The organism is Streptomyces rhizoryzae (assembly GCF_023155275.1).
Taxonomy (GTDB): Bacteria; Actinomycetota; Actinomycetes; order Streptomycetales; family Streptomycetaceae; genus Streptomyces; species Streptomyces rhizoryzae.
Map to the genome: position 1 here is coordinate 1 of NZ_JALMUV010000007.1, position 210,613 is coordinate 210,613.

Consider the following 210,613-nt stretch of genomic DNA (forward strand, 5'->3'; position numbering starts at 1 on the left):
GGGGTGTTCGGACTGCTTCGCTTTACGTCCGAACACCCCCCACCCCACAGACCCGCCCCCTCCCGAGGTGGGACATGAAAGAGGTGATCGGGGGCTGAGGCCGGTGGTCCCCTGCGGGCCCTCACCCATGCACGAGCGCTCACCCGCAACACACAACCCGCACCCACCTGACAACTGACCCCAACGGGAGGGGACGGGCCGGAGGGGGTGGTGTGCCGGACGTAAAGCGAAGCAGTCCGGCACACCACCCCCGCAGACCCGTCACCGCACCCCACAGCCCCGCGCAGCGGAAACGCAACGCGCCGCAGGCGCACACGAAAGAACCCCCACGGCGAGAAAGCCGACAACGTGGGAATCAGCCCCGCCGCCAGGCGCACGGCGGGAAAGCCAAAAACGTAGGGGCTCACCGCCGTAGGCGATACGCCGCGACGCCCGCCAACGCCAACAGCACCAGGCCGCCCGCCGCTTGGGCCGCGCCCACGCCCTCGGGGCGGCCTTCCGTGACCGTTACGGTCAGCACGTGGTGCGGACCGGACGGGCCGCAGTCGATCGTGATGCGGTAGCGGCCCGGTTCGGTCTCCTCGGCGACGGGGACGTCGGCGGCCAGGCCCCGGGCGCCGGGGCGCAGGGGAACGGAGCCGAACAGGTCGGAGCGGGCGGTGGCCGCCGGGACGGAACCGCAGCGTCCGCCGTCGGTGATGCTGACCCGTTCACCGGCCACGACGGGGCCGGGGACGGTTCCGGCGCGAGCCGGCGGTGCGGCCGCGGTGAGCGCGAGGAGGCCGAGCAGGGCGGCGGCGGCCGGGCGCGCAGGCTTCACTGTCAGCTCCCGGGCCGGCCGCGGCCGCTGCGGCCGCCGGGGACGGACGCCGGCCCACGGCCGAGCGAACCACCGGGCGCCGCGGGCGGCCAGCCGGGCGCGTCCGGCCAGGTGGCGGGGGCCGTCGCCGGGGGCGTACGGCGGCGCGCCCCGCCGCCGGCCGGTGCCGGGGCGGGGCGCGCCAGGTGCCCGCGGGGCGGGCTATTTCACGGGGGCCATCTTGTCCACGATGCCGGGGTGGTCGCCGATCCACTTCTCGACGCCCTTGTCCTCGTTGCCCTTTCCGGCGTCCTGGATGTCCTGCTCCAGGCTGCCGAGCTCGTCGGGCGTCATCTTCCAGTTCTTCAGCCAGCCGGCGAACTCCGGGAACTTCTTCGGGAAGCTCTTGTTGCCGAGGGTCTTGATCTGGTTGTTGGCGCCCCAGGTGCCCTTGGGGTCGGCGAGCTTGGTGAGGTGGTACTTGCTGTACGCCCAGTGCGGCGACCACAGCACGACCGCGATCGGTTCGTGGTTGTGGTAGGCGCGGTCCAGTTCGGCGAGCATGGCGCTGGTGCCGGCCGAGGTGACCTGGAAGTCCGACAGGCCGTAGGCGGGCAGCACGGTGCTCTTCAGGCGCTGCATCTCACCGGTGCCCGGCTCGATGCCGATGATCTTGCCCTTGAACTCGTCCTTGTGCGTCCGCAGGTCGTCCATGGTCTTGACGTCCTTGACGTACGAGGGGACGGCGATCTCCAGGGAGGTCTTGTCGTACCAGGCCCCGACGTCGGTGAGGTCGTCCTTGTACCGGTCCCAGTACTGCTTCTGGGCGACCGGCAGCCAGCCGTCGGTCTCCACGTCGATCTGCCCGGCGGACAGGCCGGTCCACATCGGTCCGACGTCGAGGTTGCGCAGGTTGGGGTGGTAGCCGCGCTTCTCCAGGACGTTCTTCCAGAGGTAGGCGGTGGCGATGCCCTCGTCCCAGGCCGGGTAGCCGATGTTGGGGGCCTTGCCGGCGTCCTGGCCCTTGGCGTACGTGGCGTGCGCGGACGGGGCGATCTTCTCGACGAGGCCGGGGTTCTTCTTCAGCCAGGTGCGGACGCCATCCTGCTCGTGGCCCTCACCGGCCGACGTGATGTCGTTCTCCAGGCTGGTGAGCTGCTTCTCGTCGAGGTGGAAGTTCTCCATCCACCTGGCGACCTCGGGCATGTCCTTGCGGAAGCCCTTGCGGCCCAGCATGTGCAGCCCGTCGCCGGAACCGAACGCGCCCTTGGGGTCCTTGAGCTTGGTGAGCGGGTACTTGTCGTACGCCCAGTGCGGGGACCACAGGGTGACCGCGATGGGCTTCTTCCGGTGGACGGCCCGGTCCAGCTCGCTCAGCATGGACGCCGTGCTGGACTCCTGGACCCGGTACTGGCCGGTCAGGCCGTACTCCGGCAGGACCTTGTCCTTGAGGATCTTCATCTCGCCGGCGCCGGGCTCGATGCCGGTGATCTTCCCGCCGAACTCGGCGCTCTTCCCCTTGAGATCGTCGAGCGTCTTGACGTCCTTGACGTACGACGGGACGGCGATCTCCAGGGAGGTCTTGTCGTACCAGGTGCCGAGGTCCTCCAGCTGGTCCCGGTACTTCTTCCAGTACTCGGCGTGGGTGACCGGCAGCCAGGCGTTGGTCTGCACGTCGATGTCGCCGCGGGCCTGGCCGGCGAAGAGCGGGCCGGCCTCCAGCGCCTGGACCTTGGGCTTGTAGCCGCGCTCCTCCAGGATCTCCTTCCAGAGGTAGGTGGTGGCCTTGCCCTCGTCCCAGTTGACGTAGCCGAGGGTGATCGGCTTGCCGTTGCCGCCACCCGCGGCGCCGCCGCCGTTCCGGTCCAGGTAGCTCATCCCGCCGGCCAGCAGCGCGAGGACGACGACGCCGACCATGGCCACCGAGGTGGCGGGCCGCCACTGGAGGAACTTCCAGTGGCCGAGCGCCGCCTGCGCCTTGGCCAGCGCCCGCCGGCCGAGCGGCGAGACCCGCTGGTTGAGCGCGCCGGTCATCCGGTCCAGGTACATGGCGAGGATGACCACCGCGAGGCCGGCCTCGGCGCCCAGGGCGACGTTGACCGAGCTGATCGCGTTGTAGACGGAGGCGCCGAGGCCGCCGCCGCCGACCATGCCGGCGATCACGACCATGGACAGCGCGAGCATGATGACCTGGTTGATACCGGCCATGATCGTGGGCAGCGCCAGCGGCAGCTGCACCCGGAAGAGGGTGCGCCGCGGGGGTGTGCCGAACGCCTCGGCCGCCTCGACCAGTTCCCCGTCCACCTGCCGGATGCCCAGTTCGGTCATCCGGACCGCGGGCGGCATGGAGAAGACGATGGTGGCGACGATGCCGGGGACGACACCGAGGCCGAAGAAGAGGATGCCGGGGATGAGGTAGACCATCGCCGGCATGGTCTGCATCAGGTCCAGGACCGGGCGCAGGATGCCGCCGACGATCCGGCTGCGGGCCGCCCAGATGCCCAGCGGCACCGCGACCACCACGGTGATCAGGCAGGCCACCAGCACCAGCGAGAGCGACTCGATGGTCGGTCCCCACTGCTGGATGGAGTCGATCAGCGCGAAGCCGAGGAAGGTGAGGACCGCGGCCGGCAGCCCGCGCAGCCACCAGGCGAGCACCGCGAGGATGCCGGCCAGGACCAGCGGCTCGGGGGCCGCGAGGACGGTGTGGATGGCGGTGTAGAGGCCGTTGAGGACCGTGGTGATGAGGTTGAACAGCCAGTCGAGGTTGTCCCGCAGCCAGTTGACGGCGTCGTTCGCCCAGCTGCCTATCTGGATCCTAGGCACCGGTGGTCACCGTCCCCCCGTTCCCGGCGGCGGGCGCGGACGCGTCGGCCGGGCCGGGCTGCGCGGGCACCCCGGCGGCCGGCTTCGGCCCGCCGGACTCGCCGAGGACGGCCAGCAGCCGCTCGGCGGTGACCGCGCCGGCCAGTTCGCCGTGCTCGTCGGTGACCGCGACCGGTACGCCGCCGGCCGAGCAGGCGGTGAACAGGTCGGCGAGCGGGGTGCCGGTGCCGACGGTGGCGGGCGCGGCGGCCCGGAACTCGGCGGCGGTGGACAGCGTGGTGCCGTCCGGTGCGGTCATCCCCAGGACGGCGCCGACCTCGGTCATCACCGCACCGGCGGTCAGCACTCGGCTGCGGTCGACGTCCTGGATGAAGGAGGCGACGTAGTCGTTGGCGGGCCGGACGAGGATGTCCTCGGCGCTGCCGGTCTGCACGATCCGGCCGTCGCGCATCACCGCGATCCGGTCGCCGAGCCGCATCGCCTCGTTGAGGTCGTGGGTGATGAAGACGATGGTCTTCTTCAGCGTCTTCTGGAGCTCCAGCAGCTGGTCCTGCATATCGCGGCGGATCAGCGGGTCGAGCGCGCTGAAGGACTCGTCCATCAGCAGCAGGTCGGCGTCGGTGGCCAGCGCGCGGGCCAGGCCGACCCGCTGCTGCATACCGCCGGACAGCTCGTCCGGCCAGGACTTCTCCCAGCCCTTGAGGCCGGCGAGCTCCAGGGCCTCGGTCGCGCGCCGCTCCCGTTCGGCGCGCGCGACGCCCTGGACCTCCAGGCCGTAGGCGGCGTTCTCCAGCACGCTGCGGTGCGGGAAGAGCGCGAAGTGCTGGAAGACCATGGAGATCTTGTGGGACCGGACGGCGCGCAGTTCCTTGGCGCTGAGCGAGGTGAGGTCCTGGCCGTCGAAGCGGACGGCGCCCGAGGTCGGCTCCAGCAGCCCGTTGAGCATGCGCAGCAGCGTGGACTTGCCGGATCCGGACAGCCCCATGACCACGAAGATCTGGCCCTCGTCCACCTCGATGGAGGCGTCGATCACGGCGGCGGTGGTGCCTTCGGACCGCAGTTCGTCCCGGCCGGCACCGGCCTGGAGTCTGCGGACCGCGTCCTCGGGTCGTCTGCCGAACACCTTGTAGAGGCGCTCGGCTTGCAGCCTGGACACATATACCTCTCTTGTCGCACGAGAAACGACCTGCCACCCCTGGGGGGCCTGACCGATGGGCCGGCAGGTCGTGGTGCGGGACGAGTTCGGCTCGTCTTCACCGGTGAAAAGTTGAAAACTCATCGGAGTCCGCTCCGGCTGCCCGCCTGCCCGGCTTCACCCGGCGCAAACACATCGGTGATTCACGTCACACCGGCGGCGCGTTTCGGGGCGTACGGCATCATGCGGGGTGTGACTCGACGCCTGATGCTCCTCGACACCGCCTCCCTCTACTTCCGCGCCTACTTCGGGGTGCCGGAATCGGTCAGGGCCCCGGACGGCACACCGGTGAACGCGGTGCGCGGGCTGCTGGACTTCATCGCCCGGCTCGTCCAGGACCACCGCCCCGACGACCTGGCCGCCTGCATGGACGTCGACTGGCGCCCCCGGTGGCGGGTCGAGCTGATCCCGTCCTACAAGGCGCACCGGGTCGCCGAGGAGGCCCCCGCCGGATCGGCCGCGCCGGACGCGGAGGAGATCCCGGACACCCTCTCACCGCAGGTCCCGGTGATCGAGGAGGTGCTGGACGCCCTGGGCATCGCGCGGATCGGCGCCCCCGGCTACGAGGCCGACGACATCATCGGCACCCTGGCCGGGCGGGCGGCGGGCCCGGTCGACATCGTCACCGGCGACCGCGACCTCTTCCAGCTCGTCGACGACGCCCGCGGCGTCCGCGTGCTGTACCCCCTCAAGGGCGTCGGCACCCTCCAGGTCACCGACGGGGCGCTGCTGCGCGAGAAGTACGGCGTGGACGGCCCCGGTTACGCGGACCTGGCGCTGCTGCGCGGCGACCCCAGCGACGGCCTGCCGGGCGTCCCGGGCATCGGCGAGAAGACCGCCGCGAAGCTGCTGGACGCCTATGGCAGCCTGGCCGGCATCATCGCCGCGGCCGAGGACCCGGCGTCCCGGCTCACCCCGGCGCAGCGCCGGCGGATCACCGAGGCGCTGCCCTACCTGGCGGTCGCGCCCAAGGTGGTCCGGGTGGCGGACGACGTGCCGCTGCCGGAGGTGCCCCTCGCGCTGCCCGCCGAACCGGCCGACCCCGAGCGGCTGGAGGTGCTGGCGGCCCGCTGGGGCCTGGGTGGCGCATTGCAGCGCTTGCTGGGCGCGCTCGGGCGGTGAACTGTTAGGTTAGGTAAACCTAAGAGGCGGGGTCCGCCCCCACGGGCGCGCCCCGCCCCCGTCCGCGTCAGGGGAGACGAACCGTGGCAGCAGAGCGACCGGCCCGCAGAACGCCCACACTGCACCGCGCCCGGGTGCGGCGCACCGAGCGGCTCACCCCGCACATGGTGCGCGTGGTCCTGGGCGGCGACGGACTGGCGGCGTTCGAGGCGGGCCAGTACACCGACCACTACGTCAAGCTGGTCTTCCCGCTGCCGCACGTCCGCTACCCCGAGCCGTTCGACATGGGCCGCATCCGGGCCGACCTGCCGCGCGACCAGTGGCCGCGGACCCGTACGTACACCGTGCGCGCCTGGGACCCGGACGCCCGGGAGCTGACCGTGGACTTCGTCGTGCACGGCGACGCGGGGCTGGCCGGCCCGTGGGCGGCGGCCGCCCGGCCGGGCGACGAGATCATGTTCCTCGGCCCCGGCGGCGCCTACGCCCCGGACCCGGAGGCCGACTGGCACCTGCTCGCCGGCGACGAGAGCGCGCTGCCGGCCCTGGCGGCGGCGCTGGAGCGGATGCCGGCCGGTGCCGTGGTGCACGCCTTCATCGAGGTGGCCGGCCCCGAGGAGCGCCAGGAGCTGACCGCCCCGCCCGGCGCCCGGATCACCTGGCTCCACCGCGGCACCGCCCCGGTCGGCCGCGAACTGGTCGCCGCCGTACGGGCGCTGGACTTCCCGGCCGGCCGGCTCCAGGCGTTCGTGCACGGCGAGGCGGGCTGCGTGAAGGAGCTGCGCCGGCTGCTCCGCGTCGAGCACGCGGTCCCGCGCGAGGCGCTGTCGATCTCCGGCTACTGGCGCGCCGGCCACGACGAGGACGGCTGGCAGGCCGGCAAGCGCGCCTGGAACGAGCAGGTCGAGGCCGAGCAGGAGCCCGCCCCGGCCGCCTGACCGGCCACCACCCCCGAGGCGGCGCGGCTCACGACGGGCCCGCGCCGCCCGGTGCCGTATCCGGCCCGTCCTCGCCTCGCGGGTCCTCCTCCGGGCGCCACCCGAAATGCCGCGCCGAGCGGTCGGCGTGGGCCAGCCGCCGCATCGCGGTGAGCACCGCGTCGCCGAGCACGGTCCCCACGACCACGCTCTCCACCAGTTCGTCCACCTCCGCGTGGCGCCCGACGTACGCCAGATCGGCGCCGGCGATCCGCTCGCACGCCTCCGCGTAGTCGTCGAAGACCTCCTCGAACGCGCCCTGCCCGACGTCCCGGAAGGCGGCCAGCGCCACCGCCATCGCCTCCGCCGCCGGGTGGTCCGCCCCGACCTGCCAGCCGCGCCGGGCGATCAGGCCGGCGACCGCCCGGCGGGCGTCCGGCAGCCCCTCGGGACGGGCCGCGGGCACCGGCGTGATCGCGTCGTGCGCCGCGCCGAGCACCTTGTGCACCGCCCCGCCCGGGGTGTCCACGGCGGCCAGCACCTCGCGTAAGCCGTTCAAGTTCTCCGTCTCGTTCGCCGCCTACGGGCTGGCGCTGGCCTGGATGCTGTCCCGCCGCCCCGGGCGCAGCCGGGCCGGCACCTGGGCCGCGCACACCGTCGCGGTCACCGGGCTCATCGAGATGTCGATCATCGTCGGCCAGACCCTGCGCGGCCGGCGCAGCCACTTCGACGTCGAAACCCCGCTGGACCGGGCCCTGTTCCAGGCCATGGGCGGCACCATCACGGCCCTCTGGCTCGCCACGCTGGTGATCGCCGTGGTGCTCTTCCGGGCCCGCCTCGGCGACCGCCCCACCACCTGGGCGATCCGGCTGGGCGCGCTGCTCGCCCTGGCCGGCCTGCTGGTCGGCGGACTGATGCTGCTGCCCACCCCGGAGCAGCAGGCCCAGCAGGCCGCCGGAATCGTCCCCACCGTGATCGGCGCGCACAGCGTCGGCATCCCCGACGGCGGCCCCAGCATGCCGCTGACCGGCTGGAACACCACCGGCGGCGATCTGCGCGTCCCGCACTTCGTGGGCATGCACGCCCTCCAGGCCCTGCCGCTGTTCCTTTACGGGATCGAGGCGCTGGCCCGCCGCCGGGCCCGGCTGCGCGACGAGCGGGTACGGCTGCGGCTGGTCGTCACCGCGGCCGGGTTCCTCGGCGGACTGCTGGCCCTGGTCACCTGGCAGGCGCTGCGCGGCCAGGCCCTGCTCCGCCCCGACGCGCCCACCCTCACCGCACTGGCCGTCCTGGCCAGTGCGACCGCGGCCGGCGCCCTCGCCGCCCTGCGCGCCCCCCGCACCGACCGCCCCCGCCCCGTCCCCGCCCCGGAGCCGATCGCATGACCGAGCACACCCTCTTCACCCTGGCGTTCACCCTCGCCGCCCCATTCTGGGCGCTGCTGATCCTCGCTCCCGGCCGGCGCCTCACCGACCGGATCGCGGCCTCGCCGCTGCCGATGGTGCCGGTCATCGGGGTCTACCTCGCGCTGGCGGTACCGGTCTTCCCGCAGCTGTGGGCGGCGGTGAGCCGTCCGGACCTGGCCGGCTTCCAGGAGCTGCTGGCCCTCGGCGGCGGGGCCGGCGCGATCTGGGCGCAGCTGATCGCCTGGGACCTCTTCCTCGGCCAGTGGATGTACCGCGAGGCCCGCGCCCTGGGCATCCACCCCCTGGTGATGGCCCCGCTGCTGGTGCTGACCATCCTGCTCTCCCCGATCAGCGTCCTGCTCTTCCTCGCCCTGCGCGGCGCGGTACGCCTCCGGGTCCGGCGGACCGGCACGCCGGCGGCCGCCGCCGCGCGCCCGTAACCGCGCGGCCGGCACCCGGCACGGCCGGGCCGGCGGGAGACGGAGCAGCAACTCCCGTACACAGCAGGCCCGTTGTTGCCCCGCAGGCACGCACCCGCCGCGAACCGGCCCGCCCCGCCCGGGACGTGCCCGCCCGGGAATTGGTTGACGGCGCATGGATCCGCCTGCTCCACTGGCTCCATGCGCCCTCGGCAACGGCTGGTCACCCGCGACCACATCGACTTCGGTCGGGTGTGGTCCGCTTCCTGTTGCCGCTGACTTCTCGTCCGCACCCCACCACCCGCGCACCTGTCACGAGAAGAAGGCCGCACCCATGCCTGTCGAGTTCCTCGGCATAGCCGCCACCCACGACGGCTCCGAAGTCACCCCGCGCTCCGGCGCCTCCTTCGACAAGGACTACACCCTCACACTGGCCCGCGCCCACGAGCAGTACGGCTGGGACCGGGTCCTGTTCGCCTACGGCTCCGGCTCCCCCGACCCCTCCCCCGCCGCCGCCTACGTCGCGGCCCGCACCGAGCGGCTCCAACTGCTGGTCGCCCACCGGCCCAACGTCTCCTACCCGACGTTCGCCGCCAAGACCTTCGCGACCCTGGACCGGCTCAGCGACGGCCGGGTCGCGGTGCACTTCATCACCGGCGGCAACGACCACGAGCAGCGCCGCGAGGGCGACACCCTCACCAAGGACGAGCGCTACGCCCGCACCCGCGAGTACATCCGGATCGTCAAGAAGGTCTGGACGCACCGCGAGCCCTTCGACCACGAAGGCGCCCACTACCGCTTCCACGACTTCGTCTCCGACACCTTCCCCGTCCAGCAGCCGCACCCGCCGGTGTCGTTCGGCGGCTCCTCCCCGGCGGCGTACGCGGCGGGCGGCGCCGAGGCGGACATCTACTGCCTGTGGGGCGAACCCCTCGCGCAGACCGCCGAGCAGATCGCCTCGGTCAAGGCGGCCGCCGCCGCGGCCGGCCGCACCGACCCGCCCCGGATCCAGGTGGCGTTCCGCCCGATCATCGCGCCCACCGAGGAACTGGCCTGGGAGAAGGCGCACCGGACCCTGGAGCGGATCCGGGCCCGCAAGGCCGGCGGCCCGCTCAGCCGCCGCCACCCGCTGACGCACCCGCAGAACGCCGGCTCCCAGCGGCTGCTGGCCGCCGCCGCCCGGGGCGAACGGCACGACCGGGCGCTGTGGACGCCGACCGCTGCGGAGACCGGCGGGGCGGGCAACTCCACCGCCCTGGTCGGCACCCCCGAGACCGTCGCCCAGGCCCTGCTGGACTACTACGACCTCGGCGTGACCATCCTCTCCGCGCGCGGCTACGACCTGCTCGACGACGCCATCGACTTCGGCCGGTACGTCATCCCGCTGGTCCGCGAGGAGGTCGCCAAGCGCGACGCGGAACGGGCCGGCGCGGCCGCACGCACCGCGTCGTAGCGGCGGGGTCCGGCCGCCGGGCACCCGCCCGGCGGCCGGACCGCCCGTCAGCCCACCGAGGAGTACGCCACGACGCCGCGCAGCACCCCGTCCATCGCCTTGCGCGCGGACCGCGCCACCGTGCCCTCGGCCGGGGCCGCCGCCGCGATCTGCCCGAGGACGTCCACCAGTTGCTTGCACCAGCGGACGAAGTCGCCGGCCGGCATGTCCGCCTCGCCCAGCACCTCGTCCAGGCCGAAGCCCGAGGCCCAGCGGTAGGCGGCCCAGGCGAAGCCCAGATCCGGCTCGCGCTGGCCGACGCCTTCGGCCTGGCTGATCCGGTGCTCCTCCTCCAGGGCGTCCAGCCGGCCCCAGATGTGCACCATCTCGGCCAGTGCGTCCCGCGCCTTGCCGGCCGGCAGCTTGGGCGCCACCGCGTCGTCCGCCTGCCGCGCCTCGTAGACCAGCGCGGAGGCGCAGGCCGCCAGCTCGGCGGGGCCCAGGCCCTCCCAGACGCCCTCCCGCAGGCATTCGCTGGCCAGCAGGTCCAGCTCGCCGTACAGCCGGGCCAGCCGGCGGCCCTCGTCGGTGACGGTGTCGCCTTCGAGGTAGTCCAGCTCGGTCAGCAGCGCGCAGATCCGGTCGAAGGTGCGGGCGATGGTGTTCGTCCGGCCCTCGATCCGGCGCTCCAGCTGGCGGGTGTCCCGCAGCAGCCGGTGGTAGCGCTCCGCCCAGCGGGCGTGGTCCTCCCGCTCGTCGCAGCCGTGGCAGGGGTGGGCGCGGATGGCCTTGCGCAGCCGGGCGATCTCGCGGTCGTCGGCCGCCTCGGCACGGGGCCGGCGGTGCCGGGAGGGCACCAGGTGGCCGGCCTTGGTGCGCAGCGCGGACGCCAGGTCGCGGCGGGACTGCGGGCTGCGGGCGTTGAAGCTGCGCGGGATCCGCATCCGGTCCAGGGCCGCCACCGGCACCGGGAAGTCCATCGACGCCAGCCGCTTGACCTGCCGCTCGGCGGTCAGCACCAGCGGGCGGGGGCCCTCGTGGGCGTCCATGCCGCGGTGGCCGTTGGTCCGGCCCGGGGGCATGCCCGGGTCCAGCACCAGCGCCAGCCCGGCGTACTTGCCCGTCGGCACGTGGATGACGTCGCCGGGCCGGAGCTTCTCCAGCGCCGCGGCGGCCGCCGCCCGCCGCTGGGCCGCGCCCTGCTTGGCGAGTTCGGACTCCCGGTCCTTCAGCTCCCGCCGCAGCCGGGAGTACTCCTCGAAGTCGCCGAGGTGGCAGACCATCGCCTCGCGGTAGCCGGTCAGGCCCTCTTCGTTGCGCTGCACCTGGCGGGTGATCCCGACCACCGACCTGTCGGCCTGGAACTGCGCGAACGACATCTCCAGCAGCTCCCGCGACCGGTGCCGCCCGAACTGCGAGACGAGGTTGACCGCCATGTTGTACGACGGCTTGAAGGAGGACCGCAGCGGGTACGTCCGCGTCCCGGCGAGACCGGCCAGCGCGGCCGGATTCATCCCCCGCTGCCACAACACCACCGCGTGGCCCTCGATGTCGATGCCGCGCCGCCCGGCCCGGCCGGTGAGCTGGGTGTACTCGCCGGGGGTGATGTCGGCGTGCTGCTCGCCGTTCCACTTGACGAGCTTCTCCAGGACCACCGAGCGGGCCGGCATGTTGATGCCCAGCGCCAGCGTCTCGGTCGCGAAGACCGCCTTGACCAGGCCCTTGACGAACAGCTCCTCGACGACCTCCTTGAACGTCGGGAGCATCCCGGCGTGGTGCGCCGCGATGCCCCGCTCCAGGCCCTCCAGCCACTCGAAGTAGCCCAGGACGTGCAGGTCGTCGTCGGGGATGCCGGCCGTACGGGCCTCGACTATCCGGCGGACCTGCTCACGGGCCTCCGCGTCGTTGAGCCGCAGGCCGGAGTACAGGCACTGCTGGACGGCCGCCTCGCAGCCGGCCCGGCTGAAGATGAAGGTGATGGCGGGCAGCAGTCCCTCGTTGTCCAGCCGCTCGATCACCTCGGGCCGGCTCGGCGTCCAGATCCGGGCGCGCTGCCGCCGCTCGCGCTCGCGGTCCGCCTCCCGCATGGTGCGGGCGCGCCGCTTGTCCCGGCCGAAGGTCGGCCGGCTGTTCTCCATCCGGGCCAGCCGCTCCAGGTCGGGGTTGACCTCCCGGCGGGTGCCGGTGGCGCCGTCCCGCTCCTCGAAGAGGTCGTAGATCCGGCGGCCGGCCAGCACGTGCTGCCACAGCGGGACCGGGCGGTGCTCGGAGACGATCACCTCGGTGTCGCCGCGGACGGTGTCCAGCCAGTCGCCGAACTCCTCGGCGTTGGAGACCGTCGCCGACAGGGACACCAGCGTCACCGACTCCGGGAGGTGGATGATCACCTCTTCCCAGACCGCGCCGCGGAACCGGTCGGAGAGGTAGTGCACCTCGTCCATGACCACGTAGCCCAGGCCGGCCAGCGACTGCGAGCCCGCGTAGAGCATGTTGCGCAGCACCTCGGTGGTCATCACGATCACCGGGGCGTCGCCGTTGACGCTGTTGTCGCCGGTCAGCAGACCGACCTTCTCGGGGCCGTAGCGCCGGACCAGATCCTGGAACTTCTGGTTGGACAACGCCTTGATGGGCGTGGTGTAGAAGCATTTGCGGCCCTGTGCCAGGGCCAGGTGGACGGCGAACTCGCCGACGATCGTCTTGCCGGATCCGGTGGGAGCGGCGACCAGCACACCCTTCCCGCCCTCCAGGGCCTGGCACGCCTCGATCTGGTACGGGTCCAGTGCGAAGTCGTACAGCTCCCGGAACGGCGCGAGTGCGGTGGCCTGCTCGGCCGCGCGGAGCTTGGCGGCGGCATAGCGCTCAGCAGGGGACATGTCCTCGGTCATCGTGCTTACGAGCCTACCGGCCGCCTCTGACATCGACCGGATCTTTATGGCGGCCCTTTACCCGGCCCACCGCCCGGTCCGCCCGGAGCGGCCCCGGACACGGCGGCGGCCCCCGGCGCACTGCGCGCGGGGGCCGCACCGACTCCGGCCCGGGAGGCGCTCACACGGCGTGGCACCACCGTCACCGGCCGTCCCGTGAGCCTCTCGGACGTCGCCGTCAGGTCGCGTCGTCGTAGCCGCGGCGGCCGCCGTCCGCGCGGTCCCCGGCGGACTGCTCCGGCAGCATCCGGCTGGGCGCCACCGGCTCGATCTCGCCGACCTCGGCCGGGGTCAGGTCGAGCTCGGACGCCTCGTCGTCGGCCAGTTCCCGGTCGGGGTTGGCCAGCCGGCGCCGGCGGTCGTTGAACAGGCAGATGCCCACGGCGCCGAAGTACAGCAGCACGATCGGCGCGGCCAGCAGCGACATGGTCAGCGGGTCGCCGGTCGGGGTGGCGATCGCCGAGAAGACCGTGATGCCCAGCACCATGAACCGCCACCAGCTCAGCACCCGCTTGCCGGTGAGCACCCCGCCGAAGTTGAGCAGCACCAGCAGCAGCGGCAGCTCGAAGGAGAAGCCGAAGACCAGCACCATGCGCGTGACGATGTCGAGGAAGTCGTCGGCGGGGAAGAGGTTGGCCCAGTCGCTGGGCGTCAGGCCGACCAGCGCGCCCGCGGTCGTCGGGAGGACCGCGTAGGCGAGGTAGGCGCCGCCGAGGAAGAGCGGGACGCCGGCGCCGACGAAGCCGAGCGCGTACTTCTTCTCGTGCCGGTGCAGACCGGGCGCGAGGAACGCCCAGAGCTGGTAGAGCCACAGCGGGCTGGACAGGACCAGGCCCACGGTCAGCGACAGCTTGAGCATGATCGTGAACGGCGCCAGGACACCGTTCGCGGTGACCTGGGCGCACGGGTGCGGGTGCGCGCCGATCGGCGGGCCGCCCCTGGGGCAGCCGACCGCGTCGATGACCGGCCCGGTGATGAAGTGGGCGATCGGCTCGTACTGCCACATGGCGATGACGGTGACCACGAGGATCGCCAGCACCGATTTCAGCAGCCGGTTGCGCAGCTCACGCAGATGTGCCGCGAGGGGCATCCGCCCCTCGGGGTCCTTCTGCTGCTTGCGGGCAGACTTGAGCAACCCACTTCCTCGTCTCGTGCGTCAGCCGCACCGACGGGGTCGGTACGGCCGGATCGGCTCGGTCAGCTCTGGTTGGTGCGGTTCGGCTCGGCCACGGGGCGCGAGCTGGCCACGTCACCGGGCGCCGACTGAATCGTACGAGCTGCCTGCTGGGCCGCGTCGGCGGGCGCCTGGCCCGCGGTGCCGCCGTCGGCCGACCGCTCCGCCTCGCTCTCCTTCTTCATCGCCTTGGCCTCGCTCTTGAGGATGCGGGCCGACTTGCCGAGCGAACGCGCCATGTCCGGGAGCTTCTTCGCGCCGAACAGCAGAAAGATCACGGCGATGATCAGCAGAATCTCGGGGAGCCTCAGGTTGGCTAGCATGTGCGACTACCTTCTCGCCGGGGCGGCGTCTCCTGTGGTGCCTGCCGATGGGGTCGGACTGGCGTCCTGGTGGTGCCTCGATCGTAACGTTCGGCGGTGAACGTCCGGCAATCCCCGTGCATACCGCGGATTGCCCGCACCACCGCACCGTCTGAACCGCCCAGCAGCCTACCTGCCCCGCGTCCGCGGCAGCAGGGCGCCGACGTGTCAGGCGCGGTCGCGCCCCACGTCGTGCATCCGGGAGGCGAGCGGCACCGCGGCCCGCTCCAGGTCCTGTGCGGCCCGCTGGATCCGCTCGCTGGCCGTCGCGACCTCCCGGGCCAGCCGCCGCACCTGGACGAAGACACGGACGGCGAGGACGCCGAGCACGGCGATCCCCAGGAAGCCTAGGGCGACAGCGATCATGGGCCACAGCATGGACCGAGCCTATCGGGCCGGCCGGCCGCGGCCGGTCAGCCGGTGTGCAGCCGCAGCGTGCGCACCCCGCCGCCGGTGAGCAGCTCCACGATCCGCTCCCCGGCCGGCTTGCGCACCGCGCGCCCGCAGCCGGGGCAGGTGAAGGCGTAGAAGGTGGTGCGGCGGCTGGCGCCGATGGCCAGCCGGAAGGCGTCCGAGGCCAGTTCGAAACGGCCCCGGCACTCCGGGCAGGCCGCCTTGAAGCGCACCGGCGCGGATCTGCCCGCCGGCGCGGTCGCCGTCCTCGTGGTCGTCATCCTCGGCCACCTCTCCTTCACACGGTCCCCGCGGGCCGCGCTCACGCGCCGTACGCCGCGAGCGCCTGCCGGGCCGCCTCCCGGGCGCTCTCGGCGAGCGCCGGCGGCGACACGATCCGGCCGTCCCGGCCCAGCCGCAGCGCCAGCCGCCGCAGCGACGCCGGGTCCGGGGTGCGCAGGGTGATCCGCAGCCCGCCGTCGGGCAGCTCCTCGGCGCTGTCGTGCGGGTAGTACTCGGCCACCCAGCGGCCGCCGGGCCCGACCTCGATGGCGACCTCGGGGTCCCCGGCCGCGGGCTGCACCAGCCCCTCGGACAGGTCCCGCAGCTCGACCGGCGGCGGGTCGGCGGGCGCGTCCAGCAGCCGGATCTCGGCGACCCGGTCGAGCCGGAAGGTGCGCCGGGCCTCGGAGAGCCGGCACCACGCCTCCATGTACGTGTGGCCGACCGCGAACAGCCGGATCGGGTCCACCTCGCGCTCGGTCAGCTCGTCGCGGGCCGGGGAGTAGTAGCGCAGCCACAGCCGGCGCCGCTCGGCGATGGCGCGGTCCACGTCGGCGAAGACCCCGCCCTCGGACTCGAAGGTCACCGCCAGCCGGGAGCTGGCCCCGGCCGCCTCGCCGGCCGCCGCCTCCAGCTTGGCGGTGGCCCGCAGCAGCGCCTGCCGGTCGCCCTCGCGCAGCCCCGGCAGGGTGGCCACCGCCCGGGCCGCGACCAGCAGCGCGGTGGCCTCGTCGGCGGCCAGCCGCAGCGGCTCGGCGACGTCGTCGGGGTTGTGCCACCAGATCCGGTCGCCGTCGGTGTCGATGTCCATCAGGTCGCCGCCGCGGAAGCTCGTACCGCACATCGGCAGCACGTCCAGGTCGGCGATCAGTTCGTCCTCGGTGATGCCGAAGGCCCGCGCCACATCGCTGACCCGGGCGCCGGGGCGCTCCCGCAGATAGGTCACCAGCGACAGCATCCGGCGGGTCTGGTCGATCGCGTTCGCAGCCATGGTCCGTCCCCCTCTCAGCCCTTGGCCACCGCGCGCAGGCGGTCGATGACCCCGTCGCGCAGCTCCGCCGGTTCCAGTACCACCACGTCCGGTCCGAACTCCACCAGCCAGGCGTCGAGTCCGTGTCCGTTGGGGATCTCCAGCTCGTCCCAGTCGCCGTCCAGGGCGCGGACGGACAGCGCGCGGGCGCGCAGCGGATAGCCGTGCCCGGCGCGGAGCCGGATCCGGGCGGTGCCGGTGGCGGTCTCCCCAGCCCAGCGCTCGACGGTCTCCCGGACCGTGACGTGGTCGGGCACCGGGGCGGTGAACTTCCCCTGCCGGGACCGGACCCGGCCGGTGATCCGGGACAGCCGGAAGACCCGCTCGGCGCCCCGGTCGCGGTCCCAGCCGGCGACGTACCAGTGGCCGCGCCAGCACTCCAGGATCCACGGTTCGAGGTGCCGCTGCTCGGGCCGGGCCGCGTTGGACTTGCGGTAGTCGAAGACGACCGGGCGGCGGTCCCGGCAGGCCAGCATCAGCGGCTCGAAGGCCGCCTCGTGGGTGGGGATGCGGGGCTCCAGCGCGCTGTGCGGCTGCCCGGCGTCCAGGTCGGCCTCCCCGCCGGCCAGCGGCATCCCGGCGGCCCGCAGCTTCTGCAACGCGCCGCTGGCCGCGCCGGCCAGCCGGGCCTGCTGCCAGACCTTGGCGGCCAGGCCGAGGGCGGCGGCCTCCTCGGCGTCCAGGGTGATCGGGGGCAGGCGGTTGCTGTCGCGGCGGGCGAGGTAGCCGGTCTCGCCGTCGATGCCGTCGACGGTCTCGATGACCAGGCCCAGTTCGCGCAGGTCGTCCTTGTCCCGCTCGAACATGCGGTTGAAGGCGTCGTCGGGGCCGGCCGGGGCGCCCGGCCCGAACGCCTCGCGGTACGCCTCGATCGACGACCGCAGCTCGTGCTTGGTCAGCGGGCGTCGCGTCCCCAGCAGGCACAGCGCCAGATTCATCAGCCGCTCGGCCTTGGCAATCGCCATCGACGCCCTCTCTCGTTAGCTCCCAACGGGTGACCGTACCGCCCGCCGCTCGTCCGGCAAAAGCGAAGGGCCCGCGCCGGCCGGCGCGGGCCCTTCCGGGCACGGTGTCCCGGGTCTCAGACGGCGACCAGGTCGCAGACGAAGATCAGGGTCTCGTTGGGGGCGATCCGGCCGCCGCCCGCGCCCCGCTCGCCGTAGGCCAGGTGCGGCGGGATGGTCAGCCGGCGCCGGCCGCCCACCTTCATGCCCTGGACGCCCTGGTCCCAGCCCGGGATGACCTGGCCGGCGCCCAGCTCGAACTGGAGCGGCTTGCCGCGGTTCCAGCTCGCGTCGAACTCCTCACCGGTGCTGAAGGAGACGCCGACGTAGTGCACGGAGACCATGGCCCCGGCCTTGGCGACCGGCCCGTCGCCCTCCCACAGGTCCACGATCTCCAGGTCGGTGGGAGCCGGGCCCTCGGGGAAGTCGATTTCGGGCTTGTCGATGTTCACGAATGTGCTCCTACTTGCGGATCTTTTCGATGGCCGGGTCAGTCTCGCAGATTCCGCGGGCCGTCCGGTCAGACCGTCCCGACGATGTCGACCACGAAGACCAGGGTGTTCTTCGCCAGCTCGTGCTGCGGGCTGGCGCCGTAGCCCAGCTTCGGCGGGATCACGATCTCCACCCGGTCCCCGACGTGCTTGCCGACCAGGGCCTGGTCCCAGCCCTGGACGACCTGCCCGGTGCCGATCTGGAACGCGGTCGCGCCGCCGTGGTCCCAGGACGAGTCGAACTTCTTCCCGTCCTCCCACTTCACGCCGGTGTACTGGGCGATCAGCCCGTCACCGGCCTTGACCTCCGGGCCCTTGCCCTTGATCAGGACCTGCTGCTTGAGGTCGGCGGGCGCCTTCTCCCCCGGCGGGATGGTGATCGTCGCGGCCTTGTCGTCCGCCGCCTTCACCTCCGGCATCCCGTCCTCCGGCGCCGCCTGGGTGCCCTCGGCCTTCGCCTTCTTGTCCACCTTCTTGGCGCCGACCACGTCGACGACCCACACCAGGCCGTCCTCCGGCTTGACGCCCGACTGCGGGTTCAGCCCCTCGCCGATCAGCGCCTTCGCGGTGCCCTCGACCTCGTACCGGCTGCCCACCTTCTGGCCGGCCGCGGCGGTCAGCACCTTCGGCGGCAGCATCTGCTGCGTCATCTGGTCGGTGACCTCGGTGACGACCTGGGTGCGGGCCGCGCCCGGCTTGGCGCCCGGCTGCGGCGTCCAGCTGCTGCCGAGGTTCTGGCCCTTCATGGTCTGCGCGGAGAAGTCCAGCCGGACCAGATCGCCCTTGCTGACGGTCGCGCCCTTGCCCTCGATCAGGGTCTTGGTGACGGCCTTGTCGGCCGGCTTGGCGTCCTTGGGCACGGAGATCGTGGGCTTGGCGCCGGCCTTGCCCGTCACCTTGACCACCGCCGCGTCGGAGCTGGCGCCGTCGTCGTTCCCGCAGGCGGCGGCGAGGAGCAGCACGGGCACCGCCAGCGCGGCGGCGGCGGCGCGACGGGTGTGCGTGGCGAACGGGCGGGGGGAGCGCCCCGCGGAAGAATTCAGCATCTGTCCAACCGGGATCGTGGGGTAGTGGGCAATGCCCGCCACTCTACGACCTGTCGCTGTGGCCGCTTCCGCTTTCGCACGGCGGCCCGGGGCAACACGGCAATGCGCCGGGGGCCTTCACCCTCCCGGCGCACCGCCGCGCATTCCGGCTCCGTTCACATACCGGCGATCAGCTTCTCCACCCGGTCGTCGACGGAACGGAACGGGTCCTTGCACAGCACCGTCCGCTGGGCCTGGTCATTGAGTTTGAGGTGCACCCAGTCGACGGTGAAATCGCGGCGCTGCTCCTGGGCCCGCCGGATGAAGTCACCGCGCAGCCGCGCCCGCGTGGTCTGCGGTGGCACCGACTTTCCCTCGAAGATCTTCACGTCATTGCAGATCCGTTTCGCCTGCCCCTTCCGCTCCAGGAGGTAGTAGAGCCCCCGGCGCCGGTGGATGTCGTGGTACGCGAGGTCTATCTGCGCCACACGCGGGTGGGACATGCTGATGTTGTGCTTGGTGCGGTACCGCTCGATGAGCTGATGTTTCATCACCCAGTCGATCTCGGTCGCGACGCGGTCCAGCTCCTGGTCGCGGACGGCTTCGAGGGTGCGGCCCCACAGCTCCAGGACCCGTTCGACCAGACCGGTGCGGATTCCGCGGCGGTCGCAGAAGTCGACGGCCTTCTCGTAGTACTCCTGCTGCACCTCCAGCGCGGACGCCTCGCGGCCGCTGGCGAGCCGCACCTTGCGCTGGCCGGTGGTGTCGTGGCTCACCTCGCGGATCGCCCGGATCGGGTTCTCCAGCGTCAGGTCGCGCATGACGGTGCCCGCCTCGATCATCCGGAGCACCAGGTCGGTGGCCCCGACCTTGAGCATCATCGTGGTCTCCGACATGTTGGAGTCGCCGACGATGACGTGGAGCCGGCGGTAGCGCTCGGCGTCCGCGTGCGGTTCGTCCCGGGTGTTGATGATCGGGCGGGAGCGGGTGGTCGCCGAGGAGACGCCCTCCCAGATGTGCTCGGCGCGCTGGCTGACGCAGTAGACCGCGCCGCGCGGCGTCTGGAGCACCTTGCCGGCGCCGCACAGCAGCTGCCGGGTGACGAGGAACGGAATGAGGATGTCCGCGAGCCGGGAGAACTCGCCGTGCCGGGCCACGAGATAGTTCTCGTGGCAGCCGTAGGAGTTTCCCGCCGAATCGGTGTTGTTCTTGAAGAGGTAGACGTCGCCCGCGATTCCCTCCTCGTGCAGGCGGCGTTCGGCGTCGACGAGCAGACCTTCGAGAATGCGCTCGCCGGCCTTGTCGTGGGTGACCAGCTCGGTCACGTTGTCGCACTCGGGAGTTGCGTATTCCGGGTGCGACCCCACGTCCAAGTACAGGCGGGCGCCGTTCCGCAGGAAGACGTTGCTGCTGCGGCCCCATGACACGACACGGCGGAAGAGGTAGCGCGCCACTTCGTCAGGCGACAGTCGGCGCTGTCCCCTGAACGTGCACGTGACGCCGTACTCGTTCTCCAGCCCGAAAATGCGGCGGTCCATGACTGAACATTACGCCTGACGGCCTGCTCTGAAACCGGGTTCGACAGCACCGTTCCGATCATTTTCCGCCCGGACCGCCTCGTCGGCGCAGGGTACGGCGGGTGTCACCGGGTCCCCCAGGAATCGCTTCGTCGACAAAAGGACCAGCAGCGCGACGATCCCGGAGACCCCCGCGACGGCGAATCCGGCGCCCGGCCCGCCGCGCTCCAGTACCGGCCCGGCCACCGAGGCACCCGCCGCCGAACCGACCCCGAAGGTGGTCACCAGCCACGAGAACGCCTCCGTCACCGTCCCCGCGGGCGCGTGCCGGTCCACCACCACGAACGCGCAGGCCAGCGACGGCGCCAGGAACACCCCGGCGACGCCCGCCAGTGCCGTCATCCCGGCCACGCCGGGCGCCAGGGCCAGCGGCAGGTAGCCCAGCGCCAGCAGCGCGACCAGCAGGCGCAGCCGCCCCTCCGGCCGGCCCGGCCACTGCCGCGCGCCGTAGACCAGCCCGCCGGCCAGCGCGCCCACGCCGAGCGCGGAGAGCAGGTAGCTGGAGACCATCCCGCCGCCGTGCCGGTCGGCGTACGCCACCGCGGCCACCGCGATCGACCCCAGCGCCAGCCCGACGAAGAAGAAGGCGCCGATCAGCACCAGCATCCCGGCCGAGCGCAGCGCGCCCAGCCAGTGCGCCTCGCGAGCGGCGCTGCGCCACTGCCGGGAGGGCGCGGAGACCGCCACGGACAGCGCGCCGAGCACCCCGATGGCGTTGATCACCAGCAGCGCCGCACCGGCCGACCAGAGCTCCACACAGAGCGTCACCAGCAACGGCCCGACCGCGAACAGGATTTCCTGGGCCACCGCGTCCAGCGCGTAGGCGGCGTGCACCCGGTCGGGCCGCTTGAGCACCCCCGGCCACAGCGCGCGCAGCCCGCCCTCCAGCGGCGGGGTGAAGAATCCGGCGAGGGCCATCGCCACGTAGGCGGGCCAGCGCGGTGCCACCCCGACGGCGGCCAGCAGCGCCATGCCGAGCGCCGAGAGCACCGAGGCGGGCAGCATCACCCGGGGCTGCCCGAAGAGGTCCACGGCCCGCCCGAGCAGCGGCTGGCCCACCGCGTTGCCGACCGCGTAGACCGCGGAGAGCGCGCCGGCCAGCGCGTAGCTGCCGCCCTGGGCCCGGACGAAGAGCACCACGGCGAGCGCCGCGGTGGCGTTCGGCAGCCGCCCCACCAGGGTCCCGGCCAGCAGCCGGGCGGCATACCGCGTTCTGAGCAACTCCGCATATCCCGCGGCCACGCCTGCCCCTTTCCGTCCGGTCCGCGCCGGACGTGTTACGTATAACGTCGCGGGTCATACGTACCATGGCCCCACGCGCGGGTCCACCCCCCGCGGCGCAGGACCAAGGAGAGACGCACCCGGTGACCAGCCACGAGGCCCCGCCGCCCGCCCGCGCCACCAGCCGCGACGTCGCCCGGGCCGCCGGCGTCTCGCAGGCCGCGGTCTCCCTGGTGCTGGGCGGCAAATGGCCCGGCCGGGTCTCCGCCGCCAAGGCCGAAGCGGTCCGGGCCGCCGCCCGCGAGCTGGGCTACCGCCCCAACCTCGCCGCGCGCAGCCTGCGCACCGGCCGCACCCGCACCGCACTGCTGGTCGTCCCCGCGCTGACCACCGAGTTCTTCGCCCGGGTCTACACCGGCGCGGCCCGGATCGCCGCCGACCACGACTTCGGCGTGGTCCTCTACCCCTCCCCCGAGGGCACCGGCCCGGCCCGCGACCCGTTCGCCTCCGCCTCCGCCGCGCTCGACGGCGTCATCGCCTCCTCCATGGCGGCCGGCGCGCTCACCGCGCTGCGCGCCGCCGGACTGCCGCTGGTGATGCTGGACAGCGACCCCGGCGACACCGCCGCCTCCGCCGCCGTCAACCTCGACATCGCCGACGGCGTACGGCAGTTGGCGGCCCACCTCACCGGACTCGGCCACCGCCGGATCACCCACCTCGCGGCCGATGTCGACTCCTGGACGTTCGCCGTGCGGGCCCGGGCGCTGCGCGCGGCGCTGGCCGGCCTGCCCGGTGCCGTGCTGCACCGGCAACCCACCGCGCTCAGCGTCGAGGCCGGACTGCGCGCCGCGCACACCGCGCTGACCGGCCCCGGCCCGCGCCCCACCGCGCTGCTCTGCGACGACGACGTCGTCGCCGCCGGTGCCTGCAAGGCGGTCCGCCGGCTCGGCCTGCGGATCCCCGAGGACATCTCGGTCACCGGCTTCGACGACCTGGCGCTCGCGGTCGCGGTCGAGCCGGAGCTGACGACGGTGCGGCTGCCCGCCGAGGAGTTCGGCGCGGCCGGGATGCGGGCCCTGCTGGCCGTCCTGGACGGCACCCCGGCCGAACCCCCCGCCCTCCCCGTCACGCTCGTCCCGCGCGGCTCCACGGCACCGCCGCCGGCCGCCAACGCCACGCGCCCCGGCGGGCGTTGACCCACCGGGGCGCGGGGTCCGGGCGGCCGGCCCGGAAGCGGTGCGGTATGCGCGGGGTGCGCGGCGCTCAGTCCGTGCCGGCGTCCTCCGGGCCCGCGGACGTGTCCTTGCCGGAGCCCTTGCCGGAGTCCTTCCCGCCCTCCTTGCCGCCCTCCGCCGCGGCCTCCGGGCCGGTCGTCCCGCCGGCGGTACCGGCCTCCGCGGCCTCCCCCGCGTCCTGGCCGGGCCCGCCCTCCGCCTTGTCCTCAGCGGTCTGCTCGTCCAGCAGCCGGGACAGCTGCCGCCCCAGGATGCGCTTGAACTTCCGCTTCTGCGGGCGCGTCCGGTCCAGCACCGCGACTTCGAGGTGCTCGGCGGTCAGCGTCCGCTCCGCGCCGTTGGTGTCCCGGGAGAGCGATTCCACCGCCAGCCGCAGCGCCTCGGCCAGGGACATCCCGTCCCGGTGCCGCTGGTCGAGGTAGCTGCTGATCTGGTCGGCGTTGCCGCCCACCGCGACCGAGCCGTGCTCGTCCACGATGGAGCCGTCGTGCGGCAGCCGGTAGATCTGGTCGTCCTCGGGGCCGTTGCCCACCTCGGCGACGATCAGCTCGACCTCGTAGGGCTTCTCGGCCGCGCTGGAGAAGATGGTGCCCAGCGTCTGGGCGTAGACGTTGGCCAGCCCGCGCGCGGTCACGTCCTCCCGGTCGTAGGTGTAGCCGCGCAGATCGGCGTAGCGGACGCCGCCGATCCGGAGGTTCTCGAACTCGTTGTACTTGCCGACCGCCGCGAAGGCGATCCGGTCGTAGATCTCGCTGACCTTGTGCAGGGCGCGGGAGGGATTCTCGGCGACGAAGAGCACGCCGTCGGTGTATTGCAGCACCACGACGCTGCGGCCGCGCGCGATGCCCTTGCGGGCGTACTCGGCACGGTCGGCCATGGCCTGCTGGGGTGAGACATAGAACGGCGTCGACACCGGCTATCCGTCCCTTCCTGTCAAAAACTCTCTCGCTGTCGGGGGGCGCACCACGGAACTTCCGTCCCGTCAGAGCAGCGCGGCGCGCGGGCCGTCGGGCTGGTCGAGACGGCGCTCGTGCACGGCGCGGGCGATCTCCGAGACCTCGGCCTCGGTCAGCTTCCGGAAGCCCTCTTCGGTGATCACCGTGACGATGGGGTAGATCCGCCGTGCCATGTCCGGCCCGCCGGTCGCCGAGTCGTCGTCGGCGGCGTCGTAGAGCGCCTGGACGACGGCGGTGGCGGCCTGATGCTCCGTGAAGTCCTCCCGGAAGAGCTTCTTCAGGGCGCTGCGCGCGAAGACCGAGCCGGAGCCGGTGGCCGCGAAGCCGTGCTCCTCCGACCGCCCGCCGGTGACGTCGTACGAGAAGATCCGGCCCTTCTCGCGGTCGATGTCGTAGCCGGCGAACAGCGGCACCACGGCGAGGCCCTGCATGGCCATGCCGAGGTTGCTGCGGATCATCGTGGAGAGGCGGTTCGCCTTGCCCTCCAGGGAGAGTTGCGCCCCCTCGACCTTCTCGAAGTGCTCCAGCTCCAGCTGGAACAGCTTGACCATCTCCACCGCGAGGCCGGCCGTGCCCGCGATGCCCACCGCGGAGTACTCGTCGGCCGGGAAGACCTTCTCGATGTCGCGCTGCGCGATGACGTTGCCCATCGTGGCGCGGCGGTCGCCGGCGAGCACCACACCGCCGGGGAACGAGGCCGCCACGATGGTCGTGCCGTGCGGCGCCTCGACGGCCCCCTGCACCGGCGGCAGCGGGCGGTTGCCCGGCAGCAGCTCGGGGACGTGCGCCCCGAGGAAATCCATGAACGACGAGGAGCCAGGCGTCAGGAAGGCAGCTGGCAGACGCCCGGTGCTTCGGGTGTTGGCTTCCACACGTTTCCTTCCGGATACTCGGCCGCCCGCCGTCAGGCACGCCGGCCGATCCTTGAATGGGCCCAGGGCTGCAACGCAGCCGGAGCGGAGTACGCCTCGGACCCTACCCGCCCCGGAGCCGTGATCCACATGCCGGGACCCGGCATCGCGCGCTTCCGTGCGGCCGCCCGTGACGGAGCCCGATGACACCGGCCGGGCGCGGGCGTGCGGCAGTCCGCTGCGGACCGCACACCGCGCCCGGCCGCGGGCGTCAGCGAGGAACGCCCGTGGTGCCCTTACTGCCCGCCCTTTTGGACGAAGGAGCGCACGAAGTCCTCGGCGTTCTCCTCCAGCACGTCGTCGATTTCGTCCAGGACGGAATCCACGTCGTCGGAGAGCTTCTCCTGCCGCTCCTTGAGGTCGTCCGAGACCTGCGCGTCCTGGGCCTGCTCCTCGACCTCTTCGGTGGACCGGGTGGCCCGCTGCTGTCCGCCGCCGCTGTCCTTGGTCGCCATATCCCTCACCCCGCTCGGTTTGCCCCGCTCGATGTGACCTTCAAGATCCGACCCTACAAGCAGGGTCCGACATCGGCCCTGCACTTCCTGTAACGCCCGGGAGTCACCTCCATGATTCCCGCGGCGCGCCCGTTTCAGCCGTCCAGCGGCCCCCGATCATGGCCGATCTGCCGTGCACCTGCCGTCCGTCACCGTCCGGACAACGTCCTGACCAGCTCTTCCGCCGTCCGGCAGCGGTCCAGCAGCTCCTTGACGTGCTTCCGGGTGCCGCGCAGCGGCTCCAGCGTGGGCACCCGTTGCAGAGAGTCACGGCCGGGCAGGTCGAAGATGACCGAGTCCCAGGAGGCGGCGGCCACGTCGTCGGCGTACTGCTCCAGGCAGCGGCCGCGGAAGTAGGCCCGGGTGTCCTCCGGGGGCTTCAGCTCGGCCTCCTCCACCGCCGCCTCGTCCAGCAGCCGCTTCATCCGGCCGCGGGCCACCAGGCGGTTGTAGAGGCCCTTCTCGGGGCGCACGTCGGCGTACTGGAGGTCGATGAGGTGCAGCCGGGCGGCGTCCCAGTCCAGGCCGTCCCGGCGACGGTAGCCCTCCATCAGCTCGCGCTTGGCGACCCAGTCCAGCTCGCCGGCCAGGCTCATCGGGTCGTTCTCCAGCCGCCCCAGCACGTCCTCCCAGCGGGTGAGCACGTCCCGGGTCTGCTCGTCGGCGTCCGCGCCGTAACGGTCCTCCACGTACTTCCTGGCCAGCTCGAAGTACTCCATCTGGAGTTGCACCGCGGTCAGTGTCCGGCCGCTGCGGAGCGTGATCAGGTGCTGGAGCGAGGGGTCGTGGGAGACCTGGTGCAGGGTGCGGACGGGTTGGTCGACGGCGAGGTCGACGGCGATGAAGCCGTCCTCGATCATCGACAGCACCAGCGAGGTGGTGCCCAGCTTCAGGTACGTCGAGAGCTCGGAGAGGTTGGCGTCCCCGATGATCACGTGCAGCCGGCGGTACTTCTCGGCGTCCGCGTGCGGTTCGTCGCGGGTGTTGATGATGGGCCGTTTGAGCGTCGTCTCCAGCCCGACCTCCACCTCGAAGTAGTCGGCGCGCTGGCTGAGCTGGAAGCCGTGCTCGGTGCCGTCCTGGCCGATCCCGACCCGTCCGGCACCGGTGACCACCTGCCGGGAGACGAAGAAGGGGGTCAGGTGGCGCACGATGTCCGAGAACGGGGTCTCCCGCTTCATCAGGTAGTTCTCGTGCGTCCCGTAGGAGGCGCCCTTGTTGTCGGTGTTGTTCTTGTAGAGGTGGATCGGCTGGGCGCCGGGGACCTGGGCCGCGCGCTCGGCGGCCTCGGCCATGATCCGCTCACCGGCCTTGTCCCACAGGACAGCGTCCCGCGGATTGGTGACCTCCGGGGCGCTGTACTCCGGGTGCGCGTGGTCGACGTAGAGCCTGGCGCCGTTGGTCAGGATGACGTTGGCCAGGCCGATGTCCTCGTCCGTGAGCTGGCTGGAGTCGGCGGCCTCGCGGGCGAGGTCGAAGCCGCGGGCGTCCCGCAGCGGGTTCTCCTCCTCGAAATCCCAGCGGGCACGGCGTGCCCGGTGCATCGCGGCCGCGTAGGCGTTGACGACCTGGGACGAGGTGAGCATGGCATTGGCGTTCGGGTGGCCGGGGACGGAGATCCCGTACTCCGTCTCGATTCCCATTACTCGCCGTACGGTCATGCGGCCCTCCTTGCCCGGCGGCGCCCCCGGATGGGGCAGGCGCTCGAAAACCGCTGCGCTTCCGGTCCGTGTGCGTTCCCCGCGTCCGCACAGCGAGACGCAGCGGTACCGAAGAGCCTAGAACGCCTTTGCGGCGCTGGGGAGATCATTACAGTCATTGCTCCAGTCCGGTTTTCCCTGGTCCGTCGCCGGCCCGCCGGGGCGGTCCGCGCGCCCCCGGAAAAGCGTCCGGCTGCGGACGCCCCGTGCAGGACATCCGCAGCCGGAGAGCGGTGTTACAGGTATTGGCCGGTATTCGCCACCGTGTCGATGGACCGACCGGTGTCGGCGCCCTGCTTTCCGGTGACGAGGGTGCGGATGTAGACGATCCGCTCACCCTTCTTTCCGGAGATCCGGGCCCAGTCGTCGGGGTTGGTGGTGTTCGGCAGGTCCTCGTTCTCCTTGAACTCGTCCACGCATGCCTGGAGGAGGTGGGAGACCCGCAGACCCTTCTGGTTGTGCTCCAGGAAAGCCTTGATGGCCATCTTCTTCGCACGTCCGACGATGTTTTCGATCATCGCGCCGGAGTTGAAGTCCTTGAAGTAGAGGACTTCCTTGTCACCATTGGCGTAGGTGACCTCCAGGAAGCGGTTTTCCTCGGATTCCGCGTACATCTGCTCGACGACCGACTGGATCATTCCGCTGACCGCCGCCTTGCGGGAATTTCCGTGCTCGGCGAGATCATCGGAGTGCAGCGGGAGATTTTCCGTGAGGTACTTCGAGAAGATGTCCTTGGCGGCCTCCGCGTCCGGACGCTCGATCTTGATCTTCACGTCGAGGCGGCCGGGGCGCAGGATCGCGGGGTCGATCATGTCCTCGCGGTTGGAGGCGCCGATCACGATCACGTTCTCCAGGCCCTCGACACCGTCGATCTCGGAGAGCAGCTGGGGGACGATGGTGTTCTCCACGTCCGAGCTGACCCCGGAGCCGCGGGTGCGGAAGAGGGAGTCCATCTCGTCGAAGAAGACGATGACGGGGGTGCCCTCGCTGGCCTTCTCCCGGGCCCGCTGGAAGACCAGGCGGATGTGCCGCTCGGTCTCGCCGACGTACTTGTTGAGCAGCTCGGGGCCCTTGATGTTCAGGAAGAAGCTCTTCCCGGCGGGCTGCCCGGTGACCTCGGCGACCTTCTTGGCAAGGGAGTTGGCGACCGCCTTGGCGATGAGGGTCTTGCCGCAGCCGGGCGGGCCGTAGAGCAAGACGCCCTTGGGCGGGCGGAGTTCGTGCTCCTTGAAGAGGTCGGGGTAGAGGTAGGGGAGCTCGACCGCGTCCCGGATCTGCTCGATCTGGCCGCCCAGACCGCCGATCTTGGTGTAGTCGATGTCCGGGACCTCTTCGAGGACCAGCTCCTCGACCTCGCTCTTGGGGATGACCTCGTAGACGTAGCCGGAGCGGGAGTCCAGGAGCAGGGCGTCGCCGGGGCGGATGGTGATGTCCAGCAGCGGCTCGGCGAGCCGCACCACCCGCTCCTCGTCGGTGTGCCCGATGACCAGCGCGCGCTCGCCGTCCTCCAGGACCTCCTTGAGGGTGACGATGTCGCCGGCGGACTCGAACTCCATCGCCGCGACCACGTTGAGTGCTTCGTTGAGCATCACCTCTTGGCCGCGCCGGAGGTCCTCGGCCTCGACGCTGGGGCTGACGTTCACCCGGAGCTTGCGGCCCCCGGTGAAGATGTCGACGGTGCCGTCCTCGTTCGCCTGTAGGAAGACACCGAAGCCGGCCGGCGGCTGCGCGAGCCGGTCGACCTCCTCCTTGAGCGCGACGATCTGGTCGCGGGCCTCGCGGAGCGTATTGGCGAGGCGTTCGTTCTGGGCGGACACGCCGGCCAGGTTGGTCTGCAGCTCGACGATCCGCTCTTCGAGAATCCTCGTGTGCCGCGGAGAGTCGGCGAGCTTGCGTCGCAGGACGGCGATCTCCTGCTCAAGATAGGCAACCTGACCGGCTGGATCTTCAGACCCGCGCCCCGGCCGGATGCCGCGGTTGATGTCGTCGTCGTGGGCTGCCACGGTCCTCACCTCCTCCAAGGAGCTGGACGCTTCCTGACCCTACCTGGGCCGGTGCAGGTTGAAACCCCTAGATCGAAAAGACTGTCGGGGTGTGTCTGATCTTCACCCTTGCGCACGTCCTCACCTCAGGGGAATACCCACCCAACAACATCGGAAAGCGAGCGGTTGTATCGTCGAGTCGGTCAACACCCGTCAGGGCTGGCGCCACTTAGACAAAAACGGTTCACGTACGCAGGAACGGCAGGCGAGATGACCGCGCAGGACGAAGCACCGGAGCTGGAAGTCTGGATCGACCAGGACCTGTGCACCGGGGACGGCATCTGCGCGCAGTACGCGCCGGAGGTCTTCGAGCTGGACATCGACGGCCTGGCCTATGTGAAGAGCCCCGATGACGAGCTGCTCCAGGAGAAGGGGGCGGCAACGCCCGTCCCGCTGCCGCTCCTCGCCGACGTGCGGGACTCCGCCAAGGAGTGCCCCGGCGACTGCATCCACGTGCGCCGGATCTCCGACCTCGTGGAGGTCTACGGCCCGGACGCGGAGTGATCGCGGCCGCTGACCGGCGGTGGACGCCGCGCGGACGGAGCGTAGGCGCGGCGTAGCGCGGGCGCCGGACGCGGGCACCGCGGGCGACGGATCAGGCACCCTCGGTTGCCGTAGTGGCGGGGAGTTCGCTCTGGACGAACTTCCCGCCCTGCCATTGCCACTTGAGGGTCTTGTGCACGTCCGGGAGGTAGCGCGGCACGGCGGGCGAGGAATAGCCCTGGACGGTCGCGGAGACCGTCCGGCCGTCGAGGGCCAGGCCCTGGACCGAGAGCCGCCGATCGGGCGCCAGGAGCGTCGCCACGATGCGCGGCGGGGCCTTGGGGTCGGCCGGCCGGGCGAGGACGTAGACGCCGCTGGGCGGGGAGCCGGCCTCGGTGTGGCAGCGGACCTCGGCGACGGTCTGGGTGGCGCCCGCGCCGTCGAGGTCGCCGGAGACGGTGCGGACCACGTCCAGGCGGTTGGGCCCGCAGTCGACCGGGAAGCTGACCCGGGCGGGGTCGGGCGGTGGTGCGGCGGGGGCTGCCGTGGTGGCCCCGGCGGCCGCGGCGGTGGCGCCGGCCGGCTGGAAGAAGGACGAGACCGCGATCACCGCGGAGACGGCGGTGGCGGTGGCGAGCCAGTGCATGGGGTGAGGCTGGGTGTGCAACAGGTCCTGGCCTGCCAAGGGCTGCACGTGGGGTAACTCCTGTGAGGTGCTGTGGCGGTGGGAGTGACCGGCATCGTTCCACAGGAGGGGGCGGCGCGGAACCTGCGGGGGCCCTTCTCCGCGGAGTTCTTCGCGGAGAATTCCGCGCCGGTCCGCCGGGAGAACGAAGCGGCGCCGCCGGCGGTTCCCGCTGCGGGGAACTCGTCGGCGGCGCCGGTCGGTTCGGTGGCCTGGCCGGGCGGCGTCAGCCGTGCTCGGGCGAGCCGTCGGGGCGGTCGGCCGCAGCGGCCCCCGAGGAGCCGGAGCCGGCCTTCTCCCGGCCTCCGCCGGGCCCGGTGTAGTCCTCGCCGTACGCGCCCTTGGCGGGGCGGCGGCGGCGCAGCGGGGGCTCCACGCCGTCGGCGAGCCGGCGGGCGGTGAGCAGGAAGCCGGTGTGGCCGATCATGCGGTGGTCGGGGCGGACGGCGAGGCCCTCCACGTGCCAGGTGCGGACCATGGTCTCCCAGGCCGACGGCTCGTTGAAGGTGCCGTGCTCGCGGATCGCCTCGACGGTGCGGGCCAGCTGGGTGGTGGTGGCCACGTAGGCGCAGAGGATGCCGCCGGGCACCAGCGCCTTGGAGACGGCCTCCAGGCACTCCCAGGGGGCGAGCATGTCCAGGATGACCCGGTCGACGTCGGTGTCGGAGAGGTTGTCCTGGAGGTCGCCGACGGTGAGCGTCCAGGCGGGGTGCGGGCCGCCGAAGTAGCGCTCGACGTTCTGGGTGGCGATCTCGGCGAAGTCGGCGCGGCGCTCGTAGGAGTGCAGCATGCCGTCGTCGCCGATGGCGCGCAGCAGGAAGCTGCTGAGCGAGCCGGAGCCCACTCCCGCCTCGACCACGCGGGCGCCGGGGAAGATGTCGGCCATCGCCAGGATCTGCCCCGCGTCCTTGGGGTAGACCACGGCGGCACCGCGGGGCATGGACAGGACGTAGTCGGGGAGCAGGGGACGCAGCGCGAGGTAAGCGACGTTTCCGGTGGTACGGACAACACTGCCCTCGGGCGCGCCGATCAGCTCGTCGTGGGGGAAGGCTCCCTTGTGGGTGTGGAAGCTCTTGCCCGCTTCGAGCGTGAAGGTGTAGTGGCGTCCCTTGGGGTCGGTGAGCTGGACCTGGTCCCCGACCTTGAAGGGCCCGCGACGGCGGGCGGCACCGGTCGGTTCGGACATGTGACCAGCCTACCGGCCGTACGGCGTCCCCCGTACCACGGGCACCGCCGGGCGGGGTCAGGACGGGCGGGCCATGGCGGCGACGAAGGCGCGTTCGACGTCGGCGGTGGACAGCACGCCGTAGATCTCGCCGGTGGGTTCGGTGACGAGGTACTCGGTGGCGGGGGTGGCCCGCAGGTGGTCCAGGAGGTCCTCGCCGGCGAGCTCGGCGGCGACCCGCATGCCGTCCTTGAGCTCCTGGGCGAGGGTGCCGACGGCGACCCAGGGGCGGCGGTGCTCGGGGATGCCCACGATGGCGCCCTCCCGGACCAGGGCGGTGGGGAAGCCCTGGCGGTCGACGACGACCAGGGCGCGGGCGCCGGCGTCGTTGGCGCGGCGGATCGCCTCGGAGAGCGGGGTGTCGTTCTCCACCGGGATGGCGCGGCGGGTGAGGGTGCGGGCGGTGAGGTCGGGGAGGCGTTCGCGGAGCCGGGCCATGCGGAGGCTGTTGCCGGCGCCGGTCCAGATGATGGCGGCGAGGATCGCGGCGAGCAGGGCGTCGGTGAGCGAGTCGGCACCGCCGATCTCCTCGGGGGCCCGGCCCAGGGCGCCGGTGTGGGTGAGCAGCGGCAGGCCGATCAGGACGGTGACGGCCAGGGCCCGGCCGACCCAGGCGGCGGCGACGGTACCGCTCATCGGCTTGCCGGTGAGCTTCCAGACCACGGCCCGCAGCATCCGGCCGCCGTCCAGGGGGAGGCCGGGGAGGAGGTTGAAGACCGCGACGATGAGGTTGGAGATCATCAGGCCGGCGAGCAGGACGCCGGGGACGGTGCCCGGCTCGACCAGGCGCATGCCCACGTAGAAGGCGCCGGCCAGGACCAGGGAGAGCAGGGGGCCCACGAAGGCCAGGACGAACTCCCGGCCGGGGCTCTCGGTCTCCTTCTCTATTTCCGAGACGCCGCCGAAGAACTGGAGCTGGATCCGGCGGACGGGGAGCTTGAAGCGGAGCGCGGCGACGGTGTGCGCGAGTTCGTGGACGAGCACCGAGGCGTAGAAGGCCACGGCGAAGAAGAGGGAGACGAGGTAGCGGGCGGCGCCGAGCTCGGGCAGCACCCGCTCCAGCTGGCCGCCGAAGACCCAGGTGATCAGGGCGGCGACCAGGAACCAGCTGGGCGCGACGTAGACGGGGACGCCGAAGGGGCGGCCCATGAGGATGCCGCCGCCCGGTGCCTTCCGGCCGGCCGCCTTGGGGTCGGGGGTCTGGGGGGGCTGGGGGGGCTCGGTCCCGTGGCCCGGGCCGCCGGGGCCCGGTGCGCCCGGGGGCGGCGCCTGGTGGCCGCCGGGGGTCCGCTCGGGCGGCCGGGGCGGCCGGTCGGGCCCGGACTCCTGGGGGTCCTGCGGCTTCCCGCTGTCGTCCACGGCGTCCCCTCGTCGAATACGGCTTCAGCACCTGCTCTGCCTGACAACTCGATCATGCAGGGCAAAGGTGCCCGACGTCGATGGTATGCGGAGGTTCCCGCCGTGATCCGCCGCGGGGCGGGCGCGGGCGCGGGCGGCGCACCGCCGGTGAGCCGTCGGCGCGTGTCAGTGGCGGGCCGTAGGGTTGCGTGGCATGGGACGGAGCACGGAGATGCCGGGGACGCCGGGGACGCCGGGGGCGACGGGGGCTACGGGGGCGACGGGGACGGACGCACCGGGCACGGGGGCGGCCGCGGAGGCGGCGGCCGGGGTGGCGGTGCCGGCCCAGGCCGGGAAGGTGCCGGCGCAGGGCGGGCCGCGGCCGCCGGAGGCGCTGTCGCCGTCGCGGGCGAGCGACTTCATGCAGTGCCCGCTGCTCTACCGCTTCCGCGTGATCGACAAGCTGCCGGAGAAGCCGAGCCCGGCGGCGACCCGGGGCACGGTGGTGCACGCGGTGCTGGAGCGGCTCTTCGACGCCCCGGCGGCGGAGCGCACGGCCGGCGGGGCCCGGGCCCTGGTGCCGGTGGAGTGGGAGAAGCTGCTGGCCCGGCGCCCCGAGCTGGCCGGGCTGTTCGAGGACGACGCGGACGGGGAGCGGCTGGGCCGCTGGCTGGCGGAGGCCGAGGCGCTGGTCGAGCGCTGGTTCACGCTGGAGGACCCCACGCGCCTGGAGCCCGCCGACCGCGAGCTGTACGTGGAGACGGTGCTGGACTCCGGGCTGCGGCTGCGCGGCTTCATCGACCGGGTCGACGTGGCGCCCACGGGCGAGGTCCGGCTGGTCGACTACAAGACCGGCAAGGCGCCGCGGCCGCAGTTCGCCGAGGGCGCGCTGTTCCAGATGAAGTTCTACGCCCTGGTGGTGTGGCGGCTGCGGGGCGTGGTGCCGCGCCGGCTCCAGCTGGTGTATCTGGGCAGCGGCGAGGTGCTGACGTACGACCCGGACGAGCGCGATCTGCGGGGCGTGGAGCGGAAGTTGCTGGCGCTGTGGGAGGCGATCCGGGCGGCGACGGAGACCGGTGACTGGCGGCCGCGGCCGACGAAGCTGTGCGGTTGGTGCGACCACCAGGCCCACTGCCCGGAATTCGGCGGCACTCCCCCGGTGTACCCGCTGCCGGTGCGGGCGGCGGAGGGCTGAGCGGCCGGGGCCCGCGGGCCCCGCGAGCGGCGGTCGCGGCCGGTACGGGCGGCGGGATGCCGGCCGGCCGGCGGCGGGGGCGGGCGGTGCCGGTGCGCCCGGGGGCCGGGGCGGGCGCGGCGCAGGGCAGAATGGAGCGGATCGAGTAGATCACGCCCCGTCGAAGGAGTGCTTGTGGCCATCCGCGTCCTGCTGGTCGACGACCAGCCCCTGCTGCGTACGGGCTTCCGGATGATCCTGGAGGCCGAGCAGGACCTGGCGGTCGTCGGTGAGGCGGGCGACGGGCTCCAGGCGCTGGAGCAGGTCCGGGCGCTCCAGCCGGACGTGGTGCTGATGGACATCCGGATGCCGCGGATGGACGGGGTCGAGGCGACCCGGCAGATCACCGGCCCGGCCAAGGACGGCCCGGCGAAGGTCCTGGTGCTGACCACCTTCGATCTGGACGAGTACGTGGTCGAGGCGCTGCGGGCCGGGGCCAGCGGCTTCCTGCTCAAGGACGCGCCGGCCCATGAGCTGGTGCAGGCGATCCGGGTGGTGGCGGCGGGCGAGGCGATGCTCGCGCCGAGCATCACCCGGCGACTGCTGGACAAGTACGCGGGGCACCTGCCGTCCGGTGAGGAGCCGGTGCCGGACACCCTGCACACGCTCACCGAGCGCGAGGTGGAGGTCCTGAAGCTGGTGGCCCGCGGATTGTCGAACGCGGAGATCGCCGCGGACCTCTTCGTCAGCGAGACCACGGTCAAGACGCACGTCGGGCACGTGCTGACGAAGCTGGGGCTGCGGGACCGGGTGCAGGCCGCGGTGTACGCGTACGAGAGCGGGCTGGTGCGGCCCGGCGCCCAGTAGGGCGGGGCGCACACGGCGGCGGACTTGCTGATCTCCCAGAAGCGGAAGACGGTCGAGGAGTCCAGCGTCCACTCCAGGCCGGAGACGCCCTGGCGGGCCACCGCGTACTGCTTGCCCTGCCAGATCGGGATGACCGGGACGTCCTTGGCGACGATGTCCTGGAGCTCGCGGAAGGCGGCCTTGGTGGCGCCGCGGTTGGGCTGGTCGGCGGTCTCGGGCAGCAGCCGGCCGGTGATCTCCGGCGAGCTGTAGTGGTTGGCCAGCACGCTGTCCTTGCCGAAGAACGGCTGGGTGAAGTTGTCCGGGTCCGGGTAGTCGGGGATCCAGCCCTTGACGTAGACGCCGTACCGGCCGGCGGCCACGCCCTGCTCGTACTCCTTGGTGGGCACGCTGCGCACCGTGGCGTCGAACAGGCCGCTGGCGTTGAGCTGTTGGGCGATCTCCCGGACGGCGGCGACGGTGCCGGGGCCGAACCGGTCCGGAGTGGCCCACAGGGTCAGCGGGACCTTGCTCTGCACTCCGGCGTCGCGCAGCGCGGCGGCGGCCCTGGCGGGCTGCGGGCGGTCCCCGTAGGTGGTGAAGAAGGCGGTGTTGTGGCCGGTGATGCCGGCCGGGACGACCGAGTAGAGCGGTTCGGCGGTGCGCTGGTAGACGTCCCGGACGAGGCTGGAGCGGTCCAGCAGGTAGGCGATGGCCTTGCGGACGCCGAGCTTGCCGGCGACCGGGTCGTTGAGGTTGAAGACCAGGTGCATGACCTCGGCGCTGCCGCCCTCGACGACCTGGGTGCCGTGCTGCTGGTGCAGGGACGCCTCGTCCAGCGCGGCGATGTCCTTCATGGCCAGACCGCGGTAGGCGACGTCCACCGCACCGCTCTCCACGGCCTTGCGCAGCGGCGCGGGGCCGGTGAAGAACTTCAGGGTCATCCCGGAGTTCTGGACCTTGGCGGGGCCCTTATAGGAGTCGTTGACGGAGAACGTGGCCTGGTCGGAGCCGTAGGAGTCGAGGGTGTAGACACCGGAGCCCACGGCCTTGCCGTCGGTGCGCAGCCGGTCGGCGGGGTAGGCGGTGTGGTCGACGATGGAGCCGGCCCCCGACGCGATCTTCATGGGGAAGGTGGCGTCGGGCGTCTTGAGGTGGAACACCACGGTCCGGGCGTCCGGGGCCTCGACGCGGTCCAGGGCGGCGAACATCACGGCCGGGCCGTTCTTGTCCTTGATGCGCTTGATGCGGTCGAAGGAGAAGGTGACGTCCTGTGAGGTGAGCTTGTCACCGTTGCTGAAGGTCAGGCCCTCCTTGAGGGTGCAGCGGTAGACCTTGCTGTCGTCGCCGCTGAAGCCGCAGCTCTCGGCGGCCTCCGGTTCGGGCGTGGTGCCGCCCTTGGGGAAGCTGAGCAGCGACTGGAAGACGTTGTTGAACAGCAGCCAGGAGCCGGGGTCGTAGCCGGAGGCTGGGTCGGTGGCCACGACCTTGTCGGTCGTGCCCATGACGACGGGCTCGCCGTGGCCGGACGACGCAGAGGTGTCCGTGCCGCACCCGGCGACCGCGAGCAGGGCCGTCGCCAGCCCCGCTCCGATCGGGGCGGCGAGCCACTGGTCACGCTTCACTCGGTGGTTCCTCACGTTCTGGTGGTGCCGGTAGGGCCGCGGCGGAGGTGCCGCGGCGGTGGTCGGTGCGGGGCGGGCGCCGGGCGGTCAGCTGGAGACGCCGCGGGCCAGCTCCCAGATCTGGAGCGCCGAGGAGGAGTTGAGGGCCCACTGGATGCCGGTGATGTTGTCGCGGGCGGCGACGTACTGCTTGCCCTGCCACAGCGGCAGGTACGGCACGTCGTCGGCGAGGATGTCCTGGGCCTGCTTGAAGTCGTCCCCGGCGGCGTTGCGGTCGGTCTGCTGGCGGGTGGCCGGGATGAGCTGGTTCTCGATCTTCTCGTTGCGGTAGGGCGAGTTGAGGAAGTTGCCCTTGCCGATGAACGGGGCGATGTAGTTGTCGGCGTCCGGGATGTCGGCGAACCAGCCCATGCCGTAGGCGGCGTACGTGCCGTGGGAGGCGTCGGTGCGGAACTGCTGCCAGCGGTCGACGCCCTTGATGCTGACGTCGAAGAGCTTGGTGCTGTTGAGCTGCTTCTGAAGCGCGGCGAACTCCCGCCCGGTGTCCGGGCCGTAGTGGTACTTGGAGTAGGTCAGGGTGAACTTCACCGGGGTGGTGATGTTCGCCTGCTCCAGGGTCCTGCGCGCGGCGGCCACGTCCGGGTCGCCGTACTTGCTGAAGAAGGAGTTGATGTGGCCGACCACGCCCTGGGGCACCAGGGAGTAGAGCGGGTCGCCGGTGTAGCCGTAGACGTCGCGGATCAGCTGGGAGCGGTTGACCACCTGCGCCATCGCCTGCCGGACGGCCTTGCTGGAGACGGCCGGGTCCTTGGTGTTGAAGGCGATGTAGCGGATCTCCTGGCCGGGCATCCCCTGCACCATCAGGTGCTTGTCCTTGGAGCTCTCCAGGCCCTTGATCTGGCTGGGCGACAGACCGCGGCCCAGCAGGTCCACGTCGCCCTTGCGGAGCGCCGCCGCCATGTCCGCCGAGTCGTCGAAGAACCGCATCTCGACCTTGTCGTTCTTCACCGTCAGCCCGCCCTTGTACTCGGGGTTCTTGGTGAAGACGGCCTTGGTGAGGCGGTCGCCGCTGTGCTCGGTCCGGAGGGTGTACGGGCCCGAACCGACGGTCTCCCAGCCCTTGTAGAGGCTGGTCCTGGGGTAGACCTGGCTGTCGACGATCGCCGCGGCGGGGGTGGCGAGCTTCTGCGGGAAGGTGGCGTCCGGCTTGGTGAGGTGGAAGACCACCTCGCGGTCGCTGGGCGTCTCGACCCGGTCGATGTCGTTGAGCAGCGACACCGGGCCGTTGGTGTAGTTGATGCTCCGCAGCCGGTCGATGGAGAACTTCACGTCCTGGGCGGTGAGCGCATGGCCGTTCGAAAACTTCAGGCCGCTGCGCAGGGTGCACCGGAACTGCTCGTTCTGGGTGTCCCGGAAGCCGCAGGACTCGGCGGCCTCCGGCACCGCGGTGGTACCGCTGCGGGGCAGCCGCATCAGCGTCTGGAAGGTGCCGCGCAGGACGTTCCAGGCGTCGACGTCGTACGCCTGCGCCGGGTCGAGCGGCGCGGGTGCCGCCTTGGTGGCCTCGATCTGCGAGGCGACGCCGACGATGATCGGCGAGCTGGCCGAGCCCGCGCCGTCGGTGCTGCCGCATGCAGCGAGAGCCGGGGCGAGAAGACCGGCCAGCGCCGGCAGCACCAAGGTCTTGCGATTCATCGTCGGCAGGTTCCTTATCAGCGCAGAGGTGTTGCTCGCGTCGAGATTAGTAGGCACCGCCAGCGGGTCATCGACGCGCGGGAGTTACAGCGTTATGCCGGTGGGATAACGGGAACAGCGTGATCGATATCCGGACGGCGGAACGTTTCGCAACGTTGCTCCACCAAACCGGACACTTACCCCCGCAGAAACCACCGGACGAACCGGCTGGAACACCACCTCGGGACCCTGTCGACGGCCCGGCACGTGAGAAACGTCACGCGCTCCGGGCGCCGGACCCGACGGAGAATTCCGCCGGGTATTCGTCACGGAAAATGAGCGGATCGCTGCCGTGAGTTCCCGGGGATTGTGTGCAGCACGCTCAGTGCACGGTCCCCCGGCTTTCCGTGATCAGGGCCTGGAGAAAAGGGAGATCCACTTCTTCCAGCGAGCCGACCACGGTCCGCCCCGGCGCGGGCGGTACGGGCGTCACGGACGGCACCGCGACCACCCGGCAGCCGGCCGCCTCCCCCGCCCGCACCCCGGTCAGGGTGTCCTCGACGACCGCGCAGCGGGCCGGGTCCACGCCCAGCCGGGCGGCGGCCGTCAGATACGGGTCCGGGTGCGGCTTGGTGCGCACCAGGTCGTCGCCGGCGACGGTCAGCCGGAAGTTCTCCGGGCCCAGGGAGCGCAGCATGTGCCCGACGACGGTGCGGTGCGAGGCGGTGACCAGCGCGGTGGGGACGCGGTGCGCGGCCAGCTCGGACAGCAGTCTGCGGGCGCCCGGCATCAGCTCCACCCCGCGGGCGATCCGGGCCGCGAACGCCGCGTTGAGCAGCGTGCTCAGCTCCGCCAGGCCGATGTCGGCGCCGGTGGCCCGGATCAGATAGCCGGCACTGCGGCTCATCGGCCCGCCGACCACGACCGTGCGGTGGCGCTCGTCGAGGGTGTGGCCGAGCGTGGCGAAGACCTCCGCCTCCGCCTCCCACCAGAAGCCCTCGGTGTCCACGAGGGTGCCGTCCAGATCGAGGAACACGGCCTGGAGGGTCGCGGCTTCGGCCGTCCGGGTGCCGACTGCGGGGATGCTGCTGGTCATCCATCCACCTCCGTGAGGACGCCCCCGTGAGGGACGAAAGGGCCGGCCGCTCCCCCCGGAACTGGGGGAACGACCGGCCGCTACCGGACCGACCAGTGTACGACCGCACCCGGCGGAGCGCCCGGGGGCGGCGCGTACCGCTACGGTGCGTGACCGCTGCCGCGCGCCCCGGGGAGGCGCCCCGGGCCCGCGGCCGCCTCCGCCGCGCTACCGCGCGTTGAAGTACTTGGCCTCCGGGTGGTGGATGACGATGGCGTCGGTGGACTGCTCCGGGTGGAGCTGGAACTCCTCGGAGAGCTGGACCCCGATCCGCTCCGGCCCGAGCAGGTCGGCGATCTTGGCGCGGTCCTCCAGGTCGGGGCAGGCGCCGTAGCCGAGGGAGAAGCGCGCACCGCGGTACTTCAGCGCGAACATGTCCTCCACGTCGGCCGGGTCCTCCCCGGCGAAGCCCAGTTCGGCGCGGACCCGGGCGTGCCAGTACTCGGCCAGCGCCTCCGCCAACTGCACGGACAGGCCGTGGAGTTCGAGGTAGTCGCGGTAGGAGTTGGCCTCGAACAGCTTCGCGGTCTCCGCGCCGATCCGCGAGCCGACGGTGACGACCTGGAGGCCCACCACATCGGTCTCGCCGGACTCCTCCGGGCGGAAGAAGTCGGCCAGGCACAGCCGGCGGCCGCGGCGCTGGCGGGGGAAGGTGAAGCGGGTCCGCTCGGTGCCGTCCTCGCCCAGCAGGATCAGGTCGTCGCCCTTGGAGACGCACGGGAAGTAGCCGTGGACGACCGCGGCCTCCAGGAGGTTCTCGGTCTGGAGCTTGTCCAGCCAGCCCCGCAGCCGCGGCCGGCCCTCGGTCTCCACCAGCTCCTCGTACGTGGGCCCCTCGCCGGTACGGGCCTGCTTCAGGCCCCACTGGCCCTTGAACAGCGCGCCCTCGTCCAGCCAGGAGGCGTAGTCGGCCAGCTGGATGCCCTTGCTGACGCGGGTGCCCCAGAACGGCGGGGTCGGGATCGGGTTGTCGGTGGCCACGTCGGAGCGGACCGCGCCCTGCTCCGGCTCGGGCTCGGTGAGCTCCACCTCGCGCCGCGGGACCCGCCGCTGCTTCAGCTCGGGCAGGGTCGCGCCGGGCACCCCGCGCTTGACGGCGATCAGGGCGTCCATCAGCCGCAGGCCCTCGAACGCGTCCCGGGCGTAGCGGACTTCGCCCTCGTAGATCTCGTGCAGGTCCTGTTCGACGTAGGCGCGGGTGAGGGCGGCGCCGCCGAGGATGACGGGGTAGTCGGCGGCCAGCTTGCGCTGGTTGAGCTCCTCGAGGTTCTCCTTCATGATCACCGTGGACTTCACCAGCAGGCCGGACATGCCGATGACGTCGGCGCGGTGCTCCTCGGCGGCCTCCAGGATCGCCGAGACCGGCTGCTTGATGCCGAGGTTGACGACGTTGTAGCCGTTGTTCGACAGGATGATGTCGACGAGGTTCTTGCCGATGTCGTGGACGTCGCCGCGGACGGTGGCCAGCACGATGGTGCCCTTGCCCTCGTCGTCGGACTTCTCCATGTGCGGCTCCAGGTACGCCACCGCGGTCTTCATGACCTCGGCGGACTGGAGCACGAACGGGAGCTGCATCTGGCCGGAGCCGAACAGCTCGCCGACCACCTTCATACCGTCCAGGAGGGTGTCGTTGACGATGTCCAGGGCCGGGCGGTCCCGGAGCGCCTCGTCGAGGTCGGCCTCCAGGCCGTTGCGCTCGCCGTCGATGATCCGGCGCTTGAGCCGCTCCTCCAGCGGGAGCGCGGCCAGTTCCTCGGCCTTGCCGGCCTTCAGTGACGTGGCGGTGGCGCCCTCGAACAGCTCCATCAGCTTCTGGAGCGGGTCGTAGCCCTCGCTGCGGCGGTCGTGGATCAGGTCCCGGGCGGCGGTGACCTGCTCCTCGTCGAAGCGGGCGATCGGCAGGATCTTGCTGGCGTGGACGATGGCGGAGTCCAGGCCGGCCTTGACGCACTCGTCCAGGAAGACGGAGTTGAGCACGATCCGGGCGGCCGGGTTGAGGCCGAAGGAGATGTTGGACAGGCCCAGGGTGGTCTGGACGTCCGGGTGGCGCTTCTTCAGCTCGCGGATGGCCTCGATGGTGGCGATGCCGTCCTTGCGGGACTCCTCCTGGCCGGTGCAGATGGTGAAGGTGAGGCAGTCGATGAGGATGTCCGACTCGTGGATGCCCCAGTTGCCGGTCAGGTCGGCGATCAGCCGCTCGGCGATCTCGACCTTCTTCTCGGCGGTGCGGGCCTGGCCCTCCTCGTCGATGGTCAGCGCGATCAGGGCCGCGCCGTGCTCGGCGGCGAGCCGGGTGACCTTGGCGAACCGCGACTCCGGGCCGTCGCCGTCCTCGTAGTTGACGGAGTTGATGACGGCGCGGCCGCCGAGCTTCTCCAGCCCGGCCCGGAGGACCTCGACTTCGGTGGAGTCCAGGACGATGGGGAGGGTGGAGGCGGTGGCGAACCGGCCGGCCAGCTCCGCCATGTCCGCCACGCCGTCCCGGCCGACGTAGTCCACGCACAGGTCGAGCATGTGCGCGCCCTCGCGGATCTGGTCGCGGGCCAGCTCCACGCAGTCGTCCCAGCGGCCCTCCAGCATGGCCTCGCGGAACTTCTTGGACCCGTTGGCGTTGGTGCGCTCGCCGATCGCCAGGTAGGAGGTGTCCTGGCGGAACGGGACGGTCTGGTAGAGGGAGGCGGCGCCCGGCTCGGGGCGCGGCTCGCGGGCCGGCGGGGTCAGGCCCCGGACCCGTTCGACGACCTGCCGCAGGTGCTCGGGGGTGGTGCCGCAGCAGCCGCCCACCAGGGACAGGCCGTACTCGGCGACGAAGGTCTCCTGGGCGTCGGCCAGCTCGGCGGCGGTGAGCGGGTAGTGGGCGCCGTCCTTGCCGAGGACCGGCAGGCCCGCGTTGGGCATGCAGGACAGCGGGATGCGGGAGTGGCGGGCGAGGTAGCGCAGGTGCTCGCTCATCTCGGCCGGGCCGGTGGCGCAGTTCAGGCCGATCATGTCGATGCCCAGCGGCTCCAGCGCCGTCAGGGCCGCGCCGATCTCCGAGCCGAGCAGCATGGTGCCGGTGGTCTCGACGGTGACCGAGCAGATGACCGGCAGGTCGGTGCCGGTGGCCGCCAGGGCGCGGCGGGCACCGAGCACGGCGGCCTTGGTCTGTAGGAGGTCCTGGGTGGTCTCGACCAGCAGCGCGTCGGCGCCGCCCTCGATCAGGCCCTCGGCGTTGCGCTGGTAGGCGTCGCGCAGGACCGGGTAGCCGACGTGGCCGAGGGTGGGGAGCTTGGTGCCCGGGCCCATGGAGCCCAGGACGTAGCGCTGCTGCCCGGTGGCGGCGGTGTACTCGTCGGCGACCTCGCGGGCGATCGCGGCACCGGCCCGCGACAGCTCGTGGATCCGGCCGGCGATGTCGTACTCGGCGAGCGCGGCGTGGTTGGCGCCGAAGGTGTTGGTCTCCACGCAGTCCACGCCGACCGCGAAGTACGCGTCGTGCACCGAGCGCACGATGTCGGGGCGGGTGACGTTGAGGATCTCGTTGCAGCCCTCCAGCTGCTCGAAGTCCTCCATGGAGGGGTCCTGCGCCTGGAGCATCGTGCCCATGGCGCCATCGGCGACCACGACGCGTGAGGCGAGCGCTTCGCGGAGTGAGGTGACGCGGGACGGGCTGGTGGACGAGGGCGTGTGCGAGGCCATGGAGGATGCTCCCGTGGTTGCGACGGCTGTCGGCTTTGCGCCCCCCTTCGAAGGGCGCACCCGGCCAGCGTAGCTTCCGGGTCGGGACACGTGTTCCCCATTCCACGGCGTGGACAGCCCGGTCGCGGCCGGATCCGGTCGGTCCTCCATGATCGGCGTGGGCCCGCCGCTCTCCCCACGGTCGGCATGGGCCGATATCGTTCAGCATTGTCGAACCGCATACTTCGGAGGTCGCCCGATGGCACGCACCATCCAGTCGCTGGAGCGAGCAGCCGCGATGCTGCGGCTGCTCGCGGGGGGCGAGCGGCGGCTGGGCCTCTCCGACATCTCCTCCTCCCTGGGGCTGGCCAAGGGCACCGCCCACGGGATCCTGCGCACCCTCCAGCAGGAGGGCTTCGTCGAGCAGGACCCGGCCTCGGGCCGCTACCAGCTGGGCGCCGAGCTGCTCCGGCTGGGCAACAGCTACCTGGACGTCCACGAGCTGCGGGCCCGCGCCCTGGTGTGGACCGACGACCTGGCCCGCTCCAGCGGGGAGAGCGTCTACCTGGGCGTCCTGCACCAGCAGGGGGTGCTGATCGTCCACCACGTCTTCCGCCCCGACGACAGCCGGCAGGTGCTGGAGGTCGGCGCGATGCAGCCGCTGCACAGCACGGCGCTGGGGAAGGTGCTGTCGGCGTACGACCCGGTGGCGCACAGCGAGGCGGTGGAGGCCGAGCGGGAGGCGTTCACGCCGCGGACCCTGACCGCGGCGGCGGACTTCGAGGCGGTGCTGGACCTCACCCGGGCCCGCGGCTGGGCCGCGGACGTGGAGGAGACCTGGGAGGGCGTGGCGTCGGTCGCCGCGCCGATCCACGACCGGCGGCGGATGCCGGTGGGCGCGGTGGGGGTCACCGGGGCGGTGGAGCGGGTGTGCCGGGAGGGCGAACTGCGGCCGGAAATCGTCGCTGCTGTGAGGGATTGCGCACGAGCCGTCTCCAGGGACCTCGGCGCAGGGCGATTCTGACCGTTTTTCACTGAAATGTTCACCTAAGTTTTTCGCCACATCACCCTTGACGAGGTCTGGGAGGTAAACAAAACTGCCGTTCGTCGGTCGGCATTGTCGAACACCTAACGGCAATAAGAGTTATGGTGAGCACTGCCGCCGGCCGACCAACGCCCTCTCGGAGGGCGCGGACCACCGGAGGGACCCGGGGTTCGCCTTCCCCTGGACGAAGGACAAAGGAGTCGCGGGTGTCCAGCTCCGACATCTTCATCAGCGAGACCATCGGTACCGCTGTTCTGGTCTTGATGGGCGGTGGCGTCTGCGCCGCCGTCACCTTCAAGCGCTCCAAGGCGTTCAACGCCGGATGGGTCGCCATCGCCTTCGGGTGGGGCTTCGCCGTCCTCACCGGTGCCTACATCGCCGCGAAGTCCGGCGCGCACCTCAACCCCGCCGTCACGGTCGGCATCGCGATCAAGGGCGGGATCCCGTGGAGCGAGGTGCCGGTGTACTTCGCCGGCGAGTTCCTCGGCGCCCTGATCGGCGCGGTCCTGGTGTGGCTGACGTACTACGGCCAGTTCCGGGCGCATCTGACCGACCCGGAGGTGCTGGCCGGTCACAACGGCGAGGAGGGTATGGTCGACCCGGCCGCCGCCCCCAAGGCCGGCCCGGTGCTCGGCATCTTCTCCACCGGCCCGGAGATCCGGCACGCGGTGCAGAACCTCGTCACCGAGATCATCGCCACCACCGTGCTCGTGCTGGCGATCCTCACCCTCGGCCTGAGCGACAACGGCAAGGGCGTGGGCGCGATCGGCACCCTGCTGGTCGCCCTGGTCGTCACCGGCCTCGGCCTGTCCCTGGGCGGCCCGACCGGCTACGCCATCAACCCGGTCCGCGACCTCGGCCCGCGTATCGTGCACGCCCTGCTGCCGCTGCCGAACAAGGGCGGCTCCGACTGGGGCTACGCCTGGATCCCGGTCGTCGGCCCGCTGATCGGCGGGGCCCTCGCCGGGGGCATCTATCAGGTGGCGTTCGCCTGACCCGCCCCGCCCGCCCCGCCTCCGCCCGCACCTCGACCTTGGAGCACACACCATGAGCGACACCCCCAGCACCTCCTCGCACGGCCACGGCCCGTTCATCGCGGCGATCGACCAGGGCACGACCTCCAGCCGCTGCATCGTCTTCGACCGGGACGGCAGAATCGTCGCGGTCGACCAGAAGGAACACGAACAAATCTTCCCCAAGCCCGGCTGGGTCGAACACGACGCCGCCGAGATCTGGACCAACGTCCAGCAGGTCGTCGAGGGCGCCCTGGAGAAGGCCGCGCAGTCCAACCCCGGACTGACCTCCGCCGACGTCAAGGCGATCGGCATCACCAACCAGCGCGAGACCACGCTGCTGTGGGACCGGAACACCGGTGAGCCGGTCCACAACGCCATCGTCTGGCAGGACACCCGCACCGACGCGCTCTGCCGGGAGCTGGGCCGCAACGTCGGCCAGGACCGCTTCCGCCGCGAGACCGGGCTGCCGCTGGCGTCCTACTTCGCCGGCCCGAAGATCCGCTGGCTGCTGGACAACGTCGAGGGGCTGCGCGAGCGCGCCGAGCGCGGCGAGATCCTCTTCGGCACCATGGACTCCTGGGTCATCTGGAACCTCACCGGTGGCGTCAACGGCGGCCGGCACGTCACCGACGTGACCAACGCCTCCCGCACGATGCTGATGAACCTCCACACCCTCCAGTGGGACGAGAAGATCCTCGCGTCGATGGACATCCCGGCCGCCGTGCTGCCGGAGATCCGCTCCTCCGCCGAGGTCTACGGCACCACCGCCGCCGGTGTGCTGGAGGGCGTCCCGGTCGCCTCCGCGCTCGGCGACCAGCAGGCCGCGCTCTTCGGCCAGACCTGCTTCGACCAGGGCGAGGCCAAGTCCACGTACGGCACCGGCACCTTCATGCTGATGAACACCGGCCACCAGCCGGTCAACTCCTACAACGGGCTGCTGACCACCGTCGGCTACCGGATCGGCGACGAGCGGCCGGTCTACGCCCTGGAGGGCTCCATCGCCGTCACCGGCTCGCTCGTCCAGTGGATGCGCGACCAGATGGGCCTCATCAACAGCGCGGCCGAGATCGAGACCCTGGCCAGCACCGTCGACGACAACGGCGGCGCGTACTTCGTCCCGGCCTTCTCCGGTCTGTTCGCCCCCTACTGGCGCTCCGACGCGCGCGGTGTCATCGCGGGCCTGACCCGCTACGTCACCAAGGCGCACATCGCCCGCGCCGTCCTGGAGGCCACCGCCTGGCAGACCCGCGAGATCACCGACGCGATGACCAAGGACTCCGGCGTCGACCTGGCCGCGCTCAAGGTCGACGGCGGGATGACCTCCAACAACCTGCTGATGCAGACCATCTCGGACTTCCTGGACGCCCCCGTGGTGCGCCCGATGGTCGCCGAGACCACCTGCCTCGGCGCTGCCTACGCGGCCGGTCTGGCCGTCGGCTTCTGGTCCAGCACCGACGAGCTGCGCGCCAACTGGCGCCGGGCCGCCGAGTGGACCCCCCGCATGGACGCGGCCACCCGTGACCGCGAGTACAAGAACTGGCTCAAGGCCGTTGAGCGGACCATGGGCTGGCTCGACGACGAGAGCTGACGAGGAGCACATCATGAGCACCCTGCAGAGCGTCCCGGCCCTCGGGACGCACCCGGCCGCCGGTTCCACCCCGGACCGCGCCGAGACCCGGGAGCAGCTGTCCAAGGCGACGTACGACCTCCTGGTGATCGGCGGCGGCATCCTGGGCATCTCCACCGCCTGGCACGCCGCGCAGGCCGGACTGCGGGTTGCCCTGGTGGACGCCGGCGACTTCGCCGGCGCCACCTCCTCCGCCTCCTCCAAGCTGCTCCACGGCGGCCTGCGCTACCTACAGACCGGCGCGGTCAAGCTGGTCGCGGAGAACCACTTCGAGCGGCGCGCGGTCTCCCGCCAGGTCGCCCCGCACCTGGCCAACCCGCTCACCTTCTACCTGCCGGTCTACAAGGGCGGCCCGCATGGCGCGGCCAAGCTCGGCGCGGGCGTCTTCGCCTACTCCGCGCTCTCCGCGTTCGGCGACGGCGTCGGCCACGTCATAAGCCCGGCCCGGGCGCAGCGCGACGTCCCCGAGCTGCGGACGGAGAACCTCAAGGCCGTGGCCGTGTACGGCGACGACCAGATGAACGACTCCCGGATGGCGCTGATGACCGTCCGCGCGGCCGTCGCGGCCGGCGCCACGGTCCTCAACCACGCCGAGGTCACCGGCCTGCGCTTCACCCAGGGCCGGGTCACCGGCGCGGAGCTGAAGGACCGCCTGGACGGCAGCGAGTTCGGCGTCAACGCCCGCCTCGTCCTCAACGCCACCGGCCCGTGGGTGGACCACCTGCGCACGATGGAGGACCCGAACGCGGCCCCCTCCATCCGGCTGTCCAAGGGCGCCCACCTGGTCCTCAAGCGCACCTCCCCCTGGAAGGCCGCGCTGGCCACCCCGATCGACAAGTACCGCATCACCTTCGCCCTCCCCTGGGAGGACATGCTGCTGCTCGGCACCACCGACGAGGAGTACGAGGGCGACCCGGCGGACGTCGCGGTCACCGAGAAGGACATCGCCCAGATCCTGGACGAGGCCGCCTTCTCCGTCCGCGACCAGCAGCTCTCCCGCGACCTGATCACCTACTCGTTCGCCGGTCTGCGGGTGCTGCCCGGCGGCCCCGGCGACACCTCCAAGGCCAAGCGGGAGACGGTGGTCACCGAGGGCCGCGGCGGGATGCTGTCGGTGGCCGGCGGCAAGTGGACGACGTTCCGGCACATCGGGCGCACGGTGATGAACAAGCTCGCCGCGCTGCCCGGCCACCCGCTGGCCGAGGACATGGAGCCGATCGCGCAGCTGCCCAAGAAGCTCCCGCTGCCCGGTATCGCCAACCCCAACGCGGTCGCCCACCGGCTGCTGGTGGACGGCGGCACCCCCGGCCCGCGGATGGCCGCCGACACCGCGCGCCACCTCGCCACCCACTACGGCTCGCTGTCCTTCGACATCGCCCGGCTGGCGAACGACGACCCGGCGCTGGCCGAGCGGATCCACCCCGACGCGCCGGAGATCTGGGCGCAGGTCGTCTACGCCCGTGACCACGAGTGGGCCGAGACCGCCGACGACGTGCTGCGCCGCCGGACCACGCTGACCATCCGCGGCCTGGACACCGCGGACGTCCGGGGCCGGGTCGAGGAGCTGCTGAAGCGCTGAGGCGTGCTCCGGGGCGCGCGCTGCGGACGGCGCCCCGGTCCTCGCCGCACGGCCCGTCAGAAGGCCGGGCGGCGCACGGTGATGGGGCGGCCGGGGGGCCGCCCCATCGGCGTTCCCGGCGGCCGGGGGGCCGCCCCATCGGCGTTCCCGGCGGCCGCGCGCCCCGTGCACGCCGGCCCGCCACGCGGCCGACACACGGCGGCAACGTCCCGCGCGCACAGTGGGAGGGGCCCCCGCGCCGCCCCGGCGGAACCGCGGCCGGCGCGCCGCGCCCCTCCCGCCGGAAGGACACCGTGAAATTCTCCGTGCTCTCCCTCATCGGCCACGCTCCGCACCCGCTGACCGGCCACCTCCCCACCGCCGCCGACCGGTTCGCCGAGGTGGTGGAGGCCGGCGTGGCGGCCGAGCGGCTGGGTTTCGACGCGTACGCGGTCGGCGAGCGGCACGCCGGGCCGTTCCTCTCCTCCAGCCCGTCGGTGGTGCTGGGCGCGCTGGCCGCCCGGACGTCCCGGATCCGGCTCCAGACCGGCGTCACGGTCCTGGCGGTGCTCGACCCGGTGCGGGTCGCCGAGGACTACGCCACCCTCAGCCAGCTCTCCCGCGGCCGGCTGGAACTGGTCATCGGCAAGGGCGCGGAGGCCGGGCACTTCGACCTCTTCGGGCTCGACGAGGAGCGGCAGTGGGACCTCCAGGCCGAGAAGTACGGGCTGCTGCGCCGGCTGTGGAGCGAGGAACACGTGGACTGGGCGGGCGAGTTCCGGCCGCCCCTGAAGAACACCACGACCCTGCCCCGCCCGTACGGCGGCCCGCCGCGGATCTGGCACGGCTCCGCCACCAGCCGCACCTCCCCCGAACTCGCCGCCCGGCACGGCGATCCGCTGTTCACCGCCAACGCGATCCAGCCGCGCGCCGCCTACGCCCGGCTGATCGCCTACTACCGCGAGCGGTTCGCCGCGTACGGGCACGACCCGGCGCGGGCCCGGGTGGCCGCCGGCTCCGGCGGTCTGCTGATCGCGGATACCGAACGGGCCGCGATCGCCCGCTACAAGGACCTCTACGAGGCGAAGGTCGCGCAGAGCTTCCGGCCGCACCTGGCCGGCCGGGCCGGCTACAACACCCCGTTCCGCACCATCGAGGACGCCCTCGCCGACGGCCCGGCGCTGATCGGCTCCCCGCAGCAGATCATCGACAAGATCCTCGGCTTCCACGCGGCGTACGGGCACGATCTCCAGTCGGTCACCGTGGACGGCTTCGGGCTGCCGCTCGCCGAGCAGCTGGAGACCCTCCAGCGGTTCGCCGAGGAGATCGCCCCGGTGGTGCGCCGGGAGGCCCCCAGCACCCTGTGGGAGGACGGCGGAGCGGACGGCACCGGGGAGGGGCGCTGAGCCGGCCCCCGGTGCCACCGCCGCCCGCCGCCGGCCCGCTCAGACCGCGAACCCGCCGTCCACCGCGATCGCGGCGCCGGTGATGTACCGGCCGCCCTCGCCCGCCAGGTGGGCCACCGTCGCCGCCACGTCCGCGGGCCGCCCGTAGGCGCCGAGGGCGGTCAACCCGGCCTGGAGACCGGCGTGCTCACCGTCCGCCGGGTTCATGTCGGTGTCGATGGGCCCGGGGTGGACGAGGTTGACGGTGATCCCGCGCGGGCCCAGTTCGCGGGCCAGCGCCTTGGTCAGACCGGTCAGCGCGGCCTTGCTGGTGGCGTAGAGGGAGCCGCCGGGGAACGCCGCCCGTTCGGCCATGCAGCTGCCGATCGAGACGATCCGGCCGCCCTCGGCCAGGTGCGCGGCCGCGGCCTGGGCGGCCAGGAACGGGCCCCGGACGTTGGTCGCCAGCACCCGGTCCACGTCGTCCGCCGCGATCTGCTCGAAGGGCCCCAGGACGCCGGCGCCCGCGTTGTTGACCAGGATGTCCAGGCGCCCGAACCGGTCGGCCGCGGCGGCGACCGAGGCACGCACCGCCTCCGGGTCCGCGGCGTCGGCCCGTACCGCCCACGCCCGCCCGCCGGCCTCCCCGATCCGCTTGACGACCTGGTCGGCCAGGTCGTCCCGGCTGTGGTACGTCAGTGCCACCGCCGCCCCGTCGGCCGCCAGCCGCTCCGCGATCGCCGCGCCGATGCCCCGGCTGCCGCCGGTCACCAGGGCCGCCTTGCCGGCCAGCGGGCGGGTGCCGGGGGCGGGTGCCGTGGTCGTCGTCATCGTCCTCACCTTTTCCATCCATCTGTCAAATCCATGCCGTACGCACCGCGTTGGGAGGCTTCCGGCCGCTTTGCGGGCTTCCGGGGCCTTCCTCCGCGGTACGGCTCGATCCTGCGGCAGGGCGCCGGACGGCGCTGGCGGGATCCGGACGCCGTGTCCACGACCCGGCGGGCATCGGGCCTTTCCCGGCCCTCCCGTACACACGCTCGCAAAGGGGCTGCGGACCGGCACCGCGGAAGCCGTAGGCTTGGGAGCGCACGCAACGGAACTGCTGCCGGCGGCCGCCCCAGACGGCCCGGCCGGCCGGAAGGAGGCGCTGGGTGATCGAGCTGGAGGGGGTGCCCGAGCTGATCGACCCGGTCATGGTGGCCGCGTTCGAAGGCTGGAACGACGCCGGCGACGCCGCCTCCGCCGCGGTCGCACACCTGGACCGGGAATGGAAGGGCGAGGTCTTCGCCGCGCTCGACGCGGAGGACTACTACGACTTCCAGGTGAACCGCCCGACGGTCTTCCTGGAGAACGGCGTCCGCAAGATCACCTGGCCCACCACCCGGCTGTCCGTGGTCCGGATCGCCGACTCCGACGGCAAGGGCCGGCCCCGCGACCTGGTCCTGGTCCGCGGCATCGAGCCGAGCATGCGCTGGCGCTCGTTCTGCAACGAACTCCTCGGCTTCGCCCACGAGTTGGGCGTCGAGATGGTGGTGGTGCTGGGCTCACTGCTGGGCGACACCCCGCACACCCGGCCGGTCCCGGTCAGCGGCGTCAGCTCCGACGCGGACCTGGCGCGCCGGCTGGATCTGGAGGAGTCCCGCTACGAGGGCCCCACGGGGATCGTCGGCATCCTCCAGGAGGCGTGCACGCACGCCGGGGTCCCGGCCGTCAGCCTGTGGGCCGCGGTGCCGCACTACGTCTCCCAGCCGCCCAACCCCAAGGCCACCCTCGCCCTCCTCAACCGCCTGGAGGACCTGCTCGACCTGCGGATACCGCTGGGCGAGCTGACCGAGGACGCCCGCGCCTGGCAGCTGGGCGTGGACCAACTCGCCGCCGAGGACAGCGAGGTGGCCGAGTACGTCCAGTCGCTGGAGGAGGCCCGGGACACCGCCGATCTGCCGGAGGCGTCCGGCGAGGCGATCGCCCGCGAGTTCGAGCGCTATCTGCGCCGCCGCGACCCCCAGGCCGGCCCCGGGGTGGCCACCGACGGCGGCGTCGCCGACGGCCGCGAGGGCCCGTACCGCCGCGACACCGGCGGCGGCCGCACCCGGCCCCCGCGCCCGGCGCCCAAGGAGCCGCGCGAGCCCCGGCCGCCGGAGGAGTCCGCGCCGCCGAAGGCGTCCGGCGGCCCGCGCACCGGCGAGGACGGCGGCGAGCGGTCCGACGGCGCGGACGGCGACGGTCCGGAGGACACCGGCCAGGAGCGCTGACCGGCCGCGCCGGCCCGGCCGGACAGCCGGAGCCGGAGCCGCGGTACGGGACCCGGCAGGCCGGGCCAGGACACGGAAAGAGGGGCGCCCCGCCCTCGCGGCGGGGCGCCCCTCGGCGCGTCCGGTCCGTTACAGCGCCACGCCCAGCAGCGCGTCCACCGCCCGGGAGACCAGCCCGGGGGCGCTCTCGTCCGTACCGCCGGAGGTTTCCTGCGCGGCGGCCCAGCGGTCCACCGCGGCCAGCGCGGCCGGCGCGTCGAGGTCGTCGGCCAGGGCGGCGCGGATCTCGGCCAGCAGCGCCTCGGCGGGCGGCCCGTCGGGGCGGGAGACCGCCGACCGCCAGCGGGCCAGCCGCGCCTCGGCCTCGTCCAGCACCGCGTCGGTCCACTCCCAGTCGCTGCGGTAGTGGTGGGCCAGCAGCGTCAGGCGGATCGCGGCCGGGTCGATGCCGTCCCGGCGCAGCTTCGAGACGAAGACGAGGTTGCCCTTGGACTTGGACATCTTCTCGCCGTTCAGGGCGACCATCCCCGCGTGCACGTACGCCTTGGCGAAGGGGTGTTCGCCGGTCAGCGCCTGGGCGTGCGAGGCGCCCATCTCGTGGTGCGGGAACGCCAGGTCGGAGCCGCCGCCCTGGACGTCGAAGCCCATCCCGAGGTGCTCCAGGGCGATGGCGACGCACTCGATGTGCCAGCCGGGCCGGCCGCGGCCCAGCGTCCTGCCGTCCCAGCTCGGCTCGCCGTCCCGGGCGGCCATCCACAGCATCGGGTCGAGCGGGTTCTTCTTGCCCTCGCGCTCCGGGTCGCCGCCGCGCTCGGCGGACAGCCGCCGCATGGCCTCGGCGTCCAGGCCGGAGACCTCCCCGAAGTGCGGGTCGGAGGCCACCGAGAAGTAGATGTCGCCGTCGAGTTCGTAGGCGGCGCCGGCGTCGCGCAGCCGCTCCACCAGCGGGACGATGGCGGGTATGGACTCCACCGCGCCTATGTACTGGCGCGGCGGCAGCATCCGCAGCGCCGTCATGTCCTCGCGGAACAGGGCGGTCTCGCGCTCGGCGAGCGCGGTCCAGTCGTCGCCGGTGGCCACCGCCCGCTCCAGCAGCGGGTCGTCGACGTCGGTGACGTTCTGCACGTAGTGCACTTGGCGCTTCGTGTCGAGCCACACGCGCTGCACGAGGTCGAACGCGTTGTAGGTCGCCGCGTGCCCCATGTGGGTGGCGTCGTACGGCGTGATGCCGCAGACGTAGATACGGGCGACGGGACCGGGGTCGAGGGTTACCCGTCCGCCGGTCGCGGTGTCGTGGATCCTCAGGTCGCGGCCCTGACCGGGCAGGGCGGGGACCTCAGAAGCGGGCCATGCATGCATGCCTTGAGCGTAACCGGACGCCGCTTCCGCATACGAACCGGAGTGCGTCTCTGGCCGGAAAGGCGGTCTTGTGTTCTGCCGCAGGGTGTGCCGACGGCAGCTGCCCGCGGCACCGCCCCCGGGTCGGGCGGCTCAGACCGGCGGCCAGGGGATCGCCGGCCACTCCCCGCTCGGCTCCGGGTGCCGGCCGCTGCGCAGCAGCCCCTCGACCCGCGCCCGCACCGCCGCCAGCTCCGCACCGGTGATCAGCTCGGCCAGTCGGGCGGCGAGCGGTGCCGCGTCCGCCAGCGCCGTCCGCAGACCGGCCAGCACCGTCCGCGCCTCGTCGGTCAGCGGCTCCCCGGCCCAGCCCCACAGCAGGGTGCGCAGCTTGTCGTCGGAGTGGAACGTCACCCCGTGGTCGATCGCGAAGAACGAGCCGCCGGCCGCGGGCAGCAGGTGGCCGCCCTTGCGGTCACCGTTGTTGATCACCGCGTCCAGCACCGCCAGCCGCCGCAGCCGCGGGTGGTCGGCGTGGACCAGCAGCGCGGTGCGGCCGGCGCCGATCTCCGCGCGGCCGACCGCCTTCCAGCCCGGCGCCGGCTCGTCCTCGGCGACCAGCGCCAGCAGCTCGGGCACCTCGTCGCCGTCCCCGGGCGGCGCGATCCACTCCTGCACCATGCCGGTCCCGTACGGGCCGTCGCGCAGCACCGTGGTCGGGATGAGGTCCCAGCCGCAGGCCCGGGCGACCTCGTACGCGGCGACCTCGCGCTCGGCGAGCGTGCCGTCGGGGAAGTCCCACAGCGGGCGCTCGCCGGCGACCGGCTTGTAGACGCAGTCGGCGGTGCGCCCGTCGAGGGCGACGGTGCAGTACAGGACGGCGTTGGAGGCGTCGGGGATCCGGCCGCGGACGGTCAGCTCGCCGCGGGCGAGCAGGTCCGGCGCCAGGCTTCCGGCCGGCTCACCGGCGGGCGCGGCGGGCTCGGCGGCCCGGCCGCCGTCGGCGGTGGCGGGCTCCACGGGGCTCAGGCGTCCCGCCGGTATCCGTTCTGGCGCGGACATACGTGTCCTTCCGGGTCGAGCGGCAGGCTGCACAGCGGGCACGGCGGGCGGCCGGCGTTGACGACGTCCAGCGCGCGCTTGGCGAACGCCCGGGCCATCGTGCCGGTCAGCCGCACCCGGAGCATCGGCGGGCCGTTCTCGTCGTCCTGGAGCAGCCGCTCCTCGGCGTCGGCGAGGTCCTCGTCGCTGTCGGCGTCCAGTTCGACCAGCGCCTGGGCCTCGACGATCATCCGCTCGGCCTCGCCGTCCCAGGCCAGCGCCATGGTGCCGACCCGGAACTCCTCCTCCACCGGCATCTGGAGCGGTGCGGTGTCGGCCATCTCGGACGGGGAGACCGCGGGCACCGGGGCGCTGCCGCCGCTGCGCCGGACCACCTCGTCCAGCAGCTCCTCGATCCGCTCGGCGAGCGCCGCCACCTGCGTCTTCTCCAGGGCGACGCTGGTGGTCCGGCCGCCCGCGCTGGCCTGGAGGAAGAAGCTACGGCGGCCAGGCAGCCCGACCGTACCGGCCACGAAGCGGTCCGGTAGGTCGTAGAAGAACACCTGACGGGACAACGTCCTGCTCCGATTGTCTCGAACTGCTGGGTCAGTGGGTCGCTGCGTCCTCAAGGCCGCCGCGCGGACACCGGGGCGTCGCGGGCAGCGCCGTCGCACCACCCTACTGCGCCCGCTGATCACGCTGCGCCCGCACCGCCTCCCACGGCCGCGTCCCGCTCGCTCCCGGCGGTGCCGTCCTCCCGCGGCACCAGCGAGGCGAGGTCGCCGGTGTCGCCGAGCCGGACCAGGTAGGGGCGCAGCCGGGTGTAGCGGACCACGGTCACCGAGCACGGCTCGACGGAGATCCGCTGGAAGAGGTCGAGGTGCAGGCCCAGGGCGTCGGCGACCAGGGATTTGATGATGTCACCGTGCGAGCACATCAGGTAGACCGCTTCGGCACCGGCCTGCTCGGCGACCCGGTCGTTCCACTCCCGGACCGCGGCCACCGCGCGGTTCTGCATCTCCCGCATCGGCTCGCCGCCGGGGAACCCGGCGGCGGAAGGGTGCTGCTGGACGGTCTCCATCAGCGGCTCGTCGGCCAGCTCGGCGAGCTTGCGGCCCGACCAGTCGCCGTAGTCGCACTCGGTGATCCGCTCGTCGGTGGCCAGGCGCAGCCCGGGGCGGGCCGCGAGCAGCGGCGCCAGGGTCTCCCGGCAGCGCTGGAGGGGGCTGGAGACGGCGAGGGCCAGCGGGATCCCGGCGAGGCGGCCGGGCAGCGCCGCGGCCTGCGCGGCGCCCCGCTCGTCGAGGGCGACGCCGGGAGTCCGGCCGGCGAGGACGCCGGCGGTGTTGGCGGTGGAGCGGCCGTGCCGCACCAGGATCAGCGTGGGCATGACCGCCAGCCTAGGTGGTGGCGCCGCCGTCCCGCCGCCCCGCTGCCGGCTTCCCCGGGCAGGCGGCCGGGCGGCGGGTGAGAATGCCTGGTGTGATCGTGGACTGCGCCATCTACCGCGAGGGCCGCCGCCATGAGTGCGCGACGGATTTCTCCCGCGCGCTGGACGCGGCGCGGGCGGAGGGCCGCTCCTTCCTGTGGCTGGGCATGTACGAGCCCACCCAGCACGAGTTCGACCAGGTCAGCAGCGAGTTCCGGCTGCATCCGCTGGCCGTGGAGGACGCCCTCAACGCCCACCAGCGGCCGAAGCTGGAGGTCTACGACGACTCGCTGTTCGTGGTGCTCAAACCGATCACCTACGACGTCACCGCGGACACCGTCACCGCCTCGGAGCTGATGGTCTTCGTCGGCGACTCGTTCGTGGTCACCGTCCGGCACGGCACGGCCAGCCCGCTGGCGGCGGTCCGGCAGCGGCTGGAGCACCACCCGGAGATCCTCCGGCACGGCCCGGGCGCGGTGCTGTACGCGGTCAGCGACGCGGTGGTCGACCACTACATCGAGGTGGCCGCGGAACTCCAGCTGGACCTGGAGGAGTTGGAGGCGGAGGTGTTCGCGCCGATCCGCCGGGAGACCCGGCACACCGCGATGCGGATCTACACCTTCAAGCGCGAGATCATGGAGTTCCGCCGGGCCACCGTCCCGCTGGCCGAGCCGATGGCGCGCCTCCAGAGCCCGGGCGTGCCCTTCGTCCACGACCAGGCCCGGCCGTTCTTCCGGGACGTCGGCGACCACCTGACCCGCGCCAACGAGTCGGTGGAGGGCCTGGACCGGCTGCTGTCCGACGTGCTGGCCGCCCACCTGGCGCAGATGGGCGTCCGGCAGAACGACGACATGCGCAAGATCTCCGCCTGGGCGGCGCTGGCCGCCGTACCGACCCTGATCGCCGGCATCTACGGCATGAACTTCCGCGACATGCCGGAGCTGAACTGGTCGCTGGGGTACCCGGCGATCCTGCTGGTGATGGCGGTCATCGAGGTGTCGCTGTACCGGCTGTTCAAGCGCCGCGGCTGGCTGTGAGCGCGACGTCCCGGCGGGCGCCGGCGGCCGGCCCGCTCAGGCGAACTCCGGTGCGGGGGCGGCCGGTCCGCCCAGCGCGTCGCGCCGCTCGGGCATCCGCAGGCTGACCATCCGCCGCCAGCCGGCCAGCCGCTCGCAGCGGGGACCGCGGTGGGTGTCAGTCCGCGCCGGCGCAGCAGGGCCCGGAAGATCCGGCCGTGCTTGTCCTCGTCGGCGCCGTGCCGGGCGACCTTGGGCGCCAGGTCGCTCAGGGCGGCCGGGAGCAGGGCGGCGATCCGGCCGTTCTCCCAGCCGCCCCGGGCCTCGCCGCCGGCCGCGATGGAGCAGAAGAGGCGGTAGGCGGCGTCGTCGTCGAGGATCTCCCGGAACAGGCGCCGGGCCGAGAACATCAACGTCACCTCCGAACGGACCCGCGGGCGGCACCGGCCACCCGCCCCGGCCGGGGCCCGGCAACCGGGGGCCACGGGCGCGGCACCCGTTCGCCTGACCCGCCCGCCGCCGGCCGCGTAACCCGCCCGCAGGTCGGGGCGTTGTGCTCCGTGACGGCCGTGGCGGGGAAGACCCCCGAGCCCCCACCACGGCCGCAGCGCCACGAAGAAGGCCCGGCACGCTCCCGTGCCGGGCCTTCGTGCGGAGGCCGCGGCCTCAGGCCAGCCCGGCGCGCTCCAGGGCCTCGGTGCCGGCGCGCAGCGCGGCCACCCGCTCCTCCAGCGTCCAGCCGGCCGGCGCCAGCGTCAGCGTGGTCACGCCCGCGGCGGCGTACGCCTGCATCCGCTCGGCGATCCGCTCGACCGAACCGAGCAGGGCGGTCTGGTCGATCAGGCGCTCCGGGACGGCCGCGGCGGCGCCGTCCTTGTCACCGGACAGGTACTTGTCCTGGATCTCGGCGGCCTCCTTCTCGTAGCCCATGCGCTGCGCCAGCCGGTTGTAGAAGTTCTGCTTGCGGCTGCCCATCCCGCCGACGTAGAGCGCGGTGTACGGGCGGAACTGGTCGGCGAGCGCGCTGACGTCGGAGTCCGCGCCGAGGGCCAGCGGGAGGGTGGGGCAGACGTCGAAGCCGTCCATGGTCTTCCCGGCGGCCTGCCGGCCCTCCCGGAGGGGGGCGAGCGCGGTCTCCTCCAGGTGCTCGGCGGAGGGGAAGATCAGCAGCGCGCCGTCGGCGATCTCGCCGGTCTGCCGGAGGTTCTTCGGGCCGATCGCGGCGATGTACAGCGGGATGTGCTCGCGCTGCGGGTGGACGGTGAGCTTCAGCGGCTTGCCGGGGCCGCCGGGCAGCGGCAGCGTCCAGTGCTCGCCCTCGTAGGAGAGCCGCTCGCGGGCCATGGCCTTGCGGACGATCTCCACGTACTCCCGGGTGCGGGCCAGCGGCTTGTCGAACTTCACGCCGTACCAGCCCTCGGAGACCTGCGGGCCGGAGACGCCCAGGCCGAGCCGGAAGCGGCCGCCGGAGAGGGAGTCCAGGGTCGCCGCGGTCATCGCGGTCATCGCGGGCGTCCGGGCGGGGATCTGGAAGATCGCCGAGCCGACGTCGATCCGCTCGGTCTGCGCGGCCACCCAGGAGAGTACGGTGGGGGCGTCGGAGCCGTACGCCTCGGCCGCCCAGCAGACCGCGTAGCCGAGGCGGTCGGCCTCCTGCGCCACCGCGAGATTGTCGGAGTCCATGCCGGCGCCCCAGTAGCCGAGGTTGATGCCAAGCCTCATGCCGCTCCCCTTACCCATCAGTAACGTCGCTGTTCCGGGGACTCTAGCGTGCGGGTGCGGCGGCCGTCACCGGCGGGCCGCACGCCGCCGCGCGCCCACCGGGCGGCGGTTGTCCACAGGTCCCCTGATCGCCGGGCCCGGCGCGTAATGTCTGGGCCCATGGAGCAAAGGCACCTCGGCCGCACGGGCCTGCGCGTCTCCCGCCTCGGCCTCGGCACCCTGAACTGGGCGCGCGACACCGGCGAGCAGGACGCCGCCGACCAGCTCAAGACGTTCTGGGAGGCCGGCGGCACCCTCGTCGACACCGCCGACATCTACGCCGACGGCGGGGCCGAATACCTCCTCGGCCGGCTCCTGGAGGATCTCGTTCCGCGCCAGGACCTGGTGATCGCCACCAAGGCCGGCAGCGTCCTGGAGCCGGACCGCCGGGTGGACGGCTCGCGCCGCCATCTCCTCGCCGCCCTCGACGCCTCCCTGGAGCGCCTGCGCACCGATTACGTCGACCTCTGGCAGCTGCACGCCTTCGACCCGCACACCCCGCTGGAGGAGACCCTCCAGGCCCTCGACCAGGCCGTGGCCACCGGCCGGGCGCGCTATGTGGGCCTGTCGAACTTCTCCGGCTGGCAGCTCGCCAAGGCCGCCACCTGGCAGCTGGCCGCGCCGGGCGCCCGCAACCGCCTGGCCAGTACGCAGATGGAGTACTCCCTCCTCCAGCGCGGCGTCGAACGGGAGGTCCTGCCCGCCGCCCGCGACCTGGGCCTGGGTCTGCTGCCGTCGTCGCCCCTGGGCCGCGGGGTGCTGACGGCCAAGTACCGGCACGCCACCCCCGCCGACTCCCGCGGCGCCTCCGAGCACCTCGCCCCGTTCGTCGCGCCGTATCTCGACGAGGCCGCGCGCCGGGTCGTGGACGCGGTCGCCACCGCCGCCGACGGACTGGCCGTCACCCCGCTCCAGGTCGCCCTGTCCTGGGTCCGCGACCGCCCCGGCGTCACCGCGCCGATCCTCGGTGCGCGCACGGCGCAGCAGCTCAGGGCCTCGTTGTCAGTGGAGGCGCTTAGTCTTCCTGACGAGATCCGCCGGGCGCTGGACGATGTGTCGGCTCCGGTGCACCACTATCCCGACCACGACTGGAGCACGCTGTGACTACCGACCGCCCCGGCGACAACCCGCCCGAGCAGGAGGCCGCGCCCGCCGGCGGGGCGGGCGGCGAGGCCGGCGGCACGGCACAGCCCGGCCCCGCCGCGTCCGTGGCGGCGCTGGCGGCGGCGGTGCGGGCCGTGGAGAGCGGTGAGCGCTCCGCCGCGTCGTTCTTCGCCGAGGCGCCGCGGGCCGCCGCACCCGCCGCCCGCCCGGCCCCCGGCGGCGCCCCCGGGGAGGCCGCCCCCGGCCGGGCCCCGCAGCGCCCGGCACCGCAGGCCCCGGCCGCCCAGCGCCCCGCGAGCCCCCCGCCCGGCGCCCAGGAGGCACCGGGCGCCCCCTCCGCGCCCCCCGCGCCGGACGCCGCCGCCCCGCCCGCGCCGCCCGCCCCGGCGGCCCCGCCGCGGCCGGCCGTCGCCGCGGGCCCCGGTATCGAGGGCGTCCGCCGGGTGCTCGCGGCCGGCGGCGCCCCCGAGGCACTGGCCGGGCAGGTCGCCGAGACGCTCGGCGAGCGGGCCGCCGAGGCCCTGGCCGAGGACCCCTGGCAGCTGCTCGCGGTCCCGGGCGTGCGCCCCGAGCAGGCCGACGGCTTCGCCCGCGCACTGCTCGGCGCCGCCTGCGGGCCCGGTGACGAGCGGCGCGCCCAGGCCCTGACGGTGTGGCTGCTGGAGCAGGCCGCGGTCGCCGGCCACTCGGCCCTGGAGGCGTCCGCGCTCCGCGCCGCCCTCGCCCAGCGCGCCGTCCCGGAGCCGGACGAGGCCCTCCAGACCGCCATCGCGGACGGCGCGGTGCTGGTCTTCCAGGACGCCCTGGACACCCCCGGCCGCCCCCGGGCCGCCGCGGACGAGGACGAGGAGCAGCCGGTCCGCGTCCTCCTCGGCCTGGACCGGCTCGCCATGGCCGAGGAGAGCGTCGCCGACGGCCTGGCCCGGCTGCTGAACACCTTCGAGGAGCCCGGGACGGCAGCGGCCCCCGGGACCGGAACGTCCGAGGCCGGGAACGCCGGGGACGCTGCGGAAGCCGGGGACGCTGCGGAAGCCGGAGGCTGCGGGGACGGCGCGGAAGCCGGGGAGGACGGCGCAGCCGGGGCGGCCGGAGCTGCCGCGGAGGCCGGAGCCGTCACCCCGCCGGTCCGCCCCTCCGCCGCCGCGTGGGAGGCCGCCGCGGACGCCGCCCCCTCGCCCTCCGCCGCGGAGCTGATCCGCACCGCCGCGCACAGCGGCCTGGTGGCCCACACCGGCGGCGAGGCGGCCCGCGCCGAGCCCGCCGCGCTGCTCGCCGCGGCCCGCGCCCTCGGCCTGCGGGCCGCCGGCGCCACCCATACCCCCGACGGCCGCCGGCGGCTGGCCGCCCACCTCGCCGAGGCCGCGCCCGGGGACGGCGGGCTGCCGTCCGCCGCGGTGACCGTCGCCGGCCTGCTGTCCGGCGCGGAGGGACCGGGCCGGGACGCGGACGGCGCCCTCGCCCTGGACCTCCTGGTCGTCCTGGACGCCCCGCAGCTGGATCTGGAGACCGCCGCGCTGCTCGTCGAGTCCCTGGCCGACGGCGCCCGGCTGGTGCTCAGCGGCGACCCGGGCGTGCTGTGGTCCGCCGGCCCCGGCCGGCTCTTCCAGGACGTCCTGCAATCCCGCTTCTGCCCCCAGGTCGCCTCCCGCACCCCGGACTTCGGGCCGATCGGCGAGCTGGTGTCGGGCATCGGCATCGGCGAGCTGAGCGAGGTCGAGGCGCCCGGCAGGGAAGTGGTCACCGTCCCCGTCCGCGACGCCGGCGAAGCGGTGCACCGCACCGTCCAGCTGGTCGCCGACTCGGTCCCCCGGGCCCTGGGTATCCCCGCCGGGCAGACCCAGGTGATCACGGTCGGGCACGGCGGTGCGGCCGGCACCCGCGCGCTGAACGCCGCGCTCAAGGAGCGCCTGAACCCCGGCCCCGGCCGGTTCGGCGGCTTCGATCCCGGCGACCGCGTCGCCTACTCCCCCGCCCGGGGCCGCACGCTCCCCGGCACGGTCACCGGCGCCGGCCCGGACGGCCTGCACCTGGACTGCGAGGGCGCCGCCGTGGTCGTGCCGCGCGAGCAGGTCGGCGCCGGAGCGGTCCGGCACGGCTGGGCGCTCACCGCCCACCAGGCGGCCGGTTCGCGCTGGCCCGCCGCGGTCGTGGTGCTCCCCGGCGACGCCGCCGGCGGCCTGACCCGCGCCTGGGCCTACACCGCCTTCAGCCGCGCCGAACGGCACCTGTCGGTGGTCCAGGGCGTGGACCAGGCGCTGGCCCGCGCGGTCGCCGAGGTCCCCGCCAAGGAGCGCACCACCCGGCTGCGGGCGCTGCTGCGCGTCCAGGCCGAGGAGCAGGCCGCGGACTGACGCCTGGCCCGCCGCCCGGGACGGCGGCGGGCCCACGCGGCGGCGCTCCGGCCGTCCGCCCCGCGGGCCCGTTCCGCCGCGCCTCACCGCCTCCGGTCGGCCGGCTCCAGCAGATCGTCGTCATCGTCGTCATCGCCGTCGTCGAGCTCCTCGTCGAAGACCGAGCTGACGTCGAAGCGGCACACCACCCGCTGCGGATCGGCCTGGTCGAACGGCGCGGCCAGCCACTCCCCCGGTTCGGCCGGTTCGTCGGCGGCGGCCACCCACAGCGTGGAGTCGCCCTCCTCCAGGCCGAACTCCTTGTGCCGGGAGGCGATCTCGTCCGGTTCGTACTCCCCGAACAGCACCCCGAGCGCGGCGTGCACACTGCTGCCGACCACCGCGGCCGCGTCGGCGGTGGGGCCGGCCGCGTCATCGGCGGCGTCCGGGTCCAGGGCCGCGATGCGCTGGGCCTGATGCAGCAGGCGCTGCGGCTTGGCGACGGTGTAGTCGCGCCGGATGAGCACGCTCAGCGCACTCGGCTCCTCCGGCCCGGCGTAGGCGGGCAGGGTGTCGTTCCCCGGGATCTCGAAGGGGGTGACCTCGTCGTAGGTGTCGTAGAGCAGTTCGTCGTAGGACTCCGCCGCCGCGGCGAGTTCGTCGAACGCGGCGTAGACGGCGGGGTCGTCCGGCCCCGAGCGGCGTTCGACCGCGTCGAGGTGACGGTCCAGCGCGGCTTTGACCGCCTCAGCGGCGGCACGTACCTCGGCAGCGGAAGGCTGCGCAGCATCAGACATAGTGCAGACGCTATCCGTACCGGGGCCGGTCCCGCACAATAGATGCGATGCCGGAATACGAATTCTGCGATGTGTATGTGCCACGGGGTGTCTCCCGCAAGGCCGCCACACGCCTGCTGACCGACCACGCCGAGTACGGACACTGGGAGTTGGACCGACTTCGTCTCAATCCCGACGGCAGCCGCCGGGTCCGGCTGCGCCGCCGGATCATCCGACAGCTCCGCGCCACATGGTGACCACCGGGAAGCCGTGATCGCAGCAGAGCGGGCCCCGTCCGGGACGGGGCCCGCTCCGTCATGCGGTCACGCCGGGGCGTCCCGCGTCATCCGACGGTGCTCACCGGCGGACGGTGCGCGTGCGCCGGTAGAGGATCGCGCCCCCGACCAGCATCCCGGCGCTGAGCGGCACGGCGTAGCCGAGCGTCCCGGCACCGGTGTGCGCGAGCTGCGACCGGCCGGCCGGCCGCGCCGGGGCGGTGGCGGTGTGCGACGCGCCCGCGGGGTGCGTCCGCGCGACCGGGGTGGCCGGGGCCTGCGGGCCCTGGGGGACGTGCGTCCGGGGCGCCTGCGGGGTCCCGGGGTGGTGCGGGTGGCCCGGCTGGTGCGGGGTGCCGGGGTGGTGCGGCTGCCCCGGGTGGTGGGGAGTGCCGGGGCCCTGGGGGTGGTGCCCCTGCTCCGGCGGCTGCCCGGGCTGCTCAGGGCCGCCCGGGTGGTGCGGCCGGCCCGGACCCGCCGGCGAGACGGTGCCGCAGTCATTGCCGAAGGCCGGGTTCAGCAGCCCGATGACGTCCACGCTGTTGCCGCAGGCGTTGACGGGGACGTCGATCGGCGCCTGGACGGCGTTGCCGGACCCGACGCCGGGCGAGTGCACCGCACCGCCGGCGGCGGTGGCGCCGCCGTGCCCGCCGGAGGTCCGGCCGTGCTCGCCGCCCCGGCCGTGCTCGTGCCCGTGCCCATGGCCCTGCCCGTGGCCGTGGTGGCCGCCGGAGACGTTCGCGCAGTTGTTGCCGAACGCCGGGTTGAGCAGCCCGACCACGTCGACGGTGTTGCCGCACGCGTTGACCGGGATGTCGACCGGGAGCTGGATCGCGTTACCGGATCCGACACCGGGCGAATGCGCCGTGCCGCCCGCGGCCGTGGCGTCCGCGTGCGCGTACCCGGCGGCCATGGCGAGCACGCCACCTGCGGCCGCCATGGTGATCAGGCCTTTTCTTGCGACCTGTCTCATAGTTTTCCCCTGCCTTGTGCCTTACAGGAAAGCGGGCCGGTGGCGGCCCGCGGAGGAGCGCTCGCGCCTCCGCGGACCGCCTCGTAGGGAGTTTTCACCCGCCCGCGAAAATGCCCGGCGGCTCCGGGGTGCCGAAGTGGCATCCCGGAGCCGTACCGGGCCGGCCCCTTAATGGGCCGGATACACCATCAATAACGTCAGCGGTTCACACAGGTGTTGCCGAAAGCGGGGTTCAGCAGACCGATCACGGAGATCGTGTTGCCGCAGGCATTCACCGGAACGTGTACCGGGATCTGCACGACGTTGCCGGAGACGACGCCGGGCGAGTGCACCGCGGCACCCTGGGCACCGGAGTCGGCAACGGCCAGGCCGGCGCCGGCGAGTACCACTCCACCGGCGACCGCAGCAGCGGCGACGACCTTCTTGATCATGGTTCCTCCTTATAGGCAATGCGGTCCCAGCCGCGGACCGCACTCACCTCAACGAAGGCCGGGCCGTTGAAGCTACGAACACATCGCGGCATTCACTCTTTCCAGCGAAGTCAGTGCGAAAGGCAGGAAATTCACACCGACTTCACCCTCCCCGCGCGTGCCGAGGCCCGTCGACACACCGCCACCAGAGGTCAAAAAACCGTTTCCCCGCCGCCGGGTGGCGGGGACCCGTACCTCAGCTCTGGTCGATGAACCGGTCGAGCACCCGCACCCCGAACTTCAGCCCGTCCACCGGCACCCGCTCGTCCACGCCGTGGAACATCCCCGCGAAGTCCAGCTCCGGCGGCAGCTTCAGCGGCGCGAACCCGAACCCGCGGATCCCCAGGTCGTCGAAGGACTTGGCGTCCGTCCCCGCGGAGAGCATGTACGGCACGGCCCGCGCGATCGGGTCCTCGGCCTGGAGCGCCGACTGCATCGCCGCCACCAGCGCGCCGTCGAAGGTGGTCTCCAGCGCCTTGTCCGCGTGCACGTCCTCGCGCCTGACCCGCGGCCCCAGGAGCCGGTCCAGGTCCGCCAGGAACTCCTCCTCGTACCCCGGCAGGAAGCGGCCGTCGACGTGCGCGGTGGCCTCCCCCGGAATCACGTTGACCTTGTAACCGGCTCCCAGCTGCGTGGGGTTGGCGGTGTTCCGCAGCGACGCCCCGATCAGCTTGGCGATCCCGCCGAGCTTGGCCAGCGTCTCGTCCATGTTCTCCGGGTCGAGCTCCGTCCCCAGCGCGTCCCCCAGCTCGTCCAGGAACGCCCGCAGCGTCTTGGTGACCCGCACCGGGAACTCGTACCGCCCCAACCGGCCGACCGCCTCGGACAGTTCGGTGATGGCGTTGTCCCGGTGGATCATCGAACCGTGCCCGGCCGTCCCGGCCACGGTCAGCTTCATCCAGTGCATGCCCTTCTGGGCCGTCTCGATCAGGTACAGCCGGAGGTTCTCGTTGACGGTGAACGAGAAGCCGCCGACCTCGCTGATCGCCTCCGTCACGCCCTCGAACAGCTCCGGGTGGTGGTCCACGAGATACCGCGCGCCATAGGTGCCGCCGGCCTCCTCGTCCGCCAGGAACGCCAGCACGATGTCCCGCGGCGGCTTGCGCCCCGTACGCAGCCGGTCGCGCACCACCGCCAGCGTCATCGCGTCCATGTCCTTCATGTCGACCGCGCCGCGGCCCCACACGCACCCGTCCGCGATCTCCCCGGAGAACGGGTCGTGGGTCCAGTCGTCCGCGTTGGCCGGCACCACGTCGGTGTGCCCGTGGATCAGCAGCGCAGGCCGCGAGGGGTCCTCGCCCTCGATCCGGGCGACGGTCGAGGCCCGCCCCTTGTGCGACTCGAAGATCCGCGGCTCCAGCCCCACCTCGGCGAGCTTCTCCGCGACGTACTCGGCAGCGGCGCGCTCCCCCGGCCCCGAGTGGTCGCCGTAATTGCTGGTGTCGATCCTGATCAGATCCCGGCACAGATCGACCACCTCGTCCTCACCGGTGACCGTACGGGCCGGCTGCGACTCGCTCACACTGCCTCCTCATCGTTCACGACCGCGGCACACCGAGGCACTCCGCGGTGGGCGTCCACCGCCATCCTCCACCCGCCACCCGCTCCGCCCAAGGCCGCAATACTCCCGACATCCCCTGGTCACAGCCCCGCGCCCGCCCGGGACCAGGGGTGATCGACCACCCCCGAACGTTTGCTATTGTTTTCCTCGTCGGAACGGCCCAGCGGCCGCCCCGGCAGACACCTGAGTCCGGGTGGCGGAATGGCAGACGCGCTAGCTTGAGGTGCTAGTGCCCTTTATCGGGCGTGGGGGTTCAAGTCCCCCCTCGGACACGCGCTACATGTACACCTGAAGAGGGTCGTGACTCTACGGTCATGGCCCTCTTTTGTGCGTCACCATGGAGTACACCAAGCTCTCACAGACAGGGCGCTTGCGCTCGGGATCAGCGGCGGGCAGCCGGTCGGAGTTGGAGCCGAGCTCGGAGCCCATCTGCGCGATCTGTCCGACGGTGAGGGCCTCGGGTGGTGTGACCGGTCACGGCGATGAGATCTTGCTGAGCTGACGATTTCTGGACCTGGGCCCACCCACTGACGCGCTGCGAATCAGCTCCGGCGTCGAGTGCGAGTCGGATATCGAGCGAGATGTCGGTCACATGCGGTGATCGCGTTCCTGGCTGCTGCGTCGGTATGCCACCCTCGCCCAGCTCGCTGCCGGGTACGGCCTTCAGGGCGACCGGGGCGGCGTTAGCCGGCCGGCTTGTCCCATAACCTCACCGACGGTGCTCGTCCACTCACACAATCTCACTGCGGCTCGTGTCCACCAGATCAGCGGGACCGGCGAACGCAAGGGCTACCCATTCTCGCCGACCACGCCTGAATGGGGCCGTCCCGCGGATAACGGCCCCCTCAAACGCCCACCGGTCCGTGACCTCACCCCGACCCAGCGAACCGTCAGCCGCCCGCTGTGGACAGTGGCCCACGACGGTGGAGCGGTAGCTCTCATGGCTGACGCAGCAGGAACGCCTCTTCGGCAGCCGTTACCCCGTCTGCTTGCGGCTCCTTGATCACCGTGTGCTGCCCTTCGGAGTCGTCACAGGCGGGCTTTCCCGCACCTGGCCTGTCAGCGGGACGCGGTACGTGAGGACCGGGTCCTGTTCTCCGGTCGGCGAGAGCGTGGGAGAGGAGAGGGCGACGGTGCGGGGTCGAGGATGACAGCGCCGGCTTCGCGGGCCAAGAGGCGGTGGGTGCTTTCCCAGGTGCGGGTTCTGCTGCGGTCGCGGCGTTCCTCCCAGCGCTCCTGGAGGCGCATGCCGGCGAAGATCGCGAGGGCGCAGAGGAGGATGGTCGCGATCAGCGCGTAGATCGGGGTGTAGTGGTCGTCGAACATGGACCGGCTTCGGTCGACTTGGCTGGCGTTGATACCGAAGAAGCCGAAGAGCAGGCTGAAGGTTCCGCTGACGGTCGTGACGAAGGTGATGGCGACGACGGTGCGGACCCGGCGGCGGTCGGCGGCGCGCTGCTCCATGCTTTCGACCGAGGTGAGATCGGCTGCGATGGCATTGCCCAGACGGTTGAGCATCTGTCCGATGGTGGCTGCACGCTCGGTGATTCCTATGGCGGCGAACAGCTCCTGGTGGAAGCTCTCCACACGTAAGGCCGGGACGAGCGTGCCAATTTCTCCGCCGGCCTCGACGCTGTAGCTGAGTTCGACTTCGAGTTGACTCAGCCCGTCGGAAATGTCCTCCAGAGTGGTGCGTCTGTCGTGTGCGTTGTCAACACCTCCGATCAGCAATTGCCAATCGCGTTCTCGCCCAGCCGCAGCAGATCGGCAGCCTGAGAGGCGAGCCCCACCTGGCCGCATGCCGATGCCAGCGCTCGTGCTGCACTGGCTTCCGTTAACCCCTCATGACTCACGGCTACATCCATCCGGCCCAGCTTCACGGTCGCGACTCCTAGCTGTCAAGCTCCCTAATTGTCCGCTTAGTTGGGCCGGCCGGGGGAGGCCGGGCGCCTCATACGTTCGCCGTGGAGGAGCTCGACGCGCACAAGCCGTCGGAAGCGTGCGGAGGGCGGCTAACGGACGGGGCTGCACTCGTCTCCGCACCCGCGGAGGCCCTCGATCTTGCTCCTCCGCGAGGCTCCTCCGGCGTCCCGGACCGGGTGGGCACACAGGGGCACACATAGCGATGGACCATGATCGGGTGATCGCGGACCGTTGGTGTTTTCGGGGGTTCTGTATGCGGGACTCCCCGGGCCGTCGTGGTGGGACCGAGCGCCGCCACGTGCACTGCAAGGATTCGGCAAGCCCCCGGCAAGGCTTCCGTCGGCGGTACCGGGCAGTCCACCACTGGACTGACCAGAACATGACGACTGGGGGATCATGTCTGCCGCCATCGGGCCCTCGGGGGCCTTACAGAGGAATCCGGGCCAGTGGCTCACACTGCCCGGCTGCAAGAAGATCCTGTTCATCATCCACACCGAGGTGTACGGCAAACGACTGTGTGATCTGCTGCCGCTGCTGGAATCCGATTTCCGGGTGCAGGTGGCCTTCACCCTTGCCCCGCACGCGTTCAACAGCGGGGCGGACCGGCTGCTGCGGTCCCTCGGCGCCGCCGTGCTGCCCTGGGAGGAGGCCGTGCGCACGGATTTCGACCTGGCGCTGGCCGCCGGGTCGCAGGGGACCGAGCAGGTGCGCGCACCGCTGATCCGCCTGCCGCACGGTGCCGGGCACCTCAAGCTGTCCCGCGTGGCGGACGACCGTCCGGGAACCCCGCGGAGCGTGGGCGGGCTGGGGCGCAAGTATCTGATGTGGAACGGAAAAGTGGTCCCGAAGGCTTTCGGCCTGGCACACCGTGATGAGCTGGCACAGCTGGAACGGGCCTGTCCGGAGGCACTTCCCATCGCCGAGGTGGTCGGGGACGGCTGCTACGACCGGATCGCGAAGAGCCTGCCCCTGCGGGAGCGGTACCGCAGCGCCCTGGGGCTGCGGGCCGGCCAGAAGCTGGTGCTCGTCAGTTCGACCTGGGGCCTGGGCTCATCCTTCAACCGGCTCGACGCCCTGCTGCCCCGACTCCTGGCCGAGCTGCCGCAGCACGTGTACCGGACCGCGATCCTGGTGCACCCGAACGTCTGGGCGGGCCACGGCAGCTGGCAGGTGGGGGCCTGGCTGGCGGCGTGCCGACGGTCCGGCATCACGGTGTTTCCGCAGGAGGCAGACTGGCGCGCGCCGCTGATCGCGGCGGACTGGGTGATCGGTGACCACGGTTCGGTCACTCTCTACGCCACAATGACCCGGGCCTCGATCCTGCTCGCCCGATTCCCCGGGCAGGACGTCAACCCGGAATCCCCGGGTGCGGCACTGGCACTCGCTGCGCCTGCGCTGTCGCCCGCGCACCCCCTCACGGAGCAACTCGCCTACGCCGCGGCGGAGTACCCGGCGCAGGAGTATGCCCGGATCGCGGCGCGGATCTCCTCGGAACCAGGCCGCTTCCAGCGGAACATGCGGCGGCTGATGTACCGGATGCTCGGTATCGGACAGCCCGCATACACCCCGGCGACCGAGGCTCTGCCGCCGCCCGGGCCGCTCTGCGGGGCGAAGGAAAGGCGTCCGGGGCCGCGGCACAAGGGCAGGCACCGCAGGAGGGACGGGGGGTGCGGGCGTGCGCACGCCGGACGGTGACCCGATGCCGCGCAGCGGCCTGCTGATCGTGGGCTGCTGCGCCACGACCATCGTCCCGGACCAGGACTGCGTCAGCGTCGACCTCGACCGGTGTCCGGACGAGGCATGGCGGCAGTGCGCCGACGTACTGTACGGGACGGGAGGCCCGGAACTGGCCCGGTCGCTCCTGGGCCGCTACCCCGGCTGTCTCTTCGTGCTGCTCCGGGCCGGCAGCAAAGGGTGCGTCGCGGCCGCCCGGACCGGGATGCGGATGCTCACGACCATCGGCGGCGACCACCTGGACCCCGGATGGGATCCCGTGCTGCTGGCCTCGTTGCTGCACAGTTGGGTGGTGGCCCTGCGACCGCTGGAGGCGCTTGGGTCCGGTCTGTTCCTGTGTGCAGGGCGGACGTACCGGTTCGAGACCTCAGGAGCCGGAGCCGGGGCGGCGGGCGGATAATCGCTCCCTCAGCCGCCGGGCGTCGGCCGCGCTGACGGGTTCATACAGGGCCAGGGACCGCGCATAGCAGTCCCCGGCCCGCGACATGTCGCCGCCGGCCTCGGCCGTCTGGCCGAGGAACTCCCAGACACGGGCCTGCCAGTGGACCGAACCGGTCCTGGTGAACTCATCGAGAGCCTGGCGCAACTGGCTGTCGGCGCGATCGCGGTCGCCGGACGCCTGCGCACGGGCGAGTCCCAGGTAGGCGAGGGCCCGTGCGGCGTCGTACGGGTCACTCGCGGCGAGTAGCTCTTCCCTGGCACGGGTGAGCGGGGCGATCGCTGCGGCCGGGCGGCCGTCGGCCAGCGCCAACTCGCCGAGGGACAGCCGGGTGAGCGCGGCGCCCCGGCGGTGGCCAATGGCCTCGCGGAGTTCGAGCGCCCGGGTGAAGAAAAGGGTGGCGGGCTCCAGCCGGCCGGCGAGGAGGTGCGACTGCCCGAGGCCGTGCAGTGACTGGGCCTCGGCGCGGCGGTCACCGTCCCGCTGAGCGACCGCCAGCGCCTGGGTGAACCACTCCACAGCGTCGTCGTACCGTCCGGCGCCGCGGAGCCCCACACCGCCTGAGGTGAGCATCCGGCTCTCGGCCGCCCGGTCGCCGTCGCGGCGTGCCGCGGCCAGCCCGATCTCGTGTGCCTCGATCCACAGGTCGTATGGCCGCAGCCGCAGGAACAGCGGGAACATCGCATCGACCAGTTGCCAGGCAGTCGCGTCCCACCCGGCGTCCACCGCGCCCCGCACCATGGCCATGAGGTGCGAGCGTTCGGTGTCCAGCCAGTTCAGAGCCGTACCCTCGTCACCGAACGCGGCCGGCTCCCCGGGCTCGTAGGCGTAGGCACGGCGGAGCCTGCGGTGGCTCGGGGTCAGCAGTGCCTCGGCCGCGGTCGCCCGGGCCAGGTACAGGTCCGTGACCCGGCGGACGACGGCCTGCCGGTCGACCGGCGGGTCCTCGCGCAGAGCGGTCTCCCTGGCGTGGGCCCGTACAAGGTCGTGCATGCGAAAGCGCTCCGAGCCGTCGGTGCGGTCGGTCGGCAGGTCCTCGACGAGGTTGTCCTCGATCAGTTCATCGAGGAGCAGGCCGATCTCCGCCTCCGGTGTCCCACACGCGGCCGCGGCAACGCTCCTCCCGAACGTGACGACCGGGGCCAGTCCCAGGCACCGGTAGGCGCGCGCGGCGGCAGGGGGCAGGGCGCGGTACGACTCGTCCAGGACCGCTCCTACCGTCCGTTCCCCCTCTGCGCGCAGGGCCACGAGTGCCGCACCGTCCTCGCCGAGGACTCCGGCCATCGTCGCCAGGGACTGCTGCGGACGTGCGGCGAGCCGGGCGCCGGCCAGACACAGGGCCAGCGGTAACCCGGCGCACCGGGCGGCCACCTCGCGCGCCTGGGCGCGTTCCCTCGCGACCCGGTGGGTGCCGACCCGGCGGGCCAGTAACTCCACCGCGGAGGCCCGGCCCAACAGGCCGAGCTGGTGGAACGCCGCGCCGTCCACACCGAGGCTGGTCAGCCGGCGGCGGCTGGTGACCACCACGAGGCTGCCGGCCGTACCGGGAAGCAGCGGACGCACCTGCGCAGCGCTCAGGGCGTTGTCCAGCATGACGGCAATCCGCAGACCGGCCGTGGCGGAGCGCCACAGTGCCGCTTGTTCGGCGGTCTCGGCCGGAATGCGATCGATGCCGTAAGCCCGCAGGAAACGGCCGAGCACCTCGCCCGGGGGCACGGGTGCCTCCGGTGAGTGACCGCGGAGGTCCACGTACAGCTGTCCGTCCGGGAACGCCCCTTCCTCGCTGAGGCGGCCCAGCCAGCGGGAGGACAGCGCGGTCTTGCCCACCCCCGCGGAGCCGCTCACCACGACGACCAGTGGTGTGCCGGCCTGCCGCTTCTCCGCGAGCAGCGCGTCCAGTGCGCCGAGTTCGCCGTCCCGGCCGGTGAAGTGGGGCGGCCCCGGCAGGAGTTGGCGGGGCACCGGCAGTTTCCGTTCCGCAGGCGGCGTCGCGCCCTGGTGGAAGTGGACCCCGCCGTGCACCTCGTGGGTCTGCAGGGCAAGCCCGGTGACCTGCCCGGAGCCGCCAATGGTGTTCACGGCTCCGAAGGATAGGCGTGGCTCGGTGCGGACGAGCCACGTGCGCAGGGCGCCGGCGAACGCCGGACGGGACCGCGCCTCCTGCGCCAGGAGCTCGGCAAGGGCGCGGACCCGTGCCGTATCAGGGGGGACGGTCCGGGCCGCCGTGATCATCCTCAGCAGGAGGCCCTCAGGATCCGTCCTGGCATATTCCCCCGACAGGGTCACCCCCTGCGGCAGCACTGCCTGTACCAGCTCGTCCCAGGTCCGTGCGGTGGTGGCCTCGGACAGGGCGGCAACCAGCTCAGGGACCGTCACCGGCTCCACGTCGACCGCCTCCCTCCCCCGCCCGTGCAGTGGCGCGCAGGGCTCGCTCACATGCTCGGTCAGCTGACGAGTACCCGCTGCGGGAACGAAGTAGACCGTGCGCCGAGCGGGGGAGCGGCCCTGGGCGAATACCCGCCAACACTGCGCGCGGCCTGGCGACCCAGGTGACGTCATGTCATTCTTTGGGCACGACGAGCGGGGACCGACCGGCGATAGGGGGCGCTGGTGGACTTCGACATCCTCATCCTGGGCTCGGTGGAACTCCGTCTTGACGGGCACCGCGACCCACTCGGCTCCGCAAAGGAACGTCTGGTCCTCGCCGCACTGGCGATCGACGCAGGACAGCCGGTTTCGCTCAACGCACTCATTCACCATCTGTGGGACGACGAGCCCCCGGCGAAGCCCCGCGGCAGCCTGCACAGCTACGCCGCCCGGATCCGCCGACGGTTGCGGGGGGCCGGCGGGGCGGCGCGCCTCACCCAGCAGACTCATACCTACACGCTCGACGTGGAGCCGGAGCGCGTGGACTACCACCGCTTCCGGCACCTCGCTGCACAGGCCCGCGCGCTGATCGACAGCGGCGACGACGAGAAGGCGCTCGTCCTGCTGAAGGAGGCGGGTGCCCTCTGGCGGGGGGAAGCCCTCGCGGGGCTGACCGGCTGGTGGGCCGAGAGCATCCGGGCAGCCCTCGACGAGCAGCGCCTCGCCTCGACGCTCAACCGGATCGGCATCGAGTTACGGAGGGGCCACTTCGCGGAAGTCGTGGCCGAACTGACCACGCTGGTCGAACGCCACCCGACCGACGAGACCCTGATCGGCCATCTGATGGTGGCCGATTACGGCTGTGGACGGCAGGCCGACGCTCTGCGTGCGTACGAGGCCGCCCGGCGGCGGCTCCAGGCAGAGCTGGGGGCGGATCCCGGCGAAACCCTGACCCGGCTCCATCGGCTCATCCTGCGCCAGGCACCCGTCGACGACCTCTTCACCGGACGGCGTCCGTCCGCGGCCCGGCCGGTACCGAACAACCTCCCCAGCCACGGCGAACTGGTCGGCCGTGAGGCGGAACTGAGTGCTCTCCAGATGCCCTCGTCAAAAGGCGGCGTGATCGCATTGCAGGCGATCAGCGGCATGGGCGGCGTCGGTAAATCCCTGCTGGCCCTGCACGCCGCGCGCCGCCTCGGCAAACACTTCCCGGACGCCCAGTTGCTGCTCGACCTGCGGGCTCACTCCCCCGGCGCGGAGCCCCTCACCCCGCAGGCGGCCCTCACCGCGCTGCTGCGCATCCTGGGTGTTCCCGCCACCAGCATTCCCCAGGGTCTGGAGGAACTCAGCTCTCTGTGGCGGACCATGCTCAGCACCCGCCGCGCACTGATCATTCTGGACGACGCCGCGGACCCCGAGCAGCTCCGCCCGCTGCTGCCCGGCAACTCGCCGTCCTTGATCATCATTACCAGCCGCCGGCGGCTCTCCGGGCTGCCCGGCGTCCGCTCCATCGTTCTCGACGTCCTCCCCACCGACGACGCGAACGCGCTGTTCGTGCGGCTGGTGGGAGCCGAACGTGCCGACGACCCCCAGGACGTCGCGACGATCGTGCGACTGTGCGGACACCTCCCGCTGGCCATCGAACTCGCTGCCGGACGCCTGGTGTCCCGGCCTTCCTGGACCACGGGCCACTTGATCCAGCGGTTGTCGCGCGGGGAAGACCGGCTCGGTGAGTTCCGGGACCCTTACATGGAGATCGCCCGGACCTTCAAGATGTCCTACATCGCACTCACCAAGGAGCAGAGGACGGCCTTCCGGGCCCTCAGTCTCCACCTGAGCCAGGAATTCGGTCTCCATGCCGCCACCGCACTCACCGCTCTGCCCCTGCACAGCACCGAACGCATCCTGGAGGCGCTGCTCGAATCACATCTGCTCCAGGAGCCCGCACCGGACCGCTTCCGCTTCCACGACTTGCTCGGGGAGTACGCGCTCACCCTCGCCCGTGCCGAGGACACCGCCGACGAGCGCGAACGCATGGTCGCCCGACTGGTCGACTTCTACCTCCAGGCGGCGGACCGGGCGGACCGCCTGATGTATCCGCGCCGCCACCGGCTCGACATCCGTCACAGCGCGGAGCGCTTCCCCCTCCCGCCCTGGAGTGGCTCCCAGGAGGCCAAGAACTGGCTGACGGCCGAGCGCACCGCTCTGGTCACAGCAGAGGACCACGCACGGACCCGCGGCCGGCCTCGCCAGGCCGCCCGACTCGCCCACGTCTTGGCGGGATTCCTCGACGGCGAGGGCTACTGGCCCGAAGCGGAACGGATGCACCGGCATGCCGTCGACCACTGGCACGCCTCCGGCGAAGCCCGGCCGGAGGCCCATGCGCTGATCGACCTGTGCGCCACCCTGTCGCACTCCTCGCGCTATCCGGAGGCCATCACATGCGCTCAGCGAGCCCTGGGGCTGGCCCGCGAGGCGGGCGACACCGCGATCGAGGTCGAGGCCCTCCACCTGCTGGGCGTGATCCACTGGCATCTCGGACAGCTCGACTCGGCGTTGCGGACGCAGCACACCGTGCTGGAACTGCGCAGCCGACTCGGCGACCCGTTCCAGATCGCACGCTCGCAGAACAACCTCGGGATCACCCACCTGTACCTGGGCCACCACGCCTCGTCCATGGCATGCTTCGAGGCGGCCTTGCAGGGGTTTCGCGCGGTGGGCGATTCCCGGGAGGAATCGCGGGCGCTGAACAATCTGTCGGACCTCTACCTGGCCATGGACGACCGCGAGGCCGCTCTCCGTACGCTGCAGCGGTCGCTCGACATCAGCATGGCGACCGGGAGCCGCTCGGACCAGGCGATCATCCAGCTGACCTTGGCCTCGACGCTGACCATCCCGGAAGATCTCGACAAGGCCCTGGACCTCTACCGCCAGGCGCTGTTCTCCTTCCGGCAGTTGGGAGACAGGAGGAACGAGTGCCTGGCACTGAACGGTATCGGGGAAGCCTTTCAGGCCGCCGGACGAAGCAACGAGGCCGTCGTTCACCACCGCAGTGCCCTCGATCTCGCCAACGCCATCGGAGCGGCCCATGAGCAGGCCCAGGCGATGCGCTGCCTCGGTGTCGCCGAGGCCGGGCTCGGGAACCTCCGTTCCGGCCTGCAGCGCCTCGAAGCGGCGGTCGCCCTCGTCCACGAGAACCATGACCCGGAGGAACACCGGAAGTGCCTAGACGCCCTGGCCAGGCTTCGGGCGCACAACGGCGCGCAGTAGCACAACTCCCAGTAGAGCTCCGTCAGTTTGTGTGATCAACCGCGCGGATGATCTAGTGCGCCCATGAAACACAGACACCTCCAGGTCCTCGTGGCCATCGTCGTCCTGGCATGCATCCCCTCCATCATTTCCGCAGATCCGGACAGCACGAGGACCACTACCAGCGTTCCGCGCGCATAACGGCCGCACCGCACACCGATGCGTCAGCCACTCGCCCCGTCGCACCTTCCTTGACCGTGAGCGGCTGGCGCGCCCGGGCGCACAACGGCGCACTCATGCCGAAGCGCGCCGGCAACCGGACAGGCCCCGGTCGGTGGATATTTCCGGTGCGCCGGGGCGGCGCCCTGCGTATGGTGCCTCCGGTTTTGTCGGGCGGGTGCGGGTGGAAGGGGTGCGGACGGTGCTGATCTTCGATGCGGATGACACGTTGTGGGAGAACAACGTGATCTTCGAGCGGGTGATCGACGAGTTCACGGGGTGGCTGGCGGGGCCGGGGCTGGACCGGGGCGGGGTGCGGGCCGTGCTGGACGAGATCGAGGCGGCGAACGCGCTGACGCTCGGGTACGGCAGCAAGGTGTTCCTGCACAGCCTCGGGGAGTGCGTGGAGCGGGTGCGGGGGCGGGCGGCCACCGCGGCGGAGCGGGCGCGGATCACCGGGTGGGCGGCGGCGTTCGCGGGAGAGCGGGTGGAGCTGATCGCCGGGGTGGCCGAGACGCTGGCGGAGCTGGCGCGGCGCCACGAACTGCTGCTGCTGACCAAGGGCGACCGGGAGGAGCAGGAGCGGAAGGTGGCCGCGTCGGGGCTGACCGGGCACTTCCGCGCGGTGCACATCGTCCCGGAGAAGAACGTGGCCACGTACGAGGAGCTGACGCGGGCGTACGGGCTGGTGCCGGAGACGGCCTGGATGATCGGGAACTCGCCGAAGTCGGACATCCTGCCGGCCCGTTCGGCCGGGCTGAACGCGGTGTTCATCCCGCACGTCCACACCTGGGTGCTGGAGCACGAGGAGTTGGACCCGGCGGATGCGAAGGTACTGCGGCTGACGGCGTTCGGGGAGTTGGTCAACCACTTCTGAGGGGGTGAGGGGGCCGGGCGCGGGTGGCGGCCGGCCCCCGGGGGCTGGTGCGTAGGGGGTCAGAGGGCGCGCAGGCGGACCCTGGCCGGGCCGGTCGGCTGGAGGGTGATGCCGGCGGCCACCGGGACGTCCTGGTCGATGGCCTCCAGTTCGTTGGCGCGGAGCAGGGTCGCCAGGGCGAGGACCGACTCCAGCATCGAGAAGTGCTGTCCGATGCAGGCGCGCGGGCCGCCGCCGAACGGGAACCACGCGTACCGGTGCCGTTCCGCCTCCCGTTCCGGAGTGAAACGGTCCGGGTCGAAGCGCTCGGGGTCGTCCCAGAGGTCCGGGTGCCGGTGGGTGACCCAGGGGGCGACGACGACGTCCGCGCCGGCCGGGAGCGGGTGGCCGGCGATCTCGGTGGCCTCGACCGCCCGGCGGCTGATGACCGCGGCGGCCGGGTAGAGCCGCATGGACTCCTTGAGCGCCCGGGTGAGCCGCGGGAGGCGGTCCAGGTCGGCGGCGGTGGGGGTGCGGTCGCCGAGGACGCGGGTGAGTTCGTCGCGGATGCGGGTCTGCTCCTGCGGGTGCCGGGCGAGGAGGTGGAGGGTGAACGCCATGGAGGTGGCGGTGGTCTCGTGCCCGGCCAGCAGGAAGATCAGGACCTGTTCGCGGACCTCGGTGGCGTCGAGCGCGCCGTCCTCGTCGTTGCCGGCGGCGGCGAGGAGGGAGAGCAGGTCGTTGTGGGCGGGGGCGGCCTCGGACGTTTCGGGGGTGGCGGGGGTGGCCGCGGTGAGGGCGGCGCGGCGTTCGGCGATGATCCGGTCGCAGAGGGCGTTGAGTTCGTCGGTGACCCGGCGGACGCGGAGATTCCGGGGCGTGGGCCAGTCGCGGGGCACCTTCAGGGGCGCGTAGGCGCGGCGGACGACGTAGTCGTTGATGACCGGTGCGGAACGGTGGATGGCCTCCACGGCGGCCTCGACGTCGAGGCCGAACAGGATCCGGGCGACGGTGCGCAGGGCGAGCCGGTTCATCTCGGGGACGAGGTCGACCACGCCGCTCTCGGCCGACCGCCAGCGGGCGTTGACCGCGTCCGCCTCGGTGGTCACCGCCTCGGCGTACCCGTCCACCCGGCGCCGGGTGAACAGCGGCTGGACCAGGCGGCGCTGGCGGAGGTAGTCCTCGTCCTGGCTGGTGAGCAGGCCGTTGCCGAACGCCTGGCGGACCTCCTCGTAGAGCGGGTGGTCCTTGCGGAAGTTGGCGGCCTGGGTGCCGAGGATCTGCTGGACGCCCTCGGGCGCGAAGACCGCGTAGAAGACGCTGCGGAGCCCGGGCGGGCCGGCTTCCAGGCGGACGACGTCGCCGTGTTCGCGCTGTGCTCTTAAGAAGGCCCCGAGGGAGTCGCGGCGGAGGTCGAGCAGGGACCCGATGACGGGCAGACCGGCCGGGCCGGGGATCGGGGGCGGGGCGGCGGCCGGGGCGCCGTCGTGCTGCGCGTCGGCACCCGGGCGGGGCGTGGGGTTGGTCGGGGACATGCACCGATTCCTATCCAGGAAGGGGGCGGAGGATTCGGTGGGTGGGGATTCGGTGGGCGGGGGATGCGGTGCGGGGGTGGGGCCGGGGATTCGGTGGGCGTGGCGCTGGGGTCCGGCTGTGGACGGGCCGGGGGTGGGTTCCGGGGGGCACGTAGCATGGCGGGATGATCGAGAAGCGTGCCGGGCGGGCGGCCGGAGCCTCCGCGCAACAGTGCCGGGTCACCGTCTGCCGTGGCTGCTGCTGCGGGAACGCGGCGAAGATCCCGGGCGTGGATCACGGCGGGCAGATACCGGGGTTGCGGGCCGCGCTCGACGGGGCGGCGCCGGTCCGCGCGTCCGACTGCCTGGACGTCTGCGACCAGGCGAACGTGGTCGTGGTCCAGCCTTCGGCGGCCGGCCGGGCCGCGGGCGGACGGCCGGTGTGGCTGGGGCTGGTGAACGACGACGACGCGCTCGCCGACATCGCCGCCTGGATACGCGACGGCGGCCCCGGCATCGCCGAGCCCCCGGGGGTGCTCGACCTGTACACGCTGCGGGTCTCCCGCCGGGTCCGGGAGCAGATGGGCGGCTGACGGGGCTCGCTCGGGGCGGTTGACCGGGGCGCGCGGCGCAGGCCGCTGGGTGGCGGCTGTCGCGGGGTTGATCCTGCCTGGTGGGCTGGTAGGGCAGGGCCGGATCGGCGGCGTCCACTCGGCCGGGGGGGGCAGGGTCGGCTCGGCGGTCCAGTCGCTGGGTGGGGCGCTGGCGGGTGGGCGGGGGGCTCGTCTCGTCGGTGGGTGGCGTGGTGGGGGCGCGGTAGCCGGAACAGCCGTCGGCCGGTGGTACAGACGGGTGCGCGCGAGAATGGCGGATATCAGGGGCGCGTTTCGGCCACGTGTGGCTGACTATCCTCGGCCGCAACCCCCGCCCCGCGATACGAGGTGTGCGACGTGACGGTGATCCTGCTCGCTCTTGCCGCGGCGTGCTGCCTGGGCACCGGATTCGTCCTCCAGCAGATCGCGGCGCAGCACGCCCCGCCGCAGGACTACCTCTCCTTCCGGCTGCTGCTCGACCTGGTGCGGATGCCGCGCTGGGTGGCCGGAATCGTGCTGATGGTGATGGGGATGGCGCTGGGCGCGGTGGCGCTGGGCATGGGCGACATCACCCTCGTCGAGCCGCTGATGGCGACGAACCTGCTGTTCGCGATGGCGCTGGCGCGGCGGCTCTCCCGGCAGCGGCTGGGCCGTAAGGGGTGGGCCGGGTTGTGGCTGCTGGCGGGCGGGGTGACCACGTTCATCGTGGCCGGCCGGCCGCACGGGGGCCGGAACAGCGAGGTGGGGCAGCTGTCGCAGTGGTTGATCATGGGCGGGGTGCTGTCCGTCGCGCTGGCGCTGGCGGCGATCGCGAAGCGGGAGCGGGTGCACGTCAGCCTGGAGGCGGCCCTGCTGGGGGTGGCGGCCGGGTTGCTGTACGGACTCCAGGACGCGTTGACGCGGATCAGCGGGCTGCGGTTCGGGGCGGGCGGCTGGGGCGCGCTGCTGACGAGCTGGCAGCCGTACGCGATCGTGGTGCTGGGGGTGCTGGCGCTGGTGCTGGTGCAGAGCGCGTTCGAGTCGGCGCCGCTGCGGATGTCGCTGCCCGCGCTGACCGCGGCCCAGCCGATGGCCGGGATCCTCTGCGGGGTGGGGTTCCTGGGCGACCGGCTGCGGGTGACGCCCGTGGCGCTGGCGTTCGAGGCGGCCGGGATCGCGGCGGTGGTGGCGGGCATCGTGCTGATCGGCAGCCATCCGGCGATGCCGCCGGGGGCCGGTGCGGCCGAGGACGTACGGGAGCTTCAGCCTCGGTGAGGGGTGGGGTGGGGTGGGGTGGGTTTTTTGCTCCGGCGGGGGCCGGGGGCGGGGCGAGTGAGGGCGGGTGCGGGGCTCCAGCAGACGGCCTGGGGGGGCCGGGCGGGTGCGGAAATACTCCCGGCCCACCCCTTCCCGTTTTATTAATGCCGGGCATTAGAATGGGGGCCATGCCCAGGACATCAGGCCCCGGGACCCGGGAGAAGTTGATCCGTGCCGCCGAGGAGGTCTTCGCGGCGCAAGGCGTGGCCGGTGCGCAGATACGGGACATCGTCGCGCTGGCCGGTCAGAGCAATCCGTCGGCGGTGCAGTACCACTTCGGCTCGCGGGCCGGGCTGCTGGATGCCGTGATGGCCGGCCGGCTGGCGCGTACGGAGGCTGCGCTGGCGCCGCTGCTGGCCGTTGCGGAGGCCGGCGAACCGGCCCTCCGGGAGCTGATCGCGGTGCTGGTCACGGCGGAGGCCACCGAGCTGCGGAGCGACCGCGGGCGGCGCTGTCTGCGGATCTCCGCGCAGCTCAGCCACGAGAGCGGGGTCCGGGTCCGGACGCCGCACCCGACGCTCGCCGGGACCGCGTACTGGCGGCTGATCTGCCGCGTCGAGGACGCGCTGGCCGCCGCCGGGCTGGCGGAGCCGGTGCGGCTGGAGCGGCTGGACCTGGCGCTGACGCTGATCGGCGCCGCGCTGGCCGACCGGGCCCGGCACTACCTGGACGGTGTCGAGCCGCTGACGGGCGAGGAACTGTTTCTCGCCGATCTCACCGGGACGACGACGGCCTTCCTGCTCGCCGCCGCCCCTGCCTGACACCTCTGCGCGGACCCGGGCGAGCCGCATCGAACCGAACAGCCTGGCGCCGAACAGCGTGGCGCCGAACTCGTCCGAGCCGAACAGAGCCCCATCGAGCCGAACCGAGCGAAGGAGCCCCTTCCCATGAGTGCGTCCCTGAGTGCGTCCCCGAGTGCGTCCGGTCCGGCGGATGAGCCCGTTCCGGGGCACGCGACCGGGTCGGCGGCCGGGTCCTCCCCCGCCGTGCCGGCCGCGGACCTGAGCGGCAAGACCGTCCTCATCACCGGCGGCGCCCGCGGGCTCGGGGCGGCGGCCGCCGAACAGGCCGTCGCGGCCGGTGCGCGGGTCGTCCTCACCGACGTCCTCCGGGAGGAGGGCGCGCAGACCGCGGCGCGGCTCGGTGAGCGGGCGCGGTTCCTGGCCCACGACGTGACCTCCGAGGAGGAGTGGCAGCGGGTCGCGGACTTCGCGGTGGCGGAGTTCGGCGGGATCGACGGACTGGTGAACAACGCCGGGATATCGTCCGGGGCGCCCCTGGAGGCGGTCCCCGTGGACTTCTTCCGCAAGGTCCTCGACGTGAACCTCACCGGCGTGTTCATCGGCATGAAGACGGTGCTGCCGGCGATGAAGGAGCGCGGTGCCGGTTCGATCGTGAACATCTCGTCGGCGGCCGGTCTGATGGGCCTGGCGCTGACCGGTGGTTACGGGGCGTCCAAGTGGGGCGTACGCGGCCTGACGAAGATCGGGGCGGTGGAGTGGGGCGCCGCGCGGGTCCGGGTGAACTCCGTGCACCCGGGCATGACGTACACCCCGATGACCGCGCAGGTGGGCATCCAGGTCGGCGAGGGGAAGTACCCCAACACCCCGATGGCGCGGGTCGGTGAGCCGCACGAGATCGCCGGGGCGGTGGTCTTCCTGCTGTCCGACGCCGCCTCGTACATCACCGGTGCGGAGCTGGCGGTGGACGGCGGCTGGACCACCGGTCCGACGGTGAAGTACGTCATGGGCCGGTGAGGGACGCAGCACGGGGGTGGGGTGCGGCCGGGGCGGCGGGGGCCGGTGCGGCAGGGGCCGGTCCCTGAGGTTCGGGTGAGGTGAGGTGGCGGTGTCCCCGGTGGGTGGGGGCGCCGCCCCTGGTGGTTCCATGGCCCCATGACCGATCAGCAACCGCTCGGCGGGCAGGAACCGTTCGGGCAGGAGCCGCTCAACGCGGACGAGATCCTCGATGTCGTCGACGAGCACGACCGGGTGGTGGGACAGGCGCCGCGGGGCGAGAGTTACGCCCGGCGGCTGCGCACCCGGTGTGCGTTCATCCTGGTCAGGGACGCCGAGGACCGGATCTTCGTCCACCGGCGGACGGCCCGGAAGCTGGTCTTCCCCTCGCACTACGACATGTTCGTGGGCGGTGTGGTGGGGGCCGGGGAGAGTTACGACGAGGCGGCGCTGCGGGAGGCGGAGGAGGAGTTGGGGGTGCGCGGGCTGGCGCGTCCGGAGCCGCTGTTCCGCTTCCTGTACGAGACGCCCGAGCACCACTGGTGGTCGGCGGTCTACCAGGTGCGCTGCACGCTGCCGGTGGCGCCGCAGGAGTCGGAGATCGACTGGTACGCCTTCCTGCCGGAGGAGGAGCTGGTGCGGCGGCTGGACACCTGGCCGTGGACCCCGGACGGGCTGGCCGCGTACCGGCAGTTGACGGAGCGGCGGGCGGCCGGGGAGAGCTGAGGCGGGCGGCGAGGACCCGGTCGGCCGAGAGCATCCGGGCGGCCGGGGGAAGCCGGGTGCGCGGCCCCGGAGGGCGCCCGGCACCCCGCCGCCCCGGGAGCGGCCGGTGGCGCAAACCCATCAGGTGACCGGCGCTCCCCGCCCAGGCACTGGACTCCATACCGACTAGTCGGCATGATCAGGCGCACGGGCCCGCCGGCCCTGGACCGTCCGACCGTCCACTCCGCATGGAGGAGCACGATGAGCAACGGCACCCCGCCCCCGCCGGCCGCCGGGGAGGCGCCCCCCGGCCTGGACCTGGAGCGCCTGCGGGCGCATCTGGACCGGGAGCGGCCCGGTCTGGTCTCCGGGCCGTTGCGCGCCCGACTGATCGAGGGCGGGCGGTCCAACCTCACGTACCGGGTCACCGACGGCACCGCCTCCTGGGTCGTCCGCCGCCCGCCGCTGGGCCACGTCCTGGCGACCGCGCACGACATGGGGCGCGAGCACCGGGTGATCAGCGCGCTGCACGGGACGGCGGTGCCGGTGCCGGAGGCGCTGCTGCTGTGCGAGGACGAGGCGGTCCTCGGCGCGCCGTTCTACGTGATGGAGCTGGTGGCGGGCACCCCGTACCGGACGGTGGAGCAGTTGGCGCCGCTGGGGCCGGAGCGGACCCGGGCGGTGGTGCACTCGCTGGTGGACACGCTGGTGGCGCTGCACGCGGTGGATCCGGAGGCGGTCGGGCTGGGCGGCTTCGGGCGCCCGGACGGCTTCCTTGAGCGCCAACTGCGGCGCTGGGGAAAGCAGTTGGCGGCGTCGAGGAACCGCGAGCTGCCCGGTGTCGACGCGCTCCACGAGGCGCTGGGCCGGGCGCTGCCCGCCTCCGGCGCGCCCGCCGTCGTCCACGGCGACTACCGGCTGGACAACGTCCTGGTCGGTGCCGGCGACACCATCACCGCCGTACTGGACTGGGAGATGTCCACGCTCGGCGACCCGCTGACCGACCTCGGGCTGCTGGCGATGTACTGCACCGACCTGGGGCTGCCCCGGTCGCCGGTCAGCACGACCAGCGGCGCGCCCGGTCACCCCGGTCCGGACGAGCTGATCGCGCGCTACGCCGAGCGGTCCGGGCGGGACGTGTCGGGGATCGCCTGGTACACCGCGTTCGCGTGGTTCAAGCTCGCGGTGATCCTCGAAGGCATCCACTACCGCTACACGCTCGGGCAGACCGTCGGCGCGGGCTTCGACCGGATCGGCGAGCTGGTGCCGGTCTTCATCGACCGCGGACTGACCACCCTCAAGGAAGGCTGAGGCACCGATGGACTTCGCATTCGACGCCCGTACCGAGGACCTGCGCGCGCGGCTGGAGGCATTCCTGACCTCGTACGTCTATCCGGCCGAGCCGGTGGCGGAGGAGCAGCGGGCCGCGCTCGCGTCGCCGTGGGACACCCCGCCGGTGGTGGCGGAGCTGAAGGCGGAGGCGCGGCGGCAGGGGCTGTGGAACCTCTTCCTGCCGGACGCGGAGTACGGCGCGGGGCTGACCAACCTCCAGTACGCGCCGCTGGCCGAACTCACCGGCCGCAGCCCGCAGCTGGCGCCGACCGCGCTGAACTGCGCGGCGCCGGACACCGGCAACATGGAGGTGCTGGCGCAGTTCGGCGACGCGGAGCAGCGCAAGCGGTGGCTGGAGCCGCTGCTGGCCGGGGAGATCCGGTCGGCGTTCGCGATGACCGAACCGGAGGTGGCGTCGTCGGACGCCACGAACATCGAGACCCGGATCGAGCGGGACGGTGACGCGTACGTCATCAACGGCCGGAAGTGGTACATCTCCGGGGCGATGAACCCGCAGTGCGCGGTCTTCATCGTGATGGGCAAGACCGATCCGGACGGGCCGGACCTCCGCCGCCAGCAGTCGATGGTGCTGGTGCCGCGGGACACGCCCGGGCTGACGGTGCGGCGCGCCATGCGGGTGTACGGGTACGAGGACCACTACCACGGCGGGCACGCGGAGGTGGTCTTCGAGGACGTCCGGGTGCCGGTGGGCAATCTGATCGGCGAGGAGGGCGGCGGTTTCGGGATCGCGCAGGCGCGGCTGGGGCCGGGGCGGATCCACCACTGCATGCGGCTGATCGGGATGGCCGAGCGGGCGATCGAGCTGATGTGCCGGCGGGCGGTGTCCCGTACGGCGTTCGGCAAACCGCTGGCCGGGCAGGGCGTGGTGCAGGAGTGGATCGCGGACGCCCGGGTGGCGGTGGAGCAGCTGCGGCTGCTGGTGCTGAAGACGGCGTGGCTGATGGACACCGTCGGCAACAAGGGGGCGCACACCGAGATCCAGGCCATCAAGATCGCCACGCCGCGGACGGTGGTGGACATCCTGGACAAGGCGGTGCAGCTGCACGGGGCGGGCGGGGTCAGCCAGGACTTCCCGCTGGCCGAGCTGTGGGCGGCGGCCCGTACGCTGCGACTGGCGGACGGCCCCGACGAGGTGCACCAGCGGTCGCTGGCGCGGCGGGAGTTGAGGCGGTACCGGTAGGGGCGGGGCAGGGGGCCGCGGGGTCCCTACCCCGTGGGGGGTCGCCGTACGGGGGCCCGTAGGGGCGGGGGCCCGTAGGGGCGGGTCGAACGGTTCCCGTAGGGGGTGGGAGGCCCCCCTGCGGGGCCACAACGGCGGGCGGGGGCGGGGTATTCCCGGCCCGGCGGGTGGCCGACGGCCCCTCCCCCGCCCCACTCCCCGCCCCGCCCCACTCCCCCGCCCCGCTACGGCCGCAAGGCGCGCAGCAGGAGGCCGGCCAGGTGGTCGGCGACCTGCCGGGGGCTGAGCGGGCCGTTCTCGCGGTACCAGGTGCCGAGGTGGTGCACCGAGCCGAAGTGGTAGTCGACGACCAGGTCGGCGGGGACGTCGGCGGTGAAGACGCCGCTGCGCTGGCCCTCCTCGACCAGGGCCCGGAACCGTTCGTGGTAGCGCCGGCGTTCGGCCCGTACCTGCTTGTCCTTCTCCGGGCTGAGGTGGTGCATCGAGCGGAAGAAGATCTTGGTGTCGTCGAGGTTCTCGATGGTGGTGACCACGACGTCGGCGGCGGCGTCCCGCAGCCGCTGCTCGACCGGCGCGTCGGCGTCCGCGAAGTGGTCCAGCCGCTCCTGCTGGAGGCGCAGCACCCGGCCGTAGACCTCGTGGAGCAGGTCCTCCTTGGAGCCGAAGTAGTGGTACAGGGCGCCCTTGGTGACGCCGGCGGCGTCCACGATCTCCTGGACGGAGGTGCGGTCGTAGCCCCGTTCCGCGAAGAGTCTGGTGGCGGTGGCCAGCAGCCGCTGCGCGACGGGCTTCGCCGTGCCGTTGCCGTTGCCGTCCCTGATGCCGGCCATCGCCCTCACCGTTCCTCGTGTTCCGTCGTGCGTCCTCGCGCGGGGGCCGGGCGTCCCTCAGGGGCGCCGGCGCAGCTCCCGTCGGAGGATCTTGCCACTCGTGGTCTTGGGGAGTTCCGGCAGGATCTCCACCACCCGGGGGTATTTGTACGCCGCGAGGCGCTCCTTGCAGTAGGCGGCCAGATCGGCGGGGTCGGGGGAGGTGCCGGGGCGGAGGCTGACGTACGCCTTGACGGTCTCCCCGCGGTAGGGGTCGGGTATGCCGACGACGGCGGCCTCGCGGACCGCGGGGTGGGTGTAGAGGACGTCCTCGACCTCGCGGGGCCACACCTTGAAGCCGGACGCGTTGATCATGTCCTTCTTGCGGTCGACGACGTAGAGCCAGCCGTCGCGGTCCATGAAGCCGATGTCGCCGGTGCGCAGTTCGCCGTCGGGGAGGGTCTCGGCGGTGGCGTCGGGGCGGCGCCAGTAGCCGGGGACGACCTGGGGGCCGCGGACGGCGATCTCGCCCTGTTCGCCGAACGGCAGGTCGCGGCCGGCGTCGTCGATGATCCGCACCACGGTGTCCGGTCCCGGCAGGCCGACGGCGAGGGTGCCGGAGACCTTGTCGACGGGGGCTTCCCGGCCGGGCGGGACGCTGGCGCAGGGGGCGGTGCACTCGGTGAGGCCGTAGCCGTTGCGGAGGTAGGGGCCGAAGGCGGTGCGGAACTTCTCGACCAGGGCGGGCGGCAGGGGTGCGCCGCCGGAGTGCAGGGTGCGGAAGGACGCGAAGTGGGCGGGGGTGGCGTCCGGGTGGGCGAGCAGGGCCATGTAGGCGGTGGCGGGGCCGACGGTGTAGGCGGGGCGGTGTTCGAGGAAGGCGTCGAGGACGGTGCCGGCGTCGAAGCGGTAGGCGAGCGAGAGGGTGCCGGCGCCGGCGAGGCAGGCGGCGAGTTCGCAGACCATGCCGGTGATGTGGAAGAGCGGGGCGAGGGCGAAGTAGCCGGCGCCGTCGGGGAGTTCGAGGCCGGTGCGCTGGCGTTCGGCGTTGTAGGCGATGTTGCCGTGGGTGTTGGTGGCGCCCTTGGGGGTGCCGCTGGTGCCGGAGGTGTAGCTGATGAGCGCGGGGTCGGCGGCGTCGGGTGCGGGGACGGCGGGGGCGGGGGCGCCGGAGCGGGCGGCGGTGAGCAGGTCGTCGGCGCCGTGCTGGGGGCCGGCGGGCGCGGTGCGCAGGACGCGGGGGTCGCCGCGGGTCTGGAGGCCGTGTTCGTCGGCGGTGACGGCGATCCGGACGGCGGGGGCCGCGGCGGCGGTGGTGCGCAGGAAGGCGGCCCAGGTGCGGTCGGCGCAGAGGACGGCGGTGGCCTCGGCGTCGTCGAGGATGTGCCGGGTCTCGGCGGCCTTGTACATGGGGTTGACGGGGACGACGATGCCGCCGGCCTTCCAGACGGCGAGGGCCGCGAGGACGAAGTGCGGGGTGTTCTGGAGCATGACGACGGCCCGGTCGCCGGGCCGGAAGCCGCGGTCGGCGAGGTGGCCGGCGAGGCCGTCGGAGAGCGTGTCGGTCTCGGTGTAGGAGAGCCGGCCGTCGAAGTAGGCGAGCGCGGTGCGGTCGGGGGCGCGGTGGACCGCGGCGCGGAAGGCGTGCAGCGGGGAGGGCGGCGGCTGGACGGGGGCGCGCTGGGCGTCGGTGAGCTGGGCCAGCCACGGCTTGTCGCGGTAGGTGGTCACCGGGGATCCGCCTCTCCCCGGCGGTCCTCCAGTTTCTGCTGGAGGTGGTTCATGGCGGTCAGCCAGCGGTCCGGGTCGGTGGCGCGGGCGGTGTAGTAGTCGGCGACCTCGGGGTGCGGGAGGACGAGGAAGCGGCCGTCGGCCATGGCGGCGAAGAGGGCGTCGGCGACGGCGTCCGGTTCGATGGCGGTGGGGGCGAGGACGAGGTCGCCGGCGATTCCGGTGGTGGCGAGCATGTCGGTGCGGACGCCCTGGGGGCAGATGGCGTGGACGTCGATGCCGCGGTGGCGGTAGGTCAGGGAGAGCCATTCGGCGAAGGCGTAGGCGCCGTGCTTGGTGACGCTGTAGGGGGCGGCGTCGACCATGGTGAGCAGGCCGGCGGCGGAGACGGTGGAGATGAAGCGGCCGCTGCCGCGGGCGAGCCAGGCGGGGAGGAGTTCGCGGGCGGCCCGGACGTGGGCCATGACGTTGACATCCCAGGCCAGGGCCCAGGCGTCCTCGGGGGCTGCGGGGTCGCCGCCGGTGCCGACGCCGGCGTTGGCGCAGAAGATGTCGATGGGGGTGCCGAGCGCCTCGCGGGCGGGGCCGACGATGCCGGAGGCATCGCCGGGGACGGCGACCGCTCCGATCTCCTCGGCGGTCTTGCGGGCCTTGCCCTCGTCGAGGTCGTTGACCGCCACCCGGGCGCCCTCGGCGGCGAACCGGCGGGCCAGTGCGGCGCCGATCCCCCCGCCCGCTCCGGTTACGACAACGGCCTTGTCCCGTACGGCTGCCACGCTGTGTCTCCCTCGGTCGTCCCATGTCGCCGGCGGTGTGCGCAGGGGCAGACTAACCAGTCGGTATGTCCGGGCGGAAGACTCGGTTTGCGTCAGGGCGCCGGGTGCGTTCCGTACCGGGCGCGGGAGCGTTAGCGTGCGCACCGGACCCGGCCGGTCGCCGACCGGTCACCGCCGCTCACGGAGGTGTGCGCATGGCTCTGTCGAGACGTGTTCTGCTGGGGCGCCTGGCGGCGGGCGGGGCGGCCGCGGCGGCGGTCACCGCGGGCGCCGGGCCCGCCGGGGCCGCCGCGCCGCGTCCGGGCGGCCGGCGGGTGCGGACCGGCTTCGACCGTCTGGCCGCCGACGGCTACCGCCTGCTGGAGGGCCGCCGGGTCGGCATCGTCACCAACCCGACCGGCGTCACCCGCGACGTCCGGCACGTCGTCGACGTGATGCACGCCGACCCGCGGGTCCGCCTCACCGCCGTCTTCGGTCCCGAGCACGGCTTCCGCGGCACCGCGCAGGCCGGCGGTTCCGAGGGCCGTACCGACGATCCGGCGACCGGCCTGCCGGTGTACGACACCTACGACAGGTCCGGGCGCGAACTGGCCGGTATCTTCACCGCGTCGGGCGTGGACACCGTGCTCTTCGACATCCAGGACGCCGGCGCCCGCTTCTACACGTACATCTGGACGCTGTACGACTGCATGGTGGCGGCGGCGCTGGCCGGGAAGCGGTTCGTGGTGCTGGACCGGCCCAATCCGGTGACCGGCCGGGCGGCGGCCGGGCCGGTGCTGGACCGGCGGTTCTCTTCGTTCGTGGGCCGGGAGCCGATCGCGCAGGCGCACGGGATGACGGTGGCGGAGCTGGCGCTGCTGTTCAACGGGGAGTTCGTACCGGCGGCGGCGGGCCGGCCGGTCGCCCTGGAGACCGTCATGATGACCGGCTGGCACCGCACCGACTTCTTCGACGCGACCGGCCTGCCCTGGGTCCCGCCCAGCCCCAACATGCCCACCCCGGACACCGCCCTGGTCTACGCCGGCACCTGCCTCTTCGAGGGCACCAACCTCTCCGAGGGCCGGGGCACCACCCGCCCCTTCGAACTCCTCGGCGCCGACGGCATCGACCGCCGCTGGGCCGAGGCGGCCAACGCCCTGGAACTGCCGGGGGTGCGCTTCCGGGAGGCGTACTTCGCGCCCACGTTCTCGAAGTTCCAGGGGAAGACGGTGGGCGGCCTCCAGGTGCATGTGCACGACCGGGACGCCTTCGACCCGGTGCGCACCGGCGTCGGCCTGCTGGTCACCGCGCGGCGGGTGTGGCCGGACTTCGCCTGGCGGGCCGACCACTTCGACCGCCTGGCCGGGACCGACACCGTCCGCACCATGATCGAGGCGGGCGCGGGGGTGGCGGAGGTCGCCGGGTCGTGGCAGGACGGCCTGCGGCGGTTCCGGGGGGTGCGGGAGCGGTATCTGCGGTACCGGTAGGGGCGGTCGGGCGGCCGGGCCCCCCACCCGGCCGTCTCATTATCCGGGACGGCCCGTCCCAGCCATTGACTGGTGTGTGCACCGGCCATGAGAGTGCCGCTCGTGCACAGTGACGCGAGAACAGGCAAGCCGGCGGATGTGGCCGCCGAGGGGGCGGCGAGCGGGGAGAGTCTGCGGCGGGTGGCCGTGGCCTCGTTCATCGGGACCGCCATCGAGTTCTACGACTTCTACATCTACGGCACCGCCGCGGCGCTGGTGCTGAACCAGGCGTTCTTCCCCACCCTCGACCCGGTCAACGCCACCCTCGCGTCGTTCTCCACCTACGCGGTGGCGTTCGCCGCCCGGCCGCTCGGCTCGGTGGTGTTCGGCCACTTCGGCGACCGGGTCGGGCGCAAGTCGGTGCTGGTGGCGTCGCTGCTGCTGATGGGCCTGTCGACGGCGCTCGTGGGGCTGCTGCCCGGGTACGGGACGCTGGGCGTGTGGGCGCCGCTGCTGCTGATCCTGCTGCGCTTCCTCCAGGGCATCGGACTGGGCGGCGAGTGGGGCGGGGCGGCGCTGCTGGCCGTGGAGCACGCGCCGCGCGGCCGCCGGGGGCTGTACGCGGCGTTCCCGCAACTCGGGCCGTCCGTCGGGTTCTTCGCCGCGACCGGGGTGTTCTGGCTGCTGTCCGACGCGATGAGCGACGCCGCGTTCCGCTCGTGGGGCTGGCGGGTGCCGTTCCTGCTGTCGTTCCTGCTGGTCGGGGTGGGGCTGTTCGTCCGGCTGAAGATCAGCGAGACGCCGGTGTTCGCGAAGGTGATGGACGCCCACGAGGCCAGCAGGGTGCCGGCGGTGGACGTCTTCCGGCGGCATCCGCGGGAACTGCTGCTGGCGGCCGGCGGCATGGTCATCGCGTACGGGTTGTTCTACACCGCGACGACGTACTGCCTGTCGTACGCCACCGGCGCCCTGGGGGTGCCGCGGACGACGATGCTGGGGCTGTCGCTGGTGGCCTGCCTGTTCCTGGCGGCGGGCACCTGGCTGGCCGCGACCCGCTCGGACGGGCTGGGCCGCCGGAAGCTGGTGCTGGGCGGTTCCGGGCTCGCCGTGGTGTGGGGCCTGGTGCTCTTCCCGCTGCTGGACACCCGGCAGCCGGTGCTGATCGCGCTGGGCACGGGCGGCGCGCTGTTCTGCATGGGCGTGGTCTACGGGCCGATGGGCGCGTACCTGCCGGAGCTGTTCGGCACCACGGTGCGCTACTCGGGCGCCTCGCTCGCCTACAACCTGGGCGGGGTGCTGGGCGGGGCGGTGGCGCCGCTGGTCGCCACCCGGCTCCAGGCGGCGTTCGGTTCGGCGTCGGTGGGCTGGTACGTCAGCGCGATGGCCGTGGTGTCACTGGGGTGCGTGCTGGCGCTGCCGGAGACCCGGGAGCGGGAACTGGCGGGCTGAGCGGGGGCGGTGGCGGCTCAGGGCCGCAGCCACCACCGTTCGCTCTCCCAGGAGAGCGCCTCCCAGAGGCGGTTGAGGGGGTGCTGGGGGCCGTAGGAGTCCCGTTCGCCGCGCCGGGTGAAGACGCCGACCAGGACCTCGGTGCGGGGGCCGACGTCGCCGGTGATCTCCAGGGTGCGCAGTCCCCCGGCCTCCGGGAGGCGGCCGTCCGCCGCGGCCTCCCCCAGGCCGCGGGTGACCAGCATCGCGCCGCTGACGACGCCGGAGCGGAGCAGTTCGAAGCCGTAGTGCGCGGCCTCTATCTCGGCGGCGACGGTCAGCTTCTGGCGGTAGCCGCTGCCGTACCAGGCGGTCAGGAAGCGGTCGATGAGGCTGCCGCCGGTGGAGACCACCAGCGGCAGCCGGGGCAGGTCCCGGGCGTGGAACGGGCCGCCGGGCAGCCGCTCCGGCGGGAGGTTGGTGAGCAGGGACAGGCCGCTGCGCCGCCACTCCATGACCTCGTACGGGGCGAGCTGGGCGGCCTCGTCGCCCTCGGTGACCACCACGCTGCCGCAGACCAGGTCCAGTTCCTTGGAGCGGAGCTTGGTGAACAGGTCGCGGGTGCGGACGTGGGTGACCTTCAGGTCGACGCCGTCCCGGTCGAAGTCCTCGCTGACGTACTCCACGGCGTCCAGGAGGAAGCCGAGGGTGTAGCGGGTGGTGCCGACGGAGAGGGTGCGGCCGAGCCGGCGGCGGGCGTCGTGGACGCCCTCGGACCAGTTGCCCAGGGTGCGGCGGGCCAGTTCGACCACGGCCTCGCCGGTGGCGGTGAACAGGGCGTCCCGGCCGCGGCCCTGCTTGCGGACCAGTTCCTCGCCGCAGAGCGCGGCGAAGGTGCGGTTCATGGTGTCGAGCTGCTTCTGCACGCTGGACTGCTCGCGGCCCAGGCGGCGGGCCGCCGCCAGCGCCGTGCCGGCCTCGTGCACCGTGATCAGCGTGCGCAGCTGGTCCATCGTGGTGTCGAGCAGCTCGGTCGGATACGGCTGCGGACTCGGGTTCGCCTGCGGACCTGACACGGCCATCTGCCCCTACTCGCTTTCCCTTCCCCCGAATTCAGGGAGGAGCAGCATAGCCGTCCCGGAAAACCCGTCCGGAGAGCGCCGGGGAGTATCTGCGGGTTTCTTCCCGAAAATACGGGATGCCTCGGCGGACCCGTGAAGGTCCTGGTCAGGGCGGGCCCGCTCACGGAAGGGCCTGGTCACACGGGAATGCGCCGGGCCCCGGGGAGAGCACCCCGGGGCCCGGCGCGACCCTCGCCGGCGGCTGCCTAGCGGTGGGCGGGGAATTCCACCACCTGCTGGTAGGTGGGGCGGTTCTGCCAGGTCATGGTGGCGTGCGTCAGGCCGCCCACCGCGCGGTGGACGATGGCGTCGGCGCACCACTGGTCGCCGGCCTTGCAGGTGTCGTCGCCGGGGTAGACCTGCGCGGGGGTTTCCGCGGCGGCCTGCCGGAGGGTGGTCAGCAGGGTGTCCCGGCAGGCGGACAGGTCGCCGCCGCCGCAGTAGCGGGCCGCCGGCGGCCCCTGGACGCGGTCGCCGAGGACGGCCCGCAGGTCCTTGTCGGCGTAGCTCCACCAGCCGTACTGGAAGGCGGAGCCGGCGTGCGCGCCGGTGGGACCGTGGCCGGCCGAGGGGGATTCGTCGGTGGCGAGGTTGGCGGTCAGGGCCCGGTAGAGGTCGGTGCCGAGGCCGGGCCGGAAGACCTGCTCGATCATCCTGGGCCACCAGGCGTCCATCAGCCGGACCGCGTCGGCGTGCGCGTAGGTGTGCGAGCCGGGGGTGGTCTCGCGGCGCTGGGCGCCGTCCTTGCGCCAGGCGTCGAGTTTCTGCACGGCGCCGCGCAGCGCGGGGTCGGTGACCGGTGTGCTGCCGACGACCCGCAGCAGGTCGGGCAGGACGTCCTCGCCGCGCAGGTCGGTCAGGGCGGCGTCGGCCATCGCGCGGGTCAGGGCGGCGCGGGTGACGCCGCCGTCCCGGACGAGGCGGCGGACGCGGTCGTCGAGGAGGTTGGCGCGGTGCACCGAGCCGTTGCCGAAGCCGGCCGAGTCGTAGTCCTTGGCCTGCTTGTTGTTCCAGGAGACGTAGTAGTCCTGGTCGGTGGAGTGCGGGTGCTCGGCCGGCGGGGTGTAGGCGGCGGTGTTGGTGGCGGGGTCGAAGTCCCGCCATTCGTAGGCGGGTTCGGCGCGGACGGGCAGGGCGGCGTCGACGCCGGGGGCGCGGACGGGGTTGAGGCCGCTGTTGTAGTAGGCGATGTCCCGGGAGTCGGCGTAGAACCAGTTGAAGGCGTAGCCGATGTGCTGGGCGGCCTGCTGGAAGCTGGTGGCGTCGTGGACGGCCGAGGGGTCGTTGAGCATCTGGAAGCCGATGATGGAGTCGGCCTCGTGGCGGTAGGTGGTGCGCAGCGCGGTGTAGGCGACGGGCTTGCCGCCGATGGTGGCGCGGTGGGTGACGGTGCCGTAGCGGGTGCGGAAGACCTGCATCCGGTAGGAGCCGGCCGCGGTGGGGTCGGCGATGGTGGGCTTCCAGGAGTTGGTGCGCTCCAGTTTCTCCATGGGAAGGCACCGGCCGTGGTAGCGGTAGGAGGTGGACCGCTCGGTGGGCGCGGAGCCGTCCGCGTTGCACAGGTCGACGGCGTAGGTGTCGGTGATGTCCTGGCCGGCGGAGGTGGCGCTCCAGGCGTAGTCCTGGCCGCGGCCGAGCTGGACGTACATGCCGACGCCGGCGAAGGAGGCGCCGCGGGCGCTGATGCCGGGGCCCTGGATCTCCTGGAGCATCAGCAGCTGGGGCGCGAAGTAGCCGGTCTGCGGGCCGAAGACGGCGACGGGGTGGCCACTGGCGGTGTGCTTGCCGGAGACCAGCAGGGCGTTGGACATGCCGCGGTGCTGGGTGGGGTCGAAGCTGCCCGCGGGCAGGACGCCGTCCTTGAAGAGGCCCTCCAGCTTGCGGTACTTCTCCGGGGCCCGGACCGGGTCGCGGGGCGGCGTGGCGGTCTTGGCGGCTGCGGCGCCGGTGCGGTCGTAGACCAGCGGTTCGGGGGTGACCGAGCCGGGGTCGGGCAGGGCGGTGCCCTTGGCCTTGGCCGGTTTGACGGCGTAGGGGAAGCTCTGGCCGTCGTGCAGGGTCTTGACGGCCTCGGGGTCGTTGCGTTCCCGGAAGGACTCCCAGACCTCGGTGCCCTTCGCCAGGCCGTACTTCTGCTGGGCGGAGAGCAGGGCGAGGGCGGAGGGGACCTCGCCGCCGCCGCCGTTGCCGAAGAGGCCGCCGACGACGGAGGCGAGGGCTATCAGGTCGGTGAGCTTGAACGGCTGGATCTCGCCGGCGTTGGTGATCGCGTCGACGTGGCCGGTGACGACGTACTCGCCGGGGAAGTAGCGGCCCTTCTTGGACTGCTCGCGGTAGGCGTTGATGCCGTCCACGTATGCCTGGGCGTCCTCCATGGCCTGTTTGCCGCGGGCGCCGTTGCTGTTGCGGATGGCGTCGACCTGGGCCTGGAGGTCGGCCTCGGTGTACGGGGCGGAGGGCCAGAACTGCTGCTCCAGGCCCTGGTTGGCGGGGGCGCCGCCGGCGAAGGAGGTCAGCTCGCCGCGCCCGATGTGGCGGAAGAGGTCCATCAGCCAGAGCCGGTCCTGGCCCGCGGCGTAGCCGGCGCCGTACTCGGTGCCGTAGCGGGTGGTGCCCTTGATGTGCGGGACGCCGGTCTTCCTGTCGCGGGTGATGGTGACGTCGGGGCGGGGGGTGCTGACCGAGCCGACCTGGTCCTTCGGGACCCCGAAGGAGGCGTCGTTGAAGAAGTCGGTGAGGGCGTCGTCGGTGAGCGAACGGTAGCCGCCGGCCAGGGCGTTGTAGGGCGCGATCTGGTCGGTGGTGTGCGGGGGATGGGTGCCGAAGAGCTTGTTGCCGAGGATCTGCATCAGGGTGGCGTTGCCGGTGGCGCCGGGCGGCAGGATGTCCGCGCACTGACCCTGGCAGTAGTCGTCGTTCCCGTGCGGTGCGGCCGCGGCCGCGGTGGGGGGCGGTGCCAAGAGCGTGGCACCCAAGGCGAACAGGGCCGCGGTGGCGGCGGCCCGGAGCCTTCCGGTGGTACGTCGTCGCATTCCTGCTCCTCAGGGGTCCACCCTGGCGTTCACGTGCCCGGGGAGGGTCCGCCGGACGTTACCGGCGGTTACTCGCCATCGGAAGATGAACAACAGTCACCTTTTCGAATTCACCACAGGGGGCAGGCGTTAGGGCCGGACACCCCGGCATATCGCCGCCCAAAACCGCAAAGGAATTCGATGGATCCGGGCGGTGGCCGGCTACGTCCATTCCCTGTCCAGTCGGGATCCTCCTCGGAGGTGGAGCACACCATGGCCGGTTTCAGAGCCCTCGCAGAACAGGTCCGCAACCCTCGCCTCGTCACCGTCCGGCGCCGTACCGCGCTGCGCAAGTGCCTGGAGCGCTTCGCCCCTTACGGGCACCGCGCGACCTGGCACCACCTGTGCACCCGCGCCGGGTTCGCCGTCCACGACCGCGAACCGGATCCGGCGCGGCTGGTGGCCGCCCTCGCCGAGCTGGAGGAGGCCCGCGCCCTCTGGCTCGCCTACGAGGAGGAGTTCGCCGCCCGGCGGCGCCGCGAGAAGCACGAGGGCATCCGCCAGCCCGGCGCCCTGGACGACTGGCACCGCCGCACCTGGGGCGGCTACGACATCGTGCCGTGCGTCTCCCCGCAGCGGCATCCGGCGGCCCGCCTCTCCGAGGTGCTGCGCCGCATGATCGCGGCGATGGAGGCGGGCCGCCCGCGCCGCGACTGCCCGGTCTGCGGCGGCACCCGCTTCGTGTGGGTGCCGGGGCCGGACGGCTGCCCGGCGGCAGCCGGCCCGGCCTGCCGGGAGTGCGGGGTGGTGGCCCCGGCGGCCGTGCTGAGCGCCGAGGCGCTGCACGCGGCGGCCGCCGGGCCGCACGGGCTCACGGCGTTCGCGGCCGCCTGATCCGGGCGCACTGTCAGACCCTCCTGGCATCATCGCCGGTATGTTGCGCATGCTTCAGGTCTGTCTCAACGGCCCCCGCACGGCGGCCGATTCGGGGTCCGTGCCGGTGACGCCGGCCGCGCTCGCCGAGGCCGCGCGCCGGGCGGTCGCGGCCGGCGCCCAGGACGTCCACCTCCACCCCAAGACCCCCTGCGGCCAGGACTCCCTGTCGCCGCGGGTGGTCGGCCCGGCCGTGGCGGCCGTCCGGGAGGCGGTGGACGTCCCGGTGGGGGTGACGACCGGCGCCTGGGCCGAGCCGGACGCCCGGCGCCGCGCGGAGCGGATCGCGTCCTGGACGGTGCTGCCCGACCACGCCTCGGTCAACTGGCACGAGCCGGGCGCCGATACGGTCGCCGCCGCGCTGCTGGCGCGCGGTGTCGGCGTGGAGGCGGGCATCTGGGCCCGGACACCGGCCGCCGCCCGCTTCGCCGCCTCACCGCTGGCGCCGCGGGTCCTGCGGGTGCTGGCCGAGGTCATCGGCGACACCGACCCCGGCACCGCACCCGCCACCGCCCGCGAGCTGCTCGCCGAACTGGCCGCGATACCGCACGGCCGCCCGGTACTGCTGCACGGCCACGACGGCGGCGCCTGGCCGGTGCTGCGACTGGCCGCGGAGCTGGGCCTGGCCAGCCGCACAGGCATCGAGGACACCCTCACCCTCCCCGACGGCACCCCGGCCGCCACCAACGCCGAACTGATCACCTGCGCCCTGGAGCTGACGGGGGGACGGGCGGGGGTGTGAAAGGGGCGGGGCGGGCCGCAGCGGCACCGCGGGGGGGGACCCGGGCCGCCGCCGACGTGGCAGCGCCGCGCCACCCCCGCCCCGGCCCGTGGGGCGGGGGTGGCGCACACGGCGGACGCCGCACACACAGCGGGCCGGGCCCCCTCGCCTCGCCGGGTGGCGCTTCCCGGCCATTGTTCGGCGGGCGCGCCGCCGTATCCGGGGCCCGGGACGGCGGCCGGTTCGGTACGTTCGGGCCCGGTTGCGCCCGGGCCGGGCAGGCGCCGGGCCGCCGCCGCACCGCCCCGGCCGGGCCCGTCCGGCCGCGGGCGGCTGTCCCGATCACCCCGGCCCGCCCGTCCCGCCCCGCACACTGGAACAACTGTTCACGGGCTGATCACCGGCGGCCGCGCGCCCCGGCGCCGGCCCGCCCCGCCCGTACCGCGCACCGGACCGTACGGGCCCGACGAGAGGGTGGACGTCCATGGCCGAACTGCACGACCTGACCGCGCTCGAACAGGCCGCGGAGATCCGGTCGGGGGAACTGTCCCCGGTCGAGCTCACCGAGCACTACCTCGCGCGGATCGACCGGCTGGACGACTCCCTGGGCGCCTTCCTCACCCGCACCCCCGAACTCGCCCGCAAACAGGCCGCGGAGGCCGAGAGCCAGGCCGTCGCGGCCCGCCGGGAGGGCCGGGCCCTGCCGCCGCTGCACGGCGTCCCGGTGCCGGTGAAGGACCTCAACCACGTCGCCGGGGTGCGCTGCACGATGGGGTCGGCCGCGCTCGCCGACCACGTCCCGGACACCGACGACCACGTCGCCGCCGCGCTGCGCCGGGCCGGCACGATCATGCTCGGCAAGACCAACACCCCCGAGTTCGGGCTGCCCTGCTACACCGAGAACCGGCTCGCCCCGCCCGCCCGCACCCCCTGGGACCCGGCCCGCTCGGCCGGCGGCTCCAGCGGCGGGGCGGCCGCCGCGGTCGCCGGCGGCCTGGCGCCGGCCGCGCACGCCAGCGACGGCGGCGGCTCGATCCGCATCCCGGCGTCGGCGTGCGGCCTCTACGGCATCAAGCCCAGCCGCGGCCGGGTCAGCAGCGGCCCGCTGCTGCACGACGTCACGGGCCTGAGCACCTCGGGCCCGCTGGCCCGTACCGTCGCCGACGCGGCCGCGCTGCTCGACGCCATGGCCGGCGCCCGGCCCGGCGACCCGTACACCGCACCGGGCCTGCCGCCCGGCGAGACCTTCGCCGGGCAGGTCCGCAAGGACCCCGGGCGGCTGCGGATCGCGGTGCTCAGCCGGGCGCCGCTGCCGGACGTCGAGGTGCACCCCGACTGCCGGGCCGCACTCGACGAGACCGCCGCGCTGCTCGGTGCGCTCGGCCACGAGACCGAGGAACTGGCCCTCCCGGCCGACGACCGCATCCTGCACGCCTTCACCCGGGTCTGGTCGGTGACGGCCGCCCGCCGCCCCGTCCCGCCGGCCGGCGAGGAGCTGCTGATGCCGCTCACCCGCTACCTGCGGGCGCGCGGCCGGGAGGTCTCCGGCACGGACTTCGCCGCGGGACTGTTCGCCTTCCGGGAGCTGGCCCGCACCGTCGCCGAGGGCCTGATGCCCCCGGGCGCCGGCTACGACGTGATTCTCTCCCCCACCGTGGCCGCGCCGCCGCCGCCGGTCGGCGCGCTGCGCAACGACGCCGATCCGCAGGCGGAGTTCGCCGCGGTGGGCCGCTTCACGCCGTTCACCGCCTTCTACAACGCCACCGGCCAGCCCGCGGTCAGCGTCCCGCTGCACTGGAACGCCGAGGGCCTGCCGATCGGGGTGATGCTGGGCGGCCGCTACGGCGACGAGGCCACCTTGATCGCGCTCTCCGCCCAGCTGGAGGCGGCCCGCCCGTGGGCGCACCGCAAACCGCCGGTGTGGTGACCGGGCCCGGCGGCCGGGGCACCCGGCGCTAGCACTCCTCCCCCGGCCCGCGGGCCGGCTCCTGCCCGGCGGCGCCGCAGACCGGCGCGTCCGGGGCCCGGTCGCCGGCGCCGTCCTGTAGGGCCGGGGCCGGTTCCGCCGCGCGGCGGTCCCCCCGGAGGCGGCGCGCGCCGGGGCCCTGTTCGCCGAGGTTGTCGTAGGGGTTGGAGAGCGCGCACCGCTCCAGCGAGAGGCAGCCGCAGCCGATGCAGTCGGTCAGCCGGTCGCGCAGCTCGACCAGCTGGCTGATCCGCTCGTCGAGTTCGGTGCGCCAGACCTCGGAGAGCCGCGCCCAGTCCTGGCGGTTGGGCGTGCGCTCGTCCGGCAGCTCGGCCAGCGCGTCCCGGATGACCGCGAGCGGGATCCCGACCCGCTGTGCGGCCCGGACGAAGGCGACCCGGCGCAGCGCGTCGCGGGTGTAGCGGCGCTGGTTGCCGGCCGTCCGGGTGCTGCTGATCAGGCCCTTGGACTCGTAGAAGTGCAGGGCCGAGACGGCCGCGCCGCTGCGGGCGGAGAGCTGGCCGACGGTGAGCTCGTGAACCTTGAACGGAAGCTGGGGCACGCCGTCAACCCTACGGCCTGCCGGGGGGAACCCGGCCGGGCGCCGGGGGCCGGGGCGTTGACAGCGGACGTCCGCCCTCGCATGCTGAGCAAGCGCTTGGTTAAGACGGCTGAGGAGGCGGAGGCACGATGGCGGAGCCCCGGGTGTTCGGGTCGGTCGAGGAGCTGCGGGCGGCGGTCGGCGAGGAGTTGGGCCCCAGCGACTGGATGGCGGTCGACCAGCGGCGGATCGACCTGTTCGCGGAGGCCACCGGTGACCACCAGTGGATCCACGTGGACCCGGAGAAGGCCGCGGCCGGCCCGTTCGGCACGACCATCGCGCACGGGTACCTGACGCTGTCGCTGCTGCCGGTCCTGGTGCCCCGGCTGCTGCGGGTGGACAACGTCGCCATGGGCATCAACTACGGCACCAACAAGGTGCGTTTCCCCGCCCCGGTCCCGGTCGGCTCGCGGCTGCGGGCCCGGGCCCGGATCGCGGAGGTGGCCGAGGTGCCCGGCGGGGTGCAGCTGACCACGGTGGTGACGGTCGAGCGCGAGGGCGGCGAGAAGCCGGTGTGCGTGGCGGAGTCGGTCAGCCGCTTCCACTGGTAGGGCGGCCGGGCGGGCGCCGCTACGGGCGGGCGCCCACCATGCGCAGGACGAGGTCGGCGTAGCGCGCGCCGACCTCGTCGGGGGTGCGGGGGCCCTCGGCGGAGAACCAGCGGGCGACGTCCACGCACAGCGAGAGCACGGCCAGGGTGGTGCCGGGCACGTCGTCCACGGAGAACTCGCCGCTGTCCGTGCCGTCCTGGATGATCTGGCGCAGCAGCCGGTCGGTGCGGCGGCGCAGCCCGGCGATCTCGGCGTAGTGCTCCGCGCCGAGCGCCTGGAGTTCGTACTGGATGACCCGGGCGGTGGTGTGGTGCTCGGCGTGCCAGCGGGCGAAGGTCCGGACCGCGTCGCGGAGCCGTTCGGTGGGACCGCCCTCGGCTCCGGCGGCGGCTTCCATGATGCGCAGCGCCTTCTCGTGGCCGATGCCGCTGATGCGGTAGAGCAGCTCCTCCTTGGTCTTGTAGTGGATGTAGAGGGCGGCGGGGCTCATCCCGGCGCGGCCGGCGATGTCCCGGGTGGTGGTGGCGTGGTAGCCGCGCTCGGCGAACGCCCGGACCGCGGCGCTGACCAGCCGCCGCGCGGCGTCCGGGGTGACCCCAGCCCACTCGTCGCGCTCCTCCGCCGCCTGCTCGGCCGCACCCATCGCCGCTCCCGCTCTCGCTCCGCCAGGGGCCCTCCGCTGCCGGATCGAACACCATACCGCGCCACTGAGCAAGCGCTTAGGGCCCGTCCGGGGGCGGACGGGGCCGTCCGGCGGGCGGGGCGGACGGCGGGTGGGGCGGCGGCGGGCGGACGATTTCGCGGCCGGTGGAGGCCGCGGCGGTCCGTTTGCTCAGCGGCGCTGCCTTTCGTGGGCGGCCCTACCATGTGCGGCATGGCCCGACCCCGCAAGCCCCTGCTGAGCCGTGAGCGGATCGTCCGCACCGCGCTGGCGCTGATCGACGCGGAAGGGCTGGCGGCGCTCTCCACCCGGCGGCTGGCGGCCGAACTCGGCGTCAGCGGCCCGTCGCTCTACAACCACTTCGGGACCAAGGACGAGATCCTGGACGCGGTCGCCGACAGCGTGGTCGCGCAGGTCGACGTCTCGGTGCTGGCGGCCGGCAGCGACTGGCGGGCCGGGCTGCTCGCCTGGGCCCGCTCCTACCGCGCGGCGCTGGCTGCCCACCCGCACATCGTGCCGTTCCTCGCCCAGGGCCCCGGGCGTCGGCCCGCGGGGCTGAAAATGGCCGATGCCGCGTTCGGCGGGATGGTCGGGGCGGGGTGGCCGCCCGCGCTGGCCACCCGGGTCTGCGCGATGGTGCGGTACTTCGTCGCGGGCTCCGCGCTGGGCTCGTTCGCCCGCGGCTTCGTCGACGACCCCGCGGCCTACGACCCGGCGGCCTACCCGCACCTGGGCCGGGCGCACCTGCTCGCCGAGCACCAGCGGCGGGTGGACGAGGGCGCGTTCGAGGACGGACTGCTGGCGCTGGTGGACGGGCTGACGCTGCATCACCCGGAACTGGCCCCTCCCGGGAGCGATTTCAGGCCACGGATGTAAGGTGCATCAGTCCCTGGCGGGCAGGGACCCCATGCGTCCTGCGGGAGGCGGCATGCACCAGCCGAGTACGGTCCAAAAAGGGCCGGCGGCCAAGCGTTTCGATCTGTCGGCCACGGCCTCCGGGCGGTTCGCCCTGGAGGTGCTGCGCGGCCAGGCGCAGGTCGACTTCCTGCCCAGCGCCCTGGCCGGCCTGGTCTTCACCGTCGCGCTCTGCGCGGCCGGCTGGGAGTACGGGCTCTACGGCCTGATAGGCACGGCCGTGGGCACCGGTACGGCGCGCCTGCTCGGCGTGGACCGGGGCCGGGTCACGGCCGGGCTCGAAGGCTTCAACGCCTGCCTGGTGGGCGTCGCCTGCGCGGTCTTCCTCGACGCCGACCACCTCTCCACCCTGCTGATCGCGGTGGCCGCCGCCGCGGCGGTCACGGTCGTCACGGCCGCCGCCGCCCGGGTGCTGGGCACCTGGGGGCTGCCCACCTTCACCCTGCCGTTCTGCCTGACGGCCACCGCGCTGACCGTCGCCGCGCCCAGCTTCCGGCACGTCTGGCACCTGGAGGGCGGTCTGGCCGCGCTGCCGGGGGCCCCGTCCGGGCCCACCGCGCTGTCCTTCACCGACCTGTGGCACGCCTTCTTCACCAACATCGGCGAGATCTTCCTGATGCCGCAGTGGTACGTGGGCCTGATCTTCCTCATCGGCATCTTCGTCGCCGACCGCCGGCTGGGCGCCCTGGCCTGCGCCGGCAGCGCGGTGGCGATCCTGACGTCCTGGCTGCTGGGCGCCCCCGCCGACCAGGTACGGCAGGGCCTGATGGGCTACGACGCGGTGCTGGTCGCGATGGCGCTGGGCGGGGTGTTCCTGGTCACCGACGTCTGGAGCGTGGGCTACGCGCTGGTCGGCGCGGTCACCTCCACCGTGCTGAGCCCCGCGCTGGGCGCCCTCTTCGCCCCGTCCGGCGGCCACGCCTTCACCTGGCCGTTCGTCCTGGTGTCCCTGGTGTTCCTGGTGGCCGCCCCGGCCTTCCCGCGGCTCCGCCGGCCGGAGTGAGGCAGCAGCGGCCGGGGCGGGGCCCCGGCCGCCCGCCCGTAAGGGCCGGAAGAACGGCGCGCGCGAGGGCGCGCCGGGGCGTTCCCGGGGCGCACCCGCCCCCGCACCCCGCGCGGTGACGGCGGCGGTCAGGTCGCCGGCGGTTCCCCCGCCGCCTCCGGCGCGTCCAGGTACCGCGCCAGGTAGGCCCGCAGCAGCTCCTTGGTCTCCGTGACGATCGCCGGGTCGCCCGCCGGGTCGATGCGGAAGGCGAGTTGGAGCAGCGCGTCGGCGGTCTCCACGCCGACCAGGAAGGCGGTCCGCAGCCGTTCGCCGGCGGGGTCCAGGCCGAGCCGGCCGGCCAGCAGCCGCAGCAGCCGGTCGGCGACCTCGTAGTTGGCCTGCCGGGTCTCGCGCGGGGCGGGCACGGTGAACTCCACCAGGGCGAAGCCCGGCACGCTCCGCTTCATGGCGAGGTACTCGTCGATCACCACGTCCATCGCACCGCGCCAGCCGGCGGGCCCGGCGGACGCGGTGAGCCGTGCGGTGATCCGGTCGGCGTAGGCGTCGAGGTTGCGGCGGGCCAGCGCCTCGGCCATGGCGCGCTTGTTGGGGAAGAAGCGGTAGACCGAGCCGATCGGGACCCCGGCGCGGACGGCCACGGCACGGGTGCTGAGGTCCTCGTAGCCGGTCTCGTCGAGCAGTTCGGCGCAGGCGTCGAGGATCCTGGCCAGCCGCTGGGCGCTGCGCCGCTGGACGGGGGCGCGGCGCAGCAGGGCCGGGGCGGGCGGGGGCGGCGGGGCGGCGGGGGCGGCGGGCCGCCGGTCGGGCGGGGGCGTCACAGGCTGCACAGGGCCATCTTGCCCGGCCGGGGCCGAAGGGAGGCCCGGGCGGGGCGATCGGGCCGGGCCGGCCTGGCTTCCCCGCGTCCCCGGTGTCGCCCGTACGGGTCGGCGTCCCGTCGTTGACGCCCTCCCGCCGCAATCCTAAGGTCTTCCATAGGATTCGGCGCGGTGCCGTCTCCTGTGGTGCCTTGGATTCCGTGGACGTCTTGTTCCGTTGAGCGGCGGGAGCGTGTGATGACAGGTACGGCCAGCGAGCAGGCGAGGAAGGCGGCCGAAGGGCTCGCCTACTCCTCCGGCTTCGGCAACGAGCACAGCTCGGAGGCGGTCCCCGGCGCCCTGCCGGTCGGCCGCAACTCCCCCCAGCGGGCCCCCCTGGGCCTCTACGCGGAGCAGCTCAGCGGCTCCGCGTTCACCGAACCGCGGCACCACAACCGCCGGTCGTGGCTGTACCGCATCCGGCCGTCCGCCGCGCACCCGCCGTTCGCCCGCGCCAACCGCGGCGAGATCCGGTCCGCGCCGTTCACCGAGTGCCTGCCCGACCCCAACCGCATGCGCTGGGACCCGCTGCCCGAGCCCGCCGACCCGACGGACTTCGTCGACGGCCTGTGGACGCTGGGCGGCAACGGCGACGCCACCCAGCGCACCGGTATGGCGGTGCACCTCTACCACGCCAACACCTCCATGGTGCGGCGGGTGTTCGGCGACGCGGACGGCGAGCTGCTGATCGTGCCGGAGCGCGGCGGGCTGCTGCTGCGCACCGAGTTCGGGCTGCTGCGGGCCGAGCCGGGACACGTCGCGCTGATCCCGCGCGGGGTCCGCTTCCGCGTCGAGCTGCTGGACGCCACCGCGCGCGGCTACGTCTGCGAGAACTACGGCCGCCCCTTCGAGCTGCCCGCCCTCGGCCCGATCGGCGCCAACGGCCTGGCCAACCCCCGGGACTTCCTGGCCCCGGTCGCCGCCTACGAGGACGTCGAGGAGCCGGTCGAGGTGGTCGGCAAGTTCTGCGGCCACCTGTGGACGGCGACCTACGACCACTCCCCGCTGGACGTCGTCGCCTGGCACGGCACCCACGTCCCGTACGTCTACGACCTGCGCCGCTTCAACGTCATCGGCTCGATCAGCTACGACCACCCCGACCCGTCGCTGTTCACCGTGCTGACCTCGCCGTCGGACACCCCGGGGCTGGCCGGCACCGACTTCGTGGTCTTCGCCCCGCGCTGGCTGGTGGGCGAGGACACCTTCCGGCCGCCGTACTTCCACCGCAACGTGATGACCGAGTACATGGGCCTGATCGAGGGCGCCTACGACGCGAAGACCGGCGGCGAGGGCGGTTTCGTGCCGGGCGGCGGCTCGCTGCACAACATGATGTCCGCGCACGGCCCGGACCGCGAGACGTTCGAGCGGGCCAGCGCCGCCGAGCTGGTCCCGCAGAAGATCGACGACGGACTGGCGTTCATGTTCGAGACCCGCTGGCCGCTGACGCTGACCGAGCAGGCGCGGGACGCCGGGCACCGGCAGCGGGGCTACGACGACGTGTGGCAGGGTCTCCAGCGCCATTTCCGCCCGTAACCGGCCGGGACCAGTCCAGCAGACCGGGGATCGCCCTTGACCACGTTCGCTCCCGACTCGCTCGCCCTGAACCGCAAGCTGCCCCTGTGGTACCAGGTCTCGCAGTCCCTGCGCGCCTCCATACTGGGCCGCTCGCCCGACGCACCGCTGCGGCTGCCCACCGAGGACGCGCTGGCCGCGCACTACGGCGTCAGCGTGCTGACGATGCGTCAGGCGCTCAAGGAGCTGGAGGCGGAGGGGCTGATCAGCCGGCACCGGCGGCGCGGCACGTTCATCGAGCCGCACGCGCGGCGCGGTGCGCCGGTGCGGCTGCTGGGGTCGGTGGACGCGATCGTGGCCCAGCAGTCCGGGATGCGCACCGCGCTGCTGGAGCACGGGCCGGTGCCGGTCCCCGCGGAGCTGGCCGGGTACTTCCCCGACCTGCCCGAGGTGGCCGGCTACCGGCGGCTGCGCAGCGACGAGGAGACCGGCGAACCCACCAACCACGCCCGTAACTACGTCCGTCCGGACGTGGCCGCCCGGATCGACCCGGCCGACCTGGAGCGGTGGCCGATGACGAAGGTGCTGCGGGACGCGGTGGGCGTCCGGATCGGCCGGATCACCGACACCGTCGAGGCGCGGCTGGCCGACCCGGAGACCGCTCGGCTGCTGCGGGTGCCGCTGCTCAGCCCGATCCTGCACTACACCGGCGTCACCTACGACGCGTCCGGGCGGGTGCTCGACGTGGCGCTGATCCACTACCGGGGCGACCGGTTCTCGTTCACCGTGACGCTGGACGCGCACTGAGCCACCGGGCCGCCGGGACCCGGTGGTCCGGGGCGCCGGTGCCGGTCAGATCCGCTCCAGGCTCCGCCCCGTCGTGCGCGGCCCCAGCAGCCCCACGTCCAGGCAGAGCATCACCATCAGCACCGCGGAGCCGGTGAACACCGCGGCCGGGCCGAGCGCGTGCAGCACCGCCAGCGCGACGAACGGCAGCACCACCGAGGTCAGCCGGGACAGCGCGTAGGCGATGCCGATCGCGCTGCCGCGCAGGCCGGTGGGGAACAGCTCGGTCTGGTAGACGTGGAAGGCGTTGGAGAAGACGTTGCTGCACACCGTCAGCAGGGCGCCGAAGGTGACGATCGCCCAGGTGGCGGTGGCGAGGCCGAACGCCAGGCCGCAGCCGGCGATACCGAGTGCGGCGGCGATGATCAGGGTGCGGCGCTCGATCCGGTCGATCAGCGGGACGGAGAGCGCCGAGCCGACCGGGTAGCCGCAGTAGCTCAGCGCCGCGTAGAGCAGCGAGTCGGTGACGGTGTGGCCCTTGGCGGTGAGCACCACCGGCGCCAGGGAGCCGAAGCCGTAGTAGCCGACGGTCTGGAGGACCTGGAAGATCCACCACATCACCGTCCGGCGCCGGTACTCGCCGCGGAACAGCTCCCCCAGCGGCACCCGCCGCTGGGGAGGCTCCGCGGTCTCCGGGACGGACGGCAGGCTGGTGCCGGTCTCCGCCGCCACCCGCCGCTCGATGCCGGTCACGATCCGGTCGGCCTCCGCGGTGCGGCCGCGCACCGCCAGCCAGCGCGGCGACTCGGGCAGCCGGCGGCGCATCAGCTGGAGGAAGGCCGCGCCCAGCGCGCCGGCGACCAGCAGCCAGCGCCAGCCGTCGACGCCGAGGACCTGCTGCCCGGCCACCAGGCGGGCGCCGAGCAGCGCCGCCGCCGGCACGCCCAGGAAGCCCAGCGTGTAGGCGCCGGCGAGGTAGCGGCCGCGCACCGCCCGGGGCAGGAATTCCGCCAAATAGGTGTCGACCAGGACGAGTTCGGCGCCCAGCCCGAGGCCGGCCAGGAAGCGCAGCACCACCAGCCCGACCAGGTCCGGGGCGGCCGCCGCGGCCAGGGAGAAGAGCGCGTAGCCGCCGAGGTTGACCAGGAACATCCGGCGCCGCCCGAACCGGTCGGCGAGCACCGACAGCACCCCGGCACCGGCGAACATGCCCAGGAACCCGGCGGCGATCACCCAGGACCTGTCGGTCGGCCCGAGCGCCCAGCGGTCGGCCAGGACCGCGGCGAGCACGCCGCCGAGGAAGATCTCGTAGAGGTCGAAGAACGCGCCGATCCCGACGACGAGGGTGAGCCGGCGGTGCCAGCGGGACGGCGGCAGCCGGTCCAGCCGGGCGGCCACCCGGGCCGCGGTGGGCGCCCCTGCGCGCAGCCCGGTCGGGGGCGAGGTGTCCGTCATGGGCGGTCCTCCCTTGGCAGGCGTACGGCCAGGACCGTACTCGCCAAGATCACCGGGCGGAAGACGGCGGTCACCCGGTGGGCGGGCCGGAGCCAGGCGCGGTGAACGGCGGCCGGGCCCGCCGCTACCATGCCGGGGGCAACCAACGGTCCGGGAGGGGCTGCGCGTGACGGCGAAGCAGGGCGCGCCAGGGTGCGACGCGCCACGGCTGTCCGATCTGATGCCGTGGTCCGTGCCGCCGCTGCGGCTCGGCCGGTCCTGGGTGATGGCGCCCGATCCGGGCACGCTGCGGGCCCGCTGGCAGGCGCTGGCCGGCGCCGGGGACCTCGCCGACCGCGCCCGGCTGTTCCGCCCGACCCGGGCCCGCACCCTGGACTCCGCGGTCGGCCAGCTGCCCGGGCAGCGGACCGCCACCGCGCGGCTGTCCCGGGCGGCCGGGCCGTGCCCGGAGCCGGTGCGGGTGCTGCACGGCCCGTTCGACCGGCAGTGGCTGCTGCCCGACCACCGGCTGATCGACGCGGCCCGCCCGGAGCTGTGGCGGGTGGCCGACGAACGCCAGCTGTTCCTGGTGGAGTTGGGCCAGGTCCCGCAGGTGCCGGGCCCGGCGGTGGTGTGCTCCGCGCTGCTGCCGGACGGCCGCTCCCCGGCCGGGCGCCCCGGCCGGATCCGCCCGCTCTACCGGCGGCCCGGCGCCGCCGAGCCCAACCTCGCCCCCGGCCTGGCCGCCCTGCTCGCCGCCCGGCTGGGCCGCCCGGTGCGCCCGGCCGGCCTGCTGGCCTGGATCGCGGCCACCGCGGCCGCCTCCCCCGGCGGCACCGTCGTACCGCTCACCGCCGACCCGGCCCTGTGGGAGCGCGGAGTGGCGCTCGGCGCCCGGCTGCTGTGGCTGACCACCTGGGGCGCGTACGCGGGCGAGGGCGGGGAAGGGCCGGCCGGGCGGCCGCGGCTGCCGGGCGGTCGGCGCCCCTACGTGCGGGCCGCCCTGCCCGACCGCGGCCTGCCCGCCACCCTGGACTACGACCCGGACGCGGAAGCGCTGCTGCTCGGCGGCGGCCGGATCGCGCCGGTGCCGGAGGGCGCCTGGGCGTTCCACGCCGGGGGCGGGCGGGTGCTGACGGAGTGGTTCGCGCGGCGCGCCGGGGCGGACCCGGACGGGGCGGACGGACTGGCGGCGCTGCGGCCGGGCAGCTGGCCGCAGGAGTGGACCTCGGAGCTGCTGGAACTGGTCACCGTCCTGGCGCTGCTGGCCGAAGCGGAGCCGGAGCGGGCGGAGTTGGGGCGGGCGGTGGCGGACGGTCCGCGGATCGGGGCGGCGGACCTGCGGGCGGCGGGGGTGCTGCCCGTACCGGCCGCGGCGGCCCGTCCGGCGTCGGTCCTCGGCCATCAGGAGGAAGGCCCGGAGGGGCAGTTCGCGCTCTGGTGAGCCAGGGTGCGCGGAACACGTGGAACCACCCGCCACGCACGGGGTGACGGGTGGTGCGAGGAAGACGCCGGGCGGCTGTGCCGGGCCGGGACGGTGGGTCGCCGGAGCCTGTCGGTACCGCTGTGCGGACGGCTCAGCCGTGGCCGCCGAAGAGCGACCGGCGCAGCCTGCTCAGCGGTGCGAACAGCGACACCCGGTGGCCGCGGCTCTTCCTCATGCGCGCGTGGTCACGCGCGGTGAGCTCCTGCATCAGCGACGTGGCGCCCTCCACCTCGCGCTGCGGGATGGCGGGACCGCCGAGCACCGCGAGATGGCGGTCCAGCCGCGCGCTGGACGCGCCGCTCCCGCATGTGATGGCAGGGACCCGCGCCCTGCTGCGCACTGTTATCTGTTCCATGACTCTCCCCACCCGTACGAGGGCACCCGGCCAACGGGCAGGGTAACCCTATCTCTCTTGGAGGACACGCGTGCAGACCGGTCAACGGATTCACCTGCCATGCCTTGACGTTGACGAACACCATACGGAATGTCACGTACGGCGTGTGTGCCAGGGCGAGTTGAGGGACCACGGAGGGCGGCCGGGGCGGGTCGGGCGGGAGGAGGGGCGGGCCTCCTCCGCGCCCTGTGCGCGGAAGATCACGCAGCGGAGCCGAACACCGGGAGGTAGCCGCCGGACTGCCCGGCCGCGGTGGGGTGGTAGGACTCGTCGACCGGATAGGTCACGCTGTGCAACCAGGGGCTGCCGGAGCACAGCTCGTGGCCGGCGAAGGTGGGGTTGACATCGGCGAAGCGGAAGCCGTGGTCGGCGGCGCGCTTGGCGATGACGCCGTTGATGTCGTCGGCGGCGGCGTTCACGGCGGCCCGGGACTTCTCCGACAGACCGGCGGAGCAGACGCCGTTGAGCTTGTAGAAGTGCGGGTAGCCCAGGGCGACGACCCGGGCGGCGGGCGCCTTGTTCGCGATGGCCGTGTACACGGTGTCGAGCTTGCCGGGCAGGGTGTTCTCGATATAGGTGCGGGCCTGGGCGATGCGGGCCAGGCAGGCGCTCTCGCCCTGGAGGGCGCAGGTGGTCATGGTGTCGGCGAAACCGGCGTCGTTGCCGCCGATGGTGATGCTGACCAGGCTCGTGGCGGAGTTCAGCGGGCCGAGCTGGCCGCTGAGGACATCACCCGTACGGGCGCCGGAGCAGGCGGTGAAGGAGAACGTGGCGGGGGTGTGCGCGGCCGCCCAGAGGGCCGGGTAGGACTTCGTGCTGCGCTTGCACGAGCCGCTGCCGCTGTCGTAGCTGCCGGCGCCGACACCGGCGGAGTAGGAGTCGCCGAGGGCCACATAGCCCCCGGCGACGGGGAGTTGGGCGGACGCCGCGGCGCTCGCGCCGGTGAGCGTGAGCGCCGCGGTGACGGAGCAGGCGGATGTCAACGCCGCAAAACGGGACAGTCTCATGGAACCTCCCATAGCAGGATCTCTGCGCGATCCGTCGTACCAAGAGATCGGCGTGGCCGGAAGTGTCCATGCCAAAAGTCGTACAGCGTTCATGGCAAATCTGCCGGTCTGCCAGTTTCTTCACTGCGGCGCCATTGCCTGCCCATGACGTGAATATGACATCCCGTTGGAACTCTTGATACCGGCGTGCGACTCGTCGAATCTTTTGACGACCGGTCACGGCACGACGGGTGGCCGGCCGCTCGCGTACCACCCCGTACGCCCACCCCGCGCGTGCACCACGGCGCGCCACCGATGAGGAGGACTCCCTCGCGATGGCAGTGATGCGTTCCACCACCCCCCAGGCCGCCCGGCGGCGTACCACCGCCCTGCGGACCGCCGTGGCGGTCACCGCGGCCGCGGCCGCCGCCACCCTCGGCGCGCCGGCGCTGCCCGCCCAGGCGGCGCCCGCCCAGGGCACCGTCGTCGGCGCCGGCGCCGCGGACGCGGTGCCCGGCAGCTACCTCGTCACCCTCAAGGGCGGCAGCGGTCTCAAGGCCGCGTCGGCGGACGGCCGCGGGCTGATCGCGGCCTACGGCGGCACCGTCAAACGCACCTACACGGCCGCGCTCAACGGCTACGCCGCCGCGCTGTCCGAGGCGCAGGCCAGACGGCTGGCGGCCGACCCGGCCGTCGACCGGGTCTTCCAGGACCGCACGGTGCACGCCCTGGACACCCAGAGCAACCCCCCGTCCTGGGGCCTGGACCGGATCGACCAGGCGAAGCTGCCGCTGGACAAGCAGTACACCTACCCGACCACGGCCGGCTCCGGCGCGACCGTGTACGTCATCGACACCGGCGTGCGGATCTCCCACCAGGAGTTCGGCGGCCGGGCCGCGAACGGCTACGACGCGATCGACAACGACAACGTCGCCCAGGACGGCAACGGCCACGGCACCCACGTCGCGGCCAACATCGCCGGCAGCTCGTACGGCGTCGCCAAGAAGGCGAAGATCGTCGCGGTGCGGGTGCTGAACAACTCCGGTTCCGGCACCACCGCCCAGGTGGTCGCGGGCATCGACTGGGTCACCAAGAACCACAAGGGCCCGTCGGCGGCGAACGTGTCGCTGGGCGGCGGCCCGGACGCGGCGCTGGACACCGCCGTGCAGAACTCCATCAAGAGCGGCGTGACCTACGCCATCGCGGCCGGCAACTCGGGGGCCGACGCGCAGAACTACTCCCCCGCGCGGGTCCCCGAGGCGATCACCGTCGGCGCGACGACCTCGGCCGACGCCCGCGCCTCGTACTCCAACTACGGCTCCCGGGTGGACCTCTTCGCGCCCGGCAGCAGCATCACCAGCGCCTGGAACACCAGCGACACCGCCACCAACACCATCTCCGGGACCTCGATGGCCACCCCGCACGTCGCGGGCGCCGCCGCGGTCTACCTCGCCGGGCACCCCACGGCCACCCCGGCCCAGGTCGCCACGGCCCTGGTGAACGGCGCCACCTCCGGGGTCGTGACCAGCCCCGGCAGCGGCTCGCCCAACAAGCTGCTGAAGCTCGTCCCCTGACGGGCCGCCCGCCGGCGTCCCGCTGACGGCCCGTCGGGACGGCCCCCGCGCGGGGCCGCCCGGCGGGCACGTCCGGCAGGCACGTCCGGCAGGCACGTCCGGCAGGGCAGGTGTCCGGCAGGGAACGTCCGGTACGGGTCGCCCGCGCGGCGGCCCGTACCGGACGCGCGCCCGCGCGGGGCGGCCGCCTCCGGTCAGCCGTCGGCGCCGCGCCCGTGGGACAGGCCGGGCACCAGCAGGGCGGTGGCCGCGACGGTCACCGCCGCCAGCAGCACCACCAGCGGCGTACGGGTGCCCAGCCCGATCAGCCAGGCGCCCAGCAGCCCGCCGCCGAGCATCGCGCCGACCGAGCCGATCCGGCGCGGCAGCAGCCCCGCGCGGTAGCCCAGCCGCCGGTCGCCGCCCAGCGGGGAGGCGCTCATCAGCGCCGTCATCACCCGGGTCTCCACCGTCGTGGTCAGGTCCGGGGTGGCCACGCGCAGCGCGGTGACGTTGCGCACCCCCATCGCCACCGCCATCAGCGCGATGACCGCGAACCGCCGGCCGGCCGGCCAGTCCTGGGCCGGCCCGGCGTCCCAGCCCGCCGCGGCGGCACCCGCCAGCAGCGCCGCCTCGGCCAGCAGCGCCACCGGGAACCACGGCCGCCGCCCGCGCGCCAGGGTGGACTCCATCCGGGCCCCGAGCGCCGCGCCGGCCAGGAACGCGCCCAGGGACACCGCCGGGGCGGCCACCGGCAGGCCGCCGGGCAGGGACGCGCCCCCGGCCGGGCGGGGTTCGAGACTGGGGGCGATCCCGAAGCCGAGGAAGAGCAGGTTGCCGGTCTGGGTCGCGGTGAAGACGTGGCCCAGCGTCAGGAAGCTGGCCGCGTCCAGCACCCCGGTGACCACGGTCAGGCACACCATGATCGCCGTCAGGGCGGCTCCGCTCGGCGGCTCCACGGCATCGGCTCCTTCCCCCGGGCACCGGGGTCGGCGTGCTGCCAGTCTCCGGGCGCCCGGTGCCGCACCGGGCCATTGCGCCGTCTGTGGGCGGCCCGTCCCGACGGGCCGTCAGCCCGGCGGCGGGCCCCGCGGTCACCCTCTCGCGCCGCACATCACCAGCAGCAGCGCCAGCGCCGCCACCCCGACCACCACCGCCACCCCGAAGGCCGTCCCCCGGCACCCCGGCAGCCGCCCGCGGTCCGCGCGCTCCGGCCCGTCCGGCCGCCCCTGACGTTCGCCACCACCACGTCGCACGGCGGACCACCCTAGGGCGGCCCCGCAGGGCGCGCACAGGGCGCGTTCCGGCGCGCGTCCCGGCCGCGGACAACCGGCCGCGGCACCGGCCCGCGGCGCGGCGGCGAAATTCCGTGTACGCGGCCGGGCGGTGTGCCCGATCATGGCGCCATGTGTGCCGACCGCGCCCCGTCCGGCCGCCCCGGGGAAGCCCTCCCGCTGCGGCTGACCATGGACGACAGCGACTCCCCCGCCGATGTCGTCGACGCCCTCCTGCTGGGCCGGTTCGCCACCGGCGAGCAGCCGTACGCCCGCAGCCGCACGGTGGACCGGGTCAAGCCGGGGCTGTCGCTGCTGCCGGCCGGGGTGCGGGTGCTGCGGTCGGCCCGGGACGACGACCGCAGCGCCGTGCTCGCCGAGGGCGACGGCTTCACCCTGCTGGTCTCCCGCTGGCGGGGCGGCGCCGACGTGACGGTCACCGCGGTCACCGACGAGCTGGCCGGGACCGTGCTCGGGCAGGCCGCGGACGGCGCCGAGGACGAGCCCGAACCGCAGCCGGAGCACGTGCCGATGGGCTTCTGGCACTTCTCTCCGCGCCGCGGCCCGCACCGCACGTCCCGGCAGATCACCGCCGGGCCCTGGGAGGAGGTGCGGGCCAACTACACCGCGCCGGTGGCCCGGGCGCTGGACCGACTGATGGAGGTCTCCCCGGACGGGATCGCCGGCCGGCTGCTGCTGCTCCACGGCCCGCCCGGTACGGGCAAGACCTCCGCGCTGCGCACCCTGGCCCGGTCCTGGCGCGAGTGGTGCCAGGTGGACTGCGTGCTGGACCCCGAGCGGCTCTTCCACGACGTGGGCTACCTGATGGACATCGCCCTGGGCGAGGACGACGGCGCGGGCCGGGGCCGCTGGCGGCTGCTGCTCCTGGAGGACTGCGACGAGCTGATCCGCGGCGAGGCCCGGCACACCGCGGGCCAGGCGCTGTCCCGGCTGCTCAACCTCACCGACGGCCTCCTGGGCCAGGGCCGCAACGTCCTGGTCGGCGTCACCACCAACGAGGACCTGGAGCGGATGCACCCGGCGGTGGTCCGGCCCGGCCGCTGCCTGGCCCGGATCGAGGTCGGCCCGCTGACCCGCGCGGAGGCGGTCTCCTGGCTCGGCACCGAGGACGGCGTCGGCCGCGACGGCGCCACCCTGGCCGAGCTGTACGCGCTCCGCCGCGGCACCCGCCCGGCCGCGGTCCCCGCCCAGGAGCAGGGGGCGGCGGCGGGACTGTACCTGTGAGTCAGCCGGGCAGCTCCCGCAGCCGCACCGACAGGCAGGTCACACAGCCCTCCATCTTCTCGAACTCGCCGATGTCGACGGGGACCGGGCGGTAGCCGAGGCGGGCGAAGAGGTGGGCGGTGCGGGGCGCGGCGGCGGACATCAGCAGGGCGTCGCCGCCGAGCAGGACGACATGGGCGCCGGGCTCCTCCAGGACGGGGCGGAAGTGCGGGAAGACCGACAGGTCGTCCACCAGCGGCGGGTAGCCGACGACGGTGCCGTCGGGCAGGGCGGTGACCGCGGACTTCAGGTGCAGCACGCGGCTGACCGGCACCGGCACCACGCGGGCGCCCAACGGCTCGAAGGCGGCGCGCAGTTGGCGGACGCCCTCGGCGTTGGTGCGGCCGCCGCGGCCCACGTAGACGGTGTCGCCGATCTTGAGGACGTCGCCGCCGTCGAGGGTGCCGGGGGCGCGGACGGCGTTGAGGGAGCAGCCGAGCGCCTCGGCGGCCGCGCGGGCGGCCGGCAGCTCGGCCCGGCGGACGTCCGCGCCGGAGCGGGCCAGCAGCGCGACGTTGCGGAAGACGACCATGGTGTCCTCGACGAAGACCGCGTCGGGGCAGTCGTCGGCGGGGGCCACCTCGGTGGTGTGCCAGCCGTGCTCGCGCAGCGCCCGGACGTACCCCTCCCACTGGCGCAGCGCCAGCGCGGCGTCCACCGGGCGCCGCTCGATATGGGTGACCAGGCCCTCGGCGAGGCGGGGGCCGGGGCGGCGGACCAGGGCGTGCCGGCTGGGCATGGGCTCCTCCGGGGCGGGTGCGGTCGGTGCCGGGTCAGGCGCCCGGTCCGTAGGCGGCGCGCAGGGCGTCGGTGACGGCGGCGAGCGCGGCGGCGTGGTCCAGGCCGAGGCGGTGGGCGCGGCGGGCGTAGGCCGCGGCGGCCGCGGCGGCCTCCTTCTCGGCGGCGTCGCCGGCCGCGGCGACGAAGCTGCCGTTGCGGCCGCGGGTCTCGATGACGCCGTCGGTCTCCAGGGCACGGTACGCCTTGGCGACGGTGTTGGCGGCCAGGCCCAGCTCACCGGCCAGGCCGCGGACGGTGGGGAGTTTGTGGCCGACCGGCAGCGCGCCCGTTCTGGCCTGGTCGGCGATCTGGGTGCGGACCTGCTCGAACGGGGCCTCGGCCGCCGCCGGGTCGATGGTGATCGTGAGGGTCTGGGAGGACACGGGGGCGCTCCTGGGGCCGGTGCGGCGGTTTGTCGCATCCATTGTGCGCCAGGAACGGCCGCCGTGCCCGGAGGCGTCGCCCCCGGGCACCGTGCGGACACCTTCTAGAGCTCCAGCGTGGTGCCGGTGGTGCGCAGCCAGGCGTCCAGGCCGAGGGCGAGTTCGGCGCCGGGCCGGATGGCCTGGCGGGCGCCGTCGGCGGTGGCCTCGGCCAGGGCTCCGGCGTCCAGCAGCGGGCGGACCGGGGCGGTGCGGTCGGCGGCCAGCTCCCGCAGTTCGGCGCGGAGCGCCTCGGTGTAGCCGGGGTCCTGGGTGCTGGGGTAGGGGCTCTTGACGCGGTCGGCGACGGCGTCCGGCAGGACGTCGCGGACCGCGGCGCGCAGCAGGGACTTCTCCCGGCCGTCGAAGGTCTTCATCGCCCAGGGGGTGTTGAAGACGTACTCGACCAGGCGGTGGTCGCAGAACGGGACCCGGACCTCCAGGCCGACGGCCATGCTGGCGCGGTCCTTGCGGTCCAGCAGGATCTGCACGAAGCGGGTCAGGTGCAGGTAGCTGACCTCGCGCATCCGGCGCTGGTGGCCGGTGTCGCCGTCCAGGTAGGGGACCTCGGCGAGCGCCTCGCGGTAGCGGCGCCGCTCGTAGCCGGGCAGGTCCAGGGTCGCGAGCAGGGTGCGGTCGAGCAGCGCCTCGCGGACCGCGTCGCCGCCGGAGAACCGGCCGGACAGGCCGGCGGCGATCCAGGGGAAGGTGTCGGCGCCGACCGCCGCCGGGTCGTGGAACCAGCGGTAGCCGCCGAAGACCTCGTCCGCGGACTCGCCGGACAGGGCGACCGTGGACTGCTCCCGGACCGCCTTGAACAGCAGGTAGAGGGAGGTGTCGCCGTCGCCGAAGCCGTTGGGGAGGTCGCGGGCGGTGAGCACCGCGGCGCGGTGCGAGCGGTCCATCAGGGCGGCGGTGTCCAGCACGATGTCGCGGTGGTCCGCGCCGACGTGCGCGGCCAGGGCGTGCGCGTACGGGCCGTCGGGGGTGCCGCGCAGGTCGTCGGGGGTGAAGTTCTCGGTGTAGCCGGTGAAGTCGACGGCGAACGAGCGGACCGGGCCGCGGCCCTGCCCGGCCAGGGCGCCGGCGGCGAGCGCGGTGATGGCCGAGGAGTCCAGGCCGCCGGAGAGCAGGGTGCACAGCGGGACGTCGGCGATCAGCTGGCGGGCGACGATGTCGTCGAGCAGGTCGCGGACGCGGGCCACGGTGGTGTCCAGGTCGTCGGTGTGCTCGCGGGCTTCGAGGGCCCAGTAGCAGCGGGAGTGGACGCCGGTGCGGTCGACGCGGACCAGGTGGCCGGGGCGGACCTCGTACAGATCCTTGTAGACGGCGTGGCCGGGCGTCTTGGTGAAGGTGATCAGTTCGGCCAGGCCCTCGGCGTCGACGGCCGGGCGGACGTCGGGGTGGGCGTGCACCGCCTTGGGTTCGGAGCCGAAGAGCACGCCGTCGCGGGTCGGGCGGTAGAACAGCGGCTTGATGCCCATCCGGTCGCGGACCAGCAGGAGCTGCTCGGTGCGGGGGTCCCAGAGCGCGAACGCGTACATGCCGTTGAGCCGCCCGGCGAACGCCTCGCCCCACTGGAGGTAGGCGTGCAGCACCACCTCGGTGTCGCTGCCGGTGCGGAAGGTGTGGCCGAGCCCTGCCAACTCGGCGCGTAATTCACGGTAGTTGTAGACCTCGCCGCTGTAGGTGGTGACGACGAGGGTGCGGCCGTCCTGCTCGACGGCCATCGGCTGCGCACCGCCTTCGGGGTCGATGACGGCGAGCCGGCGGTGGCCCAGCGCGGCGTGCGGGGCGAGCCAGGTGCCGCCGGCGTCCGGGCCGCGGCAGGCCATCGTCGCCGTCATCGCCTCCAGGACGGGGCGCCGGGCGGTGAGGTCGTGGTCGTAGGAGATCCATCCGGTGATTCCGCACATGCCTGCGGCTCCTCCTTCGGGTACGGCGGGCCGCCCGCGATCCCGGCGGCGGTCCGCGCGGGTCACCGTACGCCCGAGGTAGTTGCAGCGGCCACCTATGCACCGGCGGTACCGCCCGGAATGAGCCACCGCGGTACCGCGCAGCGGACCGGGCCCGGCCGGCGCCCGTGGAAAAGGGGCGGCGCGGCGGCCCCCGGCGGCGTAGCGTCGGCGACCATGACGCTCACCGTGCGGGACTTCCGCCCGTCCGACGCCAAGGCCGTCGCCGAACTCCGGCGGGCCGCCCTGCCGTTCCTGATCGCCACGCCGGAGGGCGTCGCCTGGCAGGCCGGCGGCGCTCCCCCGGCCCGGCGGCTGCGGACCCTGGTGGCCGTCCTGGACGGCCGGGTGGCCGGCCAGATCAACGCCGGGCTGCTGCACGACAGCAGCACCCCGGGGCAGGCCCTGGCCACCCCCGTCGTGCACCCCGCGCACCGCGGGCGGGGCGCGGGCCGGGCGCTGCTGGCCGCCGGCGAGGAGCACCTGGCCGCGGTCGGCGCCACCCGCCTGCACGCCTGGACGGTGGACGAGCCCGGCTCGCTGGCGTTCGCGGCCCGGCACGGCTACCGCCCCACCCGGCCGGCCCACTTCCTCCGCCTCGACCTGGCCCGCGCCGCGCTGCCGCCGCTGCCGGCCGCCCTGCCGCCCGGCGTCCGGCTGGGCACCGCCGCGGACTTCGGGGCCGATCCGCGCCCGCTGTTCGAGGCGGACGCGGAGGCCGCCGCCGACGAACCGGCCGACGTCGCCGCGGACGCCGTGGCCTACGCGGACTGGCTCCGCACCACCTGGGAGAACCCCGACATCGACCTGGGCCTGACCACCGTGGTCACCGTGGACGGCGCGGTCGCCGCCTACACCGTCGCCGCCACCGACGGCCGGGGCCGCTACGTGACCGCGATGACCGGCTGCCGGCGGGCGTTCCGCGGCCGGGGCCTGGCCAGGCTCGCCAAGACCGACGCGCTGCACCGCGCCCGGGACGCCGGCTGCACCGAGGCGTTCACCGGCAACGACGCCGCCAACGCCCCGATGCTGGCCATCAACCGCGGCCTGGGCTACCGGCCGTGCGGCGGGGAGCTGCGGCACGTACGGGACCTGGCGCGGGGCTGAGCGGGCCGCGCGGGACGCGCCCGGCGGCGGCCCCCGGAGTACCGTGGAAGGCGCCGGCGGTACGCGCCGGCGGGCCGGTGGCAGGGCCCGCCGCAGGGTGCGCGGCCGGCCGCGGACCGGTATCCATGAACACCTCCCCGAGCAGCCGCCTCCCCCTGGACGGCGCCTTCGACCTCACCCGGACGGCCGTGGTACCGGCCGACCGGACGGGCGTGGTACGCGGCTGGACGGCCGGGGCGGAGCGGCTGCTGGGCGTGCCCGCGGCCCGGGCGGTGGGCCGGCCGCTGGCGGAGGTCTTCGCCGCGCCGCAGCCGCCGGCGGGGCCGCCGGAGGGCTTTTGGGCACAGCGGCTGGCGGCGCCGGACGGCTGGAGCGGACCGGTGGCGGTGCGCCACCGCGACGGGCACCGGCTCGACCTGGAGGTGCGGGTGCTGCCGGTGCTGGCCGCCGCGGACGGCTCCGCGCGGCTGGTGCTGGCCGCCGAACTGACCCGCACGCCCTGGTCCGGGGCGGGCCGCTCGCTGCTGACCGGCATCCTGGGCATGTCGCCGATCGGGGTGGCGATGCTCGACCGCGACCTGCGGTACGTCTGGCTGAACGACGCGCTGGAGCGGATGGGCGGCGCCCCGCGCGCGGCCCGGCTGGGGAAGCGGCTCAGCGAGGTGCTGCCGGACCTCGCGGTGGAGTCCGTCGAGGCGGAGATGCGGCGGGTGCTGCGCACCGGGACGCCGTCGGTGGGCTACGAGTACCTCGGGCGCCCGCGGTCCGACCCGCGGCGCGAGCACGCCTACTCGACGTCCTTCTTCCGGCTGGAGGACGAGTCCGGCGGGGTGCTCGGCCTGTGCTACATGGTCCTGGACGTCACCGAGAGCTACCGGGCGCGGCAGCGGATGGCGCTGCTCAACCGCGCCGGGGAGCGGATCGGCGGCTCCCTGGACGTCTGGCGGACCGCCCAGGAGCTGGCGGAGGTGGCCGTTCCGGACCTGGCCGACTTCGTCACCGTCGACCTGCTCGACACCATGCTGTCCGCCGCGGAACCGGCGTCCGGGCCGGTCCGCCCGGCCGACCTGCTCACCATCCGCCGGGCCGGGCAGCACTCCGTGCGCCGGGGCTGCCCGGAGGCGGTGAGCGCGATCGGCGACCGGACCGCCTACCCGCCGTCGTCCCCGGTGGTGCTGAGCCTGACCGAGGGCGAGTCGGTGCTGATCCCGGCGCTGGACCTGGACCACGCGGACTGGGCGGCGGACGACCCGGTCCGGGCCCGGCAGCTGCGCGCGCTCGGGTTCCACTCCCTGATGGTGGTGCCGCTGCGGGCCCGGGGCAGCTTCCTGGGCGCGGCGGCGTTCGCCCGCTGGCGGCCGACCGGTCCGTTCCAGCCCGACGACCTGGTGCTGGCCGAGGAGTTCGTCACCCGGGCGGCGATCTCCATCGACAACGCCCGCCGCTACACCCGCGAGCACACCGCGGCGCTCACCCTCCAGCGCAGTCTGCTGCCGCGCGATCTGCCGGAGCAGAGCGCGGTGGAGGCGGCGTACCGCTACCTGCCGGCCGATTCGCTGACCGGGGTGGGCGGCGACTGGTTCGACGTGATCCCGCTGTCGGGGGCGCGGGTGGCGCTGGTGGTCGGCGACGTCGTCGGGCACGGGGTGCACGCGGCGGCCACGATGGGCCGGCTGCGGGCCGCGGTGCAGGCGCTGGCCGGTCTGGACCTCGCACCGGACGAGGTGCTGGCGCACCTGGACGACATGGTCCACCGGGTCGCGCACGACGCGCACAGCGAGGACGGGGTGGTCGGGGCGACCTGCCTGTACGCGGTCTACGACCCGGTGGCCTGCTGCTGCACGCTGTCCCGGGCCGGGCACCCCGCGCCGCTGCTGGTCGGCCCGGCGGGCGGCAGCCAGCTGCTGGAGCTGCCGACCGGGCCGCCGCTGGGGCTGGGCGGGATGCCGTTCGAGTCCGCCGAGGTGCCGCTGCCGGAGGGCAGTCTGCTGGCGCTCTACACCAACGGGCTGCTGCTGGGGAAGGCGCTCGACCCGGACGGCGGGATCACCCGGCTGCGGACCGCGCTGGCCGATCCGCAGGCCCCGCTGGAGCAGATCTGCGACACGGTCGTGGCCAGCCTGCCCGGCACCCGGCCGGTGGACGACGTGGCGCTGCTGCTGGCCCGGACGCGGGCGCTGCCGCAGGAGCGGCTGGCCGCCTGGGAGGTGCCGGCGGATCCGTCGGCGGTCGGTGCGGTCCGCCGGTCCGCGGCCGGCCAGCTGGCCCGGTGGGACCTGGCCGACCTGGAGTTCTCCACCGAACTGATCGTCAGCGAACTGGTCACCAACGCGCTGCGGCACGCCTCCGGACCGATCGGGCTGCGGATGATCCGGGCGGAGGCGCTGATCTGCGAGGTCTCCGACGGCAGCAGCACGGCGCCGCACCTGCGGCACGCCCGGACCACCGACGAGGGCGGCCGGGGGCTGTTCCTGATCGCCCGCTACGCCCGCCGGTGGGGCGCCCGCTACACCGCGCACGGCAAGGTCATCTGGGCCGAACTCCCCCTGGACGCCGCCGCCCCCGCTGCGGACGCCCTCACCGGCGGCCTCGACGCCCTGGCGGACCCGGACGGCCTGGACGGCGGCCCGCCGGCCCCCCTCACCGGCCCCTGAGCCGCCCCGCCCCGTGCGGAACGCACCGGCGCACCGCCGGAGTTGCGCACGTACCGCGTCGGATCCCCTCGCGCGGGGCACAGTTGTCACCCAGCGCCATGAAAGAAGCGGAGGCGATATGTTCGAACCCGGAGGGCATCGCTCGTTCGATCCCTTCCAGGCTGCGGAGCACGTGCAGGCGGACATCGAAGCCGCCCACGCGATGCGCTTCTCCCACCTGGCCGCCGTCCTGTCCATGGTGGGGGCGCTCGCCCTGGCCCACCTCACGGGCAGCGACGACGTGATCCCCTTCGTCCTGGTCGCGGGGTACCTCGTCGCCTTCAGCCTGCTTCCCGAAGAGCGGATGCCCCTGGGGTGGCTGGGGTTCTTCGTCGTCTTCGTCGGGGTGGTCGCCTGTGCCACGACGTTCGTCCTGCACGGCCGGCACCTTGCGGCCGTCGGGATCCTCGCCCTCGGCCTCGGCATCAGATTCCTCGGCCGGAGAGCCGTCCGGGGAACGGACGCATTCGACAACCTCCCGCTGCTGATCCGCTATGAAGTGACGGCCCACTGGGTCGTTCCGTGGGTCCTGTGCGCAGAAGTCCTGATCCCCCTCTGGAGCATCGACAGCGACAGCCTCCCCCTCGCCGCCAAGTCCGCCCTGAGCGCGACGCTCGGCCTGGCGGCCCTCGCAGCGGGCCTCAAGACCGCCGCTCGGGCCCGGAAGACGTGCACCGCACTCGTCGAGCTGATCGACGGGTTCCACCACGACCTCGGCGCTCTGCGCCTGGCCGAAGGACGACTGCACGGGAACCGCGCCGCCCAGGACACAGCGCGCGGGTCGGGCGAACACCCGCCGGAGCGCAAGGACGTGGACGAGCGGGTCCTTGCCGCCTCCGAGCGGATCCGGCAACTGGACCTCGCCCTGCGGTGCCCCCCGGCCACCCCCTACAAGCATGTCGGGGCGAGCCTGCTCACGGCGCAGGCACGGGAGGCGCTGATCGCGGAGCTGCGCCGGGCGGTCCGCGCGGAGCACCCCGGATCGGCGGAGCGGACCGGCTCCCGCCGGGCGGCCCTGCACAAGCTGGCGCGCCTGCGGGATTCCTGCGTCCGCTGGTACGACGTCGCCGGCTGAGACCGCGGGGCGGGGAGGCGGGGGCAGGGTGCCGGGGCAGCGCCCGGGCCCCAAGTACCGCTCCCCCGGGGCCCGTTCCTGTGGCCACGCTTAGCGCTTCCTTAAGCGGGCCCTAAGGATCCGCCGGATCCCCCGTCGGGGCGCGAATCCGCTGTTCAGGGCGGCTAGCGTCAGCGGCGTACGGCGGGTGTGCGGGCCCGCCGGTGCCGTTCACCGGGGGGCGGCACCGGCACCGGACGCCACCCGGCCCCCTGGTCCCGTCCGTACGCCCCACGCATCCGACGAAGGAGTCCCCACGATGACAGCTCGCCGCACGGCCGCCGGGATCGCACTGCTCGGCCTCGCCCCCGTGGCGCTCACCGTGCTCACCGCGACCCCGGCCGCCGCCCACGGGTCGATGTCGGACCCGGTCAGCCGGGTCGCGGCCTGCTACGCGGAGGGCCCGGAGAGCCCCACCTCGGCGGCGTGCAAGGCCGCCGTACGGGTCGGCGGCACCCAGGCGCTGTACGACTGGAACGGCGTGCGGGACGGCGACGCCGGCGGCCGGTCGAAGGAGCGGATCCCCGACGGGAAGCTGTGCAGCGCCGGCAGCGACGAGTACAAGGGCCTGGACCTGCCGCGCGCCGACTGGCCGGCCACCCCGCTGAAGGCCGGCAAGCACACCTTCCGCTACCGGGCGACCGCCCCGCACAAGGGGACCTTCGAGCTGTACCTCACCAAGGCCGGCTACGACCCCGCGAAGCCGCTTGGGTGGTCCGACCTGGAGGCCCGGCCGTTCGCCAAGGTCACCGACCCGGCGCTGGTGAACGGTTCGTACGTCTTCGACGGCACGGTGCCGGCCCGGTCCGGCCGCCACCTCGTCTACAGCATCTGGCAGCGCTCGGACAGCCCGGAAGCCTTCTACACCTGCTCCGACGTGGTGTTCGGCAAGGCCGGCGGGGGGACCGGGAGCGGTGCGGCCGGCGGGGGCGGCGCGGCCGCTCCCACGGAGCGCCAGATCGCGGCCGGGGCCGGGAAGTCCTCGTTGGACATGGGCCACCACGCCCACACCGGCGGCGCGCACCCCGACGGGGCGGCGGCGCCGGTCGCCCCGGCCGGCGGGAAGCGCCTGGCCGAGACCGGTGGGGACGGCGCCACCGCCCCGCTGGCCCTGGGCGGCGCGGCGGTGCTCGCCGCGGGCGCCGGGGTGCTGTTCGCCACCGCCCGCCGCCGGGCGGCCCGCCAGCGCGGCTGAGCCGCCGGGCCGCCTCGGGCCCCCGTGAGCCGCTGCCGCCCGCCGGACCGTCAGGACCGGCCGGGCGGCAGCGGTTCGATCACCTCGTTGGTGACGTGCTGGTAGATCACCGAGCTGCGGCAGTCCACCACCTCCCGGCGCTTGAAGATCCGGTCCATCAGCAGGGCGTGCAGCCGGTCCACGTCCGGGACCGCGACATGCACCAGGAAGTCGTCGCCGCCCGCGACGACATAGACGCTCAGCACCTCCGGCAGCGAGGTGAGGAACGCCTTGAACCGCTCGATCACCTCGCGGTTCATCGGCCGGATACGGACCGTCAGCAGCGCCTGGACGGGGCGGTTGAGGGCGCGCAGGTCCACGGTGGCGCGGTAGCCGGTGAGCACGCCGCGGGCGCGCAGCGCGCGGACCCGTTCCAGGCAGGTGGAGGGGGCGATGTTCAGTTTGCCGGCCAGTTCGCGGTTGGTCTGCCGTGCATCGCGCTGGAGTTCCCGGACAATCGCCGAATCAATGTCGTCCATGCCCCCATGGTGCCGGGGCCTACCGAATTTCGTTCGGCGATTGCGCGATGTGATCAAAGTTCCGGTTAGCGTCCTGGGCTGTGTCCGTACAAGAAACATCTCTCGCTACTCCTGTACGTCCGGATGTACGGCGGCTGGGCATCGGCAGCGGTACCGCGCTGTGCGCCGGTGCCGTCCTCGGTCCGGGGGTGCTGACGCTGCCGTCGCTGGCCGCCGCGGCGGCCGGTCCGGCCTCCCTGCTGGCCTGGGTGCTGCTGCTGGCGCTGTGCGTCCCGGTGGCCGCCTCGTTCGCGGCGCTGGGCGCGCGCTACCCCGACGGCGGGGGCGTCGCCACGTATGTGCACCGGGCGATCGGGCCGCGCGCCGCGGCGGTGGTCGGCTGGTGGTTCTACGGTGCGGTGCCGCTCGGGGTGGTCTCGGCCGCCTGGATCGGCGGCACGTACGTGGCCGGTGCGGCCGGCTGGGGCGACGGCGGGGCGGCCGCGGTCGGCGCGGTGGTGCTCGCCGGGTCGCTGGCCTCCAACGCGGTCGGGCTGCGGATGTCGGGCCGGGTGCAGCTGCTGCTCGGCGGGTTGCTGGCGGCGGTGCTGCTGTGCGCGGTGCTGGCCGCCGCGCCGCGGGTGTCGGCGGCGAACTTCACGCCCTTCCTGCCCCATGGCTGGGCGTCGGTGGGGTCCGCGGCGTCGGTGCTGTTCTTCGCGTTCGCCGGGTGGGAGGCGGCCAGTCACCTGTCCGGGGAGTTCGCCGATCCGGCGCGGGACCTGCCGCGGGTGACCCGCCGCACCCTCGCCGTGATCACCGTGCTGTACCTGGGTCTGGCGGTGGCCACCATCGGGGCGCTGGGCCCGGCCGCCGCGCGCACCGGCACCCCGCTGACCGCACTGCTCGCGCAGAGCGTGGGCACCGCCGCCCGCCCGGTGGCGGCCGCGGCCGCGCTGTTCCTGACCTTCGGGGCGGTCAACTCCTATCTGGCCGGGGCCTCCCGGCTCGGTGCGGCCCTGGGCCGGGACGGGGCGGCGCCGCGCTGGCTGGCCAAGGGCGGCGGGCCGGGCGAGGTGCCGCGGCGGTCGCTGGCGGTGCTGGGCGTCGTGGCGGTCCTGCTGGCGGTGCCGGCTGCGGCCGGCGCGGCCGACCTGGACCTGCTGATGCGGGCCACCGCCACCTGCCTGGCCGCGGTGACCCTGGCCGGGCTGGCCGCCGCGCTGGTGCTGCTGGAGCGCCGCACCCCGCTGTGGTACGGCGCGCTGGCCAGTGCGGTGCTGACGGCCGGGGTGCTCGCCTTCTCGGGGTGGCTGCTGCTGATCCCGGTGGTGCTGGCCGCGGCGTCCACCGCGTTCCTGACGCTGCGCCGGACGGGCCGGGGCGGCCGCTGAACCCCGCCGCCCCGGCCCGGGGCCCGGCCCGCGCGCCGACCGCGGGCCGGGCGGGCTCACCTCACGGCGGAGGCGCAGGTGGTCGGGGTGGCGTGGGCCGGGTCGAGGGCGTTGGCCGTCTCGTGGAAGGCGATCCGGTCGGTGGTCCCGATGGCCACGTGCTCGGAGAGGTCGGCCGGGCACAGGTCCTGGAGCAGGACGTTGCGGACGCCGGGGCCGCTGAGGTAGCCCGAGGTGGAGGGCGTGACGACCTCGTCGTACCGGGTGGCGATGACGGTGTAGCGGACGCCGGGGACGGTGTCGCCGCCGGCGTTGAGGCGGGTCAGCAGCGCGGAGCCGGCGGCCTGGTCGGTCAGGCCCGGGGTGTTCTTGTCGAGGTACCGCTTGGCGCCGGGGAAGAGGTCCAGCAGCCGGGTCAGGCCGTTGAGGGTGGTGCCGTGGTTGTCGGGGGCCAGCCCGATCAGGCTGTGCACCTTCTCCGCGCCGCCGTGGAACTTCAGGTACACCCGCGGCATCATGCCGCCCTGCGAGTGCCCGACGAGGTCGACCTGGGCGGCGCCGGTCGCGGACCGCACCCGCTCGACGTAGCCGGCGAGTTGCCGCGCCGAGTCGTCGACGGGCCCGAGCCCGTGGAAGACCGGGACGCCGGGCAGTTGGCCGTAGTCCAGGGAGAAGACGCAGTAGCCGCGGGCGACCAGGTAGGGCGCCAGGCCGAGCCAGTTGTCGACGGCGTTGCCGAACGTGCCGTGGACCAGGACGACCGGCCGCGGGTGGGCGGCGGAGGGCTTGCAGGAGAAGTCGTTCCAGCCGCTGGTGACGGTGGGGGACGCCGCCGCGGGGGTGGCCGTGGTGAGACCCAGCGCCAGGGCGACCGCCGGGAGGAGGGCGCGCAGTCTCGGCCGACGCAGTTTCATACGGTGCTCCTTGCGGGGGTGAGGGGACCGAAGTACTCGGTGAGCCGTTCACCTGCGATCCGGATCGCAAGGGCCAACGTGTGACTGACAGGTAAGTTACGGCCGGGTAAGCGAGGCGTACCAGTGGCGTGACGGTGAAGGAAACCGCACCGGATCCACGCCGCACGCACGGGTGCGCAATGCCGGTTGCGTGCGGCGGGAACGGTGGGGCGGACGGCCGCCCGCGACCGCCGTCATACCCTGCCGCAACTGCACCGCTTCAGCCGGCAGTGGGGAGTCCCCACGTGAGCGATCAGCATCCTGCCCCGAAGACCGCGCGGAAGCCCTTCCGCTACGTCATCGTGTGCGCGGCCGGCGACGTCGGCAAGCGGCAGGCGGCCCGGCCTCCGGGCGCCTACGACCGGGGGCGGCCCGGCGGGTCCGGCAGGGGCTTCCCCAGCGGCCCCGCGGCCGGGCCGAGGGCCGCCGCGGGGCGGACCGCTGCGGTGCCGAAGCGGGCCCGGGCGCGGTCCACGGCGGCCTCGACGCGGTGCGCCCGGTCGTCGGCGGGGTCGAAGGACAGCTGGCGGGCGGCGTGTTCGGCACGGCACAGGTCCTCGGCCCGCAGCGCCACCGCCCGCACCCGGGCCCGCTGGAGGCCGAGCGCGGTGTGCAGGGCGTAGGCGGCCGCGGTGAGCGCGGGGCCGTGCGCGGTCGGCGCGTCCAGCCGCCGGGTGCGGGTGGTGGTGGAGCGGTCGGCGTAGCGGACGGTGAGGGTCAGCGCGCGGGCGGCCTGTCCGCTCGCGCGCAGCCGGGCGCCGAGTTCGTCGGCGAGCGAGAGCAGGGCCCGGCGGCGCCGGTCCGGGTCCAGTTCGTCGTGGCCGAAGCGGTGTTCGGCGGCGATCGAGCGGGCGGCGGCGTTGGGGATGACGGGGGTGGGGTCGATGCCGCGGGCCCGTTCGGAGACCGCCCGGCCGGCCTTCGCGCCGAGGATCCGCTGGAGCGTGGCGGGCGGGGTGGCGGCGATCCGGCCGATGCTGTCGAGCCCGTAGGCGGACAGCGCGCGGGCGGCCGCGGGCCCGACGCCGTACAGCGCGGAGGCCGGGCGGCGGTCGAGGAAGGCGGCGGCCGCGCGGGGGTCGGCGGGCACCGCGCGGATCCCGCCGGGCGGGGCGTCCTGGGCCGCGATCCGGGCCAGCTGCGGGTTGCCGCCGACGCCGATGGTGCAGCTCACGCCGTGCCAGGCCAGGGCGCGCAGCCGGATCAGTGCGGCGATGCCCGCCGCGTCCCGGCCGAAGTAGCGCAGCGCGCCGCGGACGTCGGCGAGCGCGGCGTCCGGCGGCAGCGCCTGGACCACCGGGGTGAACTGGCCGAGCAGGGCGAGGAGTTGCTCGTACTGCCGGGCGCTGACGGGCTCACCGGCGGCGGTCCTGAAGCGGAGATGCAGGGTGGCGGGCGCCGTGGTGGGTGGGCGCCGGGCGCCGGGCGGGGGCGGCGGCGTGGCGGGGGGCTTCGGGGCGGCGTTCATCGTCCGGCGCTCCCGGGGCTGGCGTGCCACAGCTTGCGGCCGGTGGCGGCGCTCTCACCGGGCGGGCGGAGGTCCGCCCAGGGGTGCAGGGCGTAGCCGGTCTCCAGGCGGAGGGTGCGGCCGGGGGCGGTGGCCGGGGCGGGCTCGCCGGGCGCCGGGGCGGGCTGCTCCGGCTCGTCCGCGGGCGTCCGTCCCGGGCCGGCGGCGAGCCGGGCGGTGACCGCCTCCAGGCCGCCCTCCGCGCGGAGTTCGGCCAGTTCGGCGAGGTTCCAGGCGGCGTCGCCGACCACGCTGAGGCTGCGCGGGCCGCGCCGCTGGACGGTGCCGCGCACCAGCAGCAGCCAGGAGTGGAAGACGGTGTGCGCGCAGGTCTCGTGGCTGTCGTCGAAGAAGGCGCAGTCCACCAGGCCGGTGCTGTCGTCGAGGGTGGTGAAGATGACCCGGCGGCCGGAGCGGACCGGCGGGGTCTGGGTGGCCGCCTTGGCGCCGGCGACCAGCACCGTCTCACCGTGCCGGACGTCCCGGAGCCGCCGGGCCGGTACCGCGCCCAGTTCGGTGAGGAACTCCCGGTGGTCGGCCATCAGATGGCGGGAGGCGTCCATGCCGAGGACGCCCAGTTCGGCGCTGAGCCGCTCCACGTCGGTCAGGTCGGGCAGTCCGGCCGGCGCGACCGGTGCGGCCGCCGCCTCCTGTGGCGTGTGCAGCGCCAGTTGCCCGTCGGGGGCGGCCTTGCCGCGGTGGTGGAGTTCGGCGACGTGCAGCAGCAGGTCCCGGCGGTTGGCGCCGAAGGCGTCCAGCGCGCCGACCCGGGCCAGGCGTTCGGCCACCGGGCGGCCCGGCCGGGCCCGCTGCCAGAGGTCCTGGAGCGAGCGGTAGGGCTGCCCGTCGGCGATCCGCCGGGCCTCGGCCTTGCTGATGCCGTGCACGTCGGAGAGGGCCAGCCGCAGCCCCCAGGTGTCCGGCGCGCCCTCCCGACCGGACACCAGTTCGATCCGGTGGGTGACGCCCGACCGGTTCACGTCCAGGGGCAGCACCGGCACCCCGCGCCGCCGGGCGTCCGCGAGCAGCAGCCGCTTGGGGTACATCCCCGGGTCGTGGGTGAGCAGCCCGGCGTAGAAGGCCGCCGGGTGGTGCGCCTTGAGCCAGGCGGACTGGTAGGTGGGCACCGCGAACGCCACGGCGTGCGCCTTGCAGAAGCCGTACGAACCGAACGCCTCGACGATCTCCCAGGTGTGCGCGACGACCCCGGGGGCGTAGCCGCGCAGCCCGGCCCGCCGGGTGAACCACGCGCGCACCTCCTCTTGCGCCGCCGCGTCGGACAGCGCCCGCCGCTTCTCGTCCGCCTCGTCCCGCCGGCATCCGGTCATGATCCGCAGGATCTCGATGACCTGCTCGTGGAAGACCACCACCCCGTAGGTCTCGCGCAGCGTGTCCGCCAGGTCGGGGTGCGGGTAGCGGGGCGCCCGGCGGCCGTGCCGGGCCTCGATGAACGGCCGCACCATGTCGGCGGCGACCGGGCCGGGCCGGAACAGCGAGATGTCCACGACCAGGTCGTGGAAGGTGGCGGGCTGGAGCCGGCCGACCAGGTCGCGCTGGCCGGGCGACTCGATCTGGAAGCAGCCCAGCGTCTCGGCCGAGCGGATCAGGCCGTAGGTGGCCACGTCGCCGGGCGGCACCTGCGCGGGGTCGTCCAGGTCCAGGCGGACGCCGGTGGCCCGGTGGACCTCGGCGACCGCGTGCGCCATCGCGGACTGCATCCGCACGCCCAGCACGTCGAGTTTGAGCAGCCCCAGGTCCTCCACGTCGTCCTTGTCGAACTGGGACATCGCGAAGCCCTCGCCGCTGGTGGGCACCACGGGGGTGCGGTCCAGCAGCGTGGCGTCGGAGAGCAGCACCCCGCACGGGTGCATGGCGGTGCCGCGGGGCAGCGCGTCCAGCGCCTCGACCAGCTCCCAGAGCCGCTCCCCGGCACCCTCCCGGACCCCGCGCAGCTCCGGCAGTTCGGCCAGCGCGGCGCGCGCGTCCCGGGCGCGGATGTGCGGGAACGCCTTGGCGAGCCGGTCCACCCGCGCCGGGTCCATGCCGAGCGCGGCGCCCACGTCCCGTACGGCGTGCCGGACGCGGTAGGTCTCGGGCATCGCGACGGTCGCCACCCGCTCGGCGCCGAACCGGTCGAAGATCGCGCGGTAGACCTCCAGCCGGCGGGCCGACTCCACGTCGATGTCGATGTCCGGCAGCGCGGCCCGCCGCTCGGACAGGAACCGCTCCATCAGCAGCCCGTGCTCGACCGGGTCGGCGTGCGCGATGCCCAGCAGGTGGTTGACCAGGGAGCCGGCGCCGGACCCCCGGGCGGCCACCCGGATGCCCATCCCCCGTATGTCGTCCACCACCTGGGCGACCGTCAGGAAGTAGGAGGGGTAGCCGAGCCGCTCGATGGTGCGCAGTTCGTCGTGGAGCCGGGCCCAGCGGGTGCGGTCGCGGTCGTAGCCGCGCAGCACCATCGCGGCGGCGCAGCGGGAGCGCAGGACCCGGGCGGCGGTGCGGTGCCGGGCGCCGACCAGGGCCGGTTCGGGGAAGTGGATCCGGCCGAGCCCGAGGTCGCCGCGCGGGTCCACCCGGCACTCCCCGGCGGTCTCCTCGGTCATGGCGAGCAGCCGGTGGGCCAGATCGCGGCGGAAGCCGGCCGCCTCGGCGATCCGCTCGGCGGCGGCGGCCATCGCGGCGGCGTCCTTGAGCCAGCGCTCGCCGCTGTCCCAGGTCTCGGGGCGGTGCCGGTCGACGGGGACCAGGCGGCGGGCGGAGTCCAGGACGTCGGCGACCGGGCCCTGGCCGGGGTCGGCGTAGCGCACCGCGTTGGTCAGCACGGCGCGGACGCCCTGGTCGACGGCGAAGCCGAGGGTGCGGGCGGCCAGCCGCAGGGAGCCGGGGCCGCCGCCGGGGCGCCCGTGGTCGACGGCCTCCAGGCGCAGCGCGTCGCCGTACAGCTCGCGCCAGGGGGCCAGGAGCCGGGCGGCGTGGTCCGGGTGGCCGGCCGCCAGTGCCCGGCCGACGTCGGAGTCGGGTCCGAGCAGCACGGTCAGGCCGCCGGGTGCGGCCTCCAGGGCCGTGCGGGGCAGGACGGGCCGCCGGTCGCGGGCGGCGTGGGCGGCCGAGACCAGCCGGCACAGGGCGGCCCAGCCGGCCGCGCCGTCGCGGGCGAGGAAGACCGCGCGGGCGGCGGACTCGTCGACGAAGGCGCCGCCGCGCACCGGGGTGCGGGGGCGGGGGGCGGGGTGGGGTGCCGGTTCCCCGTCGGCCACGGCCAGTTCGGCGCCGAACAGCGGGCGGACCCCGGCCGCGACGGCGGCCTTGGCGAAGCGGACGGCGCCGGCGAGGCCGTCCCGGTCGGTCAGGGCGAGGGCGTCCAGCCCCCGTTCGGCGGCGCGCTCGGCGAGCCGCTCCGGGTGGGAGGCGCCGTAGCGCAGCGAGAAGCCGGAAGCGGTGTGCAGATGCGTGAACCCGGGCATCCGCACCTCCTGCACCTCATACGCCCCCCGGCTCTCTTCATGACCCTTGTGTCACTTCCTCCACCATAACGCTTTCTTCGAACATCCGTACGAACACGCGCCAGGGCCCCCCGCCAGGGCGGATAAACAGCCTCAAAGGGATATAAATCCCATGGAACCAAGGGACTCCCCCGGCGGACGACCTCACCGGATCCGCCGGGGCCCGGAACGGAGCAGCGCATGGCCACGACGGACGACGGGACCCGGCTGAGCTTCGCCGAGGAGGTGCGGAGCGCGGTGACGCCCCGGGCGGCCCTCCTGGTGACCGGGGTGCTGGGCCTGATGGTCGCGTTCATCACGTCGTACACCGGGGCCTTCCACCACCCGAAACCGGACCGGGTGCCGCTCGACGTGGTCGCCCCCGCCCAGCTCCGCGGCGGGCTGGTGGCCAAGCTGGACCGGCTGCCGGGGGCGCCGCTGGACCCGCGCCCGGCGGGGTCCGAACGGGAGGCGCGGCGCCGGATCGCGGACCGGGAGACCGACGCCGCGCTGCTCGTCGACCCGCGCGGCCGCACCGACCGGCTGCTGGTCGCCGGCGGCGGCGGTGCCTCACTGGCGCAGGCGGTCGAACTCGTGGTGACCGCGGCCGAGAAGGAGCAGCAGCGGACCGTCCGCACCGAGGACGTGGTCCCCGCCGGCGCCGGCGACAGCCGCAGCCTGTCGTCGTTCTACCTGGTGGTGGGGTGGTGCGTGGGCGGCTACCTGTGCGCGGCGATCCTGGCGATCAGCGCCGGGGCGCGGCCGGCCAACCGGCAGCGGGCGATGATCCGGCTGGCCGCGCTGGCGGTCTACGCGATCGCCGCGGGGCTGGCCGGGGCGATCGTGGTCGGCCCGGTCCTCGGCGCACTGCCCGGCAGCCTCTTCGGACTGTGGGGGCTGGGCGCGCTGACCGTCTTCGCGGTGGGCGCGACCACGCTGGCGTTCCAGGGGCTGCTGGGGATCATCGGCATCGGCCTGGCGATCCTGGTGATCGTGGTGTTCGGCAACCCCAGTGCGGGCGGCGCCTACCCGTATCCGCTGCTGCCGCCGTTCTGGCGGGCGATCGGTCCGGCGCTGCCGCCGGGCGCCGGCACCTGGGCGGCGCGCTCGATCGCGTACTTCCGGGGCCAGGCGCTGACCGGGCCGCTGCTGGTGCTCTCGGCCTGGGCGGTGGGCGGGGCGCTGGTCACCCTGGTGCTGGCGTCGCTGGGCCGGGGCCTGGGCGAGCGGCCGGCCGCCGCGGAGCGGCCGGGGGCCTGAGACCCGCACCGGCGGCCGCCACGACGGCGCCCCGGGTCTGCCGCGCCCCTCCCGACGCGGCAGACCCGGGGCGCCGTTCCGCACCGGCCCCGCGGCCGGTCACATGTGGGTGCCGCCGTCGATCCGGATCTCGGTGCCGGTGATGAACGCGCCGTCCTCGGAGGCCAGCATCGCGATCACCCCGGCGACGGTCTCCGGGCCCGCGAAGCCCTGGCCGAGGGCCGGGGCGAGCTTGGTGAACAGGCTCATGTCGGCGTCCGCGGGCAGCCCCGGGCCGCGGCCGGTGGTCATGTTGCTGGCGATCGAGCCCGGCGCCACGCACACCGCGCGCAGCCCCTGCTTGCTGTACTCGCTGGCGATCGCGTGCGTCATCGACTGGATGCCGCCCTTGCTCGCCGCGTACGCCGCCATGTACGGGTGGGCGAACGAGGCCGAGGTGGAGCTGAAGTTGACGATCACCGGCGCCCGGCCCGCCAGCAGGGCCGGCAGCGCCTCACGGATCATCAGGAAGGTGCCGGTCAGGTTGACCGAGAGGACCGTGGTGAAGAACTCCAGGGTGGTCTCGTGGGTGTGCGAGGACCGCAGGATGCCGGCCGCGTTGACCAGCGCGTCCAGCCCGCCGAGGTGCGCCACGGCGGCGGCCACCCCGGACCGCACCGCGGCCTCGTCGGAGATGTCCAGCCGGGCGGTCTCCAGCCGGCCGGCGGTGCCCTCCTCGGCGGCCCGCGCGGCGGTGGCCGCCAGACCCGCCTCGTCGACGTCCACCGCCACGACCCGGCCGCCCTCGGCGAGGATCCGGTGGGCGGTGGCCTGTCCGATGCCCGAGCCGGCGCCGGTGATCAGTACGCGGCGTCCGTCAAAGCGGTTCATGTGCTGCTCCGTTCGTGAGTGCCTCTGGGGCTCTGACCGCACCGTACGCCCACTTGGCACGATGTGCCACATTCGCACAACATGCCTATCTGCCATCGCGCTCCGTAAGCTGGCCCCATGCCGACCGCACCACGCCCCGCCGCCGCACCCACCCCCGCGCGGCCGTCCCTGACCGAGCGCCGCAAGGCCGCCACGCAGCTGGAGATCGCGCGCACCGCGGCGGCCCTGTTCGCCGAGCGTGGCCCCGAGGTCACCGCGGAGGAGATCGCCCGCGCCTCGGGCGTCGCGCTGCGGACCTTCTACCGGTACTTCCGCACCAAGGAGGACGCGGTGGCCCCGCTGCTCGCCCGGGGCGTCCGGCAGTGGATCGAGGACCTGGCCGCGGTCACCGCCGGACCGGACGCGCCGCCCGCCCGGGAGGCGCTGGAGCGGGCCGCGCGCCGGGCGCTGACCCCCGCGGACGCACCGGCGGCGGAGGCGCTGCGGTGGACCCGCGGGTTGCTGCGGGCGATGCCCGGCGACCCGGCGCTGCGCGCGGTCTGGCACCGCGTCCACCACGACTCCGAGGAGGCGCTGCGGGAGGTCCTGGCCCGGCTGACCGGCGCCGGTGCGCTGGAGGTGCGGCTGGCCGCGGCCGCCGCCAACACCGCACTGCGGGTCGCGGTCGAGGAGTGGGCCGCGGGCGACGCCGCACCGGACGGGCCGCAGGGCCCCGCCGAGCTGGTGGCGCGCGGGATGCGGGCACTCACCGCGGGGCTGCCGGAGCTTGACCGGCCCGGCGGGCCGGCGGGCGGGCCGGGTGACGGGGGCGTGACCGGCCGGTGACGGGCGCGCGGCGGGCCGGTGGCGGCCCAGGACCGTCCGGACGCCAACGAGCTCAGCCCTTCGGCCAATCCCCGGAGATCGAAGCCCGCCCGAACGACCGGTCGGCGGCCGGAACCGCCCCTCGCGGGCGCGGCGCCGCCCGGCCCGGGGGCCCGGCATCCGTGCTGGCCGCACGCCGCCCCGGGGCCGCCGGCCCCGCCGCCCCCGGGCGCATTCGCGCCATTACCGTCAGCTTTCATCTATCGACCAAAAGTGATCGGGCCGCGTGCGTTTGAGATGCGGTTGGGCCACACTCGCGTCCGGTATCTGCACCCAAAAGCAAGGGAGTTTTCGTCATGCGGTACATCACTGGGGCGATCGCGCTCGGTTCGGCGCTGGTTCTGGGCTCGCTGGCCCCCACCGCGCAGGCCGTTGCCGCGCCGGCCCAGCCGGCCCGCACCGGGGGTCTCTACGCCCCGACCGAGCTGGTCCTCACGGTCGGCCGGGGCGAGTCCCGGGCGACCGCCACGGTGGAGCGCGCGGTGACGCTCAGCTGTATGCCGGTGGCCGCCGGCAGCCACCCGATGGCCCGGGCCGCCTGCACCCAGCTGCGCACCGTCTCCGGCGACTTCAACGCGGTCACCGAGGCCGCGGCGGCGAACGACCGGGTGTGCACCAAGGAGTGGGACCCGGTCGTGGTCACCGCGGACGGCGTCTGGCAGGGCCGCCGGGTCTCGTACACGCACACCTTCGCCAACCCGTGCGCGATGACGGGCGGCAAGGGCGCGGTCTTCGAGTTCTGAGCGGACCGCCACCGGCCCGCCGCCCGCTGACGTAACGCCAGGAGGACGGGCGGACAGGGCGCCGCACACCACCGGCCCCCGGACGAGGAGAGCGTCCGGGGGCCGGTGCCTGTGGGGCGTCGGGGCCGTGCGGCCCGTCAGCCGATCTGTGCGCCGTACGCCTGGAGGGCCGCCGGCACCGGCTGGAAGAAGGTCTCCCCGCCGCTGGAGCAGTCCCCGCTGCCGCCGGAGGTCAGGCCGAGGGCGCTCTCCCCGTCGAAGAGGGCGCCGCCGCTGTCACCGGGTTCGGCGCAGACGTCGGTCTGGATCAGCCCGTCGACCGTGCCCTCCTGGTAGTTGACGCTGGCGTTCAGCGCCTTGACGGTACCGTCGTGCACCTGGGTGGTGCTACCGCTGCGCTGCACCTTCTCGCCGACGGTGGCGTCCGCGGCCTGGGTGATCTTCTGGGTGCTGCCGTTGTAGAGGTCCACCTCGCTGGGGTGGGCGGTGTCGCCGGTGTACTTGGAGAGGGAGTAGTCGCTGCCGGGGAAGGTGGACTCCTCGGTGGTCGCGATCTCCTGACCGCCCTGCTGGTCGGACCAGCTCTTGACGGCGTTGCCGCAGTGGCCCGCGGTCAGGAAGTACGGCTGACCGTCCTTGACCACGTTGAAGCCGAGCGAGCAGCGGGCGCCGCTCCCCCAGATCGCGTCACCGCCGGCGATCAGCGGTTTGAACTCGCCCTTGCTGCGCCGGAGTTCGACGGTGTCGCCGAGCCCCTTGGTGACCTTGGTGAGCCGGGCCAGCGCGGCACCGGTGACGGTGCGGTCGGCGGTCACCACGACCTTGTTGGACCGGGGGTCCATCGCCCAGGCGGTGCCGGGGATGGTCGCCCTGGCCTTCAGCGTCCGCCGGGCCGCGTCGAGCTGGGCCATCGAGTGCCGGACGATTCTGGCCTCGGCGCCCTTGGCCCGGACGGTCGCGGCGGATGCCTCGTCGACGACGTTGACGACCAGCTTCCGGGCCGCGGCGTCGTAGTACGCGCCGGCCGTACCGGCCTTCAGCTGGGACGCCAGGGCGGTCGCGGCGGACGGGGAGAGCGCGGCCGCCGCGGAGGCGGGGGCCGCGTGGGCGTTGGCGAGGGTGACGGTCGCGGTGGCGGCCAGCGCCAGGGCGCCGGCGCCGGCCAGCATCGTGCGGCGGCGGGGTATGCGTCGGTGCTTCAACTCAGAGCCTCCCGTGGGGGGTTGGGCCCGGACTGTGGGGAGTCGCAAGGGGCCCGAGAGTGCAGGGTGAGGTACCGAGCACGGACGGCTCGGCCCCGGGCGGCCGCCCCGGGGAGACGCGTCCATGCCAACGTTCGGAGCCGAGTATTCCCACCGGCCGCTCCCCCGCACAAGACCGTGTTCCGGTCTCGGGCAGGGGAGTTCACGTTTTCACCACACCCCGTTCACACCGATATCCGCGCACCCGGGTCCTGAGTGCGGACATCAGAGGGCACGCGGCGGCTTCGGCGGCGGGCGAAGTGTGAGGACGGCGGCTGTCCGGAAACGCACCCCACCGCACAGCGGAGCGCACGGGCAAGGCGCACGTGAAGGCCGCCGCACCCGGGTGCGGCGGCCTTCCGTCACGGGGTCACAGCGGTGGCTGCGGGAAATCGGCCTCGGGGAGGTCCTCCAGCGGCGGCAGGCCGTCACCGGCCGGGCGCTCGGGGACGGCCGGGTGCGGTGTGCGGGCCCGCTCGGCCTCCGCCGCGGCCCGCGCGGCCTCCGCCTCCGCGTGCTCGGTCTGCGCCTGGGCCTGGAGGCCGGAGCGCTCCAGGAACCGCAGCAGCTCCACGGGGAACGGCAGCACCAGCGTGGAGTTCTTCTCGGCGGCGACCGCCACCACGGTCTGCAGCAGCCGCAGTTGCAGCGCCGCGGGCTGGTCGGACATGGCCGCGGCGGCCTCGGCCAGCTTCTTCGACGCCTGGAGCTCGGCGTCGGCGTTGATCACGCGGGCCCGGCGGTCCCGGGTGGCCTCGGCCTGGCGGGCCATCGAGCGCTTCATCGTCTCCGGCAGCGAGACGTCCTTGATCTCCACCCGGTCGACGCTCACGCCCCAGCCGACGGCCGGGCTGTCCATCATCAGCTCCAGGCCCTGGTTGAGCTTCTCGCGGTTGGACAGCAGATCGTCCAGCTCGCTCTTGCCGATGATCGAGCGCAGCGAGGTCTGCGCCATCTGGGAGACCGCGAAGCGGTAGTCCTCGACCCGGACGACCGCGTCGGCGGCGTCCATGACCTTGAAGTACACCACCGCGTCGACCCGGACGGTGACGTTGTCGCGGGTGATGCCCTCCTGGGCGGGCACCGGCATCGTGACGATCTGCATGTTGACCTTACGCATCCGGTCGACGCCCGGGATGATCATGGTGAAGCCCGGACCGCGCACCGGGGCGGTCAGCCGGCCGAGGCGGAGCACCACCCCTCGTTCGTACTGTTTGACCACCCGCGCGGCGGCCATCAGATAGACCGTCCCCGCGGAGGCCAGGCCCACCACGGCCGCCACCACTTCTCCGACCATCACGGCCCCCTGACGCGTGCCGTGCGGCGCGTACGGAATGTGTCCGGATACGTCGCGTTACGTCGCTTTCGTCTCCCATGGTAGGCCCGGGGCCGGGGGTGGTCGAGGCCGGCCGGGAGGCGCGACGGGCCCCCGCCGGCCGGCTCGGCGGGGGCCCTCGTACGCGGTCAGCCGGTGGCCACCGGTCAGTACACGCTCACGCCGTACGCGCTGAGCGCCTCGGTGACGGGCTGGAAGAAGGTGGTGCCGCCGCTGGTGCAGTCGCCGCTGCCACCGGAGGTCAGGCCCAGCGCGGTGCTGCCCGAGTAGAGCGGGCCGCCGCTGTCACCGGGCTCGGCGCAGACCGTGGTCTGGATGAGGCCGGAGACGATCTCGCCGTTGCCGTAGTTGACCGTGGCGTTCAGGGCCGTGACCTTGCCGGAGTGCACGCCGGTGGTGGAGCCGCGGCGGGTGACCGACTGGCCGACCGTGGGGTTCCCGGCGCTCGTGATGTCCTGGCTGCCGACCGTACCGGCGTGCGCCACCGAGGTGTTGGTGTACTTCACGATGCCGTAGTCGTTGCCCGGGAAGCTGGTGCCGGTGGTCGGGCCGATGCTCGTGGTGCCGGAGGAGTTGGTGTACCACGGCGGCTTGCCGTCGGTGCAGTGGCCGGCGGTCAGGAAGTAGTAGGTGCTGCCGCTGCGGACGTTGAAGCCGAGCGAGCAGCGCCAGCTGGGGGCGTAGATGGCGTCGCCGCCGGAGAGCAGTTTGCGGATCTTGCCCGCGGTGCGCTCGATCCGGACCGCGCCGGCGTTGCTGCCGGCGGCCTGCTGGATCTTGGCGAGCTGGGCCCTGGAGACGGTGCTGTCGGCGGTGACGACCAGGGTGTGGGTCGCCGGGTCGACCCGCCAGGCGGTGCCCGCCACGTCGGCGGCGCGGACCGCGTTGCCGGCCGCGGTGAGCTGGGCGGCGCTGAACGTCCGGTCGGGGGCGGGGGTCTGGGCGCCGGCGGCGGTCGGCACCGCGACGGCGCCGGCCGCCAGCAGTGCGGACGCGGCGGCGATCAGCCGGGTGCGTCTCGCCACGCCGCTGCGGGGGGTGGTGCGCTCGTTCCTCACTGATTCCTCCGAGGGGGATCGGGGGCCGCCGGGGCGGCCCGTGAGGCGCAGCCGGGGACGCGCGGACGCGCGCAGGGGTGACCCCGCGCATCTTTTGCGTGCCCCTGACAAGCGCTCGCTGACCGGGAGTGTCGGGTGCCCCGCCCCCGCCGCGCAAGAGGGCCTGCGCCGACCCGGGCCCCGCGCACCGCCGCGCGGGGGCACCTCAACGGGCCCTGGACGGCGTCCGGTTGGCGCGTGACCTCGTACTACTCCCCCGCCGGTGCGGCCGGTGGCCGGGGCCGCCGGACACCAGGACCGCGTGCCCGGCCAGCAGGGCCGCGGCGGCCGGCCCGCCGGTCGCGGCCGGAACTCCCCGCTCCGGCAGGCCCGTCGGCGCCTGCCGGAGCGGTCCGGGTCAGCGGGTGCGGACGGCCCGCTCGCCCGCGCGCAGGGTGAACGGCAGGGTGTTGCCGGGCGGCGGGAAGGGGCACAGGAAGTGGTCGGAGAAGGCGCAGGGCGGCAGGTGGACGCGGTTGAGATCGACGGTGACGGTGCCGTCGGCGGCCGGGGCGGCGGTCCGCAGGAAGCGGAAGCGGTAGTGCTCGGTGCCGCTGCCGGCGTCGGCGAGCACCGCCCACAGCGAGCCGTCCCCCTCGACCGCGACCTGGAGGGTGTGCTCGTCCCCGTCGAGCGGGACGGCCAGCTCACCGCCGAGGACGAAGTCCCGCTCCTGCCCGTCGGCGTTCGGCAGCCGGACGGTGCGCGGCGCGGCGTACGGGCGGAACAGGCCCGGCCGCACCCAGCGCGCGTCGTGGTCATGGACGTCGATCCCGGGGAACCGGCTCCGGGCCGGCGCCCCGGGGTCGGTGTCCCGGACCGCCCACAGCCCCTCGCGGCGCAGCAGCACCAGCCGGCGCGCGCCCTGGGCGACGCGGGCCGCCTCGGGCCCGGTGTCCGCGCCGAGCCGGTAGCCGCCGTCGGCCGGGGCGCCGTCCACGGTGAGGCCGTCGCCGGGCGCGGCCCCCAGGACGACCGCGTCCCCGCCGGGGGCGGCCGTCCAGTGGCCGGGCAGGCCCGGGATCCGGCCGCCGGGGTGGTCGGCGAGCCAGTGGGTGCCGGCCACCGCGAGCGGGCCGTACGGGCCGGTGACCGCGGCCAGGCGCGCCGCGTGCCAGCGCTCCCAGTCCCGCCGCGCGGCGAGCGGGTCCGGTCCGGGTGTGCTGCTGGTCATCTCAGTCCTTCCGTGCGGGGCGTACCGGATCCGGCAGCCCCAGGTGGGAGCGCAGGGTGGTCCCGGCGTATTCCGTGCGGAACGCACCGCGCTCCTGGAGCAGGGGGACGACCCGCGCCACGAACGGGTCGAGGCCGCCGGGTGTGAGGTGCGGCACGAGGATGAAGCCGTCGGCGGCACCGGCGGCCGCGAAGGCGGTCATCTCGCGGGCGACGCTCTCGGGAGTGCCGATGAAGGACTGCCGCCCGGTGGTCTCGATGACCGTCTCCCGGATGGACAGGCCCTTGGCGCGGGAGACGGCCCGCCACCGGTCGGCGACCGCCTGCGGGTCGGCGATCCGGACCCGGCCCCGGGCCAGTTCGCCGTGCGGGTCCGGGTCGATGTCCGGCAGCGGCCCGTCGGGGTCGTAGGAGGACAGGTCCACGCCCCAGACCTGCTCCAGGGTAAGCAGCGCGGTCTGCGGGGAGACCTGCTGCCGGCGGATCTCGGCGGCGTGCTCCTGGGCCTCGGCCGGGGTGTCGCCGAGGACGACGGTGACCCCCGGCATGATCCTGAGGGCGTCGGGCCGCCGCCCGTACGCCGCCAGCCGGCGCTTGACGTCCGCGGAGAACGCCTGCCCGGCCTCCAGGGTGCCGTGCCGGGTGAAGACCACGTCGGCGGCGGAGGCGGCGAACTCCCGGCCCTCCGGGGAGTCCCCGGCCTGGATGACGACGGGGTGGCCCTGCGGGCTGCGCGGGAGGGGCGGCTCCCCGCGGACGGTGAAGTGCGGGCCCCGGTGGTCGACCCGGCGGGGCGGGCCGCCCTCGGGCCCGGCGTCCCACAGCTCCCGCGCGGTGGCGAGGAATTCGGCGGCCCGGGTGTAGCGGTCGGCGTGGTCGAGGAAGCCGCCGCGGCGGAAGTTCTCGCCGGTGAAGGCGTCGGAGGTGGTGACGACGTTCCAGGCGGCCCGGCCGCCGCTGAGGTGGTCCAGCGTGGCCAGCCGGCGGGCGAGTTCGTAGGGCTCGTTGAAGGTGGCGCTGACCGTGGCGGCCAGGCCGAGGCGGTCGGTGACCGCCGCCAGCGCGTTGAGCACGGTGACCGACTCGGGCCGGCCGAGCACGTCGAGGTCGTGGATCCGGCCCTTGTGCTCGCGCAGCCGCAGCCCTTCGGCCAGGAAGAAGAAGTCGAACAGACCGCGCTCGGCGGTCCGGGCCAGGTGCGTGAAGGAGGCGAAGTCGATCTGGCTGCCGGACCGGGGGTCATCCCAGACCGTCGTGTTGTTGACGCCGGGGAAGTGCGCGGCGAGGTGGAGCTGCCGGCGGGGGCGGGGTTCCGGGCTCATCGGGCGGCCTCCGGGGTGGCGGCGTAGATGCCGGCGGGACGCGGCAGGCCGAGGTGCGCGCGCAGGGTGGTGCCCTCGTAGGAGCGGCGCAGCAGACCGCGCTCCCGGAGCGGCGGGACGGTGCCCTCGACGAGCCGGGCGAGGTCGCGGACCGGGTCGGCGGGGCGCAGGTGGAAGCCGTCGGCGGCGCCCTGGGCGTACCAGTCGGTGAGCAGGTCGGCGAGGCCGGCGGCGTCGGCGGGGCTCTCCAGCTCGACCGGGAGCGAGGCCAGGACGAGCAGCCGGCCGGGGTCGCGGCCGTGCGCGCGGGCCCGGTCGCGGAGCGCGGCGCGGGCGGCGCCGGCGGTCTGCGGGTCCTCGGCCCGGACCAGTGCGACATCGGCCCGGGCGGCGGCCACCTCCCGGCGGGCCCGCTCGCCCGGCCCGCCGGTGCTTTCGGCGCCGGTCGCGTCCACGACGGTGACCGGGCGGCCCTGCGGCGGCCGGGGCACGATGGACGGGCCGCGGACGGCGAAGGTGCGGCCGGTGAAGTCGATGGGGTGCAGCTTGTCGCGGTCCACGAAGCGGCCGGTGGCCCGGTCGCGGATCTCCGCGCCGTCCTCCCAGCTGTCCCACAGCCGCCCGGCGGCGTCGGCGACCTCGCCGGCCTCCGGCCAGACCTCGGCGGGCGGCGCGGCGGGGCGGCGGCCGGTGAGCGCGGCCTCGGCCGCGGTGGTGGACACCTCCACCGTCCAGCCGGCCCGGCCGCGGCTGACCCAGTCCAGGGTGGCCAGCGCGGTGGAGACGTGGAACGGCTCGGTGTGGGTGGTGGTCACCGCGGGCACCAGCCCGATCCGTTCGGTGGCGGGCGCGATCCGGGCGAGCAGGCCGAGGGCGTCCGGGCCCGGGCCGCCGAAGCGGTCGCCGAGGGTGACGAAGTCGAGGGTGCCGCGCTCGGCGAGCCGGGCCAGGGCGGTGTAGTGGGCGGCGTCGGGGCGGAGCGGGTGCCGCGGGGCGTCCAGTGCGACGGCCAGCCGCGGCGGGTGGTGCGGTGCGGGCACGGTGGGGCCTTCCTGTGCGGGGCGGGGGTGGGGTGGGGTGCGGGGGCGGCGGTCACAGGACCTTGGAGAGGAAGGCGCGGGTCCGCTCGTGCCGCGGGCGGTCCAGCACCTGCCGGGGCGGGCCCTGTTCGACGATCCGGCCGCCGTCCATGAAGACGACGGTGTCGGCGACCTCGCGGGCGAAGCCGATCTCGTGGGTGACGACGATCATGGTGGTGCCCCGGTGCGCCAGGTCCTTGATGACGTCGAGGACCTCGCCGACCAGCTCGGGGTCGAGCGCCGAGGTCGGCTCGTCGAACAGCAGGACCTTGGGCGCGAGGGCCAGCGCCCGGGCGATGGCGACCCGCTGCTGCTGGCCGCCGGAGAGCTGCCCGGGGTAGGCGCCGGCCTTCTCCGCCAGCCCCACCCGCTCCAGCAGCTTCCGGGCGGCGGCCTCGGCCTCCTTGCGGGGGCGGCGCTGCACCGCGACCGGGGCCTCGACGAGGTTCTCCAGCACCGTCAGGTGCGGGAAGAGGTTGAAGTTCTGGAAGACGAAGCCGATACCGGTGCGCTGCCGGAGGACCTCCCGCTCCCGCAGCTCGTACAGCCGGTCCGCCGCGCGGCCGCGGCCGCCCCTGCCGAAGGCCCGGCGGGCCGGGGATTCCGCCCCGCGCCGGTAGCCGACCAGCCCCCCGTCCACGCTGATCCAGCCGCGGTCGACCTTCTCCAGGTGGTTGATGGTGCGCAGCAGCGTGGACTTGCCCGAACCGGACGGGCCGAGCACCACCGCCACCTCCCCGGCCGCCACCGTCAGGTCGATACCGCGCAGCACCTCGGTGGTGCCGAAGCTCTTGTGGACGGACCGGAGTTCGACCATGGCGTTCATCGCGCTGCCCCCTTGGCGTAGTGGCGTTCGACGTGGTGCTGGAGGACGGAGAGCCCGGTGGTGAGGAGGACGTACCGGGCGGTGGTGGCCCTCGGCAGCGGCACCACCTGCCCGTGCCGTCCGTGGACGACCCGGACCCGGTAGAAGAGTTCGCCGGTCGCCCTCACCGAGAGGACCGGGGTGCCCTTGGAGAGCGAGACGACCTCGTGGGCCGCGTTCGGCAGGAGGGCGCGCATCGCCTGCGACGGCACGGTCCGCCGCAGCCGCCGCAGCCGGGGCAGGCCCCGCGCGGCGGCCGCCAGCTGCCCGGCGGCCACCGGCCGCACCCCGGCCCGGACGGTCTCCGCGGCGTACGCGGCCTGGTGCGGCGCCGGTCCCAGGACGGCCGCGCCCATCGCCCCGGCCGGCCCCGTCGTGTCGAAGCGGAAGAAGCCGGCCCGAACGGGGTCCCGGAGTCCAGCCGCCGGGAGAGGTGGGCGGGGTTGAACCGGAACAGCAGCCGGACGAGGAGCGGGACGGCCCGGAAGGCCCGGACGTGGCCCAAGGCCACCCGGCGCAGGAACGGGCCGGCGGAGAACCGCATCAGCGCCACCGCCAGGCCCGGCGCGCAGCCGAGCGCGGTGCCGCAGGAGGTCAGCCGGAGGGTCGTCCGGACCGCCGTGAGGACCGTGGGCGGCGGGGGCATCACTGGTCAGCGGCACGGGAGTCCTCGGGGGTGGGTGCGGGGACCGGGACCGGTGGGGCGGTGCGGTCACGGAGGAAGCTGAGCAGGGCCCGCGCGGTGGCGTCGTTCTGGCGGAAGGCGGGCGCGTTGGTGCGGGGCCGGGTGAAGGCGCCGCTGCCCCGGGCGTCGGTGTGCGGGCCGAGGGCGAACCGGCGCGGGTGCGGGCGCCCGGCCCGGTCCAGGATCCGGCCGTCCGCGGGGTCGACGGCCAGCAGCCCGCCGGCGGTGGCGCGGGCGCCGTCCGCGTACAGGGCGCGCAGCAGCCGGTCCCGGGTGCGGACCACGGTCGGCTCCGGCAGCCGCGCCTCCACCAGCGCCCGGGCCTCGGTCCACGCACCGGGCACACTGGCGGACCCGGCACGGAACACCCCGCGCTCCTCGTCGGCGGTGACGGTCAGTCCGGCGCCCAGGAAGCGCACCACCCCGGCCCGGGAGAGCGCCAGCAGCTGCCGCAGCCGGGGGCCGGGCGGCCCGGAGGCGAGGAAGCTGAAGAAGCCGTGCCACCAGGGCCCGTGGTCGCCGAGCCGGACCAGCTGGCCGTAGACCGACAGCAGCGCCAGGAAGACCGCCAGGTCCGGGCTGTGCGCCGGATCGTGGCGGCGGGCCAGGTCGGCCTCGATGTGGCCGCGCAGCCCGGCCTGGAGGGCCTCGGCGTCCGGGTAGCGGACACCGTCCAGCGGGTGGTCCAGGGCCTCGGTGTCGAAGTGGTCGGCCGGGTCGGGGACGGCCGCGGACACCAGCGCCCGGAGCGCGGCGCTGCCGGGCTCGGCGGCGGCGTACTCCTCCTCGAAGTCCGGCCAGGCCATCCGGGTGCGGCCGGTGTGCGCGGTGAACAGCCGGTGGTAGTGGGCGAAGCCCAACTCCTTGTCGATCAGCGGCCGGACGTCCCGCGGGAAGTCGATCCCGCCGGGCCGGGCGAGCAGCGCGTCCACCTCGGCTGGGCCGAGGAAGCGCGGCAGCGGCGGACGCTCCCCGGACGGCGGGTAGCCGATCTTGGCGTGGTAGGGGACGCCGCGCCGCGACCCGACGTGCAGCACCGGCTCCCGGCCCGAGGGCCGGTACACCGGCTCGCCGCCGGGCCCGGTGGTGTACGTACCGCCGCGCCCCTCGGTCAGCAGCACCATCAGGTCGACGAAGGCCAGTCCGAAGCCGCGCACCAAGACCGGTTCGCCGGGCCGCAGGCGGCTCAGATCACTGTCGGCGGTGAAGGCCGGCGGCAGGTACGCCAGCCGGTGCCGGGCCGCGAAGTCCGCCAACTCCCGCTCAGTATCCGAGAGTTGGGACTCCAGATGGCCCAGGGTGAGCACCACCAGGTCGGCCTGGAGCGGAGTGGCGCGGCCCGCCAGCCACACCTGCTGGCGCCCCTCGCGCGGCCCGGAGACCCGCAGCGCGGTCCGCCGGTGCTCGTGGACGGCGATCCGGGGCGGCAGCGCGGCCACCGCCTCCTCGTGGACCCAGCGCAGGTAGGCGCTCTGCACCCGCCGCCCGGCGAAGTCCCGTGGCCCCAGCGCCGCGGCGTCCCCGGCGAGGCCGGGCGGCGCGGCGACCGCCCCGTCCCGCACCGCCCGGGCCCACTGCGCGAGCGAGGGCCCCGGCCGCACCGGACCGGCCAGCTCCACGGTGTCGTCGGTGAAGAGGGTGACGTCCTCGGCGGCGGAGTTCATCCACAGCAGCGGGGACTGCCGCTGCCGCCAGATCCGGCCGCCGCCGGGCGGGTACGGATCGACCAGGTGCAGGTCGAGCGGCCGGTCGCCGTACAGCTCGGGGGCGTTGGCGGCGATCCGCTCCACGATCCCGGTGCCCCGCGGGCCGGCGCCCACGATCACCACGGAGGGCCGGTCCGGGACCGGCGCGGCGGCGCTCACCGGGCACCGGCCGTCCCGCGCGCGTACCGCCGCTCCAGGTAGTGCTGCCCGACGCCGAGGACCGAGGTGACCAGCACGTACCACAGCGTCGCCACCAGCAGCAGCGGGATCACCTGGTAGGTGCGGTGGTAGACCAGCTGGACGGAGTACAGCAGGTCCTGGACGGCGATGACGCTGACGATCGAGGTGCCCTTGAGGGTGCCGATCAGCATGTTCCCGGCCGGCGGCAGGATCGCCCGCATGGCCTGCGGCAGCACGATCCGGCGCAGCCGCCGCCCGGCCCCGAGCCCGAGCGCCTGCGCGGCCTCCACCTGCCCGGCGCCGACGGAGAGGATGCCGGCCCGGACCACCTCCGCGGCGTACGCGGCCTCGTGCAGGGTCAGCCCGATGACCGCGACCGCCACCGGCGAGAGCAGGTTGACCGTCCGGACGCCGAGGATCACCGGGTACAGCGCCCCGATGTTGAACCAGAACAGCAGCTGCACCAGGATCGGCACGGACCGGAACAGCCAGACGTAGCCGCGGCCGACCGCGCGCAGCACCGGATTGCCGGCCAGCCGCAGCACCGCGAGCAGGGTGCCCAGGCCGAAGCCGAGGGCCATCACCACGGCGGTCAGCCACAGGGTCAGGCCCAGGCCGCGCAGGACGGCGGAGGTCAGGAAGTAGTCGGCGACCACGCCCCACTGGAAGGCGGGGTTGCGGACGACCGAGGCGAGGGCGAGGACCAGCAGGACGAGGAGGACCGCGGCGGCCGCCCACTGGCCGGTGCGGCGGCGCGGCACGATGCGCCAGGCGGCGGGATCGGGGCCGCCGGGCGGCGCGGCGGGCACGGCCGGGGCGTCGAGGGTGTCGGAAGGCATGCGAAGGCTCCGTGGACGCGTCGTTCGAGCACGGGAGGCGCCTTCACACAGGCGGAACGGGCCGCGCCCCTCAGCACGGCCGGCCTTGAGGCTATGGGGTGGACACGGCCGGTTGTCAAGGGACCGCCGGCCGCGGCCCGTTGGGTGAGCGATGGATCACGGGGCGGTTGACGCGGAAACGGATGCCTGTTCCACTTGGTCGCATGCATCCATGGCAGCGGCTGGTCACCCGTGACCACATCGACTTCGGTCGTGTGTGGTCGTCGTCCTGTTGAGCTGACCCCCTGCCCCTGAGGCCCGCCGTCCACCGGCCGGGCCGTTCCCGCGGTTTCTCCCGCCTTCCCCGCCGCGCGCCTTCACACCCGCGCCGCCCTTCGGCGCACCCCTCCCCTCGCTCCGCCCTTCTCCCGTCCGCCCGGCCCGCTCGTCCGGCCTGCCCGTCCGCCGCCGAGTGCCGCCCCAGGCCAGTGAGGCGTACCCATGCCCGCCGCGCCCCGGCCGCCCCGTGCGGCCCCTCTGACGCCCCATCACCCCGCCACCGACGCCCCTCCCCCCGCCTCCGGCCGGGAGGGGCCCCCAGCCCGCCCCGGAGACGAACGGCCCGCTGCCGTTCGAGAAGCATCTGGAGAACCCGCGCCCATGACCGCCACCCGCACCCCGCTCACCGCGCCGCGCCGCACCGTTCCGCGCGCCGCCGCGCTCCTGTCCACCGCGGCCCTGGCGCTCACCGCCTGCGGTCCGGGCGGGGCCGACACCGGCACGGTGGCCGCCGGTCCGGCCCCCGGCGCCGCGATCCCCACCACCGACGTGGTCTCCGCGGTGCGCACGGACCCGGCCGTCGCCGCGCTGCTGCCCGCCGCCGTCCGGGCCCGCGGCACCCTCGCCCTGGCCAGCAGCGTCGGCACCCCGCCCGGCGCCACCTACCTGCCCGACGGGAAGACCCTGGCCGGCCAGGACATCGACTTCGCGGACGCGGTCGGCAAGGTCCTCGGCCTCCGCCTCACCCGCGAGGTGGCGAGCTTCGAGGCGATCCTGCCGGCCCTGGGCAGCGGCAGGTACGACGTGGGCACCGGCAACTTCGGCGTCACCGACGAACGCCGCAAGACCCTCGACTTCGTCACCTACGTCAACGACGGCCAGGGCTTCGCGGCCCGCCGGGACAGCCCGCTGAAGAAGGTCACCGCCCTGACCCAGCTGTGCGGTCTGACCGTGGCCACCGGCGCCGGCACCACCTTCGAGACGACGCTGGAGAAGAACCGGCACCTGTGCCGGGACGCCGGGAAGCAGCCGTACGACGTCAAGACCTACGCCGACCAGGGCGCCCTGTGGATCTCGCTCCAGCAGGGCCGCAGCGATGTGGTGATGAGCACCATCAACGGACTGCGGTACGCCGTCCGGCAGCAGCCGGGCCTGCGCTTCCTCAACGAGTTCAAGCGCCTGGACGTCGGCTTCGCGTTCAAGAAGGGAACCCCGCTGGCACCGGCCTTCCGGGCCGCGGTCAACCACCTGAAGCAGGACGGCACCTACGACCGCATCCTGAAGAAGTGGGGCACCGGCCCCTCGGCCCTCGCCACCTCCCGGATCAGCCCGCCGGAGCTGCACTGACCCGGGACGCGACGGGGCGGGCACCGCACCCCGGCCCGGTGCCGGGGTGCGGTGCCCGCCCGCCCCGCCCGCTCAGCGGGCCAGCGCCCCCGCCCGGGGCACGCCGCCGGCCGCGTGGCGCAGCACGACCTGGTCCATCAGCGCCGCCAGCACATCGCGCACCGACGCCCGCCGGCGCGCGTCGCAGGCGATCACCGGCACCGCGCCGTCGATGCCCAGGGCCTCGCGGATCTCGTCCAGCTCGAACTCCTGGGCGCCGTCGAAGTGGTTGACCGCCAGCACGAACGGCGTCCCGCGCTCCTCGAAGAAGTCCAGGGCCGGGAAGGAGTCCTCGATCCGCCGGGTGTCGACCAGCACGATCGACCCCAGCGCGCCCTCCACCAGGTCGTCCCAGAGGAACGAGAAGCGGTCCTGGCCCGGCGTGCCGAAGAGGTAGAGCACGATCGCCGGGTCCAGGGTGATCCGGCCGAAGTCCAGGGCCACCGTCGTGGTGGTCTTGTTCTCCACGCCGACGAGCGAGTCCACCCCCACCGAGACCTGGGTGATGGCCGCCTCGGTGTCCAGCGGCTCGATCTCGGAGATGGCGCCGATGAACGTGGTCTTGCCGACGCCCAGCCCGCCGCTGATGACGATCTTCACGGCGAGCGGTGCGGCCTTCTCAGAGCGCCCTGACATGGTCCCTGATCCTCTCCAGGACATGGAGCGGCAGCTCCTTGGGTTGTTGACAGACCAGCAGTCCGCCGACGACGAGGTCGGCGATCAGCACCTTGGCGACGCCCAGCGGCACCCCGATCCCGGCGGCGACCTCGGCCACCGTCGTCGGCTGCGCACACAGCGCGACGATCCGCCGGCGCTCGAACTCCAGGGACGCGGGCGGTGGTTCGGGCACCGCCACGACCAGCGTCTCCAGCCGCAGGCCGTCGTGCATCGGCTCGGCCCGGCCGCCGGTCATGATGAACGGCCGGACGAACAGCGCGTCTTCCTCGGCTTCCTCGCTCATCGCGGCAGTACCTGCCGCAGGTCCGCGATCAGCGCCGGGGTGAGCAGGTCCCCGGCCCGCTCGGCGAGCACCGCCATCTCGTAGCCGACCAGGCCCAGTTCACCGGTGGAGTCGGCCAGCACGCCCAGGCAGCTGCCGTCCCGGATCGCCGAGACCAGCAGGAAGCCGCGGCCCATCTCGATCATGATGAGCTTGACGCCGTCGAACTCGTAGCGCCGGGACGCGCTGCGGGCCAGGCTGGACAGTCCGGAGACGACCGCGGCCAGGTGGTCCGCGTCGGTGCGGTTCAGCCCCTCCGAGACGGCGATCAGCAGCCCGTCCGAGGAGACCGCCACCGCGTCCCGCACCCCGTCCGTCTTGCGGACGAAGCTGGCCAGCAGCCAGTTGAAGGTGTGCGAATCGCCCTGAAGATCGACGCTCACTTCTGGTCCCCCTTCGCCGCGGCCCGGTCCGTCCGCTCCGCCCGCTCGTCCTGCCCCCGGCCCGGTACGCCCCGGCCGCCGCCGCTGCCCCGGCCCTTGCCCTGCTCCCGTTCGCGCTCCTTCTCCACGCTGATCCCGCCGCGCATATGGGCGCTGCGGAGGGTGGCGAGCATCCCGGAGACCTCGTCGGGCGAACGGTCCGGGGTCGGGGCGGCCTGCTGCTGCCAGCGCGGCGCCGCCGCCTCGTCCACCGCCGACTGGATGGCGCTGCGCCTGGCCCGCTTGACCAGGCCGTTGCGGGTGCGGGCCGCCGAGGAGCCGCGCGGGCCGGCCGGGGCCGCCGGCGCGGCCGCCGGTCGCTCCGCGGCGCCGTCGCGCTCCTGCCGGGGGCGGGGCAGCGGTTCGGAGCGCCCGCCGCCGGACGCGCTCCGGGCCGCCTGCGGCCCCGCGGCCGCCTCGCCGTCCGCCGCCGCGGCATGCTCCTCGGACACCGCACTCCCCTTCTCCGCCGGCTCGTTCCGCTCGGCCGCGGCGGGCGTGCCCGGTCCCGCGGCCGCGGCCGGCCCGGGGGCCGGCGTGCTGCCCGGCTCGGCGAGGTGCGCGGCCGGGATGAGCACCCGGGCGACCGTGCCGGCGGCCGGCGCCTCCCCCAGTCGGACCTCGATCCCGCACTTGCGGGCCAGCGCGCCGACCACGAAGTGCCCGAGGAAGCGGGTGGGTTCGGCCATGAAGCTGGCGGCGCCGGAGAGCCGGACGTTGGCCTCGGCCATCGCCGCGGCGTCCATGCCGGTGCCGTGGTCGACGATCGCGACCAGATAGCCGGCGCTGGTGCGGCGGCCCTCGACCTCCACATCGGTGTCCGGCGGCGAGAAGCTCAGCGCGTTCTCGACCAGTTCGGCGAGCAGGTGGGAGATCTCGGAGACCACCGTGCCGCTGAGGAACGCGGCGTCCACCCGCCGCAGCTTGACCCGCCGGTACTCCTCGACCTCGGAGAGCGCGGCGCGGATCACGTCGGTGACCGACAGCGGGGTGGCCCAGGTCCGCGGGCTGGCCTCGCCGGCGAGCACCAGCAGGCTCTCGGCGTTGCGGCGCATCCGGGTGGCGAGGTGGTCCAGCTCGAAGAGGTTGGCCAGGGTCGCCGGGTCGGCGTCCTCGTGCTCCAGCTTGTTGATGAAGCTGATCTGGCGGCGGACCAGGTTCTGGTTGCGGCGGCCGAGGTTGACCAGCGACTCGGTGGCGTTGCGGCGCAGTACGGCCTGCTCGGTGGCCAGGTCGTAGGCGGCCTGCTGCACCTGGTCGAAGGCGTCGGCCAGCTGCCGGACCTCGCTGCCCGCCCCGCGCGGCACGGTCAGCGGCGCCGGTGCCTCGGGCCTGCCGGCCTCGCTCTGGACCCGGGCGACGGCGGCCGGCAGCCGCTCCCCGGCGACCTCCCTGGCCTGCCGGGTCAGCGAGCCCAGCGGCCCGGAGACCGAGCGGGCGGCGCCGACGGCGAGCCCGCCGAGCGCGGCCACCGATCCGGCCGCGAGCGCCGCGAACAGCGCCAGGGTGCGGGCCGCGTCCTGCTCCAGCTCGGCCGCCCGGTCCTTGATGTCCGTCCCCAGCGCCCTCTGGACGGCGCGCAGCCCGTCGATGGTGGCGGTGGCGGAGTCGTACCAGGCGCCCGGCGGGACCTTGCCGGCCCCGGGCAGCGTGCCCCGGCCGGCGACGATCTGCTTCTCGTAGCCGAGCAGCTCCTTGGCGGACGGGGTCGCCAGCGCGTCCCGGACCAGCCGCTGCTGGCGGGCGGTGGCCCACTCGGGGTACTCCTCCAGCGCCGCGAGCCGCCCGGAGCGGGTGGTCATGAAGCGGGTGTAGTCGTCGCCGAGGAACCGCCCGGCGTGCAGCGAGCCGAGCACGATGGCCCGCTCCTGGCCGGTGAACTCCTTGGCGCCGCCGATGACTTGGAGCGCCTGGTAGTCGGCCCGCAGCTGGGCGTCACGGACCTCGACGAGGCCGGTCCCGATGCGGTTGAGGGCAACGTTGGTGCCGGTGAAGTAGTCGTAGGTGGGCTCGACCCGGGCGGTGCCGCGGTCCGCGGCGGCCCGTACGCCCGGCAGCGCGCGGACCCGGAGCAGGCCCTGCCGCACGGCTACGGCGGCGCTGTCCTCGCGGTCCGCCAGCTCCCGCCGGACGGCGGCCAGGGCGGTGTCGGTGAGCTTGCGCTGGGCCAGCATCCGGCCGCGGAACTCGGTGATCCCGCCGACGTAGCCGGTCGTCAGGCCGCGTTCCTTCTGGTGCTCGTGGATGAAGCCCTGGAGCGCCTCGGAGAGGTGGGCGTCGGCGGCGGTGGTGGCGGCGTTGCCGTAGTCGCCGGCCTGCCGGGCGGCGGACAGGCCGAGCAGCGCCAGGAGTATCACCAGGGCGACCGCCAGGATGCGGATGAGCTTGGCGCGGAGGGAGCGCGGCGCCACGACCGTCGCCGTGAACGCCCTGCGGAGGCGCGGGACGCGGGCCTCCGTGATCGGTGTAGTCACGTGCTGGACTTTCAGCTTCAGAGTGGTGAGGTCCGGAAGCAGAGCGGTTTCTGCTTCCGTGTCAACGACACTCCGCGGGGTCAGTCACCCGATCATCGGGCCATATCCCCGGCACATGCCAAGTGCGTGGACATATGCCCTGGTCTCGGTACCGAACCTACCCGCCAGTCGATTCCCGCGGCGGCCGTCAACTTGTCGACATCACCGGATCGGGTACCGAACGTGACGCCCTTCGCACAGTCAGTTGACGGAGGGGGCACGGAAGCTGACGGCGCACCACCCTCTATGCACCAGATATGTCACGAACCCCCGTGCGGCGGGTATCCGCTTGGCACTCCCTCGCCCTGATGGACGACGATAGGGCGAACGGAAGACACAGACACCGCGGGTGGGAGGAGGCGTCAATGGGATCGGTACGCAAGGCGAGCGCCTGGCTTGGCCTCGTCGACGACAACGATGACGAGCGCTACTACGACGACGACTACGCCGAGGGACCCGAGTCCGCCGCCCCGGGCGGCAATCCGTGGGTGACCGACCCCCGGGTCCGGGTGGCCGACGAGGCCGCCCAGCACCAGGGGACCCGGATCGCCACGGTCACCCCGGCCTCCTTCCGGGACGCCCGCGGCATCGGCGAGCTGTTCCGGGACGGCGTCCCGGTGATCGTCAACCTCACGGCCATGGAGTCCGCCGACGCCAAGCGGGTGGTGGACTTCGCCGCCGGCCTCACCTTCGGCCTGCGCGGCTCCATCGAGCGCGTCGCCACCCGGGTCTTCCTGCTGACCCCCGCCGACTACCGGGTCGTCACGGGCGAGACCCGCGGCCACCGCAACGGGGGCTTCTTCAACCAGAGTTGAGGCCGCCGGGAGGGGTGCCTCCCGCACCGGGGCCCGGGAGCCGCACCCGGGAGCCGCGGCGGCCGGCGCCGGCGGCGCCGCTCACCGGAACGCGTCGAGCCCGGTGAGCGCCTTGCCCAGCACCAGCTGGTGCATCTCCGCGGTGCCCTCGTAGGTGAGCACCGACTCCAGATTGGTGGCGTGCCGCATCACGGGGTATTCGAGCGAGATCCCGTTCGCGCCGAGGACGGTGCGCGCGGTGCGGCAGATCTCGATGGCCTCCCGCACGTTGTTGAGCTTGCCGAAGCTGACCTGCTCCGGCCGCAGCCGCCCGGCGTCGAAGCGCCGCCCGAGGTGGTGGGCGAGCAGGACGCCCTTGTGCAGCTCGACGGCCATGTCGGCGAGCTTGGCCTGGGTGAGCTGGAAGGCACCGATCGGCCTGCCGAACTGCTCGCGGGTGCGGGCGTAGTCCAGGGCGGTCCCGAAACAGGTGCGGGCGGCGCCCATGGCGCCCCAGACGATGCCGTAGCGGGCCTGGCCCAGGCACTCCAGCGGGGCGCGCAGCCCCGCGGCCTCCGGCAATACCGCGTCGGCGGGCAGCCGCACCTCGTCCAGGACCAGTTCGCTGGTGACCGAGGCGCGCAGGGACCACTTGTGCCGGATGTCGGTGGCGGTGAAGCCGGGGGCGTCGGTGGGGACGGCGAAACCGCGGATGCCGTCGTCGGTACGGGCCCAGACCACCGCGACCCCGGCCACCGAGCCGTTGGTGATCCACATCTTGCGGCCGGTCAGCACCCAGTCCGTGCCGTCCCGCCGGGCGCGGGTGCGCATGCCCGCCGGGTCGGAGCCGTGGTCCGGCTCGGTCAGTCCGAAGCAGCCGATGACCTCGCCGGCGGCCATCCGCGGCAGCCAGTGCTGCTTCTGCTCCTCGGAGCCGAAGCGCCGGATCGCGTACATCGCCAGCGAGCCCTGGACCGAGACCAGGGAGCGGATGCCGGAGTCCGCGGCCTCCAGCTCCAGGCACGCCAGGCCGTACTGGACGTGCGAGGCGCCGGCGCACCCGTAGCCGGTCAGGGACATGCCGAGCGCGCCGAGGGAGCCCAGTTCGCGGGCGAGTTCCCGCACCTCGGGCAGTTCGCCCTTCTCGTACCAGCCGGCGATGTGCGGCAGGACGCGGTCGGCGGCCCACCGGCGGACGGTGTCGCGGACCGCGCGGTCCTCGTCGGTGAGCAGGTCGTCGAGGCCCAGCGGGTCGTCGGGGTCGAACGGCGGAAGCGAGGACGGCGTGGGCGACATGGCGGGCCTCCGGCGGGTTCAGCGCTCGCGCGAAAAACTAGCAGTGGTAGTTACGCGGCTCCGACGGTACGGCCCCCGGCGCCGCGCGGGCAAGGGTCCCCCGCCGCGCGCCACCGGGCCGGTGCCGGTCAGCGGCCGGTGCGCGCCGGGGCCGGCGCCCCCTCACGGCCGGCGGGCACGCTCTCCCCCGCCCCCGCTCCGGCGCCCTCCTCGGCCGCCGCCTCGTCCGTCCGCTCCCCGGACTCCGCGGCCCGGCGCGGCAGCCGCAGCGCGATCGCGGCGCCGACCAGCAGCAGCACCCCGCTGGCCACCAGCGTGACCCGCAGACCGTGCACGAACGCGTCCCGGGCGGCCAGCCGGAGCGCCTGGCGGGCGTGCTCCCCCAGGCCGGCGGCGACCTTGTACGCCTCGCCGAGCGAGTGCGACGCCGAGCGGGAGGCCGCCCGGGAGACCCCGTCGACCCGGGCCAGCCCCGGCGCGTACGCCGCGTTCATCACGCTGCCGAGCAGCGCCACCCCGATGCCGGCGCCCAGCTGGTAGGCGGTCTCGCCGAGCGCCGCGGCGCCGCCGGACTGCGCGGCCGGGGCCTCGCTGAGCATCGACTCGTACGCCCCGAAGAGCGTGGACTGGAAGCCGAAGCCGAGCAGGACGAAGCCGAGGGAGAGCTGCCAGAAGCGGTCGTGGGTGCCCATCGCGGTCAGCGACAGCACCGCGATCGCGGTCAGGGTGAAGCCGGCCGAGACCATCACCCGCGGGCCCAGGGCCTGGAGGAGCTTGGAGCCGGTGAGGCCGGCGGCCATCGCGGAGAAGACCAGCGGCAGCATCCGCAGCCCGGTCTCCAGCGGGCTCAGCCCCAGCACGAGCTGGAGGTACTGCACGGCGATCAGCTGGAGGCCGACCAGCGCGAGCATGGCCAGCACGATGCAGCCGACGGAGGTGCCGAACGCCGGCCGGGCGAACAGCCGCATGTCGATCAGCGGATGGGCCCGGCGGTGCTGCCGCCGGACGAAGAGGACCAGCAGCACCACGCCCACCGCGATCGGCAGCAGGGTGGTCACCCCGGCCACCGGGGCGCCGCTGCCCAGCCGCTTGACCCCGAAGACGATGCCCAGCACGCCGAACGCCGCGATCACCGCGCCGGCCAGGTCCCAGGGCCCGTTGCGCTCACCGCGCGACTCCGGCAGCAGCCAGCGCCCTATCAGGAACATCGCCGCCATCATCGGGATGTTGATCAGGAAGACCGAGCCCCACCAGAAGTTCTCGACCAGGAAGCCGCCGAGCACCGGGCCGACCGCGGCGCCCACCGCGGCGACCGCGCTCCACACCCCGATCGCCACCGCCCGCTCCCGCCGGTCGGGGAAGACCTGGCGCAGGATCGACAGCGTGGCCGGCATGATCATGGCGCCGCCGATGCCGAGCAGCGCCCGGGCGGCCATCAGGATCTGCGGATTGGGCGCGAGCGCCGCGGCGGCCGAGGCCAGGGCGAAGAGCCCGTAGCCGAGCAGCAGGATCCGGCGGCGGCCGACGCGGTCGCCCAGCGTGCCGAAGAGGATCAGCAGCGAGGCGGCGATGAGCGGGTAGACGTCGACGATCCACAGCAGCTCCACCGGCCCGGGCCGCAGGTCCTCGGTGATCGAGGGCACCGCGACGTAGAGGATCGTGGTGTCCAGCGCGACGAAGAGCAGGCTGACGCAGAGCACGATCAGCACGGTCCAGCGGTTCACGCCGCCTGTGTGCCGGGGAACACCAGCCGTCCGCCCCCTGCCGGACGCGGTCGTCCCTGACATCCAGTACCTCCTGTCATGCGCTCGCCGACCTGCTCCCGCGGGCCGCGGACCGCGGCGCGACGGCGCTCCGGCGGAACCGGCGGCACGGGCGAGTGGAGACGTCAGACTACGCGAGACCCCCCGGGACCCGCGTGGCCCACCTCACGGTGAGACGCTCATCGCAGCCCCGGACGTTCCACCCGTAGCGGTCGGGCCGGCCGGCCCCGGCCACCTGGATAATCGTCCGGATGAACGACCTCGCCTCGACCGCGGCGCCCGGCCGGACCCTCTGCCCGCCCGCCGTCCGCGCCGCCCTGCGCCGCGCCGTCCCCGGCCTGGCCGCGTACGCGGCGATCCGGCTGCTGGGCCTGGCCGTGCTGATGGCCTGGTCGGCGGCGTCCGGCAAGGACTGGCACACCCTGCTCACCGCCCGCTGGGACTCCCTCTGGTACACCCGCGTCGCCGAGCAGGGCTACGGCTACACCGTCCACCTGGCCAACGGCGCGGTCCACTCCAACCTCGCCTTCTTCCCGCTGCTGCCCTGGCTGGAGCGGGGCCTGTCGGCCCTCACCCCGCTGACCGCGGCGGACGCCGGGCTGGCGGTGGCCTGGCTGGCGTCCCTGGCCGCGGCCTGGGCGCTGTACGCCACCGGGGAACGGCTGCACGGCCCGCGGGCCGGCGTCGCGCTGGCCGCGCTGTGGGCCGCACTGCCGGTCGGGATCGTGCAGTCGATGGCGTACTCGGAGTCGCTGTTCACCGCGCTGGCCGCCTGGGGCGTCCACGCCGTGCTGACCGGCCGCTGGGTGTGGGCCGGCGCGCTGGCGTCGCTGGCCGGGCTGACCCGGCCGGTGGGCGCCGCGGTGGTCGCCGCGGTCTGGATCACCGCCGCGGTGACGGTGGCGAACGAGCGGGCCGGCGGGGTCCGGTGGCGCACCCTCCTCGGCGGCCGGCACCGGCGGATGCTGTTCGGCATCCTGCTCGCGCCGCTCGGCTGGTGCGGGTACGTGGTGTGGGTCGGCGTCCGGCAGGGCTCGCCGACCGGATATCTGGACGTCCAGGGCGGCTGGGGCAACGGCTTCGACGGCGGGATCGCGTTCGCCCGCTTCGTCGGGCACCAGCTGGCCGGCCCGGCCCTCCCGGCCGGCCTCGGCCTGCTGGCCGGCGTCGCCCTGGTGATCTGGCTGTACGTGCACGGCGTGCGGAAGGGCCAGCCGCTGCCGCTGGCCGTCTACGGCGGCACGGTGCTGTTCATCGCGCTCACCGCCAAGGGCTACTTCGGGTCGAAACCGCGGCTGATGATGCCGGCCTTCCCGCTGCTGCTGCCGCTCGCGGCCGGGCTGGCCCGGTGGCGCCCGGCACGGTCGTGGCCGGTCATCGCGGTGGTGGCGGCCGGCTCGGCGGTCTACGGCGCGTTCTGGCTCAACGGCTCCGGCCCGCCGTGACCGGAAGATCCCGCTCCGTAATGCCCGGCCGACGGAAAACGCCCCGCGACACCCGTACGCATCGCGGATAAACTCCTCCACCGAAAAACAGATAAGCGCCTATCGGGCCGACACGCGACCGGCCGGAACTGAATCGGAAGGCCGGGAAATTCTCTTCGAAATCCCTGGAAGCGAGCCCGCATTGAGACCCATTCCACATCACATCGTCATTACAAAGCGCATGGTTTGACCAAGTGCATACATCACACGCGGTAACGTCGTTTGAGTGCGTACCGATGACAAGCTCGACCAGATGGAGGAGCGCCTCCCGACCGATCGCGTCAGACCACCGCGCATGACCCGGACCCGGCTGTGGCTGTTCTGGGGCACGCTGGCGGTCTACGCCGCGATCGTCGCCGGGGTGCTCGCCAACACCTCCCTGGTCACCATCGACTGGCAGCTCATGCTCTTCCGGCCGTACAAGCAGTGGCCGGCGATCCACGCCTTCCTCGACTACTTCGTCGTGCTGGGGCAGCGCGGGCCGACCGCGGTGGCGGTGGCGGCCTGGCTGGGCTGGCGCTGCTGGCGGCAGCGCAACCTCCACCCGCTGCTGGTGCTCGGCGCCTCGCTGCTGCTGCTGAACATCACCGTCGGCGCCGCCAAGCTCGGCATGGGCCGCCTCGGCCCGCACTACGCGACGACGGTCGGTTCGAACGAGATGTGGCTGGGCGGCGACATATTCCCCTCCGGCCACACCGCCAACGCCGTGGTCACCTGGGGCGTACTGGCCTATCTGGCGACCACCCCGCTGCGCCGCCGCACCCTGTCGGTGATCGCCGCGCTGGGCGCGCTGGGCGTCGGGATGACCACCGTCTACCTCGGCACGCACTGGGTCAGCGACGTCCTGCTGGGCTGGGCCGCGGGCCTGCTGGTGCTGCTGGCGATGCCGTGGTTCGAGCCCGGTATCACCTGGGTCGAGGACCGGCTGATGGGCATCCTGCTGCGGCTCTGGCTGCGGCTGCGCCCCGATTCGCTGCGCGGCCCGCTGCCGGCCGGCGCGCTGGCCTCGGACGTCTCCCGGCAGCGGCCCGCCGGGGACGGCGGGGTGCTGGTGCGCGAGGCGGTCGGCGCCGCCACCGGGAGCCGCACCGCACGCGGCACCGAGAGCCGGCCGCACCACCCGCCGCGCCCGCACACCAGCCGCGCCGAGCGCACGCCGGTCACCCCGGCGGGCAGCCGCCGGCCGCCGCACGCGGACCGCGTCCCGCGCGGCACCGCGCCGTTCGGCCCGGCCGCCGGCCGCCCCCGCAACGGCACCGGCTGACCCCGGCCACCGGGACCGGTACGCACACCCCGCCCGCGCCACACGAAGGCCCCGGCGCTCCCCTGAAGGGAGCACCGGGGCCTTCGCCGTGTCCGCCGGGTCGCCGGGCGGCGCGGGCGAGCCGTCAGCCCTGCCAGCCGCGCCGCACCCGCCCGTCCTCGACCTCGAAGTTGATCCGGCCGGGGGCGTACTCCATGGTGATCATGGCGCCGGGGGGCAGCGAGCGCACCGTGGTCCAGCCGCGGGAGCGGGCCCGCTCCTCGGCGGCCTCCTGGCCGAGGCCCACATACGCCTCGGGGTCGTCCTGGATGCCGGGGGTCTCACCGGGAAGGTTCGGTTCGGGTGCCATACCGGCCACCGTAGGCGCCCGCGGCGGCGCGCGGAAGGCCCGTCCGCACGCCCCGCACCGGCCCGCCGGCCCGCCCCGGGTCACACTTCTGTCACAGCGAACGCTCCTGCGATTGCCGGAACCGCCCTCACCCTTACGCGCCGTGCGACGCTGCGACCGGGTGGATATCGAAGCGGCCGGAATTCCCCCTTGATCGGATACCGAACCCTGTGCCGCCGCTGCGGACAACGCCGGGCAACTCGCGGAAATTAATCGCCGGCCGGCCCCGTAATCCCCTTACCGGACACCCTTTTCCAGCCGCCGGGAAATTGACCGGCGAGACACATCCCACACACATTTCCCGCACATCGGCCCACCCGGCAGCCGCCCGGCAGACCGGGCACACCGGGGCCGGGGCGCGGCCCCGGCCCCGCTACTCCGCGCCGAGCGGGCCGCTGACCCGGACGGCCAGGTCGTTGTCGAGCGTGTAGTACGGGCCGACGCGCAGTTCGCCGCCGGCCGCGGGCACCGGCACGGCCGGGTAGCTGAACACCTGCTCCTTGTCCGGGACGTCGTCCAGCAGCCGGGCGATCCGGACCGGCGGGGCGCCCGCGCCGGGCCGCAGCCACAGGTCCCACGGCTCGCTGCCGCGCCGCCAGCGGGCGGCCAGCTCCGCGCACGGCAGGGTGAAGCGGAAGTCCGGTCCCTCGACGGCCAGCGGGACGGTGACCGGCTCCTGGCCGGCCTGGCGGGAGCGCGCCTCGGCCTGCGCGCCGGCCGCCGGGCCCGCCCCGTAGAGGCGGCCGGTGACGGTGATGCCGCCGGGCGCCACCAGGATGTCGCCGGCCTCCGCGTGCGGGCCGCGCAGCCAGCTGCGCAGCGCGAGGTTGCCCCGCTGGGTGGCGTAGGGGATGCGGACGCCGAGCCGGCCGATGCCGGCCAGCGGCCGGCGGTCCACCAGGGACCGCAGGTCGTTGACGCCGGGCAGCAGCCGGCGCGGGTCGGCGCCGTCGCCGAGGTCGGCGTAGGCGTGCCAGCGGCCCTCGGCGAGCGCGACGGTGCTGGGCAGCACGGCGCGCAGCCGGCCGGGGCCGTTCGGCCCGAGCGGCAGCCGCACCTCGTCGTCGGCCGGGCCGGCGGCCACCGTCTCCCCGGCGCCCGCGCGCAGCCGCAGCACCAGGGCCGCGCTCCAGGTGGTGCCGTGCCCGCGGGGGACGTCCAGGTCGAAGGTGAGGCCGCCCGCGGAGTCCGCGATGCAGTCGGCCTTGAGGTCCACGGGCACCGGCGTCCCTCCCTGCGTCACCGCGTTCCGCCGCGGGCGCCGGCCCGCTCCGGGACCGGTCAGCGGCGGCTGCGTCGAGGCGTTCATACCGTCCGTACCCCTCTCACCGCGGCCCGGACCGCGAGCCCGGTGGCGTACTTGGTGGCGTATCCGCCGCCGATCAGGGCTCCCCTGGCGTGGTGCAGGGAGGCGCGCAGGCCGCTGCCGCGCCGCCGCGCGAGCAGCGCGGCGAAGAGGTCGGCGTGCCGCCCGGCCACCTCGGCCGGGTCGAAGCGGGCGGCGGCCGCGGCGCGCGCGGCGGCGCCCATCCGCCTCCGGGCGGCGCCGTCGCCGGTCAGCGCGAGCAGCGCCGCGGCGAGCGCCGCGGGGTCCCCCGGCGGCACCAGCCGGCCGGTGACCCCGTCCTCGACCGTCTCGCCGGCGGCGTACGGGCAGTCGGTGGCGACGGCCGGCAGGCCGCAGCGCAGCGCCCCGGCGAGGGCCGTGCCGGTGGCCTCGGGGCCCGCCGGGTCCACGGCGAGGGCGCCCTTGGCCCACTCCGGCTCCAGCGGCCGGGCCGGGCCCATCAGGAAGACGTGGTTGTAGAGCCCGAGCTGCCCGATCAGCTCCCGCAGCGCGGCCCGTTCGGGGCCGCTGCCGTAGATCCGCAGCCGCCAGTCGGGGCGTTCGGCGGCCACCGCGGCGAACGCCCGGACCAGGACGTCGAAACGCCGCTCGCGGACCAGCCGGCCGGCCGCGACCACCCACCGGCCGCTGCCGTCGGCGGGCGCCAGCCGCGGCGCGGGCACCGCGCGCGGCACCGCCGCGATCCGCACCCCGGGCAGCCGCATCCCGCGCCGGTACGCCCGGGCGTCCGCCTCGGTGCCGGTGATCAGGGCGTCCAGCCGCGGGTAGGCGCCGCGCAGCGCCAGCCGCAGCTCCCGGCCGTGGGCGGCCAGGCAGAGCGGCTCCTGGCCGGCCCGCAGCGGGCCGCGGCGGGTCTGCCGGGCGACGTGCACGGTGAGGCCGGGCCGGGTGCCGACCACCACGTCGGCCGCGGTCCGCCGCAGGTACTGGGCGATCCGGCGGTCGGTCAGCTCGCTGTACGGGCCGGAGCCGGGCTCGGCGGCCGGGAAGACGCGGGACGGCCGGGCGTGCGCCGGGTCGGTGCGGTCGGCGGCCGGGGCGTGCTCCCGGAGGTCGACCAGGTGCCGCAGCGCGACCCGGGGCCCGAGGTCGAGGGCCGGGGCGGCGCGGTGCCGCAGCACCGAGACGATCTCGACGTCGTGCCGTTCGGCGAGGGCGCCGGCCAGGGCGAACGTCGCCCGGACCGTCTCCCCGGCGCCGTAGGCGTGGTGCATCAGGAATGAGATGTGCATCCGTCCCCGCGTCCCCTGGTCCTCGCTCGTCCTCGATCCCCCGCGCCCCGGACCGGCCGCCCGGCGGCGCCCGGTTTCCGGCTGTTGGAAGGTAAGACCGCGGAACGGCCTTCATGGTTGGGGGTATTGGCCAAGTCGTGCCGAAAAAGATAGGGCATCGGTATGGCGGGACGGGAACTTTTCCCGGGAGCGGGGCCCTTGGGGCGCGGGTCCTGGACGGCCGGCCAGCGCCGGGCCGGCGGGTCAGCGCAGCTTCAGCCGGGTGCCGACCGCCAGGCGGTCCGGACGCTCCCCGACGGCCTCCCGGTTGGCGTCGTACAGCGCCTGCCAGCCGCCCCTGACGCGGTGTTGGCGGGCGATCCCGGCGAGGGTCTCCCCGGGCCGGACGACATGGCTGCGGCCACCGAGCAGACCGTACCGCCGGGCGCACTCGGGCCAGGCACCCCACCCCTGGTCGGCCTGGACCCGCTTGGCGACCTCGATCTGCTCGTCCCGGGTGGCCAGGTCGGCGCGCCGGGCGTACCTCAGGCCGCCGTACGCCTCCCAGGTGGGCTGCCAGAACTGGAGCCCGCCGTAGTAGCTGTTGCCGGTGTTGATGTGCCAGTCGCCGCTGCTCTCGCACTCGGCGAGGCAGCCCCAGGGCCACTGGTCGTCGGCGCACGCGTACGGGGGCCGGCCGCCGTCCCCTCCCCCTCCGCCGCCGTCGCCTCCCGGCGCCCCGTCGGCGGCGGCGCCGCCGGCCAGGCACAGGACGAGGGCTGCGGCCGCCGCGGTGAGCAGCCCGACGGATTCCACGCGGCGCCGCGGCGCCGAAGAGTTGTCCGACATAGCCGGTGACGGTAGGCAGCACGCCCCCGGGGCCCGGGGCGCCGCGCCCTTCCAGGGGACCACCGCACCCCGTCCGGTGTACAGAACACGGCCAGCTGCGCCAAGTTCTGCGCAGGAATTGAACGGTGCGTGACCGATCCGATGACCGTTTTTCACCGCTTCGCCGCTACCGGACGCGTGGTTCGATTCTGTTCGCGTCCGCGCGTGACTCTGCCGGGGGTCGCCCGTTGTCCTTGTACGAGCCGGGAGACCGCCCGGCAGCCGCTCATGAAGATCGAGGAGCCACCCGTGCCGCGCATGCTCGACGTCAGCGACGACGTTCGCGCCGAGATCGGCGACGAAGAAGCCGACCGGCTGCTGGCCGGAGAGGACGCCCCCGGCAGCTACGACTGCACCTCCTGCCGGACGCCCGGCAACAGCGAGCAGGAGCGCACCAGCACCGTCCTGTTCGTCGGCGAGGAGACCGCGGTGCTCGCGTTCGCCCACGCCACGTGCATCCCCTCCCAGGTCGTACCGGTGTCCGAGGAGCAGCTCCGCGGGGCCGTGCGCTCCATCACCGGCGAGGACGCCGCCGGCGCCCCGGCGATCCCCGCCGGCGACCGCCAGGCCACCCTCGGCATCACCTGCGGCCTGGTGCTGGTCAAGGACGAACTCCTCCCGGCCCTCGTGGTGGAGCCCAACGGCCCGATCGCGCGGCCCGGTTCGACCGGACCGCAGGACGACTTCCTCCCGCTGCTCGTCGAGCACGGCTTCGCCCCGGTGGCGGACCTGAACGACCGCCCCGGCCCGATCGAGGGCTGGTCCGCGCTGCTGGCCATGGGCAAGCTGCACGCCGTCCTCCAGCCCGGCACGGCCGGCAGCCAGTCCGCGTGGTGGCAGGCCCACCAGCCGCTGGCCGTCTCGGACGGCTGGCGCGCCGCGGCCACCAAGGAGAAGACCGTGCTGATGTACGCCGCGCCCTCGGGCACCATCGGCCACCAGCCGCGCGAGGACCTGATGCGCCAGGCGCTGGAGCAGGCGGCCGCCAAGGGCCTGCTGGTGGCCGCGGCGATGCCGCTGGCCGGCACCTGACCGTCCGGCACCCCGATCGCGGGAGCACGACCGCCCGAGGGCGGGATTGCGCCCGCGATCAGCCATTTCCTCCCGAAAGCCGCATCCCGCGGGCACCGGGGTCGTTGGCACCTACGTGCACGCATACGACCCGCCCTCCCGCGCCCCGTACCCCCACCACGCCATTCCCGGCATGCGCCCGGCCCGCGACCACGGGGCGCCGCGCGCCGCCGACCGCGGCTCGGCCACGCCGATCTACGACGCGCTGTACGCCGAGTACCGCCACGCCTTCCGGGCGCTCCCCGGGGACCGTACGGACGAGCCGGAGGTGCCGGAGGCGCTGCGCGGCGCGCACTGGAGCCGGACGCCTGCGCCGGCGCCGACGCAGTGGGAGGTGGTGGGGCGGCAGCCGTTCCGGCCCCGGGGCCAGCTGCCGGCGGCGCTGCCACCGGGACAGCGGGACGCGTCCCGGCCGCCCGGCGGCCGCTGACCCGGGGCCGGTGGGCTACTTCTTCTTGGCCTTGGTGCCGCGCTTCTCGCGGACCCGCACCGAGATGTGGATCGGGGTGCCCTCGAAGCCGAACTCCTCGCGCAGCCGCCGCTCGATGAAGCGGCGGTAGCCGGCCTCCAGGAAGCCGGAGGCGAAGAGCACGAAGCGCGGCGGCTTGGTGCCGGCCTGGGTGCCGAAGAGGATCCGGGGCTGCTTGCCGCCGCGGATCGGGTGCGGGTGGGAGGCCACGATCTCGCCGAGGAAGGCGTTCAGCCGCCCGGTGGGGATCCGGGTCTCCCAGCCCGCCAGCGCGGTCTCGATCGCCGGGACCAGCTTCTCCATGTGGCGGCCGGTGCGCGCGGAGACGTTGACCCGCATCGCCCAGGGGACCTGGACGAGGTCCCGCTCGATCTCCCGCTCCAGGTAGAAGCGGCGCTCCTCGTCGAGGGTGTCCCACTTGTTGTAGGCGATGACCAGGGCGCGGCCGGCCTCGACGGCCATCGTGATGATCCGCTGGTCCTGGACGGTGATGGACTCCCCGGCGTCGATCAGGACGACCGCGACCTCGGCCTTCTCCACCGCGGCGGCGGTGCGCAGCGAGGCGTAGTAGTCGGCGCCCTCCTGGAGGTGCACCCGGCGGCGGATACCGGCGGTGTCCACGAACTTCCAGGTCTTGCCGCCCAGTTCGATCAGCTCGTCGACCGGGTCGCGGGTGGTGCCGGCGAGTTCGTTGACGACCACCCGCTCCTCGCGGGCGAGCTTGTTGAGCAGCGAGGACTTGCCGACGTTCGGGCGGCCGATGAGGGCGATCCGGCGGGGGCCGCCGACCGTGGCGCCGAAGGTCTGCGCGGGCGCCTCGGGGAGCGCCTCCAGGGCGGCGTCGAGCATGTCGCCGGTGCCGCGGCCGTGCAGCGCGGAGACCGGGTACGGCTCGCCGAGGCCCAGCGACCACAGCATCGCGGCGTCGGCCTCCCCGGAGGGGCCGTCGACCTTGTTGGCGACCAGCACGACCGGCTTGCCGGCCCGGCGCAGCAGCTTGACCACGGCCTCGTCGGTGTCGGTGGCGCCGACCTTGGCGTCCACCACGAACACCACCGCGTCGGCGGCCTCGATGGCGAACTCGGCCTGCATCGCCACGGAGGCGTCGATGCCGAGGACGTCCTGCTCCCAGCCGCCGGTGTCGACGACCTTGAAGCGGCGGCCGTTCCAGTCGGCCTCGTAGGTGACCCGGTCGCGGGTGACGCCCGGCCGGTCCTCCACGACCGCCTCGCGGCGGCCGATGATGCGGTTGACCAGTGTCGACTTGCCGACGTTGGGGCGGCCGATGACGGCGAGGACCGGGAGCGGGCCGTGGCCGGCCGCGGCGATGTCGCCCTCGACCTCCGCCAGATCGAAGCCCTCTTCCGCGGCGAGCTCCATGAACTCCGCGTACTCGGCGTCACCAAGCGCACCGTGCTCGTCGCCGGTGGGGGTCTGCTCGTTCATGAAGTCCGTACCTCGTTCATCCATGTGGTCGGTGGGCCGCTCGGGGCCCACTGCTCAAGTGTCGGTCAGCGCCCGGTAAGGCGCCGGGCCTGTGCCAGGTGGGCGGTCAGCCGCTCCTGGATCCGTACGGTCGCCTCGTCCAGCGCCTTACGGGTGCGCCGCCCGCTGCCGTCGTCCGCCGCGAAGGCGTCGCCGAAGACGACGTCGACGCGGCTGCGCAGCCGCGGCACGGCCGGGGTGAGCCGGCTGGGGCGGTCGGTGCTGCCGAGCACCGCCACCGGGACGACGGGGGCGCCGGAGCGCACCGCGAAGTAGGCCAGCCCGGCCCGGAGGGAGGCGAAGTCGCCCTCGCCCCGGGTGCCCTCCGGGAAGATGCCCAGCACGCCGCCGTCGGCCAGCACGCCGAGCGCATCGGTGATGGCCCTGCGGTCGGTGGCCCGGCGGTCCACCTTCAGCTGCCCGATGCCCCGCAGGAACGGGTCCAGCGGGCCGACGAAGGCTTCCTTCTTGATCAGGAAGTGCACCGGGCGGGGGGCGGTGCCCATCAGCATCGGGCCGTCGAGGCCGTGGGAGTGGTTGACGGCGAGGATCACCGGGCCGGCGGCCGGTACCCGCCAGGCGCCCAGCACCCGCGGCCGCCACAGGCCGTACATCAGCCCGATGCCGATCCGCCGGCCGATCGCGGCCCCGCGGGGGCTCGGCGCGTTGCCGCCGTCGGTCACCGGGGGTCCCGCCCCGCCTTCTCGGCGCGGACGCCCTCGATGAGGGTGACCACGCACTCGATGACCTGGTCCAGCGTCAGGTCGGTGGTGTCGACCTCGACGGCGTCGTCCGCCTTGGCCAGCGGCGAGGTCTTGCGGGAGGAGTCGGCGGCGTCCCGCTTGATCAGCGCCTCGCGGGTGGCCGCCAGATCGGCCGCCAGCTGGGGGTTCTTGCTCTTCAGCTCGCCGTTGCGGCGGGCCGCCCGGGCCTCCGGGGACGCGGTGAGGAAGATCTTGAGGTCGGCGTCGGGGAGGACCGTTATGCCGATGTCCCGGCCCTCGACGACGATGCCGTGCGGGGCCTCGGCGGCGATGGTGCGCTGGAGGTCGGTGATCACCGCGCGCACCTCGGGGACCGCGCTGACCGCGCTGACCGCGGCGGTGACCTCGGCGCCGCGGATCGGTCCGGCGGCGTCCACCCCGTCGACGGTGATGGTCGGCGCGGCCGGGTCCGTACCGGAGACGATCACCGGCTTGGCGCTGGCGTCGGCCACCGCGACCGGATCGTCGACGTCGATGCCGTTGGTCAGCATCCACCACGTGATCGCGCGGTACTGGGCGCCGGTGTCGAGGTAGCCGAGGCCGAGCTTGCCGGCGACGGCCTTGGACGTGCTGGACTTGCCCGTGCCTGCGGGGCCGTCGATGGCGACAATCACTGCTGCCGGGGCGGTCCGGTCGGCGGTTTCCACGGTGATGAACACCTTTCTTGATACACGGGCGTGTCCGGGGGCGCGAAGAGAGCCTCGGACAAGGTTACTGGCTCGCCCGCGGCGGGCCGTCCACGGTGTCACTGCCGGATCGACCACCCCCGCTCCCGCAGCTCGGCGGTCAGCCCCGGCACCGCCTTCGGCTCGACCATGAGCTGGATGAAGCCGGCCTGCTGGCCGGTGGCGTGCTCGATCCGGACGTCCTCGATGTTGACCCCGGCGCGGTCCGCGTCGGCGAAGATCCGGGCCAGCTCACCGGGCTGGTCGCCGATGTAGACGGCGACGATGTCGTACACGGCCGGGGCGGCGCCGTGCTTGCCGGGGACCCGCTCGCGGCCGGCGTTGCCGCGGCGGAGGACGTCCTCGATGCCGTCGGCGCCGGTGCCGCGCTCGGCCCCGTCGGCGGACTCCAGGGCGCGCAGCGAGCGGACCGTGGCGTCGAGGTCGGCGGCGACCTCGGCCAGGACGTCGGCGACCGGTCCGGGGTTGGCGGAGAGGATGTCGATCCACATCGCGGGGTCCGAGGCCGCGATCCGCGTCACGTCCCGTATGCCCTGGCCGCAGAGGCGGACCGCGGTCTCGTCGGCGCCCTTGAGGCGGGCCGCGACCAGGCTGGAGACCAGCTGCGGGGTGTGCGAGACCAGGGCGACGGCACGGTCGTGGGCGTCGGCGTCCATCACCACCGGGACGGCCCGGCACAGCGCGACCAGCTCCAGGGCGAGGTTGAGCACCTCGGTGTCCCCGTCGGGGGCCGGGGTGAGCACCCAGGGACGGCCCTCGAAGAGCTCGGCGGTCGCGGCCAGCGGCCCGGAGCGCTCCTTGCCGGCCATCGGGTGGGTGCCGAGGTAGGCGGAGAGGTCGCAGCCGAGCTCCTCCAGCTGGCGGCGCGGGCCGCCCTTGACGCTGGCGACGTCGATGTACGCCCGCGCGGCGCCGCGCCGGATGGCACCGGCCAGCGCCGCCGCGACGTGCGCCGGGGGGACCGCGACGACGACCAGGTCGACCGGGCCCTCGGGCGGCTCGGCGGTGCCGGCGCCGAGCGCGGCGGCGGTCAGCGCCTGGGCGTGGTCGTGGTCCTCCAGGAAGACCTGGACACCGCGGGCGCTGAGCGCCAGCGCGGCCGAGGTGCCGATCAGGCCCGTTCCGATGACGAGTGCGGTTCTCACTGGGCGATGTCCTTCCGGAGGGCCGCGGCCGCGCCGAGGTACACATGGGCGATCCCGGAGCGGGGCCGCTCGGTCTCGACGTGGGCCAGCACCCGCACCACCCGGGGCATGGCGCCGGCCACGTCCAGCTCCTGGGCGCAGATCAGCGGCACGTCGGTGATGCCCAGGGCGCGGGCGGCGGCGGCCGGGAAGTCGCTGCGCAGATCGGGGGTGGCGGTGAACCACACGCTGATCAGGTCGTCCGGCACCAGGCCGTTGCGCTCCAACAGCGCGGTGAGCAGTCCGCCGACCTGCTCCCGCATGTGCTCCGCGTCGTCCCGCTCCAGCTGGACGGCCCCGCGCACGGCCCGTACCGCCACGTTGCTGACTCCCCTGCGTCGTGCGTACGCGTACACGTCCGCGTACGCACTGATCAGCGTAACCAGCGCCACCGACAACCGGTCCCCGCACCGGGAATCCGGTGGCCGGCGGCGCGCGGGCCCGGCGACAATCGCGGCCATGCCGACCGCATCCGCCGGCCCCGCGCCGGCCACCGAACCGGCGCCGGTCCCCGGCCACGACCTCGTCACCGGGCACACCGTCTACGCGTGTGTGATGGGCTCGCGCGCCTTCGGGCTGGCCACCGGGGCCAGCGACACCGACCGGCGCGGGGTCTACCTCGCGCCCACCGCCCTCTTCTGGCGGTTCGAGAAGCCGCCGGCACAGGTGGAGGGGCCGCGCCCGGAGGAGTTCTCCTGGGAGCTGGAACGGTTCTGCGAGCTGGCGCTGCGCGCCAACCCCACCGCCCTGGAATGCCTGCACTCCCCGCTCGTCGAGCACGCCGACGCCACCGGCCGGGAGCTGCTCGCGCTGCGCGGCGCGTTCCTCTCCCGGGAGGTGCACGGCGTCTACGTCCGGTACGCGGCCGGGCGGCACAAGCAGCTGCGGGCCGACGCCGGCCGGCGCGGGGCGCCCCGCTGGAAGCAGGTGATGCACCTGCTGCGGATGCTGACCTGCGCCCGCGACCTGCTCCGTACGGGCAGGCTGACGCTGGACGTGGGCGCGGCCCGCGCGGAGCTGCTGGCGGTGCGGCGCGGCGAGGTGGCCTGGGAGGCGGTGGAGCGCCGGCTGGCGGTGCTGGCCGAGGAGGCCGAGGCGGCGCTCCCCGGCTCGCCGCTGCCCGCCGGTCCGGACCGGGCGCGGGTCGCGGACTTCCTGCACCGGACGCGCCGCGCCTCGGCCCTGGGCGCGTGACGGCTCAGCCGGCGGCGCCGCCCAGCCGGGCCCGTACGACGAGGTCGTGCAGCGCGTCCCGGCCGGCCGGGGCGTCCGGGAGGGCGGTGGCTGCCTGGGCGGCGTCCAGCCGGGCGTGCAGGGCGACGACGTCGGCGAGCAGCCGCTCGGGGGCCACCAGGCCGTGGGCCGGGCCGTGTTCGGCCGCCTCCTTGGCCGCGATCAGCTCGGGGAGGTAGGCGGGCGCGCCGGGCTCGGCGGCCAGGGTGGGCAGGTGGGCCTCCAGGCGGCCGGTGGCCATGAGGTGGATGCCGGTCAGCAGCACCCGCAGGGTGTAGAGCAGCGGTTTGAGCCCGCCGGTCCGCTCGAAGAGCCGCCACTGGGTGCCGGCGAACCCGCGGTAGTGGTGCGCGTGGTGCGAGGTGAGGAACCCCGGGGCGAGCGCGATCAGCTCCTGGTGGACGGGGGTGGTGTGGACGACCAGCGGGGAGAGCAGCTGCTCCAGGACGTAGCCGTTGCGGCGCAGCAGGAGCCGGGCGAACTTCCGCAGGTCGTGCGTGACCAGGTCGGTCTCGACGCCGTCCTGCTCGCCCATCAGGGTCCGGGTCTCCGCCGGCTCGTGCAGCCCGACGAGGGCGGCCGCCGGCAGCAGGTGGGCGCCGCGCAGGTCCACGTCGGAGTCGCGGGAGGGGAAGCCGTAGAGGTGGGCGCCGGAGACGGTGGCGAAGAGCAGCGGGTCGGGCCCGCCGGCCACGAGGGCGCCGAGGTCGAGGGGCGGCAGCCCGGCCGCCGCCAGGACCGCCGCCCGGTCCGCGGCCGCGGGGGTCTCAGGCATCCCAGGCCGCCCCGAGGGCCAGCAGGTCCGCGCGGTACTCGATCCGGTCCGCCCACGCGTCCGGCCAGGCGCCGGCCCCGAGGCGGGCGCCGGCGAAGGCGCCGGCCAGGCAGGCGATCGAGTCGGAGTCGCCCGAGGTGCAGGCGGCCCGGCGGAGCGCGGTGACCGGCTCGTCGGGGAAGAGCAGGAAGCAGAGCAGCCCGGTGGCCAGCGCCTCCTCGGCGATCCAGCCGGCGCCGGTGGCCAGGCACGGGTCGGCCTCCCGGTCGGGGGCGGCGAGCGCCGTCTCCAGCCGGTCCAGGACGGCGAGGCACTCGTCCCAGCCGCGGGCGATGAAGGCCGCCGGCGACGGGGCCGGGGAGCGCCGCCACAGGTCGCCGAGCCAGTCCTCGTGATAGGTGGCGCGCTGGGTGCGGGCGTACGCCCGGAGCAGGCCGGGCAGCCCGGCGGGGGGCTCTCCGTCGGCCAGGGCGCGCACGGCGTAGGCGGTCAGGTCGCTCGCGGCCAGCGCGGTGGGGTGCCCGTGGGTCAGCGCGGCCTGGAACTGCGCCGCACCGGCCCGCTGCCCCGGGGTGAGCCCGGGGACGAGCCCCAGGGGCGCGACCCGCATGTCGGCGCCGCAGCCCTTGGACCCCAGCTGGCTGGCGTCGGCCCAGGGCCGGTGCTCCTCGCTGAGGAGGTGGCAGGCGCGCAGGCAGGTGCCGCCCGGGGCGCGGTTGTTGTCGGGCGAGCGCCACCAGGCCACGTACGCCTGCCGGAGCGGCGGTTCGAGCGTCGCGGCGGTCAGCTCGCCGCCGGCGAGGGCGGTGCGCAGGGCGTGCCCCAGGGCGAGCGTCATCTGGGTGTCGTCGGTCACCAGGGCGGGCTCGGGCAGCGCCAGCTCCCGCCACGGACCCGTGGCGAGGATCGCCGGCAGGTCGCTGAACTCCGTCGGGTATCCGAGCGCGTCACCGAGCGCCAACCCCAGGAGCGAGCCGGTCGCCGGACCCGTGGCCGCCCCCGCCGCTTCCCCCACCGCTGCCCCCATCGCTGCCCCCATGAAAGAACCACCCCTTAATCGTCATGGTGACATTAAGGGGTGGTGGGCGGCCTCCGCAAGCGCCGCCGGGCCGGGGGGCCGCCGGTCAGAGATCGACCTCCCGCATCAGCATCCCGACCTCGGTGTTGGTCATCCGGCGCAGCCAGCCGGACTTCTGGTCGCCCAGCGCGATCGGGCCGAAGTGCGTGCGGACCAGCTTGTCCACGGGGAAGCCGGCCTCGGCCAGCATCCGGCGCACGATGTGCTTGCGGCCCTCGTGCAGGCTGACCTCGACGAGGTAGTTCTTGCCGGTGTTCTCCACGACCCGGAAGTGGTCGGCGCGGGCGTAGCCGTCCTCCAGCGGGATGCCGTCCTTGAGCCGCTTGCCCAGGTCGCGCGGGAGCGGGCCCTGGATGGCCGCGAGGTAGGTCTTGGTGACGCCGTAGCGCGGGTGGGTCAGCCGGTGGGCCAGCTCGCCGTGGTTGGTGAGCAGGATGATGCCCTCGGTCTCGGTGTCCAGCCGCCCGACGTGGAACAGCCGGGTCTCCCGGTTGGTCACGTAGTCGCCCAGGCACTGCCGCCCGTCCGGGTCCTCCATCGTGGAGACCACGCCGGCGGGCTTGTTCAGCGCGAAGAAGAGGTACGACTGGGTGGCGACCGTCAGGCCGTCGACCTTGATCTCGTCCTTCTCCGGGTCGACCCGGACGCCCTGCTCCATGACGATCCGGCCGTTGACCTCGACCCGCCCCTGGTCGATCAGCTCCTCGCAGGCGCGCCGGGAGCCCATACCGGCCCTGGCCAGCACCTTCTGGAGCCGCTCGCCCTCCTGCTCGCCGAAGGTCTTGGGCGTCTTGATCCGCGGCTTGTCGTGCCGGGCGCGGTTGCGCTCCTCGATCCCGGCGTCGTACTCGCGGGGCCGGGCGGGCGCCTGGCCCCGGCCGCCGCCACCGGGGCGGCCGCCCTTGCCGCCGGCGCCGGTGCGGGGACCGCCCTTGGCACCGGCACCGGTGCGCGGGCCGCCCTTGGCGCCGCCGCGGGCCGCCGCGCCCCGGGCGCCGGTCGAGCCCCGGCGCTCGTCGCCGCCGGCGGAACCGCCCACGTCGTAGCGGCGCTCCTCAGGACGGGGGCGGCCCGCCCGCTGCTGCTTCTCGTCCCGCTTGTTGCCCGCGCCGCGGTAGTTGCCCCTACCGCCGCCGCTGCTGTTCCTGCCGCTGCTTCGCATCAATGATCCGTCTGAGAGTCGCCGCTGTCGTCTACGTCGAACGACGGGATACCTTCCGGGGAGTCGCCCTCGACCGCGTCCGCCTCCGGGAGGAAGGGTGCCAGCTCAGGGAGCTCGTCCAGGCCGCGCAGGCCCATCCGCTCCAGAAAGTAATTCGTCGTCCTGTACAGGATCGCACCTGTTTCAGGTTCCGTCCCCGCCTCCTCCACCAGGCCGCGCTGGAGGAGCGTGCGCATCACACCGTCGCAGTTGACCCCGCGCACGGCCGAGACGCGGGAACGGCTGACCGGCTGACGGTACGCGACCACGGCCAGAGTCTCCAAGGCGGCCTGGGTGAGCCGGGCCTGCTGGCCGTCCAGGACGAAGCCCTCGACCGCGTCCGCGTAGGCCGCGCGGGAGAAGAACCGCCAGCCGCCGGCGACCGGCCGCAGGTCGAAGCCGCGGCCCTCGCGGGTGTACTCGTCGGACAGCTCGCGCAGCGCCAGCGCCACCGCCCGGCGCGGCCGCCGGAGCACCCGGGCCAGGTGCTCCTCGGTGGCCGGTTCGTCGACGACCATGAGGACGGCCTCCAGCGCGGGCTTCAGCGGCAGCTCCGCCACCGCGGACGCGCCGGCCGGCGGTCCCTCTCCCGTCCCCTGCTCGGTGCTGCCCTGTCCCGCGCCGTTCACGCCGGCTCCTCCCGCTCCTCGGTCTCCGTACGGCCCTCCGGGCCCGCGTCCTGCTCCTCGCCCCCGCCGGCCGGCCGGTCGAACTCGTCGGTGACCCGCGGGACGTCCCCCTCCGCGCCCGTCCAGCGCACCGTCAGCGCCCCCAGGGCCTCCGGCTGGTCCAGGGCCACCACCCGCTCCCGGTAGAGCTCCAGGAGGGCCAGGAAGCGCGCCACGACGGTGAGGGTGTCCGGGGCGTCGGCGGCCAGCTCCCGGAAGTCGGCCGCGCCGGCCGCGCGCAGCCGGGCCATCACCACCTCGGCCTGTTCCTGGACGCTCACCAGCGGCGCGTGGACGTGGTCCACGTAGACCTGCGGCTCGGGCTTGGGCTGCATGGCCTTCACCGCCAGCCCGGCCAGCCCCTCGGGGCCGATGCCGAGCACGACCTCGGGCAGCAGCTCCGCGTGGTGCGGCTCCAGCCCGACGGTGCGGGGGTGGCAGCGCGCCTCCTGGGCCAGCCGGCCGCTGAAGATGTCCGCGATCCGCTTGTACGCGCGGTACTGGAGCAGCCGGGCGAACAGCAGGTCGCGGGCCTCCAGGAGGGCGAGGTCGGCCTCGTCCTCCACCTCGGCGGCGGGCAGCAGCCGGGCCGCCTTGAGGTCGAGCAGGGTGGCCGCGACGACGAGGAACTCGGTGGTCTGGTCCAGGTCCCAGTCCGGCCCCATGGCCCGGATGTGGGCCATGAACTCGTCGGTGACCCGGGAGAGCGCGACCTCGGTGACGTCCAGCTTGTGCCGGGAGATCAGCTGGAGCAGCAGGTCGAAGGGGCCCTCGAAGTTGTCCAGCCGGAGCGTGAACCGCCCGTCGCCGGCACCGCCCTCCCCGGGCGCCCCGGCGGCCGCCTCCGGCCCGTCCGCCGCGTCCCCGGTGGTCCCGTCCCCGGAGTGCTCCCCGGCGCCCTCCTCGGGCGCCCCGGCCGTTCCGGGCGCCCCCTGGGGGGCGGCTTCCGGCCCCCGCCCGAGGGCGCGGCGGGTACGGCGCGGGGTGGTGTCGTCGGCGGGGGTGTCGTCGGCGGCGGCGGTCGTCGGCATGGCGGTCCAGGGTGCTGCGGTCCCGCGCCGGGGCGGCGGGCTGGTCACGGACGGGAGGCCCCGCCGGAAGGGGCAGGCTATCCCGCCGCGCGCCGCCGGCCGGGCCCCGGGGCGTGTCGGGCGCCCTCGGGGGTCAGCGGCCGCGGAGCCGGCGGACCAGGATGCTGGCCTCGCCGCGGGACTCCAGGTCGGCGAGGACCACGGCCACCGCCTCGCGGACGATCCGGCCGCGGTCGACCGCCAGGCCGTGCTCGCCGCGCAGCACCAGGCGGGCGTGTTCGAGGTCCATGAGCTCCTCGGCGGAGACATAGACGGTGATCTTCTCGTCGTGCCGTTCCCGGCCGCTGGGGCGGCGGTTGGCACCCCGGGTCCGGCGGCGGGCCGGTGCCCCGGCGGACGCCGCGGCCGTCCCGGCCTCCCGCTCGGCGCGGGGCGCCCGCCCGGCCGGTGCCCGGTGCCCCTTGGCGGCCTCCGGCTCCGCCTCCCGGCCGCCGTGCCCGTCCGGCGCCGCGGCGGGGGCGTCGCCGGCCGCCGGGGCCTCGGGCTCCGCGCCGTTCCCGGCCCGGCCGCGGGCCCCGGCGGCGGGCGTCTCCGCCGCGGGGTCCGGTTCGCCGGCCGGCGCCGGGACCCGCGCGTCCTCGCCGCCGGCGGCGACGCTGCCGTTCGTACGGCGGGGAGTGGACGGCTGGAGGCCCACTCCCCCGGTGGTGCGGAACAGTTCGTCGGCTCCGGGCAGACTCACTCGGCGTGACACCGGGCGAGCACCTCCCTGGCGAGCTGGCGATAGGCGGCGGCCCCCACGGAGTTGGAGGCGTAGGTGGTGATCGGCTCACCGGCGACGGTGGTCTCCGGGAAGCGGACCGTACGGCCGATGACGGTGTGGTAGACGTGGTCGTCGAAGGCTTCGACGACGCGCGCCAGGACCTCGCGGCTGTGCACCGTCCGGGAGTCGTACATGGTCGCCAGGATGCCGTCCAGCTGGAGGTCGGGGTTGAGCCGCTCCTGGACCTTCTCGATCGTCTCGGTGAGCAGCGCGACCCCGCGCAGCGCGAAGAACTCGCACTCCAGCGGCACGATGACCTTGTGAGCGGCCGTCAGGGCGTTGACGGTCAGCAGGCCGAGCGAGGGCTGGCAGTCGATGACGATGTAGTCGTAGTCGGGCAGCAGGGGCTTGAGGGCCCGCTGGAGGGTCGACTCGCGGGCGACCTCGCTGACCAGCTGGACCTCGGCCGCCGACAAGTCGATATTGCTGGGCAGCAGGTCCATGTTGGGGACCGCGGTCTTCAGCAGGACCTCGTCGGCGGACATGCCCCGCTCCATGAGCAGGTTGTAGACCGTCAGGTCCAGTTCCATCGGGTTGACGCCGAGGCCGACCGAGAGGGCGCCCTGCGGGTCGAAGTCGACGAGCAGGACCCGGCGGCCGTACTCGGCGAGCGCGGCACCCAGGTTGATGGTCGAGGTGGTCTTGCCGACCCCGCCCTTCTGGTTGCACATCGCGATGATCTTCGCCGGGCCGTGCTCCGACAGCGGTCCCGGGATGGGGAAGTACGGGAGCGGGCGCCCGGTCGGGCCGACCCGCTCGCGGCGCTGGCGCGCCGCGTCCGGCGCGAGCGTGGCCGCGTATTCCGGATCCGGCTCGTACTCGGCGTCCGGGTCGTAGAAGTGCCCCTCGGGCAGGTCGTCGTAGTCGGCGAGACGGGCGGGTTCTCCACTGCCCCGGTCGCCGGCCATGGCGTTCACGTGTTGGCCGTCCATGCTCTGGTGGGCTGTCGTGGAAGTGCTCTGGTGGGCTGCGAAGGTGTGGACCGCTACGGAGCCGACAGCCTCGCGCCCCGAGGGACCCTGGCCCCGTGCAACCGCTCCTGGCCGACCACCTCCGGGAGTAAATGTCGACTCATTCACAAGTCGTCTTACCTCCTTGGATGTGACCAGGAAACTTATCGATAGGTCAGCGTGGCACCATGCCGACGGTTGGCGACTCTATGGCGTGTCGGGCGTCCGCAGCAACACAATCCGCCGGACCCGGCCCGATGTGTCGGTAACGGAACCCCCCGATGTCAAGAGTGCACAGCGCCCAAGACGGATGTTTCGGGGGCAGGCGAATCGGTTAAAGGGCTACGTTCGCGGCGAGTTGGGAGCCGGCCTCCCCGCACCACCTCCGGGGCGTGTCGCACATGCGACCGGCCGGGCCCTGTCGCCAGGGCCCGGCCGGTTGTGCGGTGTTTGACGCGCGCGGTTGACGCCCTTAGCCGAGGAGGGTGCGCAGCTCCACGTACTCCAGGCCGTGGGCCTGGGCGACCTCGGGGTAGACGACCTTGCCGTCGTGGGTGTTCAGGCCCTTGGCCAGCGCCGGGTCACGGCGCAGCGCCTCGACCCAGCCGCGGTTCGCCAGCTCCACGATGTAGGGCAGCGTGGCGTTGGTGAGGGCGTAGGTGGAGGTGTTGGGCACCGCGCCGGGCATGTTGGCGACGCAGTAGAAGACCGAGTTGTGGACCTGGAAGGTCGGCTCGGCGTGGGTGGTCGGCTTGGAGTCCTCGAAGCAGCCGCCCTGGTCGATCGCGATGTCGACAAGGACACTCCCGGGCTTCATCTTGGCGACGAGCTCGTTGGTGACCAGCTTCGGGGCCTTGGCGCCCGGGATCAGGACCGCGCCGACGACGAGGTCGGCCTCGACGACGGCCTTCTCCAGCTCGTAGGCGTTGGAGACGATCGTCTGCACCTTGGTGCCGAAGATCTTGTCGGCCTCACGGAGCTTGTTGATGTCCTTGTCGAGCAGGGTGACGTGGAAGCCGAGGCCCACGGCGATCTGCACCGCGTTCCAGCCGGAGACGCCGCCGCCGATGACGACGGCCTTGCCGGCCTGGACGCCGGGGACGCCGCCGGGCAGCACGCCGCGGCCGCCGGCCTGGCGCATCAGGTGGTAGGCGCCGACCTGCGGGGCGATCCGGCCCGCGACCTCGGACATCGGGGCCAGCAGCGGCAGCGCGCGGTTGGCGGTCTCGACGGTCTCGTAGGCGATGGCGGTGGTGCCGGACTCCAGCAGCGCGTCCGTGCACTCCTTGGACGCGGCCAGGTGCAGGTAGGTGAAGAGCGTCTGGTCCTTGCGGAGGCGGTGGTACTCCTCCGCGATGGGCTCCTTGACCTTCAGCAGCAGGTCGGCGGTGGCCCACACCTCGTCGGCGGTGCCGAGGATGGTGGCGCCGGCGGCGACGTACTCCTCGTTCGTGATGGACGAGCCGAGACCGGCGTCCTTCTCGATGACGACCTGGTGGCCGTGGCGGACGAGTTCGTGGACACCAGCGGGCGTGATGGCCACGCGGAACTCGTTGTTCTTGACCTCGCGGGGGATGCCGACCTTCACGTCGATCACGGTCCTTGAATGAGAGCTTGCGATAGGAATTATCCCTCATGCGCTGCATGACGGAACTGACCGCGCCGAACGCGGCTCGACCAGTCTATTGAAGGACCTCACGTTGTCTAGCCTTGCAAAGGTCTAATTTTCTGGAAGGCCACTACCGATTTCGCAGGTCACTCGGAGGTCTTCTGTGGGATCCTCTCCGCCGCCGCCCGGTGGAGCCGTGCCGCTGCCGGGTCGCCGAGCCGGTCGAGGATCTCCGCAATCCGCAGCTGGAGGCCCGCTTCGAGGGACGTGTCCTTCGCCGCACGGGCGCTTTCCAGGGCCGCCAGGCGGCCGGCGAGCGCCTCGTCCAGCGCCCCGGCGAGCTCGTGGACCCCGGCCGCCGCCGCCTCCGCACGCGCCTGACCTGCGTGATCACCGAGCCTGCGGTACGTGCGGACGGCCGCCCGGCAGTCCTTGAGGGCCTGCTCGTAGCGGCCGGCGCGGCCGTGCGCGGCGCCGATCCGGGCGTGCAGCCGGGCCGCGTCGGACCGCTCGCCCCGGGCCAGCCGCAGTTCCAGCGCCCGCCCGTACCAGTCGGCGGACCGGATCCAGTCGCCCAGCTCGCCGTAGGTGTCGCCGAGCGACTCCAGCGCCCGGCCGGTGGCCACCGGGTCCTGTACCGAGCGGGCGGCCTCCAGGGCGCCGCGGTAGCGGGTGAGCGCCTGCTCGGTCCGGCCGGCCCGGGCGTCCAGGTCGCCGAGGTTGAGCAGCGCGGCGGCCCGCTCGCGCGGCAGCGTGCGCCGCCCGGCGACCTGGAGGACCAGTTCGTGCAGGGTGTAGAGGTCGGGCGCGGCGGCCTCGGGACCGTGGTGGGCGAGCAGGGCGCGGGTGAGCGCGGCGATCAACCGCCGGTCCAGGGTGTCGAGTTGGCCGTCCGCGACGGCCATCGCCGCGGCGTCCAGCAGGGCACCGCGGCGGGTGCGCAGCCAGTGCGCGGCGGCGGCGCGGGTGGGGAAGCGCAGCGGGCGCGGCAGTTCGGCGGCCCGCCGGCGGGCGGGCGACCCGTCCGGTTCGGCGGCGGCCCGGCAGGACTGCACCAGCCGCACCGTCCGCTCCAGCATCCGGGCGCGGGCGAGCTGCACGTCGGCCGGCCGCTCGTCCTCGTGGAGCAGGGCGCGGGAGAGCGGGACCAGGCAGCCGGGGAGGCGGTACTGCGGGCCGGGGCCGCCGTCCGGGTCCGGTGCGGGCTCCCCGGGCACCGGGCGCAGCAGGCCCAGCGCAGCGAAGTCGTGCAGCACCGCGGCGGCCGCGGGCACCGTGCAGCCGCCCAGCGCGGCGGCGGTGTGCGCGTCGACCAGGCCGTCCGGGGCGAGCGTGGCCAGCCGCAGTATCCGGGCGGCGGTCTGCGGGAGCGCCCCGTAGGTGAGGCGGAAGGCGCGGTGCAGGGGCCGGTCGGCGGCCGGGAGGTCGGACGGCACGGGGACGGCGAGCAGTGCCTGGCGCAGGTCGGAGACGGAGAGCTTGGGGCGGGCGGCGAGCCAGGCGCCCGCCAGTATCAGTGCGGCGGGGTGGCCGCCGCACTCCTCGGCGACGGCCTCGGCGGTGCGCGGGTCGACGGTGATCCGGGTCGGCCCGGCGTAGTGGCACAGCACCTCGACGGCGGCCGCGGTGTCCAGTCCGCCCAGGGCGCAGGGCCGGACGTCCGGGATGCCGGTCAGCGGGCCCTGGGAGACGACCACGACCAGGCAGTCCGGGGCGTCCGGGATGAGCGGTTCGACGTCCTCGGCGCCCGGCGCGTCGTCCAGCAGGAGCACCGTCCGGGTGCCGGCCAGGGCCCGGCGCACCGCCTCGGCCAGCTCGTCCTCGCCGGCGCCGGGCGGGGCGGTGGTGCCGAGCGCGGTGAGCAGGTCGCGGGCGGTCCGGGCCAGGCCGGCCGGGGCGCCGTCGCGGCCGGTCAGGACCGCGCGCAGCACGCCGTCGGGGTAGTCGCCGGCGGTCTCCCGCAGCAGCGCCTCGGCGAGCGTGGTCCGGCCGGAGCCGGGGCGGCCGGCGATCAGCAGGACGCGGCTGCGGGCGCCCCGGCGGCCGGTGAGGGTGTCCAGCCCGGCGCGGCCGATGTCGGCCCGGAGCGCCTTGAGCTCGTGGCGGCGGCCGGCGAATCCGGGGAGACCCGAGCGGGCGGCGGCACCGTCCTGGCGGGGCAGTGCGGACCGCCGGTCCCGTGCCGTCGCCCCGGGTCCGCGCGCCGCCTCCGGCGCGAGGTGCCCCCCGCCCACCACCTGGTCCGCCACCGGTCACGCTCCCGTCCGCCTGCGCGTTCGCGTTCCCGTCGCGGGCGCGTCCGGGAACCCTGCCGAGCGTAGTTCACGACCCGTCACGTCCCGTGCCGAGCAGGGCGGTTGGGTCACTCGATCGGATCGGCGGATCATCCGACCGGGACGCGGTGGGCCCCGGCCGGGGCGCGGGCCGGGCGGCCGGGGTCAGGCGGTGAAGGGGCGGGCCGGCCAGGGGGCGCCGGCCGGGCGGAGCGCGTCCAGGCCCTGGCCGGTGCGCGCCGCGGTGACCGCGAGCACGCCGGTGATCAGGCAGCTGTTGTGCAGCTCGCCGGCGAGCACGCCGCGCACCAGCTCGTCCAGCGGGACCCGGGCCAGCTCCATGTCGGCCTCCTCCTCGGAGACCTCGAACCGCTCGCCGTCGGCCTCGGACAGGTCGCGGGCGAGGAAGATCCGCACCGCCTCATCGCTGCCGCCGGGGGAGGTGTAGAGATCGGTCAGCACCCGCCAGTCACCGGCCTGGACGTGCGCCTCCTCGTACAGCTCGCGGCGGGCGGCGTGCAGCGGGTTCTCGCCGGGGACGTCCAGCAGCCCGGCCGGGATCTCCCACAGCTTGTGCCGGACGGGGTGGCGGTACTGGCGCAGCACCAGCACCCGGTCGGCGTCGTCCAGGGCGAGCACCGCCACCGAGCCGGGGTGGACCTGGTAGTCGCGGGTGGCGGTGGACCCGTCCGGCATCACGACGTGGTCGGTGCGGACGCCGGTCTTGGCTCCCTTGAACGGCATACCGGTGCCGGTGACCGTCCACTCCTCCGGGGTGTCCTTGATCGCCATGCGCGTCCTCCTGTGTGTCGCGGCAAAAACGCGGAACCGGGGTGCGGCCTCGCGGAACGAGACCCCACCCCGGCAACGGTAACCGCCGGGCCGCCGCTTACTTCCCGGCCCCCTGCTGCCGCTCCACGGCCGCCTTCACCAGGCCCGCGAAGAGCGGGTGCGGGCGGGTCGGACGGGACCGCAGCTCCGGGTGCGCCTGGGTGGCGACGAGGTAGGGGTGGACCTCGCGCGGGTACTCGACGTACTCGACGAGCTTGTTGTCCGGGGAGGTGCCGGAGAAGACCAGGCCGGCCTTCTTCTCCAGCTCACCGCGGTAGGCGTTGTTGACCTCGTAGCGGTGGCGGTGGCGCTCCTCGACGTAGGGCTCGCCGGCGTAGACCTCGCGGACGATGGAGCCCTCGGCGAGCTTGGCGGGGTACATGCCCAGCCGCATGGTGCCGCCCATGTCGCCCTCGCCGGCGACGATGTCCATCTGCTCGGCCATGGTGGAGATCACCGGGTCGGCCGCCGCCGGGTCGAACTCGGTGGAGTTGGCGCCCTCGATGCCGGCGAGGTTGCGGGCCGCCTCGATGACCACGCACTGGAGGCCCAGGCAGAGGCCGAGCAGCGGGAGCTTGTTCTCGCGGGCGTAGGTGATCGCGCCGACCTTGCCGTCCACACCGCGGTCGCCGAAGCCGCCGGGGATGCAGACCGCGTCGCAGTCGGCGAGCTGGGCCGCGGCACCGGCCGGGGTCCGGCAGTCGTCCGAGGTGACCCACTTGATCTTGACGCGGGCCTTGTTGGCGAAACCGCCGGCGCGCAGCGCCTCGGTGACCGAGAGGTAGGCGTCGGGCAGGTCGATGTACTTGCCGACCAGTGCGACCTTGACCTCGTGCGCGGGGTTGTGGACCCGGTCGAGCAGGTCCGCCCACTGCGTCCAGTCCACGTCCCGGAACGGCAGGTCCAGCTTGCGGACGACGTAGGCGTCCAGGCCCTCGGCGTGCACGACCTTGGGGATGTCGTAGATCGACGGGGCGTCCGGGCAGGCGATGACCGCGGCCTCGTCCACGTCGCACATCAGCGAGATCTTCCGCTTGATGGCGGTGGGCACCTCGCGGTCGGCGCGCAGCACGATCGCGTCGGGCTGGATGCCGATGTTGCGCAGCGCGGCGACCGAGTGCTGGGTGGGCTTGGTCTTCAGCTCGCCCGACGGGCCGATGTACGGGAGCAGCGAGATGTGCACGACGAAGACGTTGTCCCGGCCGACCTCGTGGCGGACCTGGCGGACGGTCTCCAGGAACGGCAGCGACTCGATGTCGCCGACCGTGCCGCCGACCTCGGTGATCACCACGTCGACGTCGTCGGTGGCCAGCCGGCGGATGCGGTGCTTGATCTCGTTGGTGATGTGCGGGATGACCTGGACGGTGTCGCCGAGGTACTCGCCGCGCCGCTCCTTGGCGATCACGGTGTTGTAGACCTGGCCGGTGGTGACGTTCGCCGAGCCGTCGAGGTCGACGTCGAGGAAGCGCTCGTAGTGGCCGATGTCCAGGTCGGTCTCGGCGCCGTCGTTGGTGACGAAGACCTCACCGTGCTGGAACGGGTTCATCGTCCCGGGGTCGACGTTCAGGTACGGGTCGAGCTTCTGCATCGTGACCCGCAGGCCGCGCGCCTTCAGGAGCGCACCCAGGCTGGAGGCGGTGAGCCCCTTGCCGAGCGAGGAGGCGACGCCCCCGGTGACGAAGAGGTGCTTGGTCGTCGAGGCTGCGTTCTTTCGAGAAGCAGTGGGCGGCATGGCCAAGAGGGAGCTCCCGTGGTCGCGAGGTGGAGAGGTGCGCGCCGGCGGTCCTGGAGATTCAGGGGGTGCGGCCGCTGCGGTTCGGGGGTGCCGCATTTCTGCTGGGTCCCACCGGTCCACGGGGTACCAGGCTATCAGCGACCGGGCATGGTCGCGTCCGGCCACGCACCGGAGCGGTCCGCGCGCCCAGGCCACCCGTTCGGACCATCCCCACTCGACGTGAGCATCGCGCGCGGCACCCCCCTGCGTCGTATCCTGCTCGGACACTCGCGACGAGCCGTCCGGGAAGGCACCACCCCCGCCCAGCGGTAGCCGGGGGCGGTGCCCCCAGCCCGATTTTGGTCCCGCCGCTCGGCGACGTTTCATGGGCAGGACGGACAGCACACAACGTCCCATGGGGGGCGTGACTCCAGTTCGACGGGAGACGCACGTGGCCGGGCGCATCGAGGACTACGCACTGATCGGTGATATGCAGACCGCCGCCCTGGTGTGCCGGGACGGCACGGTCGACTGGCTGTGCCTCCCGCGCTTCGACTCACCGGCGGTCTTCGCCGGACTCCTGGGCACCGAGGAGCACGGTTACTGGCGGATCGGCCCGGCCGGGGAGGGGCCGCGGGCCGCGGACCGGCGGCGCTACCGCGGCGACTCGCTCGTCCTGGAGTCGGAGTGGGACACCCCGCGCGGCACCGTCCGGGTGATCGACTTCATGCCGCCGCGGGACGGCGCGCCGCAGGTCATCCGGATCGTGGAGGGCGTCAGCGGCCGGGTGCCGATGCGCTCGGAGCTGCGGATGCGGTTCGCGTACGGCTGGGTGGTGCCGTGGGTGCACAAGGTGGACGGCCGTACGGTCGCGGTGGCCGGGCCGGACTCGGTGTGGCTGGACACCTCCGTGGAGACCTACGGCAAGGACCTGACGACGCTGTCGGACTTCACCGTCTCGCCGGGTGAGCGGATCGCGTTCACGATCAGCTGGCAGCCCTCGCACCACCCCCCGCCGGCCCTGGCGGAGCCGGAGGCGTCGCTGGAGGCGACCGAGGAGTTCTGGCGGGAGTGGGTCGAGCACTGCACGTACCACGGGCCCTACCGCGACGCGGTGGTGCGCTCGCTGATCACGCTCAAGGCGCTGACGTACGCGCCGACCGGCGGGATCGTCGCGGCGCCGACCACGTCGCTGCCGGAGTGCATCGGCGGGATCCGCAACTGGGACTACCGCTTCACCTGGCTGCGGGACGCGGCGATCACCCTGTCGTCGCTGCTGCGCACCGGCTACCGCGAGGAGGCGCGGGCCTGGCGCGAGTGGCTGCTGCGGGCGGTGGCCGGCGATCCGGAGAACCTCCAGATCATGTACGGCATCGCCGGTGAGCGGGAGCTGGGCGAGAACGAGCTGAACTGGCTGCCGGGCTATGAGGACTCCCGCCCGGTGCGGGTCGGCAACGGCGCCGCCGGCCAGCTCCAGCTGGACGTCTACGGCGAGGTCACCGAGGCGCTGCACCTGGCCCACATGACCGGCCTGGCCCGCAACGACTACGCCTCGCTGCTCCAGATCAAGCTGATCGAGTGGGTGGAGAAGCACTGGGACGAGCCGGACGAGGGCATCTGGGAGGTGCGCGGGCCGCGCCGGCACTTCGTGCACTCCAAGGTGATGACCTGGGTCGCGGTGGACCGCACGGTCAAGCTGATCGAGTCCGGGGACGTGGACGGGCCGCTGGAGCGGTGGAAGGACCTGCGGGAGACCATCCACCGGGACGTCTGCGAGAAGGGCTACGACAAGGAGCGGAACACCTTCACCCAGTCCTACGGGTCGCAGGAGCTGGACGCCTCCCTGCTGCTGATCCCGCAGGTCGGCTTCCTGCCGCCGGACGACAAGCGGGTGATCGGCACCATCGAGGCGATCCAGCGGGAGCTGTCCACCGAGGACGGGTTCGTGCTGCGCTACCCGACGGCCGGCGAGGGGCTCGGCGTGGACGGCCTCGAAGGCGACGAGGGGGCGTTCCTGGCCTGCTCGTTCTGGCTGGCCGACGACCTGGCGATGATCGGCCGGGTGGAGGAGGCCCGCAAGCTCTTCGAGAAGCTCCTCTCGCTCCGCAACGACCTGGGGCTGCTGGCCGAGGAGTGGGACCCCCGCCTCAAGCGCCAGGTGGGGAACTTCCCCCAGGCGTTCAGCCACGTGCCGCTGATCGACACGGCCCTGCGGCTGACCGCCAGCGGGGCGTACGGGGGCTGACCGGAGCGGAACGGGGTCGGGGCGGGCGCCCTGGCGGCCGGGTCCGGCAATCGCCGAAGAGCCCTGGTCGGAGGGGAGTTCGCGGGCGGGACGGGCGGGCCGTGCGGGCCGGATCCGGGCGATCCGGACCGCGTTCCTCCGGATAGCTCGGCGCGCGGTAGCGTTCGGCCATGGGGCCGCACGGGACGATCGAAGCCGAGATCACGGTACGCAGGGCGCTGGAGCTGCCGGCGCTGCGGCGCGGTCTGCCGGAGGTGCTGGCCGGCGAGGACCGGCTGGGCCGCCCGGTGCGCTGGGTGCACGCCGGAGAGGTCCCGCACATCGCCTCGCTGCTCAAGGGCGGTGAGCTGCTGCTGACCACCGGGCTGGGGGTCGGCACCCGCCCGTCCGAGCAGCGGGCCTTCATCCGCAAGCTCGCCGACCGGGACATCGCCGCGCTGGTGGTGGAGCTGGGCTCGCGGTTCGACGCGCTGCCGGCGGCGCTGATCGACGCGGCGCGGGACTGCGGGCTGCCGCTCGTGCAGCTGCACCGCGAGGTGCCCTACGTCACCGTCACCGAGGAGATCCACACCGAGATCGTCAACAGCCACTACACCGTGCTGCGCCGCGCCGACCAGCTGCTGCGGCGCTGCACCGACGTACTGCTGCGGGGCGGCGGCGCCCCCGAGGTGCTGCGGCTGCTGGCGGTCTTCACCGGCAACCCGCTGTGCCTGGAGGCCCCGGACGGCAGCCCGCTCTACGCGGCCGGGCCGGGGGGCGAGGACGGCGCGGGGGACGCCGATCCGCTGCTGGCGTGGGAGGGGCTGCGGGAGCGCGGCGTACGGATCGAGGTGCCCGGCGGCGGGCCGGGGCCGGACGCGGTGCGCGCCCGGCTGGTGCTGCTCCCGGTGAACGGGCCGCCGGCGCCGGTGCACCGGATCGCCGCGGAGCGGGCCGCGGACCTGCTGGCCGTGGTCATGCTCCAGTCCCGCCAGGAGGAGGTGCTGGCCGCGCGGGGCCGCGGGGACTTCCTCGCGGAGCTCGCGGAGGGCCGGGTCTCGGCGGCCGAGGCCCCGGCGCAGGCCCGGCTGCTCGGCTTCCGGCCCGGTGCCGACCCGGTGCTGCCGGTGGTGATGCGGCTGCCCGCCGCGCTGCCCTCGCCGGGCAGCTGGGGCCTGCTCGCCCAGGCGCTGCGCGAGGAACTGGCCGCCCCCGGGGTGCCGGTGCTGCTCGGGGTGCGGCCGGTGGAGGGGCGGGTGCCGCTGCTGGTGGCGCTGCGCGGGGGGCAGGACCGGGCGGCGCTGGCCGACCGGGTCGCCGAGGCGCTGCGGGCCGGCGTCGTACGGGCCGGCCTGGACCGGCCGGCCGCGCCCCGCCCGGTCGTGGTGGTCGGCGCGGCGGGCGACTGGGCGGCGGCCGGGCCCGGGCTGCGGCACGCGGCGGAGGCGGCGGCCGCCGCGCAGGGGCTGCCGGAGGCGCCCTGGTACGACGCCCGGCGGCTGGACATCGAGCTGCTGCTGTGGCGGATGCGGGAGCACGGCGAGCAGGGCGTGCTCACCGACTTCGTCGAGCGCGCCATCGGCCCGCTGCTGGCCCACGACCGCGCCGCCCGCCAGCCGCTGCTGCCGACCCTGGAGGCGTATCTGGCCAGCGCCGGCCGCAAGGCCGAGACCGCCCGCGACCTGAACGTCAACCGGCAGACGCTCTACGACCGGCTGGCCCGGATCGCCCAGCTGCTGGGCACCGACCTGGACGATCCGCAGACGGTGCTGGGGCTGCGGCTGGCGCTGCGGGCGCGGCGGCACACCGACCGGTAGGCGGCGGGCCGCCCGGGTCAGTGCGGGCGGCCGGGCCGCGGCGCCTGGGTCAGCTCGTCGTAGACGCTGAGCACCTGGGCGACGGTGTCGTTCTCGCTGGGCCAGCCGGCGGCCTGGATCCGGCCGGCCTCGGCGAGCGCGTCGCGGCGTACCGGGTCGGCGAGCAGGTCCAGCACCGTACGGGCCAGGGCGGTGGCGTCGCCGTAGCGGACCAGCGCGGCGGCCCGGCCGACCAGTTCGCGGGTGCCGCCGGTGTCGGTGGCCACCAGGGGGACGCCGGCCCGCAGCGCCTCCTGGGCGATCAGGGAGCGCGCCTCCCAGCGGCTGGGCAGCACCACCAGGTCGGCGGCGGCGAGGAGTTCGGGGATGTCGTCCCGGCGGCCCAGCAGCTGGACGGGCAGCCGTTCGCCGTCGATCCGCCGCTGGAGCGCGGCCCGCCGGTCGCCCTCACCGGCGATCGCGAGCAGCGGCTGGGGGTCCCGTCCGCACCACGCGTGGGCGGCGTCCAGCAGCAGGTCGTGGCCCTGGGACGGCTCCAGCCGGCCGACCGCGAGGAGCAACGGGCGGCCCACCGCGCCCAGTTCGGCGCGCTCCTTCTCCCGGCCGCGGTCCGGGTCGGCGGGGCCGGCGGCGCGCGGCCGCGGGATGGCGACCGGGGCCAGGCGGGCGTCCCGGGCGCCCCGCTCCCGGGCCCGGTCGACGAGGTCGGAGCAGACGCCCAGCACGACCGCCGCGGCCCGGGCCACCCGGCGCTCCCGCAGGTGCGCCACCCCGGCCCGGGGCCCCTCGGTGTGCGCCTTGGTGTGCCAGGTCAGGACGAGCGGGAGCCGGCCGCCGCGGGGGCCGTGCAGGCCGCGCAGCGCGGTCGACGCGCGCAGACCGGCCCGCAGACCGTGCGCGTGCACCAGGTCGGCGTCCCAGCAGGCGGCCCGGAGCACGGCCGTACCGGCCGGGTCCAGCCGCGGCGAGACCGGGACGAACCGGGCGCCGGCCGCGGCGAAGCCGTACGCGCGCTCGGTCTCCGGCGGGGCGCAGACCGTCACCCGGACGCCCCGGGCGACCAGCCCTTCGGCCAGGGAACGGACGTGCGCCGCACTGCCGCCCCCGCCGTGGCCGAGCACCTGGACCGTGCGCAGCGACGACGTCCCGTGCGGCGGCGTCAGGGGGCTGGTCACGAGGCGGGGCTCCTGGGTCGGCGGCGGTACGGACCGTACCGGCGGGGCGGTTTGCTGCGGCGAGGTGCGGCGATGCGCCGGGGCCCGGCCGCGCGCCCGGCCTGCGGGCAGGACGGGGCGGGCGCGCCCCGGCACTGCGCACCGCGCCCAGGATGCCAGTTGGGCGACGTCAATTCGGCACCGTGCGCAGGCCGTTCCGGTGGGAAGTCTCACCCCCGGTTCCCCGGATTCACCCACATGGGCGACGCGATGCGGAAGCGCGACACCACTCGAACGGGGTGGACCAGCGCCTCCGGTCCGCCCCACCGCTGACCGGAACCCGTCCTTCACTGTCCGGATCGGGTCCCTCCGGATACCGCTCCGGAGGCCGGCCGCCCCCGCGGCCGGCCCCGTCGGATCCCGCCAGCTGCCGTCAGCCCCCGTCAGTCGCCGGTGCGGGCGGTCTCCAGCAGCTCCTCGGCGTGCGCCCGGGCCGTTTCGGAGTCCTCCTGGCCGGCCAGCATCCGGGACAGCTCGCGGATCCGGTCCTCGCCCTCCAGGACCGTGACACCGCTGCGGGTGACCGAACCGTCGTGGGTCTTCTCCACCAGCAGCTGCCGGTCGGCGAACGCGGCGACCTGCGGGAGGTGGGTGACCACCACCACCTGCGCGGACTTGGCGAGCCGGGCCAGCCGGCGGCCGACCTCGACCGCCGCCTTGCCGCCGACGCCCGCGTCCACCTCGTCGAAGAGGTACGTGGGCACCGGGTCGGAGCCGGCGAAGACCACCTCCACGGCGAGCATCACCCGGGACAGCTCACCGCCGGAGGCGCCCTTGGCGATCGGGCGGGGCGGGGCGCCCGGGTGCGGGGCCAGCAGGATCTCGACCTCGTCGGCGCCGGCCGGGCCGTAGGCCACGGTGCGGCCGTTCACCTCGATGCCGTCGCCGTCCGCGGCGTCCTCGCCCAGCTCGGTCTGGCGGATGGCGACGCTCACCCGGGCGTGCGGCATGGCCAGTTCGCCCAGCTCGGTGGTGACCGCGGCCGCGAAGCGCTCCGCGGAGGCGGTCCGGGCGTCGGTCAGCTGCTGGGCCAGTTCGCCCAGTTCGGCGCGGAGCGCGTCGCGCTCGGCGGTCAGCTCGGTGATCCGGTCGTCGTCGCCGTCGAGTTCGGCGAGCCGGGCCGCGCTCTGCTCGGACCACTCCAGCACCGCCGCGATGTCCTCGCCGTACTTGCGGGTGAGGTGGGTCAGGGCGGCGCGGCGCTCCTCGACGGCGGCCAGCCGCAGCGGGTCGGCGTCCAGGCCGTCGGCGTAGCCGGCCAGTTCGGTGGCGACGTCGGACATCAGGATGCCCAGCTCGCCCAGCCGGTCGGCCAGCGCGGCCAGTTCGCGGTCGTGGCCGCGGACCGCCTCCAGGGCGCGGTGCGCGCCGGCGACCAGGGTGGTGGCGTCGATGCCCTCGGGGTCCTCGGGGTTGCCGGCCAGCGCGGCGTGCGCGGCGGTGGCGGCGGAGGCCAGCGCCTCGGCGTGGCCGAGCCGTTCGGCCTCGGCGGTGAGTTCGGCGTCCTCGCCGGGCAGCGGCTCGGTGGCGGCGATCTCGTCCAGGCCGAAGCGGAGCAGATCGGCTTCCTGGGCGCGTTCCCGGGCCCGGGTGGTCAGCTCGTCCAGTTCGGTGGCGACGGTGCGCAGCCGGCGGTGCGCGGCGGCGTACTTGGCGAGCGGGACGGCGACCGCGTCCCCGGCGTAGCGGTCCAGGGCCTGGCGCTGGCGGGCCGGCCGCAGCAGGCCCTGCTGGTCGGTCTGGCCGTGCACCGCGACGAGGTCGTCGGCCAGTTCGCCGAGCAGCCCGACCGGGACCGACCGGCCGCCGACGTGGGCCCGGGAGCGGCCCTCGGCGGAGACCGTGCGGCTGATCAGCAGCGCGCCGTCGTCCAGCTCCGCGCCGGCCTCCTCGGCCCGGACGGCCGCCGGCGAGCGGGCCGGCAGGGCGATCCTGCCCTCGACCACCGCCGATCTGGCACCGATCCGCACCAGGGCGGGGTCCGCGCGCCCGCCGAGCAGCAGGCCCAGGCTGGTGACGACCATGGTCTTGCCGGCGCCGGTCTCGCCGGTCACCGCCGTGAAGCCCGGGGACAGCTCGACGACGGCGTCGTCGATGACGCCCAGGGACCGGATCCGCATCTCCTCCAACACGGATACGACCTTACGAGGTCCCGGGGCCGCCCCGCGACGGCCTCCCCCACACCGGCACCCCGCCGCGGGCCCCGGAACCGCCCGGTCCGGCCCCCGCCGGCCCCGTTCCGCACCGGCCGCACGCCCCCGACCTGCGGAAAACCCCACCCCGGAAGCGGGTGGCCGCCGCATGGTGCCGGACCGGGCCGGGCCGCCAGGCTGGCGGCGCGCGCCCCGCCCTCCGCACCGGCCCCCGCGCCGGACGCCCCCACGACCCCATGAGGTACTCCCATGAGTGACCCGGCAGCCCGCCGACCCCGCCGCCGCCCGGCCCTGGCCGCCGCCGCCCTGGCCGCGGCGACCGCGCTGACCGCCTGCGGCGCCCCGCCCCCGGCCCTGGCGGCCGCGGCGGCGGCGCGGGCCGCGGTGCCCTCCCTGGACGGCGTCTGGCGCTCCGACGGCTACGGCACCCTCGTCGTGATCCGCGGCCGCACCCTGCGGACGTACGAGACGACCGCGGTCAGCTGCCTGCCGGGCGCGGTCACCGGCGTCCGGGACGGCGCCCCGGGCCCGGACGGCACGCTGCGCTTCACCGTGCCGGACTCGGCGCCGCTGACGGTGGCCCCGGCGGGACCGGGCCGCGCCACGACCGCGTTCGCCGACAACGCCGGCCACCACACCCTGCTCCGCACCGGCCCGCTCCCCCGGCGCTGCGGCACCCCGCCCCCTCGGGACCCGCGGGCGGTCTTCGACGTCTTCTGGCAGACGTACGCGGAGAACTACCCCTTCTTCCGGGCGAAGGGGATCGACTGGAACGCCGTCCGGGCCCGCTACCGGCCCCGGATCACCGCCCGGACCACGGATGCGGAACTCTTCGCGGTGCTGCGCGCGATGATCGAGCCGCTGCACGACGCGCACACCCGGGTCGTCGCCGGCCCGGACCGCTGGTTCGCCGGCAAGCGCCCCGGCACCGTGCTGCCCACCCCCGCCTTCACCGCCCGGGTCGACGCGGCGCTCGCCGCGGGCCTCGGCCCGCACACCGTCCTGCGGCAGTGGGCGCGGGGCAGGCTCGCGTACGCCGATCTGCCCGGCCGGATCGGGTACTTCCGGGTCACCCAGTTCTCCGGGTACACCGAGCACGGCGGCTTCGCGGGCGACACCGCCGAGCTGGACCGCGCGCTGGACGCGGTGTTCACCACGGCGCGCACCCAGGGGCCGAGGGCGCTGCGCGGGCTGATCGTGGACCTGCGGCTCAACGGCGGCGGCTCGGACGCCCTCGGGCTGCGGATCGCCGCCCGGCTCACCGGCCGGCCCTACCTCGCGTACCGCAAGCGGGCCCGCAACGATCCCGGGGACCCGGGGGCGTTCACCCGGCCCGAGCCGGTCACCGTGCGCCCGTACCGGGGCCCCGTCCACACCGGCCCGGTCACGGTCCTCACCGGCCGGCTGACGGTCAGCGCGGGCGAGACCTTCACCCAGGCGCTGATGGGCCGCTCGCCCGCGCCCGTCCGGATCGGGGAGAACACCCAGGGCGTCTTCTCCGACGTCCTGGGGCGGGCGCTGCCGAACGGCTGGAGCTTCGGGCTGCCCAACGAGGAGTTCCTGACCGCCGGCGGCCGCACCTTCGACGGCCCGGGCATCCCGCCGGACGTCCGCACCCCCGTCTTCACCGACGCCGACCTGGCCGCCCGGCGCGACAGCGCCCTGGCCCGCGCCCGGCGGCTGCCGGTGCCCGACGCCTGACCCGGGAGGCGGGTCCGGCGCCCCCGGTGCGGCCCCTGGCTAGTGGGGCGCCCCCCGCCACCCGGCGACCGGGAGGGCGAACTTGGCGACCAGGCGGTCGGTGAACGAGGCGTGGTGGAGCCGGGCCAGCCGGACCGGGACGGCGCCGCGGCGGACCTCCACCCGGGCCCCGGCGGGGAGTTCGACGCTGCGCCGCCCGTCGCACCAGAGCACCCCGTGCGGGGTCTTGGGCTGGACCTCGACGGCCAGCACCGAGCGCGGCGAGGTGACCAGCGGCTTGGCGAACAGCGCGTGGGCGCTGATCGGGACCATCAGCAGCGCCTCGACCTCCGGCCACACCACCGGTCCGCCGGCCGAGAAGGCGTATGCGGTGGAGCCGGTGGGGGTGGCGCAGACGACGCCGTCGCCGCCGAAGCGGGACACCGGCCGGCCGTCGACCTCGGTGACCACCTCCAGCATCCGCTCGCGGGCGGCCTTCTCCACCGACGCCTCGTTCAGGGCCCAGTCGGTGTGCACGACATGGCCGTTGTTGCGGACCAGGACGTCCAGGGTCATCCGCTCCTCGACCTCGTAGGAGCGGGTGACGACCCGGTCGACGACCTTGTCGAGGTCGTCCCGCTCGGCCTCGGCGAGGAAGCCGACCCGGCCGAGGTTGACGCCCAGCATCGGCACCCCGGACGTCCGGGCGAAGTCCGCGCCGCGCAGCAGCGTGCCGTCGCCGCCGAGGACGACCAGCAGTTCGCAGCCCTCGGCGGCGCAGGGCTCGGACTCCACCCGCTCGACCGATTCCGGGAGCGGCAGGTCCGCGGCCTCCTCGGCCAGCACCCGCACCCCGATCCCGCTGCGCAGCAGTCCCTGGACGACGAGTTCGGCGCTGCGGACGGCCGCCGGGCGGCCGGTGTGCGCGAGCAGGAAGACCGTCCGTCCGGACCGGCCGTCCGCGTGTGCCGCGCTGCCTTCAACTGCCTGGGTAGTGGTCAACTGGGCCCCTCCGCCACTGCACGGTCGACATCCGCCGGGTCGAGTGCAGGCGCCCCGGCGCGCAGCCACAGAAAGTACTCGACGTTGCCCGACGGGCCGGGCAACGGGCTCGCGGTCACGCCCAGGACGCCGAGCCCCAGCTCGGCGGCGCGGGCGGCGACGCCGCGTACCGCCTCGGCGCGCAGCGCGGCGCTGCGCACCACCCCGCCGCTGCCCAGCCGCTCCTTGCCGACCTCGAACTGCGGTTTGACCATCAGCACCAGGTCGGCGCCGGGCGCGGTGCAGCGCACCAGCGCGGGCAGCACCAGGCCGAGCGGGATGAAGGACAGGTCGCCGACGACCAGGTCGACGGGCTGCCCGTCGAGCTGCTCCAGGGTCAGCTCGCGGACGTTGGTGCGGTCCTTGACGATGACCCGCTCGTCGCTCTGCAACTGCCAGGCGAGCTGCCCGTAGCCGACGTCGGCGGCGACGACCTCGGCGGCGCCGGCCCGCAGCAGGACGTCGGTGAAGCCGCCGGTGGAGGCGCCGGCGTCCAGCGCGCGGCGGCCCGTGACGCGCAGCCCGCGCGGCACGAAGGCGGCGAGCGCGCCGGCCAGCTTGTGGCCGCCGCGGGAGACGTAGTCGGGGTCGTTGTCGTCGGCCCGGACGACCACGGCGGCGCTGGTCTCCACCTGGGTGGCCGGTTTGGTCGCGGTCGTCCCGCCGACGGTCACCCGGCCCGCGGCGATCAGCTGGCTCGCGTGCTCCCGGGAGCGGGCCAGCTTGCGGCGCACCAGCTCCGCGTCGAGACGGCGTCGTGCCACTCCTGCCACCTGTGGTTCAGCTCCTACCGTTCCTGGGGGTCGTGGGTCGGTGCGGGCGGCCCGGGGTGCTGGTCCAGAGCGGCCAGTACGTCGCGCAGCCCGCGGTGCACATCCTCGTACATGGCCAGGTGGCCGCTCACCGGGAGGTGGCCGGCTTCGGCCAGCCGCGCCAGGCCGGCGTCGACCGCGGCCTGCCCGGTGGGGGTCACCGCCACCCCCAGCGGCCGGGGTCCGTCCACCGGGGCGGGCCCGGCAGCGTCCGGCTGCGGCTGCTCGGGGGCCGGGGCGGGCGGCCCGTCCGCGGCGGGGGCGGCCGGGGTGCCGGGGGCGGCCGGCGCCGGGCCGTTCATCGGGTCTGCCATGCCCCCGACGCTACCGCGCCCGCGCGCCCCCGGCCGCCCGTGACCTGGCGTATCGTCGGGCGCGATGGCAACTCTCGACCAGTGCCGCGCCGCGCTCGACCGGCTGGCCCAGAACCTGTCCTCGGCGGACGGCGAGGTACGCGGCGCCGCCGCCCTCGACCGCTCCGTCAGCTGCCGGATCACCGATCTCGACACCACGTTCACCGGCCGGCTGGCCGGCGGTGCGCTGCGGGACGTCAGCTGCGTGACCGGGCCGCCGCCGGAGAAGGCCGACATCCGGCTGACCATGACCGGGGACGACCTGGTCGCGCTGGTGGACGGGCGGCTGAACTTCGCCCGGGCCTGGAGCAGCGGCCGGGTGAAGCTGGAGGCCGGGCTGCGCGATCTGCTGCGGCTCAGGACGCTGCTGTAGCCGGTGCGGGCGCGGCGGCCGTCCGGGCCCGGCGGGCGGCCGGGACGACCAGCGGGGTGCCGGTCTCGGGGTCGTCGATGACCCGGCAGTCGATGCCGAAGACCCGGCCCACCAGCTCGGCGGTGACGATGTCGCAGGGGGCGCCCTCGGCGAGCACCGCACCGTCCTTCAGGGCGATCAGGTGGGTGGCGTAGCGGGCCGCCTGGTTGAGGTCGTGCAGGACGGCGACCAGGGTGCGGCCCTGCTCCTCGTGGAGGGCGGCGCACAGGTCCAGGACCTCGATCTGGTGCTGGATGTCGAGGAAGGTGGTCGGTTCGTCGAGGAGCAGCAGCGGCGTCTGCTGGGCCAGCGCCATGGCGATCCAGACCCGCTGCCGCTGGCCGCCGGAGAGTTCGTCGACGTACCGGTCGGCCAGCGCGGCCACGCCGGTCGCCGCCATCGACTCCTGGACGATCCGCTCGTCGGTCGCCGACCACTGGCGCAGCAGCCCCTGGTGCGGGTAGCGGCCGCGGGCCACCAGGTCGGCGACGGTGATGCCGTCCGGGGCGACCGAGGACTGCGGCAGCAGGCCGAGCGTCCGGGCGACCTGCTTGGCCGGCAGCGCGGAGATCTTCTGCCCGTCCAGCAGGACCGTGCCGGCGGCCGGCCGGAGCATCCGCGACAGCGCGCGCAGCAGCGTGGACTTGCCGCAGGCGTTCGGGCCGACGATGACGGTGAAGGAGTGGTCGGGGACGGCGACCGAGAGGTTCTCGGCGATGGTCCGCTGGTCGTAGGCGAGGGTGAGGTTCTCGGCCGTCAGACGGCTCATGGGGCGGCTCCTGGGGGTGGTGGGGGCGGTCGGTGCGGCGGGGGCGGCGGGCCGGGCGGTCACACCCGTCCCGCCTTGCGCTCGGTGACCAGCAGCCACAGCAGATAGCCGCCGCCGAGGACACCGGTGAGGACGCCGACCGGGAGCTGGTCGGCGCCGAAGATCCGCTGGGCGGCCCAGTCGGCGGCGAGCAGCAGCGCGGCGCCCATCAGCGCGGCGGGCAGCAGGTTGGGGCCGGGCGACCGGGTCAGCCGGCGGGCCAGCTGGGGGGCGGTCAGGGCCACGAAGGAGATCGGTCCGGCCGCGGCGGTGCCGGCCGCGACCAGCACCACGGCGGCCAGCAGCACGGTGATCCGGACCCGTTCGGTCCGTACGCCCAGCGCGGCCGCGGCGTCGTCGCCCATCTCCAGCATCCGCAGCGGCCGCGCGGCCAGCAGCACCGGCGGGACGAGCACCGCGCAGACCGCGGCCAGCGGCCACACCTGGCTCCAGTCGCGGCCGTTGAGGGACCCGGTCATCCAGGTGGTGGCCCGGGCCGCGTCGTAGAGAGTGGCCTTGGTCAGCAGGAAGAGGACCACGGCGTAGAGCATGGCGGCGGCGCCGATGCCGACCAGCACGAAGCGGTAGCCGTGCACCCCGCGCTTCCAGGCCAGCAGGAAGATGGCGAGGCCGGTGAGCACCCCGCCGGCGACCGCGCCGCCGGCCACCGCGAAGGTCCCGCCGTGGAACCACACGAGGACGACCAGCGCGCCGACCGAGGAGCCCTGCGCGAGGCCGAGGACGTCCGGACTGCCCAGCGGGTTGCGGGAGACGGCCTGGAAGACCGCCCCGCCGATGCCGAAGGCGGCGCCGACCAGCAGGCCCACCAGCACGCGCGGCAGCCGGAGTTCGTGCACGATGAACTCCTGGGCGGTGGTGCCGCCGCCGGTCAGCGTGGTGAGCACCTGGGACGGCGTCATCGGGTAGTCGCCGGTGCCGATCAGGGCGACCGCGGCGGCCGCGGCGACGGCCAGCAGCAGCGCGCCGGCCAGCAGCGCGCGGGTGTCCAGCCGGAACGACAGCCCGCCCGCGGTCCGTACCACGCGGGGCCGCCGCCGGGCGTCCCGCGCCCCGCCGCGCGCCCCGGGTCCGGGCGTCCGGTCCGGCTCCACCGTCGTGTGCACCGCTGCTCCTCCTCGTTCGCCGGCGCCGCCCGGCCCGGCGGCCGCGGCGCTCGATTCCGGTGCCCGGCTCACAGCTGGGCCATCCGACGCCGCCGTACCAGGTAGATGAAGACCGGGCCGCCGAGGACCGCGGTGACGATGCCGACCTGGAGTTCGCCGGGCCGGGCCGCGATCCGGCCGAGCACGTCCGCGCCGACCAGCAGCACCGGGGAGAGCACCGCCGAGTACGGCAGGATCCAGCGCAGGTCGGGGCCGGTGAGGGCGCGGACGGCGTGCGGCACCATCAGGCCGACGTAGACGATCGGGCCGCAGACCGCGGTCGCGCCGCCGCACAGCAGGGTGACCGCGGCCATGGCCAGGATCCGGGTGCGGGTCAGCCGGGCGCCCAGCGCCCGCGCCTGGTCGTCGCCGAGCGCGACGGCGTTCAGCGGGCGGGCGAGCAGCAGCGCGAGCACCGCGCCCACCGCGAGGAACGGCGCGATCCGGGCCACCGTCGGCATGGTGGCGGTGGCCAGGGAGCCGACCGTCCAGAAGCGCATCCGGTCCAGCGCCGCGCCGTCCAGGAGGTTGACCGCGTTGAGGTAGCCGGTGAGGACGGCGGTGAGCGCGGTACCGGCCAGCGCGAGCCGGACCGGGGTGGCGCTGCGGGTACCGCCGAGGACGTAGACCGCGGCGGAGACCAGCGCGGCGCCGGCGAAGGCGAACCACACGTAGCCGCTCAGCGAGGTGACGCCCAGGAAGCTGATGGCGGAGACCACCGCGGCCGCGGCGCCGGCGTTGATGCCGAGGACGCCGGGGTCGGCGAGCGGGTTGCGGGTGAGCGCCTGCATGACCGTGCCGGCGAGCCCGAGGGCGGCGCCGGCCAGCAGGCCGAGGAGGGTGCGCGGCAGCCGGACGTCGCGGATGACCACGTCGGTGTCGGAACCGGAGTAGTGGAACACCCCGTGCCACACCTGGTCGAGGGGGATCTGCTTGGCACCGACGGCGATACCGAGGACGGCGACGACCGCGAGGGCGGCGACGGCAGCGGCCAGTCCCGCGGCGCGGGCGGTGTGCCGCCGCCGGGGCGCGGTGGGGGGCTGCGCCGCGTCGGGCGGACTGTCAACGGGGGGGCTGTCAACCAACACGTTGGTTAGGTTAGCCTACCCTCACAAGTAGTCGATCTCCCGGCCCTCCGGGTTCGGTCGTACCCGTCCGTCCGGGGGGCCAACCACCTCCAGAGAGAAGCCCAAAAGCGATGAGAACCCCCGAAAGCGTATCCCTGTCCCGGCGCGGCATCCTGGCCGCGGGCGGCGCCGTCGGCATCGGTGCCCTGCTCGCCGCCTGCGGAGGGAGCAAGGACGCCGGGGGTACGGGCGGCGGCAAGGGCGGCCCCTGGTCCTTCACCGACGACCGCGGGCAGCAGGTCTCGCTCCCGGACGCCCCGCACCGCATCGTCGCCTTCACCGGCACCGCGGCGGCGCTGCACGACTTCGGGATCGACGACCGGATCGTCGGCGTCTTCGGCCCCACCAAGCTCTCCAACGGCAAGCCCGATCCGCAGGCCGGCGACCTCGACGTCGACAAGGTCACCATCCTCGGCAACGCCTACAACCAGTTCAACGTCGAGAAGTACGCCGGGCTCGCGCCCGACCTGCTGGTCACCAACATGTACGAGCCGGGCGCGCTGTGGTTCGTCCCGGACGAGAGCAAGGACAAGATCACCAAGCTCGCCCGGACGGTCGCGCTGACCGCGTCCCGGAAGCCGCTCGACCGGATCATCGGCCGCTACGCCGACCTCGCCGCCGCGCTCGGCGCCGACCTGAAGGCCAAGAAGGTCACCGACGCCAAGGCCCGCTTCGAAAAGGCCGCCGCGCGGCTGCGCAAGGCTGCGGCCGCACACCCGGTCAAGGTCCTGGCCTGCTCCGGCAGCGCCGACCTCTTCTACGCCTCCAACCCCGGCATCAACGCGGACCTGATGTACTTCAAGTCCCTCGGCGTGGACCTGATCGTCCCCGACCACCTCGACAAGGGCGGCTACTTCGAGAGCCTGAGCTGGGAGAACGCCGACAAGTACCGGGCCGACGTGCTCCTGCTGGACAACCGGACCGCCACCCTCCAGCCCAAGGACCTGGCCGCCAAGCCGTCCTGGAACAAGCTCCCCGCCGTCAAGGCCGGCCAGATCACCCCCTGGGCCAGCGAACCGCGCTTCTCCTACGCGGGCGCCGCCCCGCTCCTGGAGTCGCTCGCCCAGGCCATCGAGCACGCCGAGAAGACTGGCTGACGCACCGCCGGCCCGGCACCCGCCGGCCCGCACCGCCCGACCACCCCGCCCCGCCCCGTCCCGTTCCGTTCAGTCCCGGGAGGTTCCCCATGACCGCGACCGCCGCCCCCGCCTCCGCGCCGTTCCGCTTCTTCGACGTCCGGGTCGCCCGCATCCGGCGGCTCGGCCCGTCCATGGTCCGGATCACCTTCACCGGCGACCGGCTGGACGACCTGGCCTCCGGCGGCCGGGACCAGCGCTTCAAGCTGTTCCTCCCGCAGCCGCACCAGAGCGCGCCGGTCTTCGAGGACCTCGGCGAGGGCTGGTACACCGCCTGGCGGGCGCAGGACCCCGCCGAGCGGCCGGTGATGCGGTCGTACACCATCCGCGAACAGCGCCCGGACCCGGCGGAGTTCGACGTGGACTTCGCGCTGCACGGGGCCGGCGGACCGGGCCCGGCGGGCGGCGGCCCGGCCAGCCGCTGGGCGGTCCGGGCCCGGCCGGGCGACCGGCTGACCGTGCTCGCCCCGGCCGTCGCGGACAACGGCGGCGTCGACTTCCGGCCGCCGCCGGGCACCGACTGGATCCTGCTGACCGGCGACGAGACCGCCCTGCCGGCCATCGCCGGGATCCTGGCCTGGCTCTCCCCCGGCACCACCACCAAGGTCTGGATCGAGACCGGTCACGCGGCCGACCGGCAGCCGCTGCCGACCTTCGCCGACGCCGAGGTCCACTGGCTGGTCCGGGACCCGGCGGCCGGCCGCGGCGAGCCGGTGCTGGACGCGCTGCGCGCCGCGGACCTCCCCGGCGGCGCCCCGTACGCCTGGATCGCCGGCGAGGCCGGCACCGTCAAGGCGGTGCGCCGGCACCTGGTCGGGGAGCGCGGATTCGACCGCCGGGCGGTGAAGTTCACCGGCTACTGGCGGCGCGGAGCCACCGAGGAGGACCTGCTCGCGGAGCTGACCGCGACGGCCGGCGGCAGGTGAGCGGCCGCCCGGCCGCGGGCCACCGGGCCCCGCCGCTCCCCCGGCGGGGCCCGGCCCGCCCACTACCTGACGTATCGTCACATACCCAACTGCCGCAGCGCGCCGGCCGCGTCCGCCGTGCACCGGCCGGCGCCCGCCGCGGTCCAGGCCGCCGCGCACAGCGCCCGCAGCCCGTCCAGCGGATCGCCCGCGCCGTCCACGACCAGCTCCGCACCGGACGCCGCGGCGTGCCAGCCGCCGCACCGGAAACCGGTGCCGTCCCCGGTCACCTCCGGCTGCGGCACCAGCAGCCCGCGCAGGTCGGCGGCCACGTACGAGGGCCGGTGCTCGGGCGGCGCGGCCAGCAGCCCCGCGGGGGTGGTGACGCCGGTGAGCACCAGCAGGGAGTCCACCCCGCCGTTCCAGGCGCCCTCGATGTCGGTGTCGAGCCGGTCGCCGACCACCAGCGGCCGCCGGGCGCCGGTCCGCAGCACGGTCTCCCGGTGCATCGGCGGCTGCGGCTTCCCCGCCACCTGCGGAGCACCGCCGGCCGCGATCCGCACCACCTCCACCAGCGCGCCGTTGCCCGGCGCGATCCCGCGCTCCTTGGGGATGGTCAGATCGGTGTTGGACGCGAACCACGGCACCCCGCGCTGCACCGCGTACGCCGCCTCGGCCAGCCGCTCCCAGTCCAGCGCCGGGTCGTAGCCCTGGACCACCGCGGCCGGGTCGTCGTCGGCCGACGCCACCGGCACCAGCCCGCGCTCGCGCAGCGCCACCCGCAGCCCCTCGCCGCCGATGGCCAGCACCCGGGAGCCGGCCGGCACCTGCTCGGCGATCAGCCGGGCCACCGCCTGCGCGGAGGTGATCACGTCCGCCGCGGTCGTCGGCAGACCGAATCCGGACAGCTGGCCGGCCACCGCCTCCGGCGTCCGGGCCGCGTTGTTGGTCACATACGCCAGGTGCATCCCGCCGTCCCGCGCCGCGGTCAGCGACTCCACCGCGTGCGCGATGGCCTGCCCGCCGGCGTAGACCACCCCGTCCAGATCCAGCAGCGCCGTGTCGTACGCCGCACTCAGCGCGCGCCCGCAGCCGCCGGGCCGGCGCCGTTCGCCGCCGTCCGCCCCGGCGCTCCTCTGCTCGTTCATCCCGTCCTGCTCCTCGCTCGTTGCCGGCCCGCGGAAGGGCGCCGCTCGGGCCGCGCGCGGCGCCCCGGGACGGGCCCGTCCGCCGCCGCGCGGCCACCGGTGATTCCGGCCGTATCCGGCCGCTCCTCCGATCATCCCGCACCCCCTTCCCGGCATAGCATTCTTCAATGACCAGTACCGACGGCCTCCGCCTCCTCCCGTTCCGCGGCCTGCGCTACGCCCCGGACCGGGTCAGCAGCCTCACCGCGGTCACCTCCCCGCCCTACGACGTCGTGGTCCGCCCGGACGGGGTCCGGGAGTTGGAGACCTCCGACCCGTACAACATCGTGCGGCTGATCCTGCCGCACGCCGCCGACCCGGCCGCCCGCCACCGCCAGGCCGCCGACACCCTGCGGCACTGGCGCGACGAGGGCATCCTCACCCCGGATCCGGAGCCCGCGCTGTACGTCTACGAGCAGCGCGGCGGCGGCGTCCTCCAGCGCGGGCTGATCGGCGCACTGCGGCTGGACGGTCCGGTACTCCCGCACGAGGACGTGATCCCCGAGGTCGTCGCGGACCGGGCGGCGCTGATGGGCGCCGCGGCCGCCAACTTCGAGCCGCTGCTGCTCTCCTACCGCGGCGAGGGCACCGGCAACGGCGCCACCGCGGTCATCGAGCGCACGGTCCAGGGCCCGCCGCTGCTCGCCACCACCACCGAGGACGGTTTCGCGCACCGGCTGTGGGCGGTCACCGACCCGGCCGAGCTGGCCGCGGTGGACGCCGACCTGGCCACCCGGCGGGCACTGATCGCCGACGGCCACCACCGCTGGGCGACGTACCGGAGGCTGTACGAGCAGCGGCCGGACGCCGGCCCCGGCTCCCCCTGGGCGTCCGGGCTGGTGCTGCTGGTCGACACCGCCCGCTACCCGCTCCAGGTGCGGGCCATCCACCGGGTGCTGCCGCACCTGCCGCCCGCCAAGGCGCTGGCGGACGTGGCCGGCGCGTTCCGGGCCCGCCGGCTGCCGCCCGAGCTGCCGGCCGCCCTGGAGGCGCTGGCGAAGACGCCCGGCACCGCCTTCGTGCTCTCCGCCGGCCCGGACTCCTTCCACCTCCTGGACCGCCCCGACCCCGGGCTGCTGGACCGGGCGATCCGCACCGACCGGCCCGCCCAGTGGCGCCGGCTGGACGCCACGGTGCTGCACTCGGTCCTGCTGGACGAGGTCTGGCGGATCCCCGACCACCCCTTCGACATCGGCTATCTGCACCACGCCGAGGCGGCCGTGGCGCAGGCCGCCCGGCACGGCGGCACGGCCGTCCTGATGCGCGCCACCTCCGAGGAGACGGTCCGTCAACTCGCCGAGCAGGGCGTGACGATGCCCCGCAAGTCCACCTCCTTCGGCCCGAAGCCGGCCACCGGGCTGGTGCTGCGCACCCTGGACGACGAAGGGAGCTGACCGCACCCGAGCGGCTTCCGCCCCCCGCACCCGCCCGGTGACCAGTTAGGTTAGGCTTACCTCACTGCGTCACCGGGCGGGTTCCCCTGCCCCTGTGCACACCTCCGCACCTGCACAGGACGCGGTCAACTCCGCACCAGGGAGGGCCCTTCATGAGTCTCCTCGCGCACTCCGCCGAGGACCCGGCCGACAGCCGCACCCATCTCCTCAACCACCGCACCGCCGACCGCTACCGCGCGGCCGTCACCGAGAGCGTCACGCGGATCAGCGACCGGATCGCCACCACCGAACGCCCCTTCACCGGCGTCTCCGTCGACGACCTGGCCCCGGCCGTCGCCGCCGTCGACCTCGACACCCCGCTGCACGACCCGTCCGCCGCGCTCGACGAACTGGAACAGCTCTACCTCCGCGACGCGGTCTACTTCCACCACCCCCGCTACCTCGCACACCTCAACTGCCCCGTGGTGATCCCCGCGCTGGTCGGCGAGGCCGTGCTCTCCGCCGTCAACTCCTCCCTCGACACCTGGGACCAGAGCGCCGGCGGCACCCTCATCGAACGCCGCCTGATCGACTGGACGGCCGCCCGGATCGGCCTCGGCGAGCACGCCGACGGCGTCTTCACCAGCGGCGGCAGCCAGTCCAACCTCCAGGCCATGCTGCTCGCCCGGGACGAGACCTGCCACCGCGAACCGGCCGGCGCCGCCGTCCCCGAGGACACCGGCCGCTCCGGCCTCCTGCCCCGGCTGCGCATCTTCGCCTCCGCCGCCGGCCACTTCAGCATCCGCAAGTCCGCCACCCTGCTCGGCCTGGGCCCGGACGCCGTCATCACCGTCCCGGTCGACGCCGAGAAGCGGATGCGCACCGACGCCCTCGCCGCCGAACTCGCGCGCTGCACGGACGCGGGCCTGATACCCATGGCCGTCGTCGCCACCGCCGGCACCACCGACTTCGGCTCCCTCGACCCGCTCCCGGAGATCGCCGACCTCGCCGCCCGCCACGGCGCCTGGCTGCACGTGGACGCCGCCTACGGCTGCGGCCTGCTGGTCTCCCGCCGCCGCGCCCTGCTGAACGGCATCGAACGCGCCGACTCGGTGACCGTCGACTACCACAAGTCCTTCTTCCAGCCGGTCAGTTCCAGCGCCGTCCTGGTCCGCGACCGCGCCACCCTCCGGCACGCCACCTACCACGCCGACTACCTCAACCCCCGCCGGATGGCCGAGCGCCGCATCCCCAACCAGGTCGACAAGTCGCTCCAGACCACCCGCCGCTTCGACGCCCTCAAACTCTGGCTGACCCTGCGCGTCATGGGCGCCCACGGCATCGGCGCGCTCTTCGACGAGGTCATCGACCGGGCCGCCGACGCCTGGCAGCTGCTCCACGACGACCCGCGCTTCGAGGTCGTCGTCCGGCCGCGCCTGAGCACTCTGGTCTTCCGCTACCTCCCCGGCGGCGACCGGGACCCCGACCCCGACCTCACCGACCGGGTCAATCTGCATGCCCGGGAGGCCCTGTTCGCCTCCGGCGACGCGATCGTCGCGGGCACCACGGTCGACGGCCGGCACCACCTGAAGTTCACCCTGCTCAACCCCGAGACCACCCTCGACGACATCGCCACCGTCCTGGACCTCATCGCCGAGCACGCCGGCCGCTACCTCGCCGGGCAGCCCGCCACCGGCCGGCCCGCCCCGGCGCTGAGCACCCGCTGAGCACCCGCTGAGCACCCGCTGACCTCCCACCGACCGACCATCGACCGGAGAAGACCCTCGTGACCGTCCCCCACGAAGCCCCCTACGACTTCCTCGCCATCGGGCTGGGCCCCTTCAACCTCGGCCTGGCGTGCCTGACCGCCCCCCTCGACGAGCTCAACGGCCTCTTCCTCGACGACAAACCGGCCTTCGACTGGCACCCCGGCATGATGCTGGAGAGCAGCCACCTCCAGGTCCCGTTCCTGGCCGACCTGGTCACCCTCGCCGACCCCACCTCGCCCTTCTCCTTCCTCAACTACCTCAAGGAAACGGGCCGGATCTACTCGTTCTACATCCGCGAGAGCTTCTATCCGCTGCGCGCCGAGTTCAACGACTACTGCCGCTGGGCGGCCGGCAAACTCGACACCGTCCGCTTCTCGCACACCGTCACCGCCGTCGAGTACGACGAGACCGCCGAGGTCTACCTCGTCCACGCCGACCACCAGGGCACCCGCCACACCTTCCGGGCCCGCAAGCTCGTCCTGGGCACCGGCACCCCGCCGCACCTCCCCGACGCCTGCCGCGGCCTCGGCGGCGACCTGCTGCACAACGCCGGCTACCTCGACGCCAAGCCCGCCCTCCAGGCCAAGGACAGCATCACCGTCATCGGCAGCGGCCAGAGCGCCGCCGAGATCTACCACGACCTCCTCCAGGACATCGACAGCCACGGCTACCACCTGACCTGGGCCACCCGCTCCCCCCGCTTCTTCCCCCTCGAATACACCAAGCTCACCCTGGAGATGACCTCCCCGGAGTACGTGGACTACTTCCACGCCCTCCCCCCGGCCACCCGCGACCGGCTCAACGCCTCCCAGAAGCACCTCTACAAGGGCATCGACTCCGCGCTGATCAACGACATCTTCGACCTGCTCTACCAGAAGCGCCTGGCCGGCCCGGTCCGCACCCGCCTGCTGACCAACTCCGCGCTCACCGACGCCCGTTACGACGAGGCCACCGGCACCTACACCCTCGGCCTGCGCCAGGAGGAGCAGGGCCGCGACTACACCCTCACCACCCAGGGCCTGGTCCTCGCCACCGGCTACCGCTACCGCGTCCCGGACTTCCTGGAACCGGTCCGCGACCGCATCGCCTGGGACGCCGCCGGCCGCTACGACGTCGCCCGCAACTACAGCATCGACACCACCGGCCACGGCATCTTCGTGCAGAACGCCGAGCTGCACACCCACGGCTTCGTCACCCCCGACCTCGGCATGGCCGCGTACCGCAACTCCTGCCTCATCCGGGAGCTGCTCGGCCGCGAGCACTACCCGGTCGAGAAGGCCATCGCCTTCCAGGAGTTCGCCGCCCCGGCCGGCCCGCACCACCCCCTGGAGATCTCCGCATGAGCGCCGCCCCCGTCTTCACCCGCACCGACCCCGCGCTGGGGGAGTTCGCCCTGCGGCCCGTCGACCCCGCCGCCGACGCCCCCGTCCTCCACCAGTGGGTCACCCACCCCAAGGCCGTCTTCTGGCTGATGCAGGACTGCGACCTGCCCGCCGTCGAGAAGGAGTTCGCCCGGATCGACGCCGACCCGCACCACGACGCCTTCCTCGGCCTGCACAACGGCACCCCGGCCTTCCTCATGGAGCGCTACGACCCCGCCCACCGCGAACTGGTCGGCATCCACCCCGCCCGCCCCGGCGACATCGGCATGCACTTCCTCACCGCACCCACCGGCACCCCCGTCCACGGCTTCACCCGCGCGGTCCTGACCACCGTCATGGAGATGCTCTTCGCCGACCCCGGCGTGCAGCGGGTCGTGGTCGAACCCGACACCCGCAACACCGCCGTCCACTCCCTCAACGAGGCAGTCGGCTTCGAGATCGTCCGCACCGTCTCGCTGCCCTCCAAGGACGCGTACCTCAGCACCTGCACCCGCGACCAGTTCCTGGCCACCCGAGGAGACCGCCGATGACCGCCCCCACCCCGCACCAGCCCGCCCAGGACGCCGTCGCCCACCTCACCCCCACCCTGTGGGCCCGGGCCAACCGCGCCCTGGTCCGCAAGGCCCTCGCCGAATTCGCCCACGAACGGCTGCTGACCCCCGAGCCGCTCGTCGGCGGCGGCCGCTACGCCGTCCGCAGCGACAACGCCACCACCGCCTACCGCTTCACCGCCCGCAGACAGGCCCTGGACCACTGGCAGATCGACCCCGACAGCATCACCCGCCACCGCGACGGCACCGAACTCCCGCTGGACGCCCTGGACTTCATCACCGAGTTCCGCACGTCGCTCGGCCTGTCCGACACCGTCCTCCCGGTCTACCTGGAGGAGATCAGCTCCACCCTCTCCGGCACCGCCTACAAACTCGCCGGAAAGGCCACCTCCGCCGCCGAACTCGCCGCGGCCGGCTTCCAGGCCATCGAGACCGGTATGACCGAGGGCCACCCCTGCTTCGTCGCCAACAACGGCCGCCTCGGCTTCGGCATCCACGAGTACCACGCCTACGCCCCCGAGGCCGCCGCCCCGCTCGCGCTGATCTGGCTGGCCGCCCACCGCGACCACACCACCTTCACCGCCGGCGCCGGCCTCGACTACGCCACCCTCATCGACGCCGAGCTGCCCGCGCGGACCCGCACCCGCTTCGCCGCCACCCTCACCGGCCTCGGCCTCGACCCCGACGCCTACTACCTCTTCCCCACCCACCCCTGGCAGTGGTGGAACAAGCTCTCCGTCACCTTCGCCGCCGAGGTCGCCCAGCGCCGCCTGGTCTGCCTGGGCCCCGGCGACGACCAGTACCTCGCCCAGCAGTCCATCCGCACCTTCTTCAACATCACCCACCCCGCCAAGCACTACGTCAAAACGGCCCTGTCGGTGCTCAACATGGGCTTCATGCGCGGCCTGTCCGCCTCCTACATGGAGGCCACCCCGGCCATCAACGACTGGCTGGCCCGCCTCATCGACGCCGACGGCACCTTCCGCGCCGCCCGCTTCTCGATCATCCGCGAGCGCGCCGCCATCGGCTACCACCACCGCCAGTACGAGGCCGCCACCGAGAAGGGCTCCCCGTACCGCAAGATGCTCGCCGCGCTCTGGCGGGAGAGCCCAGTCCCCGCCCTCACCCCCGGCCAGCGGCTGGCCACCATGGCGTCCCTCCTGCACACCGACCGCGACGGCGCCTCCTTCGCCGCCGCCCTCATCGCGGAGTCCGGCCTCGCCCCCGAGATGTGGCTCCGCCGCTACCTCGATGCCTACCTCACCCCCGTCCTGCACGCCTTCTACGCCTACGACCTGGTCTTCATGCCGCACGGCGAGAACGCCATCCTGGTCATCGAGGACGGCGCGGTGGCCCGGGTGATCTTCAAGGACATCGCCGAGGAGATCGCCGTGATGTCCGCCGACGCCGAGCTCCCGCCCGCCGTCGAACGCATCCGCGCCGACGTCCCCGAGGACAAGAAGCTGCTGTCCGTCTTCACCGACGTCTTCGACTGCTTCTTCCGCTTCCTGTCCGCCACCCTCGACGACCTCGGCGTCCTCGACGAGGACACCTTCTGGCGCACGGTCGCCGAGACCGTCACCGCCTACCAGGCGGCCCACCCCCACCTCGCCGACCGGTTCGCGCGCTACGACATGTTCGCCCCCGAGTTCGCCCTCTCCTGCCTCAACCGCCTCCAGCTGCGCAACAACGAGCAGATGGTCGACCTCCAGGACCCGGCCGGCGCCCTCCAGCTCATCGGCACCCTCCGCAACCCCCTCGCCCCCCACGCCCCCGCCCCCTGAGGCGCCCCGGCCCCGGAAACAGTGAAGGGCGGACCCACACGGGCCCGCCCTTCACTGTTCACCGCTATCCGCTACTCGGCCTTCGCCGGCCCCTCACCGGACCCCGGCCGCTCACCGGCACCGTCCCCGGCCTCGTCCGCACCGGACTCGTCCAGCGCGTCGGTGAACTGCACACCGTCCAGCTCGGCCAGCCGGTCCGAGGCGTCCGTGGTCCCGGCCTGGTCGGCCTCCAGCGCCCGGGCGAACCAGTCGCGCGCCTCGTCCTCGCGCCCGACCTCCAGCAGCGCGTCCGCGTACGCGTACCGCAGCCGCGCCGTCCACGGGTGCACCGCGCTCGACGCCAGCTCGGGGCTCTGGAGCGTCACCACCGCCGCGTCGGCCTGGCCCAGGTCGCGCCGCGCCCCGGCCGCGACCAGCCGCATCTCGACCTGGCCGGCCCGGTCCAACCGCTGCACCTCGGGCTCACCGGCCATCGCCAGCGCCTTCTCGGGCCGCCCGAGCCCGCGCTCGCAGTCCGCCATGACGGGCCACAGCTCGGCCACCCCGGTCATCCGCCGCGCGGCCCGGAACTCCTTCAGCGCCTCGCCGTACTTCCCGCTGGCGTACGCCGCGAACCCGGCGGCCTCGCGCACCGCCGCGACCCGCGACGCCAGCCGCAGCGCCACCCGCGAGTACCCGTACGCCTGCTCCGGGTCCTCGTCCAGCAGCCGCGCGACCATCACCAGGTTCTTGGCGACGTCCTCGGCCAGCGTCTTCGGCAGGCTCTGCAACTCCTGCCGCACCGCCTTGTCGATCTCGTCGCCGGTCACGTCCTCCGGAATCGGCAGCCGCTTGATCGGCTCCCGGTCCCGGTCCCGGCGGTCGTCCCGCCGCGGCCCGCGGTCATCCCGGCGGTCATCCCGCCGGTCGTCGCGGCCCCGGCCACCGCCGTACGGCCGCCGCCCACCGCGCTCATCGCGCCGGAAGCCCCCGCGGTCGTCCCGCCGCTCCCCGCCGCGCTCGTCCCGCCGGAAGCCCCCGCGGTCATCCCGCCGCTCCCCGCCGCGCTCGTCCCGCCGGAAGCCCCCGCGGTCATCCCTGCGGAACCCCCCACGCTGGTCATCCCGCTCCCGCCGGAACCCACCGCGCTCGTCATCCCGACGGAAGCCACCGCGCTCGTCGTCCCGGCGCGGACCCCGCGCCCGGTCGTCCCGCCGGAACCCTTCCTCCCGGCGGAACCCGCCGCGCTCGTCCCCCCGGTCGTCCCGGCGGAAGCCACCGCGCGCCCCGCCGCGCTCATCCCGCCGCTCGTCCCGCCGGAAGCCCCCGCGGTCATCCCGCCGCTCGAACCGGTCGTCCCTACGGAAGCCCCCACGGTCATCCCGCCGGTCATCCCGCCGGTCGCCGCCACGCTCGTCCCGCCGGTCGTCCCTACGGAACGCACCGCCACGGTCGTCCCGCCGCTCGAACCGGTCGTCGCGGCGGAACCCGCCCCGCTCGCCTCCACGGTCCCGGTCGTCCCGCCGGAAGCCGCCCCGGTCCCCCCGCTCCTCGCGCCGGAACCCACCGCGGTCATCCCGCTCGTCCCGGCGGAACCCACCGCGGTCGTCCCCCCGGAAACCACCACGGCCGGCACCGCGCTCACCGCGGTCGTCCCGCCGGTAACCACCACGGTCACCACCGCGGTTGTCCCGTGCGTCGCGGCTGTCCCGGCTGTCCCGACCCTCACGGCTGTCGCGGCTGTCACGCCGGTAGCCCCCACGGTCATCCCGCCGGAAACCACCACGGTCACCGCCCTCGCGCCGCGGCCGGCGCTCCGGACGATCGTCGGAAGAGTTGGTGGACATCGACGTGACTCCTGTCTTCGGTACTGCATTCATTCTCACGCACCGATCCCTTCGGCGCGCTCCGGAAAAACAAAAGGACCCTTGGTCCCAGCGTGAACGCTGGGACCAAGGGTCCTTCAAAGATTGTTCGGCGGCGTCCTACTCTCCCACAGGGTCCCCCCTGCAGTACCATCGGCGCTGAAAGGCTTAGCTTCCGGGTTCGAAATGTAACCGGGCGTTTCCCTAACGCTATAACCACCGAAACCCATTCGGGTTCTAGCGAACAAGCACACTCTTCAATTAGTGGTGTACCGACATTGCGACTGTTCGCAACCCGGGAACCACACAGTGGACGCGAGCAACTGAGGACAAGCCCTCGGCCTATTAGTACCAGTCAACTCCACACCTTACGATGCTTCCATATCTGGCCTATCAACCCAGTCATCTACTGGGAGCCTTACCCTCTCAAAGGAGGAGGGAGCCCTCATCTCGAAGCAGGCTTCCCGCTTAGATGCTTTCAGCGGTTATCCTTTCCGAACGTAGCCAACCAGCCATGCCCTTGGCAGAACAACTGGCACACCAGAGGTCCGTCCGTCCCGGTCCTCTCGTACTAGGGACAGCCCTTCTCAAGACTCCTACGCGCACAGCGGATAGGGACCGAACTGTCTCACGACGTTCTAAACCCAGCTCGCGTACCGCTTTAATGGGCGAACAGCCCAACCCTTGGGACCGACTCCAGCCCCAGGATGCGACGAGCCGACATCGAGGTGCCAAACCATCCCGTCGATATGGACTCTTGGGGAAGATCAGCCTGTTATCCCCGGGGTACCTTTTATCCGTTGAGCGACGGCGCTTCCACAAGCCACCGCCGGATCACTAGTCCCTACTTTCGTACCTGCTCGACCCGTCAGTCTCACAGTCAAGCTCCCTTGTGCACTTACACTCAACACCTGATTACCAACCAGGCTGAGGGAACCTTTGGGCGCCTCCGTTACCCTTTAGGAGGCAACCGCCCCAGTTAAACTACCCACCAGACACTGTCCCTGATCCGGATCACGGACCCAGGTTAGACATCCAGCACGACCAGAGTGGTATTTCAACAACGACTCCACACCAACTGGCGTTGGCGCTTCACAGTCTCCCACCTATCCTACACAAGCCGAACCGAACACCAATATCAAGCTATAGTAAAGGTCCCGGGGTCTTTCCGTCCTGCTGCGCGAAACGAGCATCTTTACTCGTAATGCAATTTCACCGGGCCTATGGTTGAGACAGTCGAGAAGTCGTTACGCCATTCGTGCAGGTCGGAACTTACCCGACAAGGAATTTCGCTACCTTAGGATGGTTATAGTTACCACCGCCGTTTACTGGCGCTTAAGTTCTCAGCTTCGCCCCACCGAAATGGAGCTAACCGGTCCCCTTAACGTTCCAGCACCGGGCAGGCGTCAGTCCGTATACATCGCCTTACGGCTTCGCACGGACCTGTGTTTTTAGTAAACAGTCGCTTCTCGCTGGTCTCTGCGGCCACCCCCAGCTCACCGTGCAAGACGGATCACC

The 210,613-nt window shown here is 74.0% G+C and carries 174 protein-coding genes, 1 tRNA gene, 2 rRNA genes and 4 pseudogenes; 70 read left to right on the forward strand and 111 right to left on the reverse strand.

Going from position 1 to position 210,613, the window contains the following annotated elements; translation table 11 throughout:
* Window positions 1-403: 403 nt before the first annotated feature.
* The 3 genes from MUU72_RS08230 to MUU72_RS08240 form a co-directional block, all read right to left on the reverse strand.
* Window positions 404-820 carry a hypothetical protein gene (locus MUU72_RS08230; RefSeq protein WP_248012489.1) on the reverse strand — a complete coding sequence of 139 codons (417 nt, stop codon included), beginning with the start codon at window positions 818-820 and terminating at the stop codon, window positions 404-406.
* A 201-nt stretch (window positions 821-1,021) separates the two neighbouring features.
* Window positions 1,022-3,625 carry an ABC transporter permease/substrate binding protein gene (locus tag MUU72_RS08235; RefSeq protein ID WP_248012490.1) on the reverse strand — a complete coding sequence of 868 codons (2,604 nt, stop codon included), beginning with the start codon at window positions 3,623-3,625 and terminating at the stop codon, window positions 1,022-1,024.
* Window positions 3,618-4,781, reverse strand: coding sequence for a quaternary amine ABC transporter ATP-binding protein (locus MUU72_RS08240; RefSeq protein ID WP_248012491.1), 1,164 nt, complete (start codon window positions 4,779-4,781; stop codon window positions 3,618-3,620). Before MUU72_RS08240 ends, MUU72_RS08235 begins: the two co-directional genes overlap by 8 nt.
* Window positions 4,782-5,027: 246 nt before the next feature.
* On the opposite strand from MUU72_RS08240, the gene MUU72_RS08245 reads away from it, so the two are divergent.
* Together MUU72_RS08245 and MUU72_RS08250 are read left to right on the forward strand one after the other, a co-directional pair.
* Window positions 5,028-5,942, forward strand: coding sequence for a 5'-3' exonuclease (locus MUU72_RS08245; protein WP_248012645.1), 915 nt, complete (start codon window positions 5,028-5,030; stop codon window positions 5,940-5,942).
* Window positions 5,943-6,025: 83 nt separating this feature from the next.
* Window positions 6,026-6,877, forward strand: coding sequence for a siderophore-interacting protein (locus MUU72_RS08250; RefSeq protein WP_248012492.1), 852 nt, complete (start codon window positions 6,026-6,028; stop codon window positions 6,875-6,877).
* 28 nt (window positions 6,878-6,905) lie between these two features.
* Here MUU72_RS08250 and MUU72_RS08255 read toward each other — a convergent pair whose 3' ends face one another.
* Entirely contained in the window at window positions 6,906-7,385 is a 480-nt protein-coding gene (locus MUU72_RS08255; RefSeq protein ID WP_248012493.1) for a MerR family transcriptional regulator, read from the reverse strand.
* Here MUU72_RS08255 and MUU72_RS08260 point away from each other — a divergent pair.
* The 3 genes from MUU72_RS08260 to MUU72_RS08270 all read left to right on the forward strand — a co-directional run bounded on the left by MUU72_RS08260 (window position 7,378) and on the right by MUU72_RS08270 (window position 10,134).
* A complete protein-coding gene (locus tag MUU72_RS08260; RefSeq protein ID WP_248012494.1) occupies window positions 7,378-8,241 on the forward strand; it encodes a hypothetical protein in 864 nt (287 codons plus the stop codon). The genes MUU72_RS08255 and MUU72_RS08260 overlap by 8 nt on opposite strands.
* Window positions 8,238-8,702: an ABA4-like family protein gene (locus MUU72_RS08265; RefSeq protein ID WP_248012495.1), complete on the forward strand. Its 465-nt coding sequence runs from the start codon at window positions 8,238-8,240 to the stop codon at window positions 8,700-8,702. Before MUU72_RS08260 ends, MUU72_RS08265 begins: the two co-directional genes overlap by 4 nt.
* A gap of 313 nt (window positions 8,703-9,015) precedes the next feature.
* Complete coding sequence (locus MUU72_RS08270) at window positions 9,016-10,134, forward strand: LLM class flavin-dependent oxidoreductase (RefSeq protein WP_248012496.1); 1,119 nt, start codon at window positions 9,016-9,018, stop codon at window positions 10,132-10,134.
* A 47-nt stretch (window positions 10,135-10,181) separates the two neighbouring features.
* On the opposite strand, the gene MUU72_RS08275 is transcribed toward MUU72_RS08270, so the two are convergent.
* The 11 genes from MUU72_RS08275 to MUU72_RS08325 all read right to left on the reverse strand — a co-directional run bounded on the left by MUU72_RS08275 (window position 10,182) and on the right by MUU72_RS08325 (window position 21,617).
* On the reverse strand, window positions 10,182-12,998 hold the full coding sequence (locus tag MUU72_RS08275; RefSeq protein WP_248012497.1) for a DEAD/DEAH box helicase: 2,817 nt from the start codon (window positions 12,996-12,998) through the stop codon (window positions 10,182-10,184).
* A gap of 217 nt (window positions 12,999-13,215) precedes the next feature.
* Complete coding sequence (gene tatC, locus MUU72_RS08280) at window positions 13,216-14,172, reverse strand: twin-arginine translocase subunit TatC (RefSeq protein WP_248012498.1); 957 nt, start codon at window positions 14,170-14,172, stop codon at window positions 13,216-13,218.
* A gap of 62 nt (window positions 14,173-14,234) precedes the next feature.
* Complete coding sequence (tatA, locus tag MUU72_RS08285) at window positions 14,235-14,534, reverse strand: Sec-independent protein translocase subunit TatA (protein WP_248012499.1); 300 nt, start codon at window positions 14,532-14,534, stop codon at window positions 14,235-14,237.
* Between the two features lie 207 nt (window positions 14,535-14,741).
* Entirely contained in the window at window positions 14,742-14,951 is a 210-nt protein-coding gene (locus tag MUU72_RS08290) for a hypothetical protein (protein ID WP_248012500.1), read from the reverse strand.
* Window positions 14,952-14,986: 35 nt separating this feature from the next.
* Window positions 14,987-15,247 carry a hypothetical protein gene (locus tag MUU72_RS08295; RefSeq protein ID WP_248012501.1) on the reverse strand — a complete coding sequence of 87 codons (261 nt, stop codon included), beginning with the start codon at window positions 15,245-15,247 and terminating at the stop codon, window positions 14,987-14,989.
* Window positions 15,248-15,288: 41 nt separating this feature from the next.
* Complete coding sequence (locus MUU72_RS08300; protein ID WP_248012502.1) at window positions 15,289-16,239, reverse strand: helix-turn-helix transcriptional regulator; 951 nt, start codon at window positions 16,237-16,239, stop codon at window positions 15,289-15,291.
* 14 nt (window positions 16,240-16,253) lie between these two features.
* Window positions 16,254-17,243 (reverse strand): helix-turn-helix transcriptional regulator, encoded by a 990-nt coding sequence (locus tag MUU72_RS08305; RefSeq protein WP_248012503.1) that lies wholly within the window; start codon window positions 17,241-17,243, stop codon window positions 16,254-16,256.
* 116 nt (window positions 17,244-17,359) lie between these two features.
* Window positions 17,360-17,734 (reverse strand): FKBP-type peptidyl-prolyl cis-trans isomerase, encoded by a 375-nt coding sequence (locus MUU72_RS08310; protein ID WP_248012504.1) that lies wholly within the window; start codon window positions 17,732-17,734, stop codon window positions 17,360-17,362.
* 68 nt (window positions 17,735-17,802) lie between these two features.
* On the reverse strand, window positions 17,803-18,819 hold the full coding sequence (locus tag MUU72_RS08315) for an FKBP-type peptidyl-prolyl cis-trans isomerase (RefSeq protein WP_248012505.1): 1,017 nt from the start codon (window positions 18,817-18,819) through the stop codon (window positions 17,803-17,805).
* Between the two features lie 155 nt (window positions 18,820-18,974).
* Window positions 18,975-20,336: a Pup--protein ligase gene (gene pafA, locus MUU72_RS08320; protein WP_248012506.1), complete on the reverse strand. Its 1,362-nt coding sequence runs from the start codon at window positions 20,334-20,336 to the stop codon at window positions 18,975-18,977.
* 9 nt (window positions 20,337-20,345) lie between these two features.
* Window positions 20,346-21,617, reverse strand: coding sequence for an MFS transporter (locus MUU72_RS08325; RefSeq protein ID WP_248012507.1), 1,272 nt, complete (start codon window positions 21,615-21,617; stop codon window positions 20,346-20,348).
* Window positions 21,618-21,682: 65 nt separating this feature from the next.
* On the opposite strand from MUU72_RS08325, the gene MUU72_RS08330 reads away from it, so the two are divergent.
* Window positions 21,683-22,792 carry a LacI family DNA-binding transcriptional regulator gene (locus MUU72_RS08330; protein WP_372503033.1) on the forward strand — a complete coding sequence of 370 codons (1,110 nt, stop codon included), beginning with the start codon at window positions 21,683-21,685 and terminating at the stop codon, window positions 22,790-22,792.
* A gap of 67 nt (window positions 22,793-22,859) precedes the next feature.
* Here the strand turns inward: MUU72_RS08330 and prcA are convergent, their stop codons facing one another.
* From prcA to arc, 5 genes are all read right to left on the reverse strand, one after another.
* The gene (prcA, locus tag MUU72_RS08335; protein ID WP_248012509.1) at window positions 22,860-23,744 is read right to left on the reverse strand and encodes a proteasome subunit alpha; all 885 of its coding nucleotides are present in this window, start codon (window positions 23,742-23,744) and stop codon (window positions 22,860-22,862) included.
* A gap of 69 nt (window positions 23,745-23,813) precedes the next feature.
* A complete protein-coding gene (gene prcB, locus MUU72_RS08340) occupies window positions 23,814-24,659 on the reverse strand; it encodes a proteasome subunit beta (RefSeq protein ID WP_248012510.1) in 846 nt (281 codons plus the stop codon).
* Window positions 24,660-24,934: 275 nt separating this feature from the next.
* Complete coding sequence (locus MUU72_RS08345) at window positions 24,935-25,153, reverse strand: ubiquitin-like protein Pup (protein WP_248012511.1); 219 nt, start codon at window positions 25,151-25,153, stop codon at window positions 24,935-24,937.
* A gap of 188 nt (window positions 25,154-25,341) precedes the next feature.
* On the reverse strand, window positions 25,342-26,853 hold the full coding sequence (gene dop / locus MUU72_RS08350; RefSeq protein ID WP_248012512.1) for a depupylase/deamidase Dop: 1,512 nt from the start codon (window positions 26,851-26,853) through the stop codon (window positions 25,342-25,344).
* Window positions 26,854-27,128: 275 nt separating this feature from the next.
* A complete protein-coding gene (arc, locus tag MUU72_RS08355; RefSeq protein WP_248012513.1) occupies window positions 27,129-28,895 on the reverse strand; it encodes a proteasome ATPase in 1,767 nt (588 codons plus the stop codon).
* Window positions 28,896-29,144: 249 nt separating this feature from the next.
* On the opposite strand from arc, the gene MUU72_RS08360 reads away from it, so the two are divergent.
* Entirely contained in the window at window positions 29,145-29,438 is a 294-nt protein-coding gene (locus MUU72_RS08360; protein WP_248012514.1) for a ferredoxin, read from the forward strand.
* A gap of 91 nt (window positions 29,439-29,529) precedes the next feature.
* On the opposite strand, the gene MUU72_RS08365 is transcribed toward MUU72_RS08360, so the two are convergent.
* The 3 genes from MUU72_RS08365 to MUU72_RS08375 form a co-directional block, all read right to left on the reverse strand.
* Entirely contained in the window at window positions 29,530-30,111 is a 582-nt protein-coding gene (locus MUU72_RS08365; RefSeq protein ID WP_248012515.1) for a hypothetical protein, read from the reverse strand.
* Window positions 30,112-30,328: 217 nt separating this feature from the next.
* Window positions 30,329-31,288, reverse strand: a complete 960-nt coding sequence (locus MUU72_RS08370) for a tRNA (adenine-N1)-methyltransferase (RefSeq protein WP_248012516.1) — start codon at window positions 31,286-31,288, stop codon at window positions 30,329-30,331.
* A gap of 57 nt (window positions 31,289-31,345) precedes the next feature.
* The gene (locus MUU72_RS08375) at window positions 31,346-32,686 is read right to left on the reverse strand and encodes a site-2 protease family protein (protein ID WP_248012517.1); all 1,341 of its coding nucleotides are present in this window, start codon (window positions 32,684-32,686) and stop codon (window positions 31,346-31,348) included.
* A gap of 193 nt (window positions 32,687-32,879) precedes the next feature.
* Between MUU72_RS08375 and MUU72_RS08380 the strand changes: the two genes are divergently transcribed.
* Entirely contained in the window at window positions 32,880-33,860 is a 981-nt protein-coding gene (locus MUU72_RS08380) for a RecB family exonuclease (RefSeq protein ID WP_372503035.1), read from the forward strand.
* A gap of 174 nt (window positions 33,861-34,034) precedes the next feature.
* Window positions 34,035-34,706 (forward strand): response regulator, encoded by a 672-nt coding sequence (locus MUU72_RS08385; protein ID WP_066975498.1) that lies wholly within the window; start codon window positions 34,035-34,037, stop codon window positions 34,704-34,706.
* A 20-nt stretch (window positions 34,707-34,726) separates the two neighbouring features.
* Here the strand turns inward: MUU72_RS08385 and MUU72_RS08390 are convergent.
* The 4 genes and pseudogenes from MUU72_RS08390 to metH all read right to left on the reverse strand — a co-directional run.
* A pseudogene (locus MUU72_RS08390) lies at window positions 34,727-36,310 on the reverse strand (ABC transporter substrate-binding protein); the annotation flags it as partial.
* A gap of 87 nt (window positions 36,311-36,397) precedes the next feature.
* On the reverse strand, window positions 36,398-38,005 hold the full coding sequence (locus tag MUU72_RS08395) for an ABC transporter substrate-binding protein (protein WP_248012518.1): 1,608 nt from the start codon (window positions 38,003-38,005) through the stop codon (window positions 36,398-36,400).
* Window positions 38,006-38,366: 361 nt separating this feature from the next.
* A complete protein-coding gene (locus tag MUU72_RS08400; protein WP_248012519.1) occupies window positions 38,367-39,080 on the reverse strand; it encodes an HAD family hydrolase in 714 nt (237 codons plus the stop codon).
* Between the two features lie 207 nt (window positions 39,081-39,287).
* The gene (gene metH / locus MUU72_RS08405; RefSeq protein WP_248012520.1) at window positions 39,288-42,797 is read right to left on the reverse strand and encodes a methionine synthase; all 3,510 of its coding nucleotides are present in this window, start codon (window positions 42,795-42,797) and stop codon (window positions 39,288-39,290) included.
* A 238-nt stretch (window positions 42,798-43,035) separates the two neighbouring features.
* Between metH and MUU72_RS08410 the strand changes: the two genes are divergently transcribed.
* From MUU72_RS08410 to MUU72_RS08430, 5 genes are all read left to right on the forward strand, one after another.
* Window positions 43,036-43,800 (forward strand): IclR family transcriptional regulator, encoded by a 765-nt coding sequence (locus MUU72_RS08410; protein WP_248012521.1) that lies wholly within the window; start codon window positions 43,036-43,038, stop codon window positions 43,798-43,800.
* A gap of 227 nt (window positions 43,801-44,027) precedes the next feature.
* Window positions 44,028-44,816, forward strand: coding sequence for an MIP/aquaporin family protein (locus MUU72_RS08415; RefSeq protein ID WP_248012522.1), 789 nt, complete (start codon window positions 44,028-44,030; stop codon window positions 44,814-44,816).
* Between the two features lie 52 nt (window positions 44,817-44,868).
* Window positions 44,869-46,425: a glycerol kinase GlpK gene (gene glpK, locus MUU72_RS08420; protein ID WP_248012523.1), complete on the forward strand. Its 1,557-nt coding sequence runs from the start codon at window positions 44,869-44,871 to the stop codon at window positions 46,423-46,425.
* A 13-nt stretch (window positions 46,426-46,438) separates the two neighbouring features.
* Window positions 46,439-48,043, forward strand: coding sequence for a glycerol-3-phosphate dehydrogenase/oxidase (locus MUU72_RS08425; RefSeq protein WP_248012524.1), 1,605 nt, complete (start codon window positions 46,439-46,441; stop codon window positions 48,041-48,043).
* A 293-nt stretch (window positions 48,044-48,336) separates the two neighbouring features.
* The gene (locus tag MUU72_RS08430) at window positions 48,337-49,428 is read left to right on the forward strand and encodes an LLM class flavin-dependent oxidoreductase (RefSeq protein ID WP_248012525.1); all 1,092 of its coding nucleotides are present in this window, start codon (window positions 48,337-48,339) and stop codon (window positions 49,426-49,428) included.
* Window positions 49,429-49,467: 39 nt separating this feature from the next.
* Here MUU72_RS08430 and MUU72_RS08435 read toward each other — a convergent pair whose 3' ends face one another.
* Entirely contained in the window at window positions 49,468-50,238 is a 771-nt protein-coding gene (locus MUU72_RS08435; RefSeq protein WP_248012526.1) for an SDR family oxidoreductase, read from the reverse strand.
* A gap of 320 nt (window positions 50,239-50,558) precedes the next feature.
* Between MUU72_RS08435 and MUU72_RS08440 the strand changes: the two genes are divergently transcribed.
* Window positions 50,559-51,659 carry a PAC2 family protein gene (locus tag MUU72_RS08440; protein ID WP_248012527.1) on the forward strand — a complete coding sequence of 367 codons (1,101 nt, stop codon included), beginning with the start codon at window positions 50,559-50,561 and terminating at the stop codon, window positions 51,657-51,659.
* Between the two features lie 129 nt (window positions 51,660-51,788).
* Here the strand turns inward: MUU72_RS08440 and mshC are convergent, their stop codons facing one another.
* The 4 genes from mshC to MUU72_RS08460 form a co-directional block, all read right to left on the reverse strand.
* Complete coding sequence (gene mshC / locus MUU72_RS08445) at window positions 51,789-53,018, reverse strand: cysteine--1-D-myo-inosityl 2-amino-2-deoxy-alpha-D-glucopyranoside ligase (RefSeq protein WP_248012528.1); 1,230 nt, start codon at window positions 53,016-53,018, stop codon at window positions 51,789-51,791.
* A gap of 132 nt (window positions 53,019-53,150) precedes the next feature.
* Complete coding sequence (locus tag MUU72_RS08450; protein ID WP_248012529.1) at window positions 53,151-54,059, reverse strand: SCO1664 family protein; 909 nt, start codon at window positions 54,057-54,059, stop codon at window positions 53,151-53,153.
* Window positions 54,023-54,613, reverse strand: a complete 591-nt coding sequence (locus tag MUU72_RS08455) for a DUF3090 domain-containing protein (RefSeq protein ID WP_248012530.1) — start codon at window positions 54,611-54,613, stop codon at window positions 54,023-54,025. The genes MUU72_RS08450 and MUU72_RS08455 overlap by 37 nt, the downstream gene beginning before the upstream one ends.
* 119 nt (window positions 54,614-54,732) lie before the next feature.
* On the reverse strand, window positions 54,733-55,428 hold the full coding sequence (locus tag MUU72_RS08460; RefSeq protein WP_248012531.1) for a histidine phosphatase family protein: 696 nt from the start codon (window positions 55,426-55,428) through the stop codon (window positions 54,733-54,735).
* A gap of 83 nt (window positions 55,429-55,511) precedes the next feature.
* On the opposite strand from MUU72_RS08460, the gene corA reads away from it, so the two are divergent.
* Entirely contained in the window at window positions 55,512-56,504 is a 993-nt protein-coding gene (gene corA / locus MUU72_RS08465) for a magnesium/cobalt transporter CorA (RefSeq protein WP_248012532.1), read from the forward strand.
* Between the two features lie 140 nt (window positions 56,505-56,644).
* On the opposite strand, the pseudogene MUU72_RS08470 reads toward corA, so the two are convergent.
* Window positions 56,645-56,893: pseudogene (locus MUU72_RS08470) on the reverse strand (ferritin-like domain-containing protein); the annotation flags it as partial.
* A 256-nt stretch (window positions 56,894-57,149) separates the two neighbouring features.
* Window positions 57,150-58,205 carry an LLM class F420-dependent oxidoreductase gene (locus tag MUU72_RS08475; protein ID WP_248012533.1) on the reverse strand — a complete coding sequence of 352 codons (1,056 nt, stop codon included), beginning with the start codon at window positions 58,203-58,205 and terminating at the stop codon, window positions 57,150-57,152.
* Window positions 58,206-58,364: 159 nt separating this feature from the next.
* Between MUU72_RS08475 and MUU72_RS08480 the strand changes: the two genes are divergently transcribed.
* Window positions 58,365-59,348, forward strand: coding sequence for an aldo/keto reductase (locus MUU72_RS08480; protein WP_248012534.1), 984 nt, complete (start codon window positions 58,365-58,367; stop codon window positions 59,346-59,348).
* Window positions 59,333-61,699, forward strand: coding sequence for a helix-hairpin-helix domain-containing protein (locus MUU72_RS08485; protein ID WP_282503835.1), 2,367 nt, complete (start codon window positions 59,333-59,335; stop codon window positions 61,697-61,699). Before MUU72_RS08480 ends, MUU72_RS08485 begins: the two co-directional genes overlap by 16 nt.
* A gap of 83 nt (window positions 61,700-61,782) precedes the next feature.
* On the opposite strand, the gene MUU72_RS08490 is transcribed toward MUU72_RS08485, so the two are convergent.
* Window positions 61,783-62,475, reverse strand: coding sequence for a hypothetical protein (locus MUU72_RS08490; RefSeq protein ID WP_248012536.1), 693 nt, complete (start codon window positions 62,473-62,475; stop codon window positions 61,783-61,785).
* Between the two features lie 47 nt (window positions 62,476-62,522).
* Here MUU72_RS08490 and MUU72_RS08495 point away from each other — a divergent pair, with 47 nt between their 5' ends.
* Window positions 62,523-62,711, forward strand: coding sequence for a DUF5703 family protein (locus MUU72_RS08495; RefSeq protein ID WP_018537156.1), 189 nt, complete (start codon window positions 62,523-62,525; stop codon window positions 62,709-62,711).
* Between the two features lie 100 nt (window positions 62,712-62,811).
* Here the strand turns inward: MUU72_RS08495 and MUU72_RS08500 are convergent, their stop codons facing one another.
* The 3 genes from MUU72_RS08500 to MUU72_RS08510 all read right to left on the reverse strand — a co-directional run bounded on the left by MUU72_RS08500 (window position 62,812) and on the right by MUU72_RS08510 (window position 65,694).
* Entirely contained in the window at window positions 62,812-63,702 is an 891-nt protein-coding gene (locus MUU72_RS08500; RefSeq protein ID WP_248012537.1) for a chaplin, read from the reverse strand.
* Between the two features lie 197 nt (window positions 63,703-63,899).
* Complete coding sequence (chpH, locus tag MUU72_RS08505) at window positions 63,900-64,133, reverse strand: chaplin ChpH (protein WP_248012538.1); 234 nt, start codon at window positions 64,131-64,133, stop codon at window positions 63,900-63,902.
* 235 nt (window positions 64,134-64,368) lie between these two features.
* On the reverse strand, window positions 64,369-65,694 hold the full coding sequence (locus tag MUU72_RS08510) for a M20/M25/M40 family metallo-hydrolase (protein WP_248012539.1): 1,326 nt from the start codon (window positions 65,692-65,694) through the stop codon (window positions 64,369-64,371).
* Between the two features lie 226 nt (window positions 65,695-65,920).
* Here MUU72_RS08510 and MUU72_RS08515 point away from each other — a divergent pair.
* Window positions 65,921-66,005, forward strand: a tRNA-Leu gene (locus MUU72_RS08515).
* A gap of 787 nt (window positions 66,006-66,792) precedes the next feature.
* Here MUU72_RS08515 and MUU72_RS08520 read toward each other — a convergent pair.
* Window positions 66,793-67,464 (reverse strand): hypothetical protein, encoded by a 672-nt coding sequence (locus MUU72_RS08520; RefSeq protein WP_248012540.1) that lies wholly within the window; start codon window positions 67,462-67,464, stop codon window positions 66,793-66,795.
* A 588-nt stretch (window positions 67,465-68,052) separates the two neighbouring features.
* Here MUU72_RS08520 and MUU72_RS08525 point away from each other — a divergent pair.
* A complete protein-coding gene (locus MUU72_RS08525) occupies window positions 68,053-69,351 on the forward strand; it encodes a hypothetical protein (RefSeq protein WP_248012541.1) in 1,299 nt (432 codons plus the stop codon).
* 4 nt (window positions 69,352-69,355) lie between these two features.
* The gene (locus MUU72_RS08530) at window positions 69,356-69,790 is read left to right on the forward strand and encodes a hypothetical protein (protein WP_248012542.1); all 435 of its coding nucleotides are present in this window, start codon (window positions 69,356-69,358) and stop codon (window positions 69,788-69,790) included.
* Here MUU72_RS08530 and MUU72_RS08535 read toward each other — a convergent pair.
* Window positions 69,758-71,908, reverse strand: a complete 2,151-nt coding sequence (locus tag MUU72_RS08535; RefSeq protein WP_248012543.1) for a tetratricopeptide repeat protein — start codon at window positions 71,906-71,908, stop codon at window positions 69,758-69,760. The two genes, MUU72_RS08530 and MUU72_RS08535, sit on opposite strands and share 33 nt — an antisense overlap.
* Window positions 71,909-72,439: 531 nt before the next feature.
* Here MUU72_RS08535 and MUU72_RS08540 point away from each other — a divergent pair.
* A complete protein-coding gene (locus MUU72_RS08540) occupies window positions 72,440-75,466 on the forward strand; it encodes an AfsR/SARP family transcriptional regulator (RefSeq protein WP_248012544.1) in 3,027 nt (1,008 codons plus the stop codon).
* Window positions 75,467-75,857: 391 nt separating this feature from the next.
* Window positions 75,858-76,541 (forward strand): HAD family hydrolase, encoded by a 684-nt coding sequence (locus MUU72_RS08545; protein WP_248012647.1) that lies wholly within the window; start codon window positions 75,858-75,860, stop codon window positions 76,539-76,541.
* A 59-nt stretch (window positions 76,542-76,600) separates the two neighbouring features.
* On the opposite strand, the gene MUU72_RS08550 is transcribed toward MUU72_RS08545, so the two are convergent.
* On the reverse strand, window positions 76,601-78,055 hold the full coding sequence (locus tag MUU72_RS08550) for a cytochrome P450 (RefSeq protein ID WP_248012545.1): 1,455 nt from the start codon (window positions 78,053-78,055) through the stop codon (window positions 76,601-76,603).
* A gap of 164 nt (window positions 78,056-78,219) precedes the next feature.
* Between MUU72_RS08550 and MUU72_RS08555 the strand changes: the two genes are divergently transcribed.
* The 7 genes from MUU72_RS08555 (at window position 78,220) to MUU72_RS08585 (ending at window position 84,897) form a co-directional block, all read left to right on the forward strand.
* Complete coding sequence (locus MUU72_RS08555; protein ID WP_248012546.1) at window positions 78,220-78,627, forward strand: (2Fe-2S) ferredoxin domain-containing protein; 408 nt, start codon at window positions 78,220-78,222, stop codon at window positions 78,625-78,627.
* 357 nt (window positions 78,628-78,984) lie between these two features.
* Entirely contained in the window at window positions 78,985-79,881 is an 897-nt protein-coding gene (locus MUU72_RS08560) for a DMT family transporter (protein ID WP_248012547.1), read from the forward strand.
* A 170-nt stretch (window positions 79,882-80,051) separates the two neighbouring features.
* The gene (locus MUU72_RS08565) at window positions 80,052-80,684 is read left to right on the forward strand and encodes a TetR/AcrR family transcriptional regulator (RefSeq protein ID WP_248012548.1); all 633 of its coding nucleotides are present in this window, start codon (window positions 80,052-80,054) and stop codon (window positions 80,682-80,684) included.
* A 126-nt stretch (window positions 80,685-80,810) separates the two neighbouring features.
* On the forward strand, window positions 80,811-81,680 hold the full coding sequence (locus tag MUU72_RS08570; RefSeq protein WP_248012549.1) for a glucose 1-dehydrogenase: 870 nt from the start codon (window positions 80,811-80,813) through the stop codon (window positions 81,678-81,680).
* Between the two features lie 138 nt (window positions 81,681-81,818).
* Window positions 81,819-82,385, forward strand: a complete 567-nt coding sequence (locus MUU72_RS08575) for an NUDIX hydrolase (RefSeq protein ID WP_248012550.1) — start codon at window positions 81,819-81,821, stop codon at window positions 82,383-82,385.
* A gap of 240 nt (window positions 82,386-82,625) precedes the next feature.
* Entirely contained in the window at window positions 82,626-83,675 is a 1,050-nt protein-coding gene (locus MUU72_RS08580; RefSeq protein WP_248012551.1) for a phosphotransferase family protein, read from the forward strand.
* A gap of 7 nt (window positions 83,676-83,682) precedes the next feature.
* Window positions 83,683-84,897 carry an acyl-CoA dehydrogenase family protein gene (locus MUU72_RS08585; protein WP_248012552.1) on the forward strand — a complete coding sequence of 405 codons (1,215 nt, stop codon included), beginning with the start codon at window positions 83,683-83,685 and terminating at the stop codon, window positions 84,895-84,897.
* 224 nt (window positions 84,898-85,121) lie between these two features.
* Here the strand turns inward: MUU72_RS08585 and MUU72_RS08595 are convergent, their stop codons facing one another.
* From MUU72_RS08595 to MUU72_RS08605, 3 genes are read right to left on the reverse strand one after another with little or no spacing between them, the layout of a single operon-like run.
* Complete coding sequence (locus MUU72_RS08595) at window positions 85,122-85,727, reverse strand: TetR/AcrR family transcriptional regulator (RefSeq protein WP_248012553.1); 606 nt, start codon at window positions 85,725-85,727, stop codon at window positions 85,122-85,124.
* Window positions 85,728-85,784: 57 nt separating this feature from the next.
* Complete coding sequence (locus MUU72_RS08600) at window positions 85,785-87,437, reverse strand: class I adenylate-forming enzyme family protein (protein WP_248012554.1); 1,653 nt, start codon at window positions 87,435-87,437, stop codon at window positions 85,785-85,787.
* A complete protein-coding gene (locus MUU72_RS08605; protein WP_248012555.1) occupies window positions 87,434-88,213 on the reverse strand; it encodes an SDR family oxidoreductase in 780 nt (259 codons plus the stop codon). Before MUU72_RS08605 ends, MUU72_RS08600 begins: the two co-directional genes overlap by 4 nt.
* Window positions 88,214-88,407: 194 nt before the next feature.
* Between MUU72_RS08605 and MUU72_RS08610 the strand changes: the two genes are divergently transcribed.
* The gene (locus MUU72_RS08610; RefSeq protein ID WP_248012556.1) at window positions 88,408-89,679 is read left to right on the forward strand and encodes an exo-beta-N-acetylmuramidase NamZ family protein; all 1,272 of its coding nucleotides are present in this window, start codon (window positions 88,408-88,410) and stop codon (window positions 89,677-89,679) included.
* 102 nt (window positions 89,680-89,781) lie between these two features.
* The gene (locus MUU72_RS08615) at window positions 89,782-91,107 is read left to right on the forward strand and encodes an MFS transporter (RefSeq protein ID WP_372503038.1); all 1,326 of its coding nucleotides are present in this window, start codon (window positions 89,782-89,784) and stop codon (window positions 91,105-91,107) included.
* 17 nt (window positions 91,108-91,124) lie between these two features.
* On the opposite strand, the gene MUU72_RS08620 is transcribed toward MUU72_RS08615, so the two are convergent.
* Both MUU72_RS08620 and MUU72_RS08625 read right to left on the reverse strand, forming a co-directional pair.
* Complete coding sequence (locus MUU72_RS08620; protein WP_248012557.1) at window positions 91,125-92,168, reverse strand: LysR family transcriptional regulator; 1,044 nt, start codon at window positions 92,166-92,168, stop codon at window positions 91,125-91,127.
* A gap of 245 nt (window positions 92,169-92,413) precedes the next feature.
* Window positions 92,414-95,239: a penicillin acylase family protein gene (locus tag MUU72_RS08625; RefSeq protein WP_248012558.1), complete on the reverse strand. Its 2,826-nt coding sequence runs from the start codon at window positions 95,237-95,239 to the stop codon at window positions 92,414-92,416.
* Window positions 95,240-95,491: 252 nt separating this feature from the next.
* Between MUU72_RS08625 and MUU72_RS08630 the strand changes: the two genes are divergently transcribed.
* The 3 genes from MUU72_RS08630 to MUU72_RS08640 all read left to right on the forward strand — a co-directional run bounded on the left by MUU72_RS08630 (window position 95,492) and on the right by MUU72_RS08640 (window position 98,799).
* Window positions 95,492-96,112 (forward strand): hypothetical protein, encoded by a 621-nt coding sequence (locus MUU72_RS08630; RefSeq protein WP_248012559.1) that lies wholly within the window; start codon window positions 95,492-95,494, stop codon window positions 96,110-96,112.
* Window positions 96,113-96,161: 49 nt separating this feature from the next.
* Window positions 96,162-96,893 carry a 3-keto-5-aminohexanoate cleavage protein gene (locus MUU72_RS08635; RefSeq protein ID WP_248012649.1) on the forward strand — a complete coding sequence of 244 codons (732 nt, stop codon included), beginning with the start codon at window positions 96,162-96,164 and terminating at the stop codon, window positions 96,891-96,893.
* 463 nt (window positions 96,894-97,356) lie between these two features.
* The gene (locus MUU72_RS08640; protein ID WP_248012560.1) at window positions 97,357-98,799 is read left to right on the forward strand and encodes an amidase; all 1,443 of its coding nucleotides are present in this window, start codon (window positions 97,357-97,359) and stop codon (window positions 98,797-98,799) included.
* A gap of 28 nt (window positions 98,800-98,827) precedes the next feature.
* On the opposite strand, the gene soxR is transcribed toward MUU72_RS08640, so the two are convergent.
* The gene (soxR, locus tag MUU72_RS08645) at window positions 98,828-99,400 is read right to left on the reverse strand and encodes a redox-sensitive transcriptional activator SoxR (RefSeq protein ID WP_248012561.1); all 573 of its coding nucleotides are present in this window, start codon (window positions 99,398-99,400) and stop codon (window positions 98,828-98,830) included.
* A 128-nt stretch (window positions 99,401-99,528) separates the two neighbouring features.
* On the opposite strand from soxR, the gene MUU72_RS08650 reads away from it, so the two are divergent.
* A complete protein-coding gene (locus MUU72_RS08650) occupies window positions 99,529-99,990 on the forward strand; it encodes a MaoC family dehydratase (RefSeq protein ID WP_248012562.1) in 462 nt (153 codons plus the stop codon).
* A gap of 19 nt (window positions 99,991-100,009) precedes the next feature.
* Here the strand turns inward: MUU72_RS08650 and MUU72_RS08655 are convergent, their stop codons facing one another.
* A complete protein-coding gene (locus MUU72_RS08655) occupies window positions 100,010-100,633 on the reverse strand; it encodes a TetR/AcrR family transcriptional regulator (RefSeq protein ID WP_248012563.1) in 624 nt (207 codons plus the stop codon).
* A 231-nt stretch (window positions 100,634-100,864) separates the two neighbouring features.
* Here MUU72_RS08655 and MUU72_RS08660 point away from each other — a divergent pair, with 231 nt between their 5' ends.
* Window positions 100,865-101,527, forward strand: coding sequence for a TetR/AcrR family transcriptional regulator (locus tag MUU72_RS08660; RefSeq protein WP_248012564.1), 663 nt, complete (start codon window positions 100,865-100,867; stop codon window positions 101,525-101,527).
* 52 nt (window positions 101,528-101,579) lie between these two features.
* Entirely contained in the window at window positions 101,580-102,569 is a 990-nt protein-coding gene (locus tag MUU72_RS08665; RefSeq protein ID WP_248012565.1) for an urea transporter, read from the forward strand.
* 128 nt (window positions 102,570-102,697) lie between these two features.
* Here MUU72_RS08665 and MUU72_RS08670 read toward each other — a convergent pair whose 3' ends face one another.
* Window positions 102,698-103,399 carry a TetR/AcrR family transcriptional regulator gene (locus MUU72_RS08670; protein ID WP_372503039.1) on the reverse strand — a complete coding sequence of 234 codons (702 nt, stop codon included), beginning with the start codon at window positions 103,397-103,399 and terminating at the stop codon, window positions 102,698-102,700.
* A 228-nt stretch (window positions 103,400-103,627) separates the two neighbouring features.
* On the opposite strand from MUU72_RS08670, the gene hmgA reads away from it, so the two are divergent.
* Together hmgA and MUU72_RS08680 are read left to right on the forward strand one after the other, a co-directional pair.
* Window positions 103,628-104,962: a homogentisate 1,2-dioxygenase gene (hmgA, locus tag MUU72_RS08675; RefSeq protein ID WP_248012566.1), complete on the forward strand. Its 1,335-nt coding sequence runs from the start codon at window positions 103,628-103,630 to the stop codon at window positions 104,960-104,962.
* A gap of 36 nt (window positions 104,963-104,998) precedes the next feature.
* The gene (locus MUU72_RS08680) at window positions 104,999-105,748 is read left to right on the forward strand and encodes a GntR family transcriptional regulator (protein WP_248012567.1); all 750 of its coding nucleotides are present in this window, start codon (window positions 104,999-105,001) and stop codon (window positions 105,746-105,748) included.
* A 45-nt stretch (window positions 105,749-105,793) separates the two neighbouring features.
* On the opposite strand, the gene MUU72_RS08685 is transcribed toward MUU72_RS08680, so the two are convergent.
* A complete protein-coding gene (locus MUU72_RS08685; protein ID WP_248012568.1) occupies window positions 105,794-107,182 on the reverse strand; it encodes an MFS transporter in 1,389 nt (462 codons plus the stop codon).
* A 166-nt stretch (window positions 107,183-107,348) separates the two neighbouring features.
* On the opposite strand from MUU72_RS08685, the gene MUU72_RS08690 reads away from it, so the two are divergent.
* Window positions 107,349-108,605 (forward strand): type ISP restriction/modification enzyme, encoded by a 1,257-nt coding sequence (locus MUU72_RS08690; protein WP_248012569.1) that lies wholly within the window; start codon window positions 107,349-107,351, stop codon window positions 108,603-108,605.
* Window positions 108,606-108,738: 133 nt separating this feature from the next.
* Here MUU72_RS08690 and MUU72_RS08695 read toward each other — a convergent pair whose 3' ends face one another.
* On the reverse strand, window positions 108,739-109,002 hold the full coding sequence (locus MUU72_RS08695; protein ID WP_248012570.1) for a hypothetical protein: 264 nt from the start codon (window positions 109,000-109,002) through the stop codon (window positions 108,739-108,741).
* A 239-nt stretch (window positions 109,003-109,241) separates the two neighbouring features.
* Window positions 109,242-110,048, reverse strand: a complete 807-nt coding sequence (locus tag MUU72_RS08700; protein ID WP_248012571.1) for an SGNH/GDSL hydrolase family protein — start codon at window positions 110,046-110,048, stop codon at window positions 109,242-109,244.
* A gap of 314 nt (window positions 110,049-110,362) precedes the next feature.
* Between MUU72_RS08700 and MUU72_RS08705 the strand changes: the two genes are divergently transcribed.
* On the forward strand, window positions 110,363-111,601 hold the full coding sequence (locus MUU72_RS08705) for a S8 family peptidase (protein ID WP_372503040.1): 1,239 nt from the start codon (window positions 110,363-110,365) through the stop codon (window positions 111,599-111,601).
* Between the two features lie 194 nt (window positions 111,602-111,795).
* Here MUU72_RS08705 and MUU72_RS08710 read toward each other — a convergent pair whose 3' ends face one another.
* Entirely contained in the window at window positions 111,796-112,539 is a 744-nt protein-coding gene (locus tag MUU72_RS08710; RefSeq protein ID WP_248012572.1) for a YoaK family protein, read from the reverse strand.
* Between the two features lie 135 nt (window positions 112,540-112,674).
* Window positions 112,675-112,836: a hypothetical protein gene (locus MUU72_RS08715; protein ID WP_248012573.1), complete on the reverse strand. Its 162-nt coding sequence runs from the start codon at window positions 112,834-112,836 to the stop codon at window positions 112,675-112,677.
* A gap of 150 nt (window positions 112,837-112,986) precedes the next feature.
* Here MUU72_RS08715 and MUU72_RS08720 point away from each other — a divergent pair, with 150 nt between their 5' ends.
* Window positions 112,987-114,099 (forward strand): DUF5925 domain-containing protein, encoded by a 1,113-nt coding sequence (locus tag MUU72_RS08720; protein ID WP_248012574.1) that lies wholly within the window; start codon window positions 112,987-112,989, stop codon window positions 114,097-114,099.
* Between the two features lies 1 nt (window position 114,100).
* Here MUU72_RS08720 and ddaH read toward each other — a convergent pair whose 3' ends face one another.
* The 3 genes from ddaH to asnB all read right to left on the reverse strand — a co-directional run bounded on the left by ddaH (window position 114,101) and on the right by asnB (window position 117,256).
* Window positions 114,101-114,877: a dimethylargininase gene (ddaH, locus tag MUU72_RS08725; RefSeq protein WP_248012575.1), complete on the reverse strand. Its 777-nt coding sequence runs from the start codon at window positions 114,875-114,877 to the stop codon at window positions 114,101-114,103.
* 34 nt (window positions 114,878-114,911) lie between these two features.
* Entirely contained in the window at window positions 114,912-115,301 is a 390-nt protein-coding gene (locus MUU72_RS08730) for a GntR family transcriptional regulator (RefSeq protein ID WP_248012576.1), read from the reverse strand.
* Window positions 115,302-115,405: 104 nt separating this feature from the next.
* Complete coding sequence (asnB, locus tag MUU72_RS08735) at window positions 115,406-117,256, reverse strand: asparagine synthase (glutamine-hydrolyzing) (protein ID WP_248012577.1); 1,851 nt, start codon at window positions 117,254-117,256, stop codon at window positions 115,406-115,408.
* A gap of 216 nt (window positions 117,257-117,472) precedes the next feature.
* On the opposite strand from asnB, the gene MUU72_RS08740 reads away from it, so the two are divergent.
* The 4 genes from MUU72_RS08740 (at window position 117,473) to MUU72_RS08755 (ending at window position 123,404) form a co-directional block, all read left to right on the forward strand.
* Window positions 117,473-118,402, forward strand: a complete 930-nt coding sequence (locus MUU72_RS08740) for a GNAT family N-acetyltransferase (protein ID WP_248012578.1) — start codon at window positions 117,473-117,475, stop codon at window positions 118,400-118,402.
* Window positions 118,403-118,527: 125 nt separating this feature from the next.
* Entirely contained in the window at window positions 118,528-121,056 is a 2,529-nt protein-coding gene (locus MUU72_RS08745) for a SpoIIE family protein phosphatase (RefSeq protein WP_248012579.1), read from the forward strand.
* Window positions 121,057-121,174: 118 nt separating this feature from the next.
* Entirely contained in the window at window positions 121,175-122,170 is a 996-nt protein-coding gene (locus MUU72_RS08750) for a hypothetical protein (protein WP_248012580.1), read from the forward strand.
* 298 nt (window positions 122,171-122,468) lie between these two features.
* A complete protein-coding gene (locus MUU72_RS08755) occupies window positions 122,469-123,404 on the forward strand; it encodes a lytic polysaccharide monooxygenase auxiliary activity family 9 protein (RefSeq protein ID WP_248012581.1) in 936 nt (311 codons plus the stop codon).
* 50 nt (window positions 123,405-123,454) lie between these two features.
* Here the strand turns inward: MUU72_RS08755 and MUU72_RS08760 are convergent, their stop codons facing one another.
* Window positions 123,455-123,922, reverse strand: a complete 468-nt coding sequence (locus MUU72_RS08760; protein ID WP_248012582.1) for an Lrp/AsnC family transcriptional regulator — start codon at window positions 123,920-123,922, stop codon at window positions 123,455-123,457.
* 80 nt (window positions 123,923-124,002) lie between these two features.
* On the opposite strand from MUU72_RS08760, the gene MUU72_RS08765 reads away from it, so the two are divergent.
* Window positions 124,003-125,295, forward strand: coding sequence for an APC family permease (locus tag MUU72_RS08765; protein WP_248012583.1), 1,293 nt, complete (start codon window positions 124,003-124,005; stop codon window positions 125,293-125,295).
* 56 nt (window positions 125,296-125,351) lie between these two features.
* Here MUU72_RS08765 and MUU72_RS08770 read toward each other — a convergent pair whose 3' ends face one another.
* The 3 genes from MUU72_RS08770 to MUU72_RS08780 all read right to left on the reverse strand — a co-directional run bounded on the left by MUU72_RS08770 (window position 125,352) and on the right by MUU72_RS08780 (window position 131,222).
* Complete coding sequence (locus MUU72_RS08770; protein WP_248012584.1) at window positions 125,352-126,209, reverse strand: esterase/lipase family protein; 858 nt, start codon at window positions 126,207-126,209, stop codon at window positions 125,352-125,354.
* A gap of 394 nt (window positions 126,210-126,603) precedes the next feature.
* Window positions 126,604-127,716 (reverse strand): DNA polymerase Y family protein, encoded by a 1,113-nt coding sequence (locus MUU72_RS08775; protein WP_248012585.1) that lies wholly within the window; start codon window positions 127,714-127,716, stop codon window positions 126,604-126,606.
* Window positions 127,713-131,222, reverse strand: coding sequence for a DNA polymerase III subunit alpha (locus tag MUU72_RS08780; protein ID WP_248012586.1), 3,510 nt, complete (start codon window positions 131,220-131,222; stop codon window positions 127,713-127,715). The genes MUU72_RS08775 and MUU72_RS08780 overlap by 4 nt, the downstream gene beginning before the upstream one ends.
* A 219-nt stretch (window positions 131,223-131,441) precedes the next feature.
* Between MUU72_RS08780 and MUU72_RS08785 the strand changes: the two genes are divergently transcribed.
* Window positions 131,442-132,500 carry a DUF3533 domain-containing protein gene (locus tag MUU72_RS08785; protein WP_248012587.1) on the forward strand — a complete coding sequence of 353 codons (1,059 nt, stop codon included), beginning with the start codon at window positions 131,442-131,444 and terminating at the stop codon, window positions 132,498-132,500.
* A 99-nt stretch (window positions 132,501-132,599) separates the two neighbouring features.
* On the opposite strand, the gene MUU72_RS08790 is transcribed toward MUU72_RS08785, so the two are convergent.
* On the reverse strand, window positions 132,600-133,370 hold the full coding sequence (locus MUU72_RS08790) for an SDR family NAD(P)-dependent oxidoreductase (protein WP_248012588.1): 771 nt from the start codon (window positions 133,368-133,370) through the stop codon (window positions 132,600-132,602).
* A gap of 117 nt (window positions 133,371-133,487) precedes the next feature.
* Between MUU72_RS08790 and MUU72_RS08795 the strand changes: the two genes are divergently transcribed.
* Together MUU72_RS08795 and MUU72_RS08800 are read left to right on the forward strand one after the other, a co-directional pair.
* Window positions 133,488-134,195, forward strand: a complete 708-nt coding sequence (locus MUU72_RS08795; protein WP_248012589.1) for a TetR family transcriptional regulator — start codon at window positions 133,488-133,490, stop codon at window positions 134,193-134,195.
* Window positions 134,196-134,530: 335 nt separating this feature from the next.
* The gene (locus MUU72_RS08800; RefSeq protein ID WP_248012590.1) at window positions 134,531-134,977 is read left to right on the forward strand and encodes a subtilase-type protease inhibitor; all 447 of its coding nucleotides are present in this window, start codon (window positions 134,531-134,533) and stop codon (window positions 134,975-134,977) included.
* Between the two features lie 137 nt (window positions 134,978-135,114).
* Here the strand turns inward: MUU72_RS08800 and MUU72_RS08805 are convergent, their stop codons facing one another.
* From MUU72_RS08805 to MUU72_RS08850, 10 genes and pseudogenes are all read right to left on the reverse strand, one after another.
* Window positions 135,115-136,179: a S1 family peptidase gene (locus MUU72_RS08805; protein WP_443743060.1), complete on the reverse strand. Its 1,065-nt coding sequence runs from the start codon at window positions 136,177-136,179 to the stop codon at window positions 135,115-135,117.
* A 409-nt stretch (window positions 136,180-136,588) separates the two neighbouring features.
* On the reverse strand, window positions 136,589-137,515 hold the full coding sequence (locus MUU72_RS08810; protein WP_248012591.1) for a slipin family protein: 927 nt from the start codon (window positions 137,513-137,515) through the stop codon (window positions 136,589-136,591).
* Window positions 137,516-137,700: 185 nt separating this feature from the next.
* Window positions 137,701-138,612, reverse strand: coding sequence for a S1 family peptidase (locus tag MUU72_RS08815; protein WP_248012592.1), 912 nt, complete (start codon window positions 138,610-138,612; stop codon window positions 137,701-137,703).
* Window positions 138,613-139,009: 397 nt separating this feature from the next.
* Window positions 139,010-139,825: a DUF1684 domain-containing protein gene (locus MUU72_RS08820; protein WP_248012593.1), complete on the reverse strand. Its 816-nt coding sequence runs from the start codon at window positions 139,823-139,825 to the stop codon at window positions 139,010-139,012.
* Window position 139,826: 1 nt separating this feature from the next.
* Window positions 139,827-141,146 (reverse strand): LLM class flavin-dependent oxidoreductase, encoded by a 1,320-nt coding sequence (locus MUU72_RS08825; protein WP_248012594.1) that lies wholly within the window; start codon window positions 141,144-141,146, stop codon window positions 139,827-139,829.
* Window positions 141,143-142,186: an LLM class flavin-dependent oxidoreductase gene (locus tag MUU72_RS08830; RefSeq protein WP_372503043.1), complete on the reverse strand. Its 1,044-nt coding sequence runs from the start codon at window positions 142,184-142,186 to the stop codon at window positions 141,143-141,145. Before MUU72_RS08830 ends, MUU72_RS08825 begins: the two co-directional genes overlap by 4 nt.
* A 52-nt stretch (window positions 142,187-142,238) precedes the next feature.
* Window positions 142,239-143,051, reverse strand: coding sequence for an amino acid ABC transporter ATP-binding protein (locus MUU72_RS08835; protein WP_282503820.1), 813 nt, complete (start codon window positions 143,049-143,051; stop codon window positions 142,239-142,241).
* A pseudogene (locus MUU72_RS08840) lies at window positions 143,048-143,724 on the reverse strand (ABC transporter permease family protein); the annotation flags it as partial. The gene MUU72_RS08835 and the pseudogene MUU72_RS08840, both read right to left, overlap by 4 nt.
* Before the next feature lie 11 nt (window positions 143,725-143,735).
* Complete coding sequence (locus MUU72_RS08845; protein WP_248012595.1) at window positions 143,736-145,640, reverse strand: FAD/NAD(P)-binding protein; 1,905 nt, start codon at window positions 145,638-145,640, stop codon at window positions 143,736-143,738.
* Window positions 145,637-146,500 carry an amino acid ABC transporter permease gene (locus MUU72_RS08850; RefSeq protein WP_248012596.1) on the reverse strand — a complete coding sequence of 288 codons (864 nt, stop codon included), beginning with the start codon at window positions 146,498-146,500 and terminating at the stop codon, window positions 145,637-145,639. Before MUU72_RS08850 ends, MUU72_RS08845 begins: the two co-directional genes overlap by 4 nt.
* A 639-nt stretch (window positions 146,501-147,139) precedes the next feature.
* Here MUU72_RS08850 and MUU72_RS08855 point away from each other — a divergent pair.
* Window positions 147,140-148,105 carry an ABC transporter substrate-binding protein gene (locus MUU72_RS08855; protein WP_248012597.1) on the forward strand — a complete coding sequence of 322 codons (966 nt, stop codon included), beginning with the start codon at window positions 147,140-147,142 and terminating at the stop codon, window positions 148,103-148,105.
* Window positions 148,106-148,177: 72 nt separating this feature from the next.
* On the opposite strand, the gene MUU72_RS08860 is transcribed toward MUU72_RS08855, so the two are convergent.
* The 4 genes from MUU72_RS08860 to MUU72_RS08875 are packed head-to-tail and all read right to left on the reverse strand — an operon-like array spanning window position 148,178 to window position 152,040.
* Window positions 148,178-148,780 (reverse strand): GTP-binding protein, encoded by a 603-nt coding sequence (locus MUU72_RS08860; RefSeq protein ID WP_248012598.1) that lies wholly within the window; start codon window positions 148,778-148,780, stop codon window positions 148,178-148,180.
* A complete protein-coding gene (locus MUU72_RS08865; protein ID WP_248012599.1) occupies window positions 148,764-149,105 on the reverse strand; it encodes a DUF742 domain-containing protein in 342 nt (113 codons plus the stop codon). Before MUU72_RS08865 ends, MUU72_RS08860 begins: the two co-directional genes overlap by 17 nt.
* A complete protein-coding gene (locus MUU72_RS08870) occupies window positions 149,102-149,527 on the reverse strand; it encodes a roadblock/LC7 domain-containing protein (protein WP_248012600.1) in 426 nt (141 codons plus the stop codon). Before MUU72_RS08870 ends, MUU72_RS08865 begins: the two co-directional genes overlap by 4 nt.
* Complete coding sequence (locus MUU72_RS08875) at window positions 149,524-152,040, reverse strand: sensor histidine kinase (RefSeq protein ID WP_248012601.1); 2,517 nt, start codon at window positions 152,038-152,040, stop codon at window positions 149,524-149,526. Before MUU72_RS08875 ends, MUU72_RS08870 begins: the two co-directional genes overlap by 4 nt.
* 404 nt (window positions 152,041-152,444) lie before the next feature.
* On the opposite strand from MUU72_RS08875, the gene MUU72_RS08880 reads away from it, so the two are divergent.
* Window positions 152,445-152,894, forward strand: a complete 450-nt coding sequence (locus MUU72_RS08880; RefSeq protein ID WP_248012602.1) for a cell division protein SepF — start codon at window positions 152,445-152,447, stop codon at window positions 152,892-152,894.
* Window positions 152,895-152,975: 81 nt separating this feature from the next.
* Here MUU72_RS08880 and MUU72_RS08885 read toward each other — a convergent pair whose 3' ends face one another.
* Together MUU72_RS08885 and MUU72_RS08890 are read right to left on the reverse strand one after the other, a co-directional pair.
* Entirely contained in the window at window positions 152,976-154,169 is a 1,194-nt protein-coding gene (locus tag MUU72_RS08885; protein WP_248012603.1) for an acyl-CoA dehydrogenase family protein, read from the reverse strand.
* 128 nt (window positions 154,170-154,297) lie between these two features.
* On the reverse strand, window positions 154,298-155,956 hold the full coding sequence (locus MUU72_RS08890) for an MFS transporter (RefSeq protein WP_248012604.1): 1,659 nt from the start codon (window positions 155,954-155,956) through the stop codon (window positions 154,298-154,300).
* A gap of 227 nt (window positions 155,957-156,183) precedes the next feature.
* Here MUU72_RS08890 and MUU72_RS08895 point away from each other — a divergent pair, with 227 nt between their 5' ends.
* A complete protein-coding gene (locus tag MUU72_RS08895) occupies window positions 156,184-157,377 on the forward strand; it encodes a putative hexosyltransferase (protein WP_248012605.1) in 1,194 nt (397 codons plus the stop codon).
* Between the two features lie 265 nt (window positions 157,378-157,642).
* The gene (locus MUU72_RS08900; protein ID WP_248012606.1) at window positions 157,643-158,680 is read left to right on the forward strand and encodes a phosphatase PAP2 family protein; all 1,038 of its coding nucleotides are present in this window, start codon (window positions 157,643-157,645) and stop codon (window positions 158,678-158,680) included.
* A gap of 124 nt (window positions 158,681-158,804) precedes the next feature.
* Here the strand turns inward: MUU72_RS08900 and MUU72_RS08905 are convergent, their stop codons facing one another.
* The 4 genes from MUU72_RS08905 to MUU72_RS08920 all read right to left on the reverse strand — a co-directional run bounded on the left by MUU72_RS08905 (window position 158,805) and on the right by MUU72_RS08920 (window position 162,476).
* Window positions 158,805-159,029 carry an I78 family peptidase inhibitor gene (locus tag MUU72_RS08905; protein ID WP_248012607.1) on the reverse strand — a complete coding sequence of 75 codons (225 nt, stop codon included), beginning with the start codon at window positions 159,027-159,029 and terminating at the stop codon, window positions 158,805-158,807.
* 412 nt (window positions 159,030-159,441) lie between these two features.
* Window positions 159,442-160,290: a hypothetical protein gene (locus MUU72_RS08910; protein WP_248012608.1), complete on the reverse strand. Its 849-nt coding sequence runs from the start codon at window positions 160,288-160,290 to the stop codon at window positions 159,442-159,444.
* A gap of 83 nt (window positions 160,291-160,373) precedes the next feature.
* On the reverse strand, window positions 160,374-161,648 hold the full coding sequence (locus MUU72_RS08915) for a glycosyltransferase (protein WP_248012609.1): 1,275 nt from the start codon (window positions 161,646-161,648) through the stop codon (window positions 160,374-160,376).
* Between the two features lie 243 nt (window positions 161,649-161,891).
* Window positions 161,892-162,476, reverse strand: coding sequence for a LysM peptidoglycan-binding domain-containing protein (locus MUU72_RS08920; protein WP_248012610.1), 585 nt, complete (start codon window positions 162,474-162,476; stop codon window positions 161,892-161,894).
* Between the two features lie 288 nt (window positions 162,477-162,764).
* Between MUU72_RS08920 and MUU72_RS08925 the strand changes: the two genes are divergently transcribed.
* Window positions 162,765-163,547, forward strand: a complete 783-nt coding sequence (locus MUU72_RS08925) for a DUF8842 C-terminal domain-containing protein (protein ID WP_248012611.1) — start codon at window positions 162,765-162,767, stop codon at window positions 163,545-163,547.
* A gap of 115 nt (window positions 163,548-163,662) precedes the next feature.
* Entirely contained in the window at window positions 163,663-164,016 is a 354-nt protein-coding gene (locus MUU72_RS08930; RefSeq protein WP_248012612.1) for a hypothetical protein, read from the forward strand.
* 15 nt (window positions 164,017-164,031) lie between these two features.
* Here the strand turns inward: MUU72_RS08930 and der are convergent, their stop codons facing one another.
* From der to aroH, 5 genes are all read right to left on the reverse strand, one after another.
* Entirely contained in the window at window positions 164,032-165,501 is a 1,470-nt protein-coding gene (gene der, locus MUU72_RS08935) for a ribosome biogenesis GTPase Der (RefSeq protein ID WP_248012613.1), read from the reverse strand.
* A 65-nt stretch (window positions 165,502-165,566) separates the two neighbouring features.
* Complete coding sequence (locus MUU72_RS08940; protein WP_248012614.1) at window positions 165,567-166,223, reverse strand: lysophospholipid acyltransferase family protein; 657 nt, start codon at window positions 166,221-166,223, stop codon at window positions 165,567-165,569.
* Window positions 166,220-166,963 carry a (d)CMP kinase gene (gene cmk, locus MUU72_RS08945; protein ID WP_248012615.1) on the reverse strand — a complete coding sequence of 248 codons (744 nt, stop codon included), beginning with the start codon at window positions 166,961-166,963 and terminating at the stop codon, window positions 166,220-166,222. The genes MUU72_RS08940 and cmk overlap by 4 nt, the downstream gene beginning before the upstream one ends.
* 86 nt (window positions 166,964-167,049) lie before the next feature.
* Complete coding sequence (locus MUU72_RS08950; RefSeq protein ID WP_248012616.1) at window positions 167,050-168,135, reverse strand: prephenate dehydrogenase; 1,086 nt, start codon at window positions 168,133-168,135, stop codon at window positions 167,050-167,052.
* Window positions 168,132-168,494 (reverse strand): chorismate mutase, encoded by a 363-nt coding sequence (aroH, locus tag MUU72_RS08955; RefSeq protein ID WP_248012655.1) that lies wholly within the window; start codon window positions 168,492-168,494, stop codon window positions 168,132-168,134. Before aroH ends, MUU72_RS08950 begins: the two co-directional genes overlap by 4 nt.
* A 139-nt stretch (window positions 168,495-168,633) precedes the next feature.
* Here aroH and MUU72_RS08960 point away from each other — a divergent pair, with 139 nt between their 5' ends.
* On the forward strand, window positions 168,634-169,368 hold the full coding sequence (locus tag MUU72_RS08960) for a nucleotidyltransferase domain-containing protein (protein WP_248012617.1): 735 nt from the start codon (window positions 168,634-168,636) through the stop codon (window positions 169,366-169,368).
* Between the two features lie 4 nt (window positions 169,369-169,372).
* Here MUU72_RS08960 and MUU72_RS08965 read toward each other — a convergent pair whose 3' ends face one another.
* The 11 genes from MUU72_RS08965 to pyrG form a co-directional block, all read right to left on the reverse strand.
* Entirely contained in the window at window positions 169,373-170,182 is an 810-nt protein-coding gene (locus MUU72_RS08965; RefSeq protein ID WP_248012618.1) for a nucleotidyltransferase domain-containing protein, read from the reverse strand.
* Complete coding sequence (locus MUU72_RS08970; RefSeq protein ID WP_248012619.1) at window positions 170,175-171,221, reverse strand: ADP-ribosylglycohydrolase family protein; 1,047 nt, start codon at window positions 171,219-171,221, stop codon at window positions 170,175-170,177. The genes MUU72_RS08965 and MUU72_RS08970 overlap by 8 nt, the downstream gene beginning before the upstream one ends.
* 85 nt (window positions 171,222-171,306) lie before the next feature.
* Entirely contained in the window at window positions 171,307-172,422 is a 1,116-nt protein-coding gene (locus MUU72_RS08975; protein ID WP_248012620.1) for a pseudouridine synthase, read from the reverse strand.
* A complete protein-coding gene (gene scpB / locus MUU72_RS08980) occupies window positions 172,422-173,090 on the reverse strand; it encodes an SMC-Scp complex subunit ScpB (RefSeq protein WP_248012621.1) in 669 nt (222 codons plus the stop codon). Before scpB ends, MUU72_RS08975 begins: the two co-directional genes overlap by 1 nt.
* Window positions 173,087-174,160 carry a segregation and condensation protein A gene (locus tag MUU72_RS08985; RefSeq protein WP_248012622.1) on the reverse strand — a complete coding sequence of 358 codons (1,074 nt, stop codon included), beginning with the start codon at window positions 174,158-174,160 and terminating at the stop codon, window positions 173,087-173,089. The genes scpB and MUU72_RS08985 overlap by 4 nt, the downstream gene beginning before the upstream one ends.
* A 133-nt stretch (window positions 174,161-174,293) precedes the next feature.
* Entirely contained in the window at window positions 174,294-174,914 is a 621-nt protein-coding gene (locus tag MUU72_RS08990; protein ID WP_248012623.1) for a hypothetical protein, read from the reverse strand.
* Entirely contained in the window at window positions 174,899-175,915 is a 1,017-nt protein-coding gene (locus MUU72_RS08995; protein WP_205363932.1) for a ParA family protein, read from the reverse strand. The genes MUU72_RS08990 and MUU72_RS08995 overlap by 16 nt, the downstream gene beginning before the upstream one ends.
* Window positions 175,916-176,405: 490 nt before the next feature.
* Window positions 176,406-177,521, reverse strand: a complete 1,116-nt coding sequence (gene ald, locus MUU72_RS09000; RefSeq protein ID WP_248012656.1) for an alanine dehydrogenase — start codon at window positions 177,519-177,521, stop codon at window positions 176,406-176,408.
* Between the two features lie 167 nt (window positions 177,522-177,688).
* Entirely contained in the window at window positions 177,689-179,791 is a 2,103-nt protein-coding gene (locus MUU72_RS09005) for a tetratricopeptide repeat protein (RefSeq protein WP_248012625.1), read from the reverse strand.
* Window positions 179,792-179,980: 189 nt separating this feature from the next.
* Window positions 179,981-180,607, reverse strand: coding sequence for an NUDIX domain-containing protein (locus tag MUU72_RS09010; RefSeq protein WP_248012626.1), 627 nt, complete (start codon window positions 180,605-180,607; stop codon window positions 179,981-179,983).
* A gap of 97 nt (window positions 180,608-180,704) precedes the next feature.
* Window positions 180,705-182,378, reverse strand: coding sequence for a CTP synthase (pyrG, locus tag MUU72_RS09015; protein ID WP_248012627.1), 1,674 nt, complete (start codon window positions 182,376-182,378; stop codon window positions 180,705-180,707).
* Window positions 182,379-182,775: 397 nt separating this feature from the next.
* Between pyrG and MUU72_RS09020 the strand changes: the two genes are divergently transcribed.
* Both MUU72_RS09020 and MUU72_RS09025 read left to right on the forward strand, forming a co-directional pair.
* Window positions 182,776-184,605, forward strand: a complete 1,830-nt coding sequence (locus MUU72_RS09020; protein WP_372503045.1) for a glycoside hydrolase family 15 protein — start codon at window positions 182,776-182,778, stop codon at window positions 184,603-184,605.
* Between the two features lie 170 nt (window positions 184,606-184,775).
* Window positions 184,776-186,401: a PucR family transcriptional regulator gene (locus tag MUU72_RS09025; RefSeq protein WP_248012628.1), complete on the forward strand. Its 1,626-nt coding sequence runs from the start codon at window positions 184,776-184,778 to the stop codon at window positions 186,399-186,401.
* Window positions 186,402-186,418: 17 nt separating this feature from the next.
* Here the strand turns inward: MUU72_RS09025 and MUU72_RS09030 are convergent, their stop codons facing one another.
* Together MUU72_RS09030 and recN are read right to left on the reverse strand one after the other, a co-directional pair.
* On the reverse strand, window positions 186,419-187,576 hold the full coding sequence (locus MUU72_RS09030; RefSeq protein WP_248012629.1) for a glycosyltransferase family 4 protein: 1,158 nt from the start codon (window positions 187,574-187,576) through the stop codon (window positions 186,419-186,421).
* A 422-nt stretch (window positions 187,577-187,998) separates the two neighbouring features.
* On the reverse strand, window positions 187,999-189,735 hold the full coding sequence (gene recN, locus MUU72_RS09035) for a DNA repair protein RecN (protein ID WP_248012658.1): 1,737 nt from the start codon (window positions 189,733-189,735) through the stop codon (window positions 187,999-188,001).
* 282 nt (window positions 189,736-190,017) lie between these two features.
* On the opposite strand from recN, the gene MUU72_RS09040 reads away from it, so the two are divergent.
* Complete coding sequence (locus MUU72_RS09040; RefSeq protein ID WP_248012630.1) at window positions 190,018-191,469, forward strand: S41 family peptidase; 1,452 nt, start codon at window positions 190,018-190,020, stop codon at window positions 191,467-191,469.
* A 39-nt stretch (window positions 191,470-191,508) separates the two neighbouring features.
* On the opposite strand, the gene MUU72_RS09045 is transcribed toward MUU72_RS09040, so the two are convergent.
* Genes MUU72_RS09045 through MUU72_RS09055 form a run of 3 tightly spaced genes read right to left on the reverse strand, consistent with a single transcriptional unit; the run spans window position 191,509 to window position 193,615 of the window.
* Complete coding sequence (locus tag MUU72_RS09045) at window positions 191,509-192,450, reverse strand: NAD kinase (RefSeq protein ID WP_248012631.1); 942 nt, start codon at window positions 192,448-192,450, stop codon at window positions 191,509-191,511.
* Window positions 192,447-193,262, reverse strand: coding sequence for a TlyA family RNA methyltransferase (locus MUU72_RS09050; RefSeq protein ID WP_248012632.1), 816 nt, complete (start codon window positions 193,260-193,262; stop codon window positions 192,447-192,449). The genes MUU72_RS09045 and MUU72_RS09050 overlap by 4 nt, the downstream gene beginning before the upstream one ends.
* 14 nt (window positions 193,263-193,276) lie before the next feature.
* Entirely contained in the window at window positions 193,277-193,615 is a 339-nt protein-coding gene (locus MUU72_RS09055) for a hypothetical protein (protein ID WP_248012633.1), read from the reverse strand.
* Window positions 193,616-193,679: 64 nt separating this feature from the next.
* On the opposite strand from MUU72_RS09055, the gene MUU72_RS09060 reads away from it, so the two are divergent.
* The gene (locus MUU72_RS09060) at window positions 193,680-194,027 is read left to right on the forward strand and encodes an alkyl sulfatase C-terminal domain-containing protein (RefSeq protein ID WP_248012634.1); all 348 of its coding nucleotides are present in this window, start codon (window positions 193,680-193,682) and stop codon (window positions 194,025-194,027) included.
* Here the strand turns inward: MUU72_RS09060 and MUU72_RS09065 are convergent.
* The 3 genes from MUU72_RS09065 to MUU72_RS09075 all read right to left on the reverse strand — a co-directional run bounded on the left by MUU72_RS09065 (window position 194,011) and on the right by MUU72_RS09075 (window position 197,125).
* Window positions 194,011-194,835: an ABC transporter ATP-binding protein gene (locus MUU72_RS09065; RefSeq protein ID WP_248012635.1), complete on the reverse strand. Its 825-nt coding sequence runs from the start codon at window positions 194,833-194,835 to the stop codon at window positions 194,011-194,013. The two genes, MUU72_RS09060 and MUU72_RS09065, sit on opposite strands and share 17 nt — an antisense overlap.
* A gap of 59 nt (window positions 194,836-194,894) precedes the next feature.
* Window positions 194,895-195,917 carry a FecCD family ABC transporter permease gene (locus tag MUU72_RS09070; protein WP_248012659.1) on the reverse strand — a complete coding sequence of 341 codons (1,023 nt, stop codon included), beginning with the start codon at window positions 195,915-195,917 and terminating at the stop codon, window positions 194,895-194,897.
* 149 nt (window positions 195,918-196,066) lie between these two features.
* The gene (locus tag MUU72_RS09075) at window positions 196,067-197,125 is read right to left on the reverse strand and encodes a FecCD family ABC transporter permease (protein ID WP_248012636.1); all 1,059 of its coding nucleotides are present in this window, start codon (window positions 197,123-197,125) and stop codon (window positions 196,067-196,069) included.
* A gap of 110 nt (window positions 197,126-197,235) precedes the next feature.
* On the opposite strand from MUU72_RS09075, the gene MUU72_RS09080 reads away from it, so the two are divergent.
* Both MUU72_RS09080 and MUU72_RS09085 read left to right on the forward strand, forming a co-directional pair.
* On the forward strand, window positions 197,236-198,261 hold the full coding sequence (locus MUU72_RS09080; RefSeq protein WP_248012637.1) for an ABC transporter substrate-binding protein: 1,026 nt from the start codon (window positions 197,236-197,238) through the stop codon (window positions 198,259-198,261).
* 89 nt (window positions 198,262-198,350) lie between these two features.
* Window positions 198,351-199,226, forward strand: a complete 876-nt coding sequence (locus MUU72_RS09085; RefSeq protein ID WP_248012638.1) for a siderophore-interacting protein — start codon at window positions 198,351-198,353, stop codon at window positions 199,224-199,226.
* A 77-nt stretch (window positions 199,227-199,303) separates the two neighbouring features.
* Here the strand turns inward: MUU72_RS09085 and MUU72_RS09090 are convergent, their stop codons facing one another.
* Window positions 199,304-200,353: an HAD-IIA family hydrolase gene (locus MUU72_RS09090; protein WP_248012639.1), complete on the reverse strand. Its 1,050-nt coding sequence runs from the start codon at window positions 200,351-200,353 to the stop codon at window positions 199,304-199,306.
* A gap of 167 nt (window positions 200,354-200,520) precedes the next feature.
* Between MUU72_RS09090 and MUU72_RS09095 the strand changes: the two genes are divergently transcribed.
* The 5 genes from MUU72_RS09095 (at window position 200,521) to MUU72_RS09115 (ending at window position 207,251) form a co-directional block, all read left to right on the forward strand.
* A complete protein-coding gene (locus MUU72_RS09095) occupies window positions 200,521-201,786 on the forward strand; it encodes a DUF1015 family protein (RefSeq protein WP_248012640.1) in 1,266 nt (421 codons plus the stop codon).
* A 152-nt stretch (window positions 201,787-201,938) separates the two neighbouring features.
* The gene (locus MUU72_RS09100) at window positions 201,939-203,492 is read left to right on the forward strand and encodes a pyridoxal phosphate-dependent decarboxylase family protein (RefSeq protein WP_248012641.1); all 1,554 of its coding nucleotides are present in this window, start codon (window positions 201,939-201,941) and stop codon (window positions 203,490-203,492) included.
* 59 nt (window positions 203,493-203,551) lie between these two features.
* Window positions 203,552-204,877, forward strand: a complete 1,326-nt coding sequence (locus tag MUU72_RS09105) for a lysine N(6)-hydroxylase/L-ornithine N(5)-oxygenase family protein (RefSeq protein ID WP_248012642.1) — start codon at window positions 203,552-203,554, stop codon at window positions 204,875-204,877.
* Window positions 204,874-205,446, forward strand: a complete 573-nt coding sequence (locus MUU72_RS09110; RefSeq protein ID WP_248012643.1) for a GNAT family N-acetyltransferase — start codon at window positions 204,874-204,876, stop codon at window positions 205,444-205,446. The genes MUU72_RS09105 and MUU72_RS09110 overlap by 4 nt, the downstream gene beginning before the upstream one ends.
* Entirely contained in the window at window positions 205,443-207,251 is a 1,809-nt protein-coding gene (locus MUU72_RS09115) for an IucA/IucC family protein (RefSeq protein WP_248012644.1), read from the forward strand. The genes MUU72_RS09110 and MUU72_RS09115 overlap by 4 nt, the downstream gene beginning before the upstream one ends.
* A 71-nt stretch (window positions 207,252-207,322) precedes the next feature.
* On the opposite strand, the gene MUU72_RS09120 is transcribed toward MUU72_RS09115, so the two are convergent.
* From MUU72_RS09120 to MUU72_RS09135, 4 genes and pseudogenes are all read right to left on the reverse strand, one after another.
* Window positions 207,323-208,078: a tetratricopeptide repeat protein gene (locus tag MUU72_RS09120; RefSeq protein WP_248012660.1), complete on the reverse strand. Its 756-nt coding sequence runs from the start codon at window positions 208,076-208,078 to the stop codon at window positions 207,323-207,325.
* Window positions 208,079-208,108: 30 nt separating this feature from the next.
* Window positions 208,109-209,005 (reverse strand): annotated as a pseudogene (locus MUU72_RS09125) (hypothetical protein); the annotation flags it as partial.
* Between the two features lie 197 nt (window positions 209,006-209,202).
* Window positions 209,203-209,319 (reverse strand): 5S ribosomal RNA (gene rrf, locus MUU72_RS09130).
* 101 nt (window positions 209,320-209,420) lie between these two features.
* Window positions 209,421-210,613 (reverse strand): 23S ribosomal RNA (locus tag MUU72_RS09135); the annotation flags it as partial.

What these genes read in the sequence shown, in the direction of transcription:
- MUU72_RS08640 (WP_248012560.1), top strand. Translation starts at nt 97,357, where the DNA reads ATGGCCGAACTGCACGACCTGACCGCGCTCGAACAGGCCGCGGAGATC.
- recN (WP_248012658.1), bottom strand. Translation starts at nt 189,735, where the DNA reads ATGCGGATCCGGTCCCTGGGCGTCATCGACGACGCCGTCGTCGAGCTG.
- MUU72_RS08720 (WP_248012574.1), top strand. Translation starts at nt 112,987, where the DNA reads ATGTGTGCCGACCGCGCCCCGTCCGGCCGCCCCGGGGAAGCCCTCCCG.
- MUU72_RS09010 (WP_248012626.1), bottom strand. Translation starts at nt 180,607, where the DNA reads ATGGCGATCAAGGACACCCCGGAGGAGTGGACGGTCACCGGCACCGGT.
- MUU72_RS09100 (WP_248012641.1), top strand. Translation starts at nt 201,939, where the DNA reads ATGAGTCTCCTCGCGCACTCCGCCGAGGACCCGGCCGACAGCCGCACC.
- der (WP_248012613.1), bottom strand. Translation starts at nt 165,501, where the DNA reads ATGAACGAGCAGACCCCCACCGGCGACGAGCACGGTGCGCTTGGTGAC.
- MUU72_RS08475 (WP_248012533.1), bottom strand. Translation starts at nt 58,205, where the DNA reads ATGAGGCTTGGCATCAACCTCGGCTACTGGGGCGCCGGCATGGACTCC.
- MUU72_RS09040 (WP_248012630.1), top strand. Translation starts at nt 190,018, where the DNA reads ATGAGTGACCCGGCAGCCCGCCGACCCCGCCGCCGCCCGGCCCTGGCC.
- MUU72_RS08660 (WP_248012564.1), top strand. Translation starts at nt 100,865, where the DNA reads ATGGCCCGACCCCGCAAGCCCCTGCTGAGCCGTGAGCGGATCGTCCGC.
- MUU72_RS08775 (WP_248012585.1), bottom strand. Translation starts at nt 127,716, where the DNA reads ATGAACGCCGCCCCGAAGCCCCCCGCCACGCCGCCGCCCCCGCCCGGC.
- MUU72_RS08305 (WP_248012503.1), bottom strand. Translation starts at nt 17,243, where the DNA reads ATGGCGATTGCCAAGGCCGAGCGGCTGATGAATCTGGCGCTGTGCCTG.
- MUU72_RS08295 (WP_248012501.1), bottom strand. Translation starts at nt 15,247, where the DNA reads ATGACGACCACGAGGACGGCGACCGCGCCGGCGGGCAGATCCGCGCCG.
- metH (WP_248012520.1), bottom strand. Translation starts at nt 42,797, where the DNA reads ATGGCCTCGCACACGCCCTCGTCCACCAGCCCGTCCCGCGTCACCTCA.
- MUU72_RS08380 (WP_372503035.1), top strand. Translation starts at nt 32,880, where the DNA reads ATGGGACGGAGCACGGAGATGCCGGGGACGCCGGGGACGCCGGGGGCG.
- dop (WP_248012512.1), bottom strand. Translation starts at nt 26,853, where the DNA reads ATGACCGTACGGCGAGTAATGGGAATCGAGACGGAGTACGGGATCTCC.
- ddaH (WP_248012575.1), bottom strand. Translation starts at nt 114,877, where the DNA reads ATGCCCAGCCGGCACGCCCTGGTCCGCCGCCCCGGCCCCCGCCTCGCC.
- MUU72_RS08835 (WP_282503820.1), bottom strand. Translation starts at nt 143,051, where the DNA reads ATGAACGCCATGGTCGAACTCCGGTCCGTCCACAAGAGCTTCGGCACC.
- MUU72_RS08525 (WP_248012541.1), top strand. Translation starts at nt 68,053, where the DNA reads ATGTCTGCCGCCATCGGGCCCTCGGGGGCCTTACAGAGGAATCCGGGC.
- MUU72_RS09020 (WP_372503045.1), top strand. Translation starts at nt 182,776, where the DNA reads ATGGGGGGCGTGACTCCAGTTCGACGGGAGACGCACGTGGCCGGGCGC.
- MUU72_RS08435 (WP_248012526.1), bottom strand. Translation starts at nt 50,238, where the DNA reads ATGACGACGACCACGGCACCCGCCCCCGGCACCCGCCCGCTGGCCGGC.
- hmgA (WP_248012566.1), top strand. Translation starts at nt 103,628, where the DNA reads ATGACAGGTACGGCCAGCGAGCAGGCGAGGAAGGCGGCCGAAGGGCTC.
- MUU72_RS08495 (WP_018537156.1), top strand. Translation starts at nt 62,523, where the DNA reads ATGCCGGAATACGAATTCTGCGATGTGTATGTGCCACGGGGTGTCTCC.
- tatA (WP_248012499.1), bottom strand. Translation starts at nt 14,534, where the DNA reads ATGCTAGCCAACCTGAGGCTCCCCGAGATTCTGCTGATCATCGCCGTG.
- MUU72_RS08580 (WP_248012551.1), top strand. Translation starts at nt 82,626, where the DNA reads ATGAGCAACGGCACCCCGCCCCCGCCGGCCGCCGGGGAGGCGCCCCCC.
- MUU72_RS08450 (WP_248012529.1), bottom strand. Translation starts at nt 54,059, where the DNA reads ATGTCCGCGCCAGAACGGATACCGGCGGGACGCCTGAGCCCCGTGGAG.
- MUU72_RS09025 (WP_248012628.1), top strand. Translation starts at nt 184,776, where the DNA reads ATGGGGCCGCACGGGACGATCGAAGCCGAGATCACGGTACGCAGGGCG.
- MUU72_RS08960 (WP_248012617.1), top strand. Translation starts at nt 168,634, where the DNA reads ATGCCGACCGCATCCGCCGGCCCCGCGCCGGCCACCGAACCGGCGCCG.
- MUU72_RS08780 (WP_248012586.1), bottom strand. Translation starts at nt 131,222, where the DNA reads ATGCCCGGGTTCACGCATCTGCACACCGCTTCCGGCTTCTCGCTGCGC.
- MUU72_RS08460 (WP_248012531.1), bottom strand. Translation starts at nt 55,428, where the DNA reads ATGCCCACGCTGATCCTGGTGCGGCACGGCCGCTCCACCGCCAACACC.
- MUU72_RS09065 (WP_248012635.1), bottom strand. Translation starts at nt 194,835, where the DNA reads ATGAGCCGTCTGACGGCCGAGAACCTCACCCTCGCCTACGACCAGCGG.
- MUU72_RS08865 (WP_248012599.1), bottom strand. Translation starts at nt 149,105, where the DNA reads ATGAGCGAGGAAGCCGAGGAAGACGCGCTGTTCGTCCGGCCGTTCATC.
- MUU72_RS08905 (WP_248012607.1), bottom strand. Translation starts at nt 159,029, where the DNA reads ATGGCACCCGAACCGAACCTTCCCGGTGAGACCCCCGGCATCCAGGAC.
- MUU72_RS08965 (WP_248012618.1), bottom strand. Translation starts at nt 170,182, where the DNA reads ATGCCTGAGACCCCCGCGGCCGCGGACCGGGCGGCGGTCCTGGCGGCG.
- MUU72_RS08655 (WP_248012563.1), bottom strand. Translation starts at nt 100,633, where the DNA reads ATGGGTGCGGCCGAGCAGGCGGCGGAGGAGCGCGACGAGTGGGCTGGG.
- MUU72_RS09090 (WP_248012639.1), bottom strand. Translation starts at nt 200,353, where the DNA reads ATGAACGAGCAGAGGAGCGCCGGGGCGGACGGCGGCGAACGGCGCCGG.
- MUU72_RS08410 (WP_248012521.1), top strand. Translation starts at nt 43,036, where the DNA reads ATGGCACGCACCATCCAGTCGCTGGAGCGAGCAGCCGCGATGCTGCGG.
- corA (WP_248012532.1), top strand. Translation starts at nt 55,512, where the DNA reads ATGCCTGGTGTGATCGTGGACTGCGCCATCTACCGCGAGGGCCGCCGC.
- MUU72_RS08275 (WP_248012497.1), bottom strand. Translation starts at nt 12,998, where the DNA reads ATGACCGAGGACATGTCCCCTGCTGAGCGCTATGCCGCCGCCAAGCTC.
- MUU72_RS08565 (WP_248012548.1), top strand. Translation starts at nt 80,052, where the DNA reads ATGCCCAGGACATCAGGCCCCGGGACCCGGGAGAAGTTGATCCGTGCC.
- MUU72_RS09080 (WP_248012637.1), top strand. Translation starts at nt 197,236, where the DNA reads ATGAGAACCCCCGAAAGCGTATCCCTGTCCCGGCGCGGCATCCTGGCC.
- MUU72_RS08810 (WP_248012591.1), bottom strand. Translation starts at nt 137,515, where the DNA reads ATGGTCGGAGAAGTGGTGGCGGCCGTGGTGGGCCTGGCCTCCGCGGGG.
- pafA (WP_248012506.1), bottom strand. Translation starts at nt 20,336, where the DNA reads ATGGACCGCCGCATTTTCGGGCTGGAGAACGAGTACGGCGTCACGTGC.
- chpH (WP_248012538.1), bottom strand. Translation starts at nt 64,133, where the DNA reads ATGATCAAGAAGGTCGTCGCCGCTGCTGCGGTCGCCGGTGGAGTGGTA.
- MUU72_RS08400 (WP_248012519.1), bottom strand. Translation starts at nt 39,080, where the DNA reads ATGACCAGCAGCATCCCCGCAGTCGGCACCCGGACGGCCGAAGCCGCG.
- MUU72_RS08740 (WP_248012578.1), top strand. Translation starts at nt 117,473, where the DNA reads ATGACGCTCACCGTGCGGGACTTCCGCCCGTCCGACGCCAAGGCCGTC.
- MUU72_RS09055 (WP_248012633.1), bottom strand. Translation starts at nt 193,615, where the DNA reads ATGGCAGACCCGATGAACGGCCCGGCGCCGGCCGCCCCCGGCACCCCG.
- MUU72_RS08625 (WP_248012558.1), bottom strand. Translation starts at nt 95,239, where the DNA reads ATGCGACGACGTACCACCGGAAGGCTCCGGGCCGCCGCCACCGCGGCC.
- MUU72_RS08885 (WP_248012603.1), bottom strand. Translation starts at nt 154,169, where the DNA reads ATGTCGCCCACGCCGTCCTCGCTTCCGCCGTTCGACCCCGACGACCCG.
- MUU72_RS08315 (WP_248012505.1), bottom strand. Translation starts at nt 18,819, where the DNA reads ATGCTGAATTCTTCCGCGGGGCGCTCCCCCCGCCCGTTCGCCACGCAC.
- MUU72_RS08610 (WP_248012556.1), top strand. Translation starts at nt 88,408, where the DNA reads ATGGCTCTGTCGAGACGTGTTCTGCTGGGGCGCCTGGCGGCGGGCGGG.
- MUU72_RS09085 (WP_248012638.1), top strand. Translation starts at nt 198,351, where the DNA reads ATGACCGCGACCGCCGCCCCCGCCTCCGCGCCGTTCCGCTTCTTCGAC.
- MUU72_RS08760 (WP_248012582.1), bottom strand. Translation starts at nt 123,922, where the DNA reads ATGGACGACATTGATTCGGCGATTGTCCGGGAACTCCAGCGCGATGCA.
- MUU72_RS08550 (WP_248012545.1), bottom strand. Translation starts at nt 78,055, where the DNA reads ATGTCCCCGACCAACCCCACGCCCCGCCCGGGTGCCGACGCGCAGCAC.
- MUU72_RS08555 (WP_248012546.1), top strand. Translation starts at nt 78,220, where the DNA reads ATGATCGAGAAGCGTGCCGGGCGGGCGGCCGGAGCCTCCGCGCAACAG.
- MUU72_RS08270 (WP_248012496.1), top strand. Translation starts at nt 9,016, where the DNA reads ATGCCTGTCGAGTTCCTCGGCATAGCCGCCACCCACGACGGCTCCGAA.
- MUU72_RS08330 (WP_372503033.1), top strand. Translation starts at nt 21,683, where the DNA reads ATGGCCCCACGCGCGGGTCCACCCCCCGCGGCGCAGGACCAAGGAGAG.
- MUU72_RS09110 (WP_248012643.1), top strand. Translation starts at nt 204,874, where the DNA reads ATGAGCGCCGCCCCCGTCTTCACCCGCACCGACCCCGCGCTGGGGGAG.
- MUU72_RS08480 (WP_248012534.1), top strand. Translation starts at nt 58,365, where the DNA reads ATGGAGCAAAGGCACCTCGGCCGCACGGGCCTGCGCGTCTCCCGCCTC.
- MUU72_RS08700 (WP_248012571.1), bottom strand. Translation starts at nt 110,048, where the DNA reads ATGAGACTGTCCCGTTTTGCGGCGTTGACATCCGCCTGCTCCGTCACC.
- MUU72_RS08575 (WP_248012550.1), top strand. Translation starts at nt 81,819, where the DNA reads ATGACCGATCAGCAACCGCTCGGCGGGCAGGAACCGTTCGGGCAGGAG.
- MUU72_RS08500 (WP_248012537.1), bottom strand. Translation starts at nt 63,702, where the DNA reads ATGAGACAGGTCGCAAGAAAAGGCCTGATCACCATGGCGGCCGCAGGT.
- MUU72_RS08860 (WP_248012598.1), bottom strand. Translation starts at nt 148,780, where the DNA reads ATGTCAGGGCGCTCTGAGAAGGCCGCACCGCTCGCCGTGAAGATCGTC.
- MUU72_RS08490 (WP_248012536.1), bottom strand. Translation starts at nt 62,475, where the DNA reads ATGTCTGATGCTGCGCAGCCTTCCGCTGCCGAGGTACGTGCCGCCGCT.
- MUU72_RS08795 (WP_248012589.1), top strand. Translation starts at nt 133,488, where the DNA reads ATGCCGACCGCACCACGCCCCGCCGCCGCACCCACCCCCGCGCGGCCG.
- MUU72_RS08395 (WP_248012518.1), bottom strand. Translation starts at nt 38,005, where the DNA reads ATGAATCGCAAGACCTTGGTGCTGCCGGCGCTGGCCGGTCTTCTCGCC.
- MUU72_RS08920 (WP_248012610.1), bottom strand. Translation starts at nt 162,476, where the DNA reads ATGTCGGACAACTCTTCGGCGCCGCGGCGCCGCGTGGAATCCGTCGGG.
- MUU72_RS09115 (WP_248012644.1), top strand. Translation starts at nt 205,443, where the DNA reads ATGACCGCCCCCACCCCGCACCAGCCCGCCCAGGACGCCGTCGCCCAC.
- MUU72_RS08345 (WP_248012511.1), bottom strand. Translation starts at nt 25,153, where the DNA reads ATGGCGACCAAGGACAGCGGCGGCGGACAGCAGCGGGCCACCCGGTCC.
- MUU72_RS08890 (WP_248012604.1), bottom strand. Translation starts at nt 155,956, where the DNA reads ATGTCAGGGACGACCGCGTCCGGCAGGGGGCGGACGGCTGGTGTTCCC.
- MUU72_RS08620 (WP_248012557.1), bottom strand. Translation starts at nt 92,168, where the DNA reads ATGGCCGTGTCAGGTCCGCAGGCGAACCCGAGTCCGCAGCCGTATCCG.
- glpK (WP_248012523.1), top strand. Translation starts at nt 44,869, where the DNA reads ATGAGCGACACCCCCAGCACCTCCTCGCACGGCCACGGCCCGTTCATC.
- MUU72_RS08265 (WP_248012495.1), top strand. Translation starts at nt 8,238, where the DNA reads ATGACCGAGCACACCCTCTTCACCCTGGCGTTCACCCTCGCCGCCCCA.
- MUU72_RS08790 (WP_248012588.1), bottom strand. Translation starts at nt 133,370, where the DNA reads ATGAACCGCTTTGACGGACGCCGCGTACTGATCACCGGCGCCGGCTCG.
- MUU72_RS08635 (WP_248012649.1), top strand. Translation starts at nt 96,162, where the DNA reads ATGCTTCAGGTCTGTCTCAACGGCCCCCGCACGGCGGCCGATTCGGGG.
- MUU72_RS08750 (WP_248012580.1), top strand. Translation starts at nt 121,175, where the DNA reads ATGTTCGAACCCGGAGGGCATCGCTCGTTCGATCCCTTCCAGGCTGCG.
- MUU72_RS08895 (WP_248012605.1), top strand. Translation starts at nt 156,184, where the DNA reads ATGAACGACCTCGCCTCGACCGCGGCGCCCGGCCGGACCCTCTGCCCG.
- MUU72_RS08880 (WP_248012602.1), top strand. Translation starts at nt 152,445, where the DNA reads ATGGGATCGGTACGCAAGGCGAGCGCCTGGCTTGGCCTCGTCGACGAC.
- MUU72_RS08530 (WP_248012542.1), top strand. Translation starts at nt 69,356, where the DNA reads ATGCCGCGCAGCGGCCTGCTGATCGTGGGCTGCTGCGCCACGACCATC.
- MUU72_RS08820 (WP_248012593.1), bottom strand. Translation starts at nt 139,825, where the DNA reads ATGACCAGCAGCACACCCGGACCGGACCCGCTCGCCGCGCGGCGGGAC.
- MUU72_RS08570 (WP_248012549.1), top strand. Translation starts at nt 80,811, where the DNA reads ATGAGTGCGTCCCTGAGTGCGTCCCCGAGTGCGTCCGGTCCGGCGGAT.
- MUU72_RS08300 (WP_248012502.1), bottom strand. Translation starts at nt 16,239, where the DNA reads ATGGCTGCGAACGCGATCGACCAGACCCGCCGGATGCTGTCGCTGGTG.
- MUU72_RS08665 (WP_248012565.1), top strand. Translation starts at nt 101,580, where the DNA reads ATGCACCAGCCGAGTACGGTCCAAAAAGGGCCGGCGGCCAAGCGTTTC.
- MUU72_RS08630 (WP_248012559.1), top strand. Translation starts at nt 95,492, where the DNA reads ATGGCCGGTTTCAGAGCCCTCGCAGAACAGGTCCGCAACCCTCGCCTC.
- MUU72_RS08850 (WP_248012596.1), bottom strand. Translation starts at nt 146,500, where the DNA reads ATGCCTTCCGACACCCTCGACGCCCCGGCCGTGCCCGCCGCGCCGCCC.
- MUU72_RS08425 (WP_248012524.1), top strand. Translation starts at nt 46,439, where the DNA reads ATGAGCACCCTGCAGAGCGTCCCGGCCCTCGGGACGCACCCGGCCGCC.
- MUU72_RS08825 (WP_248012594.1), bottom strand. Translation starts at nt 141,146, where the DNA reads ATGAGCCCGGAACCCCGCCCCCGCCGGCAGCTCCACCTCGCCGCGCAC.
- MUU72_RS08995 (WP_205363932.1), bottom strand. Translation starts at nt 175,915, where the DNA reads ATGGACGGCCAACACGTGAACGCCATGGCCGGCGACCGGGGCAGTGGA.
- MUU72_RS08800 (WP_248012590.1), top strand. Translation starts at nt 134,531, where the DNA reads ATGCGGTACATCACTGGGGCGATCGCGCTCGGTTCGGCGCTGGTTCTG.
- MUU72_RS08985 (WP_248012622.1), bottom strand. Translation starts at nt 174,160, where the DNA reads ATGCCGACGACCGCCGCCGCCGACGACACCCCCGCCGACGACACCACC.
- MUU72_RS08785 (WP_248012587.1), top strand. Translation starts at nt 131,442, where the DNA reads ATGGCCACGACGGACGACGGGACCCGGCTGAGCTTCGCCGAGGAGGTG.
- MUU72_RS08970 (WP_248012619.1), bottom strand. Translation starts at nt 171,221, where the DNA reads ATGGGGGCAGCGATGGGGGCAGCGGTGGGGGAAGCGGCGGGGGCGGCC.
- mshC (WP_248012528.1), bottom strand. Translation starts at nt 53,018, where the DNA reads ATGCATGCATGGCCCGCTTCTGAGGTCCCCGCCCTGCCCGGTCAGGGC.
- pyrG (WP_248012627.1), bottom strand. Translation starts at nt 182,378, where the DNA reads ATGCCGCCCACTGCTTCTCGAAAGAACGCAGCCTCGACGACCAAGCAC.
- MUU72_RS08685 (WP_248012568.1), bottom strand. Translation starts at nt 107,182, where the DNA reads ATGACGGACACCTCGCCCCCGACCGGGCTGCGCGCAGGGGCGCCCACC.
- MUU72_RS08770 (WP_248012584.1), bottom strand. Translation starts at nt 126,209, where the DNA reads ATGAAACTGCGTCGGCCGAGACTGCGCGCCCTCCTCCCGGCGGTCGCC.
- MUU72_RS08595 (WP_248012553.1), bottom strand. Translation starts at nt 85,727, where the DNA reads ATGGCCGGCATCAGGGACGGCAACGGCAACGGCACGGCGAAGCCCGTC.
- MUU72_RS09060 (WP_248012634.1), top strand. Translation starts at nt 193,680, where the DNA reads ATGGCAACTCTCGACCAGTGCCGCGCCGCGCTCGACCGGCTGGCCCAG.
- MUU72_RS08290 (WP_248012500.1), bottom strand. Translation starts at nt 14,951, where the DNA reads ATGCTGTGGCCCATGATCGCTGTCGCCCTAGGCTTCCTGGGGATCGCC.
- MUU72_RS08755 (WP_248012581.1), top strand. Translation starts at nt 122,469, where the DNA reads ATGACAGCTCGCCGCACGGCCGCCGGGATCGCACTGCTCGGCCTCGCC.
- MUU72_RS08975 (WP_248012620.1), bottom strand. Translation starts at nt 172,422, where the DNA reads ATGCGAAGCAGCGGCAGGAACAGCAGCGGCGGCGGTAGGGGCAACTAC.
- MUU72_RS08245 (WP_248012645.1), top strand. Translation starts at nt 5,028, where the DNA reads ATGCTCCTCGACACCGCCTCCCTCTACTTCCGCGCCTACTTCGGGGTG.
- asnB (WP_248012577.1), bottom strand. Translation starts at nt 117,256, where the DNA reads ATGTGCGGAATCACCGGATGGATCTCCTACGACCACGACCTCACCGCC.
- MUU72_RS08915 (WP_248012609.1), bottom strand. Translation starts at nt 161,648, where the DNA reads ATGCACATCTCATTCCTGATGCACCACGCCTACGGCGCCGGGGAGACG.
- MUU72_RS08695 (WP_248012570.1), bottom strand. Translation starts at nt 109,002, where the DNA reads ATGGAACAGATAACAGTGCGCAGCAGGGCGCGGGTCCCTGCCATCACA.
- MUU72_RS09095 (WP_248012640.1), top strand. Translation starts at nt 200,521, where the DNA reads ATGACCAGTACCGACGGCCTCCGCCTCCTCCCGTTCCGCGGCCTGCGC.
- MUU72_RS08585 (WP_248012552.1), top strand. Translation starts at nt 83,683, where the DNA reads ATGGACTTCGCATTCGACGCCCGTACCGAGGACCTGCGCGCGCGGCTG.
- MUU72_RS08705 (WP_372503040.1), top strand. Translation starts at nt 110,363, where the DNA reads ATGGCAGTGATGCGTTCCACCACCCCCCAGGCCGCCCGGCGGCGTACC.
- MUU72_RS08370 (WP_248012516.1), bottom strand. Translation starts at nt 31,288, where the DNA reads ATGTCCGAACCGACCGGTGCCGCCCGCCGTCGCGGGCCCTTCAAGGTC.
- MUU72_RS08855 (WP_248012597.1), top strand. Translation starts at nt 147,140, where the DNA reads ATGACCGCCACCCGCACCCCGCTCACCGCGCCGCGCCGCACCGTTCCG.
- MUU72_RS08745 (WP_248012579.1), top strand. Translation starts at nt 118,528, where the DNA reads ATGAACACCTCCCCGAGCAGCCGCCTCCCCCTGGACGGCGCCTTCGAC.
- MUU72_RS08360 (WP_248012514.1), top strand. Translation starts at nt 29,145, where the DNA reads ATGACCGCGCAGGACGAAGCACCGGAGCTGGAAGTCTGGATCGACCAG.
- MUU72_RS08650 (WP_248012562.1), top strand. Translation starts at nt 99,529, where the DNA reads ATGGCGGAGCCCCGGGTGTTCGGGTCGGTCGAGGAGCTGCGGGCGGCG.